At 46.5% G+C, this 162,859-nt stretch carries 115 protein-coding genes, 1 tRNA gene, 4 pseudogenes and 1 riboswitch (1 of these 121 running past the window's edge); of the genes and pseudogenes, 54 read left to right on the top strand and 66 right to left on the bottom strand.

Features of this window, described 5'->3' with window-relative positions:
• Positions 1-64, top strand: the 3' portion of a protein-coding gene (locus tag DXD65_RS07090; protein ID WP_005835118.1) for an immunity 17 family protein. The gene continues 155 nt to the left of window position 1, outside the view; the window shows 64 of its 219 coding nt (coding positions 156-219); its start codon lies off the left edge, out of view; the stop codon is at positions 62-64.
• A gap of 61 nt (positions 65-125) precedes the next feature.
• On the opposite strand, the gene DXD65_RS07095 is transcribed toward DXD65_RS07090, so the two are convergent.
• From DXD65_RS07095 to dnaE, 3 genes are all read right to left on the bottom strand, one after another.
• The gene (locus DXD65_RS07095) at positions 126-458 is read right to left on the bottom strand and encodes a hypothetical protein (protein WP_005824189.1); all 333 of its coding nucleotides are present in this window, start codon (positions 456-458) and stop codon (positions 126-128) included.
• A 111-nt stretch (positions 459-569) separates the two neighbouring features.
• Positions 570-884, bottom strand: a complete 315-nt coding sequence (gene trxA / locus DXD65_RS07100) for a thioredoxin (protein ID WP_005824191.1) — start codon at positions 882-884, stop codon at positions 570-572.
• A 166-nt stretch (positions 885-1,050) separates the two neighbouring features.
• Entirely contained in the window at positions 1,051-4,848 is a 3,798-nt protein-coding gene (gene dnaE / locus DXD65_RS07105; RefSeq protein ID WP_005824197.1) for a DNA polymerase III subunit alpha, read from the bottom strand.
• Between the two features lie 170 nt (positions 4,849-5,018).
• Between dnaE and DXD65_RS07110 the strand changes: the two genes are divergently transcribed.
• The 3 genes from DXD65_RS07110 to DXD65_RS07120 all read left to right on the top strand — a co-directional run bounded on the left by DXD65_RS07110 (position 5,019) and on the right by DXD65_RS07120 (position 6,793).
• Positions 5,019-5,705: a phosphatidylserine decarboxylase family protein gene (locus DXD65_RS07110; protein WP_005835112.1), complete on the top strand. Its 687-nt coding sequence runs from the start codon at positions 5,019-5,021 to the stop codon at positions 5,703-5,705.
• 13 nt (positions 5,706-5,718) lie between these two features.
• Entirely contained in the window at positions 5,719-6,426 is a 708-nt protein-coding gene (pssA, locus tag DXD65_RS07115) for a CDP-diacylglycerol--serine O-phosphatidyltransferase (RefSeq protein WP_005835110.1), read from the top strand.
• Positions 6,427-6,493: 67 nt separating this feature from the next.
• Entirely contained in the window at positions 6,494-6,793 is a 300-nt protein-coding gene (locus tag DXD65_RS07120; RefSeq protein ID WP_005824202.1) for a DUF4834 family protein, read from the top strand.
• Positions 6,794-6,817: 24 nt separating this feature from the next.
• Here the strand turns inward: DXD65_RS07120 and DXD65_RS07125 are convergent, their stop codons facing one another.
• Together DXD65_RS07125 and DXD65_RS07130 are read right to left on the bottom strand one after the other, a co-directional pair.
• The gene (locus tag DXD65_RS07125; protein ID WP_009037193.1) at positions 6,818-7,252 is read right to left on the bottom strand and encodes a nucleoside deaminase; all 435 of its coding nucleotides are present in this window, start codon (positions 7,250-7,252) and stop codon (positions 6,818-6,820) included.
• 25 nt (positions 7,253-7,277) lie between these two features.
• The gene (locus DXD65_RS07130; protein ID WP_005824205.1) at positions 7,278-7,511 is read right to left on the bottom strand and encodes a hypothetical protein; all 234 of its coding nucleotides are present in this window, start codon (positions 7,509-7,511) and stop codon (positions 7,278-7,280) included.
• Positions 7,512-7,691: 180 nt separating this feature from the next.
• On the opposite strand from DXD65_RS07130, the gene DXD65_RS07135 reads away from it, so the two are divergent.
• The 4 genes from DXD65_RS07135 (at position 7,692) to DXD65_RS07150 (ending at position 11,042) form a co-directional block, all read left to right on the top strand.
• Complete coding sequence (locus DXD65_RS07135; RefSeq protein WP_008665734.1) at positions 7,692-9,494, top strand: S41 family peptidase; 1,803 nt, start codon at positions 7,692-7,694, stop codon at positions 9,492-9,494.
• A complete protein-coding gene (locus DXD65_RS07140; RefSeq protein ID WP_005824208.1) occupies positions 9,494-9,859 on the top strand; it encodes a YraN family protein in 366 nt (121 codons plus the stop codon). Before DXD65_RS07135 ends, DXD65_RS07140 begins: the two co-directional genes overlap by 1 nt.
• 69 nt (positions 9,860-9,928) lie before the next feature.
• Positions 9,929-10,285 (top strand): MmcQ/YjbR family DNA-binding protein, encoded by a 357-nt coding sequence (locus DXD65_RS07145; protein ID WP_005824210.1) that lies wholly within the window; start codon positions 9,929-9,931, stop codon positions 10,283-10,285.
• Positions 10,269-11,042, top strand: a complete 774-nt coding sequence (locus DXD65_RS07150; protein WP_005835105.1) for a biotin--[acetyl-CoA-carboxylase] ligase — start codon at positions 10,269-10,271, stop codon at positions 11,040-11,042. The genes DXD65_RS07145 and DXD65_RS07150 overlap by 17 nt, the downstream gene beginning before the upstream one ends.
• Positions 11,043-11,141: 99 nt before the next feature.
• Here the strand turns inward: DXD65_RS07150 and DXD65_RS07155 are convergent, their stop codons facing one another.
• The 5 genes from DXD65_RS07155 to DXD65_RS07175 form a co-directional block, all read right to left on the bottom strand.
• Positions 11,142-13,583, bottom strand: coding sequence for a sugar-binding domain-containing protein (locus DXD65_RS07155; protein ID WP_117887482.1), 2,442 nt, complete (start codon positions 13,581-13,583; stop codon positions 11,142-11,144).
• A 36-nt stretch (positions 13,584-13,619) separates the two neighbouring features.
• Positions 13,620-15,227 (bottom strand): glycoside hydrolase, encoded by a 1,608-nt coding sequence (locus tag DXD65_RS07160; protein ID WP_117887483.1) that lies wholly within the window; start codon positions 15,225-15,227, stop codon positions 13,620-13,622.
• Positions 15,228-15,345: 118 nt separating this feature from the next.
• Positions 15,346-17,007: a RagB/SusD family nutrient uptake outer membrane protein gene (locus DXD65_RS07165; RefSeq protein ID WP_117887484.1), complete on the bottom strand. Its 1,662-nt coding sequence runs from the start codon at positions 17,005-17,007 to the stop codon at positions 15,346-15,348.
• Between the two features lie 13 nt (positions 17,008-17,020).
• Entirely contained in the window at positions 17,021-20,071 is a 3,051-nt protein-coding gene (locus DXD65_RS07170) for a SusC/RagA family TonB-linked outer membrane protein (RefSeq protein ID WP_117887485.1), read from the bottom strand.
• Between the two features lie 22 nt (positions 20,072-20,093).
• A complete protein-coding gene (locus DXD65_RS07175; protein ID WP_008665740.1) occupies positions 20,094-21,614 on the bottom strand; it encodes a hypothetical protein in 1,521 nt (506 codons plus the stop codon).
• A gap of 203 nt (positions 21,615-21,817) precedes the next feature.
• Between DXD65_RS07175 and DXD65_RS07180 the strand changes: the two genes are divergently transcribed.
• Positions 21,818-25,873 carry a hybrid sensor histidine kinase/response regulator transcription factor gene (locus DXD65_RS07180; RefSeq protein ID WP_055288499.1) on the top strand — a complete coding sequence of 1,352 codons (4,056 nt, stop codon included), beginning with the start codon at positions 21,818-21,820 and terminating at the stop codon, positions 25,871-25,873.
• Between the two features lie 40 nt (positions 25,874-25,913).
• Here the strand turns inward: DXD65_RS07180 and DXD65_RS07185 are convergent, their stop codons facing one another.
• Positions 25,914-26,594, bottom strand: coding sequence for a tetratricopeptide repeat protein (locus tag DXD65_RS07185; protein WP_034523335.1), 681 nt, complete (start codon positions 26,592-26,594; stop codon positions 25,914-25,916).
• Positions 26,595-26,737: 143 nt separating this feature from the next.
• Here DXD65_RS07185 and DXD65_RS07190 point away from each other — a divergent pair, with 143 nt between their 5' ends.
• The 11 genes from DXD65_RS07190 to DXD65_RS07240 all read left to right on the top strand — a co-directional run bounded on the left by DXD65_RS07190 (position 26,738) and on the right by DXD65_RS07240 (position 42,213).
• Positions 26,738-28,111 carry an MATE family efflux transporter gene (locus DXD65_RS07190; protein ID WP_117887486.1) on the top strand — a complete coding sequence of 458 codons (1,374 nt, stop codon included), beginning with the start codon at positions 26,738-26,740 and terminating at the stop codon, positions 28,109-28,111.
• A gap of 219 nt (positions 28,112-28,330) precedes the next feature.
• Positions 28,331-30,853 carry a heavy metal translocating P-type ATPase gene (locus DXD65_RS07195; RefSeq protein WP_057253206.1) on the top strand — a complete coding sequence of 841 codons (2,523 nt, stop codon included), beginning with the start codon at positions 28,331-28,333 and terminating at the stop codon, positions 30,851-30,853.
• Between the two features lie 88 nt (positions 30,854-30,941).
• Complete coding sequence (locus DXD65_RS07200; RefSeq protein ID WP_005824237.1) at positions 30,942-31,880, top strand: DMT family transporter; 939 nt, start codon at positions 30,942-30,944, stop codon at positions 31,878-31,880.
• Between the two features lie 22 nt (positions 31,881-31,902).
• Complete coding sequence (locus DXD65_RS07205) at positions 31,903-32,418, top strand: nucleoside 2-deoxyribosyltransferase domain-containing protein (RefSeq protein ID WP_005824239.1); 516 nt, start codon at positions 31,903-31,905, stop codon at positions 32,416-32,418.
• Positions 32,419-32,501: 83 nt separating this feature from the next.
• Positions 32,502-33,212: a UMP kinase gene (gene pyrH, locus DXD65_RS07210; RefSeq protein WP_005824241.1), complete on the top strand. Its 711-nt coding sequence runs from the start codon at positions 32,502-32,504 to the stop codon at positions 33,210-33,212.
• Positions 33,213-33,325: 113 nt separating this feature from the next.
• Complete coding sequence (gene frr, locus DXD65_RS07215; RefSeq protein WP_005824243.1) at positions 33,326-33,886, top strand: ribosome recycling factor; 561 nt, start codon at positions 33,326-33,328, stop codon at positions 33,884-33,886.
• A gap of 106 nt (positions 33,887-33,992) precedes the next feature.
• The gene (gene rsgA / locus DXD65_RS07220; RefSeq protein WP_005824247.1) at positions 33,993-34,925 is read left to right on the top strand and encodes a ribosome small subunit-dependent GTPase A; all 933 of its coding nucleotides are present in this window, start codon (positions 33,993-33,995) and stop codon (positions 34,923-34,925) included.
• Positions 34,926-35,046: 121 nt separating this feature from the next.
• Positions 35,047-36,129 carry an efflux RND transporter periplasmic adaptor subunit gene (locus tag DXD65_RS07225; protein WP_005824248.1) on the top strand — a complete coding sequence of 361 codons (1,083 nt, stop codon included), beginning with the start codon at positions 35,047-35,049 and terminating at the stop codon, positions 36,127-36,129.
• Between the two features lie 40 nt (positions 36,130-36,169).
• The gene (locus DXD65_RS07230) at positions 36,170-39,202 is read left to right on the top strand and encodes an efflux RND transporter permease subunit (RefSeq protein WP_057087088.1); all 3,033 of its coding nucleotides are present in this window, start codon (positions 36,170-36,172) and stop codon (positions 39,200-39,202) included.
• Positions 39,199-40,524, top strand: a complete 1,326-nt coding sequence (locus DXD65_RS07235; protein ID WP_022402284.1) for a TolC family protein — start codon at positions 39,199-39,201, stop codon at positions 40,522-40,524. The genes DXD65_RS07230 and DXD65_RS07235 overlap by 4 nt, the downstream gene beginning before the upstream one ends.
• Before the next feature lie 48 nt (positions 40,525-40,572).
• Positions 40,573-42,213, top strand: a complete 1,641-nt coding sequence (locus DXD65_RS07240; RefSeq protein ID WP_044467866.1) for an amino acid permease — start codon at positions 40,573-40,575, stop codon at positions 42,211-42,213.
• A gap of 47 nt (positions 42,214-42,260) precedes the next feature.
• Here DXD65_RS07240 and DXD65_RS07245 read toward each other — a convergent pair whose 3' ends face one another.
• From DXD65_RS07245 to DXD65_RS07300, 11 genes and pseudogenes are all read right to left on the bottom strand, one after another.
• Complete coding sequence (locus DXD65_RS07245; protein WP_016274176.1) at positions 42,261-43,418, bottom strand: acyltransferase; 1,158 nt, start codon at positions 43,416-43,418, stop codon at positions 42,261-42,263.
• 371 nt (positions 43,419-43,789) lie between these two features.
• Positions 43,790-45,430, bottom strand: a complete 1,641-nt coding sequence (locus DXD65_RS07255; RefSeq protein WP_005824254.1) for a fumarate hydratase — start codon at positions 45,428-45,430, stop codon at positions 43,790-43,792.
• Between the two features lie 132 nt (positions 45,431-45,562).
• Positions 45,563-47,554, bottom strand: coding sequence for a DUF4954 family protein (locus tag DXD65_RS07260; protein ID WP_005824256.1), 1,992 nt, complete (start codon positions 47,552-47,554; stop codon positions 45,563-45,565).
• Positions 47,555-47,662: 108 nt separating this feature from the next.
• Positions 47,663-48,919, bottom strand: coding sequence for a GTPase HflX (hflX, locus tag DXD65_RS07265; RefSeq protein ID WP_005824258.1), 1,257 nt, complete (start codon positions 48,917-48,919; stop codon positions 47,663-47,665).
• A 187-nt stretch (positions 48,920-49,106) separates the two neighbouring features.
• On the bottom strand, positions 49,107-49,883 hold the full coding sequence (locus DXD65_RS07270; protein WP_008665763.1) for a hypothetical protein: 777 nt from the start codon (positions 49,881-49,883) through the stop codon (positions 49,107-49,109).
• A gap of 31 nt (positions 49,884-49,914) precedes the next feature.
• A complete protein-coding gene (locus DXD65_RS07275; RefSeq protein ID WP_227224418.1) occupies positions 49,915-51,543 on the bottom strand; it encodes a RagB/SusD family nutrient uptake outer membrane protein in 1,629 nt (542 codons plus the stop codon).
• A gap of 25 nt (positions 51,544-51,568) precedes the next feature.
• Positions 51,569-54,580, bottom strand: a pseudogene (locus DXD65_RS07280) (SusC/RagA family TonB-linked outer membrane protein); the annotation flags it as partial.
• Between the two features lie 665 nt (positions 54,581-55,245).
• Positions 55,246-55,437: a hypothetical protein gene (locus tag DXD65_RS07285; protein WP_008665776.1), complete on the bottom strand. Its 192-nt coding sequence runs from the start codon at positions 55,435-55,437 to the stop codon at positions 55,246-55,248.
• Positions 55,424-56,008: a zeta toxin family protein gene (locus DXD65_RS07290; protein WP_034533105.1), complete on the bottom strand. Its 585-nt coding sequence runs from the start codon at positions 56,006-56,008 to the stop codon at positions 55,424-55,426. The genes DXD65_RS07285 and DXD65_RS07290 overlap by 14 nt, the downstream gene beginning before the upstream one ends.
• A gap of 209 nt (positions 56,009-56,217) precedes the next feature.
• Positions 56,218-57,696, bottom strand: coding sequence for a RagB/SusD family nutrient uptake outer membrane protein (locus DXD65_RS07295; protein ID WP_022402279.1), 1,479 nt, complete (start codon positions 57,694-57,696; stop codon positions 56,218-56,220).
• A gap of 37 nt (positions 57,697-57,733) precedes the next feature.
• Entirely contained in the window at positions 57,734-60,745 is a 3,012-nt protein-coding gene (locus DXD65_RS07300; protein ID WP_117887488.1) for a SusC/RagA family TonB-linked outer membrane protein, read from the bottom strand.
• Between the two features lie 453 nt (positions 60,746-61,198).
• Here DXD65_RS07300 and DXD65_RS07305 point away from each other — a divergent pair, with 453 nt between their 5' ends.
• From DXD65_RS07305 to DXD65_RS07335, 7 genes are all read left to right on the top strand, one after another.
• A complete protein-coding gene (locus tag DXD65_RS07305; protein WP_008665770.1) occupies positions 61,199-62,389 on the top strand; it encodes a site-specific integrase in 1,191 nt (396 codons plus the stop codon).
• Positions 62,390-63,248: 859 nt separating this feature from the next.
• The gene (locus DXD65_RS07310) at positions 63,249-66,191 is read left to right on the top strand and encodes a SusC/RagA family TonB-linked outer membrane protein (RefSeq protein ID WP_080597311.1); all 2,943 of its coding nucleotides are present in this window, start codon (positions 63,249-63,251) and stop codon (positions 66,189-66,191) included.
• Positions 66,192-66,211: 20 nt separating this feature from the next.
• Positions 66,212-67,810: a RagB/SusD family nutrient uptake outer membrane protein gene (locus DXD65_RS07315; RefSeq protein ID WP_034533057.1), complete on the top strand. Its 1,599-nt coding sequence runs from the start codon at positions 66,212-66,214 to the stop codon at positions 67,808-67,810.
• Between the two features lie 1,235 nt (positions 67,811-69,045).
• A complete protein-coding gene (locus DXD65_RS07325) occupies positions 69,046-72,012 on the top strand; it encodes a SusC/RagA family TonB-linked outer membrane protein (RefSeq protein WP_081027245.1) in 2,967 nt (988 codons plus the stop codon).
• A gap of 31 nt (positions 72,013-72,043) precedes the next feature.
• A complete protein-coding gene (locus DXD65_RS21220; RefSeq protein WP_233556123.1) occupies positions 72,044-72,370 on the top strand; it encodes a hypothetical protein in 327 nt (108 codons plus the stop codon).
• Entirely contained in the window at positions 72,367-73,623 is a 1,257-nt protein-coding gene (locus tag DXD65_RS07330) for a RagB/SusD family nutrient uptake outer membrane protein (RefSeq protein ID WP_233556124.1), read from the top strand. The genes DXD65_RS21220 and DXD65_RS07330 overlap by 4 nt, the downstream gene beginning before the upstream one ends.
• A gap of 30 nt (positions 73,624-73,653) precedes the next feature.
• The gene (locus tag DXD65_RS07335; protein ID WP_022402273.1) at positions 73,654-74,607 is read left to right on the top strand and encodes a hypothetical protein; all 954 of its coding nucleotides are present in this window, start codon (positions 73,654-73,656) and stop codon (positions 74,605-74,607) included.
• A gap of 95 nt (positions 74,608-74,702) precedes the next feature.
• On the opposite strand, the gene DXD65_RS07340 is transcribed toward DXD65_RS07335, so the two are convergent.
• Complete coding sequence (locus DXD65_RS07340) at positions 74,703-75,923, bottom strand: ATP-binding protein (RefSeq protein ID WP_008665782.1); 1,221 nt, start codon at positions 75,921-75,923, stop codon at positions 74,703-74,705.
• Positions 75,924-76,340: 417 nt separating this feature from the next.
• Here DXD65_RS07340 and DXD65_RS07345 point away from each other — a divergent pair, with 417 nt between their 5' ends.
• Together DXD65_RS07345 and DXD65_RS07350 are read left to right on the top strand one after the other, a co-directional pair.
• Positions 76,341-79,190: a SusC/RagA family TonB-linked outer membrane protein gene (locus tag DXD65_RS07345; RefSeq protein ID WP_255343559.1), complete on the top strand. Its 2,850-nt coding sequence runs from the start codon at positions 76,341-76,343 to the stop codon at positions 79,188-79,190.
• Positions 79,191-79,207: 17 nt separating this feature from the next.
• The gene (locus DXD65_RS07350; protein WP_008665784.1) at positions 79,208-80,725 is read left to right on the top strand and encodes a RagB/SusD family nutrient uptake outer membrane protein; all 1,518 of its coding nucleotides are present in this window, start codon (positions 79,208-79,210) and stop codon (positions 80,723-80,725) included.
• 59 nt (positions 80,726-80,784) lie between these two features.
• Here DXD65_RS07350 and DXD65_RS07355 read toward each other — a convergent pair whose 3' ends face one another.
• The 5 genes from DXD65_RS07355 to DXD65_RS07375 form a co-directional block, all read right to left on the bottom strand.
• Positions 80,785-81,450 (bottom strand): MarC family protein, encoded by a 666-nt coding sequence (locus tag DXD65_RS07355; protein ID WP_117887489.1) that lies wholly within the window; start codon positions 81,448-81,450, stop codon positions 80,785-80,787.
• Between the two features lie 52 nt (positions 81,451-81,502).
• A complete protein-coding gene (locus tag DXD65_RS07360; protein WP_117703522.1) occupies positions 81,503-82,201 on the bottom strand; it encodes a YjjG family noncanonical pyrimidine nucleotidase in 699 nt (232 codons plus the stop codon).
• A gap of 86 nt (positions 82,202-82,287) precedes the next feature.
• Positions 82,288-83,166, bottom strand: a complete 879-nt coding sequence (locus DXD65_RS07365; protein ID WP_005835026.1) for a hypothetical protein — start codon at positions 83,164-83,166, stop codon at positions 82,288-82,290.
• A 34-nt stretch (positions 83,167-83,200) separates the two neighbouring features.
• The gene (gene rsmI, locus DXD65_RS07370; protein WP_008665787.1) at positions 83,201-83,875 is read right to left on the bottom strand and encodes a 16S rRNA (cytidine(1402)-2'-O)-methyltransferase; all 675 of its coding nucleotides are present in this window, start codon (positions 83,873-83,875) and stop codon (positions 83,201-83,203) included.
• Between the two features lie 13 nt (positions 83,876-83,888).
• Complete coding sequence (locus DXD65_RS07375; protein ID WP_034523325.1) at positions 83,889-84,431, bottom strand: hypothetical protein; 543 nt, start codon at positions 84,429-84,431, stop codon at positions 83,889-83,891.
• Between the two features lie 110 nt (positions 84,432-84,541).
• On the opposite strand from DXD65_RS07375, the gene DXD65_RS07380 reads away from it, so the two are divergent.
• From DXD65_RS07380 to DXD65_RS07395, 4 genes are all read left to right on the top strand, one after another.
• The gene (locus tag DXD65_RS07380; RefSeq protein WP_005828444.1) at positions 84,542-85,147 is read left to right on the top strand and encodes a thymidine kinase; all 606 of its coding nucleotides are present in this window, start codon (positions 84,542-84,544) and stop codon (positions 85,145-85,147) included.
• A gap of 22 nt (positions 85,148-85,169) precedes the next feature.
• Positions 85,170-86,285, top strand: a complete 1,116-nt coding sequence (locus tag DXD65_RS07385) for an AI-2E family transporter (RefSeq protein ID WP_008665790.1) — start codon at positions 85,170-85,172, stop codon at positions 86,283-86,285.
• A 94-nt stretch (positions 86,286-86,379) separates the two neighbouring features.
• Positions 86,380-86,452: transfer RNA gene (locus tag DXD65_RS07390), tRNA-Lys, on the top strand.
• A 271-nt stretch (positions 86,453-86,723) separates the two neighbouring features.
• Entirely contained in the window at positions 86,724-86,966 is a 243-nt protein-coding gene (locus DXD65_RS07395; protein ID WP_233556125.1) for an Arm DNA-binding domain-containing protein, read from the top strand.
• 66 nt (positions 86,967-87,032) lie between these two features.
• On the opposite strand, the pseudogene DXD65_RS07400 reads toward DXD65_RS07395, so the two are convergent.
• From DXD65_RS07400 to DXD65_RS07430, 6 genes and pseudogenes are all read right to left on the bottom strand, one after another.
• Positions 87,033-87,623, bottom strand: a pseudogene (locus tag DXD65_RS07400) (RteC domain-containing protein).
• A 4-nt stretch (positions 87,624-87,627) separates the two neighbouring features.
• Entirely contained in the window at positions 87,628-88,401 is a 774-nt protein-coding gene (locus tag DXD65_RS07405; protein ID WP_005828455.1) for an N-acetyltransferase, read from the bottom strand.
• Positions 88,402-88,409: 8 nt separating this feature from the next.
• Positions 88,410-89,249, bottom strand: a complete 840-nt coding sequence (locus DXD65_RS07410; RefSeq protein ID WP_005828457.1) for a GyrI-like domain-containing protein — start codon at positions 89,247-89,249, stop codon at positions 88,410-88,412.
• Positions 89,250-89,388: 139 nt separating this feature from the next.
• Entirely contained in the window at positions 89,389-90,765 is a 1,377-nt protein-coding gene (locus tag DXD65_RS07415) for an MATE family efflux transporter (protein WP_005835018.1), read from the bottom strand.
• A gap of 636 nt (positions 90,766-91,401) precedes the next feature.
• Positions 91,402-91,611 carry a winged helix-turn-helix domain-containing protein gene (locus DXD65_RS07425; protein ID WP_005828467.1) on the bottom strand — a complete coding sequence of 70 codons (210 nt, stop codon included), beginning with the start codon at positions 91,609-91,611 and terminating at the stop codon, positions 91,402-91,404.
• A gap of 234 nt (positions 91,612-91,845) precedes the next feature.
• Entirely contained in the window at positions 91,846-92,295 is a 450-nt protein-coding gene (locus tag DXD65_RS07430; protein ID WP_005828472.1) for a hypothetical protein, read from the bottom strand.
• A 103-nt stretch (positions 92,296-92,398) separates the two neighbouring features.
• On the opposite strand from DXD65_RS07430, the pseudogene DXD65_RS21225 reads away from it, so the two are divergent.
• Positions 92,399-92,690 (top strand): annotated as a pseudogene (locus tag DXD65_RS21225) (pyridoxamine 5'-phosphate oxidase family protein).
• Between the two features lie 48 nt (positions 92,691-92,738).
• Here DXD65_RS21225 and DXD65_RS07440 read toward each other — a convergent pair.
• Positions 92,739-93,281, bottom strand: a complete 543-nt coding sequence (locus DXD65_RS07440) for a hypothetical protein (RefSeq protein WP_005828477.1) — start codon at positions 93,279-93,281, stop codon at positions 92,739-92,741.
• 128 nt (positions 93,282-93,409) lie between these two features.
• Here DXD65_RS07440 and DXD65_RS07445 point away from each other — a divergent pair, with 128 nt between their 5' ends.
• Positions 93,410-93,652 carry a hypothetical protein gene (locus DXD65_RS07445; RefSeq protein ID WP_005828479.1) on the top strand — a complete coding sequence of 81 codons (243 nt, stop codon included), beginning with the start codon at positions 93,410-93,412 and terminating at the stop codon, positions 93,650-93,652.
• Between the two features lie 125 nt (positions 93,653-93,777).
• Here the strand turns inward: DXD65_RS07445 and DXD65_RS07450 are convergent, their stop codons facing one another.
• Positions 93,778-94,647 (bottom strand): mechanosensitive ion channel family protein, encoded by an 870-nt coding sequence (locus DXD65_RS07450; protein WP_034528887.1) that lies wholly within the window; start codon positions 94,645-94,647, stop codon positions 93,778-93,780.
• A gap of 105 nt (positions 94,648-94,752) precedes the next feature.
• Positions 94,753-94,849: riboswitch (TPP riboswitch) on the top strand.
• Positions 94,850-94,882: 33 nt separating this feature from the next.
• Between DXD65_RS07450 and DXD65_RS07455 the strand changes: the two genes are divergently transcribed.
• From DXD65_RS07455 to DXD65_RS07465, 3 genes are read left to right on the top strand one after another with little or no spacing between them, the layout of a single operon-like run.
• Entirely contained in the window at positions 94,883-97,195 is a 2,313-nt protein-coding gene (locus DXD65_RS07455; RefSeq protein WP_117887490.1) for a TonB-dependent receptor, read from the top strand.
• On the top strand, positions 97,195-97,845 hold the full coding sequence (pnuC, locus tag DXD65_RS07460; RefSeq protein WP_022402261.1) for a nicotinamide riboside transporter PnuC: 651 nt from the start codon (positions 97,195-97,197) through the stop codon (positions 97,843-97,845). Before DXD65_RS07455 ends, pnuC begins: the two co-directional genes overlap by 1 nt.
• A gap of 7 nt (positions 97,846-97,852) precedes the next feature.
• The gene (locus DXD65_RS07465) at positions 97,853-98,530 is read left to right on the top strand and encodes a thiamine diphosphokinase (protein ID WP_009037242.1); all 678 of its coding nucleotides are present in this window, start codon (positions 97,853-97,855) and stop codon (positions 98,528-98,530) included.
• Here DXD65_RS07465 and DXD65_RS07470 read toward each other — a convergent pair.
• Complete coding sequence (locus DXD65_RS07470) at positions 98,490-99,398, bottom strand: DMT family transporter (RefSeq protein WP_022402260.1); 909 nt, start codon at positions 99,396-99,398, stop codon at positions 98,490-98,492. The genes DXD65_RS07465 and DXD65_RS07470 overlap by 41 nt on opposite strands.
• A 69-nt stretch (positions 99,399-99,467) precedes the next feature.
• Between DXD65_RS07470 and DXD65_RS07475 the strand changes: the two genes are divergently transcribed.
• Together DXD65_RS07475 and DXD65_RS07480 are read left to right on the top strand one after the other, a co-directional pair.
• Complete coding sequence (locus DXD65_RS07475) at positions 99,468-99,635, top strand: hypothetical protein (protein ID WP_016274202.1); 168 nt, start codon at positions 99,468-99,470, stop codon at positions 99,633-99,635.
• Positions 99,620-99,943 carry a type II toxin-antitoxin system RelE/ParE family toxin gene (locus DXD65_RS07480; RefSeq protein WP_005834986.1) on the top strand — a complete coding sequence of 108 codons (324 nt, stop codon included), beginning with the start codon at positions 99,620-99,622 and terminating at the stop codon, positions 99,941-99,943. The genes DXD65_RS07475 and DXD65_RS07480 overlap by 16 nt, the downstream gene beginning before the upstream one ends.
• Before the next feature lie 485 nt (positions 99,944-100,428).
• Here the strand turns inward: DXD65_RS07480 and thrC are convergent, their stop codons facing one another.
• The 3 genes from thrC to thrA all read right to left on the bottom strand — a co-directional run bounded on the left by thrC (position 100,429) and on the right by thrA (position 105,514).
• Positions 100,429-101,730 (bottom strand): threonine synthase, encoded by a 1,302-nt coding sequence (thrC, locus tag DXD65_RS07485; RefSeq protein ID WP_117681352.1) that lies wholly within the window; start codon positions 101,728-101,730, stop codon positions 100,429-100,431.
• A gap of 70 nt (positions 101,731-101,800) precedes the next feature.
• Positions 101,801-103,060 carry a cofactor-independent phosphoglycerate mutase gene (locus DXD65_RS07490; RefSeq protein WP_117878729.1) on the bottom strand — a complete coding sequence of 420 codons (1,260 nt, stop codon included), beginning with the start codon at positions 103,058-103,060 and terminating at the stop codon, positions 101,801-101,803.
• Positions 103,061-103,081: 21 nt separating this feature from the next.
• Positions 103,082-105,514 carry a bifunctional aspartate kinase/homoserine dehydrogenase I gene (gene thrA, locus DXD65_RS07495; protein ID WP_117681354.1) on the bottom strand — a complete coding sequence of 811 codons (2,433 nt, stop codon included), beginning with the start codon at positions 105,512-105,514 and terminating at the stop codon, positions 103,082-103,084.
• Between the two features lie 448 nt (positions 105,515-105,962).
• Here thrA and DXD65_RS07505 point away from each other — a divergent pair, with 448 nt between their 5' ends.
• Positions 105,963-107,000: an asparaginase gene (locus DXD65_RS07505; protein ID WP_005828507.1), complete on the top strand. Its 1,038-nt coding sequence runs from the start codon at positions 105,963-105,965 to the stop codon at positions 106,998-107,000.
• Between the two features lie 10 nt (positions 107,001-107,010).
• Here the strand turns inward: DXD65_RS07505 and DXD65_RS07510 are convergent, their stop codons facing one another.
• Positions 107,011-107,553, bottom strand: coding sequence for a beta-class carbonic anhydrase (locus DXD65_RS07510; RefSeq protein ID WP_005834976.1), 543 nt, complete (start codon positions 107,551-107,553; stop codon positions 107,011-107,013).
• 121 nt (positions 107,554-107,674) lie between these two features.
• Between DXD65_RS07510 and radA the strand changes: the two genes are divergently transcribed.
• The 5 genes from radA to DXD65_RS07535 all read left to right on the top strand — a co-directional run bounded on the left by radA (position 107,675) and on the right by DXD65_RS07535 (position 118,191).
• Positions 107,675-109,042, top strand: a complete 1,368-nt coding sequence (radA, locus tag DXD65_RS07515; RefSeq protein ID WP_008665988.1) for a DNA repair protein RadA — start codon at positions 107,675-107,677, stop codon at positions 109,040-109,042.
• Between the two features lie 5 nt (positions 109,043-109,047).
• Complete coding sequence (locus tag DXD65_RS07520; RefSeq protein WP_005828513.1) at positions 109,048-110,670, top strand: NAD(P)/FAD-dependent oxidoreductase; 1,623 nt, start codon at positions 109,048-109,050, stop codon at positions 110,668-110,670.
• A 106-nt stretch (positions 110,671-110,776) separates the two neighbouring features.
• Entirely contained in the window at positions 110,777-114,769 is a 3,993-nt protein-coding gene (locus tag DXD65_RS07525) for a two-component regulator propeller domain-containing protein (protein ID WP_117887491.1), read from the top strand.
• Between the two features lie 89 nt (positions 114,770-114,858).
• Positions 114,859-115,470: a helix-turn-helix transcriptional regulator gene (locus tag DXD65_RS07530; RefSeq protein ID WP_005828517.1), complete on the top strand. Its 612-nt coding sequence runs from the start codon at positions 114,859-114,861 to the stop codon at positions 115,468-115,470.
• A gap of 264 nt (positions 115,471-115,734) precedes the next feature.
• Positions 115,735-118,191, top strand: coding sequence for a TonB-dependent receptor (locus tag DXD65_RS07535; protein ID WP_117887492.1), 2,457 nt, complete (start codon positions 115,735-115,737; stop codon positions 118,189-118,191).
• A gap of 112 nt (positions 118,192-118,303) precedes the next feature.
• On the opposite strand, the gene DXD65_RS07540 is transcribed toward DXD65_RS07535, so the two are convergent.
• The 5 genes from DXD65_RS07540 to metA form a co-directional block, all read right to left on the bottom strand.
• Positions 118,304-118,666, bottom strand: a complete 363-nt coding sequence (locus tag DXD65_RS07540; RefSeq protein WP_044468412.1) for a type II toxin-antitoxin system VapC family toxin — start codon at positions 118,664-118,666, stop codon at positions 118,304-118,306.
• Between the two features lie 37 nt (positions 118,667-118,703).
• The gene (locus tag DXD65_RS07545) at positions 118,704-118,991 is read right to left on the bottom strand and encodes a hypothetical protein (RefSeq protein WP_005828523.1); all 288 of its coding nucleotides are present in this window, start codon (positions 118,989-118,991) and stop codon (positions 118,704-118,706) included.
• 76 nt (positions 118,992-119,067) lie between these two features.
• Complete coding sequence (locus DXD65_RS07550) at positions 119,068-120,123, bottom strand: hypothetical protein (protein ID WP_005828525.1); 1,056 nt, start codon at positions 120,121-120,123, stop codon at positions 119,068-119,070.
• A gap of 41 nt (positions 120,124-120,164) precedes the next feature.
• Entirely contained in the window at positions 120,165-122,030 is a 1,866-nt protein-coding gene (locus DXD65_RS07555) for a peptidase U32 family protein (RefSeq protein WP_117589692.1), read from the bottom strand.
• A gap of 18 nt (positions 122,031-122,048) precedes the next feature.
• Entirely contained in the window at positions 122,049-122,966 is a 918-nt protein-coding gene (gene metA, locus DXD65_RS07560) for a homoserine O-succinyltransferase (protein ID WP_005828529.1), read from the bottom strand.
• Between the two features lie 339 nt (positions 122,967-123,305).
• Here metA and DXD65_RS07565 point away from each other — a divergent pair, with 339 nt between their 5' ends.
• The 5 genes from DXD65_RS07565 (at position 123,306) to DXD65_RS07585 (ending at position 129,386) form a co-directional block, all read left to right on the top strand.
• On the top strand, positions 123,306-125,213 hold the full coding sequence (locus DXD65_RS07565) for a fimbrillin family protein (RefSeq protein WP_034525653.1): 1,908 nt from the start codon (positions 123,306-123,308) through the stop codon (positions 125,211-125,213).
• Between the two features lie 91 nt (positions 125,214-125,304).
• Entirely contained in the window at positions 125,305-126,258 is a 954-nt protein-coding gene (metF, locus tag DXD65_RS07570) for a methylenetetrahydrofolate reductase [NAD(P)H] (RefSeq protein WP_005834956.1), read from the top strand.
• Positions 126,259-126,330: 72 nt separating this feature from the next.
• Complete coding sequence (gene holB / locus DXD65_RS07575; protein ID WP_005828533.1) at positions 126,331-127,458, top strand: DNA polymerase III subunit delta'; 1,128 nt, start codon at positions 126,331-126,333, stop codon at positions 127,456-127,458.
• Between the two features lie 88 nt (positions 127,459-127,546).
• Positions 127,547-128,923 carry a regulatory iron-sulfur-containing complex subunit RicT gene (gene ricT, locus DXD65_RS07580; protein ID WP_172679939.1) on the top strand — a complete coding sequence of 459 codons (1,377 nt, stop codon included), beginning with the start codon at positions 127,547-127,549 and terminating at the stop codon, positions 128,921-128,923.
• Positions 128,901-129,386: a gliding motility lipoprotein GldH gene (locus tag DXD65_RS07585; protein ID WP_005828535.1), complete on the top strand. Its 486-nt coding sequence runs from the start codon at positions 128,901-128,903 to the stop codon at positions 129,384-129,386. Before ricT ends, DXD65_RS07585 begins: the two co-directional genes overlap by 23 nt.
• Positions 129,387-129,703: 317 nt before the next feature.
• On the opposite strand, the gene rodA is transcribed toward DXD65_RS07585, so the two are convergent.
• From rodA to DXD65_RS07630, 9 genes are all read right to left on the bottom strand, one after another.
• Complete coding sequence (gene rodA, locus DXD65_RS07590; RefSeq protein ID WP_009037257.1) at positions 129,704-131,161, bottom strand: rod shape-determining protein RodA; 1,458 nt, start codon at positions 131,159-131,161, stop codon at positions 129,704-129,706.
• Positions 131,162-131,252: 91 nt separating this feature from the next.
• Entirely contained in the window at positions 131,253-133,121 is a 1,869-nt protein-coding gene (mrdA, locus tag DXD65_RS07595) for a penicillin-binding protein 2 (protein ID WP_034523063.1), read from the bottom strand.
• A 19-nt stretch (positions 133,122-133,140) separates the two neighbouring features.
• Positions 133,141-133,644, bottom strand: coding sequence for a rod shape-determining protein MreD (gene mreD / locus DXD65_RS07600; RefSeq protein ID WP_117887493.1), 504 nt, complete (start codon positions 133,642-133,644; stop codon positions 133,141-133,143).
• A 106-nt stretch (positions 133,645-133,750) separates the two neighbouring features.
• Positions 133,751-134,596, bottom strand: a complete 846-nt coding sequence (gene mreC / locus DXD65_RS07605; RefSeq protein ID WP_005828542.1) for a rod shape-determining protein MreC — start codon at positions 134,594-134,596, stop codon at positions 133,751-133,753.
• Positions 134,596-135,618, bottom strand: coding sequence for a rod shape-determining protein (locus DXD65_RS07610; RefSeq protein ID WP_005828544.1), 1,023 nt, complete (start codon positions 135,616-135,618; stop codon positions 134,596-134,598). The genes mreC and DXD65_RS07610 overlap by 1 nt, the downstream gene beginning before the upstream one ends.
• Before the next feature lie 124 nt (positions 135,619-135,742).
• A complete protein-coding gene (purH, locus tag DXD65_RS07615) occupies positions 135,743-137,266 on the bottom strand; it encodes a bifunctional phosphoribosylaminoimidazolecarboxamide formyltransferase/IMP cyclohydrolase (protein WP_009037258.1) in 1,524 nt (507 codons plus the stop codon).
• Positions 137,267-137,426: 160 nt separating this feature from the next.
• Positions 137,427-139,463 (bottom strand): M13 family metallopeptidase, encoded by a 2,037-nt coding sequence (locus DXD65_RS07620; protein WP_117588709.1) that lies wholly within the window; start codon positions 139,461-139,463, stop codon positions 137,427-137,429.
• Positions 139,464-139,483: 20 nt separating this feature from the next.
• Positions 139,484-141,445 (bottom strand): ABC-F family ATP-binding cassette domain-containing protein, encoded by a 1,962-nt coding sequence (locus tag DXD65_RS07625; RefSeq protein WP_117887497.1) that lies wholly within the window; start codon positions 141,443-141,445, stop codon positions 139,484-139,486.
• A gap of 104 nt (positions 141,446-141,549) precedes the next feature.
• Positions 141,550-143,043, bottom strand: a complete 1,494-nt coding sequence (locus DXD65_RS07630; protein ID WP_005828554.1) for an ATP-binding protein — start codon at positions 143,041-143,043, stop codon at positions 141,550-141,552.
• 220 nt (positions 143,044-143,263) lie between these two features.
• On the opposite strand from DXD65_RS07630, the gene DXD65_RS07635 reads away from it, so the two are divergent.
• Entirely contained in the window at positions 143,264-144,112 is an 849-nt protein-coding gene (locus DXD65_RS07635) for a helix-turn-helix domain-containing protein (RefSeq protein ID WP_005828555.1), read from the top strand.
• 74 nt (positions 144,113-144,186) lie between these two features.
• Here the strand turns inward: DXD65_RS07635 and DXD65_RS07640 are convergent, their stop codons facing one another.
• From DXD65_RS07640 to DXD65_RS07685, 10 genes are all read right to left on the bottom strand, one after another.
• Positions 144,187-144,963, bottom strand: coding sequence for a class I SAM-dependent methyltransferase (locus DXD65_RS07640; RefSeq protein ID WP_034528898.1), 777 nt, complete (start codon positions 144,961-144,963; stop codon positions 144,187-144,189).
• 235 nt (positions 144,964-145,198) lie between these two features.
• Positions 145,199-145,531, bottom strand: a complete 333-nt coding sequence (locus DXD65_RS07645) for a DUF3795 domain-containing protein (RefSeq protein ID WP_034528899.1) — start codon at positions 145,529-145,531, stop codon at positions 145,199-145,201.
• A gap of 99 nt (positions 145,532-145,630) precedes the next feature.
• Complete coding sequence (locus tag DXD65_RS21230) at positions 145,631-145,843, bottom strand: hypothetical protein (RefSeq protein ID WP_009037263.1); 213 nt, start codon at positions 145,841-145,843, stop codon at positions 145,631-145,633.
• Positions 145,844-145,984: 141 nt separating this feature from the next.
• On the bottom strand, positions 145,985-146,896 hold the full coding sequence (locus DXD65_RS07655) for an NDP-sugar synthase (RefSeq protein WP_005828584.1): 912 nt from the start codon (positions 146,894-146,896) through the stop codon (positions 145,985-145,987).
• 125 nt (positions 146,897-147,021) lie between these two features.
• Positions 147,022-149,376: a BamA/TamA family outer membrane protein gene (locus tag DXD65_RS07660; RefSeq protein WP_117887494.1), complete on the bottom strand. Its 2,355-nt coding sequence runs from the start codon at positions 149,374-149,376 to the stop codon at positions 147,022-147,024.
• A 9-nt stretch (positions 149,377-149,385) separates the two neighbouring features.
• A complete protein-coding gene (locus tag DXD65_RS07665) occupies positions 149,386-153,936 on the bottom strand; it encodes a translocation/assembly module TamB domain-containing protein (protein WP_117589688.1) in 4,551 nt (1,516 codons plus the stop codon).
• Between the two features lie 107 nt (positions 153,937-154,043).
• Positions 154,044-156,338: a hybrid sensor histidine kinase/response regulator gene (locus DXD65_RS07670; RefSeq protein WP_117887495.1), complete on the bottom strand. Its 2,295-nt coding sequence runs from the start codon at positions 156,336-156,338 to the stop codon at positions 154,044-154,046.
• A 4-nt stretch (positions 156,339-156,342) separates the two neighbouring features.
• Positions 156,343-157,686 carry an MATE family efflux transporter gene (locus DXD65_RS07675; RefSeq protein ID WP_117887496.1) on the bottom strand — a complete coding sequence of 448 codons (1,344 nt, stop codon included), beginning with the start codon at positions 157,684-157,686 and terminating at the stop codon, positions 156,343-156,345.
• 1 nt (position 157,687) lies between these two features.
• Positions 157,688-158,926, bottom strand: a complete 1,239-nt coding sequence (locus DXD65_RS07680) for a M16 family metallopeptidase (protein ID WP_005834912.1) — start codon at positions 158,924-158,926, stop codon at positions 157,688-157,690.
• Between the two features lie 24 nt (positions 158,927-158,950).
• Complete coding sequence (locus DXD65_RS07685; protein WP_008665944.1) at positions 158,951-159,790, bottom strand: peptidylprolyl isomerase; 840 nt, start codon at positions 159,788-159,790, stop codon at positions 158,951-158,953.
• Between the two features lie 93 nt (positions 159,791-159,883).
• Between DXD65_RS07685 and DXD65_RS07690 the strand changes: the two genes are divergently transcribed.
• Both DXD65_RS07690 and DXD65_RS07695 read left to right on the top strand, forming a co-directional pair.
• Positions 159,884-161,311, top strand: a complete 1,428-nt coding sequence (locus DXD65_RS07690) for a sigma-54-dependent transcriptional regulator (protein ID WP_008665943.1) — start codon at positions 159,884-159,886, stop codon at positions 161,309-161,311.
• A gap of 222 nt (positions 161,312-161,533) precedes the next feature.
• Positions 161,534-161,716 carry a hypothetical protein gene (locus tag DXD65_RS07695; RefSeq protein ID WP_005828596.1) on the top strand — a complete coding sequence of 61 codons (183 nt, stop codon included), beginning with the start codon at positions 161,534-161,536 and terminating at the stop codon, positions 161,714-161,716.
• Positions 161,717-161,810: 94 nt separating this feature from the next.
• On the opposite strand, the pseudogene DXD65_RS07700 reads toward DXD65_RS07695, so the two are convergent.
• A pseudogene (locus DXD65_RS07700) lies at positions 161,811-162,809 on the bottom strand (alpha/beta hydrolase family protein); the annotation flags it as partial.
• Between the last annotated feature and the right edge of the window lie 50 nt (positions 162,810-162,859).

A 162,859-nucleotide genomic window follows, 5' to 3' on the forward strand; every position in this document is an offset into this window, starting at 1 on the left:
ATTGGGTGTCATTCTCATCGGCACGTCCATCTTCTTTTTTCTGAATACGCCACCGGTCACATAAAAACAAAAAATCGCGGATGAAGCCATGCCCATCCGCGATTTTCCTATACTTTTGATACAGACTATTCTTCGTCCAAAGATTCCGTATATTCCATCTCACCTTGTACGATGAAAAGGATTTCTTCCGGATCATAGTCACCCATCTCATCCTTATGGGCTTCCTTGACAATATAGTCCACGATTTTCCCCAAATCAATCTCGATGTACCCATCCGCATCCGGCTGTGCATCAAGGATGCCGCTCTCGGAATAGTACTCGTCAATCAAATCGAGAAAATAATAGAACTCGTCGTCAGAGAACTTCTCTTTCAACTCCTGCGGCAAATAATTCTTGATGTACTCGATGGTCTTTTCATCATCGACATCATTCTGCAAAAAATCGTCTTCCATTCCCATACTTACTATTGCTTAAAGGGTTAATGTTATTGACTATTTGACGATTTACTATTTACTATTTAGCTGCGCCATGATGCCGAAAGGGTAAATCGTAAATCGTCAAATAGTACCTTATAATATCGCTTCTATCTTGGCCACGTAAGCAGATTTCGGAGCAGAACCTACCTGCTTGTCCACCAGCTCTCCATTCTTGAAGAACAAGACTGTAGGGATGTTGCGTATACCATATTCGGCAGCCACATCACCGTTCTCATCCACGTCACATTTGCCAATAATCACCTTTCCTTCATATTCAGTAGCCAATTCATCGATGATTGGTCCCACCATCTTACAAGGGCCGCACCAAGGTGCCCAGAAATCCATAACGACCGGCTTTCCCTCTGCCAGGATTTCTTGAAAATTGCTGTCTGTAATTTCTAAAGCCATTTCTTTTAATATTAAATGTCAACTATAATTATTAATTTACTGTCAATTGCGTTTTATCAACCTTCGCTTTCGAAGCAAAGATAGTGCAAACCGAATGCAAAACAAAATGAACTTGTTCATTTTTTATGCCGAGGTGCAGCCTATCTTCGTTTTCCAACAAAGATAACTAATTAATCCTGAACTCAAGGTCCGGACGCTCTTTTAAATAAGTAATCAGTTCACGCCCCACGGAAAGCTTCACGGGACGGGAAATCAAATCGACCGTCATCTTGCTATCCTCATCTCTGACTTTGAAATAAAGCTCCGTACTGCCCGGACGTTCCTTGGTCAGTTCTGCCAGTTCAGTTATCAAAGCCTTGTTCAGCACACTCAGCGGAATGAGAATGGTTATCTTCTCAATCAGTTTCTCCTTGACGTCAGGCAACAGTTCCATGGAGGTTATCTTCAGCTCCAACTCATCCTGCCGCCATTGCTTGGGCTGGCAACGGGCTTTGATGAACAAGAAGGTACGTTCACCCAGATACCCCTGATAGGTCACCCAATCATTTCCGAAGAAAGGAAGCTCTGCCGAACCGGAATAGTCTTCAATCTTGGCTATGCCGTAAGGATTTCCATTTTTGCTGATACCGCGACGCACGGCGGTCACGATGCCACCCATTGTTATTTCGCGTCCCACAAGTGCCGTCTTATCTTCCAGCTCTGTCATGTGAGTGTTGCAAACATGCTCCAGAACTACGGAATACTCATCCAACGGGTGTGCGGACAGATAGATACCTACCAAATCGCGCTCCCGGTTCAAACGGTCGAGGTCGCTCCAACGTTCCGCTACCGGTATTTCCGGAGTGGCGATATCCACCACATTCTCACCGCCGAACAAGGAGTTTGCAGCCGCAGCCTGGTCGGCCTGGTAACGGTTACCATACCGCACCAAGGTTTCGAGGAAGACCTCGTTCTTGGAATTTACGGCAAAATACTGCTCTCGCTTCAGCTCCGGGAAGCTGTCGAACCCGCCCGCCAAAGCAAGACATTCCAGATTCTTCTTGTTGCAGGCTGTCAGATTGACACGCTGCACAAAATCAAATATACCCTTGAAAGGACCATTCTTCTCGCGTTCCTCCATGATGCTCTGCACAGCACCCTCGCCTACCCCTTTCACCGCGCCAAGACCAAAACGGATATTGCCTTCCTTGTTCACGGTGAACTTCAGGTTACTTTCATTCACATCCGGCCCCAATGTATTGATGCCCATTGCCTTGCATTCATCCATCAGTTTGGTTATATCGGTAATATTCGCCAAACTTCGGCTCATGACCGCCGCCATGTATTCGGCCGGATAGTTGGCCTTGAGGAAAGCCGTCTGATAGGCCACCCACGAATAGCAAGTGGCATGTGACTTGTTGAAGGCATAGGACGCAAACTTTTCCCAGTCGGCCCAGATTTTCTCAAGCACTTTCGGGTCGTGGCCGTTCTTTTGTCCACCCGAAATGAATTTCGGCTTCATGTGGTCCAGCTTGTCACGCAGTTTCTTACCCATCGCCTTACGCAAGGCATCGGACTCACCACGGGTGAAGTCCGCCAGCAAACGCGACAGAAGCATGACCTGCTCCTGGTAGACCGTAATGCCGTAGGTATCCTTCAGATACTTCTCCATGATGGGGATGTCATACTCGATGGGCTTGCGTCCCCACTTACGGTCGATGAAGTCGGGGATATAATCCATAGGACCCGGACGGTAGAGGGCATTCATGGCAATCAAATCCTCGAAAGTGCTCGGTTGCAACTCACGCAGATATTTCTGCATACCGGCCGATTCAAACTGGAACGTACCGATGGTGCGGCCGTCGCAATAGAGTTTATAGGTAGCAGGGTCGGAAATGGATATCTTGTCGATGTCGAGTTCCAAGCCGCGGTGCAGACGTACATTGGCAACGGCTTCCTTAATGATGGACAAGGTTTTCAGTCCGAGGAAGTCCATCTTGATAAGTCCCGTATCTTCGATGACGGAACCTTCGTATTGGGTAACGAGCATCTTCTCGCCCGTCTCCTTATCATCCGCCGTGCTGACGGGTACCCAATCCGTGATGTCGTCACGGCAAATAATAGTACCGCAGGCATGCACACCCGTACCGCGTACATTACCTTCCAGCATCTTGGCATATTTCATCGTATCGCGCACCAGGGGATCGGGCGAAGCCTCCGCAGCCTGCAATTCGGGCACGTAGGCAATGGCATTGGGCAGGTTGAGTTTCTTGTCGGGAATCTTATCCGGCACGAGCTTGCACAGACGGTCCGATTCGCTCAAAGGCAGTTTCTGCACGCGCGCCACGTCCTTGATGGCCATCTTGGTCGCCATCGTGCCATATGTAATGATGTGCGCCACCTTCTCTTGCCCGTACTTCTCCGTCACCCAGCGGAGCACTTCTCCACGCCCGTCATCATCGAAGTCCACATCGATATCAGGCAAAGAGATACGGTCGGGATTCAAGAAACGCTCGAACAGAAGGTCGTATTGAATCGGGTCTATTTTCGTGATGCCCAAGCAATAGGCCACCGCCGAGCCGGCAGCCGAACCACGTCCCGGTCCTACCGAAACGCCCAGCTGTGTGCGGGCGGCATTGATAAAGTCCTGCACAATCAAGAAGTATCCCGGGAAACCCATCGTCTTCATGATGTACAGCTCAAAGACCAGACGTTCCTTCACCTCGTCGGACAAGGGATCACCGTACAGTTTTTTAGCACCGTCGAATGCCAATTTTGCCAGATAGTCGGCTTCCAGCTTGATACGGTACAGCTTGTCGTAGCCCCCCAGACGCTTTATCTTGGCATTGGCGGCATCCTCATCCAGCACCACCTTGCCGTTTTCATCCTGGGTAAACTCATCAAATAAGTCCTTTTCGGTATATTTCTGCCGATAGCCCTCTTCCGTTCCGAAATCTTCCGGAATAGCAAACGTAGGCATAATAGGAGCGTGGTCGATGGAATAATATTCCACCTTGTCCAAAATCTCCAAGGTATTGGACAAGGCTTCGGGAACATCCTCAAACAAGGCGTTCATCTCAGCCTTTGTCTTCATCCATTCCTGCTTGGTATAAAGCATTCGGGTAGGGTCATCCAGATCTTTACCCGTGCTCAGACAAATCAGGCGGTCGTGCGCTTCCGCATTCTCTTCATCCACAAAGTGGACGTCATTAGAGCAGATAACCTTAATGTCATATTTCCGGGCAAGCTCCAGCAACTTGGCATTCGCCTTCTGCTGAAGCGGATAGGCTTCGTGGTTGGCACGGGGAACAGTGGCTTTATGGCGCTGAAGCTCCAGATAGTAATCATCGCCAAACAGATTCTTATACCAGCGTACAGCTTCTTCTGCCTCTTCCAGCTGGTCATTGATAATCTTCTTAGGAACCTCGCCACCGATACAAGCCGAGCAGACAATCAGCCCCTCATGGTACTTTTCCAGTTCACTGCGGTCTGTACGCGGACGCATATAGTATCCCCTTGTCCAGGCATGCGATACAAGTTTTATCAGATTGTGATACCCCTTCTCATTCTTTGCCAGCACAATCAGGTGATAGCCACTCTGGTCCGGCTTCCCCTCCTTCTTATCCATGGTTCGGCGGGCCACATACATTTCACAGCCTACAATCGGCTTGAACAGCTTGCTTTCCGCTTCTGCCATCTTGGCACGACAATCGGCAATCTCCGCTTCCTTGTCTTCACACTCTATCTCACCGCTTTCAATACCGGCAATCCTTTTCTTGAGGTCCTTTATCTCCCCCTTTGGCCCGCTGTTCTTCTTGTTGACATAGTTGGTGAACTCCTTGATACCGAACATATTTCCATGGTCGGTCACGGCAATGCCTTTCATACCATCCTTCATGGCCTTGTCAACCAGCCTGCTGACACTTGCCTGACCATCCAGAAGAGAGTATTGGGTATGGACATGTAAATGAACAAAATCTTGCATATATATCCTTTCTATTGAGAGCCTAAAATTACAACCTCTATCACAGCTAACAAAAATATTTCCCAAAAAGTTATCAACATGCACATTTCTCTCTCCAAATCCTTGTTAGATTTTCAAAATAAGCCTATTTTTGCAGATAATTTCTATCTAAATTAGCAAATACGATATACATGGGTCGATTAAAAAGATTAAAAAAGATACGCATACACCGTGAAGGAACACATACATTGGCAGGCAGCCTGGTTCTGATTCTGGCTGTCAACACTGCCCTTTACTTCGGATTGGAATGCAAAGTTCCTTTTTACGTAGTAGCGGTCATCAGCCTCATAGTATATGGCATACTCGTGAACTTCTTCCGCTGCCCCATCCGTTTGTTCGGACAAGAAACGGAGAAAGTCGTGGTAGCTCCTGCCGACGGTAAAATCGTAGTGGTGGAAGAAGTGGAGGAAAACGAATACTTCCACGACCGCCGTATCATGGTATCTATATTCATGAGTCTGGTCAATGTACACGCCAACTGGTATCCGGTAGACGGCACGGTAAAGAAGGTATGGCACCAAAACGGAAAGTTCATGAAAGCGTGGCTGCCCAAAGCCAGCACCGACAACGAGCGTTCCACCGTAGTAATAGAAACTCCGGAAGGCGTGGAGATTATGGCACGACAGATAGCCGGAGCCATGGCGCGCCGCATCGTGACCTATGCCGAACCGGGCGAGGAATGCTATATTGACGAACATATGGGTTTCATCAAATTCGGCTCCCGCGTGGATGTCTTTCTACCGTTGGGCACCGAAGTATTCGTTAAACTAGGACAACTGACTACCGGCAATCAGACTGTGATAGCCAAACTTAAATAATAAAAGAACAACAATGGCAAACTGCATTACCCGCCATATTCCAAATACTCTGACCTGCCTGAACCTATTCTCCGGGTGTATTGCTTGTGTCATGGCATTCGAAGCCAGATATGAATGGGCACTCGCTTTCATTATCTTCAGTGCCGTATTCGATTTCTTCGATGGCATGATGGCACGTGCACTGGACGCACACTCCATTATCGGCAAGGATTTGGATTCTCTGGCAGATGATGTCAGTTTCGGAGTGGCCCCTTCCCTGATTGTATTTTCCTTGTTCAAGGAAATGGACTATTCGGGCGCAATGGAAAGCTTGGCCGGCGTTTTCCCCTATCTCGCATTTCTTTTGTCCGTATTCTCTGCACTGCGGCTTGCCAAGTTCAACAACGATACCCGCCAGACGAGCTCTTTCGTAGGACTTCCCGTCCCGGCAAACGCCTTGTTCTGGGCTTCATTGGTGACGGGCGCTCACGACTGGCTGGTGAGCAGCAATTTCCATCCGGTTTATCTGTTGCTGCTGGTCTGCCTTTTCTCATGGCTGCTTGTATCGGAGATTCCAATGTTCTCACTCAAATTCAAGAATCTGTCATGGAAAGACAATAAAACAAGCTTCATTTTCCTGCTTGTCTGCATTCCGTTCCTCATCTTCTTGGGAATCTGCAGCTTTTCTGCAATCATCGTCTGGTATATACTGCTTTCGCTTATTACAAGGAAAAGTAAATAAACAAATCTTTGGCACGGTTGTTGTATTGAAGTTCGCAGAAAACGAACACATAAAAAGACATTAGCCCATGTTTCATATTTTAGGATTTTTATTCATCATCATAATTGCCATTCTGCTCATTGGCCTCAGCATTATCGGTACTGTCATCCGGAACATATTCGGATTGGGCGGACGCCGTACTTCCTCCAACTCCGGTCCCTACCAAAAAGGAAATGGTAATTACCAGCCGGGAGGGTATTCCTACAATGATAATAGACAATCGTCTGAGGAGGCACAAACTGAAGAAGGTGAAATACGTCCCCGCCACAAGAAACTGTTCTCCAAAGACGAGGGAGAGTATGTGGATTTTGAAGAAATCAAGGAGTAGGGATTAGGGATAAAGGATTAGAGATTATTTGCGCTTGGCGGCAAAGAACTCTTTCATCAGGGCGGCACATTCATCTGCCAGAATTCCTTTTACTACTTGTGTTTTGGGATGCAATGCCTGCGAGGCATAGCGCTGATACCCTCTTTTCTCATCTTCGGCGCCAAACACCAGACGCCCCATCTGTGCCCAGGCAATGGCACCGGCACACATCACGCAGGGTTCCACTGTGACATAGAGAGTACATTCATTCAGATATTTGCCGCCAAGAGTTGCAGCGGCAGCGGTAATGGCTTGCATCTCGGCATGGGCGGTGACATCCGTCAAAGTCTCCGTCAGATTATGGGCACGAGCTATGATACGGTCCTTGCACACCACAACTGCACCTACGGGAACTTCTCCCCGTTCACCGGCCTTATGGGCTTCCAAAAGCGCCTGCTTCATATAATAGCTATCGTCCAACGCCACCCCCTTTAATTTTTAATTTTCACCTCCTCATGTCGTGCTCACCGAACAAAGTAGGATAATCCTCTTCCATATTCTTATGGATAAACATGAGAATAGTCTCCCGCAGCCAACGCGACTTGTTCGTTATCTTGTATTTCTCCAGATAACGGTCCACAATCCGCTGCTCTTCCTCGCTCATCAGGCATACCATGCGCTGCTCGCGTTTCGGTTCTTCGGGCGTTGCTTTCGCACACGTTTTATCTCTCTTTCTCATATTTCCTGCAAAATTACTTTTACTTCTGTAAAAACAAAACGAACCTACGTAATTTTTATATCGGAAACACTTAAATAGCACTGAAATATTTTTTTGACCGGTAAACTTAAAGTATTTCTTAAAAACATTTTAATTTAGTAATTAAAAACGTATTTTTGGAGAGTTCTAAATTTAAAAGGTATGAAACATGTAAATTATCTTAGTTTCTTTCTACTCACATTGTTCAGTATAAGTTTTATCTCATGTAGTGACGATGACGATAATAAACTTAATACCGGCATAACCAATCAGAGTTGGACAGAGGGAAAATCCCTGGAGATCAGCCAGGATAATGAGTTGTCTGTAAGCTTCAATGCTGCAGCCAAATGGGTAGCTTCCGTCACCTCAGGAGCGGATTGGTGCAAACTGAATACGACCTCGGGTACAAAAGGACAAAGCACCTTGAAATTATCTGTAAGTACAAGTTCCACCACCGACCGGACAGCCAGAATTTCCATTAATATAGACGGCTATTCTCCTGCAAGTTTTGAAGTTACACAAAAGGGGACCAGTGTTCCCCAAACCACTGAAGATATGGAGATTAACGCAAAAGTTGATGAATATCTGAGGGAAATGTATCTCTGGAACGATGAATACAAAACGTTGAATCTTGACCATAACAAAGGCTATGAAGACTTCTTCTATGATGCATTGGGAAGTATGACTACCAATACATTGGATAAAAAAACATATGTCGGTAGCGACGGCAAGACATATTATAATCTTTTCTCTTATATCCAGCTATTGCCCAATATTAGTTCAACCCGTACCACCAAAATTGTAAACAAGGAACTGGCATATAGTTTCGGTATCACCGGTATAACCCCCATAAGCATTGGCACACAAGCAGAAAATACCATTTATTTCTGCCTCCAAGGTGTATATCCCGATTCACCGGCCTCCGAAGCTGGACTCAAACGAGGAGCAATGATAAGCCTGATAAATGGAAAGAAGATAAATAATAACAATATTAATAACTTCTATTACGACATATTGTCACCAGATGCAACTATCAACTATACTTTGACAGAAGATGTCGTAGAAGGAGGCACCATTACCGGGCAAAAGGAATACACCATAACTTCCAAAGCCACATACAACAACCCCGTCATCTTCAGTAATGTCAAGGAAGATATAGAAGGACATAGAATCGGTTACCTCGTTTATTCTGGGTTCGAGGCAGGCTTTGACCAAGAATTATTCAATGTTTTCAAAGATTTTAAAAACAAGAACGTCACAGATTTGATTCTGGACTTGCGGTACAATGGTGGTGGGCATACCATGTCGGCTAATCTGATAGCAACTTGTATTGCCGGTACTGCCTCTCAAGGTAAAGTATTCAGCAGTTTACGATACAATGATGAAAGAATGGCAAAACTCAATAACAAACGGGAAGATGAATTATTTGCATACTCCAGTTATCCCAACTTGGGTACTTCCTTATCAGCCGGAAGCCTCAACCTTCCCCGCGTCTACTGCCTTGTCGGAAATGGAACGGCCTCTGCCAGTGAACTCGTCATTAATTCCTTAGAAGGAATAGATTTGGACGTAATACTTATAGGTGAAAAGACCACTGGTAAGAACGTAGGTATGGAATATGAGGAGTACACTGTCCGGAATAACACATATCGTGTTGTTCCTATCACCTTCCAAAGCTATAACGCCAAAGGATTCGGGGAGTATGAAAAAGGATTTGAACCCGATATATTGATGGATGAAACCAATCCTTATAACGAACAAGGTGTATTCTATATTCATAAAGATTATGGAAACAATGAAGAACCTCTGTATGCCAAGGCCATTGAACTGATTACCGGTACAAATCCAGCCCCCCAAACGCGCAGTGCAGTGGTCAATACATTGGATGGTAAAACTTATAAGTTGCCCGCTATCTTCCGTCCTGGACACGACGGTATGCTGATGCCTGCCAGACACGCAGAATAATGAGTGCACACAATATTCTTGGAAAAGCCGGTGAAGACGCCGCTGCCAAATACTTGGAACAGAACGGTTACACCATACGTGACCGTAACTGGCGGAAGAATCACCTTGAGCTGGATATTGTAGCCGACAAAGATAAGGAACTGATTATTGTGGAAGTGAAAACCCGTAGCAATACGGATTACATTGAGCCGCAGGATGCCGTGAACTGGCAGAAAATACGACGTATTGTCGTAGCGGCCGATGCCTATATCAAGCACTTCTGCTTGGATGCACCCGTCCGCTTCGACATCATAACGGCTGTAGGCGAACCGGGTGCATTCAGGATAGAGCATCTCAAAGAAGCCTTCTATCCGCCGATGTTCTGAGAGTTGAAAATTGACAAGCAAGAGTTATTTCAATCGTAAATTGTAAACCGTAAAACCGTAAATACCATCATGGACATCGAAACCGCCCGCGAATATTGCCTCAGCAAAAAAGCCGTCACGGAATGCTTTCCGTTTGACGAATACTCGCTCGTGATGAAAGTCATGAATAAAATGTTTGCACTTATCGACCTGGAAAGCGCCAACAAGATTTGTCTGAAATGCGACCCCGAATATGCACTCGAACTGCGGGAGCACTATGTTGCCATCGAAGGTGCCTATCACTTCAACAAAAAGTACTGGAACCAGGTGTTCCTTGACGGTGACGTCGACGACAAACTGTTGAAGCAACTGATAGACCACTCCGTGGAAGAAGTATTGAAGAAGTTCACCAAAAAAATGCGTACCGAATATGAAGCCCTGCCCTGACACATTCCCGTTCCCGCTGGTGGCATTGGACGAGACGGCATCGACCAACCAATACCTCAGCCAGCTTTGCAACCAGTTGCAAGAATCCGTTGCCGAACTAACAACCGTGACTGCCGAGTTCCAAACTGCCGGTAAAGGCCAGCGCGGCAATACCTGGGAAGCTGAAGAAGGCAAGAACCTGCTTTTCAGCTTTGTACTCTACCCTTCTTTTCTGGAAGCCCGCCGGCAGTTCATCCTTTCACAAATCGTTTCCCTCGCCATTAAGGAAGAGCTGAGCAGATGGTCTGATGAAATCACCATCAAATGGCCGAACGACATATATTGGAAAGACAAGAAAATCTGCGGCATACTGATAGAGAACGACCTTTCCGGACATCATATCAGGCGCAGCATTGCCGGAATCGGTATCAACATCAACCAGGAAGTCTTCAACAGTGATGCTCCCAACCCCGTCTCACTGAAACAAATCACCGGAAAGGAGCACGACCGTTATGAAATCCTTGCCCATATCCTAAGACGTGTACAAATCTACTACAACAGCCTCCAAATGGAGGACTTCGCCGTCTACTCCGACGAGATATCCACACGGTATGCCCGCTCCCTTTTCCGTCGCCGGGGATTGCACCCTTATGAAGATGCCAACGGCAAGTTCCTTGCCCGGTTGCTGCGGGTAGAGCAAGACGGACGGTTCGTGCTGGAGGATGAAGGAGGAAGTGAACGGGAATATCTGTTCAAGGAAGTGCAATACATTCTGTAAGAAATGTACAACCCGTGCCATCGCATTGGCAAAGTTGTGCCACCATACTGGCACAGACTTGCCAATGCGATGGCACAAACATAAGTCCATAGCAGTGTACTACTGCCTTACTTCAAACTTTACTTCAGTTCCTTTCAGAAAGGGGGAAGCAAACTTTACCTTAACCTGCCCCTCTCCTCCGGTAGTCTGTATATAGGCCAGCAAACGCCCGTGGTATACGCGGTGACGGTTATCGGTATAATCACTCATGTCACTGTTGTCAGAGCCTTCGAGCCCAAGCAGACGCGCCGGTCCTTCAACTGTACACGTAATTTCATTGTCGCCAAGTTTCACAACAGTACCTTCTTCGTCAACCACCTCTACGGTGATGTGCGCAGTGACGCGGTCGCCGGACAAAATAGTGCGGTCTGCCGTGGCACAAATGGCATAAGGACGTCCGGATGTCCGGATGGAATAGCCTGACAAGGCATTTCCTTCCTTATCGCAACCCTCAGCACGAAGCTCGCCGGCCCGGAAAGGAATATCCCAGTAGATGATGCCGGTCTTTTCATCATAGGGTTTCATCTCGCCCACCACCTTGCCATCGAGCAGCAAGCGCGCCTGCGGAGCATTGGTATAACACACCACACGTATGTTCTGCCCCTCGTCATAGTTCCAGATGTCCCATGCATCAGGCGAAAGGAATACATGCTCGGGATGCTTGGGATGGGCATATACCGGATATGTTCCTGCATACGTGACCGGATTCTCGCACCACAACGAAGCCCGGAAATGTCCGCGTGGCTTGGGGAAACTTCCGAAATCGAGCAAACCCGTGTACAAACCGCGGGACGGCCATCTGCCCGATTCACCCAGATAATCCGTACCGGTCCAGATGAACTGCCCGAAGATGAAATCCTTGTCGCGGACGGCATACCAGGCATCAAGCCCCGAACCCGTCTCGCTTCCATAGATAATGCGGTCCGGATAAGTGGCATGGTCTTGGTCGTAGCGGTTTTCCGTATAGTTATACCCCACCACATCCACAGCATCGGGATACTCCGTCTCGTTCGACATCACGACACCCGCCAAAGCTCCGGTCACGGGACGGGAAGTGTCCACGGCACGTACACAGGCAGCCAGACGCTTTGCTATGGTTCCGATGCGCATGGCATCGGGAGCATCCGGCTTATAGCCCCCGAACATAGGCTGGTTGATTTTAGCTCCATCAAGAACGGGATGCGAATAAGGGTCGTTCGGATAATCCACTTCATTGCCGATACTCCACAAGAAAATACAGGTATGATTGCGGTCACGACGTACCATATCGGTTACGTCCCGTTCTATCCACTCCTCGAAGAAGTCGAAAGTACCGTCATAACTCGGAGTACCCACATTCCAGCCTTGTACCCATTTGCGTTTCGGAAACTCCCATTCGTCAGAGACTTCATCCATTACAAGAAATCCCAGGCGGTCACACAGTTCATAAAGAACGGGGGCTTGTGGGTTATGGCTCATGCGGATGGCATTTACGCCAATCCCTTTCAAGTTATTCAGGCGGCGTTCCCATACCTCCGGCGGCACTACTGCACCCAGCACTCCTGCATCATGATGCAGGCATACACCTTTTACCTTCATCCAGTTGCCGTTGAGGGCAAAACCTTTGTTGGCATCAAATTCCAGCGTACGCAGTCCCACTTTGGTCTCACTGCCGTCAATGCGTTTGCCATTGGCAAGCAATTCGGTTTTCAATGTATACAGATACGGATTATCCAGATTCCAACGATGGGGTTTGGACACTTTCAAGTCAAGACTTTGCTTGGCAATGCCCTCTTTTCCATCGGCAACACGCACACGGCGTTGTGCCACCTTCTTTCCGGCAGTATCGTACAGTGAAGCCTTCAGTTCCAGTTTGTCGGAAGTTGCCTTGTGCTTCTCCACCTCTACATCGACCGCAACGACGGCTTGCTTGTCTGTCAGCGAAGCGGCATGCCAGCCCACACCCCATTGCGCAATATGTGTATCGGGAGCAGCCACCAGCCATACATCGCGATAGATGCCCGACCCCGTATACCAACGTGAATCGGCATAACGGCTATGGTCTACACGGACAGCCAGCACATTGTCGCCTTCCTTCAGGTAAGGGGTCATGTCGTAAAGAAACGATACATAGCCGTTGGGGCGCCTGCCAAGCAGATGCCCGTTCAGGTAAACCTCGCTCCGGTTATATACCCCTTCGAAATAGATATAATGACGTGTTGCGTTGTCTTCAACCCTGAAGTGTTTGCGATACCAGCCTATCCCACCCGGCAGGTACCCGGTGCAACTGGCCAGTGTGGGCGACAATTGCCCCTCTATGGACCAATCGTGTGGCAAAGAAAGCTTCCGCCATTCGCTGTCGTCATAGTCAGTCCGGACAATAGCCGAGTCGTCCGTCAGCCGGAACAGCCATCCGTCATTGAATTTTGCGGCATCGCCAAATGCCACCTGCGCCTTTATCGGAGCAACGACCAGCATTGCCAGCAAAAAGATAAGAGCAGTCCTGTTATTCTTAAAATACATTTTCATATAGATTTTCTTTGAAGTTAAACTAATTCCTTACTTCAGGCTATACACCACGGTTGTCACACTCTTGGCTTCCAGAATCACCTGCTTGCCTGCCGCCACCGTTCCTTCCACCAGATTCTTGCTACCGGTAGTTGCATAAGTAGCTATTGACTTCGCTTCATTGCTCCATCCCACATGCGTTTCACCTAAGCGAACCGCCTTATCAGACATGTTTGTATAGACGGCCACTACCTTATCCCCCTCGGGAGAAAGCCAGGCGGAACCGAAAAAAGTACGCGATTCGTTCAAGTCGAGGGCAATACGGCGGTATCCCGGACGGATAAAGCGGCTGTAATTGCCCAGTACCCAAAGAGTGGCAGTAGCCTGATAGCTTCCCTCCTGCTCTATATCACCATACTCGCCACCGGCAGGTACCAGCGAAATCAAGAGAAAACGGTTCTTATGCCCCCAACGGGAAACATCCATCGATGTCCAGTAACTCCAGGAAGACACTCCAGCCACAGTGAGGTCATTGTGGATGACCTTCGACATGTAGAAAGCGATATCCATCTCAGAAGCCTGCTCGTAGCCCACGAATTCGGAACTGCTGTAATTATCGCCCAGCATACTCCATTCACTCTGCCAAACATCCAGATTATACTGACCGGCAGCCTGGGCCACTTGCTTGCGCACGTTGCGCATACCGTCCCATGTGCCGTCAGTCCAATAGCTGTGTCCGCAAATGAGATTCTTCACGTGTGCCAAGTCACCCACGTAGGCGGAAGAGCCGGGTGTAAAGAAAGCTGAGAATACATTACTGCGGTTGGCATCGCCTTTCACTTTATACAGATACTCCCAATCACCGGATTCGCCCAAGAGAATGTCTGTGGAAAGCCCCCGGTCATCCAACGACATATCCAACTCGCGTGCCAGTGCAGCCACTTCGTCATTGGTCCAGCCACTGCCCTCCTGTCCGCTGTCCCAGTTGTACTGCGGCTCGTTGACGGGCGAGATATGGCTTATGTGATAGCCTTCAGCGGTATAACGGGCCGCTACATCGGCCATATATCCTGCAAAGTCACCATAATGTTCCGGTTTCAGATTAGAAAGTCCCCCTCTGGCGGAAAATCCTTTTCCATTATAGGTGTACTGCACAGGAGGTGTATTGCTGAAAAGAACGAAATTGTTACATCCCAGCTCCTTGGCACGGTCCATGAAGTAACGTTGTCCCTCGCAACGGGTCCAGTCGTACGTCAAGTCATCCGTAAGATAGGATTCCGCACGACGGGATTTATCCTCGATGCCGCTGGCTTCACCTTGCGCGGCACTGCCGCCACCAAGATTCACCCGCCATTGGGAAAGGCCGATTCCTTTCGGCTTGCCGCCCACAATCTCTGAAGAAAAAAGCAGTTCCGTAATCCCCGCACGGTGCGAAGTCCATGACTTGCCCACAAAGGCAGGCGACCAACAGTCCGAAGCGCCAAAGCCGGCTATTGTCTGGAAAGTCTGTCCGGCATCGATGCTCACCAGTTTCTCTACGCTGTTTGTAATGTCCGGACCCTCAGGAGTGTCTGGAGTATCCGGCGTAACGGGAGAATCGTCGCTGCAAGCCATTGCAGCAAGCAGTGCCGGAAGAATAAAAATGTGTCTCAAATTCATGATATTATTTTGGATTAAAAAACTGCCGCGGATAATCCATTGCAAACTATCCGCGACAGAATATAAAGACCTATTGAATAATCAGTTCCTGCAACAATCTGTTTTCATCAGAATGTGTTTAATTCCAACCCGGGTTCTGGGTAATGGAACCGTTGGACATCGTGATTTCGTACAAAGGAATGGGGAACACCATGTCGCGGTTTTCATTGAAAGTGATGCCTTTGTCACTTGCTTCACCTTGATTTTCCCACTCAAGAGCGTCACGGGTAGCCTCTTCAGTGTTCCACCTCACAAAGGAACCGTTCGGTCCCAGGATATTGCTAATCATCTTTTTACCATTTGTATCAGTCCAGCGGCGGATATCATACAGACGGTTCTGCTCGAAAGCCAATTCCAAACGGCGCTCCAGGCGAATGGCACTTTGCAATGCCTTTCCACTTGCCGTAACGTCATCCAACTTGGCCCGTCTGCGCACCTGATTGAGAGCATCGCGGGCAGAAGCGTCATCACCCAGTTCATTGCAAGCCTCAGCATACATTAAAAGGACATCGGCATAACGCAGAATGCGGTGATTCAAAGGACTCTTGTCCGTGGCGTAAGCCGTTGCATCGCCTTGAGCACGATATTTCATCGGCAGGAAATACTTGCGGATGATACGCGCAGACTTATGGTCAGCGGGATTGATAATATAGCAATTGGGGTCCCAACCATATTTATCAAGATATTCCTGATACTTATTCAACGCTTTGCTTGCGTCAATGAAATCCTCGAATTGGTCTTCGCCGGCAATTTCCGTACAGCCCGACTTGATTATTGTCCATTTCAAACGTTCCGTATCACCGGCCTCAATATAAGCTTGCTCCAAATTTGCCGTAGGCTGACACCAGCTCCAACCATCACCAGGACCATTACGGGCACCGGTTACCGTAGCAAGCGCCCCTCCTAAGCCCAAAGTGGGATGATATTCATACTGGATTTCCAGAAGGCTCTCCGCACTGTTGTCATAGTCGACATTCCATACCTGCCCGAAATCGGGAAGCAATTGGTATTCGCCTTCATCTATCACAGTCTTCAACACATCATGGGCAGCCTGCCATTTCTCCTGATAGAGGTACACTTTACCCAATAATCCTAAAGCGGCGCCACGGGTAGCATGCCCTACTTGCGCAGTACTGCGTTGCGGCAGTATTTCGGCAGCTGCCATCAGGTCATCCTCTATGAATTTGTACACGGCTTCTGCCGTAGCACGTTCTGTTCCCTCCACTTCTTCCGGCATTTGGAAACTGGTCATCAAGGGCACCCCGCCAAAATTTCTCACCAGTTCGAAGTAATAGTAGCCACGCAGGAAACGGGCTTCTGCCACCAGACGGTCTCTGGTTTCTGTCTCTTGGGTTTCGAGAGCCGCAATGCGATCTATGGCTATGTTACAACGTAAAATACCTTTGTAACGGTACTGCCAAAAATTGGAGATAGGGCCATTGCTGGCACCGTTTCCCTGATAATGCGCCAATGAGATATAATCACTCTGAGACTGAGAGGTATTCCCCATCCAGGCATCATCTCCACACATTTCGGAAAGTAACCACACGGTGTTGATTTGCCACCATCCTCCATATGTCATGGCCTGATAACAGCTCGTGACTGCGGATTCACACTCTTCTATGGACTTATAATAAGTGTCCACGTTCAATTGCCCGCGTACGTCTTCCGTCAGGAAGTCCTCGCAAGAGGTAAACACCAGCGAAGCAATCAGAACTACTATTGTAAATATTCGTTTCATGGATAATCAAGAATTAAAATTTGAAGTCAATGCCAAACAAGAATGTTCTCGGATTAGGATAAGCCACGTTGTCAATACCGGTATTGATGGCACTGCCAGAGCTGTCGGTAGTACCGTCAACCATCGGGCGTTCGGGGTCCATTCCCGAATAACCGGTAATGGTAAACGGATTCTGTGCAGAGAAGGAAAGACGCAAGTCAGCACCTCCAACCCATTTCTTAGGAAGCGTATAGCCTATCTGCAACAGCTTGCAACGCAAGTAGGAACCATCTTCCACATAGAAACTGGAAACGCGGCTATAGTTCAGGTTCAAGTCATTGCTCGACAAACGGGGAATATCATTGCCGGTACCCTCGCCATGCCATGCTTTCTCCAGTGTACCTGCCCAGACATTCTGTCCACCTGAACCGGAGTAGCGTCCTTTGGTGACATTGTAAATATCATTACCGAACGTACCATAGAAATTGGCTGCAAAATCAATGTTCTTATAACGCATACCAATATTCAGACCCATCATTAAATCAGGATAAGGATTACCGATATAATCTTTGTCATTGGCATCGAGCACTCCGTTATGGTCCCGGTCCTTGAAGCGGATGTCTCCCGGTTTTGCATTGGGCTGAATCAGTGTTCCGTGTTCGTCAGTGTGCGCATACACCTCTTCCCAATTCTGGAACAAGCCATCGGCCACGTAACCGTAGAAACGGGAGATAAAACCACCATCTTCGTTACGGATAATCTGGTCGCTATTGAATCCACCGACATTGATAGGACCGTCGCCCGAGAACTTGATGGCCTTGTTGCGCACGGCAGAAAGGTTCAGACCAAGATCGTAAGAGAAATCCTTGCCGATTTCATCGCGCCAGGTAAGTCCCACTTCCCAACCGCGGGCCTGCATACTACCGATGTTCATCCAAATCTGGCTGTTCCAGTTATCATATCCCAAAGAGAGGATGTTCTGTTTCTGGTAGAGCATGTCAATGGACTTTTTCTGGAAATATTCGAATGTTACACCCAAACGTGAATTAAGGAATGACATATCCACACCTACGTTCCAATCTTCCACAGTCTCCCACTTCAACTGGTTGTTACCTACTGTAGACACGAAGTAACCATTTGCCAACGTATTGCCATAATAGTATTGGGTTTCGCTCAACAAAGTAAGGGTAGCATTATTGTTAATATTCTGATTACCTACACGGCCCCAGCCTCCACGAAGCTTCAGGTCACTGAAGATGTCCTGGTCCTGCATAAATGCCTCACTGATGACACGCCAGGAAGCGGAAACAGACGGGAAGAGGGCATATTTGCTGCCCTTCGGGAAACGGGAAGAACCGTCAGCACGAAGAGATGCCGAGATATAGTAACGGTTATCGTAGTTGTACATGACACGGCCCAGGAAAGAAACCAGTGTATTGTAAGTGGTTTCACCGTTGGCCTCATCCGTACCCTGCTGTCCGGCATTCACTTCCTGCATCTGGTCCAGATTATTGGGAACATTATCACGCCGTGCCTGAGTATTGTACCATGCAAAACGTTCGGCAGTAAAGCCAGCCATTACATTCAAGTTGTGCTTTTCAGCGAAAGTGTCCATGTAAGTGGCTGTATTCGTCCAGTTCCAGTCAAACCACTCCTGATTGCGGCGGGTGATTTCGTTCAAGTCTTGTTTCTCCAACGGATCCATATTGAACTTCGGAACGAATGAATCAGAACGGCGATAGTGTGCATTGGCACCGAACTGGGTGCGCAACGTCAGCTTTTCTATCGGGTTTACCTGCAGATAGGTATTCAGAATGGCACCCAACTCGCGAGAATGAGCATTGCTACGGGCAATTGAACCGGCGGGATTCCACTCCTGGTTGTTGTAAGAGCGTTGATAGTTGTTGTACTCATTATCCTCCCATTGGTCCTGCGGACGGAATACCGGAGTTGTCGGGTCCATAGCCATGGCTGCCGAGAACTGGTTTGGGGTATCATCCCATGATTCGACACGTGGAGCAATATCAACTCCCAATTTTACATACTTATTAAATGTATATTCAGTATTCAGACGGATATTTATCTTATCCCAATAACCTACATCAAACTGTGAGTTGTTACGATAATAGCCCACGCTAAAGTTATAAACAAACTGTTCTGAGCCACCGGCAACACTAAGTGAATGGTTCTGCACCAAAGCTGTTTTATTGACTACAGTATCCCACCAGTCTGTACCACCGGGATTGGTCGTAGCACCCGTATCGTTCCAGATAGAAGAAAGGCCATCATTCGTATAACGGGTATTGAACACTTCTTTATATTCAGCCGCACCGGCAATATTAGGTTTGGCCACGGTCTGGAAACCAACAGAAGAATTCCAATTGATGCGGGCTTTACCAGTCTTACCTTTCTTTGTAGTAATCAGGATGACACCGTTTGATGCACGTGTACCATAGATAGCGGCAGCCGAAGCATCTTTCAATACTTCCATGGAAGCAATATCGTTACTATTCAGAAAGTTGATATTGTCACCTACCGGCATACCATCCACTACATACAACGGATTCGTACCGTTTACGGTAGTTACACCACGAATCAGCACCTTCGGAGTAGCTCCAGGGCCACCACCACTGGTGACTTGTACACCATTTACCTTACCCTGCAAAGCATCCATAGCATTACCGGTCACGGTTTCAGTGATTTCATCGCCTTTTACTGTAGCAATAGAACTGGTCAAATCGCTCTTTTTCACAGCACCATAACCGATAACCACCACTTCATCCAGTAATTCCGCAGCCTCCTTCAGTACCACGTTAATCGTAGTACGTCCACCTACAGCTATTTCCTGAGACTCAAAACCAATAGAAGAGAATACCAACACTGCATTTTTGTCTACATTGGGTAATGTATAATCACCGTCGATACCGGTAATTGTACCCGTACCGGTACCTTTCACTTGAACTGTAGTTCCAATCAACGGCTGCTGGTCGGTGGCCGAAGTCACCACACCCTTAACCGTTATCTGCTGCGCATAACCGCAAAGGCTTATCAGCGCAAGACATAATAATAGAATTTGCTTTTTCATATCTTAAATCTAATGTTACTTTTTAATTAGCAGGCACAATCTTGCCGCGACCCAAATGCGCGTCAAACTCAAAGCGGTAGTTGCCGGTCACCGTAACCGTAGGCTTCATCCAGTTGTCACCTACCATCGAGCCGTCTTCCCAACGCTGATTGGTGCCTTCCCAATTAGGATTCACATCCCCTTTCTTACTGAAGTAACCAAACTTCTCTACATTCTGAGAGTCGTCACACCGCCATTCCACATGATCCCACCATCCGTCGGGATGATAATTGGATATGATGAAGTTCATTTCTTCACCGGCTTCCAGCGTCCAAGTTCCATTTTCCGGATAATAGAAAAGATGAGGATTATTTTTATCCTGGGCAAACAACTGATTTCCCGCATCCTGAGGAGAACCTCCCCAACCGATATAGAAATCAATGAACGATTCCCCATTCTCCCAACGGTCAAAACAAGGCTTTCCATATTCATATTTCATCGGATTTGTAGCCTCTGTCACCGAGTACGTGCGCATACTATAAGTAGACTCTTTCACATTGATGTCTATTTCATAATAAACACCAGCCTCATCCAAGACAATAGGTTTAGCCGTTTCCGGGTCATCCGTCAGTTTTGTATTATCCTCCGGATCAAGGCCAAAACAGATAGGAGTAAAGTCTGTCTTTTGCGGTAAGAAGAAAATTTCCGTACCAGCAGCTTTATTATAATAACGTGCACGATATTGGTACTCGCCCGTATGGTTAATCACCATCGGTACACCGAAAATATCACTGTTCAATTCCTCTACGGTTGCCACATCGGCCAGATACATTTTGGGGAAGTCAGGCATTTCAGATACACTGATGGTACTATTGGTCACTGTCTGATTGCCTCTGGCATCCACAGCCGTCAAAGTCACATCGTAACTTTTCACCTCATTAGGCAGAATAATCTTCTCCGTAAAGCTCAAAGTAGATTGCCCGCCAGCCTCTATACGGCGGCTTTCAAAACCTTCTACCCCAGGAATCTCAATGAGTACATAATCCAGTATGCGGTCATCTTTCACCGTGAAATTCAGGTTGAACTTTGTTTCATCCTTTATCAGTACGGTAACCTCCTTACCAGGGGCAATTGTAAATGTAGGATTCTCAAAGTCCCCATCCATCGTTATCAACACATCCTGCGACACTTCACGCCCGCCCGCATCTGTTACGGTCACTTTCACGGTGAAGCGTTCACCGATTTCATCACGCTTGAGGTCATAAGAATAGCTCAACTCATACTCCGTTTGGGGAGCTCCATAGATTTCGACCAAATCAATGGTCTTGTTCAGATAAAGATCGGCACATTGCAGATTGACGGATACAATTCCATCCTGGTCAGCCAACGAACCCTCAATGGTAAAACGATGGCCGGCACCGGATTCAATATGATCCGTCACCAATGTCATTGTCGGAATCTGCCCGTCTACATCAGAGTATCCGTCATCGTCACTACATCCAGTAGTCCATAAAGCCAGCGATAACAACGCCCAGAAAGTGGCGTTAAAGAAATGCTTCTTCATAAATATTATTATTAAAGTTAAACAAAAAAGTACATTTTGTTCCGATTTATAATAATCGGCAATGCAAACATATGCCAATTTTCGATTCAACAGCTGTATAAATCTTGCAGAGAAGGCATATAAATCTGTCAATGCACGATTTGTGCACATCATCTAAAGATTTTATTTGTACTTTTGACTCATGCAATGAAAAACGACCCGTTATGAAGAAGATTCTACTTTCCATTTTCCTATGCCTGCCATTCCTGCTATCCGCGCAGCCATATACCATAAAACATCTGAGTATCCGTGAAGGGCTGTCCAACAACCATGTGGTAAGCATAGCCCAAGACAAACGGGGCTCTCTATGGTTTGCCACAGAAGAGGGTTTAAATAAATTCGACGGAATACGCTTCCTTACCTATTATAAAGAAGAAACAACCGGCAAGCAAAGCATCACCGGCAACGAACTGAACTGTCTGCTGGACGATCCCGTCGACTCCATCTTATGGATAGGAACCCAGCGTGCCGGAATCAATGCATACAATTATGCCAACGATTCATTCATCACTTACAGACACAACGAAAACAACCCTAAAAGCCTGGTTACGGACGACATTACCAAAATCATTGCCGCCTCCGACGGTAACCTATGGATTTGCACCTATTGGAAAGGCGTGGACTATTTTGACAAGCAAACCGGGCAATTCACCCATTACAATACCGAAACCGTACCGGGTTTTGCAAGCAACCATATCTGGTCTGCCATAGACGGTGGTAACGGACTACTCTATATCGGGCATGTGGACCGGGGATTCAGTATACTTTCCATAAAAGACAAGACAGTCAAGAACTTCACACACGAGCCGCAAAACCCCAACAGCCTGCCCGGCAACGAAGTGACATGTGTCTACAAAGACAAAAGCGGAAACATATGGATAGGAACCGATAGAGGAGTGGTACTGTTTAACCCGGAAGCGGAAAGTTTCATCCCCTTCGACGACAAAACCAACTGCATATCGCACCGTGTATATGATATACACCAACTGGATGACAACAGACTTTGGATAGCCATGGAATTCGGCGGCATTGCCGTAGTGGATTTGTCCCAACAGCTTTTCCGTTCGTCGGACCAGATTCATGCGCTTTCTATCCGGGAGGGAGACGATGAATACGGCTTGTCCAACTCCAGTATCCGTTGCCTGCTCCAAGATTCCTTCGGTAATGTATGGGCAGGTTCCTGGGGAGGCGGCATCAACTTCATAAAACGCGAGCCGTCACTCTTCAGCACTTATAAATATTCTCCTTTTCCATCCACCAACAACAGCCTGAACAGTAAAATAGCCTCCGGTGTCTGTATGGACAAAGCCGGTAACCTCTGGATAGGAACCGATGGAGGAGGAATCAACGTATTCAACAAGGGAAGACGAATAGCCATATACAATGCTGACAACAAGAAATTCAGAAGCAATACGGTGCAGGCAGCCTTGTGCGACTCGAAGGGAGGATTATGGTTCGGACTTTTTTATGGAGGAATAGCCTACTACAACCCCAAGAGCCAAAGCTTCCGGCAGATTTTCTCCGAAGACAAGTCACGCACTGACGTACGTTCCTTTCATGAAGACAAGCAGGGAAACATTTGGGTCGGAACCAGCGAAGGCGTCTATCTTATAGATTGTGACAGCAAGACAATCAAGGCACACTACAATCTGGAGAACAATCTGGCCCGCTGTGTGCTGAAGGATTCCGAAGACCAAGTATGGGTAGGATTCTTCGGAGGAGGCCTGGGCCTCTATGACCCTCAACTCCAAAGCATCCAGCTCTTCAACGTCCTGGCCAAATTCCCCTCCAATACCATCAATGCTCTCTACGAAGACAGCAGAAAGCGGTTGTGGGTGGCCACGGGTGAAGGTTTGGTATGCTTCCCCTCCCTGACAGACAGAAACTACAAAGTATACCAACGTGAAAGCGGACTGGCTAACACCCACATACAAGCCATCGGTGAGGACAAGGCAGGAAATATTTGGGTGAGCACCAACAAAGGTATCAGCTGTCTTGTGGACAGTAAAGACATTTTCTATAACTACGACTATCACGACAACCTCCCCATGGGAAGCTTCAGTCGGGGCAGTGTAGCCTACGGACAAGACGGTAACTTTTACTTCGGCTCTATAAACGGTCTGTGCTACTTCAACCCGGAAGTTGTATTGCAGGAACGCAAATCACCACCCGCATTCATCACCAACATTGAAATTACCGACCCGCTGAACAAACCGGAAAACGGACAGAGCACCATTGCCTTAAACGGACAGAAGAACGTGCAACTGAAATATACACAGAATAGTTTCAGTATCCGGTTCAACATCCAGAACTATGCCCTGGTCAACCAAGTGGAATATGCCTATATGCTGAAAGGACTCGAGAACTCCTGGTATACGCTTACAGACCCCAATAATGTCACCTTTCGTAATCTTCCTCCCGGGAAATACCAGTTCCAAGTGAAAACGCGCATGCGCAACCAAGCATGGTCGGACGCAACCACCTCATTGAACATCCGCATCGCCCCACCCCTTTGGCTTACTTGGTGGGCAAAGTCATTCTATATCCTGCTGTCCCTTATCATCCTTTTCTCTATACTCTATGCCTACAAGAAAAGACTGGATGCTGAAGCACTGTACCAACTGGAGAAGCAGAGCCACGAACACGAGCAGGAACTGAACAACGAACGCCTGCGCTTCTACACCAACATCACCCATGAACTGCGCACCCCGCTTACGCTGATACTGGGTCCGCTGGAAGACATACAGAAAAGTGATACACTATCCACCAAAGACGCACAGAAGATATCCGTCATTCACCAAAGTGCCATCCGGCTACTGAACCTCATCAACCAGATATTGGAGTTCAGAAAGACCGAGACCCAGAACAAGAAACTCTGCGTGAGCCGGGACAACCTCGTACCCCTTATCCGCGAGATAGGCCTGAAGTACAAGGAACTGAACCGGAAGCCAGCCGTCGATATCCGGCTGGTGGTGGAGAAAGAGCATATGCCTATATACTTCGACAAGGAAATTATCCAGACCATCCTGGACAATCTGATATCCAATGCCCTAAAGTACACGGAAAAGGGTAGCATCAGCATCGGTATCCGACAGGTGGAACGTGCCGAAGTGAACTATACGGAAATCCGGGTCAGCGACACGGGATACGGTATCAAGCCGGAGGCACTACCCCACATATTCGACCGTTATTACCAGGAAGGCGGCAAACACCAGGCTTCGGGTACCGGTATCGGACTTTCTCTGGTGAAAAACCTCGTAGCCCTACACGAAGGGGAAATCCGCGTAGAGAGTGCTCCCAATCAAGGTAGTACCTTCTACGTCAGCCTGCTTACCGACAACAGTTACCCGCAGGCACTGCATGCCGATTCGCAGGAAAAGGAAAGCAACGTCCAGCATATAGAAGAGGCACAAGTAAATCAAGTTTCATCCAGCGACAAACCCATATTGCTGGTAGTGGAAGACAATCCGGACATCTGCGACTATATAGCCGAATCCTTCTCCGACCACTTTGAAGTAAAGACTGCCGCCAACGGAAAGCTGGGCAAGGAAAGCGCCCTGAAAGAAATACCTGACATCATCGTCAGTGACATTATGATGCCGGTAATGGACGGAAACGAGATGTGCCGTGAGCTGAAAAAAGACGTGCGCACCAGCCACATACCCATTATACTGCTGACAGCCAAAGACTCGCTGCGCGACAAAGAGGAAGGCTACCAGGTAGGTGCCGACTCCTACCTCACCAAACCGTTCAGCGCCAGCCTGCTGCATAGCCGTATAGAAAACCTGCTCCAGTCGCGGCGCAACCTGGCAAACCATTTCAGCGCCAATGCCGCCATAAGCAATAAAGCGGCTGTCATTACAGAATCGCTCAACAAGCTGGACAACGAGTTTATCCACAAGATAAACCAGCTGATAGAGGAACGGCTTTCTTCAGACAAAATAGACATCAGCTATCTTTCGGATAAAATGTGCATGAGCAATTCCACCCTCTACCGCAAGATGAAAGCGCTTACCGGACTTTCCACCAACGAATATGTCCGCAAGATAAGGATGAAACACGCCGAGCAATACCTGCTGGAAGGCAAATACAACATTTCGGAAATAGCATTCAAGGTAGGTATAAACAATCTGTTCTACTTCCGGCAATGCTTCAAGGAAGAATTCGGCTGCATACCTTCGGAATATCTGAAGAGATTAAAAGAGACCGGAGAGAAATAAGAGACAAACAGCCCCTTCCTATTAGTCGGAATGCGGACAGCTATTTCAGCTCCAGCTCCATCTTCTTTATCTTTTCCAGCGTATTGCCTGCTTCCATGGAGGGGAATACCTGAAGCACGCGTTGCAGGTATGCCTTAGCCTTGCCGTAGCTATTGGTGAACACGTCTGACAATCCGTTGCGATAGCGTGCATACTGCATCCTTGTGGGGGAAGTTATCTTTTTATAGTCTTCTTCGAGCTTCTTCTTATCCTTCTCGGCTTGGAGATAATAATAATTTCCTAAGAAAATATTGGCTTGGAGATTGTCGGCATCCAGCATCAATACCTTTTCATAGGTTTTCAAGGCATCTTTCTCCTTTCCCCGCATCATCTCCATTTCGGCACAAGAGACAAGTGCAGGTACGTCTTCGGGATGACGCTGCAAGAACTCCTTATAGAAGAGGTAGGCTTTATCGTAATTCCGCATTTCCTTGTAGTGCACAGCCAGCACATCCGCAAGACGGGGAGCCACCTCACTGCTCTTGTCCACATTGGTCCAGTAGAACATTTCCGTCCTATCCTCACCGGCATTTGCCGCCTGGCGAAACAAACTCACCGCATAGTCATCTTTACCCTCGGAAAGTGCATCGGACACTTTCGAAAGCAACTCATCTGCCGACTGTCCCCAGACAGACAGCGGACACATCAAGAACAAGGAGAAAAGCAACGTTAAGGTTTTCATTTTTAGTGTATATATATAGTTTAACAGCCCAATCAGCCTCATAGAAATCTACCTACAAAACTACGCATTTTTACGGTAACCATCAATAGTTGAAAGTAGAAAAATAGTTAACTTTGCCGACCTTAATGAATTAAATAATATAAATGAAGCCCAGAGACAGACAAATACTGCAAATAGCCTTACCTTCCATCGTATCGAACATCACCGTGCCGCTGCTCGGCCTGATTGATGTAGCCATCGTCGGCCATCTGGGTTCGCCCGCCTACATAGGCGCCATTGCCGTAGGTGGCATGCTGTTCAACATTATCTACTGGATATTCGGTTTTCTGAGGATGGGTACCAGCGGAATGACCTCGCAAGCATTCGGCAAGCGGGATTTACCGGAGGTGGTCCGCCTGCTGTTGCGTTCCGTGAGCATAGGCCTGGCAGTCGCGTTCTGCCTCATCCTGCTGCAAACGCCTATCAGGCAGGGAGCCTTCCTTCTCATCCATCCTACGGATGAAGTCAAAGAAATGGCAACGTGCTATTTCCATATCTGCATTTGGGGGGCACCTGCCATGCTGGGGCTATACGGACTGACGGGATGGTTCATCGGCATGCAGAATTCGCGTATCCCCATGTATATAGCCATCACACAGAATGTGGTCAATATCATTGCCAGCCTCGGACTGGTTTATCTGTGTGGGATGAAAGTAGAAGGAGTAGCTTTGGGGACGTTGATTGCCCAGTATGCTGGCTTCCTGATGGGCATTGTCCTTTGGATGCACAACTACGGCAGGCTGAAAAGATTCTGGGAAATTAAAAATTATAAATTAAAAATTAAAGGGGGAGAAGGGGCAGGTATCTGGGAGAAAGGGGCGATGTTCCGGTTCTTCCAAGTGAATAGGGATATTTTTCTGCGTACTCTTTGCCTGGTGGCAGTCACGTTGTTCTTCACTTCGGCGGGAGCTTCGCAGGGAGAGATTATTCTGGCGGTCAACACGCTGCTGATGCAGCTCTTCACCTTATTCTCGTATGTAATGGACGGCCTTGCCTACGCTGGCGAAGCCTTAAGCGGCAGATACATAGGCGCACGCAACCGGGAAGCCTTTACAGACACCGTCCGGCACCTCTTCGGATGGGGAGCGGTGATAGCGGTTCTCTTTACATTGGTTTATGCGCTGGGAGGCAATGCCTTCCTCGGACTATTGACGGATGACAAAGAAGTGATAGCTGTTGCCGACACCTATTTTTATTGGGCGCTTGCCGTGCCCGCCGTCGGGATAGCCGCCTTCATCTGGGACGGCATCTTTATCGGTGCCACCGCCACGCGAGGAATGCTCCTCTCCATGGCAGCGGCAGCTGTCAGCTTTTTTATCTTATATTATGGGCTGCATCCCGTCCTGGCAAACCATGCTCTATGGCTTGCCTTCCTCACTTACCTGCTGATGCGGGGAGTGGTGCAGACAGGCTTGAGCCGGGAAGTCATCCGACGGGCATTTCCCAGCAAGAAGGAACCTGCTTGGCGTGAGGGGTAGGCTATGAACAATTTCAAGGGAAAAAGCATTATCTTTGTATCGCTATGACTGATATAAAATATGGATTCCACCCTCCAGAACAAGGCGTCAGGTAGCCAGTATACGGTGCCAAACAAGTTTCAACTTTTGGCACCATCGGTTTCAAGGCATGAAACTGACGGTATTTGCATTTGGAACCAAGTCACTCATAGCAAGAGTAATGACTTATACAAAATTGTTATGGCAGAAAAGAATATAGTTCAAGAGACATTTCCCGTATTGGGAATGAGTTGCGCCTCATGCTCCGCACGGGTAGAAAAGACGCTGAACCATCAGTCAGGTGTCAAGAAAGCGGTCGTAAACTACGCTTCGGCAACGGCAACCGTGGAATATGACCCTACAAACTGTTCTTCCGAGGCTTTGCAGCAGGCTGTGCAGGCGGCCGGATATGACTTGTTGATAAACCAGGACGGCAACACGCTCGAAGAGGCGGAAGAGGCCCACAACAAGAAATTCAGCGCATTGAAATTCCGCACAACCTGGGCCATCATCTTGTCTATGCCCGTTGTCATCATAGGCATGTTCTTCATGGATATGCCCCATGCCAATCCCATCATGTGGGCGTTGTCCACTCCCGTCGTATTCTGGCTGGGGCGGGGATTCTTCACCAGCGCCTGGAAACAATTGCAGCATGGCAGCGCCAATATGGACACACTGGTAGCCATCAGTACGGGGACCGCCTATCTGTTCAGCCTGTTCAACATGCTATTTCCGGACTTCTGGCTATCCAGAGGCATCCATCCGCATGTATATTTTGAGGCGGCAAGTGTCATCATAGCCTTTATCCTGCTGGGCCGCCTGCTGGAAGAAAAAGCGAAAGGAAACACCTCAACCGCCATCAAGAAACTGATGGGGCTCCAACCCAAGACTGTGACCATCATTGTGGATGAAGGACACGCTGTCCCTCACTCTTCCTTTGAGCGCGTTATCCCTATCGAGCAGATTCGCCCCGGAGACATCGTCCTGGTGAAGCCCGGAGAACGGATTGCCGTGGATGGCATCGTGACGGAAGGTAGCTCCTACGTAGACGAAAGTATGCTGAGCGGCGAACCGGTAGCAGTATCCAAGCACAAAGACGCCAAGGTCTTTGCAGGTACCATCAACCAGAAGGGAAGTTTCCGCTTCCGGGCAGAGAAAATCGGCACGGATACACTGCTGGCGAAGATTATACACATGGTGCAGGACGCGCAAGGAAGCAAGGCACCGGTGCAGCAGCTGGTGGACAAGATAGCCGGGATATTCGTGCCTACCATTATAGGCATCGCAGTGCTTGCCTTCATCGCATGGATGCTACTGGACGGAACCGGCGGATTCACCCACGGATTGCTGGCATTTGTCACGGTGGTCATCATCGCCTGCCCGTGTGCACTGGGACTGGCTACTCCTACCGCCATCATGGTAGGCATCGGCAAGGGCGCCGAAAGGGGCATTCTGATAAAAGATGCCGAAAGCCTGGAGATTGCCAAGAAGATAGACACCGTCGTACTCGACAAGACCGGAACGGTGACCGAAGGAAAACCGGTAGTCAGCAAACTGATATGGAATACGCAGGCAATGACGCCCGGTACTGGCGCCACTGCAGGCAATGCGCTGTCGGACATTTTCTATAGTCTGGAGAAGCTCTCGGAACATCCGTTGGCAGAAGCCGTGGTGAACCACCTCAAGGAGTCGGCCCCCATAGACATTCAATACTTTGAAAGCATCACCGGAAAAGGCGTGAAAGGACGGGCACAAGGCCGGACCTACCTCGCCGGGAACCGGAAACTGCTGGAAGAAAACCATATCGCCATCCCCCCCTCCCTGCAGGAAGAGGCAACCCGACTGACATCGGAAGCACAGACCGTCATCTGGTTTGCCGATGAAGAAAACGTGCTGGCAATAGCCGGAATTACAGACCGGATAAAAGAAACTTCCATCCGCGCTGTCAGCGAGCTGCGCGCCGCCGGCATCGAAGTCCACATGCTGACCGGAGACAATGAGGCCACCGCCCGTGAGATTGCCCGCAAAGCAGGCATCGCCCACTACCAGGCCAGTGTATTGCCGCAGGACAAGGCTGCCTTCGTCAGCCGGTTGCAGGCAGAAGGCCGGAAGGTTGCCATGGTGGGCGACGGCATCAACGACAGCGCCGCCCTTGCCCAAGCCGACTTAAGCATCGCCATGGGTGGAGGCAGCGACATCGCCATGGATGTAGCCAAAATGACCATCATCTCTTCCGACCTGGCTAAGATACCGGAAGCTCTCTGTCTGTCGCGTCTCACCGTCCGGACCATCCGGCAGAATCTCTTCTGGGCATTTATATATAATATAATAGGTGTACCCATTGCGGCCGGAATACTCTATCCCATCAACGGCTTCCTGCTGAACCCGATGATAGCCGGTGCGGCCATGGCATTCAGCAGTGTCAGTGTGGTGAGCAACAGCCTGCTGCTGAAACGGAAAAGAATACATGAAGGAGAAGAAAACAAAGAAGTTGAACCGCCAACAGAAACAATCATGAAGAAAGAATTCAAAGTAGAAGGCATGATGTGCAACCATTGCCGCATGCATGTAGAGAAAGCATTGAACAGTATGGAAGGCATACACGCCACCGTAACCCTGGACCCTCCTGTAGCCACCGTAGAGTTTTCGGACGGTGAAAAGACGCTCGAAGAACTGCAGAAAGTAGTGACGAAAGAAGCCGGTGACTACACACTGAAGGCATAAGTGTAGAATTCATACGGTTTTCATACAGAAAAGAAGGAGGAAATCAAAGTAAATATCTACCTTTGCGCGCTAATTTACAGATAAAGATATGAACGCAAAAGCCAAAGGATATATTTTAGGTTCCATCGCCGCAGCCTCCTACGGCATGAATCCACTGTTTGCCCTCCCGTTGTACAAGGCCGGCATGGACCCGGACTCGGTACTTTTTTTCAGATACCTCTTCGCCATCCCGTTGCTGGGCATTATGATAAAGGCGAGAGGGCGGTCATTCAAGATACAGCGGAAAGAAACATTTCCGCTCATCATCATGGGATTGCTCGTGGCCCTCTCCTCACTGACGCTTTTTCTGAGCTATAACTACATGGCCGCCGGCATAGCGTCTACACTGCTGTTCGTCTATCCCATCATGGTGGCGCTTATTATGGCCATGGTTTTCAAAGAGAAGCTGGCACTGCAAACCATCGTCTGCATGCTGCTTGCACTGGGAGGTATCGGACTGCTCTACAAGAGCGAGGACGGCAGCACACTGAGCCTGATAGGGACACTGCTGGTTTTCGCGTCTTCCCTTTCCTATGCCATATACATCGTGGGCATCAACCAGACATCGTTGAAAAATGTGGCTACGCTTAAAGTCACCTTCTATGTCCTTCTCTTCGGCCTATCGCTTTTTGTGGCACGCCTGCTCTATTCCGGCGTACTGAACACACCGGACCAGTGGTATCTGTGGGCCAATCTGCTTGCATTGGCTGTCTTCCCCACCGCCATATCCTTCCTCTGCACTACCGGTGCCATCCAATATATCGGCTCCACCCCGACCGCCATTCTCGGCGCATTGGAGCCCGTGACAGCCATCTTCTTCGGAATAGCCGTCTTTGGAGAAAGCCTGACAGTCAGAGAAAGCTTCGGACTGGTGATGATTATCGTAGCCGTAACGTTCGTCATCGCAGGAGGCAATATTACAAGCCAACTGGTCCGTTTCAGGAAACTGTTCCCAAGACTCCCGATAAGAAGCAAGAAAAGAAACTAATCCTATAAAACCATCACCAACCATGAAGAAAAGTCTCTACCTGCTTTTACTGCTGTTGTTTCCTATCGGGCTGCAGGCTCAGTCCGAGGTTATAGTACTCCACCCGGATGAAGGCAAAGCCGAAGTGAACGAAGCCGAATACACCAGAATTTTCCTGGCAGGCACCATCGACATGGGCAAAAGCATAGACTGGCAAAAGGCAACCTGCGACTGGTTCCGCGCACGCCCCCAAGGTAAATACATCCTATACAATCCCCGAAGGGACAAGGGACTCAGCGGCGAAATGTCCGACTTTGAACATCAAGTGAACTGGGAACTGGAACATCTGGAAAAAGCCGACCTGATAATCATGAATATCCTGGCAAGCAGCAAGTCCCCCATCACCCTGCTGGAGATGGGGCTGCACATGCGTTCGGGCAAATTGCACGTTATCTGTGAACCCGGTTTCTACCGCTACGACAATGTGCGGATTACTTGCAACCGCTATGGCGTTCCGCTATATCACAGCATGGACGAGTTCCTAAAGACTGTGCGTTAGGCAACTATCCTACCACATTCTGCTGCACTTTTCAGTTTAATTCTTTATCTTTGCTGCAAAGCAATATAACAAAACTATATATTATGGCAACCTATAAAAGAATCTTATTGAAACTCAGCGGCGAGAGCCTGATGGGTGAAAAGCAATACGGCATCGACGAGAAACGCCTTGCCGAGTACGCAGCTCAAATCAAAGAAATCCACGAATTGGGAGTACAAATAGGCATCGTGATAGGCGGTGGAAACATTTTCCGCGGATTGAGCGGTGCCAACAAAGGGTTCGACCGTGTGAAAGGCGACCAGATGGGAATGCTGGCAACCGTCATCAACAGCCTTGCACTCAGTTCGGCTCTGGTAGCTGCCGGCGTGAAGGTCCGCGTGCTGACTGCCGTACGTATGGAACCCATCGGTGAATTCTACAATAAATGGCGTGCCATCGAATGTATGGAAGCAGGCGAAGTAGTCATCATGTCCGCCGGTACAGGCAATCCGTTCTTCACTACCGATACCGGTTCCAGTCTGCGCGGCATCGAGATTGAGGCGGATGTCATGCTGAAAGGTACCCGTGTGGACGGCATCTACACCGCCGACCCGGAGAAGGACCCGACAGCCACGAAGTTCCACGACATCACCTACGACGAAGTGCTGAAGCGCGGTCTGAAAGTGATGGACCTCACTGCCACCTGCATGTGCAAAGAGAATAACCTGCCCATCATCGTTTTTGACATGGACACAGTGGGTAATCTGAAAAAAGTGATGCAAGGAGAAGAAATCGGTACACTGGTGCACAATTGAATGGAAAATGGAGAATAAAAAATGAATGTTATTTAATTCTTAATTCTCAATTTTCAATTTAATAATTATATTTGCAAAGTTTCAAATCAAAGCTATTTCAAAACGAAAATAATATGAGAGACGTAAAAGACATCTTAGACGAAGCGCAAGAAAGTATGGACATGGCCATCATGTATCTGGACGAGGCACTGGCTCATATCCGCGCCGGAAAAGCCGATATCCGTTTGCTGGACGGTATCCGTGTGGATTCTTATGGAAGTATGGTTCCTATCAACAATGTGGCAGCCGTAACCACTCCGGACGCACGCAGCATTGCCATCAAGCCATGGGATAAGAGCATGTTCCGCGTCATTGAAAAGGCCATCATTGACTCCAGTCTCGGCATCATGCCCGAAAACAATGGTGAGATTATCCGTATCGGCATCCCGCCACTGACGGAAGAACGCCGTAAACAACTTGCCAAACAGTGTAAGGGAGAAGGAGAAACTGCCAAGGTAAGTGTACGTAATGCACGCCGTGATGCCATCGACGCCTTGAAGAAATCCGTAAAGGACGGACTGGCCGAAGACGCCCAGAAAGGCGGTGAAGAAAAGCTGCAGAAGATTCACGACAAGTTCATCAAGCAGATTGATGACATGCTGGCTGCAAAGGATAAAGAAATCATGACCGTTTAATTAAGTTGAAAACGGAAAATGGAAAGTTGAAAATAAACCGATATACCAAGTATAGAAGCCTTTCAACCTTCCATTTTCAACTTTCAACTTTCAACTTTCAATTATTTTGAGGGGACTCGTTATAAAAAACACCGGAAGTTGGTACTTGGTACGGACTGACGACGGAAGGGAGATTGAATGTAAAATCAAAGGGAACTTCCGGCTGAAAGGCATACGAAGCACTAATCCCGTGGCTGTAGGCGATTATGTGAACATCATACTGAACCAAGAAGGTACGGCCTTTATCAGCGAGATAGAGGACCGGAAGAATTACATCATCCGCCGCGCCTCCAACCTTTCCAAGCAATCGCACATTCTTGCCGCCAACCTCGACCAGTGCATGCTCATAGTGACGGTGAACTATCCCGAGACCTCCACTACCTTTATAGACCGTTTTCTCGCCTCTGCCGAGGCATACCGTGTTCCCGTCAAGATTATATTCAACAAAGTGGATGCCTACAATGAAGAGGAACTGCACTATCTGGACAGTCTCATCAACCTTTACACCACCATCGGCTATCCTTGTTTCAAGGTTTCTGCCAGAAAAGGGGAAGGCATCGACACTATCGAGAAAGAACTCAAAGGACGCATAACCCTCTTTTCCGGACATTCCGGAGTAGGGAAATCGACACTCATCAAGGCAATACTGCCCGATATAGAGATTAAAACCGGAGAGATATCCACCTATCATAATAAAGGTATGCACACCACTACCTTCTCAGAAATGTTCCCGGTTCCGGGCAACGGATATATCATTGACACTCCGGGCATCAAAGGTTTCGGAACATTCGATATGGAAGAAGAAGAGATAGGCCACTACTTCCCGGAAATATTCAAGGTATCTGCCGACTGCCGTTACGGCAACTGTACCCACCGCCACGAACCCGGATGCGCTGTACGCGAGGCTGTCGAGAAGCACTATATCAGCGAATCCCGTTACGCTTCTTATCTGAACATGCTGGAGGACAAGGAGGAGGGAAAATACCGGGCTGCTTACTGATTTGTCATTTTATCACCTTTCCAATCCATATTCTTACACTTTTTAACTCTTTATCTTTTAAACTATTCTCTTTTCCCGTAGTCTAATCTAAGGCTGATTTTATTACTACTAATACTACAACATGAATAAGAGAGTTAAATGGGGCATCATTATCGTGATTGGTGCCGGACTGATTGGAGGAGGAATCTACTCCCAATTACCTAAAGAGAATGAAGAATTAGCCGCTGCAGACAAGGTGATGACCGGTCAACGTAGCGGTAAGAAAATTCTAAACGTAAACGCAAAAATAATCAAACCGCAACTGCTGAAGGATGAAATACAAATCAGCGGCAGCCTGCTGCCGGATGAGGAAGTGGACCTTTCTTTCGAGACATCCGGCAAAATCATAGAGATAAATTTTGAAGAAGGCAGCTTCGTCAAGAAAGGACAATTACTTGCCAAAGTTAATGACCGGCCGCTGCAAGCACAATTGCAACGCCTCGTCTCCCAATTAAAGTTGGCAGAAGACCGCGTGTTTCGCCAGAACGCCCTGCTGGAAAGGGATGCGGTCAGTAAAGAAGCCTACGAACAAGTAAAGACCGAGCTGGCCACCCTGAATGCCGACATTGACCTGATAGAATCGAACATCGCACAAACTGAGCTGCGTGCTCCTTTCGACGGTGTCATCGGTCTGCGCCAAGTCAGTGTGGGTACTTACGCTTCCCCTACAACCATTGTAGCCAAACTCACCAAGATTTCGCCGTTGAAGGTGGAATTTGCCGTACCCGAGCGGTATGCCAATGACGTAAAGACCGGCGCCGGACTGGACTTCACTCTCGAAGGAAAGCTAAATACCTTCCACGCCACGGTTTATGCACGCGAATCAAAGATAGACCCTACTACCCATACCCTGACAATCCGTGCACTTTATCCCAATGCCAACGGAGCTGTGCTTCCGGGCCGCTATGCCAGCATCAAGCTGAACAAGGATGAAATTCAGGACGCCCTTGCCGTACCGTCCGAAGCCATTGTGCCGGAAATGGGAAAAGACAAGATATTCCTCTATAAGTCGGGAAAAGCCCAGCCGGTAGAGATTACTACGGGAATCCGTACGGAAGCGGAAGTACAAGTATTGCAAGGCTTGCAGGCAGGAGATACCATCATCACCTCGGGAACCCTGCAACTCCGTACCGGACTACCGGTAACACTGGACAATATCAATTGACAACTGTCAATTATCAACCGTTAATTATCAATTGTAAAGAATGAATATATCCGAATTAAGTATACGGCGACCGGTACTCTCGACAGTACTTACCCTGATAATCCTGCTGTTTGGCTTCATCGGCTACAATTATCTGGGTGTACGCGAGTACCCATCTGTAGACAATCCCATCATATCAGTATCCTGCTCCTATCCGGGTGCCAACGCCGATGTCATCGAGAACCAGATAACGGAGCCTCTGGAGCAGAACATCAACGGTATTCCCGGCATACGCTCCCTCTCCAGTGTCAGCCAGCAAGGCTCATCACGCATTACAGTAGAGTTTGAGCTTTCCGTTGACCTGGAAACCGCCGCCAACGACGTACGTGATAAAGTGTCGCGTGCACAACGCTATCTGCCTCGTGACTGTGACCCGCCTACCGTATCAAAAGCCGATGCGGACGCCACCCCTATCCTGATGGTTGCCCTCCAAAGTGACAAACGTTCCCTACTGGAGCTCAGTGAAATAGCCGACCTGACTGTCAAGGAGCAGCTTCAGACTATTTCAGATGTAAGTAGTGTAAGTATCTGGGGAGAAAAGCGCTATTCCATGCGGCTTTGGCTGGACCCCATCAAGATGTCCGGCTATGGAATCACTCCTCTGGATGTAAAGAATGCGGTGGACAACGAAAACGTAGAGCTCCCTTCCGGAAGTATCGAAGGAAACACTACCGAGCTCACCATCCGTACGTTGGGTCTGATGCATACAGCCGAAGAGTTCAACAATCTTATCCTGAAGGAAGACGGTAACCGTATTGTCCGCTTCAGCGACATTGGACGTGCCGAACTGGGACCAGCCGACATCAAAAGTTATATGAAGATGAACGGTGTGCCCATGGTAGGTGTCGTAGTAATTCCGCAGCCGGGTGCCAACCACATTGAAATAGCCAACGCCGTATATGACCGCATGGAGAAGATGAAGAAAGACCTTCCCGAAGATGTTCATTACAACTACGGTTTTGACAATACCAAGTTTATCCGCGCTTCTATCGACGAGGTGAAGCAGACGGTGTATGAGGCCTTTGTACTGGTTATCATCATCATTTTCCTCTTCTTGCGCGATTGGCGTGTGACGCTTGTGCCATGTATTGTAATCCCCGTTTCGCTGATTGGAGCTTTCTTCGTCATGTATCTGGCCGGTTTCTCCATCAATGTGCTCTCCATGCTTGCCGTGGTGCTTGCCGTGGGCTTGGTGGTGGACGACGCCATCGTGATGACGGAGAACATTTATGTCCGCATCGAGAAAGGGATGCCCCCGAAAGAAGCCGGCATAGAAGGAGCCAAGGAGATTTTCTTTGCCGTCATCTCCACTACCATTACGCTGGTGGCGGTATTCTTCCCTATTGTATTCATGGACGGTACGACAGGACGACTGTTCCGCGAATTCAGTATCGTGGTCTCCGGTTCGGTGATTATCTCCTCCTTCGCCGCATTGACTTTTACGCCGATGCTTGCCACCAAACTTTTAATCAAAAGGGAACAGCAGAGCTGGTTCTATCGCAAGACCGAACCTTTCTTCGAAGGGATGAACCGGGTATACAGCCAGTCACTGGCCGCCTTCCTGAAACGGCGCTGGATTGCCCTGCCCTTCACCATCGTCACCATCCTGCTTATCGGAGTCCTTTGGAATACTATCCCGGCTGAAATGGCGCCATTGGAGGACCGTTCGCAAATCAGTATCAATACAATGGGTGCCGAAGGAGTGACTTACGAATATATCCGCGACTATACCGAAGACATCAATCATCTGGTGGACTCCATTATCCCGGATGCAGAAGCGGTAACAGCGCGTGTATCCAGTGGTAGCGGTAACGTACGTATCACACTGAAAGACATGAAAGACCGTGACTATACCCAGATGGAAGTTGCCGAAAAGTTGTCGAAGGCAGTGCAGAAAAAGACCATGGCACGCTCTTTCGTACAGCAGTCCTCCTCATTCGGAGGACGGCGCGGCGGTATGCCCGTGCAGTATGTATTGCAGGCAACCAATATCGAGAAATTGCAGGAGGTGCTCCCCAAGTTCATGACGAAGGTCTACGAAAATCCGGTATTCCAGATGGCAGACGTAAACTTGAAGTTCAGCAAGCCTGAAGCACGCATCAACATCAACCGTGACAAGGCGAGCATCATGGGCGTAAGCACCAAGAACATTGCCCAAACCCTGCAATACGGCTTGAGCGGACAGCGCATGGGCTACTTCTACATGAACGGAAAGCAATACGAGATATTAGGCGAAATCAACCGCCAGCAACGCAACAAGCCCGCCGACCTGAAAGGCATCTATATCCGAAGCGACAACGGGAACATGGTACAGCTGGACAACCTAATTGAGCTTACCGGCGGCATCGCACCTCCGAAACTGTACCGTTACAACCGTTTCGTTTCCGCCACCATCTCCGCGGGACTGGCGGACGGCAAGACCATCGGACAAGGTCTGGATGAAATGGACAAGATTGCCAAGGAGACGCTGGACGAGACCTTCCGCACCGCACTGACCGGAGACTCCAAAGAGTATAGGGAGAGTTCCTCCAGTCTGATGTTCGCCTTCATTCTGGCCATCGTGCTGATTTACCTGATTCTGGCCGCCCAGTTCGAAAGCTTCAAGGACCCGCTGATTATCATGTTGACGGTGCCTCTCGCCATTGCCGGCGCACTGGTGTTCATGTATTTCGGGGGGATTACGATGAATATATTCAGCCAGATTGGTATTATCATGCTGATTGGTCTAGTGGCAAAGAACGGTATTCTGATTGTGGAATTTGCCAATCAGAAGCAGGAAGCGGGTGAAGACAAGATGCGAGCCATCAAGGACGCCTCCCTGCAACGTCTGCGCCCCATCCTGATGACGAGTGCCTCCACCATCCTGGGATTGATACCGCTTGCCTACGCCACCGGCGAAGGCTGCAACCAGCGCATCGCCATGGGTACTGCCGTCGTAGGCGGCATGCTCATCTCCACACTGCTGACGATGTACATCGTGCCTGCCATATATAGTTATGTATCAACGAACCGAAGTAAACTGAAGACCGAATGAAACGCATTGTTTTAATTTTCATAGCCACTGCCTGCACAGCGCTGGGCCTTTATGCACAGCCTGCGCCTACCTACACCTTGAAGTCCTGCCTGGAGCAAGGATTGCTGAACAACTACTCCCTGCGCATTGTCCGCAATGAAGAGCAGGTCAGCAAGAACAACGCCACACTGGGCAATGCGGGCTACCTGCCCACACTGGGCCTCTCCGCCGGCTACAAGGGAACCATAGACAATACCGAGACCAAAGCCCGAGCCACCGGAGAGACAACCAAGGACAACGGAGTGTTTGACCAAACTCTCGATGCAGGCATCAACCTGAACTGGACCATCTTCGACGGTTTCAACATTACCGCCAACTACCAACGGCTCAAGGAGCTGGAACGCCAAGGCGAGACCAATACGCGCATCGCCATCGAGGACCTGATAGCCAACATAGCCGCCGAATACTATAACTATGTGCAGCAAAAAATCCGCTTGAAGAACTTCCGTTATGCCGTATCGCTATCCAAAGAGCGCCTGCGCATTGTGGAAGAGCGTTACCACATCGGTAACTTCTCGCGCCTGGACTACCAGCAGGCCAAAGTGGACTTCAATGCCGACAGTGCCCAATACATGAAACAGCAGGAACTGCTGCACACCTCACGTATCCAGCTGAACGAACTCATGGCAAACAAAGATGTAGACCAGCCGTTTATCATACAAGACAGCCTCATCAACGTGACCGCCTCCCTGAACTTCGAGGAGCTGTGGAACGCCACCCTCACCATCAACGCCTCACTGCTACGTGCCGAACAGAACAATACCCTGGCCCGTCTGGACTACAAGAAAGTCTGCTCGCGCGACTACCCATACGTGAAGATGAACGGCGGATACGGCTACACCCTCAACAAGTATGACATCTCTGCCAACAGCCGCCGCAGCAACCTCGGTCTGAACTTCGGCGTCACGGTCGGCTTCAATCTGTTCGACGGCAACCGGCGCCGCGAACGCAAGAATGCCCGCATTGCCGTACAGAATGCTCGCCTGGAACGGGAGCAACTGGAGCAGGCCCTGCGCGCCGACCTCAGCAACCTATGGCAGGCCTACCAAAACAACCTGCAAATGCTGAACCTGGAACGCCAGAACCTTGTGGCTGCCAAGGAGAACCACGAGATTGCCATGGAACGATATATGCTGGGCAACCTCTCGGGAATCGAGATGCGCGAAGCCCAAAAGAGTCTGCTGGATGCAGAAGAACGTATTCTCTCCGCGGAATATGATACCAAATTATGTGAAATCTCCCTACTGCAAATCAGTGGAAAAGTAGCGCGCTATATGGAATAAGCAATATAATCCGTACCTTTACGCCCGATTTATCAGAATTAAAGCACAATGGGATTATTCATCAGAAAGCCATTCGAGGCACTGCAAGCGGAGGCGAATGCCTCCGGAAAGAAAACATTGAAACGTGTACTTGGTCCGTGGAGCCTTGTTGCCCTGGGCGTGGGAGTCATCATCGGAGCGGGTCTATTCTCCATCACCGGAACGGTGGCGGCAGGCTATACGGGACCGGCCATCACACTGTCCTTTGCCATTGCCGCACTGGGATGCTGCTTCGCCGGACTATGTTATGCGGAATTTGCATCCATGATACCCGTAGCCGGCAGCGCATACACCTACTCGTATGCCACGATGGGCGAACTCATCGCCTGGATTATCGGGTGGGACCTGGTATTGGAATACACCGTAGCCGCAACCACGGTAAGCATCAGTTGGAGCCGCTATCTGGTCGTCTTTCTCGAGGGACTGGACATACATCTACCGCAAGTCCTCACCGCCTGTCCCTGGGATGGTGGAGTCGTAAATATCCCCGCCTTCCTTATCGTCGTGCTGATGAGCCTCTTCCTGATACGGGGTACGGAAGGCAGCTCCATCTTCAACGGCTTCATTGTATTCCTGAAGGTTTCCGTCATACTGATTTTTGTCATACTCGGCTGGAAATACATCAATACCGACAACTATACACCTTACATCCCTGCCAATACGGGCGTGCTGGGCGAATATGGCTTCTCCGGCATCCTGCGAGGGGCGGCCATCGTATTCTTCGCCTTCCTCGGGTTCGACGCTGTGAGCACAGCCGCCCAAGAGACGAAGAACCCGAAGCGGAACATGCCTATCGGCATTCTGGTCTCCTTGCTGGTATGCACCGTGCTCTATATGGTTTTTGCCCACGTCATGACGGGAGTGGCACACTACACCGCCTTCAGCGGACAGCAAGGCATTGCTCCCGTTGCCATAGCCATAGAGCACATGGGGCAGGCTGATGCTGCAGGTATCATCCAGCCGGACTATCCCTGGCTGAACCGTGCCATCGTGCTGTCCATTCTGTTCGGATATTGCTCCGTCATCATGGTGACACTGCTGGGACAGAGCCGCGTATTCCTAAGCATGAGCCATGACGGGCTGCTGCCTCCTTTCTTCTCGCATATCAACGAAAAGTTCCGTACTCCGGCACGCAGCAACCTGCTCTTCATGGTACTTGTGGGCCTGCTGGCAGCTTTTGTACCCGCACGGCTGGCCGGAGAGATGACAAGCATCGGCACGCTGATGGCCTTCACGCTGGTCTGTGCCGCTGTACTGGTAGTACGCAGAACCATGCCTGACGTGCCCCGTTCCTTTAAAACCCCACTTGTTCCACTTATCCCCATACTGGGTATTCTTACTTGCCTTTGCATGATGTTGTTCCTTCCTGCCGATACATGGATACGCCTGGTGCTGTGGATGCTCATCGGTCTGGACATCTACGTGGGCTACGGCATGAAGCACAGTAAGCTGGAGCATGGAGGCGACACCCGCCACGGGCAGGTGACCTTGAACATGATTGGACTTATCCTTGCCGTTCTTTGTGTCATCACCGGACTGTGGCACCAACAGACTGTGGGATGGGGAGAAAGCAAAGTGCTGCTGATTATCTCGTTTGTTTTCGCATTCACGCACTGCGCTTACTATATGTGGAGAATCTGGAGAAGATAATAAGCCCTAAATCTCCTCCTTTAAAGATAAACAATCTTTCATCCAAACTACCCCAGCACCCACTTGGTCCGCTTCCCGAAACAACGGTATGCCATTGCCACCAGAAACCAGGAAGTACAGAAAGCGACGACTGCGGCACAAGGTATCTGAAGATAGATAGGAACATGGATAGCACGCATCAGGACTACGCTCGGTCCGGTAAAGAAATAGTGTATCATATAGACTCCAAAACCACAGAGCGTCAAGTTTGCCAATGCTTTCTTGATGCGCTCCGAACGGAAATTGGCCCGCTTGCAAAGCATAAACACGGGGATGGTCATCATTACTACATTCAGCGAACAGTAGGTGAAGAAGAGTTCGAGCATCTCATCCGTAAAATCCGGCAAGGAGGTCATACGACGGAAACCAAGGAATGTTACGGCATAGCCAATGGCAAACATGGGAATGCCGATGCCACAGAGTTGCCGGCCCGTCCAGTTATGGTTCCTCAGATAATGGCCCAACAATAGGTAGCCGTTAAAACCGGCAAAGTAATACAGCATACCGAACGAGTTCCACGAGCAAGTCCCCCAAAGGTACGGAGCGGCAAACTCGGTATAATAAGGCAGCAGCAGTGTCACTCCCCATGCTGCAAGAAACCATAGTTTGGCACGTTCCGAGGCCTTCTCCACCCATGCCGAGAATATCGGAAGATAGAGATAAAGCCCTATCAGCAGATAGATATACCACATGTGTACATCCAATAGAGAGAAATTAAAAGGCATTTCTGCAATATATCCCAGGCTCACTGCCAGAGACTGGCGCATCACTTCCTCACCCGAATAAGGGAAGAAATCCAGAATCACTTTCGGCTCCACTCCCAGCAGTCCCGTTATCCAGGGGAACAGATTGTAAATCACAGACCAGATGAGGAAAGGAAAGAATACGCGGGGGATACGTTTCTTGTAGAATGCCGAGGCGTCACCCCGTACCGGCAACAGCAATGCACCGGTAATCATTACAAAAAGCGGTACGCAAGGACGGAGCGCCGCACCGTAGACAGCTCCCCAGAACTTGATGTCAACAATGTCGGGCGATGTGCCCGGATAGAAGTTAAAAGGGTCTGTGCAATGGCAGCAAACTACTGTAAACATTGCAACAAGGCGTACCACATCCAGCCATACGATGTGTTGTGCCGGAGTTTGTCGTGTAAGAGTCAGTTCCATGTTTTATTAAATTGGTTGTTTGGAGGGCTAAAGATAAAGAAGTTAACCGAGAAATGAAAAGGAGAATGTAACAAAAATACGACAACAAACGAGTTTCAGTTTTATTCTCCTATAGAGAACAATCTGTTTTATCAAGGCGGAACAGAGTGTTCCAATAGGGAAGAACACTTTGTTCCAACATGAAAGAACAGTTTGTTTCTTCCTATTGAAACAATTTGTTTCAACATAAAGGAACAGTTTGTTTTGCTTGATGAAACAGAGTGTTCTATGCCGCGAAACACTTTGTTTTCCTCTACAAAACAAAAAAGCCGTAACAAGATTTTCTCCGTTACGGCTTTCCTTATATTATGCCTTTCTAAAAGGCTTCTGTTTTACTTGCTGCAATTCCAGGGCTTCAGTTGCTTGAAGAAGTCGTTGCCCTTATCGTCCACCAAGATGAATGCAGGGAAGTTCTCCACCTCAATCTTCCAGATAGCTTCCATACCGAGTTCGGGATATTCCACGCACTCAATGCTCTTGATGTTGTTCTGTGCCAAGATAGCGGCAGGACCACCGATAGAGCCCAAGTAGAAACCGCCATACTTTTGGCAGGCATCTGTCACTTGCTGGCTGCGGTTACCTTTGGCAAGCATAATCATGCTGCCGCCGTGGCTTTGGAAGAGGTCTACATACGGGTCCATACGTCCGGCAGTAGTCGGGCCCATGGAGCCGCAAGCCATGCCTTGAGGAGTCTTGGCAGGACCGGCGTAGTAGATGGGATGGTCTTTGATGTACTGCGGCAGGTCTTCGCCACGGTCCAGACGTTCTTTCAGCTTGGCGTGTGCGATGTCACGGCCTACGATAATGGTTCCATTCAGAGACAAACGGGTGGAAACCGGATACTTGGTCAGTTCCTTCAGAATATCGGCCATCGGCTGGTTCAAGTCAATCTTCACCACGTCGCCTTCACCGGCTTTACGGAGTTCTTCGGGAATCAGTTCACCCGGATTGCTGTCGAGCTTTTCAATCCAGATACCTTCTTTATTGATTTTACACTTGATGTTGCGGTCGGCAGAGCAGGAAACGCCCAGACCCACGGGGCAGGAAGCGCCGTGACGCGGCAGGCGGATGATGCGGATGTCGTGAGCCAGATACTTGCCGCCGAACTGGGCACCGAGGCCAATCTTATGAGCTTCTTCCAGTACCAGCTTCTCCAGTTCCACATCGCGGAAAGCGCGGCCGAACTCATTGCCGGTAGTGGGTAGGTTATCGTAGAAGTGGGTGGAAGCCAGTTTCACAGTCAGCAAGTTCTTTTCGGCAGAGGTACCGCCGATAACGAATGCGATGTGATAGGGAGGACAAGCTGCCGTACCCAAAGTCTTGATTTTTGAGATAAGGAAGGGAACCAATGTTTCGGGGTTGAGGATAGCCTTTGTCTCCTGGTAGAGATAAGTCTTGTTGGCAGAGCCACCACCCTTGGTTACGCAGAGGAACTCGTACTCCATACCTTCCGTAGCTTCGATGTCAATCTGTGCGGGAAGGTTGCACTTCGTATTCACCTCATCGTACATGGTGAGGGGAGCATTCTGCGAATAGCGCAGGTTCTCTTCGGTATAAGTCTTGTAAACACCCAGTGAGAGAGCTTCTTCATCACAGTAGCCGGTCCATACTTGTTGTCCCTTTTCGCCGTGGATGATTGCCGTACCCGTATCCTGGCAGAAAGGAAGTACCCCCTTGGATGCTACCTCTGCATTGCGCAGGAAGGTGAGTGCCACGTATTTATCGTTATCGCTTGCTTCGGGGTCACTCAGAATCTTAGCAACCTGCTCGTTGTGCGAACGACGCAACATGAACGACACATCACGGAAAGCCGCATTGGCCATTGCCGTCAAACCTTCTTTTTCAATCTTCAGGATAGGTTTTCCTTCAAACTCGCTTACTGACACGTAATCTTTTGTAAGCAGATAATACTCAGTAGTATCTTTCCCCTTCTCGAACATGGGCTGATACTTGAACGGAGGTGTTGTTGCCATAATTACTCGTATATTTAATGTTTAAAAGTGATTCGGGTAGCAAAGGCAGCACAAAATCGCCTTTACCGAGCAAAGGTAAAAACTATTATTGAAATAATTCTTTAATTAGAGTAAAAACGCAACAAATCATAATTAATTTTCTGACACCCGCTGCATCCGCCCTATCAGTTCATCGCCCAGCGCCGTCTTCACCTCAATGTGTTTCAGCACAGCCATTACAAACGGATTGCTTTCAAAGTCGCCGCGTACCTGCTCAAAATCGAGTTCCTTTTCCAAGCGTGAGCCGTCAGCTCCAAAGCCCGTCATGGAAGCCAGTGAAAATTCTTTCTTAGCATCCTCATACACCATGCGGTCGAGGCCAACTACTGCTTCTTTCCATTTTTCGACAATATGTATGACGTCTTCTGCCGTCATACCTTCCGGCTTGATACCATAGAACTCTTCCAACTTCTCATACGCCCAGGTCCATTCGTAGGTATAGTAGTTGCTGTGCATCTTCTCAAACTCGGCATTGATAGACTTCAAGCGATTGACTTTGCCGGACTCAATACCGTCTATCAGCGCATCTATCTCACTCTTTGGGGCTATCAATCCGGAAATATCCACCCATTCGCCGCTGCCAATGGCAGTATCGGGCTTCAAACGGGCACGTATTTCTTCATTGCTCCGGAAGTCAATGCCTTCCAAGCGCTTGATGACAGAGTTTCCGAGGAACTTATGAATGGCTATTTCATAGAAGCGGATACCTTTCACCAAAGCCGAGTTACGTATCTTCGCACTATGGAAAGAATAGATATCCGAAAGCTCGCCACTGGCATGACGCAGATTCTGCAACGTTTCCCGTCCCTTGAACATTTTCTGCACCGTGTAGGGGCTGAGAAGATTATAGTTGATGTAATCCAGTTTGTTCGGGTCGGTACGCCCGTCACGTTTCGGCCACTTCTGGGCATCACGGATGGTACCCACACTACGCAGGTTGACACCGGGTACAAGGTAGGTGGTATTATTCTGCTCTATCAAGTAAGAGAACGGCAGGTTCGAAGTATCAGAATGGTTGACATGGCGCCCCATTACCAAAGAGAATGCCCCTACCCTTGCAGGCCATAGGATGTACGAATCGGAAGTCGTCTTGGCACCACGTTCCAAAGTGCCTTGATGGATAGGTCCTAACTTATACATATGGTTACTCTGATTGGACCCCGAACCGGCATTCATAAAGGAAAACATACCGGCAATCAGCAACGTAGACTTATGGTGGGTTACCGTATAGGGTCCGGCAAAAATAGCGCACGCCTCCCCGTTCTCTCCCTGGCAGTTGCTGAAAAACAAAGAATCCGAGGCAGAGTAGTTGTGTCCCAACTTGCATGCCTGCCCCACGAAGCAGCGGCTCAGCATAGCTCCGTCATCTACATGAGACCCGGTAGAGATGATGAAATCATCACAAATCACCCCATGCCCGATGTGTACCGGCGCCACCTCGTTGCTGTTGATGCTTCCGTTATACAGACGGCATGTACCACAGATGCGGCAATAATCACCGATGCGCACATTCTTTATGGAACCGGTGTTCAATATCATTACATGGTTCCCGATGCTTCCTACAGCAGAAGCATGTTTGTTGGAATAAAAATCCGTGATTTCCTTCATCCGTGCAATCAGCTCCGGGCGATGGCGGTAAAGCGCCAGAATATAGGCTTGGTGTGCGGAGAGTTTATCATTAATCAGCACCTCACGGCCTCCCGTCTCATTCAGGACAGACACTTCTACCCCGTTACCGAACTTCGACACACCGTCTACCAGAATAATATCCACATTCTCAATGAAGGTGTCATGCCCTATTTCATAATTGGCAATGTAGTTCTGGATATTCTCAATGCAACAGTTATCTCCCACCGTTACATTATGCAGCGTCACATGCCGCAAACCGGAATGCTTCCTGATTCCTCCCGGCAACATAAATTCTGAATGGAACACTCCCAAACACACCTCACCCGAAAAACGGGTATGATGCACAAATTCCGTTGAGAACTCTTCTGCAACGGTTACTTTCCCCCAATCATCAGCCAGACATGACTGGCTCTTCAACCGGAGAATTTCATCTTCGGTCAGTCTTCTGTAATTCATCCTTATAACGAGTTATGAGTTATGAGTTATAAGTTATTGCCTTTGCCGGCACTACCGATTCAAACCGCTGCCAGCAAATAACTCATAACTTATAACTCATAACTAAAATTAAACTTCTTCTTCGTAGGTCTGATAAAGAAAGTCATTATAGGGGTACTTCTGCACGTGCAATTCCTTCACACGCTGATAAACCACACTCTTCAGTTCCTCCATATTGATTTTTTCGCGGGCAGAAATAAAGAGGCAGTTATCCTCCATCTTAGCCATCCACGTCTTCATCAGTTCTTCGAGTGTCAAGTTTTCCTTGGTTCTGGGGGTAAGGTCGTCAGCCGCTTTCTCTATATAAGTATAAGCGTCTATCTTATTGAATACAAGAATCATGGGCTTACCGGCGGCACCGATATCTGCCAACGTCTTGTTCACAACTTCTATCTGTTCTTCAAAATCCGGATGAGAGATGTCTACGATATGCAACAGCAAGTCCGCCTCGCGTACCTCATCCAGAGTAGACTTGAAGGAGTCTACCAAATCCGTCGGCAATTTACGGATAAAGCCCACCGTATCGGATAGCAGGAACGGCAGGTTCTCAATAATCACCTTACGCACCGTAGTATCCAACGTGGCAAACAGCTTATTCTCTGCAAAGACTTCACTTTTCGAAAGCAAAGTCATCAATGTGGATTTTCCTACATTGGTATATCCCACCAATGCCACACGAATCAAGCGTCCGCGGTTCTTCCGCTGGGTAGACTTCTGCTTGTCAATCTCAGCCAAACGCTCCTTCAACAATGACATACGGTTCAAGATGATACGGCGGTCCATTTCCAGCTGCGTTTCACCCGGACCGCGAAGTCCCACGGAACCTTTACCTCCACCGGCACCGGAGCCACCACCCTGGCGTTCCAAGTGGGTCCACAAACGTTGCAGACGGGGGAGCATGTACTTATACTGCGCCAGCTCCACCTGCGTTTTTGCATTGGCAGTCTGGGCACGCATGGCAAAGATATCGAGAATCAAGGACGTACGGTCCAGTATCTTGATTTTGAGTTCAGCTTCTATATTGCGTATCTGCTTGGCGGAGAGTTCATCATCAAAAATCACCATGCCGATTTCGCGTTCGGCTTCTTCTTCATTCCGGATATACTCTTTAATTTCTTCCAGCTTGCCCTTGCCGACATAAGTCACGGAATGCGCTGCATCCAGCTTTTGGGTAAACCGCTTCACTACTTCCGCCCCGGCTGTCTCAGCCAAGAATGCAAGCTCGTCCAGGTATTCATTGGTCTTACGCTCATCCTGAGTCTTCGTGACAAGACCTACCAATACCGCTGTTTCTGCCTGCGCTTCGGAGATTACAAATTCTTTCATAGTTTCTATACCTTATTATATATACGTATTGTTGGTTCGGGCAGCAAATATAAATAATTTTGGCGGAAGCGCCTTAAAAAGGGGAATAAAATAAAAACAGATACAATAGAAAAATGGCATGTAAAATGAAGTCGAACTTCATCTTACATGCCATTTCAAATTACATGTTATCTAATTGCCAGGATAATCAGAACCCTTCCGGCATCTCCAACGTTTCCGTGAATCCCTGATACAGTACTCCCCATTTACCACCGTCAAGTATTACTAAGCCCTGCATCGGGAAAGACAACACGTTCCCTTTACGCTCCATACCTGCAGCTGCAAAATATAGCATACCATAGTCCGTCTTGTCATAACCAGTAGGTTGAGGATCCCAACCTATCAGTTCTTGATTGTCATCGCTTAACGTAAACATGATGGGATATCCTTTCGTAATGCAATCTTCCAGCTTATAGATATTAGCCTCTTTAGCCTTCAGTACAGGTTGATCCCAACCCTCGCCAAATAATTGAGATGCATAGTAGCCTGTACCTATATTGAGCCAAGTATAGTCACGCTTTATATTGACCGTCACCTTGGGTGAGCCATAAACATAGGAATCTTCCTCAGGAATGGCAATAGTATAAGATGCAGTAGTACCCACAGCTATGTCAAACGCAATCTTTACTTCTTTGAGTGCTTCACCGGCAGCAAAATCAACCGTTGTCGGCACTGTTACGTTCTCTGCATCTGTAGTCAAGTGGATAGATGCAGCCGCATCTGTTTTCTGACGGCCGATTTTGACCACAAAAAACTGTTCATCATTCGGATAATAAGTCAAATCAGTGTTATCAGCATAAATATAAGCTTGTACACCCTCGGTAGGAACCGGAGAAGGCTCCCACTCCACACCGTCTGAACAAGCCGTCATAGCCAAACCGCATACGGCCAAGCCCAAAAACAATTTATTGAATATCTTATTCATATACAAATTCTATTAAAAGTTAGTTCATTGGTTAATTGTTACCCGGTGCAAACTCCCCTATCGGAGTAGGACGTTTAGCAATAGCACCGGACGGGTCCGGATTGTTCATTCCCTGAAGGGCGGTATTTGAATCGACTTCGGTCTTAGGAATCATCAATGTCCAATTGGGCTTCACACCTTTACAGTTTATCTTGAAGATATCTTCTATAAAGTTGGTACCCTCATAATTCTGAATGACATCCGGTTTCAGACGTTTAGCCGTAGGGAATGCGATTCCCTCACCCCAGAACTCGATACGCATCTGCTTCAACACCTCAAGTTGGAAATTACGCAAATCACCCGTACTGAAATTGTAATTGCTCTGGCGGTACTGCTTCATAAAGTTATTCAACAACTGTACGCCTGCTGCCACATTCTGGCTGGCACCTACTGCTTCAGCCTCTATGAGATACATCTCTTCCACACGCATCACGGGAATATCTGCAGCCGCACCCACAGAATAAGTGTTATAGTCACCACCCACGGGGCGGAACTTCAATGACATATAATCCGGTTGTTCATCCAGCCATGCATTGCCTCTCACTGACTGGTAAGCGTAAGTACTTCTGTCCGGGTCAAGGTAAGAATATTTGCGGAAATCGGTAGCAGGAATCGCGTCATAAAGTGAACGTGCCATCTGGAGCTTAGACAAAGAAGCATATCCCCAATCCGCTTCATTGGAAATGTGACCAATGAAATTAGCAAGATTACCCATATTGGAAGCCGTGGGGTGAAGGTACCACATCCATGCAGAAGTAGCCGTATTGAAACCGGTAGTGGGATTATGCCACTGTGATTCGCTCATAGGTGTTGCTCCCGACTTATCAATAGCCTTGCGGGCATACTCGGCTGCTTTAGCAAACTGACCATCCCACATATATACCTTGGCCTTCAGACCATATACGACCGCCAAGTCAGGGAAGTTCTTACTGACAGGTGTATAAGACTCCAGACCGATCTCTGCCTTGTCAAGGTCGGCAAGAATAAAATTCACCAATTCTTCGTGCGTTGCACGCGGATTGCTCTTCGCAATGTCGTTAGTTGTCGCCTCAGTCACAATGGGCACCGTCAGCCCCAGTACCTTGCTACAATCGGTATAGATATTTTCTACCGGTTCGAAAAGTACCATCAGCGTATAATAGTCCAATGCACGGAAAGCATGGGCTATACTTCCAAGTCCACGCATTTCATCGGTAATTGTGGGATCAGTCACATCAACGGCCGCAATCACGTCATTGGCCGATTTAACGAACTTATATAGGGTGAAGTAAGGCAAATATGAATAATAGCCGGTGTCGTTCATACCATTATTGGCATTGAAGCGCCACCACCAGTCATACCCGTAATCTGTAGCCACAACATCACCCAGCAGTTCTGTCTGGGCCAACATCAATGAGGGATAAGCAAGGTCGGTCTCATGGGTTTGCTTACCGTACACCAGATAACCCTGTACCATTTGCGATGGCAAGCCATTAAGCGAAGCCTCAATTGCTGTAGCCGATGCACCAATCTGATCGGAGGTCGCTGTAGAATCTTCGGGGAAAACCTCTTCTATACAGCCGGTCAATACCGTGGCCGATACGACCATAGCCGAAAATAATTTGAATATATTCTTCTTCATAATCATTGTAATCTATATATTAGGTTTAGAACTCAAATGACACACCACCAGAGATGGTACGCATCGGTGAATAGAAAGTAGCATTGGTTGTCTCGTCGTATGACTGACGTGGGTCGAACCCTTTACGTTTAGACCAATAGAAAACATTTTCTGCCGACATATACACACGCAATGAGTTGATGGCCAACTTTCTTGTCCACTTGGAAGGCAACGTGTAGCCCACATTAATATTCTGGATATTCAAGAAGCTTGCATTTGTCAAGAAGCGCGTAGACATTGCCCCTGAATATTGGTCGTTCATCTGGAAACGCGGGATATTAGTATTTGTGTTCTCAGGAGTCCATGAGTTCAACAAATCCTTATGGTAGTTGTAACCAGCCGTACCATAAGGTGACGACATGAAGTAAGCATACGTACCATCATACTGCTTACCACCAATCTGGTAAGTGAAGTTTATGCCAAAGTCCACGCCATAGACTTTCAGTTTGGTACCGAAACCACCATACACCTTAGGTATTGAGCTTTCCTCTGTGATGTAATAGTCAGCCTGAGCATGATTCGTAGTCGTTTCACGTCCGGTGATATTGCCGGCCTCGTCCTTGACATTCTTATAGAACAAAGACTCACCCTTTTCATTCACTCCGGCATACTCCTTCAAGCGCCATGTAAACATAGACAAATCCTCACCAATGAAGAAGCTTCCGTTAGAATAGCCCTTATATCCTTTTCCATCAGCTGTATACTCAGTAGTAATCAACTTATCAGGATCAAGCATCGTAATACGGTTCTTCAAGGTTGAAATGTTCACATTCACATCCCACGTAAAGTTACGTGTATCGAAGATATTCACATTGAAGTCCATTTCCACACCACTATTGACCATGTTACCAACGTTGTCCATATAGGAAGCATAACCCAATGATGGAGCCACGGTAAATGAGAACAACATATCCGAAGTCTTACGTCTGTAGTACTCGATGCTACCGGTTACACGGTTCCACAACTGGAACTCTGCACCGATATTGAAGTTAGTGTTGGTTTCCCAAGTGATGTCTTTAGTGCCCTTAGATTTAAATGAAGTACCAAGGCTGTTGTTAGAGTTGATAATGTTAAATCTATCCGTATAGAGGAAGTCACCGATATTGTCATTACCTTGTGAACCAATAGAAGCCTTCAGCTTCAGTTCCTGCACCCATGAAGCATCAAACCAGCTTTCTTTGTTGATAAGCCACGCACCGCCTACCGACCAGAATGTACCCCAGCGATGGTCCGGATGGAAACGGCTGGAAGCATCACGACGCAAAGAAGCCGAGCCGAAGATGCGTTCGTCATAATTGTATTGCAAACGGCCGAAGAAACCTTCATTGTTACGACGCTCTTTATAGGAAGAAGCACCTTGTCCGTCGATAATGGCACCATCCAATTCCTTATTGCCTTGAGAGAACATCTGCGACTTGCTGGCCCCAAGTTCATAGTAGCGATAATCATAATATTCGTGACCTAAAAGAATATCGAAGTTATTGTCGCCAAACGAACGGGCATAAGAAACAAGTTGTTGCAGGTTGTAATCGTAAGTACGTGTATGATACTTACTCACTGTACCGCCAGTGGAGTCGAACTGCCCGTAGTAAGGATTGTAAACGTAACTATGACGTGTCTCATCCAAGTTGAAAGCACCATTGAATGTCACCTTTAGGCCTTCTATAGGAGTTATATCTACAAAGGCGTTGCCGTTAATGGCATTTCCTTCAGAGTTTCTGGTATTTAGTTTATTGTCTAGAATAGGGTTGGCATCAGCAATGAAAGGACGCTGCATACCTGCATTGATACCACTACCGTAGTCCATCATTCCAATACCATTATTATCCACCATGATGCTGCCGTCAGCATTGCGCACGTAGGCGGGATAGATGGGAGCCATTTGGGTAACAAACGCCCATATATTACCGGTAGACGAACTGGTACCATTGTTACTCAACGAGTTAGAATCAAAACGTGCATATCCCATATTACCACCAATCTTCAACCACTTCTTTGCCTGATAGTCGGCTTTCAAACGGCCTGTCAAACGTTTCAGGTCAGAGCCTTCAGTGATACCCTCATTTCCAAGATAACCTAAAGAAACATAGAAAGAGGACTTTTCATTGGCTGCGCTCACCGAGAAGTTGTATTCCTGACGCAGACCGGTACGCATTCCCACATCTTCCCAATCATCCGGAGTCAGCAGATAGTCACGTCCTTTATAATTCACAACTCTACCCAATGTGGCGTTGGGATTAAGTTTACCGTTCTGACCGATGAGGAATTGCCCATCGGGAACTGTATATACATTATATCCCAATCCACCGTTGGAGCCAAACAGATTCTTGTTTGCCTCAAGCCATGCAGCTTGGTCATTCATTCCCGTTGACTTATAATAATTGTTCATGGCACGATAATGCATCTCGTAGTACATGCCAGGATTGTCAATCACTTCATATTTCTGCAACGCTCGAGTGTTAGCACCCCACTTAGCATCAAAAGTCACCTTAGCCTCTCCCGACATATTGGCCCTTTTGGTAGTGATGATAATTACACCATTAGCACCACGAGCACCGTAAAGAGCATTGGAAGCCGCATCCTTCAATACTGTCATTGACTCAACGTCGTTAGGATTGATATTATTAATATCACCGCTATAAGGAGCGCCGTCCACAATAATCAGAGGGTCATTCTTTGCATTGATTGAGCTAAAACCACGAATCTTGATGGATGACTTTGAACCCGGAGCACCGTCATTGGAAGTCAGTGTCACACCCGGCACAGCACCTGCCAAGGCATCAGTAACATTCGTCACTTGCGACTGCTCCAGCTTTTCGGTACCAACCACCTTAGCCGAACCCGTAAATGCAGACTTCTTTGCTGTACCGAAAGCAACCACCATTACCTCATCAAGCATCTCAGTATCAGACTTCATCACCACTTTTAAGCTGGGTTTTATTGCCACTTCTTGGGTCTGCATACCAATATAAGAAATCACCAAAGTTTTCGCGGAACTACAATATGTCTATATTGTTGATAATAAGCAATACAAAATAAACAAAAAGAGCTCCTGAAATAAAGTATTCCTCTAGAGAAGATACTCTATACATATCCACTGTAAATGACAATCTACTTATATGATACTATTTGTAATGGTAATATCCTGATTTGAAGGTGTTTAATTCTGTACTGATGTGCTATAATCATAACGTTAGGATCTTTTTTCTCAAAAACTAGAAGGGCTTTGTCAATATCTATCATTTAGTTGCTTTTTGTCAATTATTTACTCGTGTTGTTTATTCCATCTATGAGAATGTAAACCCTTATGTAAAATACTATTGAATTTATAATGGTTACATAAATACTATCCTACCTATTTATCCATTTTATGCATAGAACACCATGTAATTGTCTCTATCTTATAAATGGAGATTATTCCAAATACAAAGTAATTGGAGTAAAGAATTCTATAGCTATGAAAAACTACTGTTTGGAGCATGTCAAAAACGTAATGAGGAAGTCTTCTTGTAAGAGAATATAGTCTACATAGAATAACGAAGACTGAGTGGATATATTTTTTATTATAATTCAGGGGAATAAAGAATGTACTTTTGTAATCCGCACTGGCTCTCGTGTCGTGCAGACAATTCAGGTTTGCTGTTTATTGAAGAGAGGATATTTCTATCGTTTCAGCTCTTCTCCATAAAGTCTACGCAGTATGATACGTGCCGGTACACTTTTAATCTCTCCATTGGGCAAGCCTTGTATAATGCATTCATTGCGCAATGCTTTTTCTTCAAGCATACGACGTTCGGCTAATGCCAAACCGAAATGTAACTTTTCGCTTAGTTCTTTTCGTTCATTCTCTGACATAACTTTGTATTTTATTAAATCGTTCAATGTGATGTATATGCATTTCCATTCCTCGTCCACCTTCAGCAACAATTATACGGGGTGTTTCGCTATTATCTGCCAATAGCCAATAGTCCACACAAGGCATATAAATATTGAAAAAGTTATCAATGCCTGCTTGATAACGCCGGAGCACAACCTCTTTGGGAATGTCGTGTCCACCATTACGTACACGTTGGGCTACACGCTGAATAGCCAAGTCGGGCGAACTCAGCCAGAAATATATTAAATTAACTTTATATCCTTGTTCTTGTGCACGATGGACAAGGCGAGTGTAAGATCTTGTGGCAAGTGTGGTTTCTATAGAAAAGTTTTGTTGATTTTTCAGCAATTCATTGATTCTTTGCAACATCAACCGTCCGGCTTCAATGGCCATACTTTCGGGATTAAAAGGAGATAATCCACGAGCTATTTCATCCGCATTGACAAACTCCTTGCATTCCAAAACATCCGGCAACACAGTATAAGATGCCGTAGTCTTACCAGCACCATTACAACCACTAATGATGTAGAGTTGTTTTTTAGAATCCATATTCATGCATTTATCTAATTGCAAACATACGATATTTTTATAAGATTATGGATAATTGATAGTTATTGTTTTTTAAAAGTTGATTGTTGTTGCGAGAGTCTAGAATAAAAAAAGAGGTTGTGTCACAAAAGACACAACCTCTTCAAAAACACTTTATTTATAAAATCCGATTTTATAATCGAATTGCGTTATTTACAAGTTCCAACGATTTACCTCGGTAAAGTACTTGACCAATCATTTTGTTCAACTCCAAAACCTGCATTTATTTCTGCACTTGGAATGGGGAATACCAAATTGGAGATTTTGTAGTTAGTATAAGTGAATGATACAGTAGGGGCTTTAGCAGCATATACCTCTGCATTTTCGTCCCAACGTCTTAAGTCATACAAACGTAAACCTTCTTGAAATAATTCTCGCGCACGTTCGTCCTTAAGGAATTTCATTAAGCCATCAGATGTAGCAGGCAAATCAGATACAGATGTAATATCTGCATTACGCTTAGCTACTGTTAGCAGGGCATTTTGTGCTTTGGTTAAACTGCCGTTTGAACCTTTTAAGTTTGCTTCTGCGATTATTAGAAACATTTCAGGAGCATTCACAATATAATTGGTTCCATAAGCAGGGTTACCAGAATCATAATGTGAAAATTTACCAGCTTTGAATATAGGCACAGTTGGAGAAGATTTAGCATCCCATTCGAAGATACTTGTACGACAATCGTTTTTACCATAAAGGGCTTGCAATTTAGGACTCGGACTATAGTTGTAACTAGACCACAATGTACCGCACGAATTAGCCGACCAGTTGTCTGTTTGGGTAATGGCTAATGCAAACATACTTTCAGTGTTGGATGCCTCGTTATTATACAATGCCTTGTATTTAGCGGTACCATAGGTTAATTCGGCAATTCCTTTTTCGTCAAGAGCAATTTGTGCATATTGCATTGCCTTGTCCCAATCTTCCAAATACAAATGTGTACGTGCCAACAAACCATATACAGCAGCTTTATTGAAAAATACCAAGGATTGCCTATCACCCCCAGCGGCATCAAAGTGCATTATTGCCAAGTTGAAATCCGATACAATAGCTTCATAACTTTGTCCAACTGTCGAACGGCTAACCTGAGAAAGAGCTTCAATAGGTTTGTCTATCAATACGATGCCGGGAGCAGATGAATGGTCAGTACCATTCACTTTTACTTGATGAGCATAGACATTGACTAACATTAATTGTGCATACCCACGCAAAGCATAGGCTTCAGCCATACAGCGATCTAGTTCAGACTTTTCTTCTGCTGCGACATTTTCGTAAAGAGCTTTAGAAGCCTCAATAACACGGGCTGCATTATCAGCAGTCTTGTAACCATATTCCCAAATTGCTTTCAGGTAGGTGTCTGTATCTGTATAAGTATAAGTGTATATACCATCAAAGTGTCCGGTTTTACCATTCCAATAACTTATATCAGTTGGAATATCACCGATATTGATTGCATAATTTCCGGCAAAATAGTAATAGAACAAATCATAGTAAGTACCATTAAGTGCCGTCGAGATATTGTCAACCGTAGACAATCCCGTTTCCACATCAATGCCTTTGTAGTAGTTGGTTTCTAGGAAACTATTTCCGCATCCTGAAATACCAGCTCCTAAGGCTAATATGATGAATGTCTTTAATATATTCTTTTTCATACTCATATATTGCTTTTAATTACTGTTATACTATCTTTTAGAAGGTGAGCTGAATACCTCCGATGAAGGTACACGTAGCAGGATATTGCCATGCAATGACACCATTAGCAGAAGTCTCTGGATTATATCCTACAAAATCACTTGCTGTAAATGTATAGAGATTATCTACTGATACATAGGCGCGTAGCTTCTGGATAAATGCTTTTTGCGTCCATGTCTTAGGTAGTGTATATCCCAATGTAACATTACTGATACGCAGGTAGTTGCCACTATAAAGATAACGGGAAGATGTAGCTGTAGCGTTATTGGGATCACGGTAAATATATTGAGGATATTTAGCGTTCTTATTCTCAGGCGTCCATGAGTTAAGGGCTACATCCTCAAGCGGTGTACGGAATGCCATACCAAAGCCGGTAAAAGCAGCTCCTGAATTATAGACTTTTCCTCCTAAACGGTAATTGAAGTTAAGGTTGAAATCAACTCCTTTCCATGTAAGATTGGTTCCAAAGCCTCCCAATACCTTGGGGTCGGCATCCCCTACGTATCGTTTGGCAGCTGCATTGTAATCAGATGTAGTTTCGTCACCTTCTTTATTAAGGTACCATAATGGTTTACCGGTCTCATGATCTATACCTACATATTCTTTCATGTAGAACTGGCTGTAAGGATGTCCTTGTTCAATGATTTGATATGTATATTCTAGAGGGTCATCAGTAGATAGCTTTATTACTTCGTTCTTGTTCCATGTCAGATTGGCGAAGAAGTTCCAATTTAAATCATTATTTTGAATGATGGAAGTATTTATCGAGAACTCAATACCCCGATTACGGATAGAACCGATATTCTGATAAGTTTTTGAGATACCGGTAGTCATAGACAAAGGTATTTCAAACAAGGCATCAGAAGTTTCTTCGTTATAGAAATCGAAGGTCAAATGAATACGTTGCAGGAATGAAAGGTCAAAACCAATATCAAATTTCTTAGAAACCTCCCATGTCAATTCAGGATTAGGGATACTTGTCGGTCTCATACCGGGCATTTGATTGTAATTGTATCCTGATGAATAAAATCCACGGGCAGCATACCAGCTAATATCCTGATTACCTACTGTACCATAAGACGCACGAAGCGTAGCATTTGTTATGATTTCGTTTTCACTCAGGAACTCTTCCCCCGAAATACGCCATTTACCACCTACTGACCAAAAATTACCCCAACGATTGTCTGTACCGAATACAGATGAACCGTCACGGCGGAAAGAACCAGAAAGATAATATTTATCAGCATAGGAATAGTGCACATCCGCGAAATAAGACGCTAAACGCGCCTCTTGCTTGTAATACTCATTTCCCTGGTCAGTACCAGCAGTTGTAAGGTCACGCATACCAGAAGCAGCAAACGGAAAATCAGATTTAGCATAATATTCATAGAAATAACTCTTCTTTTGCATTTCTTGACCCAACATCAGGCTAATATCATGTTTGTCGGCAAATTTATAATTCCAACCAATAATATTATTCCAAGTAACAACCGTACTCTTTGAATTATATTGCTGTCCTAAGCCATTATAATCTTGAGCTTGCGGGTTATAAAGTGCACTCCAATATTGATATTGACGCAGTTCATTGATATTTACTCCTAATGTTGTTTTTGCATAGATTCCCTTACCAAAATCTATTTGGAAATAAGGATTCAAATTCACCATTTGAGTATTACTTTGATTTAACTCACCGGTCTTCTCATCCATTAATGCTAATGGATTATAATTATTGATATTAGCATAATTGCCTTCTGAGTCGTAAAAAGGGTCCATAGGAGTTTGGCTGGAAACAGCTGCTGTAAGAGGGCTACTCATAGAACCGGCTGTGGATAAGGAAAAACCGTTTTGTGTAGTATAGCTATATGATGAATTCACCCCCAAAGTAGCCCATTTAAATTTTGTATCCAAATTGAGGCGTCCAGAAAAACGTTCTAAATCAGATCCAATGATTAGGCCTTCTGTGTTCAAATAGCCTAAACCGACATAATAACCAGTGGAACCGGTACGTCCTTGCATATTCAAATTGTAATCTTGATAATAACCTTTACGAGAGATAGCATCCATCCAGTCGTAGGAAGATTTACGATCCCAGCCAAAGTAATCATCTGCCAAGTAATTGTAATTTTCCTGCCAATCTCCTCCTTGTGCTGCAGTGTAGCCATCAGTGAAAAGTTTCATAGTTTGCTGTGCATTAGCAAAATCCATATTGTTATTGGCAGTAGTAACAAATCCTTGTTTAATATCGAGGTTAATGTTGAATTTGCCTTCCGCACCTTTTTTAGTGGTAACAACAATTACTCCATTAGCGGCGCGTGAACCATAGATAGCAGTAGCCGCTGCATCCTTCAATACCGTAATACTTTCGATATCAGCAGGATTAAGCGAAGACATCGGATCTATTGTATTATTTGTAGAGTAAGTAAGTGAATTATCATCGGTATCAGAATCAACCGGCATACCGTCAATAACATAGAGTGGCTGAGTCCCTGAATTGAGTGAACCCCGACCACGTACATAGATAGATCCCCATATACCTGGCATACTAGTTGAATTGTTCATCTGGATACCAGGTACTGCACCTTCCAATGCTTTTACGAAATTAGCATCAGTTTTTTTAGCAAGGACATCCTTGCCTACAACTGCTGCTGCTCCGGTAAACGATGCCTTTCGTTGTACCCCATAGCCAGTAACCACCACTTCGTCTAGAACTTCAGTATCGGGCTTCATTGATACTTTCATATTTGCCCTAATACTTACTTCTTGAGTTTTCATACCGATGTACGAAATCACCAGAGTTTTCGCGGAACTTGGTACGTTTGGTAATGTAAAATCACCATCTACACCGGTAATAGCACCAATTTGTGTACCTTTTACCAATACAGAGGCTCCAATAACTGGCTGCCCGTCTTCTTCAGAAATTACAACACCTGTAACCTTCTGGGTTTGGGCAGTTACTAGGCCTATTCCGACAAAAAGACAGGCCAATAACAGCATTAATTTTCTTTTCATAAATTCTCTCTTAAAGTTTAACTTTACATTAATTGTTTCTTTACTCTAACAAAGTGCAAATATATTAATAAAACTGAAACGAACAACTATTTTATTGAAAAAACCTTGTAAATCTATCAATTTGTTAATTAAACATGTCACTTTATGCTTAATAACAGATTTTTCACACTTAAAAAACCTAAACTGGCTTATGTTTACTATCACTATGATTCTCTCTTTTAGGATGATTTTTCCAAGAAATACACATATTTTAAAACAAAATGGTTAATAAATAAGCCGCTAAAACAGAGAACGGACCTGATTTTGAAACAAATTGAGAGTTCCCGGAGGCTAAATACCGATTAATAGCTAAACACAAAAAGACACTTTTTAGAGATATTAATTCTTATTCTAATCCCATCGAGCACAGAATATCGTCTTATTTGTTATTGGTATTAATTAAAATCAAGTAAAATGAGTAAGATTATTTACAATCTAGTGTACAACAGAAAAAGAAGCCTGAATAAAAAAGGAATGGCATTGGTACAAGTAGAAGCCTATTTGGACAGAAAGAAAAAGTATTTTTCAACCAAAGTTTATTTAAAGCCAGAACAGTGGGACAATAAAAAGCTTATTGTGAAGAATCATCCTAATGCAGATGCGCTGAATAGATTGATATATGAGTTCATGGCTATGATAGAAAAAAAAGAGTTGGAATTGTGGCAGCAAGGAAGGCGTATTTCATTAGAGTTACTAAAGGATGTTTTGAGCACAAGCGAAAACAAAACCGCTTTTATTCCTTTTTTTAGGCAAGAGATAGCAAACTCTACTCTAAAAGAAAGCACAAAACGAAATCATCTCTCCACTCTTTCATTATTACAACAGTTCAAAAAGGATGTAACCTTTTCTGATTTAACATTCGAATTCATATCCTCCTTTGAATATTTCTTGCAATCAAGAGGTTATCACACAAATACGATAGCCAAACATATGAAGCATCTGAAGCGACATATAAATGTCGCCATCAACAAGGATTATATGGAGATACAAAAATACGCTTTTCGAAAGTACAAGATTAAAACTATAGAAAACAAGCATACGCACTTATCTCCTGAAGAGTTGGAGAAGTTGGAGAAATTAAGCTTGGCTGGCAGATATACTAAATTGCAAAAGACTTTAGATGCATTCTTGTTTTGTTGCTATGCAGGAATGAGATATTCTGATTTTATCAGTTTATCACCCGATAACATCGTGGAGATTCGTCAAGAAACCTGGCTAATTTATAAATCCATAAAGACGAGTACAGAAGTCAGATTACCTCTTTATCTCTTATTCGAAGGAAAAGGGCTTGTTATTCTGGACAAATATCGGGATGACTTACAAAGCTTCTTTCATTTAAGGGATAACTCTAATGTGAACAAGGATTTAATTGTGATTTCCCGCCTAGCTGGTTTATCAAAAAAAATTTCATTTCACACTGCTCGCCATACTAATGCAACACTATTGATTTATAATGGAGTAAACATCACAACGGTGCAAAAATTATTGGGGCATAAAAGTGTTAAAACCACACAAGTGTATACAAATGTAATGGATATGACTATAGTGCATGATTTAGAAAAGAACCATGCACTCATGCCTTTGCCTAAAAAAACACGAACTTAGCATAGCCAATACTACACTTTCATATCGTTAGTCATATACTTCTCCTTTAAAGTCTGTTCATTCACTATTCAGTTTCAGTTTGCTCGCTGCAAACTCACTGCATACGTTTTGCAGTACCACTGCATATTGTTTGCAGTATCACTGCATATTGCTTGCAGCCGCACTGCATATTAGTTTGCAGTATCACTGCAACAGCTTTGCAGTATCGCTGCAATAGGTTTGCAAAGTTTTGCAGTGAGAAATTGCTGAGAATCAATTAAGTATAGTATAGTGTAAATAGAAGATTGACATTGGTGTGTTATCAATATTTAAGACTGATTGGAGGTGTGGAAGCAAATTTTGCTTCCACACTTTTGTATTGCTTCCACAGCGTCTGTAATGCCGATGAATAGAGGGATACAAGGAGCGGGTGGAAGTGTGGAAGCAAAAATGATGAAAACTGTTATGAAGAAACAACAGTTGTCTTGATTGTTTAGCTAATCACAAAGTTTTGAGTTTACTGTTTTTTGAAGCTATTGAAATATTCTTTTACATAGACTTTAGTACTTTCGCTAATAAAATGACAATGTAGAGTAAATGCTTCATTGAAAGCAGCTAGGATGATAGATGTTGACAAAAGATATTCTTCATATAAGAGGAAGAATCATTTAAAATCTTTAAGCAACGTATTAACTTTATGATATACATATGATAACCAAGTCATTAATCCAACAAATAGTATCACAGCAGTAAGGTTTTATACATTGTACCCCTATACATACACCTTGTGAGAAAGGAAATTTCGCTATAGTGATTTCTATTACATGGTATAATCGCTTGATTATTAATAAAATAAGAGTGTTGTAGTTCCGCGAAAACTCTGGTGATTTCGTACATCGGTATGAAGACTCAAGAAGTGGTAATCAAACCGAGCGTAAAAGTGGTTATGATGCCTGATACAGAGATACTTGATGAAGTAACAGTAGTGGCTTATGGCACTAAACGTAAACAAGATTTGGTGGGTTCTATCAGCAGTGTAAAGAATGAGATTATCAGTAATTCACAAGCTACATCCGTGTCCAATGCATTAGAAGGAGCTGTGGCTGGTTTGCAAGTTGTAAGTTCTTCCGGCCAGCCGGGACAAGATGCCAATATCGTATTACGCGGTATCGGTTCTATTTCGGCCAGCAACAATGCACTGATTGTAGTAGATGGTGTGCCCTTCAACGGCAAGTTGTCGGACATCAACCCTACAGACATTGCTTCAGTGAACGTGTCGAAAGATGCTGTATCCAACTCTTTGTATGGTTCCCGTGCAGCAGGTGGTGTGGTCATGATTACTACCAAGACCGGACGCAAAGACAAGGTGGCCATCAACTTTAACGGCTCCTGGGGTGTGGCACAGCGTGCGTACAAGGACTATGATATGGCTACTGATCCGGGAGAGTTCTACCGTTTGTCTTGGTATGGTCTTCGTAACACCTATTGGGCGGCTGGAAAATCCATTGAAGACTCTAATTTAGCAGCCAGTCAGGATTTGCTGGGCGAACTGGGTAATTACAATGCTTATATCATCCCGCAAGGAGAGTATCTGGTAACACCAGATGGAAAACTTAACCCCAATGCACGTCTGCGTTATAATGATTCGTTTGCCGATGCCTTGTTCGACAATGCCTTCCGTCAAGAGTATAATGTATCTGCATCGGGTGGTAATGACCGCACAGATTACTATGTATCTATGGGCTTTCTGGACAATGACTCTTATGTGCTAGGTTCTTCTTATGAGCGCTTTACGGCTCGTGCCAACGTTAACTCTCAGTTGAAATCCTGGTTGAAGGTAGGTACCAATGTAGGCTATTCCAAAGCAACTCAGAATGGTGTACAAGAGAATGCCGGAGCTGCCTCCAATCCTTTTGAGGTGGCACGTTCTTGGGCTCCCATCTTCCCGGTTCATGCCTATGATGCAGAAGGTAATATGAAATATTATGAGGACGGAAGTCCTATGTATGATGCCGGAAACGGTGAGACAGACGGTACATCTAAACGTCCTACGGCTACTAACCAGAATGTGATAGCCAATATGAAAGAGGATATTCGTGAAACTGTGTACAATAATCTGACTTCACGCTCGTATCTGGAAATCTCGTTCTTGAAGAATTTCAAGTTTACAGCAAACTACAGTTATGATTTCACGAACAGTAGCCAGACAGTATTCTACACTCCGCTCATCGGTGACGGACAGTCTTTCGGTGGTCGTGGTACAAAAGGAAGCTACAACACTACGACTACCAACTTCAACCAGATTCTGGCCTACAGCAATGTTTTTGGCGATAACCACCACTTGTCGGCCAAGATAGGTCACGAGTACTATAAGTATGAATATCAGTATTTAGCAGGACAGAAGACCAATTTCTTTAATCCGAACAATCCGGAACTGGACAACGGTGGACAAATGCAATACATTAACAGCTACACGGCAAACCATAACATCGAGGGGTATTTCGGTATGGCAGACTACGACTATAGCAACAAATATTATCTTTCTGCAGCCTTCCGTCGCGACGGTACTTCCCGCTTCTTGGACCGCTGGGGTAATTTCTGGTCGGTAGGTGCCGCTTGGCGTATTTCCAACGAAGCATTCATGGAGGGTACAAACTCTTGGTTGAACGACTTGAAACTGCGTGCGTCTTATGGTACCCAAGGTAATGAAAGCATCCTTTCGGAGTATGACTATGCCTATGTGTACACGCCTTATCAAGACCAATACACAGTTACTTGGAATGGTTCAGAGTTGGGTTATTCACCGGAATTCTACGGTAATCCGGACTTGACTTGGGAAAAGCAGAAGACTTTTGACGTGGGAGTAGATTTCCGTCTATTCGACAGAGTATACGGTTCATTCGAATATTTTTATCGTCGTACAGACGATATGCTCTTCAAGCGCCCTGTAGCTTACTCTACAGCCGGACGTCCGTATAATTGGGAAAACCTGGGTGCGATGAAAAACACTGGTATAGAGTTTGAAGTGAATGTGGATATTTTCAATCAGCCCGACCTAAAGTGGACGGTATCGCTCGTGGGATCTCACTACAAGAACCGCATCGTGACACTGCCCGAAGAAAACCGTGAAAATGGTATCACTTCCGGTCCGTTCAACCTGCGCGAAGGTAAGAGCCGCTTTGAATACTATACTTATATGTATGCCGGCATGGACGAAAAAGGAAATGCCATGTGGTACATGGATGAGACAAACGAGAAAGGGGAAGTGACAGGCCGTACTACCACCACCACTTATGCAGACGCAACCCGCTACTTCATTGGAAAATCTGCACTGCCCGATTTCAACGGTGGTTTGAGCACTACTTTCTCTTACAAGGGAATCGACCTTTCTATAGCAACGGCTTTCCAAATTGGTGGCTATGCTTATGACTATTCTTATCTGTCCGGCATGAGCTCTTCATTCTACGTAGGTCATAATAAGGATATGTGGAAAACATTCAACCCTGAGACCGGTCAAGGTTCACTTCCTATTTGGAATGCTGACAATGCTTCCAACTCTTTCACTCAGCAATCAGACCTCAATCTGATAAAGGCCAGCTACTTCAGTATCCGTAACATCACTTTGGGCTACACATTGCCGAAGAACCTGACGCAGAAATTGGGTGTTGAGAAACTGCGTATCTATGCTACGGCAGATAATCTCGGCTTGTGGTCCAAACGTCAGGGATTTGACCCTCGTGTGGCAATGGCTGGTTCTGATGATGAATATGGAGGCTATTCTCCGATGCGTGTGATTTCCGGAGGTATCAACCTTACATTCTAAACTAAAAAATAAAATTGTATATGAAGATAATGAAATATATGATGCAGGTGCTTCTTGCTGGGGGCCTGCTTACATCTTGCATTGAAGATGCTGATGTTACCGCTTATTTGACTGAAGACCAACTGGGCAATGTGGCTCAGGAAGATCCTGATAAGGCTTTTTCAGCTGCTGTGGCAGGTATGTATACTGATATGCAACAGTATGTTGACGTCAATATGAGTCACAACTATTTCGGTCAAAAGAGTTTTGATTACTTAACATCGCTGATGGGCAACGATATGATTATGACCGGACGTTTCGCCATGAGTATGTATCATTATTTGCTGGATTACTGGCAACAGAACTATACTCCGACCAACAACCGTTGGAAAGAGTACTATCGCGTCATAGCCAATGCCAACAATATCCTCAAGCTGATTGACCCCAGCAGTGAAGATCCCGCCAATTTGAAATATCGTGCCATTGCCCTTGGTTTCCGTGGCTATGCCTACTTACAACTGACTTACTTATATCAGCATTCCTACTATACCGGTGCGGATGGAACGAAATGGGGCCGTGGAGAGAAATATGACTTCTCCCAGTCTCCGTGTGTACCGCTTATTACAGAGGATACGGAAGGTGACCAGCCACGTGCTACTGTAGCCCAAATCTATGAACAAATCAAGAGTGACCTTACTACTGCTTTCGATTTGTTCAAGAATTTGGATATGACGCGTACTTCCTCACCCACTGATATGGATGGCTGCGTGGTAGCTATGCATTTGGCTCGTGCAAATATGGTTATCCATGAATGGGATGAGGCGATAAAGTATGCGCAAGTGGTGATTGATAATTTCCCCATATTGCAGAGTGAAGACCAGATACTCCAGGGATTCAGTAATATCAGCTTACCGGATGTAGTATTCGGATGTGATATTACAGCAGACAATAGTACGACTTATATGTCTTTCTTCTCGCAGATGGATACTTATGGTGATGGGTATGCCGGCATCGGTGTATGGCGCGCTGCCTTTAAGCCATTAGTAGACCGTATCGCGGATACTGATATCCGTCTGCAATGGTTCTGCTGCGACCGTTCTACAGGTGTAACAGATGCTTCCGGTAATCGTATAACATTGATTCGTGACACTCAGTCTCCAGTTGCCGTGGAATACCAAGCTGTAAAATTTATCGGTACAGGTCGTGATAACATCAAGGCCGGTGTGTTCAGCGGATGGGAACTGGGAGATTATATTTACCTGCGTTCAGAAGAAGCTTACATGATAAAAATGGAAGCTTTGGCTCACAAGGGTTCTGCAGAAGCAGTGACTGAACTGAATAGCTTTATGAAGACTCGCCAGCCCGATTATAATTACACTTTCACGAATAAGGCTGACCTGATAGAGGAAATCATTTATCAGAAACGTGTAGAGTTCTGGGGTGAAGGTTTGGAATATATTGATAATCGTCGTTTGAATATTCCTGTAGATCGTACAGATGAAACTTGGGGCGCAGAAAATAATAATCACTTCTCTGCCGGTAAGTTCCGTTATAACCAAGAAGACAGGCCGTTCCTTTACCAATTACCTCTCTCTGAAATAGAGAATAATTCTCAGCTTTCTCCGAGCGACCAGAATTAATACCTCAAAGGACATGTTATACGGAAAAATAACACAGAAGCGCTATCTGTGCAGACTAATCAAGCTGCATTACCCCAACAATAATAATGCGACAACTATGATGATTCATCCGGTTGAACATACCGGAATTTCATAATAAAGTGTTTTTGAGAAGCCACTCATTGTGAAATGGGTGGCTTTTCTTCTCTTAATCCTACAAAAGACTTCAGGGGAAGTGTTATTTCAAGATTACATATCTTCCAAAAAAAGCCCTTTATAAGAAACAGAGCAGTTTTCCCATTCTTTGTTGATTGTGAGAAAATATTCTCCTTTTTTCTTCAATATTCCCCAATCTATCCGTTCATTATTGTGTTCAATTTTTACCAATTCGTAAAATGAAAAAATACAATGCCGGTCTTCCATCCGTTGGCTTCAATAAAAGTGAGGTCTTATCGATACGCCTAAAACCGTCATTTACGATTCTTCTTGAGACTGTTCTGCTATATTCTTTAAAACTGCCAATTCTTTTTTCGACTATAGAATTTCATAATACACCTTATCATTTTACATCAAGTCCACTATTATCGTAATGCACATTACGATAATACCAATTAGAGACGATAATTTGTATAAAATGAATTTCTCCTTGAACTTTTACACAAGAAACTATAAAGTAATTTATTAAGCTCCTTTAGAAATGATCTCATAAGTTCATTAGTTTTTTATACAGCAAACACAGATTTCCTATATTTGAAATAGGAATAAACTAATATTTATCTCTATCTGAAATGGGAATGGTTATTCTGTAATTTGAAATAGTATTTACATGAAATGCAATATTCTTATGGATGAAATAAGTAATACAAGTAAATATTCAACGAAAAATAAACAAATAATAGATATTGACATAATTACCCATTCTTTTAAAAAGAGGAATACTAATTTTACAACCGTAGTACATTAATTGATACTCAAACAGCTATTAATCAAAATATTACATTTATTAATGGTATCACATAAGTAAGGTTTTGTTTATTGTAGACCCATATAGGACAGCTTTGAAAAGAGTATTCCTTGTTTTAGCCAATTCTTTGACTTATTGTATATTCTTTATTATCAATATATTATACACATTGTAGTTCCGCGAAAACTCTGGTGATTTCGTACATCGGTATGAAAACTCAAGAAGTAAGTATATGTTTATTTTGTATTGCTTATTATCAACAATATAGACATATTGTAGTTCCGCGAAAACTCTGGTGATTTCATACATTGGTATGCAGACTCAAGAGGTTGATATTAAGCCGAATATAAAAGTATTCATGCGTTCCGATTCTGAGATGCTTGATGAGGTAATGGTGGTAGCTTACGGTACAGCAAAGAAGTCTGCTTTTACAGGTTCAGCCTCTGTGATCAAGTCTGAGACATTGGAGAAACGTCAGGTCTCCAACTTATCGAATGCACTTTCCGGTACTGTATCTGGTGTGCAGACACAAAGTACAAATGGCCAGCCGGGTACGAGTGCGACAGTTCGTATTCGCGGTATCGGTTCTATGTATGCCAGCAACAATCCTCTGTATGTAGTGGATGGTATTCCTTATGAAGGAGATATCTCCGCTGTCAATTCACAAGATATTGAATCAATGACCGTATTGAAAGATGCCGCAGCTGCTGCCTTGTATGGTGCACGTGGTGCAAACGGTGTTATTTTGGTTACTACAAAGAAAGGTAAGAGCGGTGATACGCAGATTTCTTTAGACGCCCGTTGGGGAGTCAACTCCCGCTTAGTGAAAAACTATGATGTATTGCAGAATGCAAATACCTATATGGAGACTGCATATTCTGCTTTGTATAACGGATACCTATATAATAGCGGATATACAGCAGAACGGGCTTATCAATTGGCCAATGCAGACTTGTTTCCAAAGCTGGGCTACCAAGTTTATACCATACCTGATGGACAATATCTTATTGGCCGGAACGGCAAGTTGAACCCTTATGCAACTCTGGGATATAGTGACGGTGACTATTATTATACACCGGACAACTGGTCTGATGAGATGTTCCAAAGTAATTTGCGCCAAGAGTATAATCTTAGTGTTTCTGGTGGTTCGGACAAATTAAGCTACTATCTGTCTGCCAGTTATTTGAATGATGAAGGTATTATTGAAAATTCAGGTTTCGAACGTATCTCCACTCGTATGAACGTGGATTATCAGGCTAAAAAGTGGTTGAAGCTCGGAGTTAATCTTAGCTATTCAAATGTAACAAGCCGTTCACCGGGCGATCAGGATACCGATGCTGCTACTTCTTCCGGTAATGCGTTCTTTGTTGGTAACTTTATCGCACCAATCTATCCGATGTATGTACGGAATGCAGACGGCAGTTTCCAATATAATGCCAATACTGGCTATCATGTATATGACTATGGTGATGGTTCAAGTACAAACTTCACCCGTAATTTTATGAGCATGTCCAATCCTATGAGCGGTTTCCTTTATGATACTGAAAAATATCTGATGGATATTCTGAATGGGAAATGGTATGCAAAGATTGATATCATTGACGGTTTGTCATTGACAGCTTCTTTGGGCTTGCATATTGACAACACACGCCAGCATAGTGTGGGTAACAAGTATTATGGTCAGTCGGCTTCCTATGGCGGTTCTGTTATGCAATACTCCTCACGCGTTTATTCGCTTGACCAACAATATCTGTTGAATTACAAAAAGACATTCGGCAACCATAACTTGGATATTCTTGCCGGCTATGAAAGTATGGACTTCAACACGGAAAGTCACTATATTTTAGGATATAACATGTATAGTGACAAGAACTGGACTGCATCTAATGTTATCGACCGCAAGAATGGTTCTGGCAGTTACAATGAATATGCCACAATCGGTATCATTACACGTGCCAGCTACGATTTCAATGAAAAATATTATGGTAGTGTTTCTTATCGTCGTGATGCTTCTTCACGCTTCCATCCGGATAACCGTTGGGGTAACTTCTGGAGTGTGAGTGCAGCATGGGATATGGCAAAAGAAAACTTTATCAGTCAATACGATTGGATCAACATGCTGAAGCTGAAGGCTTCTTTCGGTCAGCAGGGTAATGACAACCTCTATTATAAGGGATATACAAACTACTATCCGTATCTGGATCAGTTCACGGTTAGCGGGTCTGACGGTGTATTCTCTGATGGTGTGCTCTACTACAAGGGGAGCAAAGATATCACTTGGGAAACATCCAATTCATTCAATGTAGGTGTGGATTTCGCTCTTTTGGGAGGACGTATTGACGGTACAATCGAATACTTCAACCGCCAGACTAAGGATATGTTGTATTATAAACCGGTAGCGATGTCTAACGGTTATACCCAACTTCCTATGAATATCGGTTCGGTACGCAACTCCGGTGTGGAAATTGAATTGAACTATACTCCTATTGAAACTAATGATTTAAAGTGGGTGATCAATTGGAATGGAACATTGATGAAAAATAAGATTCTTGAGCTGCATCCGGATTTGAAAGGAGAGATGATTGATGGTTCCTATATTTATCGTGAAGGTGAATCTTTGTACCAGATGTATTTGACAAAATATGCAGGGGTAGATCCTGATTCCGGCGAAGCTCTGTATTGGGCAAAGGACGAAAACGGTGTAGAGTATAAGGATAAAGATTGGTCTGCTGCCTACAATTCCAATAGACAAGCTTCCGGTGACCTGTTGCCTACTATCTATGGCGGTGTCGGTACAACATTGGAGTTCCGTGGCTTTGATTTCTCCATCCAGTGTGCTTATCAGTTGGGTGGTACGATTTATGATAGTGGCTATCAAGCTTTCATGCATGGCGGTGACTCCCACTACATGGGATATAACTGGCACAAGGATATCTTGAATGCATGGACACCAGAGAATAGAAATACCAATATTCCGCGTGTAGATGCCATTGATAAATACACCAACTCTTCATCAGACCGTTGGTTGACAAGTTCTGATTATTTCTCTATCAATAACATCACCCTGGGCTATACTTTACCTAAGAGATGGTTGAGAAGTCTGGGTATTGGAAGCTTGCGTATTTACGGTGCGGCTGACAATGTGGCTCTTTTCTCTGCCCGTAAAGGGCTTGATCCACGTATGAGCTACACAACAGCTTCTACAGATAGATATACGCCTATACGTACTATTTCCGGCGGTTTGAAAGTAACATTCTGATAATAGTTCAATAATAAAATACAGAAAAAATATGAAGAAATTATATAAGATAACACCGTATGTTATGCTCGGTTTGATGGTAGCTGGATGTACAGATCTGGATACAGAACCGCTGAGTTCGACTATTACATCTGACCAAAAGGAAGAAGTTGTTGAATCTGATCCTTCCAGATTGGAAGCCAGCGTAGCAGCTGTGGCTGCAAATTTCACCCAATATGCCAAAATCTACACAGAAGATGACAATGTGCATAGTGATATAGGTTATCCGACCATTATGCTGGCCACGGAATCAAGAGGTACGGACATGGTGGCAGATATAACTGGTATTCCAATTCAGCCGATTACAGTGACTGCTTGAATACAAGTACAGCTACCATTGAATTCTGGGGTACATTGTACAATCAGATTTTTACAGCCAATAACGTAATCGGTACTGTAGATAACGAAACTGAAGATCCTACGTTACAATATTATCTGGCGCAGGCATTAGCTGTCCGTGCTTTTGACTATTTTACGTTGATACAGTTGTATCAGTTCAATTACAAAGGACATGAGAGCGCTATGGGTATGCCTTTGATTACAGAGCAGAATGCAACAGAAGTTGCAGCCAATGGCTGCGCCCGTTCTACGGTGCAGGAAACTTATGATTTTATCTTGGCAGACCTGAATAAAGCTATTGAGTTGCTGACAGCCACTACAAAAGAACGTGCTGACAAGCGCTATGTCAGCTTGGATGTCGCTTACGGTATCCGTGCGCGTGTCTACTTGGCAATGCACAACTATGCAGAAGCTTTAAAGGATGCGGAAGCCGCACTGGCCAAGACTACTGCCACTCCATACTCCCGTGCTGATGTAAGCAAGCCTTCATTCATTAATATCGAAGACAATTCATGGATGTGGGGTATCCTGATTACAGAACAGGACCGTGTAAGTACAACCGGTATTTGTAACTTCCCTTCACACATGGGGTCTTTGAATTATGGTTATGCTTCTGTAGGCGGATGGCGTAGAATCAGTCCGAAACTCTATAATGAGATTCCTGCCAGTGATGTCCGCAAGGGATGGTTCCTGAATGGTGAAGGTGTATCTGCCAATTTGCCTGCTGCAGCCCAAACATATATTACCGGGAAAAAGGCACCTGCCTATACACAAGTGAAGTATGGGGTGCTGAATGACCAATGGGGAACTGACAACAATGCTACGGATATAATATTGATGCGTGTTGAGGAGATGTATCTTATCAAGGCTGAGGCACAAGCTATGAGCGGTAATGTCAGTGGCGGTGTATCCACCCTTAACTCGTTTGTTACTGCATATCGTGACCCGTCTTATCAGTGTACAGCTACTACACCGGAAGCTGTGCAAGAAGCTGTTTGGCAACAACGTCGCCTTGAATTCTGGGGAGAAGGTATGGCATATTTTGACATTATGCGTCTGAACAAGGGAGTCAACCGTTTAGGCTGCGGCTTCCCGGCTACTGCCGTATTTAATATTACAGCAGGTGATCCGGTCCAGATTTACAGTATTCCTAATAAGGAAGTACAATATAATCCATTATTGGAGAACAATCCGTTGGTTTCGGCACCTACACCAATACCGGATGTAGAATAAAGTATATGTTAACTATTAAAAATATGGAATATGAAATATATAAATAAGATCCTTAGTCTGTTTGTCATCGCACTGATAGCTACGTCTTGCGATCCTGATGCAGAAAGTTATACTCTGGGTGAACTGGAAGACGGTAACCAAGGTATCTGCTTTGCGGGCAATTACACCCAAACAGTGGAAGTTGAGCCGGGAATAACCTCTTTTGATTTAACCTTGACACGCGCCTTGACAGATGCTGCCGGTACGGTTGATGTTACTGTGATAAATAATGAAAAGAATATATTTGTATGCCCTTCTACTGTATCATTCGCTGCTGGAGAGAAAACAGCCAAGTTGACTGTTGAAGCACCGTCAGCTGCTGAGGGTATCACTTATAATCTACAGCTGGCTTTGAGTGGCAATGATGTCAGTAACTATTCCTCTGGATACCATGAGATATCAGTGAATTTTGCTATTTTAAAGTGGGAATCTATCGGTACCGGATACTATTTGGATGGTACGGTTTCCAATTTCTTTAAAGTAGATCCGTCTGTTCCGATGGCTGTGGAAATTGAAAAGACTACAACTGCTACCAGTACACGTTTCCGCTTTGACAGCCCGTTTGCCAAAGTTGCGACTGCACAAGATGAGGTTGGCGGTTTCAACGGTTATCCCTTTAATGAAGAGGCTGATATAGTTCCAGGTGAATATACTTTCGTAATTGATGTGACTAAAGAAGGTGCTTCTTTGAAACCGGTTCAATATGGTATGGATTGGGGATATGGTATGTTCAGCGGTGGTTCTGTATATGGCAACCTATCTACTAATATAAATTCTTATCCTTTGGGAGTTTATAATGAAAAGGCCGGTAGTATTACCTTCCCAGCCAATTCGTTGTACGTAAGTATGGCTGACTATCAAGACGGTGGTGCATATCCTTGTACCAACCCGTCTTATCTCTACTTGAGTGCGGAAGCATACCTTAACTCTTTGGAGACAGAGTAATTTGAAAATTAAAAAAATTACATAAGAAAAGCCGGTTCACACAAAGGGCCGGCTTTTTACTTTAAATATTGATTCGTAGAGATTGAATCGTTAATTTACAGTTTTTCTTTATCCTCTGCCAACAAAAAGTTTCGCAGTGAAATCTGTTTAATTCCTTTGTAATTTCCCCCGCTTTGCATTTCATCCATTGTTACCACATATTTAGGGTAATTGTCTGCTATTTCCAAAAGATTGCCAAATTCTCGCCTAACAGTTGCATCGTCGGGAAGCATATACGCTACTTGAATATAGATTTTATGGTCGTCTTTGGAAGCAATGAAATCAATTTCTTTATTACCACTCTTTCCGACATATACTTCATATCCATATCTTAACAAATCAATGCATACTACATTTTCCATTAACTTGTTGATGTCTTTTCGAAAATCGAAATGCTGTATGGAATTATGTAATCCTAAATCTTCAAAATAATATTTCTCACCAATCTCAAAGATTTTCATCCCTTGGATTTCAGCTCGTTGAATTTTGTAAATAAAGAAACTATTGCACAGTGCCTTTAGATAGTTCAGAATTGTCTGCGTAGGAATGTTGACGTGTTGCGACTTTAAATATTTACTAATATTCTGGGCAGAAAAAAGAGAACCGGTATTATCTATCAGATAAGCTACGAGATTCTCCAAAAAAGATACATTCCGGATTGATTCACGGGCAACCACATCTTTTAGTAGGATAGTAGAGTAAACATTTCTCAAATACTCGAATATGACATTCTTGTCCATTGTTAGATTATGAATGTATGGCATACCTCCGAATGTAAGATAGAGTTTTAAACTTTCGGTGGAATCTTGACATTGATTGAAAGTTAAGAATTCCCCGTAGCTAAGTGAATGAATGGGAAATTCTATATATCTTCCTGCCAATTGAGTAGCAAGTTCACTGGACAGCATTTTAGCATTACTTCCGGTGCAATAGATATCGCATTTATTTTCGTTCAATAAACTCCGCAGACACAATTGGAATTCTTCAATCTCTTGGATTTCATCTACAAAAAGATAGTTATGATTATGCCCAGTAACCTTCTTTAAAACATATTGATAAAGATCCATGTAGTTCCTAATTTCCGTGAAGGCAAGTTGCTCTTTATCTACAAAAATGATATTGGCTTCCGGTATGTTTTTCTTTATGATATCTGATATCTGCAAAAGAATGTAGCTTTTACCTATCCTACGTTGGCCGGTTATTACTTTTATTATACTTTTATCAATAAACGGTTCAATTCTCCTTATGTATAAAGGGCGGGAGATATAATTTTTCATATTCAAACATGATTTAGTTTATATACAAAGATATAAAATATTTCAATTATAATTGAATCTTGCCGTATATATTATATATTCATCAATTATAAATAACATATGTAAAGCAAATATTTCTCAACAAAAAAATATTTTGGAACTTTTATGGATAAAATTTATCTTTCAAGATAAATTCCTCTATATAATCTATCGTTATTCTTGAATAAAAAACATTTATTGGGTTAATTAGTACATCACCAATTAAAAGAGTAGAATGAAATGTTACAATAACGCGCTCATTATCAGCTTTTAATTATTCAAAACGGTATGAAATGGGTACTTCGAGCCACTTACCTCCCTTTGCCATATACCTTTATAGATAATATACAATAGAATAAACTCTGTTCTATAGCAAACGTAAACAATTGTTTTTTAGCAATATACACTTATTGTAGTTCCGCGAAAACTCTGGTGATTTCGTTTGTTGGTATGCAAACCCAAGAAGTAACGATTAAACCTCATGTAAAGGTAATTTTGAAATCCGATTCTGAGCTGCTTGAAGAGGTTGTGGTTACCGGTTACGGTACATTTAAAAAAGCATCATTTACTGGAGCTGCTTCTACTGTAAACACTTCCACCTTGGAAGATGTACCTGTTCTTTCTGTTGCCGACAAACTTTCTGGTAATGTCGCTGGTGTTACTTTTGGCTCAAGTTCAAGTAATCCAGGTTCTGTAAGCAGTATCCGTGTACGTGGTATGGGTTCCATCAATGCCGGAAACAATCCGCTTTATGTTATTGACGGAACACCGGTCACAAGTGGAGACTTATCCGAGTTCACTTATAGTGATGCAGGAACTGATATTTTGTCTTCACTCAATACCAATGACATCGAGTCTATCACAGTTATCAAAGATGCGGCTGCTGCCTCTCTTTACGGCTCGCGTGCTGCTAACGGTGTTGTGGTCATTACGACGAAAAGCGGAAAACAAGGCAAAACAAATGTAAGTTTCCGTTCCGACTGGGGTTTCTCAAACATGGCAATAGATTATCGTCCTATGCTCGACGGTGACTCGCGCCGCGAACTCTTATGGACCGGTCTCAAGAATTACGGGTTATACACCGGAAACATGTCCGATGCAGATGCCGCAACTTTTGCAGACCAGAACATCGAGGACTTTGCTTCAAAACCCTCAACCGGATGGACGGATTGGAAAGACCTGCTTTTCCGTAACGGTTCTCATCAGAACTACCAGTTGAGCGTATCTGGCGGTAACGACCGTACCAAGTTCTACACCTCAGCTGCTTATACCAATCAGGAAGGTATCATTTACAAACAAGGTCTGGAACGTTTCACTGGTAATGCAAACCTCACTCATAAGTTTGGAGACTTTGAAGTTCAGGTTACAAGCCAATTCTCAAAAGTAAGACAAAACAAAACTAATGAAGCTACCTCCTATGATGGACCTGTGGCCAATTACGCATTCTTCCAAAGCCCCTCATCAACCCCTTATAATGAAGACGGCACATTAAACAATGGTTGCGGCGTATTTGGAGTCAATCCTTTGTATGAAAGAGAACACAGCTCTGACGTTTATACCCTGATGAAGGCATTCAATACAATCAAGTTGACCTACAATATTTGGGACAAGTTGAATTTAAGTGAAAAGATTGCTTATGATTACGCACAAGGAACCAATGACGTTCTTTGGGACAGACACTCAAACAATGGTGCCCCCGGTGGTGTCATGCAGCGTATCGTCAATCGTAATGACCAGCTGAATACACAAACCCAGCTCTCTTACATCAACTCTTTCGGTCTGCACAATATTGACGCCCTGCTTGGTTTTGAAACACAAGATACGGAATATGCTTTCAACTACATGGCAGGCCAAGACTATCCGGGTGATTTGTACGAATTGACAAATGCCGGTTCAACAAGTGCCGAAACCAACAGACAGAGCTATCGCATGACTTCGTTCCTCGGACGTGCCAATTATAACTACGCAGACAGATATTATCTCGGTCTCAGCTATCGTACCGACGGAAGTTCACGTCTGGCAAGAGAAAACCGTTGGGGAAGTTTCTGGTCGGTTTCCGGAGCATGGAGATTCATAGACGAAAGTTTCCTGAATCCTGTCAAGAGTGTATTGACAGATGGAAAGCTCCGTGTGTCATACGGTGTAAACGGAACGCAACCATCAGACTATTACGCTTATATGAATCTTTATAAATACGGAATCATATACAATGGACAGTCAGGAATGTCCATCGTCGGAATTGCAAACCCGGACCTGAAATGGGAAAAGAACAAAACATGGAATATCGGTCTCGACCTTTCATTCATCGACCGTATCTCTGTAACATTCGACTACTATCAGCGTAAAACCAGCGACCTTATATATGACCTCCCCGTATCACAAGTCGGCGGATATTATGATGGCAATTATGGGTATACCACCCCGCAAAACATCGGTTCACTGAAGAACTCCGGTTTTGAGTTGACCATTACATCAACCAATTTCAGAAACAAGGATTTCACGTGGACCACTTCTCTGAACATGGCACACAACAGCAACAAACTGACCAAATTGGATGGCCAGCAGAATGAAATCGTATCAGGACCGCTGATTCACCGTGTAGGCGAACCTTACTATTCATACTATGTTTATGAATACGCCGGAGTCGACGCAGAGACCGGTAAAGAAATGTTCTATCTGAATGACGGAACAGAGAATGCCCGCAAGACAACTACAAATATCTCTGAAGCCAACAAAACTATTGTAGGCAAGCATCAGGCTAGTATAGAAGGCGGTCTTACCAACAACCTCAAATGGAAGTTTATCGACTTGGGCTTCACTTTCACTTATTCATTGGGTGGTGATGCTTTTGACTACTCCACTTGGCAGCACTCCAATGGCGGTTCACATCTATACGGTGGTGCCGTACCGACATACTACGACATCTCAAAGATGTGGACCGGCCCGGGCGACACGAATGCCACATTGCCTAAATTTGAATATGGAAGCGTAGCTTCACTGTCTTCACGCTGGCTGATGCCTACTGATTATCTACGTCTGAAGAACCTCACATTAGGTGTAAGCATTCCGCAAAACTATATCAACAAGCTTGGACTTAGCAAGGCAAGAATTTACTTCTCGGGGTCCAACCTGCTTACATGGAAATCTAAAGACTTATTTGTAGATCCGGAAATGCGTGTAGACGGACTATGCACATTTGAGACTCCGGCATTGAGAACATATACATTCGGAATAGAATTGAATTTCTAACTAATAAAGATACGAAAATGAAAATATTAAAGACATTATACACAGCAACGCTTTGCGCAGCTATGGCAGTCAGCACTTCATCATGCCTCAACAGTTGGCTGGATCAGTCACCCGCAGACGGAATAGATGCTGAAACCGCAATCAAGAACAGCGATGATTTGGCCAATGTGCGGACGGGACTTTATGCTGCCGTTAAAGGTAACAGTAGCCTGATTAATTATTATGGACGCCTCATGTTCGTATACGGTGACATGAGAGGGGAAGATATCCAATATGAATATAACGGTGGAAGTGGAAGAGCAAACTTCTACTACTATATGGAATATACAACTGCCGACAATTTCACCACCTCAACAGCCGTATGGCAGATGCCTTATGTAGTCATAGCACGCGCCAACCGTCTGATTCAGGCAGCAGAAAGTGGCAACCTGACCGACGCGGCAGAGGCAAAAGCCACTATTGACCAATATGATGCAGAAGCAAAAGTTCTGCGCGCCATGGCACTGTTTGACCTTACACGTATCTACGGTAAACCTTATACGGTAGATCAAGGCAGCTCACCCGGTGTGCCCATCGCTACCTCCCCGCTGGAATCGACAGAAAAGCCAAGCCGCAGCACGGTAGCCCAATGTTATGAGGCTATTGAAAAGGATTTGACAGATGCAATCAACTCAAATGCACTGCCCAAAACCAATGAAGTGGGTTATGTCAACCTTTGGGCTGCCAAAGCCTTGCAGGTACGTGTATATATGACAAAAGGCGAATGGAGCAAGGCTTTATCCGTAGCTGAAGACATCATATCAAACTCGTCTTACAAACTTTGGGAACCGTCAGAATATGTTGCTGCATGGAGCAAAAGTGATGCCAATCATTCAAAAGAAATCATGTTCGAGATTTCCATCAACAACAATACTGACTGGACAGACCGTGAAGGTATTGCCTATTTATATGCCGACAAGGCTGGCGCTTCTCCCGGATATGGAGATGTAATTGTCACAAAAGACTTCTCTGACATGCTTACATCCGACCCGGCAGACATCCGTAACGACATATTATTGGCAGCGGCAGCAGGAGGATTTGACAAACGTAAAGTTTACATCAACAAAATGCCTGCTGTAAACGGAGATGTACGTTACTCCAATGTCCCATTGCTGCGCTTGTCAGAAGTTTACTTGTCAGCAGCAGAAGCAGCTTTCCAAGCCGGAGACAAGAACAAGGCTGCCAACTTGCTGAACGATATCATCTCCAACCGCACAACGGATGAAAGCAAACAAGTAACCAGCGGAAACATCACATTAGACCGCATCTACATCGAACGCCGCAAGGAACTTGTAGGTGAAGGACAGCGCTACTTCGATGTTATGCGCCGAGGTGAAACCGTTACACGCTACACGGACGTTAATGACAGAGGATGGCACGACGTATTGAGCGAAGAAGCGCGTACATTCAACCGCGACTCCAAGAAAGCGCTCCCGTTGATTCCCGTCGGTGAAATCAATGCCAATCCGAACATAGAACAAAATCCAGGCTATTAATCAATAGTAGCCTAAAGAAACTTGGGAATTTTCCCAATGTGTTTTTATAAATAAAGTGTTTAGAGGAGGTGTGCCAGTGATGGTATGCCTCCTTCTTTCAATATATCCACCAATATAGGTTTCACTCCGCTGACAAAACACTCAACGGCAATAACCATCAGGATAAGTCCCATTAGGCGCATCATCACATTGTTTCCCGTCTCACCCAAAATTTTGACCAACCGCGTGGAAGCACGCAATATGAAAAAGGTAATCAGATAAATAAAGGCAATCATTCCTATAAGAACTCCTTTCATCTGAATGGTGTGGGCATCCTGCATCAGCACAATGGCATTGGCTATGGCACCGGGACCACAAAGCATCGGAATTCCAAGAGGAGTAATGGAAATATCATCGGCATAAGTCTTGATTTCCTCGTCTTTCAGCTTCATTGGGGTATAACGGGCTTGCAGCATATCGAAGCCAATCTTAAAGATAATAACTCCACCGGCAATACGGAAGCCATTGGTAGAGATACCGAAGAATTTAAAGAGAAACTGTCCCGTAAACGTAAAAACCATAATCGTAATAAAGGCAACCAGAGTGGCGCGCGATACTACCGACTGCCGTTCACGGTCCGTCATTCCATGCGTCATGGTCAAAAACACCGGCATGGTGCCAAGAGGGTTTGTCAACGTAAAGAAGGAGGTAAAACAAAGTAAAGCGAAAGGTAAGATTGTGTCCATAGCTGTATAATATACGTTTCTGTAGACAAAAGTACAACTAAAAATTTCAATGTCACAGAATCTGCATCAATTCTTTCAGATTACTGATATGATAAGTCGGTTGGAAAGGCAGTTCTTCCTTCCCCGTTACATTATAAAACACTTGGTGCATACCCACTCCTTTGGCTCCTGCCACATCATTCTCCCAACTATCGCCTATCATCAAAGAATCACGCACCTCGGATTGTGTGGCAGAAAGGGCAAAATGAAAAATTTCGGGCCAGGGCTTCAAGATACCGATGTCATCAGAGAGAACAATCTTCTTAAAAAAGTGGTCAATGCCTGCCGAACGCATCTTATGACATTGCAGCTCTTGGAAGCCGTTGGAAAGGATATAGAGGTTATATTTCCCCGCCAAATATTCCAGTACCTCATACGCATGCGGCATCAGCCGACTTTTTGTGGGAATGACCGAAAAGAAATCATCAGAAAAAGCCTCGGCCAAAGCAGCATCCCCCGCCCCTACTGCCTCCAGAGGATATAGAAAACGCTGGCGGTTCAACTCTTCCTTACTGACCTGCCCTCTGCCGTATTCTTCCCACAGCTCTACATTACGATGCTGATAAAGCGTATAGAAATGCTGGAAAGAACGAAAGAAACGGTCATAATCATACTTGTGATACATCTCTTCGAATGTATCGCGTGCATTAAGGGAAAATGCCCAAAGCGTATCGTCCAGGTCAAAAAATAGGTTCTTATATTGGGATGCCATAATTTAAAGGAAAGGGATATATAAAAATAGACGCAGATTATCAATTCCAATAACCTGCGTCCGTTCTGTATCAGTCTATAACAGTGTTATTTTACCTGGATTACCAAATACTTGGACACACTCCAGAAGTCTTTCGGATTTGTAATCTTCAAAGTCAGCTGTCCTTTATCATCTTTCTCCAACGCATAAGAACCAGCGGGATGAGTAGTCAAGATATCAGCATCTTTAGAGTATAGTTTAATCTCTTTTGTCGTACGGATATCCACTTGTGTAAAGTAGTCCTTGTTGATATCAGAATCTTTCAGCACCTGGCCTTTTTTGAAAAGTCCGGTATTTGTCAATATCTTCTGGTCCTTCAACTCTTTCTTCGTACCAAATACAAACCAAGCCGTATTGAGTGCCTTATCTTGTTCGGCAACGGTTTGAGCCTTCGCCTCATTTTCGGCAGTCAATTCTTCTTTCTCAGTAGACAAACCGGTTACGGCAGCATCCAGTTCCTGGATACGGATATTCTTGGAAGCCAGCTCAGCCTGCAATTCCTCGATACGCTGGGTCTTTGCCACCAACTCCTGAGTCAGGGACTCCACAGCCCTCTTCAACTGGGCAGAGTTATTCTTACTATTCTTCAGCATGGACTGTAATTTGGCAATCTGCTCCTTGTTCTCTTCCATCTGTTTACGGATAAATTCAATGTCCGACGCAATCTGCTGCTTGGCATTCAAAGAGCCTTCTGCCACAGCACCACGCTGCAAATCCACACGGCTCTCTGCTGCATTAATCTGGCGGAATCCCTCTGAAATATCATTGAAAGTGCCCATCATCTCGTCCAATTCAGCATTACGCTGAGTCAGTTCCATCAATAAAGAATCATTTTCAGCTTTCAGCTGGTTCTTACTGCCACCAGAGAAGCTGTCACACGAAGCCATTACAGCCGCGCATACAATTAAAACTGCTAACTTTTTCATACGCTTTCGTTTTACGTTTGGTTAATGAAGTTATTTAATCGTCTATTCCTGTTACTACAATCACAATTTCACCGCGCGGTTCGTTCGCCGTGAAATGTTCAATCAATTCTGTAAGCGTTCCACGCACCGTTTCTTCGTGCATCTTTGAGATTTCCCGCGAAACAGAAGCCTGACGTTCGGCACCGAAATGTTCGGCAAACTGCGTCAAAGCTTTTACCAATCTGTGGGGAGACTCATAGAACACCATGGTACGACACTCCTCGGCCAATGCCTTCAGACGGGTCATCCTTCCTTTCTTCTGTGGAAGGAAACCTTCAAAACAGAACTTCTCATTCGGCAGTCCGGAAGCCACCAATGCCGGTACAAAAGCTGTCGCTCCCGGCAGGCATTGCACTTCGATGCCGTTACGCACACACTCTCTGACTACCAGAAAGCCCGGGTCGGATATACCCGGCGTACCTGCATCCGAAATCAAAGCTACAGTTTCTCCCCCCTTTATTCTATTAACAACACTTTCAACCGTTTTATGTTCATTAAATTTATGGTGAGATTGCATCGCATTCTTTATTTCGAAGTGTTTCAGCAATATGCCGGAGGTACGTGTATCCTCAGCAAGTATCAAATCCACTTCTTTCAGAATCCGGATAGCACGGAATGTCATATCTTCCAAATTTCCTACCGGGGTAGGCACTACATAAAGTTTTCCCATACTTATCGGTTGTTTAGCTGAAATATTTTTTGAGGAGTTCCATAAAATCGACGGCGGCTTCATTTTCTTCATCCGGGTGCACTTCCGAAGCAAAAATATCCATAGCCTTGTCCAAAGAAGGAGCCTCACCCAAACGTCGTACCACTTCATTCATCCGTGCAGCATCGCCTGCGAACAGTTCGCGGACAAAACGGAATGAATCGTTCAGACTGATGGCATGTTTCAAATCCTTGGCAGGCTTGATGCGTTCTGCCAAAATAGGAACTGTTTCCGGTTCCTCACATACCATCTTCACTGTATCAGGAATAACCGATTCGACCGGAGAAACCGATTCGGTCAAAGGAGTAGTAACAGCAGGGGGTTCCTCCAGGGGCGACACAACAGCCGTTGGCGCCTCCTCAAGCAGTTCTTGCAACGCCTCCAAGCGTGCCTTCATCTGCTGGATATTCCGTTTTGCCACAATCTTCAATGTCGGATTGGCATCACTTGAAATGGCCTGCATCAAACATTTCAATTCCTGAATATCTAATTCTATGTCGTTTAATAGGGTTTGCATATCCTTTACACAGTCCGTGTTAACGCTACAAATGTAGAAATAAATAATGAAAAAATATCGGAAAGCAAACAAAAGTGTTACTTTTGCGCTTAAATATAACACTCGAAAACATGGTATTATTTTCAGAAGATCATATACAGGAAACCAAACGCAGGGGAAGAATTGAGGTCATTTGCGGTTCCATGTTCTCCGGCAAAACCGAAGAGCTGATAAGGAGACTGAAACGGGCAAAATTTGCCAAACAACGCGTAGAGATATTCAAGCCTGCCATAGACACCCGTTATTCCGAAGCCGATGTCGTATCGCATGACAGTCATTCCATAGCCTCCACTCCCATCGACTCGTCTGCCAGCATTCTGCTCTTCACTTCAGAGATAGATGTAGTGGGCATTGACGAAGCCCAGTTCTTTGACAGTGGCCTGATTGATGTATGCAACCAGCTTGCCAACAATGGTATACGCGTCATTGTAGCCGGACTGGATATGGACTTCCGCGGTATTCCATTCGGCCCTATGCCGGGACTGTGTGCCATTGCAGACGAAGTTTCCAAAGTACATGCCATCTGTGTGAAATGTGGCCAACTTGCCTCGTTCTCCCACCGTACCGTCAAGAACGACAAACAAGTACTGCTGGGAGAAACCGAAGAGTACGAACCGCTATGCCGAGAGTGCTATCAGCAAGCCATCCAAGCCGACCAAAAGGAAAGCGGTCATTAACGAATACAAAAAACAGAGCATTATGGAACGCAAAAAGATTACATTCGACAGTTTTATCCGCGGTGTCATACTCGGTGTCATTATTATCGGCATCCTTATGCTCTTCAAGCGTCTAAGCGGCGTATTGCTGCCATTCTTCATCGCATGGCTCATTGCCTATCTGATATACCCCCTGGTCACCTTCTTCCAGTACAGATTAAGGCTCAAGAACCGGGTCATATCCATCTTCTGCGCCTTATTCAGTATTCTGATTGTAGGAGGAACCGCCTTCTATCTGCTTGTGCCTCCCATGATGGACGAATTCGTCAGGGTAAAAGATTTGGTAATAGACTACTTTTCCAACGGAACCCACGACGGCAATGTGCCCAAAACACTCTCTGAATTCCTTCGTGAGAACATAGACACCCAGTTTGTCACCCAATTGTTCAAGGAAGAGAATATGCTGAACGCCATCAAGGAAACCGTTCCCCGGCTCTGGTCCTTGCTGTCAGAATCCGTCAATCTACTGTTCAGCTTCTTCACTTTCTTTCTCATTCTTCTCTATATAATCTTCATATTGCTGGACTATGAAAGCATTTCCGAAGGGTGGCCCCACCTGGTACCACAGAAATACCGGCCCTTCGTAATCAATGTAATGAACGATGTGAAAGACGGCATGAACAGATACTTCCGCGGACAAGCATTCGTGGCATTGTGTGTCGGTATTCTGTTCAGTATAGGTTTTCTGATTATTGATTTCCCACTGGCCATTGGGCTCGGCTTGTTCATCGGTGCTTTAAACCTAGTGCCCTATTTACAGATTATCGGCTTTATACCTACCATCGTGCTGGCCATACTGAAAGCAGCGGATACGGGAGGAAACTTCTGGATTATCATTGCATCGGCCCTTGCGGTATTCATCATAGTACAAGCCATTCAAGACGGATTCATCGTACCGCGTGTCATGGGGAAAATTACGGGCCTGAACCCTGCCATCATCCTACTGTCTTTATCGATTTGGGGGTCATTGATGGGGATGCTGGGTATGATTATAGCACTTCCGCTTACCACCCTTATGCTCTCCTACTATCAACGTTTCATCATAAACAGAGAAAAAATTCACAAGTTTGAACAGACTGATAATCAACAAGAAGAGTAAAAGCAGAAGTCGTTCTCAAAACTTTTTCCCTTAATCCATTTGTTTTTTAAACAAAAGTAGCTATCTTTGCACCCGCTTAACAGCAATAAGGTCTGATTCGCTAGCTCAGCAGGTAGAGCACAACACTTTTAATGTTGGGGTCTTGGGTTCGAGCCCCAAGCGGATCACAGAAACGCTGGACAGAAATGGACAGTAAATGTACAACTCCTACAATATCAAGGTATTGTAGGAGTTTTTCTTTATATAATGTCTGTGACCTAAGACACGAAAAGGTCACAAAAAGACACACTTTCGTGACCAATTCGTGACCTGTCCACCCTCTAAGATTTTAGGTCACGGAATGTCCCAAATTGGCGGTTTGTTGTCTTGATTTGTCCGTACTGCAAATATCTCATTTTCAGTTTATCAATTTAAGTTTGTAACTAAAAAAAAGAGATTATGAGAAGTACTTTTAAGCTACTCTATTTCGTCAAACGAAATGCAGTAAAGAAGAACGGTAATGCACCGATTATCGCACGTATCACTATCGACCAAGTTGTAGCCCAGTTCAACACCAAACAGGAAATAAATCCGGCTCACTGGAGCGTGAAGTTAGGCAAGGCTTCCGGCAGAACCGCAGAAGCCGTACATATCAATTCTATGCTGGAAAGCATCCACAGCACGGTACCCCAACAAGACTAAATGGTTGATTTATAATATTGAAGCAATATAATACTGGCGAAAAGAAAAACAGAAGTTTGTCATTTACTATCCTTCGTCCATTCGTTTGACTAAGCTGTCTTGCAAACGGCTAAGATATGCCGTCCAATCCTTCTTCCGTTCTTTCATGGCAATATAAGCGGCATAATAATCGCCTAACTCCATTTAGAGCACCGTACTGAGAAAATTCATCATTTCTTTTATTCCCACGTTGCCATTGTTAATGCCACCCGAAGAAACAAGGTTGAGAAATTCAGGTCTTTATCGAATTGTGCGCTATCGGTACATAGGCGTAAATCAAACTTTCCACGAACAACATAATATTCATCATACAAGGTCGAATGAAAACGATAATATTGGTAAAAGTCCAGATTACGGTTAAAGAAGCAGGTCAGGTTATCCAGTTCTTTACTTAATATAGTTTCTGATTACATCATTACTACCATCGGGGCATTGTGTTTCTATCCGATAAATCTTATAGAAGGAATGAATTTGCAGTTTTGTTTTTAAATCATTGAGAACCGCTTGCAAACGACGCACTATTGAAAGAAAAGTTTCAACAATATCATAACCGTAGAGGTCGATTTCAGATATATTGACCTCTATTTCAGCTAACATGTTATTAACCAGTTCTTTCATTTTACTACTTTAATAGTTTTGTAAATTTAGACTCAGTACAAATACTTAAATCCGTAGTTACAAACTTCCCATTGTAAAAAAGAGAAAATATAGTAGCTGGTGTAGGAGAGTTTTGTGCTTGCTCTCTCGTTTCCAATTTAATTACTTTCAAAGGAATATTTATTTCTTGCGCAAGAACACGCAACACTCCATTTACATAATAATCCGTATATGGGCAACGATTAGAATAATAAGCCACTATTCCCAGTTTGTCGGGGCATTCTCCACTTTTGACGCAATCATTAAAATATGGAACTGCACTATTCTCATGAAAACTCATTACCAACAATGAAAATCCATTTGGAAGTTTTTCTATTTCCTTAAAGCCATGTTGCAGCAACCATTTCGTATCACTCATAAAATGGTTCTTTTTTGTACCTACAACAGTAACCAATCCATTTTTTTGTTGCTTTTTTGCATCTTCAATCACAAATTGGAGCAAATTATATCCATGCCCTTGACCTTTATACTGCCCTGAAACCCAAAAACAATTAATCATTAAATAATTAGGGGCAGTAACCGGAAGCCACGCATATTCAGCAGGAACATATTCTATAAAAACTTTGGCTCGTGCATCAAGCCGCCTAAAAACATAGCCATTAGCAAATTCCTTTTTTAGCCATTCCTTTTTGGACTCATATCCTTCCAAGCATTTTTTGTCAGAGAATGCGCAGCAGATATGTTCTTTATCTATATTATCCTCTGTTAGAGTTATATATTTAGGTAAACTATTTTCCATGCTTTTATTTATTTTATCGGTATGTAGATTTTTGTGATACTCTCTTTTTTATTTTCTTTTGAATAATTGATATACTCCTCAAAAGACATCCCATGACGAAGTGAATATTCTTGGCTTACGTTAATGATGTTATACCAGTCCTGCAAATCTGTATAATACCCCTGCAACGTATAGACCGCATATTTACCTTGTGGTAGCCGGATTGTACCAAATTCACAAGTAGGCATAATTTCCTTTTGTACCGATGCACAAGCATAGAAACGACATTGATTAGGGTTTGTCACATTAGGGTCGTCAAAACTTAACCCAATAAAACGTGTATCGGGCAGAAGTAAGTCATTGCTCTTTAAGAAATGTATCAATTTACTCCATACTGTTTCATAAGGTTCTTCCTCTCCGTACTTACCCCATATACGGATATATACTAAATTTAATCCCTCGAAATTGTAGACTTCAGAATGCAATTCGCACTCCTTTCCATCATGTTCGCACTCTTTTAATCGCATCCTTAATCTGCTGATATATGTTTTGGGAGAGATACCAAATTGTTTCTTAAATGCTTTGGAGAACGATTGCGGATTATCGTAGCCGACTAACCCAGCCAAATTCTGTAAACTCATGTCTTCAGTTTGCATATATAGTACAGCTCGTTCTACTCGTTGCCTCGCCACATAAGAGTATAATGGTTCATCCAAAGCAGAACTCATCATACGGAGCAATTGCCGTTGAGACATATTTACTATGTCGGCTATTACATTCAATTGCAATGGCTGATGCAGATTAAAATTTATGTAATCAATTACTTGATTGACTTTCTGTTTGTATATATTTTCAGTGCTACTTTTCATCTATAACGATATAATTTGCAAATATATAGAGTTCATACAAATGTATGATTGTCCAATCTCGCCAATTTTAGAAATCTTAGGTTACGGTTTTAGGAGGTTATGTCAAAACGTTGGCACAACCTCGTTTTTTTAAAGGCATCTACGACGTAATGAGTTGACTGGAAACTTTATAAGCATACCGATGCTTCAGAACAAAAAGCAGAATCACAATGATTGTCAAAGCCTCCGAGAGTGGCATTGCCAACCAGATTCCCGACACACCCAAGAACTTCGGCAACAAAATAAAACTCGGAATAAGGAAAACAAAGCCACGCAACAAAGCAAAAATCGTAGCTGGCTTTATTCTTTCAACACTCTGAAAATAACCTACCACAGCAATATTCACAATGAAAAAGACAAAGCCGCTTGCAAAATAGGGGAAACCGTGTATCGCTATCTTCGCCGCTTCACTGTCAAGACTGATGAAAAGGCCAACCAGCAGATAAGGATAAACAGTGAATGCCACCGTTGCAACCACACCGCAGACCACAGCCGTCAGCAACGCAATACGTTCCGCCGTCATCACTCTTTCCTTGTAGCCCAGTCCGAAATTATAGCTGATAATAGGCTGGGCAGATTGTGCAATAGCATTACCTACCATGAAAACAAAAGGAATATAATAGCACGCTATACCGAATGCCCCTACGCCATCGTCCCCCAGATAGGACATAAATACCTGGTTCCCGACGAACATAAGAACAGCAAGCGTTGCCTCTCCCAATAAGGCAGAAGGACCGATACGGCACTGGTAACCAATATTCCGCACGGAAAGCCGCAGGCTCTTGACACTCCATTTGAGTGGTTGTAAACGCAAATGCCGAGCATAAAACAGTAGATAGACCATCGCCACCAGTCCGCCGGCCATGATGCTGATGGAAGTGGCAAATGCTGCTCCCATGACTCCCCAGCCAAAAGGAAAGATAAACAGCCAGTCGAGCACCACATTGATTACAGCCGTAATCAGGCTGCACAACATAGCCAGCTTTGGAGCACCGTCCAGACGAATGACGAACAGCGGCACCGTTATCCATATCTGAAAGACCCATGACGGAACAAACCACAGCAGATAATCCGTCACCATAGGCAACAGATGTTCGGAAGAGCCGAGCATCCGGGCTGTTTCTGCCGGAAAAGCCATCATCAAAGCAGAGGGTATCAAAGCAACAATCGTTACAAACAGTAATGCTTGTGTCACATTCAACCGAGCAGACTTGCTTTTGCCTCTCGACAATTGGATAGAAGCGACCACAGAACACCCGGCACCAACCATAAGCCCGATTCCCGTAAAAAGCATCAGTAAAGGGACACAGATATTTACGGCCGCAATCCCGTCGCTACCTACTCCATGCCCGACAAATATCCCGTCAATCGCTGTTACGGCCGACATACTGAGCATACCCAGCAACGTAGGAACAAAATATTTCCGAAACAATGTAAACACATTCAGTGTACTCAAATCAATTGCATCTCTTTTCATGTTCAACTATATTTATAGGTTATTGTCTTGCCCAAAAGCAAAAAAATGCCGGATAAAATGATTGGTTTTACCCAGTCATCTTATCCGGCATTTTTACAGCCCTCCGATGAGGATTACAAAACTCTTTTGGTTTTCTAATTCGCGTGCAAAGGTGGGACTTCTTTTTCAAGTATCCAAATATTCATGATTTCTTTCACTGAAAAAGCAGCAAAACATGAACATTATCCACTACCATATCACTCTTTTGAAGGTAGACACACAGCCAATGAAAGACAGTCTATCAGTCTTTCATTGCTCTAACATAGGCTGTCAATACACTGAATAAATGATAGTTAGGCATGCGCACTATTGTGGTACGACTTCTCCACAAGCATGAAGAAGCCGTACCACAATAGTGAAGAAACTGCATCACAACCGTGCACAATAGTCATTAATAAGCTTTTAGTAGGAGAAAGAGCTGTTCTTTGCGGAAAGAAGACCAGCCATTTGCACAAGAAAAAACAGCATGCAAGCAAAGTTTGCCTACATACTTGCATGGCATCTGCTTACATACTGTAAAATGCGGTATAACAAACAATTAGAAAGCACCATGCAAGCATGTAAGCAAAATGTGTGGTAAACCTATTGTATCTCTTTTCATTTTGCGATGACTCCATAGTAAACCATGTTATCAATACGCTTCTGATAAATCTGGTTATTCTGCAGCAGATACCCCAAGGCCAAACACAAATCCACATCCCTGAACTTCGTCAGTTTCTGCAATTCAAAGATTGTACACTTCTTAAGATTGCACAAAATGGAATATACCATTTTCATATTATTGGTCGCCTTCTCAATACTCTTCATATTATTATCTTATTATTAGTTCCTTTCTTAAAATGATATCCTATATTATCTACTCAAATATAAGATAAAGACAGAGCAATGACAAACATTGCCCATTCTTTTCATTTCAGATAACATTCTTTGAACTACATATACCTAAAATCTGCAAAAAATATAGAACTTTATAAATATCAACACTTTATAGAAAGGTATATTCACATTATACTATATCCGGAAACGATTATGTTGGTATAATCAAGGTACTATTATATGCTTGCCTTCGGGAGTGACTACTACCGAGCCCATTTTGATGTAATGTTTCCCTTCCGGCGAAACTATTACCTTTGTTTCGCTACTCTTGTCGGAAGATTCTTTTTTCTCATTCATGAAACTCTTGTCCCGCGAAGTGGTAACCGGATAAGTATCCTCCAGATAGCTCTTCATTTCGTCCACTTTTCCGTCTTTGAACCACACCTTGACAGCCGACCACCCCGCAGGAGTATAAGCGCGGAATGTCCAAGCCTCTCCCTCCTTATTCAAATCTCTAAATGCAGGCTCTCCTAAAATGGTACACACCTCTTTAAAGCTCATACCACGTTCAATGCTGCTCAACTGCTTATAATCAAACCCGTAGCTTTCATAAATGCCACAGCCCATCACCAAGACAGCGAGTAACAAGCCTAAAACAACTGACATCTTTTTCATAATAGAAAGTTTTAGTATTTATCCATACAGCAAATGTAGTATGATAAAAACCTCCTTTTCCGTGATTCTCTCTATTTATACATAGGGATTTCCCTATCAGTTTATCTGTATCTTTACAACCTATAAAGAATATCATCCCAGCCCCGTTCCAATGAGCAATATCAAGTCGGAAGGGGCCACCACCGTATGGTTGGCAACCGGCAAAGACAGTCTTAAAACAAAGGTGCAGCCAATCCGAAAGCAGGTTTGTGCTTTCAGGAAGAAGGAAACAGCGTAGTGCTCACCGGTAAGGTGGAGATAAAGGCCCGGCAGCTCCCAATTATGTATTACTGAAATTCAAAGGACACCATGCCACCATTTGGATTGACGGACATTTTGTACGCAGAAATCTTTAAGAAGAGCATTCAGTTCCTCATCTGATGTCTTGCATGGGGGGATGAAAACTATAGCCCCTTCGTTATCACCGGCAATCCGAAACCTCCTTTCTGCAAAGTCAGGACTTTCGGTTTGCCTTTTCGTGCTTTGTTGTATGTGGCTGTGGAAACATGCAAGGTCTCTATCGCTCCATCCTCGAAAGCCACCTTTAAGTAATATTCCTTACGTACTCCGTCCGACACATAACGATGCTTGCCTACTTTACGTCTCTTTTCATGTTCTTTTATCAGCTTCTCAAGTACGGTAACCGTCACCTCCTTTGTCGAAGCTGGAGCCGCCATCCGATAATTCCCTACCAGAAAAAGCGAACAACTGATGACACCCACGCACACCACATGGCACAATATATTCACTGCCTTTTGCTCCATCGTTGTCAGCCATATCCATTTTTTATATAGAGGAAGTGTAACGACTGCCACCACAAGTCCTACCCCTACGGGTATCCACACAGCAGCCAACGTATCTTCATAGATGTTATATCCGATGCAGCCCAAAGCTACGACCAGTACAAACATCAGAAAACGGAGTATTTTTATAAACAGTTCTTTCATTGCCGCGTTTATATTTTTCGCAAATATAGGAAAAATATCATTCGACCGACTGTCAAATCTGTTCAATCTACATGAACTTACTTGCTTGATAGAATGTTATAACTACAATAACTAAAACAGAAAATATCATGGAAAAGAGCTTAATTCATAGTAATGAACTGCATTTTATCAGTAAGAAACGCATTCATCAAGCAGTAGAGAAAATGGTTGAGTCATTGGATTTGGCTGCGGGTTCCACAACCGGCTTCAACATCTATGCAGTAGTGGAGAGCTATTTCACGGATTTGGAAAAACGAAAAGAAATCAATCAGCTGCTCAACCTGGAGCAAGATGTCTGCGAAGAAATAGAGGCAGAATTAAGTTATAAATAAATTACGGAGTTACCGACTACTATTAAGTTACGGGCTACAAGTGTCCTGCAGTATGATAATGCAGTACACTTGTAGCCCGTAACTTATAGTAGCTGATAGCCAGTAAATTGAAACTTGTAGCCCACTCAGTCTTTCGCCTGATGCACCGTCAACTGCGGGAATGGGAAGTCGATACCTTCCTCATTGAATACGGAGTAAATCTTCTTGTTCATATCAAAATAAACGCCCCAGTAGTCTCCGCTCTTCACCCAAACACGAATCACCACATTCACACTGCTGGCATCCAAGGCATGAAGAGCTACAAACGGTTCGGGAGTATTCAAGATACGGCTGTCTTCGGAGATGATACGACGCACGGTGCTCTCTACCTTGTCATAATTCTCACCATATTCTACACCGATCACCCAATCTACACGACGCGTATCCTCACGGCTGTAATTAGTCACTGTACCACTGCTCAACGCACCGTTAGGGATATAGATTACCTTATTGTCGGCTGTGGTCAGAATCGTATGGAAGATTTGAATCTCACGTACCGTTCCGGACACTCCCTGGCTTTCAATCCAGTCGCCTACCTTGAAAGGACGGAACAACAGTACAATCAATCCACCCGCAAAATTCTGCAAGTTTCCGGAAAGTGCCATACCGATAGCCACACCGGCAGATGCCAACAAAGCTGCAAAAGAAGTAGTTTCCACTCCCAATTTGCCGATAACGGCAATAATCAGCAGAATGGTCAGCAAGATATTGACTAAACTTTTCACAAAGCTCTGGATACTGGCATCCACATGTCTTTTTGCCAATAACCTCGCCAGCATTTTCCTAAGAAAGGAAATCAAGAACCGTCCTACCACAAAGATGATGACAGCTCCAATAATACGTCCACCGGCACTTACGCCCCAATCTATCAATTGCTGAAGGAATATCTGCAGTTTGCTGAAACCATCGTCAGCAACTTGGGCAGCAAAGGCTGCCATGAATAAAGATGATAACATAACTATACTCTTTTTTTAAAATTAATGCTGCAAAATTAACAAATAACTCTGACTTTCGTTCACTTAACTTGCCACTTTCGACGAAAACTCCTACCTTTGCTCCCGATTTCAACTAAGGGGTGCCCTAATACGACGGGCTGAGATCATACCCATTAACCTGATCCGGGTAATGCCGGCGGAGGGAAAAGAAGAAAAGTTCCCCTTTTCTGTATTCATCTAAACGAAACAATTGCAAATGAAGAGACATGCAATGGCGACCTGCCTCCTTATGGCAGCACTGGGTGTCTGTGCGCAGACACAAGAGCAAGACAGTCTGCGGGTGATAAACCTGCAGGAAGTGGAAGTCATCTCCACACGTGCCACAAACAGCACACCGGTGGCATTCACCAATATAGGCAAAGAACAACTGAAAAAACAGAATTTCGGACAAGACCTGCCGTATCTGTTGAGTATGACACCCTCCGCCATTACTACCAGCGACGCCGGTGCCGGGGTGGGTTACACCACACTGAGAGTCCGCGGAACAGATGGCACACGCATCAACGTCACCGCTAACGGTATTCCCATCAACGATGCGGAAAGCCACACGGTATTCTGGGTCAACCTGCCGGATTTCGCCTCCTCCGTCAAGGATATGCAGGTGCAACGCGGAGCTGGTACCTCAACGAACGGTGCAGGAGCTTTCGGTGCCAGCATCAACATGCAGACGGGTGATTTCTCCATGAAACCCTATGCAGAATTCAACGGTTCCTACGGCTCCTTCCATACGCACAAGGAGACGGTGAAAGTGGGAACGGGACTCATCAACAATCATTGGTCGTTCGACGCGCGGCTCTCCAACATCAGTACAGACGGATATATAGACCGGGCGTCTGTGGGACTGAACTCCTATTACCTGCAAGGAGGGTACTACAATGACAACACCTCTATCAAGCTGATAACCTTTGCCGGCAAAGAGCGCACTTACCACGCATGGAACTATGCCAGCAAGGAAGAGATGGAACGTTACGGACGGCGTTATAATTCCTGCGGATTCATGTACGCCACCGACCGGGACGGCCATGTATACAACAAAGAATATTATAAAGACGACAACGGCGAGAAGCATTACCTCACGGACGAAGGAGGTGCACTGCATTTCTATGACGACCAGACCGACAACTATACGCAAAAGAATTACCAGCTGCTATTCAACCACAATTTCACCCCACAATGGAACCTGAATATCGGCCTGCACTACACCAAAGGCGACGGATACTATCAAGAATATAAAGGTGAACGCTCGTTAGCAGAGTACGGCATGTCTCCTTTCGAATACAATGGCGGCAAGGTAGAAGTAAGCGACCTTATCCGCAAGAAGGCAATGGACAACTGGTTTGGCGGTGGAATCTTCTCCGTAAGCTACAAAGCCGACCGTCTGCATGCCTCGCTAGGCGGTGCACTGAACCGCTATGACGGCGACCACTTCGGAAAAGTGCTTTGGGTAAAGAACTATATCGGCGAACTGACCCCCGACCACGACTACTACCGCAACAACGCCACAAAGAACGACGGAAATATTTATCTGAAAGTCAATTATGAACTGGTAAGCGGCCTCAGCGCCTACCTCGACCTGCAATACCGCCACATCAACTACAAGATAAACGGACTGAACGACAAGTACAACTGGACTGCCGCCACTCCGGGAATGCAAAAATTGGACATTGACGAAGATTTCGACTTCTTCAACCCGAAAGCCGGACTGTCCTGGCAAATCGACCGCAACCACCGCCTATACGGTTCGTTCAGCGTAGCCCATAAAGAACCTACGCGCAACAACTACACCGACGGCTACTTCACCGAACATCCCAAGGCTGAGCGTTTGTTCGACTACGAACTGGGATATACCTTCGCCAACTCATGGCTCCATGCGGGTGCCAACTTCTACTATATGGACTATAAAGACCAGCTGGTACTGACGGGAGAGCTGAACGAGATAGGCGAAGCCATGGCCAGCAACGTACCCGACAGCTACCGTACGGGTATTGAACTGATGGCTGGCATCAAACTGGACTGCGGCTTGCAATGGGACATCAATGCCACACTCAGCAAGAACCGTGTGCAGAACTTTACCGAGACACTTTTTGAAAACGAAGAGGCAGGGTCGGAAGCATGGGTCATCAAACACGGGGATACCCCCATCGCATTCTCTCCCGACTTCATACTGAACAACCGCTTCGGCTATACGTTCAAGGGATTCGAGGCCTCGTTACAGTCACAATATATCAGCAAGCAATACATGAGTAACGCCAAGCAAGAGGAGTGCACACTGGATGCTTATTTCGTAAGCAACCTAAATCTTTCCTATACCTTCAAGTTGCCTAAAGTAAAGTCGGTAACCATAGGGTGCACCATCTACAATCTGTTCAATGAAGAATACGAAAACAACGGATACGCAGGCAGCGGATACTATCACGACGACAACGGAGGAAAAGTCCGTTACAACTATGCCGGCTACGCTGCCCAGGCGGGAACGAATGTATTGGGACATATAGCAATCAATTTCTGATGGAACATACTCTTGAGATTATAGGCACTGTGGTCGGGATTCTCTATCTCTGGTTGGAGTACCGGGCAAGCATTTATCTTTGGATAGCGGGCATCATTATGCCTGCCGTCTATATTTTTGTCTACTATGATGCGGGGCTGTATGCAGACTTCGGCATCAACATCTATTATCTGGGTGCTGCCATCTACGGCTGGATGATGTGGAAGTACGGAGCATTTCTGCGCCGGACTATCTTGCGGCGGAAAGGTGCAGGACAGAAAGGAGAGGACACAAGAACAGAAGAACAAAAACTGGAACTTCCTATCACCCATATGCCGGCGCGCTATCGGCTGCCACTTACTGCCGTATTCATCGCCGCTCTGCTTGGCATTGCCTGGATATTGATAAACTTCACGGACAGCAATGTGCCCTGGCTGGACTCCTTCACCACCGCACTGAGCATAGCCGGCATGTGGATGCTGGCACGGAAATATGTAGAGCAATGGTGGGCATGGATTGCGGTAGATGCCGTTAGCGCCGGACTGTACATCTACAAAGGACTTGATTTTACAGCCGGACTATATGCCCTTTACACAATTATAGCTATCTTTGGCTACTTCAAATGGAGGAAAATGATGAACAAGGATGAAGGATTAGAGATTAGGGATTAAGAAAGACATGAAAGACGAACTATCAACGAGCAACGAGCAATTATTAACTATTGATGCCGTAGTTTTGGCAAATGGGGAATATCCTGCAAGTCCCCTACCTTTAAAGATATTGGCGGAAGCGCCTTATGTGGTTTGTTGCGACGGTGGAGCGGACGAATACATCCGCCGGGGCCATACTCCCGACGTAATCATCGGCGACGGTGACTCCCTCAGTGATGAAAACCGCCGGAAGTTCGGACATATCCTACACCGTATCAGCGACCAGGAGACCAACGACCAGACTAAAGCCGTCAACTTCCTGCTGGCGAAAGGCAAACGCCGTATCGCCATCATCGGTGCCACGGGCAAACGTGAAGACCATACACTGGGAAATATCAGCCTGCTCATCGACTATCTCCGTGCCGGAGCCGATGTACGTACCTATACCGATTACGGCATCTTCATCCCCTGCCGGAGTACCCGCACCTTCCCAAGCCATCCCGGACAGCAAGTATCCATCATCAACTTCACTGCACACGGTCTGCATGGCAAAGGACTGGTCTATCCCCTCAGCGATTTCACCAACTGGTGGCAAGGCACACTCAACGAATGCACCAGTACAGAATTCACCATCGAAGCGGAAGGGGAATACCTGGTATTCGTCACTACTTCTTCGCTTCCGCCACTTCAACAAAGTACACGCTGATACAAATCATGGCAATGGCAGCGGCTTGCGTCCAACTGAAACGGTCTTGCCCCAAGGTGAGGGAAACAACGGTAGTCACCACCAGTATCAGATAGCTGTACATGGCTACAACCGTCGTCTTGAGATACTTCAAGCCCACCGGAACCAGAAAGTAACTGAGGTAAGTAGGGAAAACCAGCACAAACGCCAACACCGCCCACGGCACCCAGTGCCACTTCCCATGCAAGGCATCCGTAAGCAAGGGTGCATCCCAGCCTATAATGGACGACACAATCAATCCCGTTACTGCCGCACCGCCAAAGATGTACTTCATCATCGTCACTACCCCGACCTCTTCCAGCAGTTTCTTGCTCACAATCAGGTAAACGGCAAAGACCAGCGAGCTCACCATGCAGAGCATGTTGCCCGTAAACGCATCGTGCGCCAGGTCATCACTGCCTTGCGTAAGGATGCACAACAACGCACCGCCAAAACCCAGCGCTATGCCGATTATCTTCATCAGCGTAGCCTTTTCGTGCAGGAAAAAGACAGATATCAGAAAAACCCAAATGGGCTGCATGGAGTTGAAGATGGCACTGGAAACCGGAGTCGTCTTACTGATACCCAGCAGATAGTAGAACATGAACCCGTAGAGTCCGAAAGCTCCCAGACAGAACAGCCCTATCCGCTGCCGCCTTGTGACCGGTGCCTCCTTTACAAACCAGCTTGTTATCCAAAATGCCACGGCAGCAAAGACACAACGCACCGTGACACCTGTCAATGCACCCAGCCACAAAGGGAGCAGAAATTTCAATCCATTCATATTCAACCCCGCCATGACGCGCGATGCAACCATACTGAGATTGGCTTCCAGTTTCTTATCTTTCATCAGCTTCGTATTTTTCCCCTCAAACAATTCATTACTTTGAAATGTTTTAAGGAAAAAGGAGATAACGTTATGGCAAAAGTTAAAGAAGAGCAATCGTCCCAGCAAACAAAGCAAGTCCTCGCATTCTCCACCCGGCTACGCCATGACCTTAAGAAAGCCTGCCGGCAACTGGATGAGGGAGAAGGACAAGAGGACGTCACAATCAGTAAGGAGGTGAAGGCATGGCTAAACAAATAATATGGTCGCCACTTGCCAAAGAAGCTCTGAAGGACTTGCTGATTTCCTCGCAAGAAAGAGATGGCAACAAACGGTGTGGCGGGACTCTGTACACCTTGTTCCAAAATGCATTGTACCGTGTCACGCTGAATCCGTTTATCGGACAGCCCACCGAAGCAGAGAACATACGGTACATCATTCCGCATCCCGACTATACGCTTCTTTACCGGCACAGTCTCCGGAAGATTGAAGTGCTTGTGCTATGGAACAACCATCATAAGTTGGGCAGCATGATAAACATCATCCGGGAAGAACCCGATACAGAATAAAGCAGCCAATCTTGTCAAGAGCAGATTTATGGAAGATTAACGGAACAGACGCATGATCGTCCGTTCATATAGCCGGAACAAACCATGTATCCGTCCCGAACATATCATCCGTTTATCCTCGACACACCATCTGTCAGCGCTGAACATATCATCCGAAAGCTCGGAGCTTTTCATCCGAAACATCCGGACTTTTCGTCAAAAACATCCGAGCTTTTCGTCAAAACCGCCGGGATTTTCCAAGCAAATGCCTGCCATTCCGCTTGCTGAAGTGGAGGATTAAATCTGTAAAGCACCGGTTTAGGAGAGTAAACCCTAAGCTTTGGCTAATGAAGTGACGGAAGAACACAACAAAAAAGGAGAAGCGACGCCTCTCCTTTTATGCTAATTTAAAATTGAATCTGAACTAAGATTGCAGTTACAAAGATACAACATCCGAAAGACAATGTCAAGCAATCCGGTGTTTTTCTTTACTGACGTCCCATTCTTTATACATGCATCAGATATTGCTTGAAGTCTGCAAAGTCCTTCGACATTGGCAGGCTCTTCTTCTCACCGCGCATAAAGGCCTGAAGCTTGGCAGGTATTTCTACGGCTTCACCGATAATCTTCTCCACTGTATCCTTGAACTTCGCCGGATGGGCCGTTTCCAGGAATACGCCCGTTTCGCTGGGTTTCAGTCCTTCGGCCAGGGCCCGGAAGCCGCAGGCTCCGTGCGGGTCGAGTAGGTAATGGTCTTTCTTCCACACTTCCCGCATAGTTTCGGCAATCTGCTCGTCGGTATAAGTGGCACCGCTGATTTCGGCAGAGATGGCGGCATGGCTGCCTCCGTAAAGGTCGAGTACGCGGGCAAAGTTGCTCGGGTCGCCCACATCCATCGCGTTAGCAATGGTAGCGATACTGGGACGCGGTGTATAAACACCCGTCTGCAAATATTGGAAGAAGATATCATTGCGGTTGTTGGAAGCGATAAAGCGTTCCACGGGTAGTCCCATACGCTTGCCGAAGAGGCCGGCAGTGATATTGCCGAAGTTACCACTGGGTACACAAATGACGGCATTGTCTCCCTTACCGGCACGCTTCAGTTGAGCATAGGCATAAAAGTAATAGAATGCCTGCGGCAAGAAACGCGCCACGTTGATGGAATTGGCGCTGGTCAGTTGCAGGTGCTCGTTGAGTTCCCCGTCCATAAAAGCGGATTTAACCAGAGCCTGGCAATCGTCGAACGTGCCATCGACCTCAATGGCCGTGATATTCTGCCCTAAGGTAGTAAACTGTTTCTCCTGGATTTCACTGACTTTTCCCTTCGGGTAGAGCACATAGACGTGTATGCCTTCCACACCGAGGAAACCATTGGCAACAGCACTCCCCGTATCACCGGAAGTAGCAACGAGAACATTGACTTGCTTCTTGCCCTCTTTCTTGATAAAGTATCCCAGCAAACGCGCCATGAAGCGACCGCCCACATCCTTAAAGGCAAGCGTCGGACCATGGAACAGCTCAAGCGAATAAATATTCTCCGTCACCCGGACCAGAGGGACATCGAAACTGAGTGTGTCATAAACAATCTGTTTCAGCGTATCGGCAGGAACATCCTCGCCAAAGAAAGCATCTGCCACGCGATAGGCTATCTCCTGAAAGCTGAGTGTATCGATGCTATCGTAAAACTCTTGTGGCAGAGTTTTGATTGTAAAGGGCATGAAAAGCCCCTTGTCTGCGGCAAGCCCCTTTACCACGGCCTCTTCAAGAGTGGCTTCGGGGGCTTGTTTGTTGGTGCTATAATATTTCATTGCGGTATTTTTTTATTCACCACAGAGTCTCACAGAATTCTCTATAAATAAAACCCCGTGAAACTCTGTGTTACTCTGTGGTGGAACTCATAAATTCATTAATAAACTCGTCTTCTTTCATCAGTCCGTAACTGCCTTCGCAGGCTGCCACTTCATCAAATGTCCGTACTTCGTCAGCCTCGATACCCGGATGCCAAATGAGGAACGGGATAGGTTCGGCCGTATGCGTACGGAGTTCGCAGGGAGTGGGATGGTCGGGCAATACGGAGATAGCAACGGGTTCCTCCCAATCCTTCACAGCCTCGTAGATAGGACCTACGGCACGGCTGTCCAGATTCTCAATCGTCATAATCTTCAAGGGGACGTTTCCTTCATGACCGGCCTCATCACTGGCCTCGATATGCAGGTAGACAAAATCATCCGTCCGCAATGCATCAAGGGCGGCAGCCACCTTATTCTCATAGTTGGTATCATAAAGCCCCGTCGCACCTTCTACGGTGATGCGCCGCAATCCGGCATAGTAGCCGATGCCGTTAATCAAATCCACGGCAGAAATCACAGCACCACGCTTCACCTGCGGGAACTTGTCTGAAAGGCGCTCCATCTGCGGACGATAACCGGGACTCCACGGCCAGATGCTATTGGCAGGGTCCTTACCCTCAGCCTTCCGCTTCATGTTGACCGGATGGTTTTCCAGCAACACTTGCGAACGGAGAATCAAATCATTAATCAAATCGGCAGTCTGCTTCGGAGTAAGCTCTGCACCGCCTTCGGGGACCGAAATATTCTCCGTACCCTCCATCGGCTTCACCATCAACGGACGGAAAGGCCTCAAAGGGACATCGTGGGGCGGCATACAGTCAATGCGCTTGTCCCCTCCTTTTATTACCAGCAGATGGCGGTATTGCACGCCCGTATGGAAATGCACGCGGTCATCACTCAAATGCTCCTGAAGGTATTTTACCAGCACATCCGCTTCCTCTGTAGTAATGTGCCCGGCAGAATGATTCTTGATATTGTCTCCCTCGATGCAGATAATGTTGCAGCGCATCGCCATCTCACCCGGCTGCAAGTCCACACCGATACTCGCCGCCTCCAATGGACCGCGGCCTTCGTACACCTTCGGCAGGTTATAGCCCAGAACGGACATATTCGCCACCTCACTGCCGGGATGAAATCCCTCGGCCACCGTCACCAGCCTTCCCACACGTCCCATGCGTGCCAGCTTGTCCATATAGGGAGTTGTAGCCGCCTGCAGCAAGGTTTTGCCTCCCAGAGCCTTCACGGGCCAGTCGGCCATACCATCACCCAATATAATGATGTGTTTCATCTTTCTATATTACGATTTGGATTAAACGTTTGCAATGCTCATAATATCCGCAAATACCCCCGCAGCCGTTACACCCGCACCGGCTCCGTAGCCTTGTATCATCATCGGATATTCCTTATAACGTGCCGTGGTCAGCAGGATGATGTTATTGCTGCCTTCCAGCCCGTAGAACGGATGGTTGGCGCCGACTTCCTGCAAACCGACAGATGCTTTGCCATTTTCCAGTTTGGCTACGAAACGCCAATGCTTGTTCTCGGCTTCCAACACCTTGCGGCGGGCTTCGAAATCGGCATCGAGGCTCGGCACTTTCTTCCAGAAGTCATCCAGGGAGCCTTCAAAGAAGTCATCGGGCACAAAGAGGTTCTTCTCAACATCGCTCTGTTCCAAACAGTAACCGGCCTCGCGTGCCAGAATCACCAGTTTGCGGATAACATCCTTTCCGCTGAGGTCGATACGCGGATCGGGCTCGGAGTAACGTTCCTCCTGCGCCATCTTAATGGTCTTGCTGAAAGGAATGTCGGCACTGATTTTATTGAAGATATAGTTCAACGTACCGCTCAGCACGGCTTCAATCTTCAATATCTTATCACCGCTATGGATAAGGTCGTTAATGGTATTGATGATGGGGAGTCCGGCGCCTACATTGGTTTCAAACAAGTACTTCACACCGCGTTGGCGGGCAATCTGTTTCAGTTCACGGTAGTTCTCGTATTCGGAAGAAGCAGCAATCTTGTTAGCAGCCACTACCGAAACATTGTGCAGCAGCAAGTCCTTGTAAAGGGAAGCCACGCCTGCACTTGCCGTACAGTCCACAAAGACAGAGTTAAAGATGTTCATACCGATAATCTCATTACGCAGCGTTTCCAGAGAGCTGTCCTTTCCCTTCTCCTGCAGTTCTTCACGAAAACGTCCCAAATCGAAACCTTCGCGGCTGAACATGGCTTTGTTTGCATCGGCAATGCCCACTACATTCAGCTGCAGGCCGTTCTCCTGCATCAGCTTCTGGCGCTGGCTGTGGATTTGCTCTATCAAGCTGCCGCCTACGGTTCCTATGCCGCAGATAAAAAGATTCAGTACCTGATATTCCGACAAGAAGAAAGAATCATGGATGACATTCAGCGATTTGCGCAATGATTTGCTGTCCACTACAAACGAGATGTTGGTTTCCGAAGCACCCTGCGCACAAGCAATCACATTGATACCGTTACGCCCCAACGTACCGAACAGCTTTCCGGCAATACCCGGTGTATGCTTCATGTTCTCGCCTACGATGGCCACGGTAGCCAGGTTCTTTTCTGCCTGAATAGGAGAAATCTCTCCCATCTCTATCTCTTTGGCAAACTCCTCGTTCAGCACCTCGCAAGCCAGGTCGGCATCCGCATTGCGCACACCGATAGACGTTGAATTCTCCGAAGAAGCCTGGGACACAAGGAATACACTGATGCCATTTTTTGCCAGCGCCTTGAAGATACGGTAGTTCACACCGATGACACCTACCATACCAAGGCCTTGCACTGTAATCAGGCTCGTATCATTGATGGATGAAATACCCTTGATGGCCTTGCTTTGCGGGTCGGAAACCTCTCGCTTGATGACAGTTCCCACACCCTCCGGATTGAAGGTATTCTTCACCAGAATGGGGATATTCTTGTGGCAAACCGGATAGATTGTAGGCGGATAGACCACTTTCGCACCGAAGTTACAAAGCTCCGTAGCTTCCACATAGCTCAATTCATTGATAGTGTATGCCCTGGAAATCACACGCGGGTCAGCTGTCATGAATCCGTCTACATCCGTCCAGATTTCCAGACTGTCGGCATCCAGTGCAGCAGCAATGATTGCCGCCGTATAGTCAGAGCCACCTCTACCCAGGTTCGTTACCTCTCCCGTCATTTTGTCTGTGGAGATAAAACCCGGAACCAATACGCGTTTGGGCAGGCTGCTGAATGTCTCGCGCACCAACGAATTTGTCAGCTCCGTATCCAGCACATGCTTGGAATGCTTCTTTTCCGTCTTGATAAACTTGCGTGAGTCAAACCACTCCGCTCCCGTCAACTGGGCAACGATGATAGATGAAAGACGTTCGCCATAGCTCACAATCGTATCGGACGTCTTCTGCGAAAGGTCCTTTATCAGATAAATGCCCTGAAAGATGTCCTTCAGCTCGTTGAGCAGCTCACCAATCTGGCGTTGCAAGGCAACCTGCACCTCGCCTGCCGGAATCACTTCCTTAATCATTTCCACATGACGGTAGACAATCTCCCGGAACTCATTCTCGTAAGAAGCATCACCGGCTGCCGCCATTCTAGAGGTGTTTATCAACTTGTCCGTGATGCCGCCCAATGCGGACACCACCACGATAACCGGTTCATCGACTGCTTCTACAATTCTCTTGACGCTCAAAATACTGTTCACGGAACCTACGGACGTTCCGCCGAATTTCATTACTTTCATTTCTCTTTATATTGTTGAGATGGTTGATACAATGTGTCGGAAACAAGCTGCTACGGCTTGCATTGACTTTAATTAAATGGAAAAACTGCTTGAAAATGGTGTAACACGTAGAAACACAAAATACTATCCCTAACCCCTAAGGGTCATGGTCCACATGGATGTGACTGTATGTTGATAGTACTTGTTCATAGTCTCTTGTTTCTATCATTTATGATAAGTGTTGCAAAAGTAACAATAAAAACATTCAATCTATCACTTTTTGCGACTTTTTTGCGATAAAAATACAGAAAGCCTCTAAAAAGGCAAGAAATATGCACAACTTACGGCTTACACTTTCACACTTTCCATACCTTTTTTCTGTATATCCGTTTATTCTTTTCTAACATTTTGCTATCACTCTCAATATATATCATTATATTTGCATGGAAAACATGAAAGAAAAGTGCGCATGAACCCAGAAAATACTTCCGTTTTGCTAATATACACCGGTGGAACTATCGGAATGATAGAGAATGCAGAAACCGGCGCCCTGGAAAGCTTCAACTTCGAGCAGTTGCAGAAACATGTTCCCGAACTTCAGAGATTTGCGTTCCGTATCGACACTTATCAATTCGACCCGCCCATGGATTCCTCGGACATGGACCCCGATGCCTGGCGCAAACTGGTACGCATCATCAGCAACAACTACAACCAATATACAGGCTTCGTCATCCTGCATGGCACAGACACCATGGCCTACACAGCTTCTGCACTCAGCTTCATGCTTGAAGGGCTGAACAAGCCCGTCATCCTAACCGGCTCGCAACTGCCCATTGGCGTGCTCCGCACAGACGGCAAGGAAAACCTGCTGACCAGTATCGAAATAGCCACCGACCGCCACTCCAACGGACAGCCCATCGTACCCGAAGTCTGCATCTTCTTCGAAAACCACCTGATGCGCGGCAACCGTACCACCAAAATGAACGCGGAGAACTTCAATGCTTTCCGTTCCTTCAATTATCCGGTACTCGCTTCCGCCGGTATACATATTAAATATAATAATGTGCAAATTCATACGCACGGCACTCCCCACGAACTGGAGCCTCATTATCTGCTTGATACCAACATCGCCATACTGAAGCTTTTTCCAGGTATTCAGGAAAATGTCGTGGCAGCCATACTTGCCACTAAAGGACTGAAGGCCGTAGTCCTCGAAACCTACGGTTCCGGCAACGCTCCCCGAAAGGAATGGTTTCTACGCCACCTGCATGATGCCTGCGAACAAGGCATCATCATTGTCAACGTCACCCAATGCAGTGCCGGCACTGTTGAAATGGAGCGCTATGAAACCGGTTACCAACTGATGCAGGCAGGAGTTGTCTGCGGATATGACAGCACAACGGAATCTGCCGTAACCAAGCTGATGTTCCTTCTGGGGCACGATTATCCACCTGCCGAAATACGCGAACTGATGGGACGACCGCTGGCAGGGGAAATTACCGTGTGAAGCACAACTATCACTGCACCGGGGTCAATTCTCCCGTCACAGAATCTATTATGAAACCGCTGACATTGATATCATTCGGTATCAGCGGATGATTGATAATAGCTTCCACCGTACCCTTTACCGATTTCTCCGTATCTTCGAATCCATACAGCCAAGACTCGAAATCCACTCCGCAGAAACGAATCATATCAATCGTCTCCTGCTTGATGCCCCGGGCCTTCATATGCTCTATCATCTGGGCGCTGCTCATGTGGCACGCACCGCAATCGGAGTGGGCAATAACCATCACTTCCGTCACGCCCAACTCGTAAATGGCCACCATCAGGCTACGAATGACACTACCGAACGGATGTGAAATGATTCCACCCGCATTCTTTATCATCTTCACATCGCCGTTCTTGATGCCCAAGGCTGCCGGCAGTAAAGCGGTCAAACGGGTATCCATACAAGAGAGGATGGCAATCTTCTTATCCGGGTATTTATTCGTGATGTATTTCTCATACCCCTTCTCGGCTACAAAACGCTTGTTGTATGCAAGAATATCTTCTATCATGGCTTTTATAACATGTTATTGTTTTCTACTCACAAAAATAAAAAAACTCTATGGGAGTCTGCAAGCCCTGCATCGAAAAATTGTACCTTTGGGCAATCATTTTAGAAGAGAATGCACAACTATGGCTAAAGAGAAGACGGTTTATGTATGCAGCAACTGCGGACAAGACTCTCCCAAATGGGTAGGCAAGTGTCCGTCGTGCGGAATGTGGAACACGTATGTGGAAGAGGTGGTACGGAAAGAAGTGGTGAACAAACGTCCCGTATCGGGTATAGAGACCGCCAAAGCCAAACCCGTAACCCTCCATGAAATTGTAGCCGATGACGAACCGCGCATCGATCTCCATGATGCCGAACTGAACCGGGTACTGGGTGGCGGTCTGGTACAAGGTTCTCTTGTATTAATTGGCGGCGAACCGGGTATCGGGAAATCCACCCTGGTGCTACAAACCGTACTCCGTATACCGGAGAAACGTATCCTCTACGTCTCCGGCGAAGAAAGTACCCGTCAGTTGAAACTGCGTGCCGACCGTTTGACAAGTGCTTCCAGTGATTGCCTCATCGTGTGCGAAACTTCCCTGGAACAGATTTACGTCCATATCAAGAACATCCGCCCGGACATCGTCATCATCGACTCCATACAGACGATTTCTACCGAAACCCTTGAATCGTCGCCGGGGAGTATTGCCCAGGTACGGGAATGTTCCGCCTCCATCCTGCGCTTTGCCAAGGAAACGCATACGGCGGTCATCCTTATCGGGCATATCAATAAGGAAGGAAGCATAGCCGGCCCCAAGGTACTGGAACATATCGTGGATACCGTACTCCAGTTCGAGGGCGACCAGCACTACATGTACCGCATCCTGCGCAGCATCAAGAACCGCTTCGGAAGCACTGCCGAACTGGGTATTTACGAAATGCGGCAAGATGGATTACGGCAGGTGAGCAACCCATCCGAACTGCTGCTGAGCCAAGACCATGAAGGTATGAGCGGCATAGCCATCGCCTCCGCGATAGAAGGCATCAGACCGTTCCCCATCGAGACGCAGGCATTGGTCAGCAGTGCCGTATATGGTAACCCACAACGCTCTGCCACAGGGTTCGACATCCGCCGCATGAATATGCTGCTGGCCGTATTGGAAAAACGTGTAGGCTTCAAACTGGCACAGAAAGATGTATTTCTCAATATTGCCGGCGGATTGAAAGTGAACGACCCGGCAATAGACCTTGCCGTCATCAGCGCCATCCTCTCCAGCAACATGGACACGGCCATAGAGCCAGAGGTGTGCATGGCAGGAGAAATAGGTCTGTCGGGAGAGATACGCCCGGTAAACCGCATTGAGCAGCGCATCGGAGAAGCAGAGAAACTTGGCTTCAAGCGTTTTATACTTCCCAAGTATAATATGCAGGGACTCAATACCCAAAAGATAAAAATAGAATTAATACCGGTACGGAAGGTAGAAGAGGCATTCCGTGCCTTATTCGGATAATCGTTATGATACAAGAATACCAACTACGCGTATTGCCCGAAGTAGCGGCAAACGAGCAACGCCTGAAAGAGTACTTAATACACGAAAAAGGACTGAATGCACGGGAGATAACCGCAGCGCGTATCTTGAAGCGCAGTATCGATGCCCGCCAACGGACAATCTATATCAACCTCAACGTACGGGCATATCTGAACGAAATGCCGAAAGAGGACGAATATCAACATACCTTATATAATAATGTAGAAGGAAAGCCCCAAGTAGTAGTGGTAGGCGCCGGTCCCGGAGGACTCTTCGCCGCCCTGCGACTGATAGAGCTCGGTCTGCGCCCCGTCATTGTGGAGCGTGGAAAGGACGTACGGGAACGCAAGAAAGACTTGGCGCAAATCAGCCGCCAGCAACTCGTCAACCCGGAGTCCAATTACAGCTTCGGAGAGGGAGGTGCCGGAGCCTACTCGGATGGCAAGCTGTACACACGCAGCAAAAAGCGCGGCAATGTAGACAAGATTCTGAATGTCTTCTGTCAACATGGAGCCTCCACTTCCATACTGGTAGATGCACATCCGCACATAGGTACGGACAAACTGCCGCGTGTTATTGAAAACATGCGGAACACTATCATCCAGTGCGGTGGCGAAGTCCACTTTGAAACACGCATGGACGCCCTACTCATAGAGAAGGATGAAATCAAAGGCATTGAAACAAATACCGGCAAGACTTTCCTTGGCCCGGTGATACTTGCCACCGGTCACTCTGCCCGGGACGTATACCGCTGGCTTGCCGCCAACAATGTAGAGATTGAAGCTAAAGGCATTGCCGTAGGCGTACGACTGGAACACCCCGCCACCTTGATAGACCAAATACAATATCACAACCGGAACGGACGGGGAAAATATCTGCCTGCCGCCGAATATAGCTTTGTAAACCAGGTGGACGGACGAGGAGTATATAGCTTTTGCATGTGTCCCGGCGGCTTCGTTGTGCCCGCCGCCAGCGGTCCCGAGCAGATTGTAGTCAACGGGATGAGTCCCAGCAACCGCGGTTCCCGTTGGAGCAATTCGGGAATGGTGGTAGAGCTACGCCCGGAAGACTTGGAGCAATTTACTATTGACAATTTACAATTTACAATTGCTATGCAGCACGACAGCGCAGCCAATTGTCAATTGTCAACTGCCAATTCTCCATTGAGTATGATGCATTTTCAAGAGTATCTAGAGTACCTCTGCTGGCAACAAGGCAATATGAAGCAGACAGCACCGGCACAGAGAATGGTGGACTTCACCAAGAAGAAACTAAGCTACGACCTGCCGGAAACCTCATACGCACCAGGCTTGGTATCCTCACCTCTCCACTTCTGGATGCCCTCTTTCATTGCAGAACGCCTGAGCAAAGGTTTCCAGCTATTCGGGAAATACAGCCGGGGGTTATTGACGAACGAGGCGACAATGATTGGAGTGGAAACCCGCACATCGGCACCGGTACGCATAACAAGAGACAAGGAAACACTGCAACATGTACGTATAAAAGGATTGTTCCCTTGCGGAGAAGGCGCCGGATATGCCGGAGGCATCGTTTCTGCCGGGATTGACGGCGAACGGTGTGCAGAAGCTGCAAAGGCATTCCTTGGTTAAGCTGCAATATTGACATTTAAATTTTGAAATCTCACTTTTTCTCGTTTAATTTGTAAACTATTATCACACGCATGTTGTTATATTGTATTTATAGATAAATATTTATATGAGATTCATCATAAACATTGTATGCTTTCTATTCCTTTTACCCCTCATTGCCACGGCGCAAACTTATAAATACATAGGAGTAGAAAACGGATTGAGTAACCGCAGAATCTTCGACATTCAAAAGGATTCGATAGGTTACATGTGGTTCCTCACCAACGAAGGCATAGACCGGTACAATGGAAAAGACATCAAACATTATAAATTAATAGGAGAAAACAAAGAATCGAGTTCCCCCATCCATCTCGGCTGGTTGTATTTTGAAGAGAAGGGGAAGTTATGGGTCATAGGTAAAGCCGGCCGCATTTTTCAATACAACCAAGAACACGATGTGTTCAATAAAGTATATAAACTGCCCAAGACACCGGTCAATATCAGCTACGGCTATATGGACCACAATCATAGGATTTGGCTGTGCAGCAGATACAGTATCGCTCTTTACGACACACAAACCGGAGAGACCCATCAAATGCCCAATGAACTGAAAAGTAGCATTACAAGTATCGAACAAGTGGACAACGACCACTTCTTCATGGCCACCAACAAGGGAGTGCGATACGTCAAACTCGAAAACGAAGCATTGCAGATTGTCCCTCTTGAACCTCTTGACAAAATCCAGGCACAAATCAGTGCACTCCATTTCCATCAAGAATCACAAAGACTTTTCATCGGTACTTTTGAAAAAGGAGTTTTTGCCTACGACATACGGCAACAACGGATTATACACTCCAATACGGATTTGAGCGATGTAAACATTGCCCGAATCAGACCTCTGAACCGGACAGAGCTATTGATAGCGACAGAAGGTATGGGCATACACAAAATCAATGTGAACTCGTGCATCTCGGAACCGTACATCACCTCCAGCTACAAAAGTTACAATGAGATGAACAGCAATAACATCAATGACATTTATATTGATGAAGAAAAGCGGATATGGATAGCCAACTACCCGGAAGGGATTACCATTATAGACAACCGGTACAAAAACTATAACTGGATAAAGCATTCCATCGGAAACAGACAATCGCTGGTCAACGATCAGGTACACTCTGTCATTGAAGACAGTGACGGAGACCTATGGTTCGGAACAAGCAACGGAATCAGCCTTTATCAATCGAAAACCGGGCAGTGGCACTCATTCCTAAGTTCCTTCGACCATCAACTGAAAGACAAGAACCACATATTCATTACGCTATGCGAGGTATCACCCGGCATTATTTGGGCAGGAGGATATACTTCGGGAGTATACAAAATAAATAAAAGGACACTCTCGGTAGAATATTTCTCCCCTTACCTGCTCAGTCCGGATAACATACGTCCTGACAAGTATATCCGAGACATTGTTAAAGACTCCAAAGGATATATCTGGTCCGGAGGATTCTATAATCTGAAATGCTTCGATTTGTCTCTGAATTCTGTCCGTCTGTATCCCGGAATAAATTCCGTCACCGCCATTACAGAAAAGGACGACGGACACATGTGGATTGGGACAAGTGCCGGACTGTATCTGCTGGACAAAGAGTCGGGTAGATTCCAATATGTCGCCTTGCAGGAAGAGACGACCTACATCAACACACTTTACCAAGCGGAAGACCTCTCTCTATATATAGGAACAAACGGCTCCGGAGTGGTTGTCTACAACGCAAAGGACAATACGTTCAAGCATTATCACAAGGACAATTGTGCCTTGATTTCAAACAACATCTACACCATACTCCCCGAGTCGGACGGGCATATCCTGATGAGTACCGAAAACGGAATCAGCTGTTTCCACCCTACGGAGAAGACATTCCACAACTGGACCAAAGAGCAAGGGCTGATGTCCTCCTGCTTCAGTGCCTCTTCCGGAACGTTACGCAAGAACAAGGGTTTTGTCTTTGGCAGCACAGACGGAGCCATCGAATTCCCCGAAGGGACAAAGTTGCCGGACTATGTCTACTCTCCTATGATACTCAGCGATTTTCAGATACTCTATCAGACTGTCGTTCCCGGCAGTACGAATTCCCCCTTGAAGGAAAATATCAACCAGACAGACCGGTTAAAGCTGAAATACAACCAGAACACTTTTTCCCTCAGCATTTCATCCATCAATTATGACGCGCCGGACAATGTCACTTTCTACTGGAAGCTGGAAGGCTTTTACGATGACTGGAACCGCCTGGGTGAAGAAGGGCATCTCCGCTTCACCAACCTTGCCTCGGGCGATTACAAACTTTACATACGGGCGGTATCCAAGGAAGAGCCTTATCTTTATTTTGAAGAGCGAAGCATCGACATCAGCATTGCGCGCCCCGTCTGGTTCAGTTTTTGGGCCATAGCCTGCTATGTCCTGCTGACAGTACTGATGTCCGTTGTCGGTTTCCGTGTCATGGCACTGAGAAAACAGAAAAAGATATCCGATGAGAAAACCCGTTTCTTTGTCAATACCGCGCATGATATCCGCACGCCATTGACACTGATAAAGGCACCTCTGGAAGAAATGCTTGAAAACAAGACACTGAACGAAGCCGAGACCAACAATATGCACATGGCACTGAGAAATGTCAACTCCCTCCTGCGCATGACTACCAATCTGATAAACTTTGAACGGGCAGAAGTATATTCCCCTCATCTGTACATAGCAGAATATGAATTGAATACTTACATCAAGGAGATATACAACAATTTCCAGACCTATGCCACCATAAAACATATCACTTTCAGATACGAAAGCAATTTCAGCTACATGAATGTATGGTTCGACAAAGAGAAGATGGACTCTATCCTGGAAAATGTCATATCCAATGCTCTGAAGTATACTCCCCAAAATGGCGATATACTCATTTCTGTTTATGACATGAAAAGCTCCTGGAGACTAGAAGTCAAAGATAATGGAATAGGAATTCCCGCCAAAGAACAAAGAAAACTGTTCAAGATGCACTTCCGTGGAACAAATGCCATCAACTCCAAAATAACGGGAAGCGGTATCGGTCTGATGCTGGTGCGGAAGCTGGTAAGCCTGCACAATGGAAAAATATACATTGAGAGCACCGAATGCCAAGGCAGTACTGTCAGAATCATCCTTCCCAAAGAGAAAGAACAGTTCAAGAACTTCACTCTGTCCGTTAAGGATAAGAAGACCTTCTATGAACCGGATGTCCCCACCGTTCCTTTGAAACTTGCCGGAGAACTCCGGACTGAAGACAATGACAAACTGCATCGCATCTTGATTGTAGAAGACAATGACGAGCTGCGCAACTATCTCTTCCAGTCGTTCTCTCCGATTTACAATGTACAAGTATGCAACAACGGCAAGGAAGCGCTGACCATTGTAAAACAATTCTGGCCGGGACTGATTCTTTCCGACATCATGATGCCGGAAATGCGAGGCGACGAATTATGCATCGCCATCAAGAACGATATTGAAACATCCCACATCCCGGTAGTACTGCTGACGGCACTGGGAGATGAAAAGAACATTCTCGAAGGACTCCATATCGGTGCGGACGAATATATTGTAAAACCTTTCAGCATAAACATACTGAAAGCCAGCATTGCCAATCTGCTTGCCAACCGCGCATTGCTGCGCAAGAGATATGCGAATTTGGAAATCAATACAGAAGAAGAGCCCTCCACAACTACCACTTGCTCCAACAGTCTCGACTGGAAATTCATGTCGAATGTAAAGAGACATATCGAGGAGAACATGGATAATCCCGATTTCACAGTGGACGTATTGTGCTCGCTCCTGAATATGAGCCGTACCAGTTTCTACAGTAAACTGAAAGCGCTGACCGGCCAGGCACCGGCAGATTTCGTACGGAATATCCGTTTGAAACATGCTGCCGAGCTATTGAAAGAAGGGAAATATTCCGTGACTGAAGTAGCAGAAAGAACCGGTTTCTGCGATGGGAAATACTTCCGGGAAGTCTTTAAGAAATATTTCAATGTCAGCCCCAGCCAATATGCGAAAGGAGACACTCCCCGCTCCCCAAAAGGAGAGGGAGAATAGTTCTGCATAGGAGAATTTTTCATTTTGCAGCCCCGCACAGACAAACCCTAAAAAATAATCCGTATTTTTGCAGAAACAAAAAAACGAGAATGACTCCTGAAATAGCAATCGTCGACTCCAACACCCTCTCCTGTCTGGGACTGCAGAACTTGCTGGAGGAAATCATCCCGACAGCCATCATCCGCTCTTTCCGTTCCTTTGGCGAACTGATGGATGATACGCCTGACATGTATGTACATTATTTCATCTCTTCACAGATTTACTTCGAGCATACCGCTTTCTTTCTGGAGCGCAAGCCCAAAACCATTGTGCTGGTCAATGGTGAAACCGTCCCCCAACTGTCGGGCATGCCGACGCTAAACATCTATCAGGACGAACAAAATCTGGCAAAAAACATTCTGCAGCTGCGCCAATACGGAAACCAATACAGACAAAACCACGGAAAGCCGGCACCCGCCAGACACTCGGATATGGCAATAAATACAGCCGCCGGGCACGACCTTTCCGCCCGCGAAATAGAAGTGCTGGTGCTGATTACCAAAGGTCTCATCAACAAGGAGATTGCCGACAAACTGAACATCAGCCTGACCACCGTCATCTCACACCGCAAGAATATCACCGAGAAGCTGGGTATCAAGTCCGTGTCCGGGCTGACTATCTATGCCGTGATGCACGGATATGTGGAAGCGGACAGAATATAATCCTACAACCGGATACATCAGAAGCGAAGTCTTTTCAGAAAAACTTCGCCCCAATTAGTGTGCTAATGTGCTAACATCTAATCGTTCCTCCGTGGGGTAAAAATCGTTCCACCATGGTGGAACGATTTTTACCCCACGGAGGAACGATATTTTCCGCATGATGGAACGATTTAAGATTAGCACTCCAGGAACGAAATCCTAATAAATGAGGATTGTCCCTTCCGCAAGAATCCCTTTACTTTGCAGGCGCTAAAAAACCAGTTTATGAATAGATATAGAATTTTGACCGGTATCTTCTGCCTCCTGGCAACCGGCAACGTACTTGCCGAAGAGGCAGACACCTTGAAAGTGGTGGATGTAGAGGAAATAACCGTCATTGCCGCCCCCAAAGAAAACCGGAAACTGCGCGAGCAGCCCGCCGCCGTCACCCTGCTTTCGCAGCAGGACATGCAGAACGCACAGGTGAACTCCATCAAGAATCTGACATCCGTAGTGCCCAATATGTTTATCCCCGACTACGGCTCGCGACTGACTTCGGCAGTCTATATCCGCGGCATCGGCTCGCGCATCAACACTCCCTCCGTAGGACTTTATGTAGACAATATACCTTATATAGACAAGTCAGCCTTCGACTTCAGCTATGCCGACGTAGAGCGCATCGACGTGCTACGCGGTCCGCAGGGCACGCTCTACGGGCGCAATGCCATGGGCGGATTGATTAAGGTGCACACCAAATCGCCCTTCTCCTACCAGGGGACGGACTTCCGCATGGGGGCAGGTACGTACAATGCCTATAATACCTCGCTGACCCACTATCACCGCCTTTCGGAACGGTTCGCCTTTTCCACCGGAGGTTTTTACGATTATCAAGGAGGATTCTTCCGCAACACGGTGAGGGACGAGAAAGCGGACAAGGGACAATCGGCAGGCGGACGCATCCGCGCCATCTACCTCCCCTCGGACAACTGGAAGGTGGACCTAAACATCAACTACGAATACAGCGACCAGGGTGGCTACCCGTATTTCTACCAAGGCAGCCTGGCCCCCGAAGCACAGAGCGAGCCGCTGAAGCCCTACATCGGAAAAATCTCCAATAACGCCCGCAGCAACTACTACCGCAACCTGCTGAACACGGGTCTGAACCTGGAATACCAGACACAGCACTTCACGTTGAGCATGGTCACCGGCTACCAGTTTCTAAAGGACTGCATGGACATAGACCAAGACTTCACCGCCAACGACATCTATACCCTGCAACAGAAACAACGCTCCCACGCACTGAGCGAGGAAATCATCTTGAAGAGTAAAAGCGGCAGCCGCTGGCAATGGACCACCGGCGCCTTCGGCTTCTACCAATGGCTGAATACGGAAGCTCCCGTCACTTTCAGGGAAGCCGGAATGGGGATGCTGAACCAGATGTTGGGCAGTGTCATCCCATCGCAAATACAAGTAGAGATGGGACCGTCCATGAGCATGAATATCCTGCCCTCACTGGGCATCAGCAGCCGGACCATGCCCATCGGGGGCAGTTTCGACACTCCGCTGCTGAATGGGGCACTCTTTCATCAATCCACCTTCAGAGATTTATTCGGGCTGAAAGGAGTGTCGTTCACTGCCGGGTTACGCCTGGATTATGAGCGTATGAAGATGGATTACAACTCCGGCACCAGCCTGGACTACAAGGTGGGCATCAAGGGAGAAATGAAGCGGGGCGACGTCGTCATCCGCGAAATAGAGATGATGCCGGAGACGGCACTGACAGTAGAGTCGCGCTACCAAGGAAACATTGATAAGGATTATCTTCAGCTGTTGCCCAAGTTTGCTTTGCAGTATGACTTTGCGCGAAACAGAGGGAATGTGTATGCAACGGTCAGCAAAGGTTACCGTTCGGGAGGTTACAATGTGCAGATGTTCTCCGACCTGCTGCAATCCAGTTTGAAGAATGACATGATGCGGCAAAGCAAAGAGGCGATTATGCCCAACGTGCCGGATGCCTACAAAGAGCTGGTGGGCAAATACTTCCCCGATGCGGGAGAGAATCCGGATGCAAAATCCGCCACCGTCTACAAGCCCGAACAGACCTGGAACTACGAAATAGGAACACACTTGAATCTGCTGGACGGACGTCTGCATGCCGACGCCGCCATCTTCTGGCTGGAAACCCGCGACCAGCAGATTTCACGCTTCGCCCCAAGCGGACTGGGACGCGAAACGGCAAATGCCGGCAAAAGCCGCAGCCAGGGGGCAGAGGTTGCCTTGACGGCTGCCGTTGCTACGGACTTCACGCTGAATGCAAGTTATGGTTATACCTATGCCACCTTTAAGGATTACATCACCAACGAGAAAGTGAATGGGGAGCTTCAGGAAATCAGCTACAACGGCAAGTACGTACCCTTTGTTCCCAAGCATACCATGAACGTGGGCGGTCAGTACATCTTCCGCATCCGTCCGGGGCACTGGCTGGACCGCATCCAGCTGAATGCCAACTACACCGGTGCCGGACGCATCTACTGGACCGAAGAGAACAGCGTAAGCCAAGCCTTCTACGGCACGCTGAACGGACGCATCAGTTTCCAGAAAGGACATGGGCAGATTGATTTCTGGGTGCGCAATGCACTGGACAAAGAGTATGCTTCGTTCTATTTTGAGAGTATGGGGAACGGATTTATGCAGAAAGGACGGCCTGTGCAGGCGGGAATAGAGTTGAGGTGCAGGTTCTGATTGGAGAGCTTTGTCCCTCCGAAAGTAAAGGAAAATAGAAACGGTCGTTCGGGTACTTACACATTGCATACCCGAACGACCGTTTCTATGTTTCTATCTGACAGAGGAGAAGTTATCCTCTATGTACCCAGTTTTCAATTTCAATATTAGGTATTCTTTCCAGATGTTTCTTGTTTTCAGTAACCATTATCATTTGGTTAGCCACCGCTGTACATCCTATAAATAAGTCCAAATCCTCAATGGGAGTTTCTTGACTATATAAGGCAGCCTTACTCCGGGCATAACAACATAAAGCCGAGGACAAAGGTATTACCTTGATATCTTGGCAGAAATCAGTAACAAGCTGCAAGTTTCTCTCCACATTATTACTTCGCTCTGCACCGAACAACAACTCTGCTACCGTAACCTCCGAAATGCAACAATGTTCCCAGCCCACCTTTTCAATATGTTCGTCTACTCCAAATTTCTGACGCATGAAGTGAACACAAATATTAGATCAAGCAAATATCGTTTCATTCGTCAAAGGGGCTAAAGTTTTCTTCTTTTCGAGAAAGGCGTGATGCATATATATCATCATTGATTTCATCAGAATCACGATTGTCCTTCCAACTACCGGCATACTTTGCAAGCATACGCTTAGTCAGCAATTTGCTATCTGCCGCTGTCGGAATGGAATGACTATTCTTATTCAAAACCTCCTTCATATATTTTCTGAGGCTCTCCAATGCAGTACTGCTATTGATATTGACTATCTCACGAATCAACTCCAATTTTCCGGCTTCCAACTCCAAACTACTCATAATCAATTCCTCCTTTTAAAAGTTCAACTACAAAGTTACATTTTCCTACTGAATATGGAAAAGTTACAAAGCTTTTTTATTCATTGATAGCTCCGCAATGTGGGCAGACTCCCTTCTCCCTCAGTTTCTGCCCGCATCTGCCGCAACGATAGCGTGAAGCCAGCAGCGAAATGCGAAGCCTTTTGAGGAATACCCATACAAAAGCGGTCAAAAACAAGTATCCGACGTAGATAGATGTAGTCAGGATAAAGAAAAAATAACAGAAGATGCAGCAGGAGGCCAGCCCCAACAGATAGAATACGGCCGCCGCCGGACTTAACTGGCGAAACAAATCGTCGAGTACCGCCAGCAACACCACTATAAACAGCCAGATACCCATCAGAAAAGCAGAAAGCACAAGCGGTACCTTGAACGGCGACAAGGTAGGATTAAAATAGAAGTGTTGCCACGTCTCCGGCGCAAACACTTGTATAGATTCGTAAATAGTGGCACAGAACGCCATCAGCAGACATAGCAACAACGGATAGAGACTGTCTATATCATTAAAGTACACCATCCTCAACTGCTTGCGCCGAAAAGCCCGGAACAGCCAGACTGCCACAAACAAGGCAAAAATAATGATAAAATAAGAGGCATGGGTATCACTGAACAAGTAGATGGCCTGCGAAATGCTGTCTGTAGGAACAAAGGCATGCATCATTTCGGACTCCCGCAACCAACCCTGCACTTCCTGCGAATGGGCAAGCTTCACCCATACACTATCCACACTGTCGGCAGGATGGATGGCGAACTCGGCAACCACCACGCGGTCTCCCCGATAAAGCATATTATAGCAGTCCTTCACGGGCAGACAAGCCAAATTCACAGAATCTGCCAGCACTTCCAGATTGGTATTCCAAGTATAATGCCGCTCAAAAAGATAGGCCAGCGAATCACGCGTCTCCTTAGACAGATGTTCATCTTCAAGATTAGGACGGGAATAATGGCAGGAAACTAAAGCAATGAAGCATGAAAAATAAAGAATGCAGAATAGGAGGGAACGCAGTGAACGCAAAGGATGTTTGTCCCTGCCCGCTTCCCGGTACCGGTCATTTGCCAGCCTTTCATTATGTGCCCGTTCCTCACTCCTCATTTTCAAGTCTTTATTAGTAATTCCTCATTCTTCATCCTTCATTAAAGCGGCTCTTCATGAGCAATGACTTTCATCTGGCAATTCTTGCAATCAAACGACAAGCGGAAACACTTGCCGTCCGTCCCAACCAAATAATAAGGTTCCCTATAGGGAGAATGTCCTTTCTGATAGGTGGGACACCATCCCATACTGAAACGCAGGCAATGTTTGCAGAACATGAGTACAGCATCCGGAACCGCTTGTGCCTCGTAAGCAGGTGCTATGGACGACAACCCGTGCTCACGGTAGAAACTCCGGGCAGCACCGTTCATCACATTACCCAGATAGGTCAGCGAAGTAGCCGGGAAAGCATGGCTGGTCGGTTTCCAGACAGCCAACTCACGACGATAAGTAACACGCCGAGCCGCAATCAGCTTATCTATCACCTGCCGGCGCCAGTCCGCCACCGCAGAAGCAGGAAGGAACCAGTTAGCAGAAAGATTGAGCCTGATGCCCGAAGCATCTTCAGACAAATATCCTGCTATCTCAAAAGGAGTATTCCCCAACTTACCCAGCTGATTACGCAGATTATCCACCTGCGGTGTACGTGCCAACTCTTTCGGATAAGGGAAAGAGAGCGTCACGCGGTTATCATCCTCGTCCGCAGCCGTCAGGCTAAACCCGAAAGAAGTATCTGACAACTCCCAACAAACACCGATTTTACGTTCGGAGGATTTGCGGGTAAGAATACGTTCAAACTCCTGGTCGAAGTTACGATAAAGTCGGGTACGGGGTTTGATACGAGGCACTTCCCCTGCCGGATAGAGTTTGTTACCATCCACCCGGTTGATGCGGAAACCTTGCAAACGTCCCTGCTCATCAAGAAAACAGACACCGTCTCCGTTGTGGAAAGGCTTTACGCCTGCCACCGTGAGATATCCCCCGCGCTGTTCCTTCAAAGTGCCCATCTCCTCTCCCAAAGATTTGGGCGTATCGAACGAAGTGATCTCCCCTCCCCTTCCTTGCAGGAAATAATGGGTGAAACCGCGGCTGAAACTCTTGTCCAACTGTGGCTGGAAATCGAAACGGCAGGTGCCCGAAGAAGCACGGGCATATTCCTTGCGACGGGCAAAAATGGCATCGAGCTTCCTACGGTAAGCCGCCGTCACATTCTTCACATAGGTCACATCCTTCAAGCGGCCTTCTATCTTCAGCGAAGTGGCTCCGGCATCCAGCAGTTCTTCCAACACCTCGCTTTGGTTGAGGTCCTTCAAAGAAAGCAGATGCTTATTACGCACAATGGTCTTGCCATCGGCATCTACCAGACTGAAGGGTAAACGGCAGAATTGCGCACATTCCCCCCGGTTGGCACTCCGTCCGAAACAAGCCTGGCTGACATAGCACTGCCCGCTATAACTGACGCAAAGAGCCCCGTGTACAAAGACTTCGAGCGGCACGTCGGGACACGCCTCATGGATACCGCGTATCTCCTGCAAAGAAAGTTCGCGTGCCAACACCACCTGACGGAAACCGGCATCGGCAAGGAAACGTACTTTCTCCGGCGTACGGTTATCCATCTGCGTACTGCCATGCAACGGAATGGGCGGCAAATTCAACCGCGTAATCCCCATATCCTGTACAATCAGTGCATCCACACCGATGCGGTACAGCTCCCAAATCATCCTCTCCGTCTCTTTCAGCTCTTCTTCTTTCAGAATGGTATTGACCGTCACATAGATACGGGCATTATACAGATGGGCATGCTCCACCAAAGCGGCAATATCCTCCAAAGAGTTGACAGCAGCCGCACGCGCACCGAACTTGGGTGCACCGATGTATACCGCATCTGCCCCATGATTCACTGCTTCTATGCCACACTCCAAATTCTTGGCAGGAGCCAGCAGCTCTATTTTACGTTGCTTTATCATCGTTTAGTTACGAGTAACTCACCCTATTTCATTAATATTATACGGCGTCTCCTGATATACAAAATAATTCAGCCAATTGGAGAACAACAGATTGGCATGGGCACGCCAACGCACCAGCACTCCTTTGTCCGGGTCATCGTCCACATAGTAGTTACGGGGTATCTCAATGGGCAGGCCCTTATTCAAGTCACGGCGATACTCTGTATCCAATGTCAGCGGGGAGTATTCCGAATGGCCGGTCACGAAGAACTCACGCCCTCCACGGGCCACCGCCATATATACACCAGCATCCTCCGACTCGGAAAGCAGCGTCAATTCCGGAACCTTCTGTATATCTTCCCGGCGCACTTCCGTGTGGCGGCTATGCGGCACATAGAACATATCATCAAATCCACGGAAAATGGGATGCAACGGTTGCAAGGTACGATGTTCAAAGATACCGAACATCTTCTTATCCAGTGCATACTTCGGCACTCCATAATGATGATAGAGCCCTGCCTGCGCCGCCCAGCAGATGTAGAGCGTAGAGGTGACATGCGTACGCGCCCAGTCGAAGATTTCAGTAATCTCATCCCAATAAGTCACCTCCTCAAAATCCATCTGCTCTACCGGAGCACCGGTGATAATCATGCCATCGTACTTTTCACCGCGCATCTTGTCGAAATCCGTATAGAATGTTTTCATGTGTTCTATCGGAGTGTTCTTGGAAGTATGGCTTTTTATCTTCATGAACGAGATTTCCACCTGAAGCGGAGTATTGGAAAGCAGACGCACCAGGTCCGTTTCCGTTGTAATCTTTAGCGGCATCAAGTTCAGAATCACGATACGCAGCGGACGGATATCCTGCTGGGTTGCCCGGGAATTGTCAATGACAAAAATATTCTCCTCTTTCAGCAACTCGATAGCGGGTAGTTTATCGGGTAAATTTAAAGGCATGAGTTTATATCTATGGTTTAACTTATTACTGTCTACGATTTTAGCGTGTAAAGTTAGGCAAAAAATCAGAGTGTGATAAATAAATTATAAAAGTTTTATCGATTTATCCCTCTTCATTTAACACGTTTAATTACATTTGTACCCGAAACCTATTAAAAGTTATTAAAAATAAGATTAAAAAGCACTGCGGCATCAAGCGTGATACTGATAATTAGCATCCAAAAGCGTAAAAGACTTTTCCATACCGGTTATAGCTCTGCTAAATCCATATTTTTAAGACAAGGTTCATTGAGTATAATTGGGAAAGCGGAAAAACCGTTGCCCCACAATAATAATACAATGAAAAAACTTATTCTTGCAAGAGGAGTCTTGGCTGCCTCTTTATTCTGCTGCATGTCCTTAGGGAATACAGCTTGTGTGAACCGGATTGACGAAGAATCAGAAGCGGAAATCGAGGAAGGGACGACACCTATCACGTTCTCTATCAAAATGGAAAAGGCCAGTACCAAGGTCACAAACACCGCCTTTGAAAAAGGAGACAGAATGGGCTTGTTTGCAACCACTTCCTCCGGCTCCATCAAGGGAAAACGGTATATTGACAATCTGGCCCTGGAATATACGGAAGGCTCCACACTAGTTCCCAAAAAGACAGTATTCTATCCGGAAGGAGATGTGTCACTGGACTTTATCAGTTACCACCCTTACCAAACCGAAGGGGTAGCTGCCGGTACACCCGTTCTTCCCGTATCTGTGCAGATAGACCAGAGCAATGAGAAAAACCGCGCACAAAGTGACTTCTTGGTAGCTAAAGCGCAAGGAATCACCAGTAAAACCAAATCTGTAACCCTGGAGTTCCAACACAAGCTGTCCAAACTGGCAATCTCTCTGACACCCGACGCAAGCAACTCTGCCAATGATTTGCTGAAAGCCAATCCGCGTATCATCGCAACCGGGCTCAAGACCTCGGCCGATTATAATCTGGAAGACGGGACTTTCAGTAATCTTACGGGGACACAAGACATCATAGCCTCCGGCGAATGGAGCGTCAAAGACAACAAACTTACCGGCAAGGAATTCATCATCATACCCCAAACGATAAATGATGGCAAGCAATCCTTCATTATGGAGTGGAGCGGACGTATATACAGTTGTGCAATACCCGAAGTGGAAATGAGTAGCAGCACGCAATGTATCATTAACATATCAGCCATGCAGAGCAACAGCAACGTACTGAGCAGTTTTGCCGGAAAAATCAAGGAATGGAGCAGCCTCCCTCCCATCGACACCGACAATATGGAAGATTACACTGCCATACATATCTCCGCTCTCTCCTTTTCTCTTTCAAATGTGTACAGAATTTATCACGAAGGGATACCCATTGCAGAAGTCTGCAAGGAATATCTCAAATCAGCGTCATTGACTTCCAGAGCCGTTATAGCCTATCCCATAGGCGAAAATGAAAAGACCGACCTGAGCAATGGAGTCATCCTACAGCTTGCAGACCGTAAAGACACCATCTGCGGAGGAAGAATAAGCTGGAATACAGACGACTATGGATTTACCTACACTAAAGGGGAATATACCGGCATAGACAAGCTCTATATAGACAATAACCATAAGCTACTTCTGGATAAACCGGAAAACGCCATCAAAGTGAATGTGGCATGCTACACCCTTCGAGACATCAGAAAAGGAGTGTCTACCGAATACCCCATTGTCAAGATTGGAGCCCAATACTGGATGGGTAAAGAGCTCCATGCCACCACCTACCGTGACGGAGCTCCCTTGAAAAAACAGAGTGACTTGGGAACAGACAAAGCCGGATATTACAAGCCGGACAAATATGACATTTATTTTTACAATGGAGAATCCATACTGGCAGGAGAGCTGGCTCCCGAGGGCTGGAAAATTCCATCGGATGCAGACTGGGAACAGCTGAAAAACTACACCGGCAACGATGCCTCCATACTAAAAGCAGGAGAATGGCAGGCAATGGTATCCGGTGAAGTTGCCCCCGTCAACAACCATACCCGGTTCAATGCTTTCCCGGTAGGAATGTGGTACAACAAAGGACACAACAGCCCCAATAAAATGACCGCCTTTTGGAGTTGGGATCATACAAAGCATACCCTTTCGGAAAGCACCATTTATTTTCTCGGCGAAAGCGACGAGTTTGTATCAAGCGCTGCCCATGTCACCGGCAAGCCCTACTATAAAGCTCTTTCCATCCGCTGTATAAAAGAATAGCCGGCAATTTCGGCATTTCTCATTTCTTTTTTGTATTTTTGTTCCCAATGTGCAAGATTTTTGCCAATCGGACAAAGATAACGAAAGAGAAATGAGAGTAATCGACCTGATAAACAGTAACGAAAAAACAGCTTTTTCCTTTGAAATATTGCCACCACTGAAAGGTACGGGCATCGAAAAGCTGTATCAAACCATAGATACGTTACGGGAATTCGACCCCAAATACATCAACATCACCACGCACCGCAGCGAGTACGTGTACAAAGACCTCGGCAACGGATTGTTCCAGCGAAACCGCCTGCGCCGCCGCCCCGGCACCGTAGCCGTAGCTGCTGCCATCCAGAACAAGTACAACATCACCATGGTGCCGCACATCCTTTGCAGCGGCTTCACCCGCGAGGAGACGGAGTACGTGCTGCTCGACCTGCAATTCCTCGGCATCACCGACCTGCTGGTGCTTCGTGGCGACAAGGCAAAGCACGAATCCTCTTTTATCCCCGTGGGCAACGGTTACCACCACGCCGTCGAACTACAAGAGCAAATCAACAACTTCAATAAAGGTATTTTTGTGGACGGCTCCGAGATGAAAGTTACCAATACCCCGTTTTCATACGGTGTGGCGTGCTATCCGGAAAAGCATGAAGAAGCCCCCAACATGGATACAGACATCTACTGGCTGAAGAAGAAAATGGAAATGGGTGCAGAGTATGCCGTGACCCAGCTCTTCTACGACAACCGGAAATATTTCGACTTCGTGGAACGCGCCCGCCAAGCCGGTGTCACCATCCCGATTATCCCGGGCATCAAGCCCTTCAAGAAGCTGTCACAACTCAGCATGATACCCAAGACGTTCAAGGTAGACTTGCCCGAGGAACTGACCCAAGAGGTTCTGAAGTGCAACACCGATGCGGAAGCTCAGCAAGTGGGTATCGAATGGTGCGTGCAGCAGTGCAAAGAGCTGATAGCCCATGGCGTCCCAAGCCTCCACTTCTACTCGGTAGGAGCCACAGACAGCATCAGGGAAGTAGCCAAACAAATCTACTAAACAATAGATAATCGATAGTTGACAATTGACAACTGGCAGTGTCACAAGTAATAACTTATAACTAATTAACCCGTGTTCAGTTTCAAGGACATAATAGGCCAAGAGGCAGCCAAACAAAGGCTGATACAAGAAGTGCAGGAAGGACGTATTCCCCACGCACAACTTTTCTGTGGCCCTGCCGGAGTAGGAAAACTCCCATTGGCACTTGCCTATGCCCGCTACATCTGCTGTCCCAACCGGACGGAAACCGATGCCTGCGGTACTTGTCCCTCCTGCGTGAAATGGAACAAGTTGGTGCACCCGGACGTACACTTCGTATACCCTATCGTCAAGAGTGCCAAAGGGAAAAAGGAAGTCTGCGACGACTATATCGCCAACTGGCGGCACCTGCTGCTGAACAGCCCCTACTTCGGACTGAACCATTGGCTGAACGAGATGGATGCCGAAAACGGACAAGCCATCATCTATGCCAAGGAAAGCGACGAGATAACCCGCAAGCTGAGTCTGAAATCCAGTGAAGGAGGTTACAAAGTCACCATCGTATGGCTACCCGAAAAGCTGCATGAAGTATGCGCCAACAAGCTGCTGAAACTGCTGGAAGAGCCACCCGAGAAAACGATATTCCTCCTCATCTCCGAAGCTCCGGAAATGATACTGCCCACCATCCTCAGCCGCACGCAGCGCTTCAACATTCCCAAGATTGAAGAAGCCGACATAGCCGAAGCCCTGCAGCAGAAGTACGGAGTGCAGCCCCGCGACAGCGAGACGATAGCCCATCTGGCAAACGGAGACTTCATCAAAGCATTGGAGACCATCCATCTGAACGAAGAGAACGAACTGTTCTTCAACCTCTTTGTCAGCCTGATGCGACTCTCCTACCAGCGCAAGATACGGGAAATGAAACAATGGAGCGAGCAGCTTGCTGCCATGGGACGCGAACGGCAGAAGAACTTCCTGGACTACTGCCAGCGCATGACCCGCGAGAACTTCATCTACAACCTGCACCGCAAGGAGATGAACTACATGACGCTGCCCGAACAGAACTTCGCCACCCGTTTCGCCCCCTTTGTCAACGAACGGAACGTCATGGGTATCATGGACGAACTAAGTGAAGCGCAACGCCACATCGAGCAGAACGTAAACGCCCGCATGGTGTTTTTCGACTTCTCTCTCAAAATGATTGTTTTATTGAAACAATGAAAAGTGGCAAAATAATGAAATGCAAAGTATCAAATCGTAAATAGTAAATAGTCAAATAGTAAATAGTCAAATAGTAAATAAATAGATGATGGAATTTAAACTACATAACGGAAGCGGAGGTCTCTGCTGCAAGAGTTGCGGCAGGCAGGACAAGCAACTGAACACCTACGACTGGCTGGCAGACATTCCGGGCAATGCCGATGAGAGCGAGCTGGTAGAGGTTCAGTTCAAGAATACCCGCAAGGGATATTTCCGCAACAGCAACAAGATACCTCTGGAGAAAGGCGACATCGTAGCCGTAGAAGCCACCCCCGGACATGATATCGGTGTGGTGACCCTGACCGGACGTCTCGTGCCGCTGCAAATGAAGAAAGCCAATATCAAGTCTGAGGCAGACATCAAACGCATCTACCGCAAGGCGAAGCCTGTGGATATGGAGAAGTACAACGAGGCAAAAGCCCGTGAACACTCCACCATGATACGCTCGCGTCAGATAGCCCTGGACCTCAACCTCAACATGAAGATTGGAGACGTGGAATATCAGGGAGACGGCAACAAGGCCATCTTCTACTACATAGCCGACGAACGGGTGGACTTCCGCCAGCTCATCAAGATACTTGCCGACGCTTTCCGCGTGCGTATCGAGATGAAACAGATTGGTGCCCGCCAGGAAGCCGGACGCATCGGCGGTATCGGTCCCTGCGGACGCGAGCTGTGCTGCGCCACCTGGATGACCTCCTTCGTATCGGTATCCACCAGCGCGGCGCGCTTCCAGGACATTTCACTGAATCCGCAGAAGCTTGCCGGACAATGCGCCAAACTGAAGTGCTGCCTCAACTACGAAGTAGACTGCTACGTGGAAGCACAGAAACGCCTGCCCTCACGCGAGATTACCTTAGAGACCAAAGACGGTGAGTTCTTCTTCTTCAAAGCCGACATTCTGAGCAACCAGATAACCTACTCAAGCGACAAGAACATCCCCGCCAACCTGGTGACCATCAGCGGCAGACGCGCCTTCGAGATTATCGGTTTGAACAGACGTGGCATCAAGCCCGACAGCCTGATAGAAGAAACCCATCGTTCCGAACCCAAAAAGCCGGTGGACTTGCTGGAACAAGAGAGTCTCACTCGCTTTGACCGCAACCGGAAAGGCAAGAGTGGCAGTGACGGCAACGGTGGCGAGAACAGCAACAACAGCCGTAACAAGAGAAAGAAAAAGAGTGGAAACGGTCGTCCGCAAGGAGGTGAGCAGCAGGGTGCTCCGCAATCCAACAACCAGAGAGAACAATCCAGGCAAGACCGGCAACCGAGACAGAAACAAGACCGGCAAGCACCCAAACAAGGTGAACAGCAACAAGGCGAACGTCAACAACGGAACAATAACAACCGTCGTCCGCCCCGTAACAATAAGCCCAAACCTCAAGGTGAAAGACCTGCCCAAAATGACAAACCAGCTCAAGAATAGGAATCTCTGCCTGAAAGGTATCATACTACTGTTTGTCGCAAGCCTGCTGAGCGCTTGCGACAAACAGACTGTATACCATTCCTTCCAATCCCTTCCCACCGAAGGCTGGCTGCGCGAAGACACGCTCTCTTTCGACGTGAAGGTCACCGACTCACTGACCTACTACAAACTGTCTTTGGAAGTTCGTAACCGAAGCAACTACCCCTATCAGAATCTACCTCTATCCATCTGCTACACCACCGCAGATTCCATTCCGTCACCCACGGACACCATACAGCTAATCCTCGCGGACAAAGAAGGAATCTGGAAAGGTGACGGCTGGGGAGGTCTCTATCAGACTGCCGTCTCCGCAGGAAGCGTTCGAATCGGCAAACCCGGCACCTACCTCTTTAAAGTGGCCTATACGCTACCGGACGAAAGGCTGCAAGGAATCAATGACATCGGCATCAAACTGAAGAGATAGGAACTCCCTATTGTTCTTTATTACCTTCTTCTAACAACCACCTCAGTCTCCCACTCACGTCTCCTTGAAGCGGAAACGGGCGGGGTATCATAACTTGCCCTCTTACCTCATAGCGTAACGTCTTTTACGCCAGGATGTAACGACCGTTACACCAGCATGTAAAGGGCGTTACAATATAGCGTAAAAGTCGTTACGATACAGCGTAAAGGACGTTACAATGCGGTGTAACGGCCGTTACATTACGATGTAAACAATGTGTAAATGCAATGTAATGATAATCAAGTCCATTCGTATGTCCCACAAGGAAACGGTCATAACTAAATTCGACGATTACGTCCCGCATCAATCCGCAGAAAGATAAACAGCAGGATTGTGAATCCCCAGAGAGAAGAACCTCCGTAACTGAAGAAAGGCAACGGGATACCGATGACGGGGGTCAGCCCCAGCACCATGCCTATATTGATGAATAGATGGAACAAGAATATACTAAGCACAGAATAACCATACACCCGGCCAAAGGGAGATTGCTGCCGCTCGGCCACGACAATCAGCCGTAAAATAAGAATAAGGAACAGTAACAGTACAGCCGTAGACCCTACGAATCCTTCCTCCTCACCCACGGTGCAAAAAATGAAGTCCGTATCTTGCTCCGGCACATACTTCAGCTTTGTCTGCGTACCATTCAAGAAACCTTTGCCGGTCAGCCCCCCGGAGCCGATGGCTATCTTCGACTGGTTCACGTTATAGCCGGCACCAGCAAGGTCCTCTTCCATACCGAGCACCACCTTGATACGTATCTGTTGATGGGGCTCCAGCACTTTATTGAAGAAGTAGTCGCTGGAGTAGAGGAAACCTATCGAACCCAAAGCAAACAGCCCAATCAGAAAATAAGATAAATGGCGCTCGCTTAAAGAAAGAAAGACAAGATACCCGACAACAAGTGCACAAAGCCCCCACTGCACCCACACCAAGTTGAAGGGTACCACGTATTCCGAAATCAGATAAGCCACGAGCAGCACTCCCAGCGAACCGCCGATAATATTCCGTGTGGGTTCCCAACGCTTTTTATAAACCCACACCATACCTCCGGCAAAGAGCAGTACCATCAGCAGTACGGCAAATTCCCCGATAGGCGTCGGTGTATCGGCAATCATCACCGCATCAAAACGGATGCCCACCACAAAGTAGGCCACTGCACATATACCCGAGAACAGTACCACGCCCGGCATTCCCTCCCGATAAAGCATCAGGAAAAATGCAGAGTACACCAATGCCGAACCCGTCTCCCGCTGTAGGATAATCAGCAACATGGGGAAGAGAATCAGGAAAGCCAACATAAGGGAGCTTTTCCAATTCTTCATCGTAAACGAGTAGGCGCTCATATACTTGGCAAGCGCCAGCGCCGTGGCAAACTTGGCAAACTCCGCCGGCTGCAAACTGACCGGCCCCAGGATGAGCCACGACCGCGACCCTTTCGTGTCGGGCGCAATGAATATCGTGACAATCAGCAACAGCATCAGCCCTATATATATAAGGTAGGAGAACATGTCATAGAGGGAATCATCCAGCATCAGCAGCACAAACCCCAGCCCGAAGGAACATATAATCCAGACAAACTGCTTGCCGGCACGCGTAGAGAAGTCCAGAAAGTCACGGTCACCATAATCATAACTCGCCCCACAGACACTGAACCAGCCGAATACAATCAGCAGCAGGTAAACGACAATCGTCACCCAGTCCAATGATTTCCATATGCTATCTCTCCTTGTCACCAATTTATTTACGATTTTACGATTTACTATTTACTATTGAAGTCACTCACCGTTCATCCCTACCCCCTAATCCTTAATCCCCAACCCCTCATCATCATCTCTCCTCATCTCCGTAAAGTATCACCCGGTTACTGAATTCTTCCGCCCGTATCTCATTCTCGGGCGACAGCTTTCCATGCAGATACTGGTCCATCATCATGGCACCGATAGGTACGCCATACGTGGCACCGAAACCACCGTTCTCCACATAGACGGCAATGGCTATCTTAGGGTTGTCCATCGGGGCAAAGCCCATAAAGACAGAATGGTCCTTGCCGCGGTTCTGTGCCGTGCCCGTCTTTCCGCAGACCTCCACACCCGGCAGGATGGCTCCCGCCATGCGGCAAGTGGCGCTACCCGTACTTCCGTCTACAGCGGCACGCATGCCTTTCACCACCATTTCATAATATTCGCGGTCGATGGTGGGATAACGGGGATTGCGATAGATGCTGTCCAGTTCATTGTCTTCTATCTCCTTCACGATGTGCGGAGTAATGAAATGCCCCCGGTTGGCAATGGTGGCACCCAGATTGGCTATCTGCAACGGGGTGGCGAGAATCTCTCCCTGCCCGATGGAGATACTAATCACCGTCAGACCGTTCCACGAACCCCGATAGGGCTTGTCGTAGAACTTTGCATTCGGTATCAGTCCACGCTGTTCGCCGGGGAGGTCGGTACCGAGCCGATAGCCGAAGCCCTGCGATACCATGTGGTCTTTCCATACGGTAATGGCATTCTGCGGCGAACCGTATTTTTTATCACCGAACATGCGATACAATCCCCAACAGAAATAGGAATTACAAGAGGTAGCGATGGCAGGAATCAGCGACAGAGGCGAACCATGTCCGTGACATCCCACATGAAGGCCTTTATGATTGAAACCATGCGCACAAGGGAAAGTCGGATAATCTTCGTGGATAATCTCTTCCTGAAGGAAAGTCAGTGCCTGCGCCGTCTTGAAGGTGGAGCCCGGCGGATAAGCTCCCATGATGGCACGGTTCAACAAAGGCTTCCGCTTGTCCATCTGCAGCAGGCGGTGGTTCTTTCCCCGCTGGCGCCCTATCATCAGATGAGGGTCAAAGGTAGGCGAGGAAACCATGCACAGAATCTCACCCGTAGCCGGTTCGATGGCCACAATGGCACCGATTTTGTGTTGAAGCAGCCGTTCGCCCAACATCTGGAGGTCAATGTCGATGCCTAGTGTCAGGTTCTTGCCGGGTACGGAGGAACGGTCCAACTGTCCGTCCATGTAGTGTCCCTGGATGCGCCCGTGAGCGTCACGAAGCAGAATCTCCACCCCCTTCTCTCCACGCAGATACTTTTCATAGGATTTCTCGATGCCTTGCTTGCCTATATAGTCTCCGCGAATATAATAGTCATCGTTCTCAATGTCTTTCTTGGACACTTCGCCGATGTCTCCCAGCAAATGGCCGGCAGAGTTATAGGTATATTGGCGGATAGTACGCCGCTGAATATAGAAACCTGGAAATTTGAACAGCTTCTCCTGAAACACACCGCACTCTTCGGCAGAAAGCTGCGTCATGAACACCTGATGGGTGTATTTGGAATAACCGGGGTTCATCCAGCGGTTCTTGACGTCCTTCATCCGTTTGTCAAACTGCTCACGGGTAATGTTCAAGGCACTGCAAAGGTCGAGTGTATCCAGCTGCGTCACCTCCCGAGGCACAAACGTAATATCATAGGCAGGCTGGTTAAACACGAGCAACTTACCGTTACGGTCGTAGATAGCCCCCCGTGATGGATATTGTATCTTGTTCAGAAAAGCGTTACTGTCCGCGTTCTTCTTGTAGTCATCAGTCATGATTTGCAGGTCGAACAGCCGGAACACGTAAATAAGAACGATGACAATAGCCGCCGCTCCAATTACATATTTCCGCTTTTCCAGTGTATAGTCTTTCATCAATTCCTAATCCTTAATCCCTTTATCCTTTCTTTCTTATTCCCTCAACAGCCATAATGCAGGTCACAGTAAGCAGGGTACTTGCCACAATTCTCAACAACAGCGTACCAATATGGGCAAAAGAGAAGAATTCGAGGGTAAGCAACAAGCCGTGATGTATCAGCACACTCACAACCAGATATTTCAGGAAAGGAAGAATCCCCATTGTACGGATGGCCGGAACCAGTGTATCCAGCGTGTCACGAGGCACGAACAGCCGCAGGAAAGTGGGGCGCAAGAAAGCCAGCAACACCGTAGCGGCAGCGTTCATCCCCGGTGTGTCGGAAAAGACGTCGACAGCCAGCCCTAAAAAGAATGCCCACAACATCAACGCATTGCGGGGAGTGTCCGACTCAAACTTCAGTATCAAGTAGATATACAGAAATGGAGTGGCATATCCTGCAATATGCACATTGTTCAATATCAGCACCTGCAACAGTACCAAACCTATGAACCATCCTATTTTATGCAGATAATTAATTAACAACGCTAATGAGTTATAAGTTACGAGTTACAAGTTATTGAGTGTATAAGTTATAAGATATAAAGATGATTAATCCCTAATCCTTAACCCCTAATCCCTAATTTCTTAGTCACTTCTCGTCTGCCCTCGACTCCAATGCCTTTTGTTCATCCTGCCCGTTGCGGGAAATGACGCGCACATTGCTCACCTTTCCAAAGTCCGTAGCCAGCTTTATCTTCAACAGATACGAAAGCCCGTCGTGCGAGTCAGACATGTCATCCACCGTCCCCACCATGACACCTTCTGGAAACACGGTGGAATAGCCGCTGGTCACTACTGTATCTCCCAGATTGAATTCGGCATGCCGGGGCAAATCCTTCAGATAGGCAAAACGGGAATTACCTCCCTCCCACTTCAAATAACCGAAATAATCACTGCCCACAATCTTACAGCTGATGCTTGACTTGCTGTTCAGCAACGGAATGACCAACGAGTAATGGGGAGAGGTCTTATACACAATACCCACCACGCCATTGGCATCTACAACTCCCATCTCAGGACGGATACCTTCTGTTGTTCCACGGTCTAAAGTGATATAATTGTCAGCCTTGTTCAAGCTGTTCTTTATGACATTCGCCTTGAATATCTGATACTCCGTAGGAGCAAGCCGTTCCATGCTGTACAACCTGGCGGAGTCCAATCCTTTCTCCTTCAAGACATTTTCCAGAAACGAAAGCCGCTGCTCCAGCCACATGTTGCGGTCGAGCAGGTCTTCGTTGGCCGTCTTCAAGTGGAAATAGGAAGTGATGCCACCCGATATTTCATAAACCTTCCCCGCCACGCCATTGGCAGAGGTGAAATACACACTCTGCTGGTAATGATTAAAGCGAAATAATAAAATAAAACTGGCAACCTCTAACAGAAGAAAGAGGAACCAGTAATTATATTTAATGAGAAAGTTTAATAAATTTCGCATTACCGCATCAAGAATGAGAAGCGGTCAACGTTCTTCAATGCCACGCCCGTACCTTTGGCAACGGCATGCAAGGGGTCTTCCGCAATGTGGAACGGTATGTTTATTTTATCAGTCAGACGCTTATCCAGTCCACGAAGCAATGCACCGCCACCGGCAAGATAGATACCGTTGTGAACGATGTCGGCATACAATTCGGGAGGCGTATTTTCCAATGCGCTCAAGATGGCTGTCTCAATCTTAGAGATAGACTTCTCCAAGCAATGCGCCACTTCCTGATAGCATACCGGCACTTCCATGGGCAATGCCGTGATGCGGTTCGGACCATGAACGATATAGTCTTCAGGAGCATCCTCACCGAGTTCCGTCAAGGCAGCACCCACATTAATCTTAATACGCTCAGCCATACGCTCGCTGACCTTCACGTTGTGCTGGCGGCTCATGTATTCCTGAATATCGGCAGTCAAGTCGTCACCGGCAATGCGGATGGAGTTGTTACTTACGATACCTCCCAAAGAGATAACGGCAATTTCCGTAGAACCACCACCTATGTCAACAATCATGTTGCCTTCGGGAGCCTCTACATCGATACCGATACCGATGGCAGCAGCCATCGGCTCGAAAATCAAATAAACGTCGCGCCCGCCGGCATGCTCGGCAGAGTCGCGCACGGCACGCAGCTCCACTTCGGTACTGCCCGAAGGAACCCCGATTACCATGCGGAGTGACGGAGAGAAGAGACGGTTACGGTTGTTCACCATCTTGATAAGTCCGCGTATCATCTGCTCGCAGGCATAGAAGTCGGCAATCACACCGTCGCGCAACGGACGGATGGTACGTATGTTTTCGTGGGTCTTTTCGTGCATCATCTTTGCCTTGTCACCCACGGCAATCATCTTATCGGTACGACGGTCCAAAGCCACCACCGAAGGCTCATCCACCACAATCTTGCCATTCGTGGTGATGATGGTATTGGCTGTGCCAAGGTCCATCGCTATTTCTTGTGTAAAGGAGAATAATCCCATCTATTGATTTACTATTAAATGATTTACTATTTACTATTTGGCAGATCTGCTATCTGACGACCCCCACCTACAATGACGCCTCCCGGCAAATAGTAAATAGTAAATCGTCAAATAGTAAATGACCTTAGTGTTTAAAGTGACGGAACCCAGTAGTTACCATGGCAATGCCATGCTCGTTGCAATATTCAAACGAGAGTTCATCCTTGATACTTCCACCCGGCTGGATGACGGCTGTTACGCCTTCATTGCCGGCAATTTCCACGCAGTCGGGGAAAGGGAAGAATGCGTCACTTGCCATTACAGCGCCATTCAAGTCGAAACCGAAGTTTTTGGCTTTCTCGATAGCCTGCTTCAAAGCATCCACACGGCTGGTCTGACCTACACCACTTGCCAACAACTGCTTTCCTTTTGCCAGCACAATGGCATTCGACTTACTGTTCTTCACAATCTTGTTTGCAAAGAGCATATCCTCAATTTCCTGTGCAGTGGGAGCCTTCGTAGTTACAGTCTTCAATTCTTCAGGAGTTTCCACCTTAAGGTCGCGGTCCTGAACCAATACGCCATTCAGCAAAGAGCGGAACTGCTTCTTAGGCAGAGCTGCCGGCTTGCGGACCAGGATAATACGGTTCTTCTTCTGACCGAGGATTTCCAACGCATCCACATCATAATCGGGAGCGATAATCACCTCAAAGAAAATTTTATTGATTTCTTCGGCAGCAGCCTTGTCAATCACGGCATTAGTGATGAGCACACCACCAAAAGCGGATACCGGGTCACCGGCAAGCGCATCGTTCCATGCTTCGAGCACAGTGGGACGTGAAGCCAGTCCACAAGCATTATTATGCTTCAGGATAGCGAAAGTCGTATCCTTGAATTCGTCAATCAAGTCAACGGCAGCATTGATGTCGAGCAGGTTGTTATAAGAGATTTCCTTACCGTGAATCTGGTCGAACATAGCATCAATATTGCCATAGAAATAACCTTTCTGATGCGGATTCTCGCCATAGCGTAAAGTCTTCTGGCTGTTGGCAGAACAACGGAAAGCGGAACCTTCCTCGCCATCGAAATAGTTGAAGATGGCAGAATCATAGTGTGAAGACACTCCGAAAGCCTCTTTGGCAAACCAACGGCGTTCTTCGATGGTAGTAGTGGCTCCGTGTTCCATCAGCATGTCGCGGAACGGCTGATATTGTGCTTGCGAAGCGATGATAACCACGTCGTTATAGTTCTTGGCTGCGGCACGAATCAGAGAGATACCGCCTATGTCAATCTTTTCGATGATGGCAGGTTCTTCGGCACCACTGGCAACGGTAGCCTCAAACGGATAGAGGTCAACAATGACGAGGTCTATTTCGGGGATTTCATATTTTTCAATCTGTTGCATGTCTTGCTCCAATCCGCGGCGGCAAAGAATACCTCCAAAAACCTTCGGATGCAAAGTCTTCACGCGTCCGCCCAGGATGGAAGGGTATGTAGTGAGGTCTTCCACTGCCTTGCAGGGATAACCCAGGGATTCTATAAACTGACGGGTTCCACCGGTTGAGAGGAACTCTACACCTTCTTCATGCAGTTTGGTAATGATTTCGTCCAAACCTTCCTTATGGTAAACAGATACCAGAGCTGTTTTGATTCTTTTTGTTTCAGACATGGATTTGCGTATTAAAGTATGCGTATATTAGTATTTGATGCGCAAAGTTACAAATTTTGTTTATTCATACATACATTCATACACAATAAATTAGGTATAATTAAAAAAGGCGGCATCTGTTTCCAGTCTGCCGCCTTTTTTTAAGGGTTATTTTGTTGGTTTACCAAATAGATACACGTTTTTCTACCGGCAAGAACATCGGGTCTTTTTCTGTCACGTTGAATGCCTCATACCAAGCACCGATTTGCGGCAATGCACCGTTTACGCGCCATTCGCCCAATGAGTGCACATCACTCTTCGTGCGGTTCAACACTTCTTCGGGACGGATATCATTGGCCCATACACCTGCGTATGCCAGGAAGAAACGTTGTTCGGGAGTAAGACCATCCAGCACCGGCAGCGGATTGGCAGCCGTAGCTTTCTTGAATGCCTGATAAGAAACCTGCAGACCACCGTGGTCGGCAATATTCTCACCCAATGTCATGCGTCCGTTGGCATATACGCCCGGAGCAACCTCGATGCTATCGAAGAAGTTCACCATCACCTGAGCACGCTCGTCAAAGTTCTTGGCATCTTCAGCAGTCCACCAGTCTTTCAGGTTACCGTCCTTGTCGTACTGGCGACCCTGGTCGTCGAATCCGTGAGTCATCTCATGACCGATTACCACACCGATGGCACCATAGTTGAAGGCATCATCCGCATTCATATCGAAGAAAGGATATTGCAGGATACCGGCGGGGAAACAGATTTCGTTCGTAGTCGGGTTATAGTAAGCGTTGACGGTCTGCGGAGTCATCAGCCATTCGTCCTTATCCACCGGCTTGCCGGCCTTGGCTATCATTTCGGCATGGCTCCACTCGTTGGCACGTTCCATGTTTGCCCAGTAAGAGTCGTTTTTGATTTCCAGTGTGGAGTAGTCTTTCCAAGTGTCGGGATAACCAATCTTCACATGGAAGGTAGCCAGTTTCTCCAGAGCTTTCACCTTAGTGGAATCACCCATCCAAGCAAGATTCTGGATACGTTCGCCCAGGCTTTCCTGCAAGTTCTTCACCAAAGTCACCATACGCTCCTTGGCAGCAGCAGGGAAATATTTCTCCACGTACATCTGACCTACAGCTTCGCCCAGCGCGCCGCTTACAGTGCTTACCGCTCTCTTCCAGCGGGGCTGCATTTCTTGTGTACCGCTCATGGTGCGGCTGTAGAAGTCGAAGTTCTGTTCTGCCATAGCATCGTTCAACAAGCTTGCGGCAGAATCAATCAATTTCCATTGCAGATAAAGGCTCTGCTGTTCAATGGGCAGCGTATCCAGAATATCGGCAGCAGCTTTCAGTGAAGCGGGCTGGCCTACGATGATTTCCTTCACATCCTTCAAGCCCATGGCAGACAAATAAGCATCCCAATCGAAAGTAGGATAATTCTTCTTCAACTCTTCCATGCTCATCTTGTTATAATTGGCATGCGGGTCACGCAACTCCGTACGAGAGCGGAAAGCCTTGGCAAGACGTGTTTCCACATCCATCACCACCTCCATACCTTTCTTGGCAGTAGCCTCGTCGAAACCAGCCAACTGATACATCTTCTGTACATGTGTACGGAAAGCATCACGAATTTTGGCAGTAGCCTCATCATTCTCCAGATAGTATTCACGTTCGCCCATGCTCAGCCCGGTCTGATAGGTCTGTACAGCATTCATGCTACTGTTCATTTCGTCAGCGCCAACATACAGCACGTTGTAGGCGATGATACCCTTCTTCTGCATATCGCCCAGCAAGGCATAAAGCTCCTTCTTGTCCTTCAAAGCAGCCAGCTGGTCGAGTTCAGCCTTGATGGGGGCTACACCGTCCTTGTTCAGCTTCACGCTGTCCATTACGATTTTGTACAAGTCACCGATTTTTTGTGCCACGCTGCCGACTTCGTGCTGGGTGGCGGCAAGCTCTTCAATCAGTCCTTGAATCTGCTTGCGGTTGTTTTCTGCAAGGATAGTAAAAGAACCGTACTGTGAGTATTCAGCAGGAATCGGATTGTTCTTCATCCAACCGCCACATGCGTATTGGTAAAAGTCAGTTCCGGGTAGAGCCGTTGTGTCAAGATTGGCGAGCTGGATGCCTGCTGTAAGTTCAGCCTGCTGCTTGCCGGTGTTGCAGGAAGCCGTCATCAGACAGAATGCTGCAATGGGTAACAAATGATTTGCTTTCATAAACATATAAAATATAATAGTTAGTGATTCTCCAACTCTACAGTAGCCGCGTCCCACTCTTCCATCACGCGGTCAAGCTGCTCTTTCAGTTTTTGGTGCTGCTCATAAAGCGACATGTCCGAAGCACCTTCCGGTGTGGCCATCCTGGCCTCAAGAATGGCAATGGCAGCCTCCGTCTGCTCTATCTCCGCTTCACAATCGGTAACGCGACGTTCCAGTTTCTTGAGCTTCTTATTAAGCTCCTTCTGCTCCTCATAAGAGAGTTTGGCTGCCGAGGGTTGAACCGGTTCTGCACCAGCATTTCCCGATGCCGCCTTACCGGCAGTGGGCGAAGCGGAAAGTGAAGGGGATTTCTGTAACTCATTCAGGCTCTCTATCTGCTTCTTTTGCAGGAAATCATAAATTCCTCCCAGATGTTCCTTCACCAGTCCGCCACCAAACTCGTACACTTTAGTCGCAAGTCCGTCCAGAAAATCACGGTCATGGCTGACTATTATCACCGTTCCGTCAAAATCGCGGATAGCCTCCTTCAACACATCTTTGGAACGCATGTCAAGATGATTCGTAGGTTCGTCGAGAATCAGGAAATTCACCGGCTCCAACAGCAGTTTTATCATGGCAAGCCGGGTACGCTCTCCACCGCTGAGCACCTTCACCTTTTTATCCGAAGCCTCACCGCCGAACATGAAAGCACCTAGAATATCACGGATTTTGAGGCGGATATCCCCTACGGCCACGCGGTCAATCGTATCGAATACAGTCAGGCTCTCATCCAAAAGCTGTGCCTGGTTCTGGGCAAAATATCCAATCTGCACATTATGTCCCAGTGTAAGCTTACCGGTATAATCCGTAATCTCACCCATAATACACTTTACAAGCGTAGACTTACCTTCGCCGTTCTTACCGACAAAAGCAACCTTCTCTCCTCGGTTGATAGTCAAATTCACATCGTGGAAAACAACGTGCCCACCGTAGGATTTCTCCATATCCTCGCAGATAACGGGATAATTACCGCTACGGCTACTGCAAACAAACTTCAGGCGCAAAGAGGAGTTGTCTTCCTCATCCACTTCGATGCGCTCTATCTTTTCGAGCTGCTTGATGCGGCTCTGCACTTGCACAGCCTTGGTAGCTTTGTACCGGAAACGTTCGATGAAATCTTCCGTATCTTGTATCTGCTTCTGCTGATTCTCGTAAGCACGTAGTTGCTGCTCCCGGCGCTCCTTGCGAAGCACCACGAACTCATCGTATTTCACTTTATAGTCGTAAATGCGTCCACAAGTTATTTCGATGGTACGCGTAGTGACATTGTTCAAAAAGGCGCGGTCGTGGCTGACAAGCACCACCGCATTGGCACGGGTGGAAAGGAAGTTCTCCAACCACTGGATACTCTCGATGTCAAGGTGGTTGGTAGGCTCGTCGAGCAGCAACACATCCGGACGGCGAAGCAACAGCTTGGCAAGCTCTATACGCATACGCCAACCACCGGAAAACTCGCTTGTAGAGCGGTCAAAGTCCTCGCGGCTGAAGCCCAGCCCTTGGAGCGTGCGCTCTATTTCGGCACGGTAGTTGGTGCCGCCCATCATCAGAAAACGTTCGTTTTCGTGAGTGAAGCGGTCAATCAGTTTCTGGTAATCCTCGCTGTCGTAATCGGTACGTTCGGCAAGTTGCCGATTCATGCGTTCGATGCCCGCCTGCATCTCAAAAATATGCTCGAAGGCAAGTTCAGCCTCCTGCATTACGGTGCGCTTGTCACTGAGTATCATCACTTGGGGCAAATACCCGATAGTACATTCGCGAGGAACGGCAACAATGCCGGCAGTGGGCTGCTGAATGCCAGCCAATATCTTGAGCATGGTGGACTTACCGGCACCATTCTTGCCGACAAGAGCTATACGGTCTTTCTTATTGATAACATAAGAGACGTCTTCGAACAGAGGAGTGGCATTAAATTCTACCTTCAGTCCTTCTACAGATATCATAGTGTCAATGAATTTATCGTTCAAGACTGCAAAGGTAGCGATTTTCAACGTTATACAATATCATACGCTCACATAATTACATCAAATATCCAAGAAAGAGAACACTACTCCCGCATTTCCTGCGGAAGGACAATTGCAAAGCGGCTCCCCTTGCCAAGAGTTGAAGCCACTTCTATTTTTCCATGAAACCTTTCAACGATAGTCCTGCAAATGGCCAATCCCAATCCCGTGCCCTGCACAAAAGCATCTCCCTTATAGAAACGTTCAAAAATGTGCGCCAGAACCTCTTCCGACATGCCAGTTCCCGTATCTTCCACAAAGACTTCCAATGTAGCAAAGTCCTTCAGCCTATACCCTATGGTTATGCGTCCTTCAGCAGTGAACTTCACCGCATTATTGATAAGATTGTTGACAACTTGCCCCAAACGCGTAGGATCTGTATAGATAACTGCCGCCCGGTCCGGAAGGTCTAGCAGTAACTCCACTCCTTTCCGAAGATTCATCTTCTGCGCACTGTAAATGCTTTCCAATATGCCATTTAAAGAAACCTTCTCAAAATGGAATTCCATCGTGTTCGATTCTATCTTGGACAAATCCAGAATATCTGAAATCAACACCATTAACAACTGGCTGTTCTTTTCAATCAAAGACGTAAATTCCATAATCTCCTGCCGCGACAAGTCGGCATCCCCACAAGCCAGTAGTGTAGAGAAGCCCACAATGGCATTTAGTGGCGTACGTATCTCGTGGCTCATATTAGCAAGAAATACGCTCTTCAACTCATCGCTACGTTGCGCTTTCTGCAAAGCCTCGTTCAATTTATTCTCCGTATCCTTGTATTTCTGCGTACTCATGCAAATACCGATGATACGGAACGGCAAATCCGTCAATTGCCCCACATAGGTAGATTGCGCCTCAAACCACTCCCACTTGCCGTCTCCCCTCCGTAGACGGTATTCCACTGGGCGTTCGTACAAATTACCATGCAACTGTAAAGCCAAAGCATCAAACACTCCCTTCCGGTCGTCCGGATGAATCAGAAATGCGAATTCCTCAGGCGTCAGCGTATAGTCACGCGTAGGAATCCCCAAATATTCAAAATAACGCGGTTCTATAATCATCAGATTATGTTCCATGTCGAAAGACCATTGAAATATCTGGGTGCGGCTCAGCGCAATATTCAGCAAATGCTTCTGTGTCCGTTCTTCCAACACATTCCTGAAATAGAGTACAATCCTCACCAATTGTCCATCTTCATGAATTCCCACCATAGCACCTTGTATCAGAAAACTGATACCACTCTTCAATTCACGTATAAAGCAATTGATATCTAAGGGAATAATCCGCACATCCCTCTCCCGAAGTTGCAGCAAAAGGTCTTCTAACACATTCTTTTTATCACATACCACTTCCAATAAGTCAGTGATACGCCGCCCTATCACATACTCATTCAAATGGAGTTCATTCATCACCTGCTGATTCAGACGCCAGATACAATCTTCCAAATCAATCATAATAATGCTGACGGGCCATGAGTTGAACAACTGCTCGGAGATGGCATTTATTATACGTACTTCTTGAGGAACATTCGGATTCATCAGAATTGTTTTATCATACAAGGAGCAAAGTTCGGGCTAAAATGCTTATGCCACAAACAAACCCTTATAAATCAATATTCCGTTTTAGCATGTATATATTCTATTATTCACAACTTTACCTTATTTAACAGAGACAAATTGAGCGTAATATTGATTTTAACTGTTATCTCTGTCATTTATACATTATTATCCCCCATTTTTGTGTCTTAAAATCTCCAACATGAATATATCCGAATTCAATATAAATGCCGAGTTCATTGCCTGCAATCATATCACAACCAATGAACTGAATCCGCTAGTGGAAAAGCCATACCACACCAAGGCCAGTATCTTCGCTCTATGCACCAAAGGAGTTCTGAAAACCATCATAAACCATACTCAATTCAGGGTTGAAGCTAACACCCTCCTAGTTATTCCTCCCGAGACCTTCGTACAATTGCTACACACGTCAGACGATGCTGAAATATATGTCGTCATATTTTCCCAACAACTTATCCAGAGTTCAGGGGCCGGCAAGGTCATGATGGATAAGTTTCACATTATAGGCAAACACTATATTTTTCCTCTATCGAAAACGGACTTCCAGCTTTATGCCGAGTTCATGACCTATTTGTCACACCTCTACCAAAGAACAGAAAGCCCCTCAAGTCTAGTTTCATTGCAAACTCTACTGACCTATCTGTTACAAGGTATATCCGAACTCTGTCCGGAACGCCCTAGAATAAAAGAGACTCCGGGCAGCAGGCATTTCAACCAATACCGCATTTTTATCCGATTGGTACACACAGACTATGTCCGGGAGCATCAAGTGTCCTATTATGCATTGAAAATGAATATGAGACCGGCAGCTCTTTGCCGCCTTGTCAAAAAGGAATCAGGACATACAGCCATGGAAATCATCAACAATACTATCATCATGGATGCCAAAGCACAACTTTGTACCGCCAACACTCCGATAAAGGATATAGCCGTGAGTCTAGGTTTTAATAATGCGGCCTTCTTCAACAAATTCTTTAAACGTCATACGGGAATACCTCCTCAGAAGTTCCGCACATCCTCAAAACAATAAAATCCACTCAAAACACAAAATGCGGATATTCTGCCATGAGAATACCCGCATTCCTCAATAAGAGAAGTCTGCCATCAATCTACCTTCTTAGCAATAAAAAACACATAACCGTAGAATTCCTTATATTTGCCGTATAGTTCATCCTCAATCATTTGGAGTGAGCTGAACTCTTCGGCAATTTTATTACCGGCATATTTCTTACGGAAAATCTCCTGGGCCGCAACCTTTGAAGCAAAGTAATGCTCTGTCCAGCAATTCTCCGGCAGAATGAATGTAGCAACGGGGAGATAACCCGCCTTGTACAACTTGGTCACCTGATTGGGAAGTGTATCCATTTCAGAGTAAGCGTCCATCCAGAAGTCATTGATTTCCGCAGGGCGTTCGTCCGTAAACCATGAACTCTCGGAGACGGCAATATACCCTCCCGGTTTCAGATACTTACGCCACTCCTTCAAGCCACGTTCAAAGCCAATGTTATAGATAGCACCTTCACACCAAATCATATCCAGCTCCTCCTCACCGAAAGGAAGGGCATCCATTGAACCGACAATTCCTTTTACTCTGTCCTGCAAGCCTAACTGCCTTGCATTACGGTTGAAGATATCAATAAAGCCGGGAAAAAGGTCAATTCCTGTAATCCGCCCCGGCACATGGCCAGCTACTACCATTGTCTGGCCACCCGTTCCACAGCCGATATCGGCAATAAAGGATTCATCGGTAAGACCGTCTACAAAGCTCAATGCCTTCAACGTCGCTTCAGGACTGCCAGGGCCTTGTCGTTCCATATTGGAGAAAAAGTCACAGATTAAATTAAGTTCGAAATCGTGGATAGTTTTATTTTCGTTACTCATTTTCTTACTATATTTTGCATATACGGAAAGTATCACAATACCTTCAGCATAATATGCGGATTAAACTTGAATTATAACAATAAAAAAACACTCTCGAAAGAAGTTATCCGAGAGTAAACGAAGGGGGGACAATCTGTGCAGGGAACACAGATTGTTTACAAAACCAAATCCGATTTAAATGTCTTTGTCATACTGCAAAGATACGCAATATTTTATTTAATCAAAGATTTTACGGTTAATAAAGATTTTCCCTTGCACCGGGCGCATGCTGAAGAACCGCACCTACCACCTGGCAAGTATCCAGTTCCTTACAGTCGCCACAAGTATTGAAACCTTTTTCGTACACACATTTGCGGATAGCACAATAATCGCTGCAATAGGCAAACTTCACCCCGTCTGCACGGCACCCCATACAATGGATGGTTTCCGGCGTAATTTCCGGCGTATTGTTCAGCACACTCCACTCTTTGGCAGTTTTCTCTCTCAGCTCATCGTCATTATTGACAGTGGCTATACGGGCGGCGCAATTTTCGCAATCCAACCCGCAACATGCAATTAATTGTTTCATCACTTGGTTATAACGATTTATGTTTGAGGATATAATGCCCTTTTTCCCGCACATCGATTCAGTAAGCCCAAAACTCACCCCATACCTTGGAACAGACACTCATTTACCGACAGTCCTCAGCGCTTTCTTAACGATATACTTGGTCTCTTTCGTTTCACTTTCCCAACGCCTGCAAAGCTTCCTTACAAATCCGGATTGCGTCTTACTTGCATCATTTAACCAATTCCCTACGCTGTTCCGGACATACTTGGAGTAATCTGATTTCAAAGGTTCCAATATCGGTGAGCCCAATGCAGGGTTCTGTTCCAACATTTCAGTATGCTTGCACCAGACACCTCGTGAACAGAAAACAGAAGAACAAATATAGCTCTGGCAAACGCCTTCCCCATATTTGTCCTTTTGTTCTTTTACCCAAATAAATTAATGCGAATCAAGTTATCCTTCCGTCTTACTTTAGAACAGCTTCGCAGGATACTCGCCCGCATCCACCAAAGCCTGAATCTTGTCGACTACACTCTGACGGTCTTCGGGATAAGTCACACCGAACCACTTGCTGGTTGTATCGAGCACTTCGCAGGTAGCAGTGCCATTGTTAATCAGCTTATCCACCATCAGCGGGATGAAGAATTCGCTTTTCAGATTCTCCATATTCTTCGGGTCGCTCAGGAAGCTCTTGAAAAACTCTGCACTGTAAGCAAAGTAATCGGGAGTAAAGCCCCAGAAGTTCATGCTGACCGGAGTCGTCTCGGGAGTGGCAGTCCATTCACCGTTATCATCGATGTACTTCACCTCGCCGTCCATACGCTGAATCTTGGTACGCTCTACTACAGAAGTCAACAAGTTGTTTGCATCCGTTCCGCACAAACCACGGGATACGGTACCGCTCTCGCTCAACGTATTGCCGATGCGGAAGCCTACCATGGAATATACGTTTTTGGAGCCTTCGGGAAGGGCTGCAAGGAATTTGCCCATTACCTGGAAGGAGTCACGACCGTAGAAATCGTCGCAATTGATAACAGCAAACGGTTCCTTTATTACATCGGCACCCATCATTACAGCATGGTTGGTTCCCCAAGGTTTGGTACGGCCTTCGGGGCAGGTGAAGCCTTCAGGAAGGTCATCTATGGACTGGAATACCAGTTCGCAGGGAATATGGCCTTCGTATTTGGAAATAATCTTGTCGCGGAAGTCCTGTTCAAAATCTTTACGGATTACGAAAACGAGCTTGCCAAAACCGGCATTGATGGCATCGTAAATAGAATAATCCATGATAGTTTCGCCATTCGGTCCCAATCCGTCCAATTGTTTCAAGCCACCATAACGGCTGCCCATACCGGCTGCCAATAAGAATAAAGTTGGTTTCATATTAGTTATTATTTAAAAAGGTTAGTGTATCATAGTTGATAACGGTTGCAAATGTACAAAAATTTATGTCTGACAAAAGGGAGTTTTAGTTCATTCTTTACCACTATCCGTTCAAAAACGTACATTTAGAACGGATAACCGATGGCAAAATGCAGTGCCATACTATCCTTGAACTTAGGAATATTGTAATATCCCGACTTTCCGGTATCATACGGGTCGTGAAGCCCGATACCCAAATCCAGACGGAAAACAAGGAAGTCCAGGTCATAGCGTAAGCCGAATCCCGTACCCAAAGCAATCTGTTTCGGGAAATTCTTCAAGGTGAACTCACCGTTCGGGCGATTTTCGTCCTTACGCATCAGCCATACATTGCCGGCATCCAGAAACACCGCTCCATGCAAGTCGGCAATCATACGGAAGCGATACTCGATATTGGCTTCTATGCGAATATCACCCACGTGGTTGATATAGGTATATTTTCTGTCCGTCTCGGGAGGATAGCCGCCCGGACCTATACTGCGTGCAGAAAAGGCGCGCACACTATTGGCACCGCCGATATAGAACTGTTCCGTATAAGGTGCAGTCGTAGCGTTGCCATACGACCATATCACCCCTCCGGCAATACGCGAGGCTATCATTTGGTTCTTGTCTATCCGGTAATGGTACCTGAATTCCGAGTTCAGCTTCAGGAACTGTGCAAAAGGTACCCCGAAAAGCTTCTTTCCTTCCTCACTGAACGGCTTGCCGAAAATACGGTAGACGGCAGAAGTCAGGTTACCGGCCGACGCAACGGTGGTCTGCCACCAGATGGGGTTACGCTTGCCGCGCACGGAAGCGTTGTCATAAGTATAGGTGTACTCCATGGCAGGAATGAACTGGTCGCGCAAACTAACGTAGAGTGCCGGATTCTCGGCACGCAACGTATCGAAAGCGGCAGTAGGATTACGCAGCACATTGAATGTCAAACGGAAAGGAGTTATACTGTGCCTGGAAGTCGATTTGGGCTGGAAGTCATAAGTGACATTACCGCCAAAAGCCAGCAGCTTATAATACTTGGCACGGTTCATCTGGTCGGCATATAAACGGAAAGTCGTTGTAGCCGGGAAGTCATACTCACGGTCGCCCATCCTAGGAAACACCACGCGCGGAAAGATGAGAGAAGTGGAAATCCCCAGTTCATAGCTGTTCATCAGGGAAGAACTTGACTTGCCCGTCTGCCATTCGTACGAACCGTTCAACTTCACATTCCAGCTTTCACCGCCACCGAAGACATTGTTCTTCGTCACCGTAAAAGCGGCACCCGGTCCCGTCTGGTTATTGCTCTTCATGGTGACATTAAAATCCAACTCCGCATCGTAGGGTTTATCGAGCGCGGCAATGACCCTCACATCCAATGTATCAGACACAAACGCCGTATCACGCGGTATATACTGCATCTCCGCATAACGGAAAATACCGACGCTTGCCAGACGCTCCTGAATACGGGTCTGACGGTACAAACTATACAAACTCTGCATAGAACGCTGGCGGGCAATACCTGCGCTGTCCTGTATCTGACGTTTCCGCCGATAACCTTGATAGTTCAACCAACGGTAAAGCATGTTGGGACGTACCGGAGGTTTGTTGTAGTAATGTATGGTCAAGCCTTTGTAATCCATGCTGTCATTGGGTTCCTGCCCCTGCTTTCCAAGAAGATAGACGGATTTACGCCCCACACGGAACTGCTTCTCGGCTACCTTTGGCATACCGGGAACGGGAATCAAGCGCATCTGGACATGCCCATTGGGAACTATCATGGTATCGGCCTGATAGGTCAGGTAGTCGGGACGGAAATAATAACAGCCCACATTACGCAGCAGGGTACTGATACGGGTACGCTCCCCATCCAAATCAGCCACATTGAATTGTTCTCCCGAACTGATAAGGGAACGTCGGCGTCCCAGCTCCATAATGCGAGTGGTACGCTCGCTGAAACCACGATAATATACCGTATCTATAAAGTAGGGGTTACGCATGTTCACCGTATATTGCAACTTTGCCTTCAGCGAGTCCTTCGGGTCGATAAATGTCTTGTAGCTGACGCTTCCGTTGAAATAGCCATAATCGCGCAGCAAGTTAACCGCCGCCTTCTGGCGTATATCGGGATTCACCGTAGACATAAGCACCGGAGTGGCGGCAAATTTATTGAATATCCACTTTCCGAATCCCTTCTCATACTTCTGGAAACCATTGTAAATCCACAGTCCGAAAGGAAAGGGATAGCGGATAGTAGAGCTTCCCAGCAACGAATTGTTCGGTGCCGTAGCAAGGGCGGCTTCCACCTCTTCCATAGCAATCTCACCAACAGACGTTTCACTGCGGTTCAATACAATCATTGGCTTTTGGCCGGTATAGAGTATCTCCCCCTCGGGCAAGTGCTTCGTGGTGGAGCAACCTGCCAGAAATATCAATCCTGCAATATATAATATCAGTCGTTTCATATCACATTCCTACTTTTTCATATCGCTATTTTCAGCCTCCGGTTTTATCTTTTTCTTCCTGAAGATGAAGAGTTCACTCAATCGGTCCATCTTCCGGCGCAGCACAAGGCCGACACCCGTTTCGGTTATCTCACCGTCGAGTATGCTTTCGTAGTTTTTATTATGGAATACACGGACATATCGAGTACCCGACGCATCAAGACGGTATTCCAGCGATATATTGTCAATGAATGATTCCGCATCGTTCGTGGCATTGGCCCCGGTGGACACTTTTCCACCGATGACTATCTGTACGCGGTCGTTGAAGAAACGCTGGGAATAACGAAAACTGAAGTCTTTCTGCGTGTCACCCGTTTCAGCAGAGGTACGGTCTTCCACACCTACACTGATATTGGCACCTTTTATACCTCCCGCCAAGGAGTTTATCTGGCTCTGAAGCACTGAGTTCAAGGCGGCTCCCATTGACAAACCTCCTCCTTTGGCACCACTGTTCAGGTAAATACCCGTGGCAAGCATGGCAATGGCCTGCTTACTACGCTCTTCTGCACCCATTGCCTGCAGCTCATTCTCTACTGCGGCATCTTCGGGCGCCGAAATATCGAATATCAAATCGGGAGCGTCAAGCCTGTTCTTGATGGAAATGGAAACATCGAAGTTCACCATGCGCGAACCGTCCCCGTCACCATCGGCCACAGAAGCACGCATACGTTCCGTAGCCTTCAGACTCAGCGTAGGATTCATAATATTCCCCCGCCAATCCACATAACTGCCGGGATTGAACTGGAACTCCTTCAACGGGATGATAGGCAGCGAATATTTCATGACGCCACCCGAAAGGGTATAGCGTCCGGTAAGGCTCATATCCCCTTGGGGAGTATACTGCATATTCAAATCACCGCCACCTTCCAGTTCGATGTATTTGCTGCGGTCGGGACTCAAGTCAGCACGAAGACGGACAGCATCGTCAATATGGACGGACATATACATTTCCAATCCTCCCAAAGACATGGCAGGAACCTCATCTGCTTTTACCGACGTCGTATCGGTGAACGAGGTAAAGGTAACCAGCCCACTGAGACGGTCTTCCACCGTTAAAGGGGAATCGGTCAACACGTAGGTTACGTTGGTATTGCCCAGCAAATTCATGTTTCCACGCATCGTGAGCCCGTCAAGCGGCCCCTTCACCGTGGCATGCAAGTCGACGAACACCTTTCCATACACCAGACTTTCGCGGGTACGCGGTGCATCCAGCAACGTATAGTTCTCTGCCAGCAGATTGAGGTTGGCAGTAGGACGCTCCATATTCCGGAAATCAACCTTACCGTCAATCGTAAACGGATTCTTGCTGGTGGTATAAATGGCAAACTTATCAAATATCAACTGATTGTCCTTTATCTGTACCGGACGGTTGTCGAACCAGTAACGTGCTCCCGCCTGGCGTGCATAGACAGACACACTGTCCAAAACAATATCACCATGCATTTGAGGCTTGTCCAGCGAACCATAAATATAAAGCCCTCCATCAATATCTCCGGTAAAGGCCACCGTTTGGTCAGGGATGAATGCATTGGCCATCTTCAATGGAAAATGCTCGAAACGGGTGGACACTTCCAGGGTATCCTTTCCGTTCTTCTGCGTCAAGATACCGTCGGCGGTCATCACTTCTTCATTATCATATGTAAAATAGGTATTCAGATAGTGCGTATTCTTGTCGCCCGGCAACCAGGTAGCCCCCAGGCCGATGTCTCCAACCGGTTGGCGTTCGTAGGTCAGTTTCTCTACATTGGCTTCGGCGGACACCTGCAGGGAAGTGGCAGTCTGTATATAATTTGCTTCGGCGGAGAACAATCCCGTAAGCCGGGGCATATAAGGAAGTACCTCCGTAAGTTCATCCAAGCGCAATCGGCTCAGTTCTACGTTTATATTCTGCAAGGAAAGGGTATCATTCTTGTCGGATTGCATACGGAAACACAGACCATCGTCACTGTCCATATCAATATTGGCATAGACGCGCATATTCTTATGCAGATAAATCCAGTTACTATTGTCCGCAAAGTGGAATTTACGGAAAGCGATAATCGGCTCGGCAGGAATAAGGTTCAGCAGCACACCATTACCGCGACCGTGTCCTTCGGTCAACGGACGGGCATTAATACCGAATAGAACACCGGTCTGCCCTTTTCCATTCACATAATCCACAGTCAGTTCCGCATCTTCATTACGGACTTCACCCGTCAGTGTGCTACGGAACACAAATTGCGGGTTCTTGGGACCGTTTATGACACCACCTTGCAACTTCATGCGGGCAGTATCCTGCTTCACTGTAAAAAATATCGTATCGAGCTGCAAGGAGTCCATGCGCAATCCGTGAACAGCTGTACGTCCATTGATGCCGACTTGCGGAGTAAATCCGAAGCTCAGTTTGAAATCATTATAGGAAATACCCTTTGCAGCCAGGAAATAGCTGACGGGATTCTGGTTACCGGCTTCCAGATGCATGCCCGCTGAAGGAAGGACTTGGCGCAAAGCGGCATGGTCCAAACGCCGTTCATCAATCTGCTTTGTCAGGATAGAGACAAATTTATCCGACTGTTCCATCAACTTCTTCAACGTGCTGTGAGCGCGGAAACGCAGATTCAAGTCACCGGCATCAAGCCTCAACTTGAGAGAATCATGACGTGCCTCCGCTCCCATTGTAAAGGCAAACGGGTGTTTCAATGGTCGGGGCACCAAACCCAGCTTATGCAGATTCACCTCTTCCACATTTAAATCCAAAGCGCCATCCAGATAGCTGCGGTCAAGACGCATATCCGCATTTCCCTGCATCTTGAGAAGGACATTATCGCTGGCAAGACGGACGGTAGCAACGGATGACTTGAGTCCGGCATGCACATCTACACCGGAAATGTTCCAATGGCCATACTGTAGTTTTTCCAAGGAGGCATTCAAAGCGGCCACGGTTTTTCGTGATGCCACATCCACCCCTTGTCCCTTAACGGACATCTTTGCCGTAAGAGTATAGATAGAGTCCTTGGGCAGGAAGTGATGCACCTGTAAGTTGTTGATGGCAAGGTCGGCATGGTAGGCTTCCGTAGCAAGATTATAGGCGGCGTCCAAATTCAAGGCGCCTTCCTTCTCCTTCAGTTTCAGGGCGGCAGTGCACTGCGCCCCCTCCATACCGACACGTGCCGCAAGGTGCATACTGTCCGGCACAATGATGGAGCCATCGGGAGCAATGTCAGCTAGTCCGGTCAGGAAGTTCAAGTTCTGCGTATGCATTTCGAAGTCCATGCTTCCATTGCGTTTCACACTGTCGGTCAAGCTCCAGAATTCTCCTCCCCCACTCAACGAAAAGGCTCCGGGCAGCTCAGCCGTAAAACGGGAAATCTGCATCTGCTTCAGGTTTCCTTCCGTACCGGCATGAATCACCAACGGACGGAACGGATAGGCTTCCTTGAAAGCTTCCGGCAAGCCACCGGCAAAAAGCAGTACATCCTGTTTGCCGATACGGGCATTGAAACGGGCTGTCAGACGGCCGGTGGTAGGTATATTTATCAGTTCCCAGTAAGTCTGTGCCGTAAGGTTCATCTCACTATGAGGTGTCAGCAACTTCAAAGAAGGGATACGGATAACGGTAGAATCGGCAAACAACCGCCCGGTCAGGGAAGTTACACTCAAACCGGAACGCTCATACATGGAAAATTCCCGGATAACGGCATTTATATCTCTGCCGTAGTACATCACAGAATCAATGCCCATACGAATGTCGCGAAGAGCAATGTGCGAGGGGTCGAAGCCTATCGCACTCCCCGGGCCACCGGTATCATAATTGACAGAAGTTCCAGTCAGCAGGAATTTTCTCCAGCCATAGAACTGGTGTTTCAGGTCGGCAGCAGCGTCCGCAATCTCAGCATCTCCTATATGGGCTTTCAGCCCCATGGAGTCCAATGGCATCTGTAAATCGACCGAGACGTTCTTCAACTTCAGAGTATGGAGTGTGACTTTCCAGTTTAACGCAGTGTCAGTAGTGTCCTTGGGAGTCTCAGTGGTATCTGCAAGCATCACCTGCACATGGGTATCGCTCAATTCTATATTATTGAGGATGGCATCTTCTTTTGTAAGGTCTATGCCATGGCTTTCGAAAAAGAAATGCCCCAGTACTCCTTTGATGCACATACCTTCCATTAAATTGGAGGAGTTGACAGCAACTTGTTTCAAGGTAATGTCATCCACCTCCACTTTCCCTTTGAGCAAAGGCCATGCCTGTACCCGTACGTTCAAACTTCCAAGACTCAGCAAGGTATCGGGATGCTGCACATCAACAGCACTGTCGGCAGGCTGTACCACCAATACACCGCGGACCAACAAATTCAAAGGAAAGCGAAGGTCAATCCGCTCCACGGATATGTCCATACCCGTAGCATCTGATGCAATTGCCGTAGCCTGCTTCCGTATCAAATTCTGTACGGGAGGCACATAAAGCAATATCATCAATATTATAAACAGTATAATAGGAGTAAGCAACACCCACAGTGCTGTTCTCAACCATTTTCTTCTCATCGGAACGTCAATCTTTCATCGTATTTAAAAGTCTTACAAAGTAAACAATTTCTTTCGACATTTGGTTCCCGACAGAGAAAAATCACGTATTCTTCTCTGTTCCCCCATTACGGAAAAGCTGTTGCCTGAGTAATGACATCCTCTATCAAAACGAGGGCGGCAAGGGCGTGTTCTTTCAACTCTCCGGTAAAAGGCACTCCATGAGAAGTTTCCAACAGTTTCAGCAATGCAACCAGTTCCGCTGCTCCAATTAAAGTAAAGAGGGGAATCATTTTGTGGGAGACAGCAGCCATCTCGTCCACATCCTCATTCTCCACAGCCTTCTGCAAACGCTCCGCATTGAGGCGGGTTTCAGCCACAAAACTTTCCAGAATGGACTTTGCCGCCTCGGGGTCATCGACCGAAAAAGCAGTGAGCGAAGAGAATTTATACCCCGGGCAAGCCGAAGCTTCCGAAACTTCCGTAACCTCCTTCCCTTTGTCCTCCACATTCAATTCATGCAGCAATTCACTGACGGTAAACGGCTTATGCAGGCATCCGGCAAAGCCATGCGCCGTAAATTCCTCACGCTGCATGTCACTGCGAGCAGTGACAGCAATCACCGGAACAGACTGTGCCTGCGGTATGTTCGAAGCACGCAGCAGTTTCAGTAAATCAAAACCATTAATAGCAGGCATCTGCACATCAGTAAGCAGAACATCAAAGGTTGCAGTGCGCAAGGCATCCAGCAGTTCATCCAGTTGTAAACAAGAGACAGAATTTATACCACTCTGCTGAAGCATGGCGGCAGTAAGGGTAAGCTGAATACGGTCATCATCAATAAGGAGGACATTCTTCAGTGAAGAATGAGGAACGGGGAATGAAGAATTGCCATTCGGCGTGGTAACACATCCCGATTCTTCATCCTTCATTCTCCGTCCTTCACTCCTTACGGGATAGATAGGAATATATATGGTGAAAGTGCTTCCCTTGCCTGGCACACTGTCTACATCAATCGTGCCTTCAAGCAACTGTACCAGCATACGGACGATGGAAAGTCCGAGTCCGAACCCCTCTTTACCCTGAGCACCCGGTAAGCGGGTAAACTCCTGGAAGATACGCTCACGGTCGGCAGGTTCCATACCTCTACCCGTATCAGCAATGGCAACTACCAGTCGACGGTCCTCGTAACGGGCAGTCATGGTAATACTGCCTTGGTCCGTAAACTTCACGGCATTGGACAGCAAATTGTTGATAATCTGGCGCAGACGCAAAGGGTCGCAAATATAGGTACCGTCCAGCTCCGGGGCAGTGTCGCAATGAAGCGCCAGCCCTTTGGCAGCCGTAAGCGGTTCAAAACTGACGTGTATCTCTTCAAGCAGGCGGGAAGGATGAAAGGTGACCCGGTTGACTTCGGCCTTGTTCAAATCAAGACGATGGAAGTCGAGCAAATCAACGACCAACTTCAGCAGATGCTCCGATGAGGTTTTCATATTGTCCAGATAGAACCGCTGGCGCTCATCCACCGTCAGACGGGAAAGCAAGTCGGCATAGCCCATGATAGAACCGAGCGGAGCTTTGAAATCATGGGTAATGGCAAGCATCAGTTTTTCACGGACAGCAAGTAAATCTTCGGCACGACGGCGGGCCTCTTCCAACTCACGGCGGTACCGGTTGCTTCGGGTTATGTCGCGGCCGATGATAATAAGAAAAAAAGCGGAAAGCAACACCGCACCTACGGCAATACCACTGATAATCTTGGCCGAACGGCGTCGGACCGCCTGTTGATACTCGGCTTCCGTCCGTGCACGCAGCAGAGTTTCCGTCTCGTAATCTTTCAGCAAGCTGTCAATACGAGCGGTCAGCATATGGTCCAAGCGTTGCAGATAGCGTTTACGTCGTTGTATAACAGTGTTTACAGCTTTTTTCTGCTGGGCCACAGCACGCAGTTTCTCATGCAAAGAATCGGCCGGATTATAAGGTTCAATCACCGTATCCGTCGCAAATTCGAGGGAGGTCTTTACCTGGATAGCCGTATCTTTCTTTGGGGGGACAAACACTTCACCCAAACGACGGAAAAAACCCTTCTTTCGAGGGCGTGTCACGACGGTATCCCGATGTGTAATGATACGGTGCTGCACACGTTGCTGGGTCACTACCGAGTCCTGCTGGGCAATTATCTGCTCAATGTCACTGGTAGATACCATGCTGTCATTCGCCTCACTCAGCGTACGCAGCATTCTTATCGTATTGGTATCCTTCTCGCGTATCAAAGCTAGTACGCTGTCTGTCCATTGTACATCGCGGTCATCGGTAAGAATAAGGTTCTCCATCTCCCGGTGTACGAAGAACAAGGAAAAAAACAATACCGCCAGCAACAAAGTGTAGCCTACGGCAATCTTTACTTTGGAGACACTGTTCATATTATCAAATCCTTTCCCTGGTCTGTCTACGGAATCTCAGCCACAGCATCACCCCTGCACTGGTCAGTCCAAACGGGAAAGCCATCCAGACCCCCGTCAGTCCCCAGCCGAAGATGAAACCGCAGAGGTACCCTACGGGCAAAGATATAACAAAATAGGATATAAATGCAATAATCATCATCGGTTTCACATCCGAGATACCACGCAGGGCATTGGCAAAATTAATCTGCAATCCGTCACCGAACTGGTAAATCAGGAACGGAAAGAAGAGAGCGGCTACCATACCGGACACTTCCATATTATCTGTAAACCATCCTCCGACCTGACCGCGAAGTGCAAAGACAATACTCAACAGCACCACTTCCATGCATAAGATGACGTGAAGGCCAGCATACGCCGAACGGCGCACATTTTGCCCGTCGCCCTGCCCCTTAAAGTTACTGACACGCACAGCAACTGCAGCACCCATGCCATAATACATCATGAAGGTGAACTGAGAGATAGTGAGCATTATCTGATGTGATGCCAGAGCAAGTGTCCCCAGCCACCCCACCATGACAACACTGAGGCTGAAGGAAGCGGTCTCCATTCCCATCTGCATACCGACAGGCCAGCCCAAAGCATTGAGTTTCCTGAACATCGGTGTCGACCATCCCAGCCTCATAAATCCGAGTCTATAACGGATAAAACGGCGACTACGAAGCACAATCACCGCAAAGACCACGACCATCACAATGCGAGAGAACAAGGTACTTACACCCGCACCAAGCAATCCCATCTCCGGGAAACCCAATTTTCCATTGATCAGAATATAGTTTCCTACGATGTTAAGCGCATTCCCTCCAAGCAGAATCCACATGGCCGTCTTGGTGTCGGTGATGCCATCCGTAAACTGTTTAAAGCCGTTGAACAACATGACAAAGACCAGTGAAGCAAGCAACACCAGATAGTAAGGCTTGATTAGAGGCAACAATTCTCCGGGCTGTCCCAGCCGCTCCACATTGAAATAGAGAACAGCCATGACAAGAGTCAGCAACAAAGCCACCAGCACATTGGCAACCAGGCTACACCGCAACGCCTGCCCTGCCTCGGCAAAGCGGCGGTTACCGTAGAAGCCCCCTACAACCGGTGTCAGCCCGTAGCTGAAGCCCGTACTGAAAATAATGCAAAGAGTAAACAGATTGTTTACGAAAGAAGCGGCACCCAGTTCCTCCGTGCTGTGATGCCCAATCATCAGCGTATCGGCAAAACCAAGCACAATGACTCCCAACTGCCCCACCACAATGGGTAGCCCCAGGAGAAGCAATGCTTTATAGTGCTGCTTATACGTATCAAATAATTTTTTCATACTAAAGGTTTTCTTTTTGGTAATAAAGCACAATCCCGTTTTCATCGCGGAAGGTCTGTTGGGCGACCCTATGAAGCTGTTCTGCCGTCACAGAGCGGTAATTGTCCACTTCACGGTCTATGTCTTCCGCCTGCCCGGTCAGTTCAAACCAGGCAAGATTCGTGGCAACATTCAGATAATTGATGTTGCCGAATATCTGTGTAGACTCAAACTTGTTCTTTACTTTCTCCAATTCTTGTTCTCCAACAAACCCGGATTTCAACTCTTCCAACTCTTTCCGGACAGCAGCCTCGGCTTGCTCCAAAGATACGCCTGCAGATGGTTTTCCACTGATATGCAGCAGGCCGGCATCCCGTGTACCGGAGATATAGGCATCGAGACTGGAAAAGAACTTCTGCTCCTGCACCAGCCTGCGGGTCAAGCGACTGGAACGTCCATTGCTCAGAATATCCGACAGAATATCGAAGGCATAATAATCGGCATCCTCACGGCTGCACATGTGATAAGCCATGAACAAAGCATCCAGAGGAACATTCCGTTCCACCGTCTGCCGGCGTTCTGCCGTCTGTACAACTTCTTGCGGTAATTGCCTTACGGGCACATTCCTACGGGGAATGGGAGCAAACCATTTTTCTGTCAGCCTAACCGTTTCTTCCCACGAAATATTTCCGGTAACGGCCAGCACTGCATTATTAGGTGCATAAAAACGAAAAAAGAATTCCTTTACCTCGTCCAGCGTGGCATTGGCAATGTGAGAGAGGTCTTTCCCGATAGTAGGCCAGCGATAAGGATGCGTTTGATAAGCCAAAGGACGAAGCAGATGTCCCACATCACCATACGGCTGGTTCAAGCAACGTTGTTTAAATTCCTCCATCACTACCGCACGCTGCACTTCAAGACTTTGCTCACTGAATGCCAGTTCCAGCATGCGGTCGGACTCCAGCCAGAAGCCGATTTCCACATTCGATTTTGGAACCGTCAGGTAGTAATTGGTTATATCATTATTGGTCCATGCATTATTCTCTCCGCCTGCCAATTGCAAAGGAGCGTCATAATCAGGAATATGCACCGAACCTCCGAACATCAGATGCTCGAACAGATGGGCAAAGCCCGTATGCTCGGGATGTTCGTCACGGGCACCCACGTCATAAACAATATTCAAGGCAACCATCTGCGTGCTGGTGTCCTCATTGTGCACCAACCGCAGACCGTTGTCAAATATCTTTTTGTTTATTTTCATAAAATGGAATGACAGAATCTATCATCAATCTATCACTGTCACTTTTTTAATAACCACATCCTCTTCGGGACGGTCGTTACGGTCAGTCTTGACCTTCTGTATTTTATCAACAATATCCATACCTTCCAGCACTTCACCGAACACGGTATATGCACCGTCCAAATGTGGAGTACCGCCCACGGTAGTATAAGCCTTCACCTGCTTGGGGGTAAACTTGAACTCCGGTTCCTTGGCAACCTGAGCCTCTGCCTGCGCAATCAAGGAATCTTGCAAATCCATCAGACCGTCCTGGTCATTATTCTTGCGCATCTTGTAGATTTCCTTCATGTGTTTCTGCGCCAACGCGTTGAAAGCATTGTTCAAGCGCATCTGATTCATCTGCTGTTCCATCCCCAGCAAGGTAGAGTCATTATACACTTTTCCGGTCACAATGTAGAACTGGCAGCCGGATGATGCCTTGTCAGGGTTCACCTCATCACCCTGGCGTGCAGCCGACAAAGCACCTTTTTTGTGAAAATACTTCGGATAAACAAATTCGGCAGGAACGGTATAACCCACGTCGCCTGCCCCCAGCATCTTGCCTTTCGGAGCCTTCTTCGATTCCGGGTCACCTGCTTGTATCATAAAGTCCTTGATGACACGGTGGAACAGCGTACCTTCATACGTGCCGTCTTCCACCAGCTTGATAAAGTTATCACGATGTTTCGGGGTTTCATTATACAGTTTCACGGTGATGTCACCCGCACTTGTTTCAATCTTCAGCTTCGTTTCTTTTTCCATATCTTCCTCTTTCTTTTGTCCCGGCTTGCAAGCAGTCAGACTGCAAACCAGTATAGTTAATAATACAATAAGATTTCTTTTCATTTTGTTTTTTATTTAATTTAAGTTTGCAAATATACTAAAATCAGACAAAAGCACTTACCTTTGCCTACATAAAAGAGATAAAAGGCTAAAGCAATGACATCCATATTAATTGTAGAAGATGATATTACTTACGGCATGATGCTAAAAACATGGCTCGGCAAAAAAGGTTTCCAAGTAACCTCTGCCAGCAACATTGCCCGTGCTCAAAAACATATTGAGTCGGAAACCGTAGACTTGATATTGTCTGACCTGCGCCTGCCCGACAAGGATGGCATTGACTTATTGAAATGGCTGGGCGAACACGGCCTGCAAATACCGCTTATCATCATGACAGGATACGCTGACATACAGTCGGCCGTCCAAACCATGAAACTGGGAGCCTGCGATTACATTGCCAAGCCTGTGAACCCGGACGAATTACTGAAAAAAATAGGCGAAGCCTTGAATGCATCATCCTCCGCTTTGAAACAGATGATGCATTCGTCCCGAACAGATGATGCGTTTACCCCAAACAGACCATCCGTTTCACCCAAACAGACGATGCATTCCGACAAGATGAAAAATCAGCCTCTGAAGGGTGCAGAAGGCTCATTGTCCTCCTCCGACTTCCTTGAGGGAGAGAGCGACGCAGCCAAACAACTCTACAATTATGTGAAACTGGTTTCACCTACCAATATGTCTGTACTCATCAATGGTGCCAGCGGAACGGGCAAAGAATACGTAGCTCACCGCATCCACCAGCTCAGCAAGCGTGCCGACCAGCCGTTTGTAGCCATCGATTGCGGTTCTATTCCCAAAGAATTGGCCGCTTCGGAGTTCTTCGGGCACATAAAGGGCGCCTTTACCGGTGCACTGACCGACAAAACGGGCGCTTTCGTCGAAGCCAACGGCGGTACCATCTTCCTGGATGAGATAGGTAATCTGAGCTATGAAGTGCAAATACAGTTGCTGCGTGCTTTGCAAGAGCGCAAGATACGTCCGGTAGGTTCAAACAAAGAGATAAGCGTGGACATACGTCTGGTATCCGCCACCAACGAAAATTTGGAGCAAGCCATCGAAAAAGGGGCGTTCCGTGAAGATTTATATCACCGTATCAATGAATTCACCCTACGCATGCCGCAACTCAAAGACCGCCGTGAAGACATCCTGCTCTTTGCCAATTTCTTTCTGGACCAGGCCAACCGCGAAATGGACAAGCAACTGACCGGCTTTGATGACAAGGCATCCCGCGCCCTATTGGAATATCCCTGGCCCGGCAATCTACGCCAAATGAAGAATATGGTACGCCGTGCAACCTTGCTGGCACAAGGCAAATTCATTACTATCAACGAACTGAATGAACTGAAAGAACCCGCACCGGCCATCATCGGTATCCCTCTCCGCAATGAGGAGGCAGAGAAGCATCAAATCATCGAAGCCTTGCGGCAGACGGGAAACAACAAGAGCCGCGCTGCACAACTGTTGGGCATTGACCGCAAAACGCTGTACAACAAGTTGAAGCTTTATAACATATCCGACTAAAGGGTGTGGAATTATTCCACACTCCCCTCCACACATTCCACATTTTTCCACACTATGCCACACTTTGCATAGAAACATATATCACTAGCTATCAGAATATTATCCAACACGCACTCTTTCTGGCACACCATTTGAACTATATTAGACGTAAGCAACAAGCGCTACAACAAGCAAGCACTTAGACTTAACAATAAGATATACCAACCTAAAAGCAAATGAATTATGAAAAAATTAGTATTAGTAGCAGCCCTGTTTATGTTTGTTTGTGGTGGAACGTTCTTGGCTCAAGCTAAGGCTCCGGTAGAACAGCCGAGTAAGACAACAACCTTGTCTAACGACACTGTGGTAACGGATACTTTGCAGAAAGCCGAGAACGTCCAAGACACAGCAAAAGTGGCCCAATAACAGTAAGCACACTACAACAAAAAAGCCGTTTCCTCCTTGTCTATTCTGGGAAACGGCTTTTTAAATTGATAGTTGACAGTTATCAACTAAGAAATCACCAATGTCTTTCCGGATAAAGGTCATTCCACCATGCCGGACTATCCTGCAGCCAGCGGGCAAACCAAGCCATAATTGAATTGTGCCACAATTCACGTTTTGCATAATCAAGTACAAAATGGTTTTCACCATCTACGGTAATAAATTCCACCGGCTTGCCCAATATCTTCAGCGCATTGTACAATTGGATACTTTCACCGATAGGCACGTTTGTATCTACCGTGCCATGCAGCAACAACAGAGGGGTATTAATCTTGTCCGCATTGAACAATGCTCCATGCTTCGTAAACAAATCGGGATTATTCCAAGGATAGCTATCGGCTGCCGCAACAGAGTTATAGGAATATCCCCAATAACCCTCGCCCCAATAGCTCGTTACATTGCTGATGCCAGCATGCGAGGCAGCGGCAGCAAACATGTCCGTCTTAGTCTGCAGATACATCGTCATGAATCCTCCATAAGAGGCACCCAGGCATCCGATACGTTTATCGTTGACAAACGGATGGGCTGCACAGAATTTCTTCGTACCTTCAATGATCTCATCGGCCGTACGCTCACCCCATGCATTGACATGGCGTGCAGAGAACTCCTGGCCGTACCCGATGGCACCACTGGGCTGGATAACATAAACCACATAGTCACGTGACGCAAACAACTGTGCACAGTACGGGGAAGTTATACCGCGAGTCGTAGGAGTCGTTCCTCCATAATAGTATACGATAAGCGGATACTTCTTGTTCGGGTCGAAAGACGGCGGAAGGCAAATCATTCCCTTTATCTCCGTACCGTCCGAAGCTGTAAAGTTCCACTCTTCCATCTGTCCCAGCTCAATCTTGTCGAGGACGGGCTTCATGGGGTTGGCAAGCAGGGTAGAAACTTTTTTCTTCGTGTCGTACGTATAGGCTACGCCCGTACTGGTGTTTCCTCCGCCCACATAGGCAGCCACAACCGGATTGTCATTGGCCAGCGTGAAGGAAGTAATCACATCTTCCTTAATTCCGCAACACTATTATAAAATATTTTTTTTAAGTACCTGAGCAACAAAAA

The organism is Bacteroides sp. 4_1_36 (assembly GCF_003466325.1).
In the GTDB taxonomy this organism is placed as follows: domain Bacteria; phylum Bacteroidota; class Bacteroidia; order Bacteroidales; family Bacteroidaceae; genus Bacteroides; species Bacteroides uniformis.

Excerpts from the sequence above, each read along its gene's own strand:
- DXD65_RS07095 (WP_005824189.1), bottom strand. The coding sequence starts at position 458 with ATGGGAATGGAAGACGATTTTTTGCAGAATGATGTCGATGATGAAAAG.
- trxA (WP_005824191.1), bottom strand. The coding sequence starts at position 884 with ATGGCTTTAGAAATTACAGACAGCAATTTTCAAGAAATCCTGGCAGAG.
- dnaE (WP_005824197.1), bottom strand. The coding sequence starts at position 4,848 with ATGCAAGATTTTGTTCATTTACATGTCCATACCCAATACTCTCTTCTG.
- DXD65_RS07110 (WP_005835112.1), top strand. The coding sequence starts at position 5,019 with ATGGGTCGATTAAAAAGATTAAAAAAGATACGCATACACCGTGAAGGA.
- pssA (WP_005835110.1), top strand. The coding sequence starts at position 5,719 with ATGGCAAACTGCATTACCCGCCATATTCCAAATACTCTGACCTGCCTG.
- DXD65_RS07120 (WP_005824202.1), top strand. The coding sequence starts at position 6,494 with ATGTTTCATATTTTAGGATTTTTATTCATCATCATAATTGCCATTCTG.
- DXD65_RS07130 (WP_005824205.1), bottom strand. The coding sequence starts at position 7,511 with ATGAGAAAGAGAGATAAAACGTGTGCGAAAGCAACGCCCGAAGAACCG.
- DXD65_RS07135 (WP_008665734.1), top strand. The coding sequence starts at position 7,692 with ATGAAACATGTAAATTATCTTAGTTTCTTTCTACTCACATTGTTCAGT.
- DXD65_RS07140 (WP_005824208.1), top strand. The coding sequence starts at position 9,494 with ATGAGTGCACACAATATTCTTGGAAAAGCCGGTGAAGACGCCGCTGCC.
- DXD65_RS07145 (WP_005824210.1), top strand. The coding sequence starts at position 9,929 with ATGGACATCGAAACCGCCCGCGAATATTGCCTCAGCAAAAAAGCCGTC.
- DXD65_RS07150 (WP_005835105.1), top strand. The coding sequence starts at position 10,269 with ATGAAGCCCTGCCCTGACACATTCCCGTTCCCGCTGGTGGCATTGGAC.
- DXD65_RS07155 (WP_117887482.1), bottom strand. The coding sequence starts at position 13,583 with ATGTATTTTAAGAATAACAGGACTGCTCTTATCTTTTTGCTGGCAATG.
- DXD65_RS07160 (WP_117887483.1), bottom strand. The coding sequence starts at position 15,227 with ATGAATTTGAGACACATTTTTATTCTTCCGGCACTGCTTGCTGCAATG.
- DXD65_RS07165 (WP_117887484.1), bottom strand. The coding sequence starts at position 17,007 with ATGAAACGAATATTTACAATAGTAGTTCTGATTGCTTCGCTGGTGTTT.
- DXD65_RS07170 (WP_117887485.1), bottom strand. The coding sequence starts at position 20,071 with ATGAAAAAGCAAATTCTATTATTATGTCTTGCGCTGATAAGCCTTTGC.
- DXD65_RS07175 (WP_008665740.1), bottom strand. The coding sequence starts at position 21,614 with ATGAAGAAGCATTTCTTTAACGCCACTTTCTGGGCGTTGTTATCGCTG.
- DXD65_RS07180 (WP_055288499.1), top strand. The coding sequence starts at position 21,818 with ATGAAGAAGATTCTACTTTCCATTTTCCTATGCCTGCCATTCCTGCTA.
- DXD65_RS07185 (WP_034523335.1), bottom strand. The coding sequence starts at position 26,594 with ATGAAAACCTTAACGTTGCTTTTCTCCTTGTTCTTGATGTGTCCGCTG.
- DXD65_RS07190 (WP_117887486.1), top strand. The coding sequence starts at position 26,738 with ATGAAGCCCAGAGACAGACAAATACTGCAAATAGCCTTACCTTCCATC.
- DXD65_RS07195 (WP_057253206.1), top strand. The coding sequence starts at position 28,331 with ATGGCAGAAAAGAATATAGTTCAAGAGACATTTCCCGTATTGGGAATG.
- DXD65_RS07200 (WP_005824237.1), top strand. The coding sequence starts at position 30,942 with ATGAACGCAAAAGCCAAAGGATATATTTTAGGTTCCATCGCCGCAGCC.
- DXD65_RS07205 (WP_005824239.1), top strand. The coding sequence starts at position 31,903 with ATGAAGAAAAGTCTCTACCTGCTTTTACTGCTGTTGTTTCCTATCGGG.
- pyrH (WP_005824241.1), top strand. The coding sequence starts at position 32,502 with ATGGCAACCTATAAAAGAATCTTATTGAAACTCAGCGGCGAGAGCCTG.
- frr (WP_005824243.1), top strand. The coding sequence starts at position 33,326 with ATGAGAGACGTAAAAGACATCTTAGACGAAGCGCAAGAAAGTATGGAC.
- DXD65_RS07225 (WP_005824248.1), top strand. The coding sequence starts at position 35,047 with ATGAATAAGAGAGTTAAATGGGGCATCATTATCGTGATTGGTGCCGGA.
- DXD65_RS07230 (WP_057087088.1), top strand. The coding sequence starts at position 36,170 with ATGAATATATCCGAATTAAGTATACGGCGACCGGTACTCTCGACAGTA.
- DXD65_RS07235 (WP_022402284.1), top strand. The coding sequence starts at position 39,199 with ATGAAACGCATTGTTTTAATTTTCATAGCCACTGCCTGCACAGCGCTG.
- DXD65_RS07240 (WP_044467866.1), top strand. The coding sequence starts at position 40,573 with ATGGGATTATTCATCAGAAAGCCATTCGAGGCACTGCAAGCGGAGGCG.
- DXD65_RS07245 (WP_016274176.1), bottom strand. The coding sequence starts at position 43,418 with ATGGAACTGACTCTTACACGACAAACTCCGGCACAACACATCGTATGG.
- DXD65_RS07255 (WP_005824254.1), bottom strand. The coding sequence starts at position 45,430 with ATGGCAACAACACCTCCGTTCAAGTATCAGCCCATGTTCGAGAAGGGG.
- DXD65_RS07260 (WP_005824256.1), bottom strand. The coding sequence starts at position 47,554 with ATGAATTACAGAAGACTGACCGAAGATGAAATTCTCCGGTTGAAGAGC.
- hflX (WP_005824258.1), bottom strand. The coding sequence starts at position 48,919 with ATGAAAGAATTTGTAATCTCCGAAGCGCAGGCAGAAACAGCGGTATTG.
- DXD65_RS07270 (WP_008665763.1), bottom strand. The coding sequence starts at position 49,883 with ATGAATAAGATATTCAATAAATTGTTTTTGGGCTTGGCCGTATGCGGT.
- DXD65_RS07275 (WP_227224418.1), bottom strand. The coding sequence starts at position 51,543 with ATGAAGAAGAATATATTCAAATTATTTTCGGCTATGGTCGTATCGGCC.
- DXD65_RS07285 (WP_008665776.1), bottom strand. The coding sequence starts at position 55,437 with ATGTCAGAGAATGAACGAAAAGAACTAAGCGAAAAGTTACATTTCGGT.
- DXD65_RS07290 (WP_034533105.1), bottom strand. The coding sequence starts at position 56,008 with ATGGATTCTAAAAAACAACTCTACATCATTAGTGGTTGTAATGGTGCT.
- DXD65_RS07295 (WP_022402279.1), bottom strand. The coding sequence starts at position 57,696 with ATGAAAAAGAATATATTAAAGACATTCATCATATTAGCCTTAGGAGCT.
- DXD65_RS07300 (WP_117887488.1), bottom strand. The coding sequence starts at position 60,745 with ATGAAAAGAAAATTAATGCTGTTATTGGCCTGTCTTTTTGTCGGAATA.
- DXD65_RS07305 (WP_008665770.1), top strand. The coding sequence starts at position 61,199 with ATGAGTAAGATTATTTACAATCTAGTGTACAACAGAAAAAGAAGCCTG.
- DXD65_RS07315 (WP_034533057.1), top strand. The coding sequence starts at position 66,212 with ATGAAGATAATGAAATATATGATGCAGGTGCTTCTTGCTGGGGGCCTG.
- DXD65_RS21220 (WP_233556123.1), top strand. The coding sequence starts at position 72,044 with ATGAAGAAATTATATAAGATAACACCGTATGTTATGCTCGGTTTGATG.
- DXD65_RS07335 (WP_022402273.1), top strand. The coding sequence starts at position 73,654 with ATGAAATATATAAATAAGATCCTTAGTCTGTTTGTCATCGCACTGATA.
- DXD65_RS07340 (WP_008665782.1), bottom strand. The coding sequence starts at position 75,923 with ATGAAAAATTATATCTCCCGCCCTTTATACATAAGGAGAATTGAACCG.
- DXD65_RS07350 (WP_008665784.1), top strand. The coding sequence starts at position 79,208 with ATGAAAATATTAAAGACATTATACACAGCAACGCTTTGCGCAGCTATG.
- DXD65_RS07355 (WP_117887489.1), bottom strand. The coding sequence starts at position 81,450 with ATGGACACAATCTTACCTTTCGCTTTACTTTGTTTTACCTCCTTCTTT.
- DXD65_RS07360 (WP_117703522.1), bottom strand. The coding sequence starts at position 82,201 with ATGGCATCCCAATATAAGAACCTATTTTTTGACCTGGACGATACGCTT.
- DXD65_RS07365 (WP_005835026.1), bottom strand. The coding sequence starts at position 83,166 with ATGAAAAAGTTAGCAGTTTTAATTGTATGCGCGGCTGTAATGGCTTCG.
- rsmI (WP_008665787.1), bottom strand. The coding sequence starts at position 83,875 with ATGGGAAAACTTTATGTAGTGCCTACCCCGGTAGGAAATTTGGAAGAT.
- DXD65_RS07375 (WP_034523325.1), bottom strand. The coding sequence starts at position 84,431 with ATGCAAACCCTATTAAACGACATAGAATTAGATATTCAGGAATTGAAA.
- DXD65_RS07380 (WP_005828444.1), top strand. The coding sequence starts at position 84,542 with ATGGTATTATTTTCAGAAGATCATATACAGGAAACCAAACGCAGGGGA.
- DXD65_RS07385 (WP_008665790.1), top strand. The coding sequence starts at position 85,170 with ATGGAACGCAAAAAGATTACATTCGACAGTTTTATCCGCGGTGTCATA.
- DXD65_RS07395 (WP_233556125.1), top strand. The coding sequence starts at position 86,724 with ATGAGAAGTACTTTTAAGCTACTCTATTTCGTCAAACGAAATGCAGTA.
- DXD65_RS07405 (WP_005828455.1), bottom strand. The coding sequence starts at position 88,401 with ATGGAAAATAGTTTACCTAAATATATAACTCTAACAGAGGATAATATA.
- DXD65_RS07410 (WP_005828457.1), bottom strand. The coding sequence starts at position 89,249 with ATGAAAAGTAGCACTGAAAATATATACAAACAGAAAGTCAATCAAGTA.
- DXD65_RS07415 (WP_005835018.1), bottom strand. The coding sequence starts at position 90,765 with ATGAAAAGAGATGCAATTGATTTGAGTACACTGAATGTGTTTACATTG.
- DXD65_RS07425 (WP_005828467.1), bottom strand. The coding sequence starts at position 91,611 with ATGAAGAGTATTGAGAAGGCGACCAATAATATGAAAATGGTATATTCC.
- DXD65_RS07430 (WP_005828472.1), bottom strand. The coding sequence starts at position 92,295 with ATGAAAAAGATGTCAGTTGTTTTAGGCTTGTTACTCGCTGTCTTGGTG.
- DXD65_RS07440 (WP_005828477.1), bottom strand. The coding sequence starts at position 93,281 with ATGAAAGAACTGTTTATAAAAATACTCCGTTTTCTGATGTTTGTACTG.
- DXD65_RS07445 (WP_005828479.1), top strand. The coding sequence starts at position 93,410 with ATGGAAAAGAGCTTAATTCATAGTAATGAACTGCATTTTATCAGTAAG.
- DXD65_RS07450 (WP_034528887.1), bottom strand. The coding sequence starts at position 94,647 with ATGTTATCATCTTTATTCATGGCAGCCTTTGCTGCCCAAGTTGCTGAC.
- DXD65_RS07455 (WP_117887490.1), top strand. The coding sequence starts at position 94,883 with ATGAAGAGACATGCAATGGCGACCTGCCTCCTTATGGCAGCACTGGGT.
- pnuC (WP_022402261.1), top strand. The coding sequence starts at position 97,195 with ATGGAACATACTCTTGAGATTATAGGCACTGTGGTCGGGATTCTCTAT.
- DXD65_RS07465 (WP_009037242.1), top strand. The coding sequence starts at position 97,853 with ATGAAAGACGAACTATCAACGAGCAACGAGCAATTATTAACTATTGAT.
- DXD65_RS07470 (WP_022402260.1), bottom strand. The coding sequence starts at position 99,398 with ATGAAAGATAAGAAACTGGAAGCCAATCTCAGTATGGTTGCATCGCGC.
- DXD65_RS07475 (WP_016274202.1), top strand. The coding sequence starts at position 99,468 with ATGGCAAAAGTTAAAGAAGAGCAATCGTCCCAGCAAACAAAGCAAGTC.
- DXD65_RS07480 (WP_005834986.1), top strand. The coding sequence starts at position 99,620 with ATGGCTAAACAAATAATATGGTCGCCACTTGCCAAAGAAGCTCTGAAG.
- thrC (WP_117681352.1), bottom strand. The coding sequence starts at position 101,730 with ATGAAATATTATAGCACCAACAAACAAGCCCCCGAAGCCACTCTTGAA.
- DXD65_RS07490 (WP_117878729.1), bottom strand. The coding sequence starts at position 103,060 with ATGAAACACATCATTATATTGGGTGATGGTATGGCCGACTGGCCCGTG.
- thrA (WP_117681354.1), bottom strand. The coding sequence starts at position 105,514 with ATGAAAGTAATGAAATTCGGCGGAACGTCCGTAGGTTCCGTGAACAGT.
- DXD65_RS07505 (WP_005828507.1), top strand. The coding sequence starts at position 105,963 with ATGAACCCAGAAAATACTTCCGTTTTGCTAATATACACCGGTGGAACT.
- DXD65_RS07510 (WP_005834976.1), bottom strand. The coding sequence starts at position 107,553 with ATGATAGAAGATATTCTTGCATACAACAAGCGTTTTGTAGCCGAGAAG.
- radA (WP_008665988.1), top strand. The coding sequence starts at position 107,675 with ATGGCTAAAGAGAAGACGGTTTATGTATGCAGCAACTGCGGACAAGAC.
- DXD65_RS07520 (WP_005828513.1), top strand. The coding sequence starts at position 109,048 with ATGATACAAGAATACCAACTACGCGTATTGCCCGAAGTAGCGGCAAAC.
- DXD65_RS07525 (WP_117887491.1), top strand. The coding sequence starts at position 110,777 with ATGAGATTCATCATAAACATTGTATGCTTTCTATTCCTTTTACCCCTC.
- DXD65_RS07530 (WP_005828517.1), top strand. The coding sequence starts at position 114,859 with ATGACTCCTGAAATAGCAATCGTCGACTCCAACACCCTCTCCTGTCTG.
- DXD65_RS07535 (WP_117887492.1), top strand. The coding sequence starts at position 115,735 with ATGAATAGATATAGAATTTTGACCGGTATCTTCTGCCTCCTGGCAACC.
- DXD65_RS07540 (WP_044468412.1), bottom strand. The coding sequence starts at position 118,666 with ATGCGTCAGAAATTTGGAGTAGACGAACATATTGAAAAGGTGGGCTGG.
- DXD65_RS07545 (WP_005828523.1), bottom strand. The coding sequence starts at position 118,991 with ATGAGTAGTTTGGAGTTGGAAGCCGGAAAATTGGAGTTGATTCGTGAG.
- DXD65_RS07550 (WP_005828525.1), bottom strand. The coding sequence starts at position 120,123 with ATGAGGAGTGAGGAACGGGCACATAATGAAAGGCTGGCAAATGACCGG.
- DXD65_RS07555 (WP_117589692.1), bottom strand. The coding sequence starts at position 122,030 with ATGATAAAGCAACGTAAAATAGAGCTGCTGGCTCCTGCCAAGAATTTG.
- metA (WP_005828529.1), bottom strand. The coding sequence starts at position 122,966 with ATGCCTTTAAATTTACCCGATAAACTACCCGCTATCGAGTTGCTGAAA.
- DXD65_RS07565 (WP_034525653.1), top strand. The coding sequence starts at position 123,306 with ATGAAAAAACTTATTCTTGCAAGAGGAGTCTTGGCTGCCTCTTTATTC.
- metF (WP_005834956.1), top strand. The coding sequence starts at position 125,305 with ATGAGAGTAATCGACCTGATAAACAGTAACGAAAAAACAGCTTTTTCC.
- ricT (WP_172679939.1), top strand. The coding sequence starts at position 127,547 with ATGGAATTTAAACTACATAACGGAAGCGGAGGTCTCTGCTGCAAGAGT.
- DXD65_RS07585 (WP_005828535.1), top strand. The coding sequence starts at position 128,901 with ATGACAAACCAGCTCAAGAATAGGAATCTCTGCCTGAAAGGTATCATA.
- mreC (WP_005828542.1), bottom strand. The coding sequence starts at position 134,596 with ATGCGAAATTTATTAAACTTTCTCATTAAATATAATTACTGGTTCCTC.
- DXD65_RS07610 (WP_005828544.1), bottom strand. The coding sequence starts at position 135,618 with ATGGGATTATTCTCCTTTACACAAGAAATAGCGATGGACCTTGGCACA.
- purH (WP_009037258.1), bottom strand. The coding sequence starts at position 137,266 with ATGTCTGAAACAAAAAGAATCAAAACAGCTCTGGTATCTGTTTACCAT.
- DXD65_RS07620 (WP_117588709.1), bottom strand. The coding sequence starts at position 139,463 with ATGAAAGCAAATCATTTGTTACCCATTGCAGCATTCTGTCTGATGACG.
- DXD65_RS07625 (WP_117887497.1), bottom strand. The coding sequence starts at position 141,445 with ATGATATCTGTAGAAGGACTGAAGGTAGAATTTAATGCCACTCCTCTG.
- DXD65_RS07630 (WP_005828554.1), bottom strand. The coding sequence starts at position 143,043 with ATGAATCCGAATGTTCCTCAAGAAGTACGTATAATAAATGCCATCTCC.
- DXD65_RS07635 (WP_005828555.1), top strand. The coding sequence starts at position 143,264 with ATGAATATATCCGAATTCAATATAAATGCCGAGTTCATTGCCTGCAAT.
- DXD65_RS07640 (WP_034528898.1), bottom strand. The coding sequence starts at position 144,963 with ATGAGTAACGAAAATAAAACTATCCACGATTTCGAACTTAATTTAATC.
- DXD65_RS07645 (WP_034528899.1), bottom strand. The coding sequence starts at position 145,531 with ATGAAACAATTAATTGCATGTTGCGGGTTGGATTGCGAAAATTGCGCC.
- DXD65_RS21230 (WP_009037263.1), bottom strand. The coding sequence starts at position 145,843 with ATGTTGGAACAGAACCCTGCATTGGGCTCACCGATATTGGAACCTTTG.
- DXD65_RS07655 (WP_005828584.1), bottom strand. The coding sequence starts at position 146,896 with ATGAAACCAACTTTATTCTTATTGGCAGCCGGTATGGGCAGCCGTTAT.
- DXD65_RS07660 (WP_117887494.1), bottom strand. The coding sequence starts at position 149,376 with ATGAAACGACTGATATTATATATTGCAGGATTGATATTTCTGGCAGGT.
- DXD65_RS07665 (WP_117589688.1), bottom strand. The coding sequence starts at position 153,936 with ATGAGAAGAAAATGGTTGAGAACAGCACTGTGGGTGTTGCTTACTCCT.
- DXD65_RS07670 (WP_117887495.1), bottom strand. The coding sequence starts at position 156,338 with ATGAACAGTGTCTCCAAAGTAAAGATTGCCGTAGGCTACACTTTGTTG.
- DXD65_RS07675 (WP_117887496.1), bottom strand. The coding sequence starts at position 157,686 with ATGAAAAAATTATTTGATACGTATAAGCAGCACTATAAAGCATTGCTT.
- DXD65_RS07680 (WP_005834912.1), bottom strand. The coding sequence starts at position 158,926 with ATGAAAATAAACAAAAAGATATTTGACAACGGTCTGCGGTTGGTGCAC.
- DXD65_RS07685 (WP_008665944.1), bottom strand. The coding sequence starts at position 159,790 with ATGAAAAGAAATCTTATTGTATTATTAACTATACTGGTTTGCAGTCTG.
- DXD65_RS07690 (WP_008665943.1), top strand. The coding sequence starts at position 159,884 with ATGACATCCATATTAATTGTAGAAGATGATATTACTTACGGCATGATG.
- DXD65_RS07695 (WP_005828596.1), top strand. The coding sequence starts at position 161,534 with ATGAAAAAATTAGTATTAGTAGCAGCCCTGTTTATGTTTGTTTGTGGT.